The sequence below is a fragment of the Streptomyces sp. NPDC047000 genome (assembly GCF_040644295.1).
In the GTDB taxonomy this organism is placed as follows: Bacteria; Actinomycetota; Actinomycetes; order Streptomycetales; family Streptomycetaceae; genus Streptomyces.
Map to the genome: position 1 here is coordinate 318,892 of NZ_JBEYWE010000002.1, position 230,013 is coordinate 548,904.

At 71.2% G+C, this 230,013-nt stretch carries 203 protein-coding genes and 4 pseudogenes (2 of these 207 cut by a window edge); 120 read left to right on the plus strand and 87 right to left on the minus strand.

Annotation, left to right across the window (positions count from 1 at the left end; all coding sequences use genetic code 11):
• Together ABZ862_RS04760 and ABZ862_RS04765 are read left to right on the plus strand one after the other, a co-directional pair.
• Positions 1–613: the 3' portion of a class E sortase gene (locus ABZ862_RS04760; protein ID WP_360952213.1), read on the plus strand. Its footprint begins 320 nt before the window's first position; the window shows 613 of its 933 coding nt (coding positions 321–933); the start codon falls outside the window, past its left edge; its stop codon occupies positions 611–613.
• Between the two features lie 49 nt (positions 614–662).
• The gene (locus ABZ862_RS04765) at positions 663–1,523 is read left to right on the plus strand and encodes a phosphate ABC transporter ATP-binding protein (RefSeq protein WP_360952216.1); all 861 of its coding nucleotides are present in this window, start codon (positions 663–665) and stop codon (positions 1,521–1,523) included.
• A 36-nt stretch (positions 1,524–1,559) separates the two neighbouring features.
• Here the strand turns inward: ABZ862_RS04765 and ABZ862_RS04770 are convergent, their stop codons facing one another.
• The 3 genes from ABZ862_RS04770 to ABZ862_RS04780 all read right to left on the minus strand — a co-directional run bounded on the left by ABZ862_RS04770 (position 1,560) and on the right by ABZ862_RS04780 (position 4,807).
• Entirely contained in the window at positions 1,560–3,191 is a 1,632-nt protein-coding gene (locus ABZ862_RS04770; RefSeq protein ID WP_360952219.1) for a phospho-sugar mutase, read from the minus strand.
• A gap of 251 nt (positions 3,192–3,442) precedes the next feature.
• Positions 3,443–4,267 (minus strand): purine-nucleoside phosphorylase, encoded by an 825-nt coding sequence (locus ABZ862_RS04775; RefSeq protein WP_360952222.1) that lies wholly within the window; start codon positions 4,265–4,267, stop codon positions 3,443–3,445.
• Positions 4,268–4,369: 102 nt separating this feature from the next.
• Positions 4,370–4,807: a gamma-glutamylcyclotransferase gene (locus ABZ862_RS04780; RefSeq protein ID WP_360952225.1), complete on the minus strand. Its 438-nt coding sequence runs from the start codon at positions 4,805–4,807 to the stop codon at positions 4,370–4,372.
• A gap of 561 nt (positions 4,808–5,368) precedes the next feature.
• Here ABZ862_RS04780 and ABZ862_RS04785 point away from each other — a divergent pair.
• Positions 5,369–6,817, plus strand: coding sequence for an NAD(P)H-quinone dehydrogenase (locus ABZ862_RS04785; protein WP_360952228.1), 1,449 nt, complete (start codon positions 5,369–5,371; stop codon positions 6,815–6,817).
• Positions 6,818–6,951: 134 nt separating this feature from the next.
• On the plus strand, positions 6,952–7,908 hold the full coding sequence (locus ABZ862_RS04790; RefSeq protein WP_360952231.1) for a DeoR/GlpR family DNA-binding transcription regulator: 957 nt from the start codon (positions 6,952–6,954) through the stop codon (positions 7,906–7,908).
• 70 nt (positions 7,909–7,978) lie between these two features.
• Here the strand turns inward: ABZ862_RS04790 and ABZ862_RS04795 are convergent, their stop codons facing one another.
• Together ABZ862_RS04795 and ABZ862_RS04800 are read right to left on the minus strand one after the other, a co-directional pair.
• Positions 7,979–8,533: a helix-turn-helix domain-containing protein gene (locus tag ABZ862_RS04795; protein WP_360953083.1), complete on the minus strand. Its 555-nt coding sequence runs from the start codon at positions 8,531–8,533 to the stop codon at positions 7,979–7,981.
• Positions 8,534–8,828: 295 nt separating this feature from the next.
• Positions 8,829–10,601 (minus strand): biotin carboxylase N-terminal domain-containing protein, encoded by a 1,773-nt coding sequence (locus ABZ862_RS04800; protein WP_360952234.1) that lies wholly within the window; start codon positions 10,599–10,601, stop codon positions 8,829–8,831.
• A gap of 383 nt (positions 10,602–10,984) precedes the next feature.
• Here ABZ862_RS04800 and ABZ862_RS04805 point away from each other — a divergent pair, with 383 nt between their 5' ends.
• Entirely contained in the window at positions 10,985–11,614 is a 630-nt protein-coding gene (locus ABZ862_RS04805; RefSeq protein WP_360952237.1) for a hypothetical protein, read from the plus strand.
• On the opposite strand, the gene ABZ862_RS04810 is transcribed toward ABZ862_RS04805, so the two are convergent.
• The 4 genes from ABZ862_RS04810 to ABZ862_RS04825 all read right to left on the minus strand — a co-directional run bounded on the left by ABZ862_RS04810 (position 11,583) and on the right by ABZ862_RS04825 (position 14,461).
• A complete protein-coding gene (locus tag ABZ862_RS04810) occupies positions 11,583–12,203 on the minus strand; it encodes a nucleoside triphosphate pyrophosphatase (RefSeq protein WP_360952240.1) in 621 nt (206 codons plus the stop codon). The two genes, ABZ862_RS04805 and ABZ862_RS04810, sit on opposite strands and share 32 nt — an antisense overlap.
• A 40-nt stretch (positions 12,204–12,243) precedes the next feature.
• Positions 12,244–12,372, minus strand: coding sequence for a hypothetical protein (locus ABZ862_RS04815; RefSeq protein WP_360952243.1), 129 nt, complete (start codon positions 12,370–12,372; stop codon positions 12,244–12,246).
• Positions 12,373–12,522: 150 nt separating this feature from the next.
• A complete protein-coding gene (locus ABZ862_RS04820; protein ID WP_360952246.1) occupies positions 12,523–12,735 on the minus strand; it encodes an acyl-CoA carboxylase subunit epsilon in 213 nt (70 codons plus the stop codon).
• Between the two features lie 130 nt (positions 12,736–12,865).
• Positions 12,866–14,461, minus strand: coding sequence for an acyl-CoA carboxylase subunit beta (locus ABZ862_RS04825; RefSeq protein ID WP_360952249.1), 1,596 nt, complete (start codon positions 14,459–14,461; stop codon positions 12,866–12,868).
• 111 nt (positions 14,462–14,572) lie between these two features.
• On the opposite strand from ABZ862_RS04825, the gene ABZ862_RS04830 reads away from it, so the two are divergent.
• The 3 genes from ABZ862_RS04830 (at position 14,573) to ABZ862_RS04840 (ending at position 17,594) form a co-directional block, all read left to right on the plus strand.
• Positions 14,573–15,559, plus strand: coding sequence for a biotin--[acetyl-CoA-carboxylase] ligase (locus tag ABZ862_RS04830; protein WP_360952252.1), 987 nt, complete (start codon positions 14,573–14,575; stop codon positions 15,557–15,559).
• 70 nt (positions 15,560–15,629) lie between these two features.
• Positions 15,630–15,851 (plus strand): hypothetical protein, encoded by a 222-nt coding sequence (locus tag ABZ862_RS04835; protein ID WP_360952255.1) that lies wholly within the window; start codon positions 15,630–15,632, stop codon positions 15,849–15,851.
• A 525-nt stretch (positions 15,852–16,376) separates the two neighbouring features.
• Entirely contained in the window at positions 16,377–17,594 is a 1,218-nt protein-coding gene (locus ABZ862_RS04840) for an adenylate/guanylate cyclase domain-containing protein (protein WP_360952258.1), read from the plus strand.
• 61 nt (positions 17,595–17,655) lie between these two features.
• Here the strand turns inward: ABZ862_RS04840 and ABZ862_RS04845 are convergent, their stop codons facing one another.
• The gene (locus ABZ862_RS04845; protein WP_360952261.1) at positions 17,656–18,342 is read right to left on the minus strand and encodes a hypothetical protein; all 687 of its coding nucleotides are present in this window, start codon (positions 18,340–18,342) and stop codon (positions 17,656–17,658) included.
• Between the two features lie 138 nt (positions 18,343–18,480).
• On the opposite strand from ABZ862_RS04845, the gene ABZ862_RS04850 reads away from it, so the two are divergent.
• The 3 genes from ABZ862_RS04850 (at position 18,481) to hutH (ending at position 22,306) form a co-directional block, all read left to right on the plus strand.
• On the plus strand, positions 18,481–19,341 hold the full coding sequence (locus ABZ862_RS04850) for an enoyl-CoA hydratase-related protein (protein ID WP_360953086.1): 861 nt from the start codon (positions 18,481–18,483) through the stop codon (positions 19,339–19,341).
• Positions 19,342–19,457: 116 nt separating this feature from the next.
• A complete protein-coding gene (locus ABZ862_RS04855; protein WP_360952264.1) occupies positions 19,458–20,627 on the plus strand; it encodes a GGDEF domain-containing protein in 1,170 nt (389 codons plus the stop codon).
• 140 nt (positions 20,628–20,767) lie between these two features.
• Positions 20,768–22,306 carry a histidine ammonia-lyase gene (gene hutH, locus ABZ862_RS04860; RefSeq protein ID WP_360953089.1) on the plus strand — a complete coding sequence of 513 codons (1,539 nt, stop codon included), beginning with the start codon at positions 20,768–20,770 and terminating at the stop codon, positions 22,304–22,306.
• A 76-nt stretch (positions 22,307–22,382) separates the two neighbouring features.
• Here hutH and ABZ862_RS04865 read toward each other — a convergent pair whose 3' ends face one another.
• Entirely contained in the window at positions 22,383–22,757 is a 375-nt protein-coding gene (locus ABZ862_RS04865) for an LAETG motif-containing sortase-dependent surface protein (RefSeq protein ID WP_360952267.1), read from the minus strand.
• Positions 22,758–22,866: 109 nt separating this feature from the next.
• Here ABZ862_RS04865 and ABZ862_RS04870 point away from each other — a divergent pair, with 109 nt between their 5' ends.
• From ABZ862_RS04870 to ABZ862_RS04890, 5 genes are all read left to right on the plus strand, one after another.
• On the plus strand, positions 22,867–23,208 hold the full coding sequence (locus ABZ862_RS04870) for a hypothetical protein (protein WP_360952270.1): 342 nt from the start codon (positions 22,867–22,869) through the stop codon (positions 23,206–23,208).
• Positions 23,209–23,372: 164 nt separating this feature from the next.
• A complete protein-coding gene (locus ABZ862_RS04875) occupies positions 23,373–24,623 on the plus strand; it encodes an Ig-like domain-containing protein (RefSeq protein WP_360952273.1) in 1,251 nt (416 codons plus the stop codon).
• Positions 24,624–24,845: 222 nt separating this feature from the next.
• Positions 24,846–26,327, plus strand: a complete 1,482-nt coding sequence (locus tag ABZ862_RS04880; RefSeq protein WP_360952276.1) for an ABC transporter permease — start codon at positions 24,846–24,848, stop codon at positions 26,325–26,327.
• A 164-nt stretch (positions 26,328–26,491) separates the two neighbouring features.
• Positions 26,492–27,175: an ABC transporter ATP-binding protein gene (locus ABZ862_RS04885; protein ID WP_360952279.1), complete on the plus strand. Its 684-nt coding sequence runs from the start codon at positions 26,492–26,494 to the stop codon at positions 27,173–27,175.
• 341 nt (positions 27,176–27,516) lie between these two features.
• Positions 27,517–30,771, plus strand: a complete 3,255-nt coding sequence (locus tag ABZ862_RS04890) for a S8 family serine peptidase (protein WP_360953092.1) — start codon at positions 27,517–27,519, stop codon at positions 30,769–30,771.
• An 88-nt stretch (positions 30,772–30,859) separates the two neighbouring features.
• On the opposite strand, the gene ABZ862_RS04895 is transcribed toward ABZ862_RS04890, so the two are convergent.
• From ABZ862_RS04895 to ABZ862_RS04910, 4 genes are all read right to left on the minus strand, one after another.
• Positions 30,860–31,858: a helix-turn-helix transcriptional regulator gene (locus tag ABZ862_RS04895; protein ID WP_360952282.1), complete on the minus strand. Its 999-nt coding sequence runs from the start codon at positions 31,856–31,858 to the stop codon at positions 30,860–30,862.
• Positions 31,859–31,979: 121 nt separating this feature from the next.
• The gene (locus ABZ862_RS04900) at positions 31,980–33,254 is read right to left on the minus strand and encodes a family 1 glycosylhydrolase (protein ID WP_360952285.1); all 1,275 of its coding nucleotides are present in this window, start codon (positions 33,252–33,254) and stop codon (positions 31,980–31,982) included.
• Positions 33,255–33,345: 91 nt separating this feature from the next.
• Positions 33,346–35,664: a glycoside hydrolase family 78 protein gene (locus ABZ862_RS04905; protein WP_360952288.1), complete on the minus strand. Its 2,319-nt coding sequence runs from the start codon at positions 35,662–35,664 to the stop codon at positions 33,346–33,348.
• Between the two features lie 189 nt (positions 35,665–35,853).
• On the minus strand, positions 35,854–36,477 hold the full coding sequence (locus ABZ862_RS04910) for a TetR/AcrR family transcriptional regulator (protein WP_360952291.1): 624 nt from the start codon (positions 36,475–36,477) through the stop codon (positions 35,854–35,856).
• A gap of 252 nt (positions 36,478–36,729) precedes the next feature.
• Between ABZ862_RS04910 and ABZ862_RS04915 the strand changes: the two genes are divergently transcribed.
• Positions 36,730–38,211, plus strand: coding sequence for an MFS transporter (locus ABZ862_RS04915; protein ID WP_360952294.1), 1,482 nt, complete (start codon positions 36,730–36,732; stop codon positions 38,209–38,211).
• 226 nt (positions 38,212–38,437) lie between these two features.
• Entirely contained in the window at positions 38,438–39,481 is a 1,044-nt protein-coding gene (locus ABZ862_RS04920) for an NAD(P)-dependent alcohol dehydrogenase (protein ID WP_360952297.1), read from the plus strand.
• A gap of 78 nt (positions 39,482–39,559) precedes the next feature.
• Here ABZ862_RS04920 and ABZ862_RS04925 read toward each other — a convergent pair whose 3' ends face one another.
• Positions 39,560–41,149: an MFS transporter gene (locus ABZ862_RS04925; protein WP_360952300.1), complete on the minus strand. Its 1,590-nt coding sequence runs from the start codon at positions 41,147–41,149 to the stop codon at positions 39,560–39,562.
• Positions 41,150–41,418: 269 nt separating this feature from the next.
• Positions 41,419–42,105 (minus strand): hypothetical protein, encoded by a 687-nt coding sequence (locus ABZ862_RS04930; RefSeq protein WP_360952303.1) that lies wholly within the window; start codon positions 42,103–42,105, stop codon positions 41,419–41,421.
• 235 nt (positions 42,106–42,340) lie between these two features.
• Here ABZ862_RS04930 and ABZ862_RS04935 point away from each other — a divergent pair, with 235 nt between their 5' ends.
• Positions 42,341–43,114 (plus strand): oxidoreductase, encoded by a 774-nt coding sequence (locus ABZ862_RS04935; RefSeq protein WP_360952306.1) that lies wholly within the window; start codon positions 42,341–42,343, stop codon positions 43,112–43,114.
• Positions 43,115–43,143: 29 nt separating this feature from the next.
• Here the strand turns inward: ABZ862_RS04935 and ABZ862_RS04940 are convergent, their stop codons facing one another.
• Together ABZ862_RS04940 and ABZ862_RS04945 are read right to left on the minus strand one after the other, a co-directional pair.
• A complete protein-coding gene (locus ABZ862_RS04940) occupies positions 43,144–44,043 on the minus strand; it encodes a LysR family transcriptional regulator (RefSeq protein WP_360952309.1) in 900 nt (299 codons plus the stop codon).
• A 115-nt stretch (positions 44,044–44,158) separates the two neighbouring features.
• The gene (locus tag ABZ862_RS04945; RefSeq protein WP_360952312.1) at positions 44,159–44,542 is read right to left on the minus strand and encodes an ATP-binding protein; all 384 of its coding nucleotides are present in this window, start codon (positions 44,540–44,542) and stop codon (positions 44,159–44,161) included.
• Between the two features lie 131 nt (positions 44,543–44,673).
• On the opposite strand from ABZ862_RS04945, the gene ABZ862_RS04950 reads away from it, so the two are divergent.
• The 3 genes from ABZ862_RS04950 to ABZ862_RS04960 are packed head-to-tail and all read left to right on the plus strand — an operon-like array spanning position 44,674 to position 45,921.
• Positions 44,674–45,537: a helix-turn-helix transcriptional regulator gene (locus tag ABZ862_RS04950; RefSeq protein ID WP_360952315.1), complete on the plus strand. Its 864-nt coding sequence runs from the start codon at positions 44,674–44,676 to the stop codon at positions 45,535–45,537.
• Positions 45,509–45,712 carry a DUF397 domain-containing protein gene (locus ABZ862_RS04955; RefSeq protein ID WP_360952318.1) on the plus strand — a complete coding sequence of 68 codons (204 nt, stop codon included), beginning with the start codon at positions 45,509–45,511 and terminating at the stop codon, positions 45,710–45,712. Before ABZ862_RS04950 ends, ABZ862_RS04955 begins: the two co-directional genes overlap by 29 nt.
• A gap of 5 nt (positions 45,713–45,717) precedes the next feature.
• Positions 45,718–45,921 (plus strand): DUF397 domain-containing protein, encoded by a 204-nt coding sequence (locus ABZ862_RS04960; RefSeq protein ID WP_360952321.1) that lies wholly within the window; start codon positions 45,718–45,720, stop codon positions 45,919–45,921.
• Positions 45,922–45,950: 29 nt separating this feature from the next.
• Here ABZ862_RS04960 and ABZ862_RS04965 read toward each other — a convergent pair whose 3' ends face one another.
• Both ABZ862_RS04965 and ABZ862_RS04970 read right to left on the minus strand, forming a co-directional pair.
• On the minus strand, positions 45,951–47,060 hold the full coding sequence (locus tag ABZ862_RS04965) for a serine hydrolase domain-containing protein (protein ID WP_360952324.1): 1,110 nt from the start codon (positions 47,058–47,060) through the stop codon (positions 45,951–45,953).
• Between the two features lie 55 nt (positions 47,061–47,115).
• Positions 47,116–47,511, minus strand: a complete 396-nt coding sequence (locus ABZ862_RS04970) for a helix-turn-helix domain-containing protein (RefSeq protein WP_360952327.1) — start codon at positions 47,509–47,511, stop codon at positions 47,116–47,118.
• 49 nt (positions 47,512–47,560) lie between these two features.
• Between ABZ862_RS04970 and ABZ862_RS04975 the strand changes: the two genes are divergently transcribed.
• Positions 47,561–48,301 (plus strand): alpha/beta fold hydrolase, encoded by a 741-nt coding sequence (locus ABZ862_RS04975; RefSeq protein ID WP_360952330.1) that lies wholly within the window; start codon positions 47,561–47,563, stop codon positions 48,299–48,301.
• 5 nt (positions 48,302–48,306) lie between these two features.
• Here the strand turns inward: ABZ862_RS04975 and ABZ862_RS04980 are convergent, their stop codons facing one another.
• Positions 48,307–48,777 (minus strand): MarR family winged helix-turn-helix transcriptional regulator, encoded by a 471-nt coding sequence (locus ABZ862_RS04980; protein WP_360952333.1) that lies wholly within the window; start codon positions 48,775–48,777, stop codon positions 48,307–48,309.
• A gap of 123 nt (positions 48,778–48,900) precedes the next feature.
• Between ABZ862_RS04980 and ABZ862_RS04985 the strand changes: the two genes are divergently transcribed.
• Positions 48,901–49,842, plus strand: a complete 942-nt coding sequence (locus tag ABZ862_RS04985) for an alpha/beta hydrolase (protein ID WP_360953095.1) — start codon at positions 48,901–48,903, stop codon at positions 49,840–49,842.
• Positions 49,843–49,973: 131 nt separating this feature from the next.
• A complete protein-coding gene (locus ABZ862_RS04990; RefSeq protein WP_360952336.1) occupies positions 49,974–52,034 on the plus strand; it encodes a restriction endonuclease in 2,061 nt (686 codons plus the stop codon).
• Positions 52,035–52,062: 28 nt separating this feature from the next.
• Here ABZ862_RS04990 and ABZ862_RS04995 read toward each other — a convergent pair whose 3' ends face one another.
• Positions 52,063–52,656, minus strand: coding sequence for a DUF4291 domain-containing protein (locus tag ABZ862_RS04995; RefSeq protein ID WP_360952339.1), 594 nt, complete (start codon positions 52,654–52,656; stop codon positions 52,063–52,065).
• A 202-nt stretch (positions 52,657–52,858) separates the two neighbouring features.
• Here ABZ862_RS04995 and ABZ862_RS05000 point away from each other — a divergent pair, with 202 nt between their 5' ends.
• From ABZ862_RS05000 to msrA, 3 genes are all read left to right on the plus strand, one after another.
• The gene (locus ABZ862_RS05000; protein ID WP_360952342.1) at positions 52,859–53,335 is read left to right on the plus strand and encodes a hypothetical protein; all 477 of its coding nucleotides are present in this window, start codon (positions 52,859–52,861) and stop codon (positions 53,333–53,335) included.
• A gap of 162 nt (positions 53,336–53,497) precedes the next feature.
• On the plus strand, positions 53,498–55,144 hold the full coding sequence (locus tag ABZ862_RS05005) for a phospholipase D-like domain-containing protein (protein WP_360952345.1): 1,647 nt from the start codon (positions 53,498–53,500) through the stop codon (positions 55,142–55,144).
• Positions 55,145–55,344: 200 nt separating this feature from the next.
• Positions 55,345–55,857: a peptide-methionine (S)-S-oxide reductase MsrA gene (gene msrA / locus ABZ862_RS05010; protein ID WP_360952348.1), complete on the plus strand. Its 513-nt coding sequence runs from the start codon at positions 55,345–55,347 to the stop codon at positions 55,855–55,857.
• Positions 55,858–55,905: 48 nt separating this feature from the next.
• On the opposite strand, the gene ABZ862_RS05015 is transcribed toward msrA, so the two are convergent.
• Positions 55,906–57,024 carry a hypothetical protein gene (locus ABZ862_RS05015; RefSeq protein WP_360952351.1) on the minus strand — a complete coding sequence of 373 codons (1,119 nt, stop codon included), beginning with the start codon at positions 57,022–57,024 and terminating at the stop codon, positions 55,906–55,908.
• Positions 57,025–57,130: 106 nt separating this feature from the next.
• Here ABZ862_RS05015 and ABZ862_RS05020 point away from each other — a divergent pair, with 106 nt between their 5' ends.
• Positions 57,131–58,285, plus strand: coding sequence for a cystathionine gamma-synthase (locus ABZ862_RS05020; protein ID WP_360952354.1), 1,155 nt, complete (start codon positions 57,131–57,133; stop codon positions 58,283–58,285).
• Positions 58,286–58,300: 15 nt separating this feature from the next.
• Here the strand turns inward: ABZ862_RS05020 and ABZ862_RS05025 are convergent, their stop codons facing one another.
• The 3 genes from ABZ862_RS05025 to ABZ862_RS05035 form a co-directional block, all read right to left on the minus strand.
• Entirely contained in the window at positions 58,301–58,549 is a 249-nt protein-coding gene (locus tag ABZ862_RS05025; RefSeq protein WP_360952356.1) for a hypothetical protein, read from the minus strand.
• On the minus strand, positions 58,546–59,049 hold the full coding sequence (locus ABZ862_RS05030; RefSeq protein ID WP_360952359.1) for a sigma factor-like helix-turn-helix DNA-binding protein: 504 nt from the start codon (positions 59,047–59,049) through the stop codon (positions 58,546–58,548). Before ABZ862_RS05030 ends, ABZ862_RS05025 begins: the two co-directional genes overlap by 4 nt.
• A 196-nt stretch (positions 59,050–59,245) precedes the next feature.
• The gene (locus ABZ862_RS05035) at positions 59,246–59,803 is read right to left on the minus strand and encodes a MarR family transcriptional regulator (RefSeq protein ID WP_360953098.1); all 558 of its coding nucleotides are present in this window, start codon (positions 59,801–59,803) and stop codon (positions 59,246–59,248) included.
• A gap of 162 nt (positions 59,804–59,965) precedes the next feature.
• Here ABZ862_RS05035 and ilvA point away from each other — a divergent pair, with 162 nt between their 5' ends.
• From ilvA to ABZ862_RS05050, 3 genes are all read left to right on the plus strand, one after another.
• Positions 59,966–61,195: a threonine ammonia-lyase gene (gene ilvA, locus ABZ862_RS05040; protein WP_360952362.1), complete on the plus strand. Its 1,230-nt coding sequence runs from the start codon at positions 59,966–59,968 to the stop codon at positions 61,193–61,195.
• A gap of 259 nt (positions 61,196–61,454) precedes the next feature.
• Positions 61,455–62,486 (plus strand): ATP-binding cassette domain-containing protein, encoded by a 1,032-nt coding sequence (locus ABZ862_RS05045; RefSeq protein ID WP_360952365.1) that lies wholly within the window; start codon positions 61,455–61,457, stop codon positions 62,484–62,486.
• Positions 62,483–63,289: an ABC transporter permease gene (locus ABZ862_RS05050; protein ID WP_360952368.1), complete on the plus strand. Its 807-nt coding sequence runs from the start codon at positions 62,483–62,485 to the stop codon at positions 63,287–63,289. The genes ABZ862_RS05045 and ABZ862_RS05050 overlap by 4 nt, the downstream gene beginning before the upstream one ends.
• Before the next feature lie 74 nt (positions 63,290–63,363).
• On the opposite strand, the gene greA is transcribed toward ABZ862_RS05050, so the two are convergent.
• Positions 63,364–63,864, minus strand: coding sequence for a transcription elongation factor GreA (greA, locus tag ABZ862_RS05055; protein WP_360952371.1), 501 nt, complete (start codon positions 63,862–63,864; stop codon positions 63,364–63,366).
• Positions 63,865–64,091: 227 nt separating this feature from the next.
• Positions 64,092–64,490, minus strand: a complete 399-nt coding sequence (locus ABZ862_RS05060) for a DUF4307 domain-containing protein (RefSeq protein ID WP_360952374.1) — start codon at positions 64,488–64,490, stop codon at positions 64,092–64,094.
• A gap of 242 nt (positions 64,491–64,732) precedes the next feature.
• On the opposite strand from ABZ862_RS05060, the gene mca reads away from it, so the two are divergent.
• From mca to ABZ862_RS05080, 4 genes are all read left to right on the plus strand, one after another.
• Entirely contained in the window at positions 64,733–65,614 is an 882-nt protein-coding gene (gene mca, locus ABZ862_RS05065; protein WP_360952377.1) for a mycothiol conjugate amidase Mca, read from the plus strand.
• The gene (locus ABZ862_RS05070; protein WP_360952380.1) at positions 65,607–65,864 is read left to right on the plus strand and encodes a hypothetical protein; all 258 of its coding nucleotides are present in this window, start codon (positions 65,607–65,609) and stop codon (positions 65,862–65,864) included. Before mca ends, ABZ862_RS05070 begins: the two co-directional genes overlap by 8 nt.
• 766 nt (positions 65,865–66,630) lie before the next feature.
• On the plus strand, positions 66,631–67,623 hold the full coding sequence (locus ABZ862_RS05075; RefSeq protein WP_360952383.1) for an LLM class flavin-dependent oxidoreductase: 993 nt from the start codon (positions 66,631–66,633) through the stop codon (positions 67,621–67,623).
• Positions 67,624–69,114: 1,491 nt separating this feature from the next.
• Positions 69,115–69,588, plus strand: a complete 474-nt coding sequence (locus tag ABZ862_RS05080) for a LuxR C-terminal-related transcriptional regulator (protein ID WP_360952386.1) — start codon at positions 69,115–69,117, stop codon at positions 69,586–69,588.
• A 134-nt stretch (positions 69,589–69,722) separates the two neighbouring features.
• On the opposite strand, the gene ABZ862_RS05085 is transcribed toward ABZ862_RS05080, so the two are convergent.
• From ABZ862_RS05085 to ABZ862_RS05105, 5 genes are all read right to left on the minus strand, one after another.
• Entirely contained in the window at positions 69,723–70,535 is an 813-nt protein-coding gene (locus ABZ862_RS05085; RefSeq protein WP_360952389.1) for an alpha/beta fold hydrolase, read from the minus strand.
• A gap of 215 nt (positions 70,536–70,750) precedes the next feature.
• Complete coding sequence (gene hisC, locus ABZ862_RS05090; RefSeq protein WP_360952392.1) at positions 70,751–71,818, minus strand: histidinol-phosphate transaminase; 1,068 nt, start codon at positions 71,816–71,818, stop codon at positions 70,751–70,753.
• Between the two features lie 223 nt (positions 71,819–72,041).
• Positions 72,042–73,391, minus strand: a complete 1,350-nt coding sequence (gene aroA, locus ABZ862_RS05095; RefSeq protein WP_360952395.1) for a 3-phosphoshikimate 1-carboxyvinyltransferase — start codon at positions 73,389–73,391, stop codon at positions 72,042–72,044.
• Positions 73,392–73,737: 346 nt separating this feature from the next.
• Positions 73,738–74,184 (minus strand): flavin reductase family protein, encoded by a 447-nt coding sequence (locus ABZ862_RS05100; protein ID WP_360952398.1) that lies wholly within the window; start codon positions 74,182–74,184, stop codon positions 73,738–73,740.
• A 53-nt stretch (positions 74,185–74,237) separates the two neighbouring features.
• Positions 74,238–74,414, minus strand: a complete 177-nt coding sequence (locus ABZ862_RS05105) for a hypothetical protein (RefSeq protein WP_360952401.1) — start codon at positions 74,412–74,414, stop codon at positions 74,238–74,240.
• A gap of 528 nt (positions 74,415–74,942) precedes the next feature.
• Between ABZ862_RS05105 and ABZ862_RS05110 the strand changes: the two genes are divergently transcribed.
• From ABZ862_RS05110 to ABZ862_RS05130, 5 genes are all read left to right on the plus strand, one after another.
• Entirely contained in the window at positions 74,943–76,184 is a 1,242-nt protein-coding gene (locus ABZ862_RS05110; RefSeq protein WP_360952404.1) for an ATP-grasp domain-containing protein, read from the plus strand.
• A 58-nt stretch (positions 76,185–76,242) separates the two neighbouring features.
• Complete coding sequence (locus ABZ862_RS05115; RefSeq protein WP_360952407.1) at positions 76,243–77,337, plus strand: DUF1611 domain-containing protein; 1,095 nt, start codon at positions 76,243–76,245, stop codon at positions 77,335–77,337.
• 32 nt (positions 77,338–77,369) lie between these two features.
• Complete coding sequence (locus tag ABZ862_RS05120) at positions 77,370–78,686, plus strand: ATP-grasp domain-containing protein (RefSeq protein WP_360952410.1); 1,317 nt, start codon at positions 77,370–77,372, stop codon at positions 78,684–78,686.
• 68 nt (positions 78,687–78,754) lie between these two features.
• A complete protein-coding gene (locus tag ABZ862_RS05125; protein WP_360952413.1) occupies positions 78,755–79,504 on the plus strand; it encodes an iron-containing redox enzyme family protein in 750 nt (249 codons plus the stop codon).
• Positions 79,505–79,796: 292 nt separating this feature from the next.
• Positions 79,797–80,678 (plus strand): phytanoyl-CoA dioxygenase family protein, encoded by an 882-nt coding sequence (locus ABZ862_RS05130; RefSeq protein WP_360952416.1) that lies wholly within the window; start codon positions 79,797–79,799, stop codon positions 80,676–80,678.
• A 295-nt stretch (positions 80,679–80,973) separates the two neighbouring features.
• Here ABZ862_RS05130 and ABZ862_RS05135 read toward each other — a convergent pair whose 3' ends face one another.
• Positions 80,974–81,333 (minus strand): helix-turn-helix domain-containing protein, encoded by a 360-nt coding sequence (locus ABZ862_RS05135; protein WP_360952419.1) that lies wholly within the window; start codon positions 81,331–81,333, stop codon positions 80,974–80,976.
• A gap of 80 nt (positions 81,334–81,413) precedes the next feature.
• On the opposite strand from ABZ862_RS05135, the gene ABZ862_RS05140 reads away from it, so the two are divergent.
• The 7 genes from ABZ862_RS05140 (at position 81,414) to ABZ862_RS05170 (ending at position 92,609) form a co-directional block, all read left to right on the plus strand.
• Positions 81,414–82,118, plus strand: coding sequence for an SDR family oxidoreductase (locus tag ABZ862_RS05140; protein ID WP_360952422.1), 705 nt, complete (start codon positions 81,414–81,416; stop codon positions 82,116–82,118).
• A gap of 212 nt (positions 82,119–82,330) precedes the next feature.
• The gene (locus ABZ862_RS05145) at positions 82,331–83,581 is read left to right on the plus strand and encodes an MFS transporter (protein ID WP_360952425.1); all 1,251 of its coding nucleotides are present in this window, start codon (positions 82,331–82,333) and stop codon (positions 83,579–83,581) included.
• Between the two features lie 154 nt (positions 83,582–83,735).
• Positions 83,736–85,775: a thioredoxin domain-containing protein gene (locus ABZ862_RS05150; protein WP_360952428.1), complete on the plus strand. Its 2,040-nt coding sequence runs from the start codon at positions 83,736–83,738 to the stop codon at positions 85,773–85,775.
• A gap of 221 nt (positions 85,776–85,996) precedes the next feature.
• The gene (locus tag ABZ862_RS05155; RefSeq protein WP_360952431.1) at positions 85,997–87,265 is read left to right on the plus strand and encodes a glycosyltransferase; all 1,269 of its coding nucleotides are present in this window, start codon (positions 85,997–85,999) and stop codon (positions 87,263–87,265) included.
• The gene (locus ABZ862_RS05160; protein ID WP_360952433.1) at positions 87,262–88,917 is read left to right on the plus strand and encodes a glycosyltransferase family 39 protein; all 1,656 of its coding nucleotides are present in this window, start codon (positions 87,262–87,264) and stop codon (positions 88,915–88,917) included. Before ABZ862_RS05155 ends, ABZ862_RS05160 begins: the two co-directional genes overlap by 4 nt.
• Positions 88,914–90,110, plus strand: a complete 1,197-nt coding sequence (locus tag ABZ862_RS05165; RefSeq protein ID WP_360952436.1) for a glycosyltransferase family 2 protein — start codon at positions 88,914–88,916, stop codon at positions 90,108–90,110. Before ABZ862_RS05160 ends, ABZ862_RS05165 begins: the two co-directional genes overlap by 4 nt.
• A 69-nt stretch (positions 90,111–90,179) precedes the next feature.
• A complete protein-coding gene (locus ABZ862_RS05170) occupies positions 90,180–92,609 on the plus strand; it encodes a galactose oxidase early set domain-containing protein (RefSeq protein ID WP_360952439.1) in 2,430 nt (809 codons plus the stop codon).
• Here ABZ862_RS05170 and ABZ862_RS05175 read toward each other — a convergent pair whose 3' ends face one another.
• Genes ABZ862_RS05175 through ABZ862_RS05185 form a run of 3 tightly spaced genes read right to left on the minus strand, consistent with a single transcriptional unit; the run spans position 92,610 to position 95,632 of the window.
• On the minus strand, positions 92,610–93,341 hold the full coding sequence (locus ABZ862_RS05175) for a Mut7-C RNAse domain-containing protein (protein WP_360952442.1): 732 nt from the start codon (positions 93,339–93,341) through the stop codon (positions 92,610–92,612).
• Positions 93,342–93,374: 33 nt separating this feature from the next.
• On the minus strand, positions 93,375–94,016 hold the full coding sequence (locus ABZ862_RS05180; RefSeq protein ID WP_360952445.1) for a TetR family transcriptional regulator: 642 nt from the start codon (positions 94,014–94,016) through the stop codon (positions 93,375–93,377).
• Positions 94,013–95,632 (minus strand): DHA2 family efflux MFS transporter permease subunit, encoded by a 1,620-nt coding sequence (locus ABZ862_RS05185; RefSeq protein ID WP_360952448.1) that lies wholly within the window; start codon positions 95,630–95,632, stop codon positions 94,013–94,015. The genes ABZ862_RS05180 and ABZ862_RS05185 overlap by 4 nt, the downstream gene beginning before the upstream one ends.
• 23 nt (positions 95,633–95,655) lie before the next feature.
• On the opposite strand from ABZ862_RS05185, the gene ABZ862_RS05190 reads away from it, so the two are divergent.
• A complete protein-coding gene (locus tag ABZ862_RS05190; RefSeq protein ID WP_360952451.1) occupies positions 95,656–95,769 on the plus strand; it encodes a hypothetical protein in 114 nt (37 codons plus the stop codon).
• Positions 95,770–95,808: 39 nt separating this feature from the next.
• On the opposite strand, the gene ABZ862_RS05195 is transcribed toward ABZ862_RS05190, so the two are convergent.
• A complete protein-coding gene (locus tag ABZ862_RS05195) occupies positions 95,809–96,525 on the minus strand; it encodes a hemolysin III family protein (protein WP_360952454.1) in 717 nt (238 codons plus the stop codon).
• Positions 96,526–96,975: 450 nt separating this feature from the next.
• On the opposite strand from ABZ862_RS05195, the gene ABZ862_RS05200 reads away from it, so the two are divergent.
• Complete coding sequence (locus ABZ862_RS05200) at positions 96,976–98,799, plus strand: phosphoenolpyruvate carboxykinase (GTP) (RefSeq protein WP_360952456.1); 1,824 nt, start codon at positions 96,976–96,978, stop codon at positions 98,797–98,799.
• Positions 98,800–99,080: 281 nt separating this feature from the next.
• On the opposite strand, the gene ABZ862_RS05205 is transcribed toward ABZ862_RS05200, so the two are convergent.
• From ABZ862_RS05205 to ABZ862_RS05230, 6 genes are all read right to left on the minus strand, one after another.
• Positions 99,081–99,695 carry a hypothetical protein gene (locus ABZ862_RS05205; protein WP_360952459.1) on the minus strand — a complete coding sequence of 205 codons (615 nt, stop codon included), beginning with the start codon at positions 99,693–99,695 and terminating at the stop codon, positions 99,081–99,083.
• Complete coding sequence (locus ABZ862_RS05210; protein WP_360952462.1) at positions 99,682–101,295, minus strand: substrate-binding domain-containing protein; 1,614 nt, start codon at positions 101,293–101,295, stop codon at positions 99,682–99,684. Before ABZ862_RS05210 ends, ABZ862_RS05205 begins: the two co-directional genes overlap by 14 nt.
• A gap of 8 nt (positions 101,296–101,303) precedes the next feature.
• Positions 101,304–102,497, minus strand: a complete 1,194-nt coding sequence (locus tag ABZ862_RS05215) for a toxic anion resistance protein (protein ID WP_360952465.1) — start codon at positions 102,495–102,497, stop codon at positions 101,304–101,306.
• A gap of 14 nt (positions 102,498–102,511) precedes the next feature.
• Positions 102,512–103,588: a substrate-binding domain-containing protein gene (locus ABZ862_RS05220; protein WP_360952468.1), complete on the minus strand. Its 1,077-nt coding sequence runs from the start codon at positions 103,586–103,588 to the stop codon at positions 102,512–102,514.
• A gap of 245 nt (positions 103,589–103,833) precedes the next feature.
• Positions 103,834–104,331: a hypothetical protein gene (locus ABZ862_RS05225; protein ID WP_360952471.1), complete on the minus strand. Its 498-nt coding sequence runs from the start codon at positions 104,329–104,331 to the stop codon at positions 103,834–103,836.
• 72 nt (positions 104,332–104,403) lie between these two features.
• Positions 104,404–105,615, minus strand: a complete 1,212-nt coding sequence (locus ABZ862_RS05230) for a pyridoxal phosphate-dependent aminotransferase (RefSeq protein ID WP_360952474.1) — start codon at positions 105,613–105,615, stop codon at positions 104,404–104,406.
• Between the two features lie 175 nt (positions 105,616–105,790).
• On the opposite strand from ABZ862_RS05230, the gene ABZ862_RS05235 reads away from it, so the two are divergent.
• Together ABZ862_RS05235 and ABZ862_RS05240 are read left to right on the plus strand one after the other, a co-directional pair.
• Positions 105,791–106,618: a hypothetical protein gene (locus tag ABZ862_RS05235; protein ID WP_360952477.1), complete on the plus strand. Its 828-nt coding sequence runs from the start codon at positions 105,791–105,793 to the stop codon at positions 106,616–106,618.
• Positions 106,619–106,721: 103 nt separating this feature from the next.
• A complete protein-coding gene (locus ABZ862_RS05240; protein WP_360952480.1) occupies positions 106,722–107,732 on the plus strand; it encodes a serine protease in 1,011 nt (336 codons plus the stop codon).
• Positions 107,733–107,765: 33 nt separating this feature from the next.
• Here the strand turns inward: ABZ862_RS05240 and ABZ862_RS05245 are convergent, their stop codons facing one another.
• Together ABZ862_RS05245 and ABZ862_RS05250 are read right to left on the minus strand one after the other, a co-directional pair.
• Positions 107,766–109,391, minus strand: a complete 1,626-nt coding sequence (locus ABZ862_RS05245; protein ID WP_360952483.1) for a D-aminoacylase — start codon at positions 109,389–109,391, stop codon at positions 107,766–107,768.
• A 51-nt stretch (positions 109,392–109,442) separates the two neighbouring features.
• The gene (locus tag ABZ862_RS05250) at positions 109,443–110,756 is read right to left on the minus strand and encodes an amino acid deaminase (protein WP_360952486.1); all 1,314 of its coding nucleotides are present in this window, start codon (positions 110,754–110,756) and stop codon (positions 109,443–109,445) included.
• 157 nt (positions 110,757–110,913) lie between these two features.
• Here ABZ862_RS05250 and ABZ862_RS05255 point away from each other — a divergent pair.
• From ABZ862_RS05255 to ABZ862_RS05265, 3 genes and pseudogenes are all read left to right on the plus strand, one after another.
• A pseudogene (locus tag ABZ862_RS05255) lies at positions 110,914–111,057 on the plus strand (helix-turn-helix domain-containing protein); the annotation flags it as partial.
• Between the two features lie 99 nt (positions 111,058–111,156).
• Positions 111,157–111,567: a RidA family protein gene (locus ABZ862_RS05260; protein ID WP_360953101.1), complete on the plus strand. Its 411-nt coding sequence runs from the start codon at positions 111,157–111,159 to the stop codon at positions 111,565–111,567.
• Positions 111,568–111,625: 58 nt separating this feature from the next.
• Positions 111,626–112,354 carry a hypothetical protein gene (locus ABZ862_RS05265; protein ID WP_360952489.1) on the plus strand — a complete coding sequence of 243 codons (729 nt, stop codon included), beginning with the start codon at positions 111,626–111,628 and terminating at the stop codon, positions 112,352–112,354.
• An 84-nt stretch (positions 112,355–112,438) separates the two neighbouring features.
• Here ABZ862_RS05265 and ABZ862_RS05270 read toward each other — a convergent pair whose 3' ends face one another.
• Positions 112,439–113,245 (minus strand): SAM-dependent methyltransferase, encoded by an 807-nt coding sequence (locus ABZ862_RS05270; protein ID WP_360952492.1) that lies wholly within the window; start codon positions 113,243–113,245, stop codon positions 112,439–112,441.
• A gap of 210 nt (positions 113,246–113,455) precedes the next feature.
• Positions 113,456–115,195 carry a glycosyl hydrolase family 18 protein gene (locus tag ABZ862_RS05275; protein ID WP_360952495.1) on the minus strand — a complete coding sequence of 580 codons (1,740 nt, stop codon included), beginning with the start codon at positions 115,193–115,195 and terminating at the stop codon, positions 113,456–113,458.
• Positions 115,196–115,682: 487 nt separating this feature from the next.
• Here ABZ862_RS05275 and ABZ862_RS05280 point away from each other — a divergent pair.
• The 15 genes and pseudogenes from ABZ862_RS05280 to ABZ862_RS05350 form a co-directional block, all read left to right on the plus strand.
• Positions 115,683–116,525 (plus strand): annotated as a pseudogene (locus ABZ862_RS05280) (hypothetical protein); the annotation flags it as partial.
• Between the two features lie 460 nt (positions 116,526–116,985).
• Positions 116,986–117,693 carry a Flp pilus assembly protein CpaB gene (gene cpaB, locus ABZ862_RS05285; protein WP_360952498.1) on the plus strand — a complete coding sequence of 236 codons (708 nt, stop codon included), beginning with the start codon at positions 116,986–116,988 and terminating at the stop codon, positions 117,691–117,693.
• Positions 117,694–117,702: 9 nt separating this feature from the next.
• The gene (locus tag ABZ862_RS05290) at positions 117,703–118,953 is read left to right on the plus strand and encodes an AAA family ATPase (protein ID WP_360952501.1); all 1,251 of its coding nucleotides are present in this window, start codon (positions 117,703–117,705) and stop codon (positions 118,951–118,953) included.
• A gap of 116 nt (positions 118,954–119,069) precedes the next feature.
• Positions 119,070–119,399, plus strand: coding sequence for a pilus assembly protein (locus ABZ862_RS05295; protein WP_360953104.1), 330 nt, complete (start codon positions 119,070–119,072; stop codon positions 119,397–119,399).
• Between the two features lies 1 nt (position 119,400).
• On the plus strand, positions 119,401–119,775 hold the full coding sequence (locus ABZ862_RS05300; protein ID WP_360952504.1) for a TadE/TadG family type IV pilus assembly protein: 375 nt from the start codon (positions 119,401–119,403) through the stop codon (positions 119,773–119,775).
• A 64-nt stretch (positions 119,776–119,839) separates the two neighbouring features.
• Positions 119,840–121,180: a CpaF family protein gene (locus ABZ862_RS05305; RefSeq protein WP_360952507.1), complete on the plus strand. Its 1,341-nt coding sequence runs from the start codon at positions 119,840–119,842 to the stop codon at positions 121,178–121,180.
• A 12-nt stretch (positions 121,181–121,192) separates the two neighbouring features.
• Positions 121,193–122,137, plus strand: coding sequence for a type II secretion system F family protein (locus ABZ862_RS05310; RefSeq protein WP_360952510.1), 945 nt, complete (start codon positions 121,193–121,195; stop codon positions 122,135–122,137).
• Positions 122,138–122,176: 39 nt separating this feature from the next.
• Positions 122,177–123,064, plus strand: coding sequence for a DUF5936 domain-containing protein (locus ABZ862_RS05315; protein ID WP_360952513.1), 888 nt, complete (start codon positions 122,177–122,179; stop codon positions 123,062–123,064).
• Between the two features lie 439 nt (positions 123,065–123,503).
• Positions 123,504–123,734, plus strand: coding sequence for a hypothetical protein (locus ABZ862_RS05320; RefSeq protein WP_360952516.1), 231 nt, complete (start codon positions 123,504–123,506; stop codon positions 123,732–123,734).
• Positions 123,734–124,321 carry a pilus assembly protein TadG-related protein gene (locus ABZ862_RS05325; RefSeq protein ID WP_360952519.1) on the plus strand — a complete coding sequence of 196 codons (588 nt, stop codon included), beginning with the start codon at positions 123,734–123,736 and terminating at the stop codon, positions 124,319–124,321. The genes ABZ862_RS05320 and ABZ862_RS05325 overlap by 1 nt, the downstream gene beginning before the upstream one ends.
• A gap of 34 nt (positions 124,322–124,355) precedes the next feature.
• The gene (locus tag ABZ862_RS05330; protein ID WP_360952522.1) at positions 124,356–124,940 is read left to right on the plus strand and encodes a hypothetical protein; all 585 of its coding nucleotides are present in this window, start codon (positions 124,356–124,358) and stop codon (positions 124,938–124,940) included.
• 10 nt (positions 124,941–124,950) lie between these two features.
• Positions 124,951–125,592, plus strand: coding sequence for an OmpA family protein (locus tag ABZ862_RS05335; protein WP_360952525.1), 642 nt, complete (start codon positions 124,951–124,953; stop codon positions 125,590–125,592).
• A gap of 55 nt (positions 125,593–125,647) precedes the next feature.
• Positions 125,648–125,932, plus strand: a pseudogene (locus ABZ862_RS05340) (hypothetical protein); the annotation flags it as partial.
• Between the two features lie 193 nt (positions 125,933–126,125).
• Complete coding sequence (locus tag ABZ862_RS05345; RefSeq protein ID WP_360952528.1) at positions 126,126–126,503, plus strand: type II toxin-antitoxin system RelE/ParE family toxin; 378 nt, start codon at positions 126,126–126,128, stop codon at positions 126,501–126,503.
• A complete protein-coding gene (locus tag ABZ862_RS05350; protein WP_360952531.1) occupies positions 126,500–126,838 on the plus strand; it encodes an XRE family transcriptional regulator in 339 nt (112 codons plus the stop codon). The genes ABZ862_RS05345 and ABZ862_RS05350 overlap by 4 nt, the downstream gene beginning before the upstream one ends.
• A 116-nt stretch (positions 126,839–126,954) precedes the next feature.
• Here ABZ862_RS05350 and ABZ862_RS05355 read toward each other — a convergent pair whose 3' ends face one another.
• Both ABZ862_RS05355 and ABZ862_RS05360 read right to left on the minus strand, forming a co-directional pair.
• Positions 126,955–127,173, minus strand: a complete 219-nt coding sequence (locus ABZ862_RS05355) for a hypothetical protein (RefSeq protein ID WP_360952534.1) — start codon at positions 127,171–127,173, stop codon at positions 126,955–126,957.
• 10 nt (positions 127,174–127,183) lie between these two features.
• A complete protein-coding gene (locus ABZ862_RS05360; RefSeq protein WP_360952537.1) occupies positions 127,184–127,603 on the minus strand; it encodes a DUF5753 domain-containing protein in 420 nt (139 codons plus the stop codon).
• Here ABZ862_RS05360 and ABZ862_RS05365 point away from each other — a divergent pair.
• Positions 127,602–127,937 (plus strand): hypothetical protein, encoded by a 336-nt coding sequence (locus ABZ862_RS05365; RefSeq protein WP_360952540.1) that lies wholly within the window; start codon positions 127,602–127,604, stop codon positions 127,935–127,937. The genes ABZ862_RS05360 and ABZ862_RS05365 overlap by 2 nt on opposite strands.
• 72 nt (positions 127,938–128,009) lie before the next feature.
• Here the strand turns inward: ABZ862_RS05365 and ABZ862_RS05370 are convergent, their stop codons facing one another.
• Complete coding sequence (locus ABZ862_RS05370; protein WP_360952543.1) at positions 128,010–129,467, minus strand: FG-GAP and VCBS repeat-containing protein; 1,458 nt, start codon at positions 129,465–129,467, stop codon at positions 128,010–128,012.
• A 250-nt stretch (positions 129,468–129,717) separates the two neighbouring features.
• On the opposite strand from ABZ862_RS05370, the gene ABZ862_RS05375 reads away from it, so the two are divergent.
• Complete coding sequence (locus ABZ862_RS05375) at positions 129,718–130,293, plus strand: hypothetical protein (protein WP_360952546.1); 576 nt, start codon at positions 129,718–129,720, stop codon at positions 130,291–130,293.
• On the opposite strand, the gene ABZ862_RS05380 is transcribed toward ABZ862_RS05375, so the two are convergent.
• Positions 130,290–130,679 carry a DUF192 domain-containing protein gene (locus tag ABZ862_RS05380; protein WP_360952549.1) on the minus strand — a complete coding sequence of 130 codons (390 nt, stop codon included), beginning with the start codon at positions 130,677–130,679 and terminating at the stop codon, positions 130,290–130,292. The genes ABZ862_RS05375 and ABZ862_RS05380 overlap by 4 nt on opposite strands.
• Before the next feature lie 95 nt (positions 130,680–130,774).
• On the opposite strand from ABZ862_RS05380, the gene ABZ862_RS05385 reads away from it, so the two are divergent.
• From ABZ862_RS05385 to ABZ862_RS05420, 8 genes are all read left to right on the plus strand, one after another.
• Positions 130,775–131,551: an A24 family peptidase gene (locus ABZ862_RS05385; protein WP_360952552.1), complete on the plus strand. Its 777-nt coding sequence runs from the start codon at positions 130,775–130,777 to the stop codon at positions 131,549–131,551.
• Positions 131,552–131,620: 69 nt separating this feature from the next.
• Positions 131,621–132,196, plus strand: a complete 576-nt coding sequence (locus tag ABZ862_RS05390) for a dihydrofolate reductase family protein (protein WP_360952555.1) — start codon at positions 131,621–131,623, stop codon at positions 132,194–132,196.
• 76 nt (positions 132,197–132,272) lie between these two features.
• Complete coding sequence (locus ABZ862_RS05395) at positions 132,273–133,151, plus strand: LLM class flavin-dependent oxidoreductase (protein ID WP_360952558.1); 879 nt, start codon at positions 132,273–132,275, stop codon at positions 133,149–133,151.
• 91 nt (positions 133,152–133,242) lie between these two features.
• Positions 133,243–134,100 carry a class I SAM-dependent methyltransferase gene (locus ABZ862_RS05400; protein WP_360952561.1) on the plus strand — a complete coding sequence of 286 codons (858 nt, stop codon included), beginning with the start codon at positions 133,243–133,245 and terminating at the stop codon, positions 134,098–134,100.
• Positions 134,101–135,150: 1,050 nt separating this feature from the next.
• Positions 135,151–135,924, plus strand: coding sequence for an isoprenyl transferase (locus tag ABZ862_RS05405; RefSeq protein ID WP_360952564.1), 774 nt, complete (start codon positions 135,151–135,153; stop codon positions 135,922–135,924).
• Positions 135,925–136,318: 394 nt separating this feature from the next.
• On the plus strand, positions 136,319–137,644 hold the full coding sequence (locus ABZ862_RS05410; protein WP_360952567.1) for a PhoH family protein: 1,326 nt from the start codon (positions 136,319–136,321) through the stop codon (positions 137,642–137,644).
• Between the two features lie 468 nt (positions 137,645–138,112).
• Positions 138,113–138,817: a transglycosylase SLT domain-containing protein gene (locus tag ABZ862_RS05415; RefSeq protein ID WP_360952570.1), complete on the plus strand. Its 705-nt coding sequence runs from the start codon at positions 138,113–138,115 to the stop codon at positions 138,815–138,817.
• A 207-nt stretch (positions 138,818–139,024) separates the two neighbouring features.
• Complete coding sequence (locus ABZ862_RS05420; protein ID WP_360952573.1) at positions 139,025–140,626, plus strand: AI-2E family transporter; 1,602 nt, start codon at positions 139,025–139,027, stop codon at positions 140,624–140,626.
• Here ABZ862_RS05420 and ABZ862_RS05425 read toward each other — a convergent pair.
• A complete protein-coding gene (locus ABZ862_RS05425; protein WP_360952576.1) occupies positions 140,623–141,282 on the minus strand; it encodes a carboxymuconolactone decarboxylase family protein in 660 nt (219 codons plus the stop codon). The genes ABZ862_RS05420 and ABZ862_RS05425 overlap by 4 nt on opposite strands.
• A gap of 243 nt (positions 141,283–141,525) precedes the next feature.
• Between ABZ862_RS05425 and ABZ862_RS05430 the strand changes: the two genes are divergently transcribed.
• The 3 genes from ABZ862_RS05430 to ABZ862_RS05440 all read left to right on the plus strand — a co-directional run bounded on the left by ABZ862_RS05430 (position 141,526) and on the right by ABZ862_RS05440 (position 143,463).
• Positions 141,526–142,476 (plus strand): MarR family transcriptional regulator, encoded by a 951-nt coding sequence (locus ABZ862_RS05430; protein WP_360952579.1) that lies wholly within the window; start codon positions 141,526–141,528, stop codon positions 142,474–142,476.
• Positions 142,477–142,511: 35 nt separating this feature from the next.
• Positions 142,512–142,898 carry a roadblock/LC7 domain-containing protein gene (locus tag ABZ862_RS05435; protein ID WP_360952582.1) on the plus strand — a complete coding sequence of 129 codons (387 nt, stop codon included), beginning with the start codon at positions 142,512–142,514 and terminating at the stop codon, positions 142,896–142,898.
• A 151-nt stretch (positions 142,899–143,049) separates the two neighbouring features.
• Complete coding sequence (locus ABZ862_RS05440; protein WP_360952585.1) at positions 143,050–143,463, plus strand: hypothetical protein; 414 nt, start codon at positions 143,050–143,052, stop codon at positions 143,461–143,463.
• Between the two features lie 71 nt (positions 143,464–143,534).
• Here the strand turns inward: ABZ862_RS05440 and ABZ862_RS05445 are convergent, their stop codons facing one another.
• From ABZ862_RS05445 to ABZ862_RS05455, 3 genes are all read right to left on the minus strand, one after another.
• Positions 143,535–145,838 (minus strand): FtsX-like permease family protein, encoded by a 2,304-nt coding sequence (locus ABZ862_RS05445; RefSeq protein WP_360952588.1) that lies wholly within the window; start codon positions 145,836–145,838, stop codon positions 143,535–143,537.
• Between the two features lie 131 nt (positions 145,839–145,969).
• The gene (locus ABZ862_RS05450) at positions 145,970–146,698 is read right to left on the minus strand and encodes an ABC transporter ATP-binding protein (protein ID WP_360952591.1); all 729 of its coding nucleotides are present in this window, start codon (positions 146,696–146,698) and stop codon (positions 145,970–145,972) included.
• On the minus strand, positions 146,695–147,219 hold the full coding sequence (locus ABZ862_RS05455) for a PadR family transcriptional regulator (RefSeq protein ID WP_360952594.1): 525 nt from the start codon (positions 147,217–147,219) through the stop codon (positions 146,695–146,697). Before ABZ862_RS05455 ends, ABZ862_RS05450 begins: the two co-directional genes overlap by 4 nt.
• A 346-nt stretch (positions 147,220–147,565) precedes the next feature.
• On the opposite strand from ABZ862_RS05455, the gene ABZ862_RS05460 reads away from it, so the two are divergent.
• Positions 147,566–150,019 (plus strand): transglycosylase domain-containing protein, encoded by a 2,454-nt coding sequence (locus tag ABZ862_RS05460; protein ID WP_360952597.1) that lies wholly within the window; start codon positions 147,566–147,568, stop codon positions 150,017–150,019.
• Positions 150,020–150,089: 70 nt separating this feature from the next.
• Here ABZ862_RS05460 and ABZ862_RS05465 read toward each other — a convergent pair whose 3' ends face one another.
• The 3 genes from ABZ862_RS05465 to ABZ862_RS05475 all read right to left on the minus strand — a co-directional run bounded on the left by ABZ862_RS05465 (position 150,090) and on the right by ABZ862_RS05475 (position 154,709).
• A complete protein-coding gene (locus tag ABZ862_RS05465; RefSeq protein ID WP_360952600.1) occupies positions 150,090–152,204 on the minus strand; it encodes a SpoIIE family protein phosphatase in 2,115 nt (704 codons plus the stop codon).
• 342 nt (positions 152,205–152,546) lie between these two features.
• On the minus strand, positions 152,547–153,233 hold the full coding sequence (locus ABZ862_RS05470) for a DUF402 domain-containing protein (protein WP_360952603.1): 687 nt from the start codon (positions 153,231–153,233) through the stop codon (positions 152,547–152,549).
• A gap of 84 nt (positions 153,234–153,317) precedes the next feature.
• Entirely contained in the window at positions 153,318–154,709 is a 1,392-nt protein-coding gene (locus ABZ862_RS05475) for a class II fumarate hydratase (protein ID WP_360952606.1), read from the minus strand.
• A 256-nt stretch (positions 154,710–154,965) separates the two neighbouring features.
• Between ABZ862_RS05475 and ABZ862_RS05480 the strand changes: the two genes are divergently transcribed.
• Positions 154,966–156,534 carry a recombinase family protein gene (locus ABZ862_RS05480; protein ID WP_360952609.1) on the plus strand — a complete coding sequence of 523 codons (1,569 nt, stop codon included), beginning with the start codon at positions 154,966–154,968 and terminating at the stop codon, positions 156,532–156,534.
• A 123-nt stretch (positions 156,535–156,657) separates the two neighbouring features.
• Here the strand turns inward: ABZ862_RS05480 and ABZ862_RS05485 are convergent, their stop codons facing one another.
• The 3 genes from ABZ862_RS05485 to ABZ862_RS05495 all read right to left on the minus strand — a co-directional run bounded on the left by ABZ862_RS05485 (position 156,658) and on the right by ABZ862_RS05495 (position 161,267).
• Positions 156,658–157,497 (minus strand): IS5 family transposase, encoded by an 840-nt coding sequence (locus ABZ862_RS05485; RefSeq protein WP_360952612.1) that lies wholly within the window; start codon positions 157,495–157,497, stop codon positions 156,658–156,660.
• Between the two features lie 1,068 nt (positions 157,498–158,565).
• On the minus strand, positions 158,566–159,012 hold the full coding sequence (locus ABZ862_RS05490; protein WP_360952615.1) for a hypothetical protein: 447 nt from the start codon (positions 159,010–159,012) through the stop codon (positions 158,566–158,568).
• Between the two features lie 587 nt (positions 159,013–159,599).
• Positions 159,600–161,267, minus strand: coding sequence for a fumarate hydratase (locus ABZ862_RS05495; protein WP_360952618.1), 1,668 nt, complete (start codon positions 161,265–161,267; stop codon positions 159,600–159,602).
• Positions 161,268–161,580: 313 nt separating this feature from the next.
• On the opposite strand from ABZ862_RS05495, the gene ABZ862_RS05500 reads away from it, so the two are divergent.
• Together ABZ862_RS05500 and ABZ862_RS05505 are read left to right on the plus strand one after the other, a co-directional pair.
• Entirely contained in the window at positions 161,581–162,243 is a 663-nt protein-coding gene (locus ABZ862_RS05500) for a DUF1707 domain-containing protein (RefSeq protein WP_360953107.1), read from the plus strand.
• 215 nt (positions 162,244–162,458) lie between these two features.
• The gene (locus ABZ862_RS05505) at positions 162,459–162,836 is read left to right on the plus strand and encodes a WhiB family transcriptional regulator (RefSeq protein ID WP_360952621.1); all 378 of its coding nucleotides are present in this window, start codon (positions 162,459–162,461) and stop codon (positions 162,834–162,836) included.
• Between the two features lie 287 nt (positions 162,837–163,123).
• Here ABZ862_RS05505 and glpX read toward each other — a convergent pair whose 3' ends face one another.
• Positions 163,124–164,158, minus strand: coding sequence for a class II fructose-bisphosphatase (gene glpX / locus ABZ862_RS05510; RefSeq protein WP_360952624.1), 1,035 nt, complete (start codon positions 164,156–164,158; stop codon positions 163,124–163,126).
• Positions 164,159–164,284: 126 nt separating this feature from the next.
• On the opposite strand from glpX, the gene ABZ862_RS05515 reads away from it, so the two are divergent.
• Entirely contained in the window at positions 164,285–164,836 is a 552-nt protein-coding gene (locus ABZ862_RS05515) for a DUF4245 domain-containing protein (protein ID WP_360952627.1), read from the plus strand.
• A gap of 96 nt (positions 164,837–164,932) precedes the next feature.
• Here the strand turns inward: ABZ862_RS05515 and ABZ862_RS05520 are convergent, their stop codons facing one another.
• From ABZ862_RS05520 to xseA, 3 genes are all read right to left on the minus strand, one after another.
• Positions 164,933–165,523 (minus strand): malonic semialdehyde reductase, encoded by a 591-nt coding sequence (locus ABZ862_RS05520; protein WP_360952630.1) that lies wholly within the window; start codon positions 165,521–165,523, stop codon positions 164,933–164,935.
• Between the two features lie 189 nt (positions 165,524–165,712).
• Positions 165,713–165,988 (minus strand): exodeoxyribonuclease VII small subunit, encoded by a 276-nt coding sequence (locus ABZ862_RS05525; protein WP_360952633.1) that lies wholly within the window; start codon positions 165,986–165,988, stop codon positions 165,713–165,715.
• Positions 165,989–166,072: 84 nt separating this feature from the next.
• A complete protein-coding gene (xseA, locus tag ABZ862_RS05530; protein WP_360952636.1) occupies positions 166,073–167,344 on the minus strand; it encodes an exodeoxyribonuclease VII large subunit in 1,272 nt (423 codons plus the stop codon).
• Positions 167,345–167,515: 171 nt separating this feature from the next.
• On the opposite strand from xseA, the gene ABZ862_RS05535 reads away from it, so the two are divergent.
• Together ABZ862_RS05535 and ppgK are read left to right on the plus strand one after the other, a co-directional pair.
• The gene (locus ABZ862_RS05535; RefSeq protein WP_360952639.1) at positions 167,516–168,535 is read left to right on the plus strand and encodes a 4-hydroxy-3-methylbut-2-enyl diphosphate reductase; all 1,020 of its coding nucleotides are present in this window, start codon (positions 167,516–167,518) and stop codon (positions 168,533–168,535) included.
• 71 nt (positions 168,536–168,606) lie between these two features.
• A complete protein-coding gene (gene ppgK, locus ABZ862_RS05540) occupies positions 168,607–169,356 on the plus strand; it encodes a polyphosphate--glucose phosphotransferase (RefSeq protein ID WP_360952642.1) in 750 nt (249 codons plus the stop codon).
• A 72-nt stretch (positions 169,357–169,428) separates the two neighbouring features.
• Here ppgK and ABZ862_RS05545 read toward each other — a convergent pair whose 3' ends face one another.
• Entirely contained in the window at positions 169,429–170,097 is a 669-nt protein-coding gene (locus tag ABZ862_RS05545) for a DUF6542 domain-containing protein (RefSeq protein ID WP_360952645.1), read from the minus strand.
• 196 nt (positions 170,098–170,293) lie between these two features.
• Here ABZ862_RS05545 and ychF point away from each other — a divergent pair, with 196 nt between their 5' ends.
• From ychF to ABZ862_RS05585, 8 genes are all read left to right on the plus strand, one after another.
• Entirely contained in the window at positions 170,294–171,382 is a 1,089-nt protein-coding gene (gene ychF / locus ABZ862_RS05550) for a redox-regulated ATPase YchF (protein ID WP_360952648.1), read from the plus strand.
• Between the two features lie 369 nt (positions 171,383–171,751).
• Positions 171,752–172,102 carry a metalloregulator ArsR/SmtB family transcription factor gene (locus ABZ862_RS05555; RefSeq protein WP_360952651.1) on the plus strand — a complete coding sequence of 117 codons (351 nt, stop codon included), beginning with the start codon at positions 171,752–171,754 and terminating at the stop codon, positions 172,100–172,102.
• 103 nt (positions 172,103–172,205) lie between these two features.
• Positions 172,206–172,688, plus strand: coding sequence for an oxidoreductase (locus ABZ862_RS05560; RefSeq protein ID WP_360952654.1), 483 nt, complete (start codon positions 172,206–172,208; stop codon positions 172,686–172,688).
• Positions 172,685–174,736 carry a proton-conducting transporter membrane subunit gene (locus ABZ862_RS05565; protein WP_360952657.1) on the plus strand — a complete coding sequence of 684 codons (2,052 nt, stop codon included), beginning with the start codon at positions 172,685–172,687 and terminating at the stop codon, positions 174,734–174,736. Before ABZ862_RS05560 ends, ABZ862_RS05565 begins: the two co-directional genes overlap by 4 nt.
• Positions 174,737–174,746: 10 nt before the next feature.
• Positions 174,747–175,712 (plus strand): NADH-quinone oxidoreductase subunit H, encoded by a 966-nt coding sequence (locus tag ABZ862_RS05570; RefSeq protein ID WP_360952660.1) that lies wholly within the window; start codon positions 174,747–174,749, stop codon positions 175,710–175,712.
• Entirely contained in the window at positions 175,709–176,401 is a 693-nt protein-coding gene (locus ABZ862_RS05575; protein ID WP_360952663.1) for a hypothetical protein, read from the plus strand. Before ABZ862_RS05570 ends, ABZ862_RS05575 begins: the two co-directional genes overlap by 4 nt.
• Positions 176,401–178,071 carry a proton-conducting transporter membrane subunit gene (locus ABZ862_RS05580; protein ID WP_360952666.1) on the plus strand — a complete coding sequence of 557 codons (1,671 nt, stop codon included), beginning with the start codon at positions 176,401–176,403 and terminating at the stop codon, positions 178,069–178,071. The genes ABZ862_RS05575 and ABZ862_RS05580 overlap by 1 nt, the downstream gene beginning before the upstream one ends.
• Before the next feature lie 4 nt (positions 178,072–178,075).
• Entirely contained in the window at positions 178,076–179,554 is a 1,479-nt protein-coding gene (locus tag ABZ862_RS05585) for an NADH-quinone oxidoreductase subunit C (protein ID WP_360952669.1), read from the plus strand.
• 55 nt (positions 179,555–179,609) lie between these two features.
• On the opposite strand, the gene ABZ862_RS05590 is transcribed toward ABZ862_RS05585, so the two are convergent.
• Positions 179,610–180,467 carry a helix-turn-helix transcriptional regulator gene (locus ABZ862_RS05590; protein WP_360952672.1) on the minus strand — a complete coding sequence of 286 codons (858 nt, stop codon included), beginning with the start codon at positions 180,465–180,467 and terminating at the stop codon, positions 179,610–179,612.
• A gap of 603 nt (positions 180,468–181,070) precedes the next feature.
• On the opposite strand from ABZ862_RS05590, the gene ABZ862_RS05595 reads away from it, so the two are divergent.
• Together ABZ862_RS05595 and ABZ862_RS05600 are read left to right on the plus strand one after the other, a co-directional pair.
• Positions 181,071–181,592 carry a peptidoglycan-binding domain-containing protein gene (locus ABZ862_RS05595; protein WP_360952674.1) on the plus strand — a complete coding sequence of 174 codons (522 nt, stop codon included), beginning with the start codon at positions 181,071–181,073 and terminating at the stop codon, positions 181,590–181,592.
• A 65-nt stretch (positions 181,593–181,657) separates the two neighbouring features.
• Complete coding sequence (locus tag ABZ862_RS05600; protein WP_360952677.1) at positions 181,658–182,641, plus strand: DUF2690 domain-containing protein; 984 nt, start codon at positions 181,658–181,660, stop codon at positions 182,639–182,641.
• Here the strand turns inward: ABZ862_RS05600 and ABZ862_RS05605 are convergent.
• Positions 182,625–183,134 carry a peptidoglycan-binding domain-containing protein gene (locus ABZ862_RS05605; RefSeq protein ID WP_360952680.1) on the minus strand — a complete coding sequence of 170 codons (510 nt, stop codon included), beginning with the start codon at positions 183,132–183,134 and terminating at the stop codon, positions 182,625–182,627. The genes ABZ862_RS05600 and ABZ862_RS05605 overlap by 17 nt on opposite strands.
• A 150-nt stretch (positions 183,135–183,284) precedes the next feature.
• On the opposite strand from ABZ862_RS05605, the gene ABZ862_RS05610 reads away from it, so the two are divergent.
• Positions 183,285–184,238 (plus strand): DUF2690 domain-containing protein, encoded by a 954-nt coding sequence (locus tag ABZ862_RS05610; protein ID WP_360952683.1) that lies wholly within the window; start codon positions 183,285–183,287, stop codon positions 184,236–184,238.
• 70 nt (positions 184,239–184,308) lie between these two features.
• Here the strand turns inward: ABZ862_RS05610 and ABZ862_RS05615 are convergent, their stop codons facing one another.
• Complete coding sequence (locus ABZ862_RS05615; protein WP_360952686.1) at positions 184,309–184,869, minus strand: hypothetical protein; 561 nt, start codon at positions 184,867–184,869, stop codon at positions 184,309–184,311.
• Positions 184,870–185,138: 269 nt separating this feature from the next.
• Between ABZ862_RS05615 and ABZ862_RS05620 the strand changes: the two genes are divergently transcribed.
• Positions 185,139–186,275, plus strand: a complete 1,137-nt coding sequence (locus tag ABZ862_RS05620) for a Fic family protein (protein ID WP_360952689.1) — start codon at positions 185,139–185,141, stop codon at positions 186,273–186,275.
• A gap of 66 nt (positions 186,276–186,341) precedes the next feature.
• Here the strand turns inward: ABZ862_RS05620 and ABZ862_RS05625 are convergent, their stop codons facing one another.
• The 8 genes from ABZ862_RS05625 to ABZ862_RS05660 all read right to left on the minus strand — a co-directional run bounded on the left by ABZ862_RS05625 (position 186,342) and on the right by ABZ862_RS05660 (position 198,386).
• A complete protein-coding gene (locus ABZ862_RS05625; RefSeq protein WP_360952692.1) occupies positions 186,342–187,073 on the minus strand; it encodes a SprT family zinc-dependent metalloprotease in 732 nt (243 codons plus the stop codon).
• A 55-nt stretch (positions 187,074–187,128) separates the two neighbouring features.
• Positions 187,129–190,713: a type I restriction endonuclease gene (locus tag ABZ862_RS05630; protein ID WP_360952695.1), complete on the minus strand. Its 3,585-nt coding sequence runs from the start codon at positions 190,711–190,713 to the stop codon at positions 187,129–187,131.
• 239 nt (positions 190,714–190,952) lie between these two features.
• A complete protein-coding gene (locus ABZ862_RS05635; RefSeq protein ID WP_360952698.1) occupies positions 190,953–192,038 on the minus strand; it encodes a hypothetical protein in 1,086 nt (361 codons plus the stop codon).
• 127 nt (positions 192,039–192,165) lie between these two features.
• Complete coding sequence (locus ABZ862_RS05640; RefSeq protein ID WP_360952701.1) at positions 192,166–194,778, minus strand: class I SAM-dependent DNA methyltransferase; 2,613 nt, start codon at positions 194,776–194,778, stop codon at positions 192,166–192,168.
• 104 nt (positions 194,779–194,882) lie between these two features.
• The gene (locus ABZ862_RS05645) at positions 194,883–195,620 is read right to left on the minus strand and encodes an RloB family protein (RefSeq protein WP_360952704.1); all 738 of its coding nucleotides are present in this window, start codon (positions 195,618–195,620) and stop codon (positions 194,883–194,885) included.
• A 104-nt stretch (positions 195,621–195,724) separates the two neighbouring features.
• Positions 195,725–196,951 (minus strand): AAA family ATPase, encoded by a 1,227-nt coding sequence (locus ABZ862_RS05650; RefSeq protein WP_360952707.1) that lies wholly within the window; start codon positions 196,949–196,951, stop codon positions 195,725–195,727.
• Positions 196,952–197,330: 379 nt separating this feature from the next.
• Complete coding sequence (locus tag ABZ862_RS05655; protein WP_360952710.1) at positions 197,331–197,522, minus strand: hypothetical protein; 192 nt, start codon at positions 197,520–197,522, stop codon at positions 197,331–197,333.
• 12 nt (positions 197,523–197,534) lie between these two features.
• Positions 197,535–198,386: a helix-turn-helix transcriptional regulator gene (locus ABZ862_RS05660; RefSeq protein WP_360953110.1), complete on the minus strand. Its 852-nt coding sequence runs from the start codon at positions 198,384–198,386 to the stop codon at positions 197,535–197,537.
• A 252-nt stretch (positions 198,387–198,638) separates the two neighbouring features.
• Between ABZ862_RS05660 and ABZ862_RS05665 the strand changes: the two genes are divergently transcribed.
• Positions 198,639–199,052 carry an ATP-binding protein gene (locus ABZ862_RS05665; RefSeq protein ID WP_360952713.1) on the plus strand — a complete coding sequence of 138 codons (414 nt, stop codon included), beginning with the start codon at positions 198,639–198,641 and terminating at the stop codon, positions 199,050–199,052.
• Positions 199,053–199,262: 210 nt separating this feature from the next.
• Positions 199,263–199,427 (plus strand): annotated as a pseudogene (locus ABZ862_RS05670) (type II toxin-antitoxin system prevent-host-death family antitoxin); the annotation flags it as partial.
• A 90-nt stretch (positions 199,428–199,517) separates the two neighbouring features.
• Here ABZ862_RS05670 and ABZ862_RS05675 read toward each other — a convergent pair.
• On the minus strand, positions 199,518–200,138 hold the full coding sequence (locus ABZ862_RS05675) for a GNAT family N-acetyltransferase (RefSeq protein WP_360952715.1): 621 nt from the start codon (positions 200,136–200,138) through the stop codon (positions 199,518–199,520).
• 164 nt (positions 200,139–200,302) lie between these two features.
• On the minus strand, positions 200,303–202,162 hold the full coding sequence (locus tag ABZ862_RS05680; protein ID WP_360952718.1) for a helix-turn-helix domain-containing protein: 1,860 nt from the start codon (positions 202,160–202,162) through the stop codon (positions 200,303–200,305).
• 262 nt (positions 202,163–202,424) lie between these two features.
• Here ABZ862_RS05680 and ABZ862_RS05685 point away from each other — a divergent pair, with 262 nt between their 5' ends.
• The 7 genes from ABZ862_RS05685 (at position 202,425) to ABZ862_RS05715 (ending at position 212,018) form a co-directional block, all read left to right on the plus strand.
• Complete coding sequence (locus ABZ862_RS05685; RefSeq protein ID WP_360952721.1) at positions 202,425–204,419, plus strand: hydantoinase/oxoprolinase family protein; 1,995 nt, start codon at positions 202,425–202,427, stop codon at positions 204,417–204,419.
• 76 nt (positions 204,420–204,495) lie between these two features.
• Positions 204,496–204,924, plus strand: a complete 429-nt coding sequence (locus ABZ862_RS05690; RefSeq protein WP_360952724.1) for an acetone carboxylase subunit gamma — start codon at positions 204,496–204,498, stop codon at positions 204,922–204,924.
• Positions 204,925–205,150: 226 nt separating this feature from the next.
• On the plus strand, positions 205,151–207,280 hold the full coding sequence (locus tag ABZ862_RS05695; protein ID WP_360952727.1) for a hydantoinase/oxoprolinase family protein: 2,130 nt from the start codon (positions 205,151–205,153) through the stop codon (positions 207,278–207,280).
• A 74-nt stretch (positions 207,281–207,354) separates the two neighbouring features.
• The gene (locus tag ABZ862_RS05700; protein ID WP_360952730.1) at positions 207,355–209,658 is read left to right on the plus strand and encodes a hydantoinase B/oxoprolinase family protein; all 2,304 of its coding nucleotides are present in this window, start codon (positions 207,355–207,357) and stop codon (positions 209,656–209,658) included.
• Between the two features lie 96 nt (positions 209,659–209,754).
• Positions 209,755–210,582 (plus strand): hypothetical protein, encoded by an 828-nt coding sequence (locus ABZ862_RS05705; RefSeq protein WP_360952733.1) that lies wholly within the window; start codon positions 209,755–209,757, stop codon positions 210,580–210,582.
• A gap of 17 nt (positions 210,583–210,599) precedes the next feature.
• Positions 210,600–211,379, plus strand: coding sequence for a CoA transferase subunit A (locus ABZ862_RS05710; RefSeq protein WP_360952736.1), 780 nt, complete (start codon positions 210,600–210,602; stop codon positions 211,377–211,379).
• Between the two features lie 9 nt (positions 211,380–211,388).
• Positions 211,389–212,018 (plus strand): CoA transferase subunit B, encoded by a 630-nt coding sequence (locus tag ABZ862_RS05715; protein WP_360952739.1) that lies wholly within the window; start codon positions 211,389–211,391, stop codon positions 212,016–212,018.
• 48 nt (positions 212,019–212,066) lie between these two features.
• Here ABZ862_RS05715 and ABZ862_RS05720 read toward each other — a convergent pair whose 3' ends face one another.
• The 6 genes from ABZ862_RS05720 to ABZ862_RS05745 all read right to left on the minus strand — a co-directional run bounded on the left by ABZ862_RS05720 (position 212,067) and on the right by ABZ862_RS05745 (position 220,240).
• Positions 212,067–212,465, minus strand: a complete 399-nt coding sequence (locus ABZ862_RS05720) for a CU044_2847 family protein (protein ID WP_360952742.1) — start codon at positions 212,463–212,465, stop codon at positions 212,067–212,069.
• 64 nt (positions 212,466–212,529) lie between these two features.
• A complete protein-coding gene (locus ABZ862_RS05725) occupies positions 212,530–213,762 on the minus strand; it encodes an ABC transporter substrate-binding protein (RefSeq protein ID WP_360952745.1) in 1,233 nt (410 codons plus the stop codon).
• Entirely contained in the window at positions 213,759–214,712 is a 954-nt protein-coding gene (locus ABZ862_RS05730; protein ID WP_360952748.1) for a hypothetical protein, read from the minus strand. Before ABZ862_RS05730 ends, ABZ862_RS05725 begins: the two co-directional genes overlap by 4 nt.
• Positions 214,709–216,121: a VWA domain-containing protein gene (locus ABZ862_RS05735; RefSeq protein ID WP_360952751.1), complete on the minus strand. Its 1,413-nt coding sequence runs from the start codon at positions 216,119–216,121 to the stop codon at positions 214,709–214,711. Before ABZ862_RS05735 ends, ABZ862_RS05730 begins: the two co-directional genes overlap by 4 nt.
• 205 nt (positions 216,122–216,326) lie before the next feature.
• Positions 216,327–218,534, minus strand: coding sequence for a tetratricopeptide repeat protein (locus ABZ862_RS05740; protein WP_360952754.1), 2,208 nt, complete (start codon positions 218,532–218,534; stop codon positions 216,327–216,329).
• A complete protein-coding gene (locus ABZ862_RS05745; RefSeq protein WP_360952757.1) occupies positions 218,531–220,240 on the minus strand; it encodes a serine protease in 1,710 nt (569 codons plus the stop codon). Before ABZ862_RS05745 ends, ABZ862_RS05740 begins: the two co-directional genes overlap by 4 nt.
• 351 nt (positions 220,241–220,591) lie before the next feature.
• Between ABZ862_RS05745 and ABZ862_RS05750 the strand changes: the two genes are divergently transcribed.
• The 9 genes from ABZ862_RS05750 to ABZ862_RS05790 form a co-directional block, all read left to right on the plus strand.
• Positions 220,592–223,852 carry an AAA family ATPase gene (locus tag ABZ862_RS05750; protein WP_360952760.1) on the plus strand — a complete coding sequence of 1,087 codons (3,261 nt, stop codon included), beginning with the start codon at positions 220,592–220,594 and terminating at the stop codon, positions 223,850–223,852.
• Positions 223,833–225,131: a hypothetical protein gene (locus tag ABZ862_RS05755; protein ID WP_360952763.1), complete on the plus strand. Its 1,299-nt coding sequence runs from the start codon at positions 223,833–223,835 to the stop codon at positions 225,129–225,131. Before ABZ862_RS05750 ends, ABZ862_RS05755 begins: the two co-directional genes overlap by 20 nt.
• 573 nt (positions 225,132–225,704) lie before the next feature.
• Positions 225,705–226,298, plus strand: coding sequence for a DUF4255 domain-containing protein (locus ABZ862_RS05760; protein ID WP_360952766.1), 594 nt, complete (start codon positions 225,705–225,707; stop codon positions 226,296–226,298).
• A gap of 19 nt (positions 226,299–226,317) precedes the next feature.
• Positions 226,318–227,523, plus strand: a complete 1,206-nt coding sequence (locus ABZ862_RS05765) for a phage tail sheath subtilisin-like domain-containing protein (RefSeq protein ID WP_360952769.1) — start codon at positions 226,318–226,320, stop codon at positions 227,521–227,523.
• 19 nt (positions 227,524–227,542) lie between these two features.
• Complete coding sequence (locus ABZ862_RS05770) at positions 227,543–228,691, plus strand: phage tail sheath subtilisin-like domain-containing protein (protein ID WP_360952772.1); 1,149 nt, start codon at positions 227,543–227,545, stop codon at positions 228,689–228,691.
• Positions 228,692–228,725: 34 nt separating this feature from the next.
• On the plus strand, positions 228,726–229,163 hold the full coding sequence (locus ABZ862_RS05775) for a phage tail protein (protein WP_360952775.1): 438 nt from the start codon (positions 228,726–228,728) through the stop codon (positions 229,161–229,163).
• Entirely contained in the window at positions 229,154–229,540 is a 387-nt protein-coding gene (locus ABZ862_RS05780) for a hypothetical protein (protein ID WP_360952778.1), read from the plus strand. Before ABZ862_RS05775 ends, ABZ862_RS05780 begins: the two co-directional genes overlap by 10 nt.
• On the plus strand, positions 229,537–229,716 hold the full coding sequence (locus ABZ862_RS05785) for a DUF6760 family protein (RefSeq protein ID WP_360952781.1): 180 nt from the start codon (positions 229,537–229,539) through the stop codon (positions 229,714–229,716). The genes ABZ862_RS05780 and ABZ862_RS05785 overlap by 4 nt, the downstream gene beginning before the upstream one ends.
• On the plus strand, positions 229,713–230,013 hold the 5' portion of the coding sequence (locus ABZ862_RS05790) for a phage tail protein (protein WP_360952784.1). Its footprint extends 242 nt past the window's final position; the window shows 301 of its 543 coding nt (coding positions 1–301); its start codon is at positions 229,713–229,715; the stop codon falls past the right edge of the window. The genes ABZ862_RS05785 and ABZ862_RS05790 overlap by 4 nt, the downstream gene beginning before the upstream one ends.

Genomic DNA, 230,013 nt, shown 5'->3' on the forward strand with positions numbered 1-230,013 from the left:
GCTGCACCTGCGCAAGGTCGTCGGTGAGGGCACCACCTCCGGGATCCTGATGTCGGGCCCTGGCCACCGCCGCGACACCCCGCTGCCCGGCCAGGCGGGCACCAGCGTCGTCATGGGCCGGCAGTGGGGCTACGGCAGCCCGTTCGCGCGGCTCGGCGATCTCCCCGTCGGCAGCCGCGTCGAACTCACCACCGGCCAGGGCACGTCGGTCTACGAGGTCACCGGCATCCGCCGTGCCGGCGACCGGCTGCCCGCCCCCCTCACCGGCGACCAGGGGCGGCTGACCCTGATCACGGCGACCGGCGGCCCGTACACCCCCTCGGGTGTGCTCCGCGTCGACGCCCGCCTGATCACCCCGGTGCAGCCCAGCCCGCCCAGGCTGCTGCGCAGCGGCTGGATCACCCCGGCCGAGGAGGCCATGGGCACCGAGAACGACGCCTGGCTCGCGGTGTTCCTCTGGTCGCAGGCGCTGCTCCTCGCGGCCCTGGTGACGGTGTGGACGTACCGCGGCTGGGGCCGCTGGCAGACCTGGATCTGCGCGGTCCCGGTCCTCACCGCCCTCGGCCTGTCGGTCGCGACCTCGCTGACCCGCCTGCTCCCCAACCTGCTCTGACCGCCGAGCCGACCCCAACCGATCTGTTTTTTAGGGAAGTTGATGCCCGATGCCGTCGTCACCCGATCTTTCCGACACCGTCGTCCTGCCGAGAACGGCCGCCGGCGGCCCGGCAGCGGGGGGAGGCGCGGACGGTCCCGCGACCCTCCGGGCCGAGGAGATCTCCGCCTGGTTCGGCGACCACAAGGTCCTGGACCGGGTCTCGCTCACCATGCCCGCCCGGCAGGTCACCGCGCTCATCGGGCCGTCCGGCTGCGGCAAGTCGACCTTCCTGCGCATCCTCAACCGGATGCACGAGCTGATCCCGTCCGCCGCGCTCGCCGGACGCGTCCTGCTCGACGAGGACGACATCTACGACCGGGGCCGCCGGATCACCCGCGCCCGCCGGGAGATCGGCATGGTCTTCCAGAAACCCAACCCGTTCCCGGCGATGTCCCTCTACGACAACGTGGTCTCCGGCCTGAAGCTCAACGGCATGAAGGTCACCCGGGACGGCAGGGACGACGTGGTCGAGGAGTGCCTCGTCAAGGCGGGCCTGTGGAACGAGGTCAAGGACCGGCTCCGCCAGCCCGGCGGCGCGCTCTCCGGCGGCCAGCAGCAACGCCTCTGCATCGCAAGGTCGTTGGCGGTACGGCCCCGGGTCCTGCTGATGGACGAACCCTGCTCGGCCCTCGACCCGACGTCCACCCGGCGCATCGAGGAGACCATCGCGGAACTCAGGTCCGAGGTCACCATCGTGATCGTCACCCACAACATGCAGCAGGCCGCCCGGGTCTCCGACACCTGCGCCTTCTTCCTCGCCGCCCAGGGCACCCCCGGCGTGATCGTCGAACACGGTGACACGGACGCGATGTTCGGCTCGCCGCGTGACGAACGCACCGCGGACTACGTGAACGGCCGCTTCGGCTGACGGGGCGCCCCGGTGTCCGGGGCGCCCGGCCGGGGGTCAGATCCCGGCCGCCGCCGACAGATCCCGCTTGATCGCGGCCAGCAGTTCCGTCGCCCTGGCGCGGGCCGCCGGGAGGGCGGCGTGGCCGTCGACCGGGACGACGACCTCCAGGTAGCACTTCAGCTTGGGCTCGGTGCCGCTGGGGCGTACGACGACGCGGGCGCCCTCCAGGGTGTAGCGCAGGCCGTCGGTCGGCGGCAGCGACTCCGTGCCCAGGGTGAGGTCCTCGGCGCGGGTCACGGCCAGCCCGGCGAGCTCGGCCGGAGGCCGCTCGCGCAGGCGGCGCATCGCGTCCGTGATGACCGTCAGGTCCTCGACCCGCACCGCCAGCTGGTCGGTGGCGTGCAGACCGTGCTCGACGGCGAGGTCGTCGAGCAGGTCGAGCAGCGTACGGCCCTGCTCCTTCAGCTCGCTCGCCAGCTCCGTGATCAGCAGCGCGGCCGTGATGCCGTCCTTGTCGCGGACACCGGCGGGGTCGACGCAGTAGCCGAGCGCCTCCTCGTACCCGTACCGCAGCCCCTCCGCCCGGGCGATCCACTTGAACCCGGTCAGGGTCTCCTCGTACGGCAGCTTCGCCTTCTCCGCGATCCGGCCCAGCAGCGACGACGACACGATCGACTCGGCGAACGTGCCGGTGGCGCCGCGCGCGACGAGGTGCGCGGCGAGCAGCGAGCCGACCTCGTCGCCGCGCAGCATGCGCCAGCCGCCGGTGTCCTCGACGGCGGCGGCACAGCGGTCGGCGTCGGGGTCGTTGGCGACGATCAGGTCCGGCCCGGTCTCACGGGCCCTGGCGAACGCCAGGTCCATCGCGCCGGGCTCCTCCGGGTTGGGGAAGGCGACGGTCGGGAAGTCCGGGTCGGGCTCGGCCTGTTCGGCGACCAGTTCGGGGGCCGGGAAGCCCGCGCGGGCGAACGCGGCCAGCAGGACGTCCTTGCCGACGCCGTGCATCGCCGTGTAGACCGTGCGGGCGGTGCGCGGGGAGCCGGGGGAGAGGACGGCGTCCGTACGGGCCAGGTAGGCGTCGAGGACGGAGTCGTCGAGGATCTCCCAGCCGCCGTCCGGGCGGGGCACGTCGCGCAGGCTCTCGATCGCGGCGATCTCGGCGGCGATCTCCGCGTCCGCCGGCGGCACGATCTGCGAGCCGTCGCCCAGGTACACCTTGTAGCCGTTGTCGCGGGGCGGGTTGTGGCTCGCGGTGACCTCCACCCCGGCGACCGCGCCCAGGTGCCTGATGGCGAAGGCCAGGACGGGGGTGGGGAGGGGGCGGGGCAGGACGGCCGCGCGCAGCCCGGCGCCGGTCATCACCGCGGCGGTGTCGCGGGCGAAGTCGGCGGACTTGTGGCGGGCGTCGTAGCCGATGACGACGAGGCCGTCGCCCTGGCCGTGCGTCTTGAGGTACGCGGCGAGGCCGGCGGCGGCGCGGATCACGACGGCGCGGTTCATCCGCTGCGGCCCGGCGCCGAGTTCGCCGCGGAGGCCGGCGGTGCCGAACTGGAGGGTGCCGGAGAAGCGGGCGGTCAGTTCGGCGGTGTCCGCGGTGTCGATGAGGCGGGCGAGTTCCTCCCGGGTGTCCGGGTCGGGGTCCTCGGCGAGCCATGCCTTTGCGCGGGCGAGCAGGTGGTCGTGCACGGGGTTCAGCCTCTCTGGTACGCGGTGTGGCCGGCCGCGGGGTGGTGGTGCGGTGTGGATGTCGCCCCCGCCGCCCCTTCCCGTTCCCGTCCCCGGGGGGCTGCGCCCCCGGACCCCTGTCGGCCCTTGGACGGGTCTCGTCCTCGGACTCCCCCGGAGGGGGTGCCCCGGGACGGGCTGTGAGGGGCGGAGCCGGGTGGGTGGGAAGGGGGCGGGGGCCGGGGCGGAGCCCCGGGAAGCAGGGCGGGCCGCTAGAGCCGGCGCAGTACCTGTTCCAGCAGGGCGCCCATCCGCGTCGCCGAGTCGCGGCCCGCCTGGAGGACCTCCTCGTGGTTCAGGGGCTCGCCCGTCATCCCCGCGGCGAGGTTGGTGACGAGGGAGATCCCCAGCACCTCCGCCCCGGCCTCCCGCGCGGCGATCGCCTCCAGCACCGTGGACATGCCCACCAGGTCCGCCCCGATCACCCGGGCCATCCTGATCTCGGCCGGGGTCTCGTAGTGCGGCCCGGGGAACTGGGCGTACACGCCCTCCTCCAGGCTCGGGTCGATCTCCTTGCACAGGGTCCGCAGCCGCGGCGAGTACAGATCCGTCAGGTCGACGAAGTTCGCCCCGACGATCGGTGACGTCGCCGTGAGGTTGATGTGGTCGCTGATCAGCACCGGCTGGCCCGGCCGCATGCCCTCGCGCAGCCCGCCGCAGCCGTTGGTCAGCACGATGGTCTTGCACCCCGCGGCGACCGCCGTACGCACCCCGTGCGCCACAGCCGCGACGCCCCGGCCCTCGTAGTAGTGCGTACGGCCGAGGAAGACCAGGGCGCGCTTCTCGCCGATGGTGTACGAGCGGATCGTGCCGCCGTGCCCCTCGACGACCGGCGGCGGGAAGCCGGGCAGCTCGGTGACCAGGAACTCGGCGTCGGGCACGCCCAGGGCGTCGACGGCCGGCGCCCAGCCGGAGCCCATCACCAGGGCGACGTCGTGGGTCTCGGCACCGGTGAGTTCGCGCAGGTGTGCGGCGGCGGCGCCGGCGGCGGCGTGGGGGTCGCCCTGGAGGTCGTCCGGAAGAAGAGATGCGTTCACGCGGTCGAGGGTAGCCGGTCCGGGCCTACGCGCGTAGATGCTGACGCTCACGCATTGGCGATCGTTGTCTTGTCGTTTCCGGCCAAAGGGGGCGCGGAGGGTTCAGCAGGGGCGCTTGCGGAGTTCCATCACGTAGTCGTGCGGTGCGCCCGCGGACTCGGCCGCGTCGGCGATCTCCCCGAGATAGCGTGCCGAGGGCAGGCCGCCCTCGTAGCCGTCGAGGACGTACAGCCAGGCGGCTTCCTCACCCTCCAGGGTGTGCACCCGCACCCGTAGCCGGCGGTAGATGTCCATCCCGACGCCGACCCACCGGTCGAGTGACTCCTCGTCCATGGGGGCGATGTCGTAGAGCGCGACGAAGACCTGCGCGCCGGGCTCCTCCACGACCGTGGCGAGCGCGCCCTCCCACCCCATGTGCTCGCCCCCGAAGGTCAGCCGCCAGCCGTTCAGCCAGCCGGTGGCGCGCAGCGGGGAGTGCGGTGCGCGGCGGGACATCAGCCGCGCGTCGAGGTTGCCCGCGTAGGCGGCGTAGAGCGACATGGACCGAGAGTACGACAGCACGCACACCCGTAACTCCGGTCCCGGAAACAACGCGTCCGTCCGGCACCCGAGGACAAGGCCCGAAGGGCCGACAAGGGGTCCCGGGGGCACAGCCCCGGGGGCGGGAACGGGAAGGAGCGGCGAGGCGAAGAACCCCGAGACACGCCCCACCGACCGGGGCGCTCCCGCGGACCGGCCGTTCCCCGCCCACCGGGCGTTCTCGCGGACCGGCCGTTCCTCGCCCACCGGGCAAGCTTCCGCCCACCGGGCCGCTTCCCGCCGACCGGGCAGGTTCGCGCCCACCGGGCGTTCCCGCGGACCGGCCGTTCCTCGCTCGCCGGGCAGCTCCCCGCCCACCGGGCGTTCCCGCCGACCGGCCGTTCCCCGCCCGCTGGGCATGCTCCCGCCCACCGGGCCGCTTCCCGCCGACCGGCCGTTCCCCGCCCACCGGGCAAGCCCCCGCCCACCCGGGCGCTCCCCACCCGCCCCGCTCGACCCCGTGTAACGGAACCGCACCGCCCCCGCCCCCCGGGACAGTGGTCCCTTGTTGGGTGCGGGACAATGGGGTACGTGACTCGGATCGTGATCATCGGTGGCGGACCCGGCGGATATGAAGCGGCGCTGGTCGCCGCGCAGCTCGGCGCGGAGGTGACCGTCGTCGACAGCGACGGCCTGGGCGGCGCGTCGGTGCTGACCGACTGCGTGCCGTCCAAGACGCTCATCGCCACGGCCGAGGTGATGACCACGTTCGACTCCTCCTACGAGGAGCTCGGCATCATCGTCGCCGACGACACCCCGCCCCTGGAGCAGGCGGCCCGGGTGGTCGGTGTGGACCTCGGCAAGGTCAACCGGAGGGTCAAGCGGCTCGCGCTCGCCCAGTCGCACGACATCACCGCCTCCGTCACCCGCGCCGGTGCCCGGGTGATGCGCGGCCGGGGCCGGCTGGAGGGCATGCAGGCCCTCGACGGCTCCCGCAAGGTCGTCGTCACCGTCGCCGACGGCGGCGAGGAGACCCTCACCGCCGACGCCGTCCTCATCGCCACCGGCGGTCACCCGCGCGAACTGCCCGACGCGCAGCCCGACGGCGAGCGCATCCTGAACTGGACCCAGGTCTACGACCTCACCGAGCTCCCCGAGGAGCTCATCGTGGTCGGTTCCGGTGTCACCGGCGCCGAGTTCGCCGGTGCCTACCAGGCCCTCGGCTCCCGTGTCACCCTGGTCTCCTCCCGCGACCGGGTGCTGCCCGGCGAGGACCCGGACGCCGCCGCCGTCCTCGAGGACGTCTTCCGCCGCCGCGGCATGAACGTCATGGCCCGCTCCCGCGCCGCCGCCGCCAAGCGGGTCGGCGACCGGGTGGAGGTCGCCCTCGCCGACGGCCGTGTCATCAGCGGCACCCACTGCCTGATGGCCGTCGGCGCCATCCCGAACAGCGCGGGCCTCGGACTGGAGGAGGCCGGGGTCAAGGTGCGCGACTCGGGTCACATCTGGACCGACAAGGTGTCCCGCACCACCGCGCCCGGTGTCTACGCCGCCGGTGACGTGACCGGTGTCTTCGCCTTGGCGTCCGTCGCCGCCATGCAGGGGCGTATCGCGATGTACCACTTCCTCGGCGACGCGGTGGCCCCGCTGAACCTCAGGACCGTCTCCTCCAACGTCTTCACCGACCCCGAGATCGCCACCGTCGGCTGCACCCAGGCCGACGTCGACTCCGGGAAGATGGAGGCCCGCTGCGTCAAGCTGCCGCTGCTGCGCAACCCGCGCGCCAAGATGCAGGGCATCCGCGACGGCTTCGTCAAGATCTTCTGCCGGCCGGGCACCGGCATCGTCGTCGGCGGTGTGGTCGTCGCACCGCGCGCCTCGGAACTCATCCATCCGATCTCGATCGCCGTCGACAACAATCTGACGGTCGAACAGATCGCGAACGCGTTCACCGTGTACCCGTCCCTGTCGGGTTCGATCGCCGAGGTCGCCCGCCAGCTCCACACCCGCAAGACGGCCGGGGAGTTCTGAGGAGGACCGGCCCGTCCCGTGCCCGGGGGGCGACGAAACGTCCTATACCACTACCCGATGCCCGGTGCGAACAACTTCTGCTATTCGGCGGAAAGCTCTGAAAGCAGACGGTCGTTGGGGTTACTGTCAGTTTCGTGTTCGCTGCAGAACGTCGCCAATTGATCCTCGAAATGGTGCGAGCGAACGGAGCCGTGTCGCTCCGTGAGCTCGCCCGTGTCGTCCAGACCTCAGAAGTGACCGTACGACGGGACGTGCGGGCGCTGGAGGCAGAAGGACTCCTCGACCGCCGGCACGGCGGTGCGGTGCTCCCGGGCGGTTTCACCCGGGAGTCGGGCTTCCCCCAGAAGTCCCATCTCGCGACCGCCGAGAAGACCGCCATCGCGGACCTCGCCGCGGGCCTCGTCGAAGAGGGCGAGGCCATCGTCGTCGGTGCCGGGACGACCACCCAGGAACTGGCCCGCCGGCTGGCCCGGGTGCCCGGTCTGACCGTCGTCACCAACTCCCTGCTGGTGGCCCAGGCGCTGGCCCACGCCAACCGCGTCGAGGTCGTGATGACCGGCGGCACCCTGCGTGGCTCCAACTACGCGCTGGTCGGCTCGGGCGCCGAGCAGTCCCTCCACGGGCTCAGGGTGTCCAAGGCCTTCCTGTCCGGGAGCGGACTGACCGCCGAGCGCGGGCTCTCCACGTCCAACATGCTGTCCGCGTCCGTCGACCGCGCCCTGGTCCACGCGGCCGCCGAGGTCGTCGTCCTCGCCGACCACACCAAGCTCGGCGCCGACACCATGTTCCAGACCGTGCCGACCGATCTCGTCACCCGCCTCGTCACGGACGACCCGCCCGCCCACGACGACCGCGCCGCCACCGAACTCCAGGCCCTCGCCGACCAGGGGGTGCAGATCACCGTGGCCGGGGCGGCCGGGAACCCGGGGGGTGACCACGCCCCGGCGCGCCAGCAGCGCCGGGACCTGCCGCTCCCGGGCCCCCGCCGCGGCGCTGCGCCGGCAGGCGGCCTCCGCTCGGCCGCGGCCCTCGGCGACCCGTCCCAGGGCGCCCCGGACCGCCCCCGCGTGGCGGACCTGCGACGCCGCTGACGGGGCCGGGCAGGGGTGGGTACGGCGGCCACCGTGGGACCGGGGCCCGCTGTCCGGGCGGGCTTCCTGCCTACGGCTTCAGCCCACGCAGTGTCAGCCGCAGCAGGCGGTCCGCCAGTTCGGGGTCGTCCGGGGTCTCCTCCGCGGCGAGCGCGATCGCGTGGGTGAGCTGGAGCAGGTCGCCGATCGCGACGCCGGGACGGACCGCGCCGGACTCCTGGGCGCGGGCCAGCAGCGCGCCGCCCGCCTCCCGGATCGGGCCGCTGCACCGGGCCAGGGCGGATCCCTCGCCGCCCCGGTCGTACGACACCGCCATCAGCGCCCGCGCGAGACCGCGGTACTCGCCCGCGTGGGCCACCACCGCGCGCAGCCAGGTCACCAGCGCCGCACACGGCTCGTCCGCGCGCAGCAACTCGTGCGACCTGGCCAGCAGAGCGCCCACCGCGTCCTCGAACACCGCGCTCATCAGATCCTGGCGGTGGGGGAAATGGCGGTACAGCGTGCCGATGCCGACGCCCGCCCGCCGGGCCACGTCCTCCAGCGAGGCGTCCGTACCGTGCGCGGCGAACGCGGCGCGGGCCTCGGCCAGCAGCCGTTCGTGGTTGCGGCGCGCGTCCGCCCGCATGGCGCGGGCGGGCCCGCAGGAGCCGGCAGCCGGTCCGCGGGCTTCCCGCCGGATCTGCTCCGGTGCCTCCTCGTGCGAGGTCACGCCCGCCGTCATCGCTCCCACCTGCCCCTGCCCGTACGCCCGCCGCGCCGGGTTCCAGGATGCCATTCCCCGGGCGGCGCACCCGGGCTCCGCGCGGAGGACGCACGGACGCACGGCGGACACGGACATACGGTACGCAGACGGCGAGCGCCCGGCGGACCGTGTCTCCGGTCCACCGGGCGCTCTCCCTACGCGTGAGGGTGCGGGGGTGTCAGTCCTTGATCTCGCAGATCGCCGCGCCCGAGGTGATGGAACCGCCGACCTCGGCGGACAGCCCCTTGATGGTGCCCGCCTTGTGGGCGTTGAGGGGCTGCTCCATCTTCATGGCCTCCAGGACGACGACCAGGTCGCCCTCCTTGACCTCCTGCCCCTCCTCCACGGCCACCTTGACGATGGTGCCCTGCATCGGGGAGGCGAGCGTGTCGCCGGAGGCGACCGGGCCGGACTTCTTGGCGGCCCGGCGCTTGGGCTTGGCGCCCGCGGCGAGGCCGGTGCGGGCCAGGGTCATGCCCAGCGAGGCCGGCAGGGAGACCTCCAGGCGCTTGCCGCCGACCTCGACGACGACCGTCTCACGGCCCGACTCCTCGTCCGCCTCCGTGTCGGAGGGGGCGGCGAAGGGCTTGATCTCGTTGACGAACTCGGTCTCGATCCAGCGGGTGTGGACCGTGAACGGCTTGTTGGAGCCGTTCAGTTCGGGTGTGAACGCCGGGTCCTTCACCACCGCGCGGTGGAACGGGATGGCCGTCGCCATGCCCTCGACCTGGAACTCCTCCAGGGCACGGGCGGCCCGCTGCAGCGCCTCGGCGCGGGTGCGGCCGGTGACGATCAGCTTGGCCAGCAGGGAGTCCCAGGCGGGGCCGATCACGGAGCCGGACTCCACGCCCGCGTCCAGCCGGACACCGGGGCCGGTCGGCGGGTCGAACCGCGTGACCGTACCGGGCGCCGGGAGGAAGCCCCGGCCCGGGTCCTCGCCGTTGATACGGAACTCGATCGAGTGACCGCGCAGTTTCGGGTCGTCGTAGCCGAGCGCCTCGCCGTCGGCGATGCGGAACATCTCGCGCACCAGGTCGATGCCGGCGACCTCCTCGGTGACCGGGTGTTCGACCTGGAGCCGGGTGTTGACCTCCAGGAAGGAGATCGTGCCGTCGGCCCCGACGAGGAACTCGACGGTGCCCGCGCCGACGTAGCCGGCCTCCTTGAGGATGGCCTTCGAGGACCGGTACAGCTCGGCGACCTGCTTCTTCGTCAGGAACGGCGCCGGGGCCTCCTCGACGAGCTTCTGGTGGCGCCGCTGGAGGGAGCAGTCACGGGTGGAGACGACGACCACGTTGCCGTGGCTGTCGGCCAGGCACTGGGTCTCCACGTGCCGCGGCTTGTCCAGGTAGCGCTCCACGAAGCACTCGCCGCGCCCGAAGGCGGCCACGGCCTCGCGCACCGCGGACTCGTACAGCTCCGGTACCTCGTCGAGGGTGCGGGCGACCTTCAGGCCGCGGCCGCCGCCGCCGAACGCCGCCTTGATGGCGATGGGCAGGCCGTGTTCCCGGGCGAACGCGACGACCTCGTCGGCCCCGGACACCGGGTCCGGCGTGCCGGCCACCAGGGGCGCGCCCGCGCGCTGCGCGATGTGCCGGGCGGCGACCTTGTCGCCGAGGTCGCGGATGGCCTGCGGGGGCGGGCCGATCCAGATCAGACCGGCGTCCAGCACCGCCTGCGCGAACTCGGCGTTCTCCGAGAGGAAGCCGTAGCCGGGGTGGATCGCGTCGGCATCCGCCTCGCGCGCCGCGTTGAGCACTTTCTCGATGTCCAGATAGCTGGCCGCGGGAGTGTCACCGCCCAGGGCGAACGCCTCATCCGCGGCCCGGACGTGCAGAGCGTCCCGGTCCGGGTCGGCGTAGACGGCCACGCTCGCGATTCCGGCGTCCCGGCAGGCCCGGGCAACGCGGACAGCGATTTCGCCACGGTTGGCGATGAGCACCTTGCGCACGATTGAGGCTCCCTCCTTGAAACAAGCCGAGTTTAGGGACTGCCGACACGGCACATCGACCCGGCCCCAATGGTGAGCTTGCCCACACGGAGCGTGATCCGAGGCGCGATCGACCCGCAAAATCCCTTGTCGCACCGCGGTACACAGCGCTGTGCTTGGAAACCCTAGCCCGCCCATGTGGTCAAGGTCTCTGTGAGAGCGTGCTGCGGCCCACTCCGTTTCTTTGTGGAGTCCCTACGAATGGCCCAACGCCGGTCGGCCGGCCGTTTGCCTTCCGCAGGACCCTTGTCCGGTGGTTTACCCGTTAGTAGCGTTCCGGATGACTTGACGGTCCGACGGTACTTCGTCGGACAAGGCTCTGGCTTGAGGGTGGGTGAAGGCCGGTGGTGCGCAGACCGGTGGCGTGGCTCGTGGCGGTCGTGCTCCTCGTCGAGGGGGTCTTCATCGCCGCCCTGAACTGGTTCCTGGGGGTGGTCGTCGACCGCCAGGACATGTCACTCGCCGGCCTCGATCCCGACGCCATGTCGCTCTCGTCGAAGATCGGCGGGATCGTCTTCGGCGTGTACTTCCTGCTGTGCGCGCTGGTCGCCCTGCTCGTCGCCGTCCGCGACCGCGCGCCCGCCGGCCTCGGGCGTGTCCTGCTGATCAGCGCGGCCGTGGTGCACGGGCTGCTGGGCGCGTTCGCGGTGGGGCTGGTGAGCTGGACGGCATTTATCTACATGATCGTCGTACTGGCGCTGATCGTGCTGCTGCTGATGACGTACGACGCGCAGGAGCGGCCGGGCGCGGGCGCGGCTTCGGCGGGCGGGAAGGCGGGGCCGGACGGGCCCACGGGGCGGGAGCACCCGGAGCACCCGCAGCATCCGGAGCACCCGCAGGGGCCGGAGGGGCCGGAAGGCGGTCCCGGCGGCCGTGGGGCTCCTCAGGACGACGCTCCGGGCCCGGTCGACGCCGCGGCGCCCGTCGACGCCCCGGCTCCGGTCACTCCGCCGCCGGCGCCCACAGTTCCGTGATGCCGACGCCCAGTTCGGCCAGCAGCCGCCGCACCAGAGGCATGCTGATCCCGATGACGTTGCCGTGGTCGCCGTCGATCCCGTCGATGAACGGCGCCGAACGCCCGTCCAGCGTGAACGCCCCCGCGACATGGAGGGGCTCGCCCGAGGCGACGTACGCGGCGAGTTCGTCGTCCGTCGGCTCACCGAAGCGGACCACGGTGGACGCCGTCCCGGACGCGTACCGCCCGCTCACCGTGTCCCACACGCAGTGGCCCGTCTGCAACGTCCCCGCCCGCCCGCGCATCGCCTTCCAGCGGGCCGTGGCCTCCTCCGCGTCCGCGGGCTTGCCGAGCGCCTGACCGTCCAGCTCCAGGACCGAGTCGCAGCCGATCACCAGCGCGCCGCTCACGTCGGGGCGTGCGGCCACCACGGATGCCTTGGCCTCGGCCAGCGCGAGGGCCAGTTCGGCGGGGGTGGGGGCGGTGACGGCGTCCTCGTCGACACCGCTGACGATCACCTCGGGGGCCAGTCCGGCCTGGCGGAGCAGGTTGAGCCGGGCGGGGGAGGCGGAGGCCAGCACGAGGCGGCGGGGCGGGTGGTTCGTCATGGGGGAAGCGTATCCATTGCGCCCCGGGCGCGCGGGGTGCTCACCGCAGGCCGATGACGACCATGGCCAGCAGCATGGCCAGGGCCAGGAGCATGCCGAGTCTGCGGAGCATGGCCTGGAGGTCGCGCAGCTCCTGGGGCGGTTCGTCTTCCGGGTCGGACCACAGCACGCTGCCAGCGTGCGCCGGGGCTCCGGCGGGAGGCATGAGTACGGGTACTCAAGTCGGGGCGCGGGACAGCCGGGGCAGGCGTGGGGCCGGGGAGGGGGCGGGGAGCCGCGGCGTCGTGCGCGGTTCCCCGCGCCCCGGGCGGGCTGTCGCTCAGCCCGGCCAGAAGGTGCGGGCCCACGTCGAGGGCCCCGGCTGGGGCAGCGGGTGGGTGGCGATACGGGCCGGGTCCGACCAGGCCGTGCGCGCGGCCGGCGGCCGGGTGGACGACGCCGCCGCCAGGGCCGCCGCCCTGACCTGGACGACGGTCAGGGCCGCCGCGAGTTCTTCCGGGGTCGGGTTGCCCCGTACGACCTTGATGGTCATGGGTGCTCCAGAAGGGCGGGCCGGAGGCCCGGGACACGGGCCGGGGAGCCCGGAGCCGGGGCCGGCGGCCGGAGAGACAGGGGAGGAGACGGAGAGACGGGGGAGACGGGGACGTGGGCCTGGCCCGGGGCTAGAGGGGGATGTTGCCGTGTTTCTTCGGAGGCAGGGATTCCCGCTTCGTGCGGAGCTGACGCAGACCGCGGACGATGTGGCGGCGTGTCTCGGACGGCATGATCACCGCGTCGATGTAGCCGCGCTCCGCCGCGATGTAGGGGTTGAGGAGGTGGTCCTCGTACTCCTGGATCAGCCGGGCCCGGACCGCTTCCAGATCCTCACCGTTCGCCTCCGCCTCCGCGAGGGTGCGGCGGTGCAGGATGTTGACCGCGCCCTGGGCGCCCATGACGGCGATCTGGGCGGTCGGCCAGGCCAGGTTGAGGTCGGCGCCGAGGTGCTTGGAGCCCATGACGTCGTAGGCGCCGCCGAAGGCCTTGCGGGTGATGACGGTGATGAGCGGGACGGTGGCCTCGGCGTAGGCGAAGATCAGCTTGGCGCCGCGCCGGATGATGCCGTCGTGCTCCTGGTCGACGCCGGGCAGAAAGCCGGGCACGTCGACGAAGGTGAGGACGGGCACGTTGAAGGCGTCGCAGGTGCGGACGAAGCGGGCGGCCTTCTCGCTGGCCTTGATGTCCAGGCACCCGGCGTACTGCATCGGCTGGTTGGCGACGACGCCGACCGGGTGCCCCTCGACACGCCCGAAGCCGGTGACCATGTTGGGCGCGTAGAGCGGCTGGGTCTGGAAGAACTCCCCGTCGTCGAGGACGTGCTCGATCACCGCGACGATGTCGTACGGCTGGTTGGCGCTGTCCGGGACGATCGCGTTGAGTTCGAGGTCCTCGCCGGTGACGGTGAGGTCCGCCTCCTCGGGGAAGGCCGGGGCCTCGCTGAGGTTGTTGGACGGCAGGTAGGACAGCAGCTGCTTGATGTACTCGATGGCGTCCTTCTCGTCGCCCGCCATGTGGTGGGCGACGCCGGAGACCGCGTTGTGGGTACGGGCGCCGCCGAGCTCCTCGAAGCCGACGTCCTCACCGGTGACGGTCTTGATGACGTCGGGGCCGGTGATGAACATGTGCGAGGTCTGGTCGACCATCACCGTGAAGTCGGTGATCGCGGGGGAGTAGACCGCGCCGCCCGCGCAGGGGCCCACGACCAGGCTGATCTGCGGGATCACACCGGACGCGTGGGTGTTGCGGCGGAAGATCTCGCCGTAGGCGCCGAGCGAGGCGACACCCTCCTGGATCCGGGCGCCGCCGGAGTCGTTGATGCCGATGACCGGGCAGCCCGTCCTGAGGGCGAAGTCCATCACCTTGACGATCTTCTGCCCGTACACCTCGCCGAGGGCGCCGCCGAAGACGGTGAAGTCCTGGGAGAACACCGCGACGGGACGGCCGTCCACGGTGCCGTAGCCGGTGACGACACCGTCGCCGTACGGCCGGTTGTTCTCCAGTCCGAAGCTGGTGGAGCGGTGCCGGGCGAACTCGTCCAGCTCGGCGAACGACCCCTCGTCGAGCAGCAGTTCGATACGCTCACGCGCGGTCAGCTTGCCCTTGGCGTGCTGTTTCTCGACCGCGCGTGCCGAGCCGGCGTGCGTCGCCTCCTGGACCCGGCGCTGGTGATCCGCGAGCTTGCCCGCGGTCGTGTGGATGTCGTTCTCTTCCGGCTCGGACATAGGGACTGCGGCTCCCTGCCTGCTCAAAAGTTGCGTCGGTTACTCATCCGCAGAGTAGTGGCGGGTACTCCGATCGGCAGTGCGGCGTTTCACACACCTAGGGTGGCCTGCATGACGCCGCGAGATGGTTCACGAGACGTTCCGCACGGGAAAAAGGGTCCCGCACCGGGGAACAATGGCCCCTGGCCCGGCGACGGTCCCGGATCCGCGGCCCGGGGCCCCGCGGGGTCGCCGGGTTCCGCGGGCTCCCCGTGGTCGGATCTCGACCGTCCGCCGCTGAACGCCACGGCCCTGCGGCGCGGCCTGCTGGTACGGGACCGGGTGACCGGCGAGCCCGGTCTCTACCGCGCGGTCGAGATCGTACGGCGGACCGGTTCCACCAACTCCGACCTGGTGGCCCGGGTCGCCGCGGGGACGGCGGAGGAGGGCACGGTCCTGATCGCGGAGGAACAGACCGCCGGCCGGGGCCGCCTGGACCGCCGCTGGACGGCGCCCCCGCGCTCCGGTCTGTTCTTCTCCGTCCTGCTGCGTCCGTCCGGCGTCCCGGTGGCCCGCTGGGGCTGGCTGCCGCTGCTCACCGGCGTGGCCGTGGCGACCGGCCTGTCGCGGGCCGCGGGCGTGGACACGGCCCTGAAGTGGCCGAACGACCTCCTCGTGACCGTCGGCGGGGAGGAGCGCAAGGCGGGCGGCATCCTCGCCGAGCGGGCCGGGGAGGACGGGGTGGTCGTGGGAGTGGGCATCAACGTGACCCTGCGCGAGGACGAGCTGCCGGTGCCGCAGGCGGGTTCGCTGGCACTGGCCGGGGCGGTCACCACGGACCGCGATCCGCTGCTGAGGGCGGTGCTGCGGTCGCTGGAGGACTGGTACGGGCGCTGGCACGCGGCCGACGGCGACCCGCTGGCCGGCGGCCTCCAGGAGACCTACGCCGCGGGCTGCGCCACGCTGGGCCGCACGGTACGCGCGGAACTCCCGGGCGACCGGTCCCTGGTCGGGGAGGCGGTGGCCGTCGACGGGGACGGGCGCCTGGTCCTCGCCACGGAGGAAGGGGTACGGGAGCCGGTGAGCGCGGGGGACATCGTGCATCTGCGGCCGGCGTGAGGGCGGTCCGGGAACATCCGTGATGTGGTCGGCCTTAGGGAATGGCGCCGCGCGGCGCATACTGTTGCCAATGACGAAGCCACCTGCACCCAAGCGCTATCTGCCCACCAGCCCCTTCAAAGCCCCTCCCACGCCGCCTCCCAAGCAGTTCGCCCTGAGTGATCTGGTCACCCATGACATGTACGGCCTCGGCCGGGTGACCGGCGTCGAGGAAGGGGTCGCGGTCCTCGTGGACTTCGGTTCGACGCAACAGCGGATCCTGAGCCCGTACACCAAGATGACCAAGCTGTAGCACCCCCTGCCAGGAGCGTTCCGCCCGAACCGCTCTGCCTGAACCGCTCTACTTGAACCGTCCTGCCTGAACCGCTCTGCCAGGAGCGTTCCGTCAGGGGACGCCCGCCTGCACCGCTGCGCGCGGTCGCACACCGTGCCGCGCGCGGTCGCACGCCGTGCCGGATCACTGTTCCGGACCCGCACCGAACGGGAGACCTCCCATCGACCTGACCTTGCTGTTCTCCGCCCCGGAAGGGGCGACCCGGCCCACCGCGGCTTCACCGCCTCCGACGACGGACCCCTTCCGGGCGCCGGACTTCGGGGAGGACGAGTTCTTCCCGCTCGACTTCGAGCCCGAGCCCGAGCCACCGCGGGTGTCCGCCCCGGACAACCGTGCGCCCCGGCGCAGGGCGAAGCGCCACTGACTCCCTGAGCGCCGCGTGTTCCCGGCCCAAAACCTCCTCCACGAGTGAGCCAGCCCACAGCTGCCGTAGAGTTGGCCCCGGTCGATACCTGACCGCGGCAGATCGGAAGGGCAGCAGGCGTGACCGTCGACGACACGGGCTCCGGCGCGGACGCGGACGGCCGGGTGGACCCTCCGGCGCCCGGTGCGCCCCTCGGGCCGGACGACCGGGGTGACCTGGGTGATCCGGGCGACCGGGGTGACGCGGGCGAGCCGGATGACGCGGATGAGGCCGAGCTCGGCGGGCATCCGCTGGCGCTGCGTCTCGAAGGCCTGATCCTGGGCGCCGAGCGCCGTTACACACCGTTCCAGGCGGCCCGTAGCGCCGGTGTGTCCATGGAGCTGGCGTCCCGGTTCTGGCGGGCGATGGGCTTCGCGGACATAGGCCAGGCGCGGGCGCTGACCGAGGCGGACGTCCTGGCCCTGCGGCGGCTGGCCGGCCTGGTCGAGGCGGGCCTGCTCAGCGAGGCCATGGCGGTGCAGGTGGCCCGCTCCACGGGCCAGACCACCGCCCGGTTGGCCGAATGGCAGATGGATTCCTTCCTGGAGGGCCTGACCGAGCCCCCCGAACCCGGTATGACCCGTACCGAGGTGACGTACCCCATCGTCGAGCTGCTCCTGCCCGAACTGGAGGAGTTCCTGGTCTACGTCTGGCGCCGTCAGCTGGCCGCTTCGGCGGGCCGGGTGGTGCAGGCGGCCGACGACGAGGAGATGGTCGACCGGCGTCTCGCGGTGGGCTTCGCGGATCTGGTCGGTTTCACCCGGCTGACGCGGCGGATGGAGGAGGAGGAACTCGGCGAGCTGGTCGAGGCCTTCGAGACCACGTGCGCCGACCTGGTCGCGGCGCACGGCGGACGGCTGATCAAGACGCTGGGCGACGAGGTGCTGTACGCGGCGGACGACGCGGGCACCGCGGCCGAGATCGCGATGCGGCTGATCGAGACGATGGCGCACGACGAGACGATGCCGGAACTGCGCGTGGGCATGGCGCTCGGCACGGTGACGACGCGGATGGGCGACGTCTTCGGTACGACGGTGAACCTCGCGTCACGGCTGACGTCGATAGCGCCCCGGGACGCCGTGCTCGTCGACACCGCGTTCGCGGAGGAACTCGTCCGCACCCGCGACGCCCCGGTCTCCGAGGCGGCGGCCGCCGAGGCCGCTGCCGCCGCGGAGAAGGAGGGCGAGGAGCCGCCGGCGTACCGGTTCGCGCTCCAGCCGATGTGGCAGCGCCCGGTGCGCGGGCTGGGCGTGGTGGAGCCGTGGCTGCTGACCCGGCGGGACGACCCGAGCGGCTGACTCCACGGGACGGCCCGAGCGGCTGACCCGGCGGGACGGTCCGGCGGGCGCGGTGGCTTCCTCACCTCCGCTCGTGGCGGCCGTGGCCGCTGTCGTGGTCGTGGCCGCCGAGCCCGTCGCCGGCCAGCAGCGGATCGACGCACAGCCCGATGACCGGTACGCAGATCCCGGACCCCGACCCCGACCCGGACCCGTTCCGGTGAGGCGGGGAACCCGATGGTCCCGCAGGCCCACCCGTCCCGGGCGTGGCGCCCGGCGCCGTGGTCGGCGCCGTGGGCGGCGCGCCGGTCGGCTCCGGGGCCGCGGCGCCGGGACCCGAGGTCGGTCCGGGCCTGGAGCGGGGCACGGCGGTGCCGGGACGTTCCGGCGCGGTCGTGGCGGCGGGAGCGGCCGACGGCGTCACGGTGGCGCCGGGCAGCAGGCTGGTGCCCGCCAGCAGCAAGGACGTCGCCGAGGGCCGTACGCCCGGTGCGGCGCCGCCGTCCGCGGGGACACCGGCGGCGCCCGGACCCACCGCACCGCGGCCTTCTCCGCCCGGCGGCCGGGACGGCGCCTCGGCCGCCCCGAGCCCGCCCGCGCCGCGGTCGCCCCCGCCGCCGACCGTGGCCCCGGCGATCAGATACGCCACCTCGAACGTCCCGGCGGCCAGTGCCAGCCCCCCGACCGCGTACCGGGCCCGCCGCCCGCCGCGCACCCGGATCCGCCGATGCCGCCCCCGCCGCGGCCCGCCGGACGATATGCCGTCCATCAGTCCGTTCCCCCTCCCCGTCCCTGTCTCATGGCGGACGCACGCTATGCCCGCCGATGCGAGCCGAGGGGGGAGTCGGACGGAATGTCACCCGAACGGGTAAACGATCCGGTCTTTCCACGCGCTGCCGCGACTGGGATGATCGAGGCGGGACGGCTGTTAACACGCGTTAACCGGGAGGGCGCTGTGGGGAGCGGGACGGACGAGGAGCGGTTCGGTGACCATGTAGGGGTGCGGCGGTACGAGGGCGGCCACGTCGCCGAGCTCGTCCTGGACCGTCCCGGGGCCATGAACGCCGTGTCCACGGAGATGGCGCGCTCCCTCGCGGGCGCGTCCGCGGCGCTGGCCGCCGACCGGGACGTACGGGTGGTGGTGCTGACGTCGTCGCACGAGCGGGCGTTCTGCGTGGGTGCCGACCTCAAGGAACGCAACGCGCTCACGGACGCCGAGCTGCTGCGGCAGCGTCCGGTCGCCCGGGCCGCGTACACGGGGGTGCTGGAGCTGCCCCAGCCGACGGTGGCCGCGGTCCACGGGTTCGCGCTCGGCGGCGGTTTCGAGCTGGCGCTCGCCTGCGATCTGATCGTGGCCGACGGTACGGCGGTGGTGGGGCTGCCGGAAGTGTCGGTGGGCGTGATCCCGGGGGGTGGAGGTACCCAGCTGCTGCCGAGACGGGTCGGTGCGGCGCGGGCGGCGGAGCTGGTGTTCACGGCGCGCAGGGTGGCCGCGGCGGAGGCGCGCGAGCTGGGCCTGGTGGACCGGCTGGTGGAGGACGGCCGGGCCCGCGAGGAGGCGCTGGCGCTGGCCGGGCGTATCGCCGTGAACTCGCCGGTCGGACTCCGTGCGGCCAAGCGTGCCCTGCGCCTGGGGCACGGCCTCGACCTGAAGGCGGGCCTGGAGGTGGAGGACGCGGCGTGGCGCTCGGTGGCGTTCTCGGGCGACCGCGTCGAGGGAGTGGCGGCATTCGCCGAGAAGCGGAAGCCGGTGTGGCCGGGGGAGTGAGCGGAGCCAATGCGGCCGGACCGGCTCGCGGCGACGGACGGAACGGGTGGAGCCCCCTCCCCCTCGCCTGCCTCGTAAAAGTCCCGATCGGTCCGGAATCTCCCTAGCCTGGGGGGATGGGTGAGGACGAGCGGCTCGCGGCTGTCGTGGGGCTGGCGCAGGGGATGGCGGCGGCGCACAGTCCGAGGGAGTCGTGGCGGGCCGCGGCGCTGGGGGCGTGCCGGGCGCTGGACGGCAGTTTCGCGGCGCTGTCGGTGTGGGAGCGGGAGCTCGGCCGGCTGCGGGTCCTGGTGAACGTGGGGGAGCTGGCGCCGGGCGAGGAGGAGTTCCCGGACGGCGAGACGTATCCCGTGCACCGCTTCCCCGAGATCACCGAGTTCCTGCACGAGCGCTGGGCGGGCGGCGGCGGTCCCAACGCCTGGGTCGAGACGGCGAAGGGCCCGGCCGGGGACGGGGGCGCCGCCCGCGCCGGCTACGTCCATCAGCGCGTCGCCGCCCTGCGTCGCCGGGGCCGGGGCTGCTGCGTGGTCGCGCCGGTGGTGCTGCACGGCCGCGCCTGGGGCGAGCTGTATGTCGCCCGCCCGGTCGGCGCTCCCGGATTCGCCCGGCCCGACGCCGATTTCGCGACCGTGCTGGCCGCCGTGGTCGCCGCCGGGCTCGCCCAGACCGAGCGCCTGGAGGAGGCCAGGCGGCTGGCGTTCACCGATGCGCTGACCGGACTCGCCAACCGCCGTGCCGTGGACGTACGGCTGGAGGAGGCGATCGAGCGGCACCGGCGGGACGGCATGGCGGTGAGCCTGGTCGTCTGTGACCTGAACGGCCTCAAGAAGGTCAACGACACCCTCGGTCACGCCGTCGGCGACCGGCTCCTCGAACGCTTCGGCTCCGTGCTGTCCCTGTGCGGCGCCATGCTGCCCGGCGCCCTCGCCGCCCGGCTGGGAGGCGACGAGTTCTGCCTGCTGGCGGTCGGCTGTCCGGCCGACGAGGTCGTGAAGGCGGCGGACGAGCTGTGCCGCCGGGCGGCCGTGCTGGAACTCGGTGAAGGCGTGGCGTGCGGGATCGCCTCCACCGAGGACCCCATCGGGCCCGTCCGCTCCGCCCGCCGGCTGTTCCGGCTCGCGGACGCCGCGCAGTACCGGGCGAAGGCGCTGCGCTCGGACCGGCCGGTCGTCGCGGGGCGCGGCGGCCCCGACGACCCCGTCGTACGCCTCGCCGACACCCCGTCACCCCCGGCGCCGTCTTCCGGTCGCCCGGAACGCCGCCGGTTCCGCGGCCGCCGCCCCTGACCGGGCACCGGAGGCGAACCCACCGCCAGGCGGGCACATCGCCAGGGGTCACAGGGTCGGGCGCCACATCGGTAAGGGTCACTCGCCCCCTCCACTGGTGACACCATCGACATTCACCCCGTACGCTCCTGAATATGGATATGCACACTGTGGTGGTGGGGACGTCCGGAGTGACCGCGTCCGACGTGCTCGCCGTGGCGCGCGGCGGCGCCCGGGTCGAACTGTCGGCGGAGGCGGTGGCCGCGCTGGCCGCCGCCCGCGAGATCGTGGACGCGCTGGCGGCCAAGCCCGAACCGGTCTACGGCGTCTCCACCGGCTTCGGCGCCCTGGCGACCCGGCACATCAGCCCGGAACTGCGCAGCCGGCTGCAACGCAACATCGTCCGCTCGCACGCGGCCGGACTCGGACCCCGGGTCGAACGCGAGGTCGTCCGCGCCCTGATGTTCCTGCGCCTGAAGACCCTCTGCTCGGGCCGCACCGGAGTGCGCCCCGAGGTCGCGCGGACCATGGCCGACGTGCTGAACGCCGGTATCACGCCCGTCGTGCACGAGTACGGCTCCCTGGGCTGCTCCGGAGACCTCGCCCCGCTGTCGCACTGCGCCCTGACCCTGCTGGGCGAGGGCGAGGCGGAGGGCCCGGACGGCACCGTGCGCCCCGCCGCCGAGCTGCTCGCCGAGCACGGCATCACGCCCGTCGAACTGCGCGAGAAGGAGGGCCTCGCCCTCCTCAACGGCACCGACGGCATGCTCGGCATGCTGATCATGGCCCTCGCCGACCTCGACACCCTCTACAAGGCCGCCGACATCACCGCCGCCCTCTCCCTGGAGGCCCTGCTCGGCACCGACAAGGTCCTCGCCCCCGAGCTGCACGCCATCCGCCCGCACCCCGGGCAGGCGGCCAGCGCCGCCAACATGCTCGCCGTGCTGCAGGGCTCCGGCCTCACCGGCCACCACCAGGACGACGCGCCCCGGGTCCAGGACGCCTACTCGGTGCGCTGCGCCCCGCAGGTCGCCGGCGCCGGACGCGACACGCTCGCCCACGCCCGCCTGGTCGCCGAGCGGGAGCTGGCCGCGGCCGTCGACAACCCGGTGGTGCTCCCCGACGGCCGCGTCGAGTCGAACGGCAACTTCCACGGCGCCCCGGTCGGCTACGTCCTCGACTTCCTCGCGATCGCCGTCGCCGACCTCGCCTCCATCGCCGAGCGCCGCACGGACCGTCTCCTCGACAAGAACCGCAGCCACGGCCTGCCGCCGTTCCTCGCCGACGACGCGGGCGTGGACTCCGGGCTGATGATCGCTCAGTACACCCAGGCGGCCCTGGTCAGCGAGCTGAAGCGGCTCGCCGTACCGGCCTCGGCCGACTCCATCCCGTCCTCCGCGATGCAGGAGGACCATGTCTCGATGGGCTGGTCGGCGGCGCGCAAGCTGCGCACGGCGGTCGGCAACCTGTCGCGCGTCCTCGCGATCGAGCTCTACGCGGCCGGCCGTGCCGTGGAGTTGCGCGACGGCCTCACCGCGGCCCCGGCGTCCCGCGCCGTCATCGACGCGCTGCGCGCGGCGGGTGCGGCGGGCCCGGGCCCCGACCGCTTCCTCGCCCCCGACCTCGAGGCGGCGGACGCCTTCGTGCGTGACGGCTCACTGGTCGCGGCGGCCGAGAAGGTCACCGGCCCGCTGCGGTAGTCCGTCCGGTCGCGGCCCGGGAGACCGGCGGAAGGGCGGCGGAGGACTGCGGAGGCTGGCGGAAGGGCGCCGCCCCTCAGAACCCCAGCCGCTCCCGCCGTACCGAGTACACGACGAACCCCGCCCCGACGGCGAGGCAGAGGCCGCCTCCGACGACGTACGGCGTGGTGTCCACGCTTCCGGTGTCGGCGAGCCGGGTGTCGTCGGCGAACTGCGCCGAGACGTCCGTCCCGTCGGCCCGGGAGGTGACCTGGGACCGGGACGCGGACCGTGAGGCGCGCAGCGTCCCGGTCCCGTCGGCCGTCGTGGTCACCCTGGCCTGCCGCGTCGCCGACACGTCCGATCTCGCCGGGGTGTCCTGGGAGGCGTTGGCGGTCGGGACGAACCACAGGGCGCACAGCAGGGTTCCTGCGGCGGTGGCGGTCAGCAACGGGCGGCGAGCGGATGACACGGAATATCGATCCCCTTGTGACGCTGGCTAATTGGCCGTGTGAAGAGATGTTAGTGAAAATTACGGGTCACAGGAAAGTCACGGGAGGTTTCAGCCGTACTCTCGCCGCATGAGTACTCCAGAGAACGCGCGTTTTGTACGGCTTCGGGTGGACCTCGTCGTGGAGATCGACGACGAGGAAGCGGTGACCGGTGCCGCATTGCAGAAGATTTCGCACGATCCCGATATGCCGGCTGATGAGCGGGTACACGCGGAAAGCGCTGTGACGGAAGACACCGCGGAAGCGCTGGCCTATCTCGTCGACCCGTTCGACCTGGTCAACGCGGTGCCGGGGGTGGAGTTGGCGCAGGCGAGCTGGTCGAGTGAGCAGATCGACTACGACCCGGACTCGCCGGAGTGGGACCTCGCCCAGGATGATGACGGGGAACGCGAGGACGACCGCGACGAGTGACGTGGCGCCGGCGCCGTGGGGGACGCTGCCGATGACGCGGCCGGAGTGGTGTGTCCCACACCGTCCGGCCGCGGGAACCGGGCGGTGCGGTGACGGCGTTGAACTTTCTTATACGGGGGCTTACGGGGTTGTTGGGGATTTCGGCAACGATGGAGAAGCGTGTGATGACGAACAGTAAGCGGCGCAGGGGCCTGATGGCCGCGTCCGCACTGCTCGGCGGTGTACTGGTGCTCTCGGCCTGCTCCGGAGGCAGTGACAGTTCCTCCTCGGGCGGCGGCAACGACTCCTCCCAGGCCAAGGCCGACGAGGCGGCGGCGAAGAAGTCCTCGGCGGCCGAGATCACGATCAGCCCCAAGGACGGCTCGGACAACGCCTCCATCAACAACTCCGCCGGCGTGGCCGTGGCCAAGGGCACGCTCACGTCTGTCACCATGACGACCGCCTCCGGCACCGCCGTGGCCGGTCAGCTGTCCGCGGACAGGAAGAGCTGGAAACCGACCGTCCAGCTGGAGCGCTCGACCACGTACAAGGTGTCGGCGGAGGCGAAGGACTCGGCGGGTCTGGTCGCCCATGAGAACGCCTCGTTCACGACGGTCTCGCCGTCCAACAGCTTCATAGGCAACTTCACGCCGGAGGACGGCTCCACGGTCGGCGTCGGCATGCCCGTGTCGATCAACTTCGACAAGGCGATCACCGACAAGGCGGCTGTGCAGAAGGGCATCACGGTCACCTCCAGCAGCGGCCAGGAGATCGCCGGCCACTGGTTCAACGCCAACCGCCTCGACTTCCGCCCGGAGAAATACTGGACGGAGAACTCCACCGTCACGCTGAAGCTGGCGCTCGACGGCGTGCAGGGCGCCTCCGGCGTCTACGGCGTGCAGCAGAAGACGGTGACCTTCCACATCGGCCGCAACCAGGTCTCCTACGTCGACGCGCAGACCAAGCAGATGAAGGTCACGCAGGACGGCAAGACCATCAAGACCATCCCGATCTCCGCCGGTTCGCCCGAGAACAAGACGTACCAGGGCCAGATGGTGATGATGGAGAAGTTCAAGGAGACGCGCATGAACGGCGCGACCGTGGGCTTCACCGACGACGACGGCAAGGGCGAGTACGACATCAAGGACGTGCCGCACGCCATCCGCCTGACCAGCTCCGGCACGTTCATCCACGGCAACTACTGGGGCGCCAAGTCCGTCTTCGGCAGCGTCAACACCAGCCACGGCTGCGTGGGCCTGTCCGACACCAAGGGCGCCGACGACCCCGGCACCCCGGCCGCGTGGTTCTACAACCACTCGATCGTCGGCGACGTGGTGGTCGTCTCCAACACCGGCGACAAGACGGTCTCCCCGGACAACGGCTTCAGCGACTGGAACATGGACTGGACCCAGTGGAAGGCAGGCTCAGCAGCCTGACCCACCCCGCCCACCGCCGAAGGCGGCCGCCCACCGGGGCGGCCGCCTTCGGCGTTCCGCGGACCCCACCGACCGGAATCCGCGGGGTGCCCGGCCGGCCGGTACGGGTTCACAGGGGTCACAGGCGCGTGCGGTGCTGTTCCTGGCGGGGCGACAGGCTTCTCATGGTTCTCTTATGCGTGGCTTAGTGTGTCATCACGCGCCGTGCCTACCTTGCGGCGCATGTTCTTCACCTACCTGAGGCGCGAACTGCGCCGCCGTAGAAAGGCGGCCCTCGTCGTCGCCTCCGGGCTCGCACTGGGCATCGCGCTGGTCATCGTGGTCACGTCCGTGTCCTCGGGCATGAACAAGGCGCAGGACAAGGTCCTCCAGTCGCTGTACGGGCTGGGGACGGACATGACCGTCACCAAGGCGGCCACCCCGACCGCCAACAGTTCGCAGCGGCCCCGCTTCCAGTTCGACGCGCGGGGCAACGACGACGACTCGAAGCAGAGCAGCGACCGGGTCGTCGTCCAGGGTTTCACCACGCTGGCCTCCACCACCGTGACCAAGGTCGGTGACCAGTCGGGCGTCTCGTCGGCGGTCGGCGGGCTGAGCCTCAACGTGGTGAAGGTGAGCGGGCAGTTCACCCGCGGTCAGTTCCAGCAGGACCAGAGCGGTTCCGGCGGCCAGCAGGGCGGCCGGGGTTTCGGCGGGGGCGGCAGCAGCCAGCCGCAGGGTGAGGTGAAGGGCGGCGGCGCCAACTTCGACATCAACCAGTACACGGTCTTCGGCACCGACGTCACCAAGGCCGGCCTCGGCCCGCTGACCTCCTCGAAGATCACCAGCGGCCGTACCTTCAAGACGACCGAGACCGACGCGAAGGTCGCCGTCGCGGACTCCGCGTACGCCAAGACCAAGAAGTACAAGGTCGGTTCGACCGTCACCATCAAGAGCGTCAAGTACAGGATCATCGGTATCGCCACCGCCACCAGCGGCGACTCGGCGGCCAACCTCTACATTCCGCTCCAGCAGGCGCAGACCCTCGCCGGTGAGAAGAACAAGGTCACCACGATCTACGTCAAGGCGACCGACTCGCAGCAGATCGACACCGTCAAGGGCGCCATCCAGAAGAACGTCTCCGGTACGACGGTCACCACCTCCGCCGACCTCGCCAAGACGGTCTCCGGTTCGCTGTCCACCGCCTCCAGCCTCGCCTCCAACGTCGGCAAGTGGCTGTCCATCGCGGTGCTCGTGGCCGCGTTCCTGGTCGCCGGACTGCTGACCTCCTCCGCCGTCTCCCGGCGGGTCCGTGAGTTCGGCACGCTCAAGGCGCTGGGCTGGAAGTCGGGCCGGGTGACCCGGCAGGTCGTCGGTGAGGCCATGGTCAACGGCCTGGTCGGCGGCGCCCTCGGTATCGCGCTCGGCCTGGCGGGCGCGTACGCCGTCACCTCCGTCAGCCCCACCCTCCAGGCCCAGCTGGGCGGTTCGGGGGGCAGCACCGGCGGTGGCGGCGGGTTCGGTGGCGGTGGTGGCGGCGGCTTCGGCGGGCCCGGGCGGCAGGCCGCCAAGACCCTCGAGGTCGCGCTCACCGCTCCGGTCAGCGTCTCCACCATCGCCGTCGCGGTCGCCCTCGCGGTGGCCGGCGGCCTCATCGCGGGTGCCTTCGGCGGCTGGCGTGCCTCCCGGCTGCGTCCCGCGGACGCCCTGCGCCGCGTCGAGTAGCCGCACGCCGGACGGACGAGCCGCACGCCGGACGGACGGCGAACCGACGCCGACGGCGTGAGTCCCGTACGGCCGCGCGGCCGGTGGCCCCTGGGGCCTGCCTCCCTCGGCAGGCCCCGACACCCGTAGCACCAGACAGACCCGACCAGGAGCTGACAGCCCCCATGTACGAACTCAGAGGCGTGACCAAGCGCTACACGCGCGGCAAGGACATCGTCAACGCGCTCGACGGCATCGACCTCACCATCGGCGACGGCGACCGCCTCGTCATCCAGGGCCCCACCGGCGGCGGCAAGTCGACGCTGCTGCAGATGCTCGGCGGCCTGGACCGGCCCACCGCGGGCGAGGTCGTCCTCGACGGCACCGACCTCGCCAAGCTGTCCGAGGCCAAGCTGACCAAGGTGCGCAGCGAGAACATCGGCTTCGTCTTCCAGTCGTTCAACCTCATCCCGACGCTGACCGCGCAGGAGAACGTCGAGACGGCCCTCGTACCGCTCGGTGTGAAGACGAAGGACCGGCGCGAACGGGCCGCCGAGGCACTGAGGTCGGTCGGTCTCGGGGAGCGGCTCGGGCATCTGCCGGGGGAGATGTCCGGCGGTCAGCAGCAGCGCGTCGCCATCGCCCGCGCGCTCGTCAAGGAGCCCAAGGTGCTGCTCGCCGACGAGCCCACCGGCAACCTCGACGAGGGCATGCGCGACGAGATCATGGAGGTGCTCGAACGCATGTGGAAGGAGCACGGGCTGACGTTCATCATGGTCACCCACGACTCCTCGATCGCCCGGAAGGCGCCGCGCGTCGCCACCATCCGCAAGGGGAAGATCACGGTGAAGGAGAACGCCGGGACCTGAACGCTTCCCGGGAGTGACGGTCCGTCAAGACGCCACGCCGCCGCGGACGCCAACCCGGCGATCACGTAACGGAGTTCACGCGATGACGTTACAGCCGGCGCGCGGTCTTCTTACCGTTCTCTCATCCGCTTGTGGCGTCTGATCACCCCTCGGCATACTTCGGGTTCCGGGGGGTGTACGCACATGCGTACGTGACCGCCCCCGGCCGGGGGACGCGAGATCACCACAACTCGCCCGATCCGCCCGGTACTCCATCACCAGGGGGAGTTTTGCGCAGACAAGTCAACAGCGCGTACGCCGCCACCGTGGCGGCGGCGGCCGCAGTGGCACTCGCCGCCGGAATGACCAGCCCGGCGGCGGCCGGACCCGAACAGCGCGCGGCGCACCCGAAGGCCGCCTCGTTCGCAGGTCAGCACCACATCACCCTGATCACCGGTGACCGGGTCACCGTGGACGCCAAGGGCCGGGTCCTCGGCCTCCAGCCCGCCAAGGGCCGTGAGCACATACCCGTCCAGCTCCGCAAGGCCGACGGGCACACCTACGTCGTCCCCGCCGACGCGGCCCGCATGGTCGCCGGCGGCAAGCTGGACAAGCGGCTGTTCGACATCACCGAGCTGAACCGGTCCGCGACCCGCGCGTCCCAGAAGAAGGGGCTGAAGGTCATCGTCGGCTACCAGGGGGCCGCCTCGGCCGCCAGGGCCGACGTCCGCGACGCGGGCACCCTGCGCCGCAGCCTCCCGACGCTGAACGCCGACGCCGTGCAGACCCCGCAGCGGGACACCCCCGAGCTGTGGGACGCCGTCACCAACGGTGAGAAGACCGCGTCCGGCATCGCGCACATCTGGCTCGACGGCACCCGCAAGGCCAGCCTCGACAAGTCCGTCCCGCAGATCGGCGCCCCCACGGCATGGGCGGCCGGGTACACCGGCAAGGGCGTCAGGATCGCCGTCCTGGACACCGGTGTCGACGCGACCCACCCGGACCTCAAGTCCCAGGTCATCGAGTCGAAGAACTTCTCCACGGCCGCCGACGCCACCGACCACTTCGGCCACGGCACGCACGTCGCGTCCATCGCGGCGGGCACCGGCGCCAAGTCGGGCGGCAAGTACAAGGGCGTCGCACCCGGCGCGAAGATCCTCAACGGCAAGGTCCTCGACGACTCCGGTTCCGGCGACGACTCCGGCATCCTCGCCGGCATGGAGTGGGCGGCCGCGCAGGGCGCCGACATCGTCAACCTCAGCCTCGGCGGCCAGGACGCGCCCGGCATCGACCCGCTCGAGGCGGAGGTGAACAAACTCTCCGCCGAGAAGGGCATCCTGTTCGCCATCGCCGCGGGCAACGAGGGCCCGGACAGCATCGGTTCGCCCGGCAGCGCGGACGCCGCCCTCACGGTCGGCGCGGTCGACGACGGCGACAAGCTCGCCGACTTCTCCTCCACCGGCCCGCGCATCGGCGACGGCGCCATCAAGCCGGACGTCACCGCGCCCGGTGTGGACATCACCGCCGCCGCGGCCAAGGGCAGCGTCATCGACCAGGAGGTCGGCGAGAAACCGGCCGGCTACCTGACCATCTCCGGCACCTCGATGGCCACCCCGCATGTCGCGGGCGCCGCCGCGATCCTCAAGCAGGAGCACCCCGACTGGGGCTACGAGGACCTCAAGGCCGCGCTCACCGGCTCCGCCAAGGGCGGCGCGTACACGCCGTTCCAGCAGGGTTCGGGCCGTATCGCCGTAGACAAGGCGATCAAGCAGACCGTCGTCGCCGAGCCGGTCTCGCTGAGCTTCGGCGTCCAGCAGTGGCCGCACAGCGACGACACCCCGGTCACCAAGCAGCTGACCTACCGCAACCTCGGCACCAAGGACGTCACCCTCAGCCTGTCCGCCACGGCCACCGACCTCAAGGGCAAGACGGCCCCGGCCGGTTTCTTCGCCCTCGGCGCGGCCAAGGTGACCGTCCCCGCGGGCGGCACCGCCTCCGTCGACGCCACCGTGAACACCAAGCTGGGCGGCACCCTCGACGGCGCCTATTCCGCGTACGTGACCGCGACCGGCGGCGGCCAGAGCGTCCGTACGGCCGCCGCGGTGGTCCGCGAGGTGCAGTCGTACGACGTCACACTGAAGTTCATCGGCCGTGACGGGCAGCCCGCGGCGGACTACCTGGCCGGTCTGTACGGCATGACCGGCCTCGGCGCGGACCAGTACTACTCGCCCTACGACCCGTCCGGCACCGTCACCGCCCGCGTTCCCAAGGGAAGTTACGTCCTCGACACCGGGATCCTCGTGGACCCGAAGGACCTGGACAAGGGCCTGGACTGGATCGCCCAGCCCAAGCTCGACGTCACCAAGGACACCACGATCACCGTCGACGCCCGCACGGCGAAGCCGGTCGACATCACGGTGCCCGACTCCTCCGCCAAGACGGAGTTCGGCTCGGTCGACTACTCGGTCGACACGGCCGACGGCGGAGCCTCGTTCGGCTGGTTCGTCGACACGTACGCCGGCTTCCGCACCGCGCACCTCGGTCCGCAGATCACCGACGGCTCCCTGAGCCAGCAGTGGGACGCGCACTTCACCAAGGGCACCGACGAGCAGTGGTCCACCACCGTCGCCGCCCACGTCAAGCAGCTCGCCACCGGTTACACCCGGCACTGGAAGACGAGCGAACTCGCCACGGTGAAGGCCCACATGGGCAGCGGGATCAGCGGCAAGACGGGTGCCGTCACCGCCTTCGCCTACCTGCCCGACAGCTTCGGCGGCTCCGGCATCGGCATCGAGCAGAAGATCCCCGGCACCCGCACCCTGCACCTGTCCACCCTGGGCGGCGTCCAGTGGGAGCTGGACTTCGACCAGTACAACGGCACCGGCCCCGACGGCTTCCCGATCGACGAGGCGTTCTACATCCAGCCGTACCTCGACACCTTCAAGGGCGGCAAGACCTACGAGAAGACCTTCAACACCGCAGTCTTCGGACCGCACATCAACGCCGACTACGGCCTGTTCCGCAGCGGCAACCAGATCTCCGGCCTGCTGCCGCTGTTCTCCGACTCCGCCAAGCACCCGGGCCAGTCGACCTTCACCTCGGTGAACACGACGCTGTACCGCAACGGCACCAAGATCGGCACCAGCGACGACCCGCTGTTCGGCGTCCACCAGTTCAAGGTGCCGTCGGGCAACGCCGAGTACAAGCTGACCACTTCGGTCAAGCGGAGCGTGAAGATCGCCGCCGCGTCCACCAGGATCGACGTCAGCTTCACCTTCCACTCCAAGAAGCCGAGCGGCTCCGACGCGGTCAAGCTCCCCGCCTCCACCGTCCACTTCGGCGCCAAGACCGGCCTGGACAACCGCGTCGCGGCGGGCAGGACGGTCACCTTCCCGGTCGCCGTCGAGGGCGCCGCCGCGGGCAGCAACCTCAAGTCGCTGTCGGTCTACGTCTCGTACGACTACGGCCAGACCTGGAAGCAGATCCAGGTCAAGGGCGGCAAGATCACCGTCAAGAACCCGGCGGCGGGCAAGGCCATCTCCTTCCACGCCAAGATCGCCGACAAGAAGGGCAACAAGTCGACGGTCTCGATCTACAACGCGTACTACGGCAAGTGACCCGGCAGGTCACGTAGTCACGGAAACCGCGAGCGGCCCGCCGGAGATCCACTCCGGCGGGCCGCTCCGCTGCCACCCCGAGGGGCGGCTACGCCTGCTGCTGCACCTTGGTCGCGTCGGTCCCCCAGCTGGCCAGCAGCCGCAGCGCCTCCGCCGACGGTGAACCGGGCTCCGCGTGATAGGTGACGAGGGACTGGTCGCTCTCACCGGACAGCCGGAAGGACTCGAAGTTCAGGGAGAGATCACCGACCAGCGGATGGTGCAGTCGCTTCAGCCCGTGGTTCTTCTCCTTCACGTCATGGGTGGCCCACAGCCGCCGGAAGTCCTCGCTCTTCACCGACAGCTCGCCGACCAGCGCCGCCAGCTTCGAATCGTCCGGATAGCAGCCGGCGTCCATGCGCAGCGCGCACACGATGTCGATCGCCTTCTGCTCCCAGTCGACGAACAGGTCCTGGTAGTCGGGCCGCAGGAAGACCATCCTCGCCCAGTTCCGCTCGGCCGCCGGCAGCTCGCCCCAGTCACCGAAGACGGCCGCGGCCGGCCGGTTCCAGGCGAGGATCTCCGAGCGCCGCCCCACGATGTACGCCGGCACCCCGTCCATCACGTCGAGCAGCTGCCGCAGCACGACCCGCACCTGCTGGGAACGGGCGGCGGGCTTCTTCTTGTGCTGCTTGGGCTTGGCCAGGTGGGTGAGGTGGGCATGCTCGGCATCGCTCAGCCGCAGCGCCCGCGCGATGGAATCGAGCACCTCCGCCGACACGTTCCGCCCGTTGCCCTGCTCCAGGCGCGTGTAGTACGCCACGGACACCCCGGCCAGCTGCGCCAGCTCCTCGCGCCGCAGCCCCGGCACCCGGCGGTGCCGCCCGAACTCCGGCAGCCCCACGTCCTCCGGCTTCAGCCGGGCGCGCCGGGTCCGCAGGAACTCGCTCAGCTCGGCACGCCGGTCCAGCGCCCGGCCGGTGAGGGGCGCCCCGGGCACGGGGCCGGGGGTGCGGGCGGTGGGCGTACCGAGGCCGGGAGTGCCGGGGGTGAGGGGGCCGGCAGTGGGGGTGCCGGGGGTGGGGCTGCCAGGGGCGGGCGTGTCCATCCGTCCAGTATTCATGGGACCGCCCGGCAACCGGGCCGGGGATCCTGACCCCGCCAGTGGTAGGGACGGCGAGGGACCCCCCTGATCCCCCGACTGGTCCCCCCACTGGTCCCCCGACCGGTCAGCGGTCTCCGGCCGGCCGGCTCCGGCTTTCGGCGAGCGGGCCGCGGTGGCTGCGCACCAGGTCGGCGTACACCTTCGCGCTCGGCTTCGGGCGGCGGCGGAAGGTCGTGCGGTCGACCTCGTGCAGCCCGAGCTGGGCGCCGTAGCCGAAGATCCACTCGAAGTTGTCCATCAGCGTCCAGTGGCAGTAGCCGACGACGGGTGTGCCGCCGGCGGCCTCGGCCGTGAGCGCCTCGACGGCGGCCGGGATGAAGGCGGCGCGCTGGGTGTCGTCCGGGGTCTGGATGCCGTGCTCGGTGACCAGGACCGGCACGCCCGACACCTCGTGGGCGTAGCGGACGGCGCCGGCGAGGGAGCCGGGCGCGATGACCGTGCCCATGCCGTTGAGTTCGCCCTCGGCCCGGACCTCGCCGTCGGGACCGTGCACGATCCGCTCGTAGTTCTGCACGCCGATGAAGTCGTCCTGGCGTGCCTCGCGCAGCCAGTGGTCGTAGACGGCGGCGCGCTTCGCGTCGCGGCGGGCCTCGCCGCCGGGGACCGCCACCTCGTCGGCGATCGCGATGGAGACGCCGACCGGCAGGTCGCCGCGGCGGGCCTTGATCGCCTCGCGGGCCGCGCGGTGGGCTCGGGTGAACGCCTCCTGGAACTCGGTCTGCCGGTCGGCGGGGATGACGTTGGCGCTGGCGTAGGTGCCGCTTCCGGCGGCGTGCGCGGCGGCGGCGAGCATCCGCGCCTTGAGCGCCTCCGCCTCGGCCGGCAGTTTCGCGCCGGCTTGCAGGAGCTGTTCGAGGTTGGGCTCGTTGAGGGTGACCGCGTAGGCGATGCGGTCGCCGAAACGCGCCATGACACGGTCGCACTGCTCGGCGAAGCGCGCCGGGGCGTCCGCGGCACTCCAGGAGCCGGCGGCCGCGAACCAGTGCGGGGCGGTGAAGTGGCTGAAGGTCACGAGCGGCGCGAGCCCGCGCCGGAGGCAGCCGTCGACCAGACGCTCGTAGTGGTCCAGGGCCTCGGCGGAGACCGCACCCCGCTCGGGTTCGACACGGGCCCACTCGACGGAGAACCGGAAGGCGTTCAGGCCGAGCCCCGCGACCAGGTCCAGGTCCGTCTCCCACAGCCGGTAGCCGCGGCACGCGGGTCCGCTGGGCTCACGGAACAGCGAGGGCGTGGTGTGCTCCAGGAACCAGGTGTCACTGGCGCTGTTGTCGCCCTCGTTCTGGTGCCCCGCGGTGGCGACGCCCCACAGGAAGTCGGCGGACGGGCTGATCGAGGTCATGGGTGCTCCTTGCGGTGGGGCCGGGCCGCCACCAAAGCCTTGGTGGCCGGGGCCGGTGAGCCGGGTGGGGGTGCTTGGGGGCCCGCGGGTGTCAGCGGGTGGGCGCGGTCAGCGGGGCGCGGAAGGAGTGGCGGCCGGGGCCGGCCTCCGTGGGCTCCGTACCGGGGAGGTCGACGGTGGCGGTGACGCCGGGCGGTACGACGACGTCGACGAGCAGGTCGCCGTCCTCGACGCGCCAGCCGGTGCCGGCCCGACCGTACGGCGTGTCGTGTTCGGCCCGTGCCCAGGTCAGACCGGCTCCGGGGCGGGGCCGCACCGTCAGCCGCCGGTAGCCGGGCCCGGCGGGGGCCAGGCCGGCGACGGTGCGGTGCATCCAGTCGGCCACCGCTCCGAGCGCGTAGTGGTTGAAGGAGGTCATCTCACCCGGATGGACGCTGCCGTCGGGCAGCATGCTGTCCCAGCGCTCCCACACGGTGGTGGCGCCCATGTCGACCTGGTAGAGCCAGGACGGGCAGGACCGCTGGGTCAGCAGCCGGTACGCGGTGTCGACGTGCCCGGTGCCGGTCAGCGCGTCGCACACCAGCGGGGTGCCGAGGAAGCCGGTGCCGATGCGGTGGCCGCCCTCGGCCACCAGGTCCGCCAGCCGGCGTCCCGCCCCGGCGCGCTCGTCGTCGTCCTCCAGCAGACGGAACGAGAGCGCGAGCGCGTAGGCGGTCTGGGTCTGTTCCGTCAGGTGCCCGCCGCCGGTGTGGAAGCGGGCGAGGAAGGCGTCGCGGACCGCGTCGGCCAGAGCGTGGTGGTGGGCGGCGTCGGCCGCCTCGCCCAGGACCTCCGCGGTACGGGCCAGCAGCCGCGCGGAGCGGGCGAAGTACGCGGTGGCGACGAGGACGGACGACGTCATCGCGCGGCCGGGGTCGTCCGCCGGGGCGGACGGGTCGAGCCAGTCACCGAACTGGAACCCCTCGCCCCAGATCCGGCCGGGCCCGGCGATGCGGTCGACGGCGTCGACCCAGGCGCGCATGGAGGGGTACTGGACGCGCAGGACGTCGGTGTCCCCGTAGCGCTCGTACAGCACCCAGGGGACGATGACGGCCGCGTCGCACCAGCCGGCCATCGGCGGGTTGCCGGGCGGCAGGGGTACCGGCGTGATCACCGGGATGTCCGGGCTGAACACCGGCGGGACGCGCCGCGCGTCGGCCTCCTGGTCGGCGGCGAGGTCGCGCAGCCAGGAGCGCAGGAAGTCACGGACGTCGTAGAGGAAGGCGGCGGTGGGGGCGAAGACCTGCACGTCACCGGTCCAGCCGAGCCGTTCGTCGCGCTGCGGGCAGTCGGTGGGCACGTCGACGAAGTTGCCGCGCATGCCCCGGACCACGTTCTCGTGCAGGCGGTTGAGCGAGTCGTCCGAGCAGGAGAACCAGCCCGTGCGCCGCAGGTCGCTGTGGACGACCACCGCGGTGACGTCGGCGGGGTCGAGCGGGCCGGGCCAGCCATCGACGTCGGCGTAGCGGAAGCCGTGGAAGGTGAAGCGGGGCTCCCACTCCTCGCCCGCCGGGTCGCCGCGCAGGACGTAGCGGTCGGTGGCGGTGGCGTGCCGCAGCGGGCGTGTGCACAGGTCACCGTCCTGAAGGACCTCGGCGTGGCGCAGGGTGACGGTGCGGCCGGCCTCGCCGCGCACGCGGATGCGCAGCCGCCCGACGAGGTTCTGGCCGAAGTCGAGGACGGTACGGCCGGTGGGCGAGACGGTCACCGCGACGGGCGTGAGGTGTTCGGTACGGCGCACCGGCGGGCTGTCCGCGGGGAAGAGGACACCGGTGTCGAAGTCCAGGACGGCGGCGGGCCGCCACGCCGAGTCGTCGAAGCCCGGCTCGCTGAAGCCCGGCTGTTCGCGCCGGGCGTCGTACTCCTCGCCCTCGTACAGTCCGGCGGCCAGGACGGGCCCGGGGCTCCAGCGCCAGCCGTCCCCGGTGGCGACGGTCTCGGCGGAGCCGTCGGCGTACTCGACGCGCAGTTCGGCCAGCAGCCCGATGTGCGGGCCGTAGATGTCCCGGGTGCCGCCGTTGAAGCCGAGCAGGCCCCGGTACCAGCCGTCGGCCAGCTGGGCGCCCCAGGCGTTGCGGCCCTCGCGGAGCCGGTCGGTGACGTCGAAGGACTGGTAGCGGTGGCGGTGGCGGTAGCTCGTCCAGCCGGGTGCCAGGACGTGGTCGCCCACCGGGCTGCCGTTGATCTCCAGCTCGTAGACGCCGAGGGCCGTGACCAGCAGCCGGGCCGACCGTACCGCTGCCCGCGCGGTGAACTCGGCCCGCAGCAGGGCGGCCGGGCGGGGCCCGTCGGCGGGTGTGGGGTCCGGATCCGGACCCGGGGCCCAGGGGCGGGGGCTGACGACTCGGGCGGTCCACTGGTGGTGGTGCATGGCGGCCTCTCTCAGCACCGGGGGTGAGCAGGACCGATCATGCGGCCAATACCTAGTGAAAACTAGGTGTTGAGTGGTGTGAGGTGCGTCTCATGCCGTTCGGGGCGTAGTGGCGCAGATGTTGAAATGACGCGTACATGACAATAAACTGGAGTGGTGGCACGGAACCGGCGCCGCCGGGTCCCCGGGTTACAGCCCCTGGCCGTCGCTGGAGATGCTCCGCAGGAGGCGGTCGAGGTGGCCGCGCATGACGGCGACGAGGTCGAAGGACCGCCCGCCGGCCAGCCACTGTTGCAGCAGCCCCGCGTCCAGCGCCGCGCACTCGCGGGCTATGCCCTCGTGGTCCAGGCCGGGCCGCAGCTCACCGGTGGTGCTGCCGACCCGCAGCCGGTCGGCGAGCTCCCTCACGCCCTTCTCCTGCCAGGTGGTGAAGTGGCCGTGCGCCGGATGGTCGGGCGCGGTGGCCTCGGCGGTGAGGACGACGGCCAGCTCCACCATGCCGGGCATGGTCAGCGTCTCCGCCGTGTCCTCCAGATGGCAGCGGAAGGCGTCCCGTACCGAGTCCGAGACCCGTTCCCACTGCACGTCCATGCGCTCGTGCCAGTACTCGACGACCGCGAGCAGCAGCTGCTGCTTGTCCCGGAAGTGGTGCAGCAGTCCGGCGTCGGTGATCTCGGCGTCCCGGGCGATGCGCGCGAGGGAGGTCTTGCGGTAGCCGTCCCGCCCGAAGCGCAGCAGCGCGGCCTCGAGGATCTGCGTACGCCGCGCGCGGCCCGCCGTGTACTGACCCCGCGGTCCCCTGGGTGTCGCCATGGCAGAACCCTACCGGGGGCGGTCGCGGCGCCGGGATCCCGCCCGGCCGGCCCTGTACGCCCTGTGTGATGTGGGTCATAATCCCGAAACCTAGCAACCACTAGGTGTTCGGGCTCATCATCAAGCCACGCCACGACAGGTTGCCGCGCTGTCACGTTCGTGTGAACGACGTGCTGCGCCCCACCTCTCCCGCGCCCCACACCCCCCGCGCGCTCACTCTCCCCTCGGCACCTCCGTGAAAGGAGGGCTGGCATGACGCCGACGTCATCAAGCCCCTCGGTCGACTCCGCAGCACGCCCCGACACGGACGGGCGGTGGACTCCCCGCCTCGTCCTGCTGCTGATCGCACTCGCCTGGCCGACCCAGTTGCTGGCCGCGGGGGGCATCCTCGGCGCCAACGCCACCGCGGGCGTCGCGCAGGCCTTCCACACCACCCAGGTGGTGTGGTTCGGACTGACCCTGACCCTGACGTCCACCCTGCTCACCCCGTTCGTCATCAAGCTGGGAGACCTCTACGGCAAACGGCGCGTCATGCTCGCCATGACCGCTCTCGGCGCCCTCGGTGAAACCCTGGCGGCCCTGGCCGGAAGCTTCTGGCTCGTCCTCGCGGGCCGCGCGATCGCCGGGTTCTACGGGCCGTTCGGCGCCCTGTCGTTCGCCGCGGTGCGGGACGTCTTCCCGGCCCGTCTGGTCAAGTCGGCCAGCGGCATCATGGGCAGCAGCGTCGGCCTGGTCGCCCTCGTCTCGCCGTTCCTGGCGGGCTGGCTGGTCGACGGCTGGGGCTACCGCGGCGCCCTGTGGTTCCTCGCCGCCGCCACCGCCGTCGCCTTCACCCTGGTCGCGCTGCTGGTCCCGGAGACGCCGCGGCACTCCTTCGAAACCGGCTTCGACTGGCTGGGCGGCCTGGTCCTCGGCGGCGGTCTGACGGCCGTGGTCTACGCCGTCGGCCAGGGGCAGAGCTGGGGCTGGGCGGACGCCCGCACCCTGGGCTGGCTGGTGGCCGGCACCGTGGCGCTCGCGGTCTTCCTGCTCATCGAGCGGTCCAGCGCCCACCCCATCCTCGACCTGAAGGTGCTGCGCCGCCGCCCGGTCGCCCTGGCGCTCACCGCGGGCGGCCTGGCACAGACGGTCGCCTTCACGATGCCCGGCCTGGCCATCCTGCTGGCCCTCTACCCGCACATCCCCGGTGTCTCGGCCGGCCTCGGGTGGAGCGCGCACCACAACGCCGTCGTCAGCGTGAGCTGGAACCTGGTGATGTTCGGCACCGGCCTCCTGGCCAGCCGCCTGCTGCGCCGCTTCGACGCGCGCCGGATCTGGTGCGCCGGCCTCGTGGTGATGGCCGTCGGCTACACCCTCGTCGGCTTCCGCCACGGCAACGAACTCCAGCTCGCCCTGACCTCCTGCATCGCCAACATCGGCGCCGGTGTCGTCGTCGCGGGAGCCCCCGCCCTGGTGGTCGGCGTCGTCACCCGCGACGAGCAGGGCCTGGGGAGCGGCATGCTCAACATGCTGATCAGCCTGTTCGGCGCCATCGTCACCGCCGGTGCCTACGCCGTCCTCGCCGCGGACAGCACCGTCGTCAAGGGCACCGCCTTCTACCTCGACACCGGCTACTCGTGGATCTTCTGGCTCGGCGCGCTGGTCACGGTGGTGGCGCTGGCCCTCTCCCTGTTCATCCCGCCCCTGCGCGACCCCGAGGCGGAGGACGCGCGGCCCGCCGGCGCCACGGCCTGAACCGTTCCCGCCCCGCCCCGCCCCGCCGCGCGTACGCGGCGGGGTGCCGCGCGGTGCGTGGCGAGGGTGCCGGGGGCGCGCGGCGAGGGCATCCTGACCCCGCCAGTGGTAGGAACGCTGGGCGTAGGCAGAGGCGTGGTCTGGGTACCCGAAGGAGATCGGGGCAGGCTGGAAGCCGTAAGACCACCCCGTACCACCCTCGTACTGCGTTCAGGAGCTCCTCCACATGACCACCGTCGCCGCATACGCCGCACCCGCCGCCAAGGCTCCGCTGGAGCGCACCACCATCGAGCGCCGGCCGGTCGGTGAGGCCGACGTACTCATCGACATCAAGTTCGCCGGCATATGTCACTCGGACATCCACCAGGCCAGGGAGGGCTGGGGACCGGCGGCCTTCCCGATGGTCCCCGGTCACGAGATCGCGGGCGTCGTCTCGGAGGTCGGCCCCGGTGTCACGGAGTTCCAGGTCGGTGACCGGGTGGGCGTCGGCTGCATGGTCGACTCCTGCCGCGAGTGCGACAACTGCAAGGACGGCCTGGAACAGTTCTGCACGGGCGGCGGCCCGGTGTGGACGTACAACAGCACCGGCAAGGACGGCCGTCCTACGCTCGGCGGGTACGCGGAGAAGATCGTCGTCGACGAGAAGTACGTCGTCCGCGTCCCCGACGGCCTGTCCCTCGACGAGGCCGCCCCGCTGCTCTGCGCCGGCATCACCACGTACTCCCCGCTGAAGCACTGGAACGCGGGCCCCGGCAAGAAGGTCGCGGTCGTCGGCCTCGGCGGGCTGGGCCACATGGGCGTCAAGATCGCGCACGCGCTGGGCGCGGAGGTCACCGTCCTCTCCCAGTCGCTGCGCAAGAAGGACGACGGCCTGAAGCTGGGCGCCGACCACTACTACGCCACCGCCGACCCGGAGACCTTCACCTCCCTCAAGGGCACCTTCGACATCATCCTCAACACGGTGTCGGCGCCGCTCGACTTCCCCGCGTACCTCTCGCTGCTGCGCAGGGACGGCGCCATGGTGAACGTGGGCCTGCCGGAGGAGGCCGTCGACATCCCGCTCCGCTCGTTCTTCGGCGGTCGCCGCAGCATCAGCAGCTCCAACATCGGCGGTATCCAGGAGACCCAGGAGATGCTCGACTTCTGCGCCGCGCACGGCTTCGGCGCGGAGATCGAGCTGATCGCCGCCGACCGGATCAACGAGGCGTACGAGCGCGTGGTCGCCAGCGACGTGCGCTACCGCTTCGTGATCGACACGTCGACGATCTGACCGTCCCCCTCACCGGGGAGATCCGATCACCGGGCCGCGCCGCCCCCGCCCCTGCGGGAGCCGCGCGGCCCGGCCGTGTCAGCGGGCGGCCTTGCGGCGGTGGTGGCGGCGACGGGGCATGAGCACGGCGACCAGTACCGCCACCACGACCGGCAGGACGCTGACGACGAGCATGGTGAGCCGCAGCCCGTCGGCGAAGTCGAGCGCGAGGTCGAGCCCGGAGGCCTTCTGGAGCAGGTTGGGGTCGTACTGGGCGCCGCCCGGGACCTGCGCCATGGCGGCGCGTACGGCGTCGACGGACTGCTCGGCCTGCTGCGCGGGCACATCGCGCGCGGCGGCGTCGGCGAGCCAGCGCTGCTGGAAGAAGAGGTCGAGGAGCAGCAGGTAGACGGTGGGTCCGAAGGCGGAACCGGTCATGGCGAAGGCCATCTGCACGGAGGCCACCGTCCCGGACCGCCCGGTCGGCGCCTCGGAGAGGACGGTCTCGGACACGGCGGTGGACGTGACCAGGGAGCCGAGGTTGCACATCCAGGTGGCGAGGACGAGGAGTGCCACGGCCATGGCGGGGCCGGCGGTGCCGGCGAGCAGCAGTCCGCTGCCCGCCATGACGAGCAGCCCGGTGATCATGACGGGCCGTGGGGTGTACACCCCCACGAGGCGCCCGGCGAGGATCACGGCCCCGGCGATCAGCAGGGTGCCGGGGAGATAGAGCAGCCCGATGGTCTCGGGGGACAGGGCCAGTACGACGGTGCCGAACTGGCCGAGGACGACGCCGAGCCCGGCGGCGAGGAAGTTCAGGGTGAGGGAGGCGAGCAGAGCGACAGCGAACGGGGCGCTGCGGAAGAGGGCGAGGTCCACGGCGGGTTCCGGGGTGTGCCGGGAGTGCCGTACGAACAGCGTGAAGCCGCAGGCGCTGACCAGCAGCGGCACCCAGGTCTCCGGCCGGGTGATCCCGTTCTGCGCGTTGGCGAGGCCGAGGACGAGACCCAGCAGACTCACCCCGACGATCACGATCCCGACGACGTCGATCCGGCGCCCCCGCCGGCGGGGCGACTCGGGGACGCGCCGCCAGGTGAGCCGGAACGAGACCGCGCACAGCGCCGGTCCGATGAGGAAGAGCACCCGCCATCCGACGGCTCCCACGGCCCACCCCGTGAACGCGGGGACGACGCCGGCCAGCATCATCTCGACGGCCATGAGCGCCCCGATGGCCAGGGGCCGTTTGGCGTCGGGCACGGCCACCTTGAGCAGCGCCAGCGGCACTGCGAGCAGCGCGGTCATACCGAGCCCGGCGAGGAACCGCATGGCGAGCAGAAAGCCGTAGCCGGGCGCGAAGACGGACGCCAGGTCGACGACGGCGACGACGCCCAGCCCCCACAGCAGCAGCCGCTTGAGCCCGAGGGCGTCGCCGAGCGTGCCCGCGGCGAGCACGGAGGACGCCATGACGAGGGTCGCGGCCCCGCTCAGCATGCCGACCCTGTCGGGCGGCACGTCCAGATCGCGGCTCACCCGGGGCAGATTGAGATTGAGCACCAGCGGATCGATGACGGTGACCGTGAACGCGAGAGCCAGCGCCACCACCACCCCCAACGGCGCCCCGAACACCGGCTCCCGGCCCCCGCCCGCCCCGCTCCCCGCGCCCTCGCCCTCCGCCGCCCCGTCCGTCACCCGCCACCACCTCCACCACACCCGCAACGGCAACGGGCCCGACGCTAACCCGCCCACCGCCCGTCCCCGGGGCATCACAGCCCCGACGCGCAGAGGAACAAGACGTTCGGATCAGAACCCGTCTGCCCGGGCTGGTCGAGCGTCACGGCCGCGGTGTGGTGCGGGGCGTGGACCAGCCGTGCAACGCGCGGGGTGTCGGGTTCGGTGGATCGACCGCCGCCTTGTCGCTCACGCAGCCGTACCACATGAGCAGCCGCCCTTTCCCGGGATCAGGCCGTCGTGCCGACCCGGGTGCGGAGGTTCTGGAACTGGCGGATCTGCATGATGAAATGCGCCGGTTCCCCGAACAGGACGCCGAGGATCCGGTTGAAGGTGCGCGGGCGGCCCGTGCCACGGGTGCGGACCACCAGTCGGGTGCTCGCGCCGTCGTCGGCCGGCCGCAGGTGGAAGCCCCAGATCCCGTCCATCCGGGCCCGCGGCGGGAACCCGGTCGTCCCCGGGTCGAAGGAGCGGCCGGACGGCAGCTCCAGGTCCGACCGCAGGACCAGGGTCCGGTTCGGTTCCAGGACCGCCACGGTGAACCAGGACCGGCCGTCCGGTGCCGTGTTCAGGTGTTGCCCCTCCGCCAGGGTCTGCCACTCGGGTGCGATGCGGTCCGCGCTCGGCCGTCCGAAATGGTCCAGCCAGTCCCAGCTGTACCAGCCCCCGCGGTCGCCGCCCATCTGCACCAGCCAGGCCCAGACCGCCTCGGGCGGAGCGGGAAGGGTCGTGGCCATCGTGGAGGAACTGTCGGCCACGAGGACGATCTCGTCGCCGGGAAAGACGCGGGTGGCCTCGTCCCGGGTCGCGCCCCAGGTCAGCAGCCGCGGCCGGACGAGCAGGCCGTAGCCCGCCGAGACGGCGGCCGACACGGCCGCGAGGGTGAGCAGCCGCGTTCCCGATCGGTGTCCACTCATACGGACAGTGTGGCACCGCCCCGCTTTCGCCGCCTCGCCGGGAACCCGGCACGCCATAGGAATTCCCTATGTCCCCCGCTCATATTTCGTCTTTGCCCCTCCCTCTTTCCCGGACCTACCGTGAAACAGCTCGACGAGGCGTGCACCGTGAGGAGGCCGAGAATTCCCGGCCCGTGCATATCGCTCCGTATTCCGTCGAGCGGAAGAAACGCACGATCGAGAGGAGAGCGGTGCCATGACCATTATGGAAGTCGGACCGGAAAAGGGAGAATTCTCGGGAAAGCGGGCCCTGGTCACGGGAGGTTCCCGCGGTATCGGGGCGGCCGTCGTACGTCGGCTCCTGGACGCGGGCGCCCAGGTGCTCACCACCGCCCGGTCGACGCCGGACCCGGTGCCGGAAGGAGCCCTCTTCACGGAGGCCGACGTGCGGACCCGGGCCGGAGCCCAGGCACTCGCCTCGGCCGCGCACGACCTGCTCGGCGGAGTCGACATCCTGGTCGACAACGCGGGCGGGGCCCAGCCGTACGAGGACACCTCGGCCATTCCCGACGAGGAGTGGCAGGACGCCCTGGACCTGAACTACCTGGCGTCGGTACGGCTGGACGCGCTGCTCACGCAGGGGATGCGGGAACGGGGCTCGGGGGCGATCGTGCACATCTCCTCGGCCGCGGTCCCCACCTCGGTGGCGGCGTTCCTGCACTACACGGCGGCGAAGGCGGCGCTGGAGAACTACAGCCGGGGACTGGCCCTGGAACTGGCCCCGTTCGGGATCCGGGTCAACACCGTGAGCCCCGGCAGGGTCGCCACCCCCGGCGGTGAGGCGACGCGGGAGCAGTGGGCGCGCCTGCACCCGGCCACCGCGGGCCAGGACCAGGTCACCGTGCCCCTGGGCCGCGAGGGCCGGCCCGACGACATCGCCGAGGCGGTGCTGTTCCTGGTGTCCGACCGGGCGGACTGGCTGACCGGGAACAACCTCTTCGTGGACGGCGGCGAGTTCCCCCGGAGCTGACACCCGCGCCGTCACGGGCGTCCCCGCCGTCAGGACGCCGGTGCGAAGGAGGCGGTGTCGTACCAGGTCTCCTTGCGCAGGAGGTCGAGCAGCGCGGTCTCCGCCGGGCCCGGGACCGGCCGGACCACGGCGACGACAGGCTCGGACACGACCGGGAACACCGGACGCGTCAGGTGCTCGTACCCATGGGGCACCGCGGAGGCCGGTACGAGCGTCACCCCCAGCCCGTGGGCGGCCCAGCGCACCGCCGTCGCCGCCTGGGACACCCGGGCGACCGTGACCGGGCTCAGGCCGTTGTCCCGCAGCACACCCCGCACCAGCCCGTCGAGCGCGCTGCTCTGCTCGAACCGCACCCACGGCTCCCGCTCCAGCGCGCGCAACTCGACCCGATTCGCGGCGAGTTGTGGGTGCCCGGTACCCAGCACCGCGACGAACTCCTCGTCACCGAGGTGATGCCCCAGATACAGGCCCTCCTCGCACGCCGAGCCGATCAGCGCGAGGTCCAGCACGCCCCGGCGTGCCAGCCGCTCCAGCTCGGCGGGGTTCGGCTCCTCGAAGACGGTGACCTCCAACCGTGGGAAGCGGCGGCGCAGCGCCCCCAGCGCGCCCGGCAACTGCCGGGTGCCCAGACCGAGCTGCGCCGCGACCACCAGTTCGCCCGCCACCTCCTCGGCACCGGCCTGCGCCGTCGCCCTCGCCCGTCGCGCCGCGCGCACCGCGACCTCCGCCTCCCGCAGGAACGCGCGGCCGACCGAGGTCGGCACCAGCCCGCTCGGCGTGCGGGCGAACAGTTCCACCCCGAGTTCCCGCTCCAGGCTGCGGATCTGCTGTGACACCGACGGCTGGGCGACGCGCAGCAGCTCCGCCGCCGCCGTCACCGAGCCCTCCTCGGCGACGGCCAGGGCGTACTCGAACTGACGAAGGCTCATCGGCTCCCGTCCCCTCCTCGCGGTCCACCCCGTGGTCGACATTGCCCTCGCAGCAACCCGGCCCCGCCGGTGGGGATTCCCGTCCGTGAGCGCCTCCTGTCCCGGAGGGCGGCCGTCAGTCCGGTGCCGTCCCACCCGCTTCCGCCGGTACGCCCAGCTCGCACCAGACCGTCTTGCGGCCCGGCCCCTGGTGCACGCCCCAGCGCAGTGCGAGGGCGTCCAGGAGGGCCAGCCCGCGCCCGGACTCGTCCGTCGCGGTGGCGTGCAGCAGGGTCGGCAGGGCGCGCGGGTCGGGGTCGGTGACCTCGATCCGCGTACGGCCCTGATCCGCGGCGGACACCCGTACGGTCACCGGGGTGCCGTCCCCGACATGGTCGATCACATTGGTCACCAACTCAGTGGCGCACAGGCGCACTTCGTAGTCGTGGTGCCGCAGGTGGTGCCGCAGCTCCGGCACCGCCTTGGGGGTGGCGAGCAGGCTGAGTTCGAGATGGTTCACGGTCCGGGAGCGCCTTTCCTGGAGAGCGTCGAGTCGCTTTCTGTGATGATTCGCTCACACAGTGGCGTCGGATCCCCTGCCGTGAAAGAGATTTCGCATACACGGCAACAGCAGCGGAAACGGGGCGAACCATGCCGCGACGCAGGGACATCGACGGCTCCACGAGCGTTCCGACGTTCTACGGCGCGGAGTTGAGGTGGAAGCGGGAGGCCGCGGGCCTGTCCTTGGAGGGCCTGCTCGAAGGCAGCTTCTACGGCAAGTCGTACCTCAGCGACATCGAGCGGGGCGAACGGCGGATGCCGCTCGATCTCGCCCGGCACGCGGATCGCGCGCTGGACACGGACGGGTTCTTCGAGCGGCACTGCGAGGACGTGCGCCGGGCGCGGCGAACCGGGCACGGAGAGTACTTCGCGGATGTTCTGGAGGCGGAGAAGTGCGCCAAGACCATCGAGGAGTGGTGTCCCGACGTCTTTCCGGGACTGCTACAGACTCCGGAGTGCGCGGCAGCCGTGGTCAGGGCGACCCATCCGCTCTCGTTGGACGAAGAAGTCGAGACGAAGGTCAACGCCCGGATGGAGCGTGCCGAGATCTTCCAGAGGAGCCATACCACTCCGGCCTATTGGGTCATCCTGGACGAGTCGCTGATCACCGACCCGATCCTGCCCCCCAAGGGGATGGCCGACCAACTGTCCCGAGTGGTGGAACTGACCGATCGGCGTCGCATCGTCCCGCAACTCGTCCTGCGGAAAACGGCCCCGCACCCTTTCATGATCGGTTCCGTTATGGTCATGACCTTCCTGGACGCTCCACCTCTCGTCTACACGGAGTCGCTGCACAGCGGTGTCACGATCGACGACCCGGCCCTCGTGGAGGAGTACCGCAGATCGTACGATCGGCTCAGGGCCGTCGCACTGTCTCCGGAGACGTCCCTGGCCATGATCAGAACAGCGGCAGAGGGATACCGGAATGGCGAGCACCCGAACCGACTTGAGTGAAGCGCTCTGGATCAGGAGCAGCTACAGCAATGGCAGTGGCGGCAACTGCGTAGAGATCGCACCCCATTGCCCCGGCGCCGTCCCCGTACGTGACTCCAAGGCCCCCGGCGGAGCTGTTCTCGTTGTCGGCCGTGAGGCCTGGGTACCTTTCGTCGACGCGCTCAAGGCGCGCTGAACAACATGGCGGTCACCAGGACCGACCTGAGTGAAGCGCTCTGGTTCAAGAGCAGCTACAGCAACGGCGACGGCGGCAACTGCGTAGAGATCGCACCCCATTGCCCCGGCACCGTCCCCGTACGTGACTCCAAGGCCCCCGGCGGAGCCGTCCTCGTCGTCGGCCGTGAGGCCTGGGCGCCGTTCGTCGACGCACTCAAGGCGCGCTGAGCGCAGGTCCGTTGGGCCAGCCGCCAGGGTCAGGCCCGCAGGCCCTTGAGCCCGTCGTAGGCGGCCATCGCGAGTTCCATTCCCCGGGTGTCCTCGGCGGGTTCGCGCATCTGGTCGGTCACGTACGCCACCGCCATCCGCTCCGCCGGATCGATCACGACGAGCGAGCCGCCCCAGCCGCCCCACCCGAAGGTGTTGCCGAACAGCCCGTAGCCCAGCCCCCAGCGGACCGGCATGTTCAGACGGAGGTCGTCGCCGCTGAACTGCTCCTCCCGGGCGCGGTCACAGCCGGCCTGCGACAGCAGCCGTACCCCGCCCACGGATCCCCCGCAGGCCAGGACCGACTGGACGAGGGCCACCGAGCGGGCGTTGCCGAAGCCGCTCGCCGCCGGGATCTGCGCGCGGCGCCAGGCGACGCTGTTGCCGTCCCGGACGTGGAGGGAGGTGGCCGTGGGGCGGGGGGACGTGCCGCTGTTGGCCGCGCTCGCGGTGTAGTCCTCGTCCCGCCCCGCCGGAGGGACGGAGAGCGCCACCCGGTGGTCGTGCTCGGCGGACAGCCCGAGGTGGAAGTCGGCGCCCAGCGGTCCGGCCACCTCCGCCGCGAAGAACTCGCCCACGCTGCGGCCGGTGATCCGCCGTACGACCTCGCCGACGAGGAACCCGTAGGTGAGGGAGTGGTATCCGGCCGCGCTCCCCGGTTCCCACTGCGGGGCCTGCGCGGCCAGATGTGCCGTCGCGGTCGGCCAGTCGTAGAGGTCCTCCACCGGCCGATCCCAGTCGGGGAGGCCCGCGGTGTGCGAGAGCAGGTGGCGTACCAGCACGCCCTCCTTGCCCGCCGCGGCGAACTCGGGCCAGTACCGGCTGACCGGCGCGGCGGGATCGAGATCGCCGCGGTCGATCAGGATCAGGGCGCACAAGGCGGTCATCGTCTTGGTGACGGAGTAGACGCCGGCGATCGTGTCCCGCTCCCACGGCGTCGTGCGGCCCGCGTCGGCGAAGCCGCCCCAGACGTCCACCACCGCCTCGCCGTCCACGAAGACCGCGACGGAGCCGCCCGTGTCCCCGGCGTCCAGCAGCCCGGCCAGCGCGTTCGGCACCGCGATGAACAGATCGTCGTACGAGCCCTGGATATCCGCCATGCGCCGTATTAACGCGCACCGCACCGCCACCGGCAACCGGATTTCCCGGTACGGGTCACTCCCCGGACGAAGACGCCCCTTCTGCCTCTGCCGCCTCTTCCGCCGCTGCCTGGAAGCTGACGACGGCGTCGCCGTACGTCCTCGCCCAGTCCGTCAGGGCGGCGATGGGCTCGACGAGGGTCCGGCCGAGGTCGGTCAGGCTGTACTCGACCCGCGGGGGCGCCTCCGCGTAGGCGCGGCGCTCGACCAGGCCGTAACCCTGGAGCCGGCGCAGGGTCTGGGTGAGCACCTTGCGCGAGATGCCGCCGACGAGATCGACGAGTTCGCCGTGCCGGTACGGCCGGAGGCTGAGCGCGAAGAGGACGACGGCCGCCCATTTGTCGGTGATGATCTCGATGGCCAGCCGAGCGGGGCAGTCGGCGAGGAAGACGCTTCCGGCAGGGTCGGGCATGAGCCGAAGGTTACCAAGAGGTACCTATCGGCTCCCTAGCGTCTTTCCCATGAGTACACCGCACACGAAGACCTACGTCCTCGTCCACGGCGCCTGGCACAGCGGGCGCGCCTGGGACCGGGTGGTCCCTCTGCTGGCCCGGGCCGGGCACCGGGTGTTCGCCCCCTCGCTGACCGGCCACGGCGAGAAGCAGCACCTGCTCGGTCCGGACGTCGGACTCGACACCCACGTCGCCGACGTCGCCGGTCTCCTCACCGAGGAAGACCTCACCGACGTGATCCTGGTCGGGCACAGTTACGCCGGGATGGTCATATCGGCCGTGGCCGCCCAGGTCCCGGACCGGGTCGCGGGTCTTGTCTACGTCGACGCGATGGTCCCGGAGGACGGTGAGTCCGCTCTCGACGTCATGCCGATGACCCAACACCTGATCGACGCCGCCGCCTCCACCGACACCCCCTGGCGCATCCCGCCCCTGCCGCAGCAACCGGCGCCCCTGGGCCTCTTCGGCGTCACCGACCCGGCGGACACGGCGTGGCTGCGCACGATGCTCTCGGACGACTCGGTCCGCTGCTTCCTCCAGCCGGTCCGGCTGGACGACCCGGCCCTGGACATGATCCCCCGGACGCACATCCACTGCGTCGGCAGCACGCCGCCGGGAGTCGCCCGCCGTCCTGTCGCCCCCACACAGCCCAACGGCGCTCCGTCGCAGGTGTGGGAGCTGCGGAGCGGCCACGACTGCATGATCACCACGCCCCTCGAACTCACCGAACTGCTGCTGAAGGCCGCCTGACCGGCTCACTCCCGGCCCTGGCCCGTCCCCTCGCCCCGCCCGCCCGCGGCGCCCGCCTCCAGGGCCGTGCGAAGGGTGGCCAGGGTCGAGGCGATGCGGGCCAGGTCGTCGGGCGGAACCGCCGCGGTCAGTGCGGCGAGCTCGCCTTCGACGACCGGGCGGGACGCCGCCAACCGCTGCTCTCCCGCCGGGGTGAGGCGCAGGACGGACGAGCGGCGGTCATACGGATGCGCGACCCGCAGGCACCAGCCCGCGGCCACCAGCCGGTCGACCGCCTTGCTGACGGCCCCCACCGTGATCGCCAGCTCGCCGGCGATGTCGAGCACGCGGCACCCCGCCACGCGGTCGATGATCTCCAGGATCTCGAACTGCCCCAGGCTGAGACCCTGCTCGGCGCGCAGCCGGGCGCTCGCCGCGTTGTAGAGCCGGATCTCGACGCGGACCAGGTCGATGAAGACCGGGGTGACATGGGTCATCTCCACCTCCAGTAGTTTCCTGGGAATCATCTTCCCCGGAATCTGGTTGATGCCCGACAGATGGATTCCGAGGAATCCATCCTCGCGCCCCACCCCGCCCTGCCACGCCCCCTGGAGGCCCGCATGTCCCGACAGCAGCGCGACGCCCTGGACGCCCTGCTCCGTTCCGCCCCTCGCAGCGAGACCCGGCCCAGTCCCGAGGAGCAGCGCAGCGGCTTCGCCGCGGCCCTCACCCGCCCCGCCCCTCCGGACGTGGTCACCCGCCGGACCGTCCTGGGCGGCCGGCCCGCCCTGGAGCTGGAGCCTGCCGATGCCTCCGGCCGTGGCCGGCTGCTCTTCCTGCACGGCGGTGGCTACGTCGTCGGCTCACCGGACACCCACGCCGGTCTGGCCGGTGAACTGGCCCGCCGCGCCGGGCTGCGCGCGACGTCGGTGGACTACCGGCTGGCGCCCGAGCACCCGTTCCCCGCGGCCGTCGACGACGGGCTCGCGGCCTACCGTGAGCTGCTGGCGTCGGGCACCGACCCGCGGGATCTCGTCCTGGCCGGTGACTCCGCCGGTGGCGGTCTGAGCATCGCCACACTGCTGGCCGCCCGTGAGGCCGGGCTGCCGCAGCCGGCCGCCGTGGTCGTGTTCTCCCCCTGGGCCGACCTCACCCTCGCCGGCGGGAGCATCCGTGCCAAGGAGAGCGCCGACCCCATCTTCACCGGGGCCGACCTGCGCGCCTACGCCGATCTCTACGTCGCCGCAGGCGACCGGGCGCATCCCCTGGCCAGCCCGGTCCTCGCCGACCTCACCGGACTGCCCCCACTCCTCGTACAGGTCGGGGCGAACGAGGTGCTCCTCGACGACGCGGTCCGGCTGGCCGGCCGCGCGGGCGCCGACGACGTCGAGGTCACGCTCGAAGTCGGGCCCGGCCTCCCGCACGTCTTCCAGCACCACTACGGCCGCCTCGACGAGGCGGACGCCGCACTCGACCGCGCCGCCCGCTTCCTCACCGCCCACCTGAGCCCCGGGCCCGGGGCTCGGGCCCACTCGGACCGGTCGACCGACGGTCAGCTGTGACCTGCGGAGACAGCTGATCGAGCGGGTCCGGCGGGCGTCGATAGGCAAGACGGCCGTGGCTGGATAGAGTCGGTCCGTTACAACTGGTTGTGGGGACAACCGGGGCACCTTCGGGGAGGGCCTGCAAGTAGATGAGCCGTCGCTCTCACGGCGTGGTCGGTGTCTGGGCTGAGCTGCAGAGGCAGCAGCAGCGTCAGCGGGAGGCCGAAGCCAGACGACAGAGGCAGGAAGCCCAACAGGCGCGTGCCTACCAGCGGCAGGTCGCCCAGGACTACCGCGCCTACCGGCAGGCGGAAGCGCTGCGCCGCACCGCGGAGCTGGACGCGCAGGTCGCGGGGCTGCGCGAGCTCCTCGCCACGGGATGCCGGGCTCCGGCCTTCAGGGCCGCCACCCTGCTGCGCCCCGAGGAGGCCGAGCCCTTCGCCCCGGGGCCCCTGGCGCAGCCGGTGTCCATGCCGAACCCTGATCACTACCAGCCGGATCGCGGATGGACCGCCGGCCGCCGTGCGCAGGCCGAGGCCGACGCCCGTGCGCGCTTCGAACGTGACTGGTACGCGGCCCAGGCGGCGGAAACGCGACGGCAGCAGCAGTTCGCCGCGTACCAGCAGGAGTACCAGCGGCGGGCCGACGCCCGGTCAGCCGAGGTACGGCGGCACAACGCCGGCGTCGCCGAGCTGACGGAGGCGGTACGGCGCCGCGACCCCGACGCTGTGGTGGAGTACTTCTCCGCCGCCCTCTACGCCTCCGCCGCCTGGCCGGAGGGCTTCCCCCGCCAGTTCACGGCGGCCTACGACCCGGCGGCCGGACAACTGGTGCTGGACTGGGAACTGCCCGCCTACGACGTCGTACCCGAGGCCAAGTCGGTCCGGTACCTGTCCGGCACGGACCAGGACAAGGAGACCGCCCGGCCGGCGACCCAGCGGCGGGCCCTCTACCGGGAGGTCCTGGCCCAGTGCATGCTGCTCGTCCTGCACCAGCTCTTCGCGGCGGACGAGCCGGGAGCGCTGGAGTCCGTGGCCCTGAACGGCTACGTGGACGGACACGACCCCGTGACGGGCCGACCGGGCCACATCCACCTCGCCACCGTCATGGCACCGGGCGCGACGTTCGGCGACCTGCACATAGCGCAGGTGGACGCCGGAAGCTGCCTCGCCGGTGCGCTGCGCGGGCAGCTCTCGGCCCGCCCCGACCAGCTCACCTCCGTACGGCCGAGCCGCCTGCCGCAGGACGTGGCGAACCGCCGCGTCACACCGGCCGGCGACGACGAACCCGACCTGTACGAGATGGACCCGATCGCCTTCGAGGACCTCGTCGCCGAGCTCTTCCGCGCCATGGGGATGCAGGCGGTCACCACGCAGCGCTCGAACGACGGTGGAGTGGACGTCGACGCGCTGGATCCGACGCCGATCCGCGGCGGCAAGATCGTCGTGCAGGTGAAGCGCTACCGCAACACGGTCCCGCCCACCGCCGTACGGGACTTGTACGGCACCGTGCAGGACGCCGGCGCCAACAAGGGCGTCCTCGTGACCACCTCGAAGTTCGGCCCCGGTTCCCGCACCTTCGCCGACGGCAAGCCGCTGGAACTGATCTCCGGGACCGAACTGGTCGACCTGCTGCACCGCCACGGCCTGCGCGGCCGCCTGGGCGACGGCGCCCGTCGCACCGCGACCCGCCCGACGCCGACGGCTCCGGACCCCGCGTCACCGGCCGACCACAACGTCCTGGGCATGACGTGGACCGGGAACGTCGCCCTGGACGTGTGCGCGCTGGTCTGCCGCGGCAACCGGGTGCTCGGCGACGATCACTTCGTCTTCTTCAACAACCCGAGCACACCGGACGGTTCCGTGCGCGTGCTCCCCGCCGCCCCACCCGACAAGGCCGCGCTCCGCGTCTCCTTCGACGGACTGCCGCAGGAGGCCGACCGATTGGTGCTCGTGGCCGCCGTCGACCCCGAGGTCAACCCGGCCGCCGACCTCTCCGGTTTCACCCGGGCCTGCATCCGCCTCCTCGACCCCTCGATGACCGAACTCGGCCGACTCGACGTCTCCGACGGCCGGCCCCACGAGACCGCCCTGGTCCTCGGCTCCTTCCGCCGCAGGCCCAACGGCGACTGGGACTTCGTCCTCGGCGGCAAGGGCTACCCGGGCGGCCTGGAGGAACTCGTCACGGACTACGGCATCGCGGTGGAGTAGGCGTCCACGGACCGCCGGTCGCGCACGGTCAGGGGCGCAGGTGGGCCAGCAGGTCCCCATCGGCAGGATACGGCCGTTCCTCGGGCAGCAGTCGGGCAGCGGAGCCCAACTCGCCCCGGCCGACGAGCGCTTGAACCTTGTGTGCGAGCTCCGTCACGTCGCTGACGGAGACCGTCCACTCGTCCGCGTAGCGCGCAACGGCCGTGCCGGAGAGGCCGAGTTGGAGCGAGCGGTGGGGCAGCGGGCGGAGGTGCAGATCGCGCTCGGGATCCCACTGGACGCGGGTCGGTGAGCGCTTCAACTGGCTTTGCCAGGTGCTGCGGTCGGGGTGCAGACCGCGTTCGTGGTGCGACAGGCACGCGTGGCGCAGCGCCCACTCGAAGCCGTCGCGCGTGATCTCGACGGCGAGTACGGTCTCCTGCCCCGGCTTCGTGGCCCAGCCGCAGCGGTACATCATCCACAGGAACGAGGGCTTGATCCACGTCATCCTGTCCCGCTTCCACGCTGCCGGGAACCTGCCCTCGCGGGCGGCGGGCAGGCCGAGTTCCGGCGGGTAGGCCTGGTAGACGGTGATCGTGGTGGCTTCGTAGGTCGCGCGGATCTCACGCTGTGGTCGTTCCATGACGTACAGCATGGTGGCGCTGCGTGGGGGCGCCAGCGGTTTTCTGCGCCCGAGACGAAGGCACGGATTCGTAGGACAGGGGCGGCGCGCGAGGGGACGTGCCGATGCCGGCTCCGGGTGCGGGGACTGAACACCGGTATGTCAGTGCTCCTCCCTACAGTGGCAGCGATCTTGCGGATGTCACACGGGGAGGAGCGGCGCGATGGGTGCCAGCGGCTGGGAGTACGTCACGCCGTACAGAGGAACCGTCGAGAAGTCCCTGGAAGCACTGCACGCCCGGGTATTCCAGGAACTCTATGGCGACGACACGACCTACCGGGATCTTGAGGAGCTGTGGCAGGACGAGGAGTTCATGGGGGAGGAGGGGACTCACTCGATCCTCGACATCGATCGTGTCGTCCACACCACGACCGCCCCCTCGAACCACAACGTCGCGGACTGCGGCACGGTGCGCCCCCTGGCACATGAGCGCAGGGTGCACCACTTCGGGAATGACCGCCCCACGGTCCCCCAGTTCGAGGAGCTTCTCGCCCAGGCCCGAGCGGCCCTCGGAGGAGGGCCCGACCGTGCGGACACACTCCTTGACGAGTGCCGCATGCGGTGGACCGGCGTCCACGTCGTTCTGTACACCGGTGATGAGCCCACCCACCTGGGAATTTTCGGGTTCTCGGGCGACTGAGCCGCGTCCTCGCGGGCGCGCACCGTGCCCGCACGACTCCGGACGGCACGGGGGAACTCCTCACGGACCACGGGATCGCCGTGGAGTGATGACGGGGCGGGAAACGGGTACCCGGAGACACCACCAGGAGGTCGCGGAGGTGTCGTCTGGAGGTTCTGGGCTGTGGAACTCACCGACTGGCTGCTGACGGCGCGGGAACGCGGCAACGGCGCGACACGGCTGGACAGCCGCCGATCGGGCGGAGTGGACGGGGCCGGAGCGGACGGGGGCGGTACGGCCTGGTCGGCCGGAAACCTGGTGCGGCCCCTCGTCCACGGGGCGGTGTACTTCGCGGAGCTTCTGGGCGCGATCCGTGCGCAGCGGGCCGGAGACCTGCTGCTGTTCACCGACTGGCGGGGTGACCCCGACGAGCGCCTCGACGGTCCCGGCAGCGAGATCGGGACCGTCCTGCGCGAGGCGGCCGAGCGCGGGGTGATCGTCAAAGGGCTCGTCTGGCGCTCCCACCTGGACCGCTTCCAGTTCAGCGAGAGCGAGAACCTGCATCTCGGCGAGGAGATCGAGGAGGCGGGCGGCGAGTGCCTGCTCGACATGCGGGTGCGCCCCGGCGGCTCGCACCACCAGAAGCTCGTCGTGTGCCGGTACCCCGGCCGCCCGGAACTGGACGTCGCGTTCGTGGGCGGCATCGACCTGTGTCACAGCCGCCGTGACGACGCGGCCCACCGCGGCGACCCGCAGTCTCTGCCCATGGCCGCCGCGTACGGCCGGCGCCCGCCGTGGCACGACCTCCAGCTCGCGATCCGCGGACCGGCCGTCGGCGACCTCGAAGCCTGCTTCCGCGAGCGCTGGAACGACCCGGCCCCGCTCAGCCGCAGTCCGCTCGTGCGCCTGCGGGAACTCGCCCACCGGGAGGACACCCGGGCCGACCCGCTGCCGCCCCAGGCGCCCGACCCGGAGCCCCGCGGTACACATACCGTCCAGGTCCTGCGGACCTACCCCAACCGGCTGCTGCGGGGCTACGACTTCGCCCCCGACGGCGAACGCAGCATCGCGCGCGGCTACCGCAGGGCACTGCGGCGGGCCCGCGCACTGATCTACCTGGAGGACCAGTACCTGTGGTCCGCGCACGTGGTGAAGTCCTTCGCCGAGGCGCTGACCGCCCACCCCGGCCTGCGGCTGATCGCGGTCGTCCCGTCCTTCCCCGACCAGGACGGCCGGCTCACCCTGCCGCTGAACCTGATCGGCCGGATCACGGCGCTGGAGAGGCTGCGCCGCGCCGGTGGCGGGCGTGTCGCGGTGTACGGGCTGGAGAACCACGCCGGGACACCGGTGTACGTGCACGCCAAGGCGTGTGTGATCGACGACGTGTGGGCCTCCGTCGGCTCCGACAACGTCAACCTCCGCTCCTGGACCCACGACTCCGAACTCGGCTGCGCCGTCCTGGACGAGCAGCCGGACCCCCGTGAGCCGCGCGACCCGGGCGGTCTCGGGGACGGCGCCTGCCGGTACGCGAGGGACCTGCGCCTGGAGCTCTCGCGCGAGCACCTGGACAGGGACCCGCCCCGAAACCCTGAGGAACCCGACCCGCTCTGCGATCCCGGGACCGCCTTCGACGCCTTCGCGGCGAGCGCCGCAGCCCTGGACGCGTGGCACGACAACGGCCGCCGGGGCCCGAGGCCGCCGGGCCGCCTGCGCACCTACCGCCGACCGCACCTCTCACCTGCGGTGAGAGCCCTCTGCGCCCCGCTGCACCGCCTCCTCGTCGACCCGGACGGCCGCCCGTTCACCATGCGGCGCCGCAACGAGTACTGACGGGCCCCCGCCGTCGTGGACGCCGGACGGACGACCGCGCACATACCGGTTCCGGACGTCCCGCCGCCGCACACGGACGGCGTGCCGTGGAATCCCCCGGCGCCCTCGCGCGTTGGAGAGGGCGAGCATCGGATGCCGGTGGTGTGCCACCACCCGGGCAGCCCGGGCGACCAAGCTGACTAGCGACCGGAGGAGCCGTGATGGCTGCGCAGACGCAGAGGGCCGTGCTGGCGGGCGGGTGTTTCTGGGGGATGGAGGAGCTGATCCGTCGGCTCCCGGGCGTGACGGCGACCCGGGTCGGATACACCGGCGGTGACGTGCCGGACGCGACGTACCGCAACCACGGTACGCACGCGGAGGCCATCGAGATCCTCTTCGACCCCGAGCGGACCGACTACCGCGCGATCCTGGAGTTCTTCTTCCAGATCCACGACCCGAGCACCAGGAACCGCCAGGGCAACGACATCGGCCTCAGCTACCGCTCCGCGATCTACTACACCGACGACGAGCAGAAGCGGATCGCCGAGGACACCATCGCGGACGTCGACGCCTCCGGTCTGTGGCCCGGCAAGGTCGTCACCGAGGTGGAGCCGGTCGGCCCCTTCTGGGAGGCCGAGCCCGAGCACCAGGACTACCTGCAGCGTTACCCGAACGGCTACACCTGCCACTTCCCGCGCCCGGGCTGGCGGCTGCCCGCCCGCACGGAGGGCTGACCGCGCGGCGGTCCGGCGGCCTGGGCCGTGACGCGGCGGTCGGCCGCGTCAGCTGCTCAGCGTGGCCGGGTTGCCGCCGTTCGCCTCGTAGCCCGCCACCGCCAGGGCCCGGTAGACCGCGAACTCCGCCGCCGGGTCCGGCGACAGGGTCCAGGGGAGTGCTCCTATGTGGCCGTCCACATGGACGAGCTGGTCCATCGCCTCCGCCCAGCGTTCCGCGCGGACCAGGAAGAACAGCAGCAGATGGCGTACGTGCGCCAGCATCGGGTCGTCGGGGCGGGCCTCGTGCACCGCGAACAGCGCGCCGTGGATCGCCTTCGTCACCACCTCGCTCCGGTAGAAGCCCTGGACCAGGTTCACCTCCGGCAGGTGCTCGAAGACCGCGAACAGGGGCATCGCCGCCAGCAGTGAGCCGCGCGGGGCGCGCGCCGCCGCGGCCTCCGCGAACGAGTACGCCAGCTCACGCGACCCGTGCCACTTCTCGCACCAGTAGTGCAGCGCCGCCAGATGCGCCCCCATGTGGTGCGGTGCCCGGTCCAGGATCCTCAGCCACAGCTTCTCGAACTCCGGCCGGGAGTACGCCAGGCCGCGGGCGACGGAGAGCTCGGTGATGTGTGGGACCGGGTCGTCGGGGGAGAGGAGCGCCGCCCGGGACGCCGCCTCCCGCGCCTCCTCCATGATGATCCGGAACTCGTCCGTCCCCGGCGCCGACATGCGCCACCCCTGCTGCGCCAGGAACTCCGCGTGCACCGCCGCCCCGCCCGCGTCCTTCGGCGCCTCGGCCCGCCACACCCGCAGCCACTGGCCGCCCGGCGTCTCGCTCACCCCGCCCGGCCGCTGCTGGAGCTCCAGCGCCGCCGCGCCCGCGAACGCCTGCACCCGCTGCCAGCGCCGCTCGCCCCCGGTCTCCGTGCCGGCCAGCAGCTGAGCGGCCGCCCGGTGGTCCTGCGTGCGCTGCACCAGGTCCAGCACGTCGAGGAGGTCCTCGTCGGGACCGGGCATCCGGACGTCCAGCTCCTCCTCGCGCACGAACCCGTAGTCCGCCGGGTCCGCGGCGTCCGGGTGCCCGGGCGGCACCTGCTCGATCATGCCGCGCCTGCGCCGCAGGAACGGCAGCAGCATGATGCTCAGCGCGATCAGCGACGTGAGGACCCAGAGGATTGCCATGCGTCAAGCGAACCAGACGGGACGGGTAAAAGGCGAACCCCGCCGTCCGGCCCCGGTACCCCCTTCGCCCAGCGCGCCGCGTACCCGCCGACTACCCTCGGTGCGCATGAGCGACAGGCACATCAGTCAGCACTTCGAGACCCTCGCGATCCACGCGGGCAACACCGCCGACCCCCTCACCGGCGCCGTGGTCCCGCCCATCTACCAGGTCTCGACCTACAAGCAGGACGGCGTCGGCGGGCTGCGCGGCGGCTACGAGTACAGCCGCAGCGCCAACCCGACCAGGACCGCGCTGGAGGAGAACCTCGCCGCGCTGGAGGGCGGCCGCCGCGGACTCGCGTTCGCGTCCGGTCTCGCGGCCGAGGACTGCCTGCTGCGTACGGTCCTCCGGCCCGGTGACCACGTGGTCATCCCCAACGACGCCTACGGCGGCACCTTCCGGCTGTTCGCCAAGGTCGTCTCCCGGTGGGGCGTCGAGTGGTCGGTCGCGGACACCTCCGACCCGGCGGCCGTACGGGACGCGATCACCCCGCAGACCAGGGCCGTCTGGGTCGAGACGCCCTCCAACCCGCTGCTCGGCATCACCGACATCGCCGCCGTCGCCCAGGTCGCCCACCAGGCCGGCGCCCGGCTCGTCGTCGACAACACCTTCGCCACGCCCTACCTCCAGCAGCCGCTGTCGCTGGGCGCGGACGTCGTCGTGCACTCCCTCACCAAGTACATGGGCGGCCACTCCGACGTCGTCGGCGGCGCCCTGATCGTCGCCGACCAGGGACTCGGCGAGGAACTCGCGTACCACCAGAACGCCATGGGCGCGGTCGCCGGGCCGTTCGACTCCTGGCTGGTGCTGCGCGGCACCAAGACGCTCTCCGTGCGCATGGACCGGCACAGCGAGAACGCCGGCAAGGTCGCCGAGATGCTCACCCGCCACCCGCGCGTGACGCGTGTCCTGTACCCGGGCCTGCCCGACCACCCCGGTCACGAGGTCGCCGCCAAGCAGATGCGGGCCTTCGGCGGCATGGTCTCCTTCCAGGTCGAGGGCGGTGAGGAGGCCGCCGTCGCGGTGTGCGACCGCGCCCAGGTGTTCACGCTCGGCGAGTCGCTGGGCGGCGTCGAGTCGCTCATCGAGCACCCCGGCCGGATGACCCACGCGTCCGCCGCGGGCTCGGCGCTCGAGGTCCCCGCCGACCTCGTACGGCTCTCCGTCGGCATCGAGAACGTCGCCGACCTGCTCGACGACCTCAAGCAGGCCCTCGGCTGACCCAGCCGCCCTCACTCACCAGCCGGTCAGCGGCGGAGCCGTCGGTGACGGCGGCTCCGCCCACGGATGGACCACGACCGCCCACCCGGTGAACGCCACCGCCGCCGCGAACAGCAGCAGCCACAGCAGACGGCGGCCCGCCGTCCGGCGGCGCAGCAGGCGCGTCCCGCGCCGTACGGCCTGCGCGTACAGGTCCGGCGGCACCCGGGACACCGAGCCCTCCATGAGCTGCCGTACGCGCGCCTCGCGCTGGGCCCGGTTCACGACGCCGCCACCTCCGCGCCCGCCGCCCCGGGCGCCGGTGCCGCCGGTCGGGGGCGCCGCGGATGCAGCAGCAGGGCGGTGGCCCGGTCGCAGATCAGACGGATCCGTTCCGTGGGCAGACCGAGCTGCGCCGCGACCTGCTCCTCGCCGACACCCTCGTACAGCCTCAGGACGACGACCAGGCGCTCCTGCGGGGTGAGGGGCGCCAGCAGCCCGGCGGCACGGCCGCGGACCCGCCCACGGCACCACGCCCCGTGGGCATAGCGTGCGGCGAGTTCCTGGCGTGCCGCGTCGTACGGGTCCTCGCCGCGCAGGCCGTCCCAGCGGGCGTAGGTGTGCGCGAGGGCGACGGTCAGCAGCCGGCACGCGCGCGGGTTGTCGTCCGGCGCCTCGGCGGTGAGCAGGGTGGCGGACTGAAGCAGCCGCCCCGCGGCCCCGGCGACGAACGCCTCGAACTCCCGGCTGCGACGGGTCCCGCGGGACACGTGCCGTTCTCCCATCGCGCCTCCCGCCCTCCCCGCCCGGCTGCCGGCCCGATCCCCTCTCATATGAGGCCGACCGCGGCCTTGCGGTCAAGAGCCGGGCGACAAGTGGGAGGGCGGGAGGAGCGGAGGGGAGGGGAGGGGAGGGGAGGAGCCGGATGCCGTGGGGGCCGGCCGTGGCGCCGGGTCAGCCGGTCTGCGAGGGCTGCGAGGTCTACGCCGTCTCGGGGGCCTCAGGGGTTCCGCGCCCCGACACGCCCGACACACCCGGTGTGCCCTGGGTGCTGTCGCCGGGCGTGTCCTGGGGTGACATGCGCGCGGAGAGCGCGGTGTTGAAGCGGGTCAGGAGGGCACAGAACGTCTCGCGTTCCCCCGGGGCCCAGTCGTGGGTGAGTTCGGCCATCAACTGCCGCCTGGACGAGCGCACTTCCTCCAGCCGCAGCTGCCCGCGCGGGGACAGCCGGAGCACCACGGCGCGCCCGTCCTCGGGGTGCGAGGTGCGCTTGACGAGTCCGGTGTCGACGAGCGGGGCCACCTGCCGGGTCACCGTCGACGAGTCGATGCCCATGCTCGACGCGAGCGCCTTGACGCCCATCGGGCCTTCCGCGTCGAGCCGGTTGAGCAGCAGATACGCCGCACGGTCCATGGAGTTGCGCACCTGCCCGACGCCGCCGAGCCGGGTCTGTTCGGCACGGCGGGCGAACACCGCCACCTCGTGCTGCAACGTGTCGAGGAGACCGGTGTCACCGCCGGTCGACATGTCCATCGACATTTCAGGTGTTGTGGGCATGGCCGGAGGCTCGCTTCATGGAGGAGGCGCTGGGATGGGGGACAGAGTACGCGGCCGGGGGGCGGGCCGTACGGGGGCCGGGCAAACCCGTCCCGGACGTTGATCACGGGCGCGTCCCGTCCTGTGAACTGCGATGCTGGAGTCATGCATGACAGCACGGCTGACTACTTGCGTTCCGTCACCCTCGACGACGTGCGGGGTGCCCGCAAGATGCTCGCGGGCGTGGCACGGGTGACCTCGATGGAGGGCAGCAGGCAGCTGTCCGGGCTGGCGGGGACCCCGGTCCACCTCAAGTGCGAGAACCTCCAGCGGACGGGATCCTTCAAGCTGCGCGGCGCGTACGTGCGCATCGCCGGGCTGCTTCCGGAGGAACGGGCCGCGGGCGTCGTGGCCGCGAGCGCGGGCAACCACGCGCAGGGCGTCGCGCTGGCGTCGTCGCTGCTCGGGGTGCGTTCGACGGTGTTCATGCCGAAGGGCGCCCCGCTGCCGAAGATCAGCGCCACGCGGGAGTACGGCGCCGAGGTGCGCCTGGAGGGCCAGGTGGTCGACGAGACGCTGGCCGCCGCACAGGAGTACGCGGCCCGGACGGGCGCGGTGTTCATCCACCCCTTCGACCACCCGGACGTCATCGCGGGGCAGGGCACGGTCGGCCTGGAGATCCTGGAGCAGTGCCCGGAGGTGGGCACGATCGTCGTGGGGATCGGCGGGGGCGGGCTGGCGGCCGGGATCGCGGTCGCCGTGAAGACGCTGCGGCCCGACGTACGGATCGTCGGAGTGCAGGCGGAGGGAGCGGCGGCCTATCCGCCGTCGCTGGCGGCCGGGCATCCCGTGGCGATCGGGAACCCCACGACGATGGCCGACGGCATCAAGGTGGGGCGGCCCGGTGACGTGCCGTTCCAGATCGTGCGCGAGCTGGTCGACGAGGTCCGCACGGTGACCGAGAGCGAGCTGTCCGCGGCGCTGCTGCTGTGTCTGGAGCGGGCCAAGCTGGTGGTCGAACCGGCCGGGGCGAGTCCGGTCGCGGCGCTGCTGAGCCGGCCCGACAGTTTCGAGGGGCCGGTCGTCGCGGTGCTGTCCGGCGGCAACGTCGACCCGGTGCTGCTGCAGCGGGTGCTGATGCACGGCATGGCCGCGCAGGGCCGCTACCTGGCCGTACGGCTGCGGCTGACCGATCGCCCCGGTGCCCTCGCGACGCTGCTGGGGGTGCTGTCAGTGGTGGATGCCAATGTTCTCGACGTGAGCCATGTACGGACCGACCCGCGGCTCGGGCTCACGGAGGTCGAGGTCGAACTGCATCTGGAGACCAAGGGCCCGGTGCACTGCGCCGAGGTCGGCCGGGCGCTGCGGGACTCGGGGTACACCGTCATCGACTGAGGCGGTCGGCAGGGCGGCAGGGCGGCGGGGCGGTAGACCGGTGGGGCGGCAGGGGATCTGACGCCTCTTCAGTCACTCGTTCGGGTAAGCCCGGGACTTCTGTATTGAGAGACGCGATACATCGCGTTATGGTGAGTGTCGCGGCTCCTTCGTGCGGTCATTCGCGTGACCGGCGTGCTCTCGCATCAGGAAAAGGGCAGGCGGAACGGAGCGTGCATATCTAACCTTTTCGGAGCACCCCAAAGACGTGGAGACTCATATGCCGGGCGCCATCTACGCCGAAGGCCTGGTGAAGACCTTCGGTGACGTAAAAGCACTGGACGGCGTCGACCTCGATGTCCCCGAGGGAACCGTCCTGGGCCTGCTCGGGCCGAACGGCGCGGGCAAGACGACAGCCGTGCGCTGTCTGACGACACTGCTGCGCCCGGACCGCGGCACCGCGATCGTCGCGGGTGTCGACGTGCTGCGGCACCCCGACACCGTGCGCCGCTCCATCGGCCTGTCCGGCCAGTTCGCCGCGGTCGACGAATACCTCACCGGCCGGGAGAACCTCCAGATGGTCGGCCGGCTCTACCAGCTGCGGGCACCGGCTGCGAAGAAGCGCGCGGTGGAACTGCTGGAGCAGTTCCATCTCACCGACGCCGCCGACCGCCCCGCCAAGACCTACTCCGGAGGCATGCGCCGCCGGCTCGACCTCGCCGCGGCCCTGGTCGTCCAGCCGCCGGTGATGTTCATGGACGAGCCGACCACCGGCCTCGACCCCCGTAACCGCCAGCAGCTGTGGGAGGTCATCAAACAGCTGGTGTCCGGCGGGACGACGCTGCTGCTGACCACGCAGTATCTGGAGGAGGCCGACCATCTCGCCCATGACATCGCGGTCGTCGACCACGGCCGGGTGATCGCCAAGGGCACCTCGGACCAGCTCAAGGCCCGCACCGGCGGGGAGCGGGTCGAAGTGGTCGTGCACGAACGCGACCGGATACCGGACGCCGCCGAGGTGCTGCGCGGCTTCGGCAAGGGCGAGGTGACCGTCGAGGACCACACGCGCAGGCTCACCGTCCCCGTCACCGGTGGACCCAAACTCCTTGCCGAGGTCATCCGCGAACTCGACACCCGCGGCATCGAGATGGATGACGTCGGTCTGCGCCGCCCCACCCTCGACGACGTCTTCATCTCCCTGACAGGTCACCTGGCGGAAGTCGGGAACGCGGAGGCCGGGAACGTGCAGGCCGGGACCGGTACGGGTACCGGGGCCGGGCGGAACGGAAACAAGAAGGAGGCCGCGAAGTGAGCTCCGTGAGCGATTCCCTGGTCATCGCCCGCAGGAATCTGATCCGCATGACCCGGATTCCCGAAATGGTGCTGTTCGGGCTGGTCCAGCCGGTGATGTTCGTCGTCCTCTTCACCTACGTCTTCGGCGGGTCGATGAAGATCGGCAGCAGCACCGACCCGGACGTCTACAAGAACTTCCTGATGGCCGGCATCTTCGCCCAGACCGTCACGTTCGCCACCGCGGGGGCGGGTGCCGGTATCGCCGACGACATGCACAAGGGACTCATCGACCGGTTCCGCTCGCTTCCCATGGCGCGCGGGGCCGTGCTGACCGGCCGCACGGTCGCGGATCTGGTGCAGACAGCCCTGACGCTGCTCGTCCTGGCGGTCGTCGCACTGCTCGTGGGCTGGCGCCCCGGCTCCGCGGAGCCCACCGACATCGGGAAGATCCTGGCCGGCTTCGCCCTGCTTCTGCTGCTGGGGTACGCCTTCACCTGGATCGGCGCCCTGATCGGCCTGTCCGTGCGTACGCCGGAGGCGGCGACCTCAGGAGGCCTGATCTGGCTGTTTCCGGTCACGTTCATCTCGAACGCGTTCGTGGACTCCAGTCAGATGACCTCCTGGCTGCGCCCCGTCGCCGAGTGGAATCCGTTCAGCGCGACCGTGCAGGCGTGCCGCCGGCTCTTCGGCGACCCGGGTGTCTCCCAGTCCGGCGCCTGGCCCATGGTCCACCCTGTCTGGGCCTCCCTGATCTACTCGGCCCTGATCATCCTCGTGTTCCGGACGCTCGCGGTGCGCAAGTACCGCTCGGCCACCGTCTGACGTGCCGGGTCTGACGTGCCGGGCATGACGACACCCCCGGCGCCGGCGCCGGGGGTGTGCCGGAAGGATCGGGCTCAGCCCGAGTGGGGCTCGGCCTTCAGGATCTTCACCGAGGCCTTCTTGCCGTTCGGCAGCTCGTACTCCGCGTTCTCGCCGACCTTGTGGCCGATCACCCCGGAACCCAGCGGGGACTGCGGGGAGTACGTCTCGACGTCCGAGCTCGCGTACTCGCGGGAGGCGAGCAGGAAGGTCAGCGTGTCGTCCTCGTCGCCGTCGAAGGCGATCGTCACGACCATGCCGGGCGCGACAGCACCGTCCGCGGACGCCAGGGCCTCGCCGACCTTGGCGTTCGCCAGGAGCTGGGTCAGCTGGCGCACACGGAGCTCCTGCTTGCCCTGCTCCTCCTTGGCCGCGTGGTACCCGCCGTTCTCCCGCAGGTCGCCCTCCTCGCGCGCGGCGGCGATCTTGGCGGCGATCTCCGTGCGGGCGGGACCAGACAGGTAGTCCAGCTCGGCCCTGAGCTGGTTGTACGCCTCCTGGGTCAGCCAGGTGACGTTCTCGCTGGTCTGGGTCACAGGTGCTCCTCGTAGGTACTGGGAATACAAAGCATCGCCCTACCAAGAAGAATGTTCCTCCCTGGATGGGCGAAACCACGAGCCTAACAATTCATGCGCCAAAGAGGGAGGACATATGGCACCACATTCGCATCGGCGCAGGCCAGTGCCCACGTAATCCGGGTCACGTGCGGTCCGGGCGGCCCGGCCGGACCGGTGTCCGGCCCCGCTCGGCCGCCCCGGCCCCGTCAGCCGGAGTGGCAGCCCAGCAGCTCGGCCGTGGAGCCCCGGGAGGTCGTGCGCAGGGTGACGACCTTGTCGATCCGGGTGGCGCTCCCCGAGAAGCGGAAGTCCGCGCGGCCCACCTCGGCGGCGTCCGCGTTCTGTGAGCGGAGCGTGCAGTAGCCCTCGGCGCCGGCGTCCTTGTGGACCTCCAGATGCACCTTGACCGCGTCGTCCGAGACGCTGAAGGCGACCACCTGGGCGCTGATCGTGTTCCCGGCGACATAGTGGTAGCCGAGCCAGCCGACGACCACCGTGAGGACGGCGCCCAGCGTGATCGCCGCCGTTCTGAGCCTGCGGTCGGCACGCTCGTCCGAGGAGCGTCCGTACCGGCCCTCGGGCAGCTGCGTGCTCGCCGTGCTCATGATCGTCCTCTCGGCCGGGGCGGGACCGCGGTCCCGTGCGGGGCGTCCCGGGGCGGTGCGGGGCGGGCCCCGGAATTATTCGCCCCCCGATTCGGTCACTATAGAAGCCGCCCTCCGGCGACCGGACCCTGCCCCTCGCCGGTGTCCGCACCGGACGGGCTCCCTGTCGATGCCGTCCGATTCCGTACCGAGTTGAACCGCACCCGTTCCATCCGGGGCGCCGACCTGCTGAGGATTGAGTCTTGACCGACCAGCTGCGACTGATGGCCGTCCACGCCCACCCCGACGACGAGTCGAGCAAGGGCGCGGCGACCATGGCGAAGTACGTGTCAGAGGGGGTGGACGTGCTGGTCGTGACCTGCACGGGCGGCGAGCGCGGCTCCATCCTCAACCCCAAGCTCCAGGGCGACGCGTACGTCGAGGAGAACATCCACGAGGTACGCAGGAAGGAGATGGACGAAGCGCGGGAGATCCTCGGCGTGCGCCAGGAGTGGCTCGGCTTCGTCGACTCCGGTCTGCCCGAGGGCGACCCGCTGCCGCCGCTGCCGGAGGGCTGCTTCGCCCTCGAGGACGTCGACAAGGCCGCCGGTGAGCTGGTCCGGAGGATCCGCGCCTTCCGGCCGCACGTGATCACGACCTACGACGAGAACGGCGGCTATCCGCACCCCGACCACATCATGACCCACAAGATCTCCATGGTGGCGTTCGAGGGCGCGGCGGACACCGAGAAGTACCCGGAGACCGAGTTCGGCGACGCGCACCAGCCGCACAAGCTGTACTACAACCAGGGCTTCAACCGCCCCCGCACCCAGGCGCTGCACGACGCGCTCCTGGAGCGCGGCCTCGAGTCGCCCTACGGGGACTGGCTCGAGCGCTGGAAGGACATCCAGCGCGCCGAGCGGACGCTGACGACGTACGTCCCGTGCGCCGACTTCTTCGAGATCCGCGACAAGGCGCTGATCGCGCACGCCACGCAGATCGACCCCGAGGGCGGCTGGTTCCGGGTCCCGATGGAGCTCCAGAAGGAGGTCTGGCCGACGGAGGAGTACGAGCTCGCGAAGTCGCTCGTCGATACCACCCTCCCCGAGCACGACCTCTTCGCGGGCGTCCGGAACAATGCCTGACATGAGCGCAAGCGTGAGCCTGGCAGTGACGCACCTCGTCCCCCTCGCCAAGGAGGTCGACGAGAACAAGGTCACCCCCGGAGTCCTCGGTTTCATCGTCTTCGCGGTGATGGCTCTGGCGGTGTGGGGTCTGATGAAGTCCATGAGCAAGCACATGGGCAAGGTCGACTTCCCGACCGATCCGGAGACGGAACGTGACGGCGGTGCCGCCGCGGACTCCGGCTCGCGCGCGGGCGGGCACAAGCCCTAGCCGAAGCGATCAGGCGCCGGCCGTAGAGCCTTCCGGCCCGGTCGGCCCGGCTCGGCGGTGGCCACCAACCTGGATCGGTGGTGGCCACCGGCCGGCTGTCCCCGGCCTGAGCGCCGTACCTTTTTCCCGGTGGCCCGCTCGGTCGACGGCGCGGCCTCCGCACGAGGGCTGTCCCGCATACCCGTGTCCCCCTCCGGGCAGCGGCGGCTTCCTCGGCCAGGTGTCCTGACAGGCGGGTGTGGCCGGAACGTGTCGCCGACCCAGGGCTGCCGTACCCGCCGAGGCGTGCTTCTCCACCCGGCGAGGACGCCCACCGGGAACAGATCTGACACACTCTCAGAATATTCTGAAGTTCCGTCACTCATGCAGGACTTGAGACGCCGTCGGTGAGCAACGGCGCCTCGCCCCAATTGGACGCGGCCCGTCGGTCCTCACGAAGCGTAAAGTCGAATGATCTTGTGGCGGCCCTGCGTGTGCCGGGGTGCCGGGACCTAGGTCCTATTCTGGCCGGGCCGGAACCATGCGAGTCTGAGGCAGCGCGAACAACGCATTGGGGAACCGCCCGGGGATCCGCCAGGACTGATTCTTTCCACTGGCTGAATGATTCTCGCGCGCTGCGGCCCGGGCATCAGATTTCGAGCGATCGGAAAGTGGGGTCTTGGTCGTGAGTGGCGTATCAAGCGAAATGCAGTCAGGTGCGAACGAGCTGAGAGTGCACTGGAACTCGCCGCTCAGCGGGCAGCGGAAGGCATCGGGAAAATACCAGGTGGGTCAGCTCGAATTCGGCGAGATCGTCGAATTCGCACAGGAAGCGGACAGCTTGGGTGTGGATTCGCTCCTCATGGGGATCGGCTTTCATATGCCTGATCCGCTCCCGATGCTCGGCGCCCTGGTCCGCGAGACCCGACGTGTCAAGTTCATCCTCGCCTATCGTCCCGGGCTGCTTTCGCCGACGCTCTTCGCACAGGTGATCAACACGGTCTCGTGGATGTCCGACGGGCGGGTGTCCCTCAACCTGGTCGCCGGTACCTCCCCGGCCGAGCAGGCTTACTACGGCGACTTTCTTGCCCACGACGAGCGCTATGCGCGTTCCAACGAGTTCCTGGACATTCTCCACCGATTCTGGCGCAATGAGACCCCGCTGTCCTTCGAGGGCGAACATTATCGCATCAAGGACGCCCAGATCGGCCTGGGATACAAGGGCGGAGGCCGCCCTGAGATCTACATCAGCGGAGCCTCTGAGGTGGCGCAACAGACCGCCGTGGACCACGGGGACTGCTGGCTGCGGTATGGCGACACTCCCGAGGGAATGGCCGCGGCGTCGAAGTCCGTCCTGACGCAGGGCGGCCGGGTGGGAACTCGTATGCATGTGCTGGCGAGGGAAAGCCGTGAGGAAGCGCTGGCGGATCTCGCTGCCATGATGGGTGATCCCGACGAAGAACACCGGAAACGGATCGCAGATGCTGTGGCGTCCTCTGATTCCGAGGCGGTGAAGAATTCCTTCCGGCTGGCCGAGTCCGCGGAATCCGACTGGATCTCTCCCATGCTGTTCTCCGGCGCCGTGGCGTATCGCGGCGGGCCGGCCCTCTGCGTGGTGGGCAGTTATGAGGAAGTCGCGGCGTACCTCTACGAGTACAAGGCGGCAGGGATCAGCGAGTTCATTTTCTCCGGCTGGCCGACGCGGGACGAGATGCGGATCTTCTACACCCGTGTGCTGCCGCTGCTGCGCCGGCACGAACGCGCCGGGCACAAGGTGTGAGGACTGGCGCCTCCAGCCTCCCCGCCGCCCCGTAGCGTGAATTGAGCGTGCTGCTCGCGGGCGGGTTTCAGCGGATCGGCCATGAGGTGGGCGGGCGCGGGCGGCACACAGGCCGACCCGCGTGCCCACATCGGACCGCGTGAATGCGTCGGCGGGTCCCGAAGAACACGGCCGTGAGGGCGCGGGGGCGGAAGACCCGTCATCCCGTACCTCGGCCGGTACGAGTTCACTTCCGAGGCTCCGGATGTCCCCTGGTGCGGTGACGTGACGGAGATCCCGCCACCGAGGGCAAGCCGTGCCGCGGCGGCGACGTGCACGGCGTCATCAAGTACAGCGACAGGGGCGGCGATTACACGTGCAGGACCTTCCGGAGCTCGTGCGTTCCCGAGTGTTGCGATGTCCCCGCGTGCCAGGTGCGCGGGGGCTGTCGGGTGTGGGCACGTGATCGGCTGAGGGAAACAGTCCGTGATGACGGAGGTCTCCGGCCCCACATCACAGCGACCCGCTTCTGGATGTCACCCTCTCTGATCACCGCCGTGTCCCGCCGCTTCCCCCGCAGCGCGGGCTCTGCCCACGACAACCCCGACCGTCCGGCGGACGGTACCGCCGTCCTCGGCATGCCTGCCGGCCCGGCCGCCGACAAGGCCGTCGCCACCGGCGCGGCCGAGGTCCTCGTGCTGTGCGCGACCGCCGTACTCGCCGGCATGTGGGGCATATGTTCCGATACTTCCGGCACACCTGCCGAGACCAGGATGCGACCCGGCCCCTGGACGAAGGCGGTCCCGCGGCCCCGACTCCATGACAGGCGCGCCGGCGGCTTTGAACGAACGTCGAATTTCAGCAGAGAACCACTGGTCAATTGATTGCGCCAGCCTGTAGCCTGGCCGCAAATGCGTCGCTTTGTGGCCGGGCCACCGATTCTTTACGGAATTGACATTTCTGTCTGCGAGCGAGTCGGTGTGTTCGCATGGAGGGGGATTGCGTTGGCGTCACGTTCACATGTACCTTCCATGTGTCTGCTGAGCCCTCACGTTTGTGATGATATTTCACGCCTGGGAGCCATCGCTCCGGCAGTGAAAGCCGATCTGCCCGGCAGGGTCACGGATCGGTCGACACCACGGCGTGGCCGACGAACGGCGGAAGACTGTCGTGGACACCACTGTCCAGGACCTTCACCTTCCTGTCCGGTTCGAGGCCGCCTGCCCTTCCGTTCCGCCCTCGCACTGCGCGGCTGACGCTCCCTGGCGCTTCACGGCTCGGATCCCCGGCGCCGCGTCACGTCTGCCCCCTCCCCCCACTCCTCCCCCCCACCCCTTCCGGCGCCCTGCGCCCCGCTCGGCCCCCCGCGGCCGGGCGGGGCGCCGGGCCGCTTGCTGTGGCCGCTCGCCCGCCAGGTGGCCTGCCGGTGCTCACCGCCCAGTGCCGGGGTGCGGTGTGAATGAAACCCTTGGATGTTTTTCTCATGTCGTTTGAGAAAAGAGGAGGCAAAGCGTGGAAGAAGTGCTGGCCGCGAAACTCACCTGCCGGGAGTTAGATGTGCTCCGCCTACTGGTTCGGGGGTTGAGCAACCGGCTCATCGCTCGAAGACTCGACATATCCGAGAAGACCGTGAAAAACCATCTCAGCAGCATATATCTGAAGATCGGCGCCACCGACCGCACTCAGGCCGCGCTCTATGCCCGGCACGCCGGCCTGGCCGACCCCGGGGAAGCGGCTCCGTCCGCTCCGGCGTCCGCTCCCGTCCCCGTGAAGGGTGCGGCGCCGGCCGGCCCCGCCCTCACCGCACGTGAGCGGGGCGTGCTCCGCCTGCTGGCCGGGGGGCTGAGCAATCGGGTCATCGCTCGAAGACTCGACATATCCGAGAAGACGGTGAAGAACCATCTCAGCAGCGTGTACTTGAAGATCGGCGCCGCCCACCGCACCCAGGCCGCGCTCTATGCCCAGTACGTCGGTCTCACTTCGTGAGAGACCCGCGGCTGACTCCCGCGGTCGCGCCGTCCGCGGGCCGGTCCGACGAGACGGAACTGTCGCGTCGCCGACGCCGGGAACCACGGCCCGAGCCTCGGCGTACGGGCTGATCGACGGCAGCGCACTGCCGCTCACCGTTGTTGCTCCTCGACGAGGAACCTCCGCACCAGCTGCCCGGCCTCGTCCCGGCACTCCTCGAAGTAGGCGTGCCGGGCGCCCGGGAAAAGGTGTGTCCGGGCACCGGGGACACGGGAGGCGAGCAGCCGGAGGTTGTCCGGCGGGGTGAGCCGGTCCTGGTCGCCGTGGAGGATCAGGGTGGGTGCCGTGACGTCCGGCAGTTCGTTCCACGCGTCGTGCTCATTACTGGCGACGAGGTGGCCGCGACGTGCATGGGCGGGCATCCGCGGGTCGCCGAGAGTGCGGTAAGGCCCGGGGTGCGAGGCCCGCCAGGAGGGCGAGTACATCAGGTCGGCCAGCACCCGGCGCACGGCCTCCGCGTCCGGCTGTGCGAGGGACCGCCGTACCGACGCGTCGCGTTCCACGGCGTGCGGACCACCCGGAGAGGTGCAGCCCAGGACCAGCCGGCGGACCCGCTCCGGATGACGGATCGCGAGCCACTGCGCGACCCGGCCGCCCATCGAGGTGCCGTACACATCGGCGCACGCGATACCGAGCGCGTCCAGGACCGCGACGACATCGTCCGCGAACTGCCGGACGGAGTACGGCCCCTCCGGCTTGCCGCTGTCGCCCGTGCCGCGCAGGTCCAGCGTGACGGTGGAGCGCACGGTGTGGAAGTCCTCACGCACGCCGTCCCACCAGTGGTGGTCGTTCGCCTGTCCGGCGAGCAGCACCAGCGGCGGCCCCTCCCCGTGGTGCTGATAGGCCAGGACGGTGCCGTCCTGGGCGCGGGCGAAGGCCGAGGCAGGCCGGCCGTGTTCGGTCATCGACGTCCTTCGAGCGGGCACACGGGGCGCGCGGTGTCATGAGTCCTCCTCACGGTAGCCCGAGGAGGAACACGGCATGAGCGTCATCGGTGTTCTGCCGAACGAGGACCGGCTGCCGGCCCGCACCGTCCACGGGCACCGTCCACGGGATCGCCGGCCGAGAGGTCCGACCCGCCTCGTGCCGCTGTACCGCTGCGACGGGGGGCAGCGGTACCTCACATCCGCCAGTCGCCCGCGATCTTCAGCAGACGGTCGTTCTGCTCGGGAGTACCGATGGTGATCCGTGCCCCCTCGTCACCGAAGGGGCGCACCATGACTCCCGCCGCCTCGCACGCGTCGGTGAACGCCGATGTGTGCGGACCGAGGCGCAGCCAGACGAAGTTGGCCTGGCTGTCGGGAACGTTCCAGCCCGCGGCCCGCAGCGCACGGACGACCCGCGTGCGCTCGGCCACCAGGGTCTGCACCCGTTCCAGCAGTTCGGGTCCCGCGCTCAACGAGGCCCGCGCGGCGGCCTGGGCGAGTCCGCTGACGCCGAACGGCACGGTGCAGGCCCGCAGCGCGGCCGCGACCGGCGGATGCGCGACCGCGTAGCCGACGCGCAGTCGTGCCAGCCCGTACGCCTTGGAGAAGGTGCGCAGAACGGCGACGTTGGGGCGGTCGCGGTAGAGCCCGATGCCGTCGGGTACGTCGGTGTCGTCGACGAACTCGCGGTACGCCTCGTCGAGCACCACCAGCACGTCGCCCGGCACCCGGTCCAGGAAGCGCTCGAGCTCACCGCGGTGCACGGCCGTGCCGGTCGGATTGTTGGGGTTGCACACGATGATCATCCGAGTGCGTTCCGTCACCGCGTCGGCCATGGCCTCCAGATCATGCCGCTCGTCACGCAGCGGAATCTGCACGGAGGTCGCCCCGGTGGCCCAGACGAGCATCGGGTACGCCTCGAACGAGCGCCAGGCGAAGAGCACTTCGTCCCCTTCGCCGGCCGCGGCGGACATCAGGCCCTTGGTGACACCGAGGGACCCGGTGCCGGGCACGAGGTGCTCCGGGGGCACCGCGAGGGCCGCGGACAGCTCCGTGACCAGTTCACCGCTCCCCGAATCGGGATAGCGGTTGACGCGTCCCAGCTCCTCGCGCATCGAGGCGACGACCGACGGCAGCGGGGGGTAGGGGTTCTCGTTCGATGACAACTTGTCCACCGAGTCGCCGGGCGCGACCCGGCCGGGGACGTAGCGAGGCAGCCGGGAGACATCGAGGCGCAGCCGGGGAGCAGGTGCAGAGGGCATCGGGGAAACTTCCTGAACGGGGGGAATCGGACGGTCGTGCGGGGCTGTCGTTCATCCGGATCGCCGGAAGCCGTGCGCCGCGACGGGGCGCGCGGCCGTGAGGTCCGGCCCGCGCGCGCCGGCACCTCTGCCCTGCGCCCCGGCACCTCTGCCACGGTCGGCAGTGCGCCCCGCCCACCTGTTGGGGTCGGCGCGGCGCACCGCCGGGCTTGCCGCGGCCGGGTCAGCCGACGGCCACAGCGGGCGCGTTCTCCTCCTCGACGACCGTGGTCCGTACCCCTGCCGCGGCGAACTCCTCCATGAAGGTGGGAAAGGACAACCGGACGTCCTCGAAGCCCGAGAACCGGTTGGCGGACTGCATCCGCAGACCGGCCACGAACAGCGACATGAAGATGCGGTGGTCGCCCCAGCTGGACAGCGTCACTCCGCCGGGGTACGTCCGCGCGCCGCGGACCACGAAGCCGTCGCAGACCCCGTCGTCGTAGAGGACCTCGATGTCCACGCCCGCGCGGGTCAGTTCGGCGGCCATGGCCTCGATGCGTGACGCCTTGTGGAAGCGGGTGAGGCGTCCGCCGGTCACCCGCAGGCTGCCCTGCACGTACGCCCCGAGGGCCGCGAGCGTCGGCACGATGTTGGGGCAGTCCTGTACATTCACCGCGAAGTCGCCGCACAGACTGCCCGGAGGGTTGTCGACGATGAGCGACGAGGCGACCCGGTCGAAGGTGACACTCACCCCGAGCTGCTCCAGGATCGGGACGATCGCGAACTCGCCCTGCATGCTGTCGCCGTACACGTCGGTCAGGACGGTCCGGCCCGGGAAGAGCGCTGCGGCGGCCAGCAGGTACGAGGCCGAGGTGTAGTCCTCGCGTACGGTGACGTCCTGGGCCCGGTAGGAGGAGGGCTCCACCTGGTAGTGACGCATGTCCTCCGACGCGGACACCTTGATACCCGCGTCGGTCAGGCTCGCCAGCGTCTGCCGGATGTACGACTGGGAGTAGACCTCGCCCGTCACCTCGATCTCCACCGGGCCGTCGGCCAGCGGCGCGGCGAACAGGATGGCGGTGATGAACTGCGAGCTGATGTCGCCCGGCAGCCGGCAGGTGCCGCCCTTCAGGCCGCGTCCCCAGTTGACGACCGGGGCCTTGTCCTGGCTGATGATCGACTCGATGTCCGCGCCGAGTTCGCGCAGCGCCTGAAGCAGGGGCTCCATCACGCGCTTGCACAGGGTCGCGTCGCCCGTCACCACGACCGGCGACGGCAGTGCGGAAGCCAGCGCCGTCACGACGCGGAACACCAGACCCGAGCCGCGGGACTGGATGACGCGCCGGATGTTCGGGAGCGTCCCTCCGATGCCCTGGATCTCCAGAAATCCGTCGTGCTCGGTTATCTCGGCACCGAAGGCACGGCAGGCGTTCTTCATCGTCTCCGTCTCATCGCAACGGAGGTCGTTGTAGACGCGTGACGTGCCCTCGGCCAGTGTGCCGGTCAGAATTGCCCGTTGCGTCTCCGGTTTCGAAGAGGGAACGCGGAAAGTTCCGGAAAAGGAATCGACCGGATCAACCTTCAGCAGCATCTTCGTGTCTCCCGTTTCCCATCGTTCGCTGTCTGATGTGTTTCAGGCGATGTCGCTCCGACGTCCGGGGTCGGGCGATATCCGTGGAGCGAGAGCATGTCATCCCACCGGCCGGCGCTTCGATATCGGGCGGCAGTCCGGAAAACTCTCCTGGCGTGCACGGTGGTTATCCGCCGGCGGTTGAGGGGGTGATCAGAATTCTGCGTCCCGCAGGACGTGCGAGCAATAGGTCCATGTACCCATGGTGTGACCGGCGTAAGGCGGTTCGGGCTCTCTGATCCGGTCCGTGCGAGTGGGAACGACCGGACCCGATGGGCCCGATGCCGTGGGGCGGCACAGCCTTCGATCAGGCCAGGAACCGAAAAGATTTCTCATGATAGATAAGGGGGGCTCCGGCGCCTTCCCCCAGACGCGCGTCCGACACCCGGCCGATCAGGATCGTATGGTCCCCGGCCGGGTGCCTGGCGTGCGTCTCGCAGTCCAGCTCGACGAGCGCGCCCTCGACGGCCGGCAGTCCGCCGGGTGTGCGGGACAGGCCGCCCGACGCGAACTTGTCGGCGCCTTTCGTCGCGAACCGTACTGCCTGTGGCCTGTGTTCGGTGCCCAGAACGCTTACCGCGAAGTGCCCGCACGAGTCGAACGCCGCGAAGGAGTCCGCCGAGTTCGCCAGACAGACCAGGATCAGCGGCGGGTCCAGCGACACCGAACAGAACGAACTCGCCGTGAAGCCGCGCGGCAGCCCACCGTCGTCCAGGGTCGTCACCACCACGACCCCGGCCGCGAACCGGGCCATCGCCGCCCGGAATTCCTTGGAGCTCGCCCGCCGTACGGTCTCCGTCCCCTCCGTCACGGCAGCATCACCACCTGTCCCACGAAATTCGGTCCGGATTCGAAGCCCCCTTGCAGGGCCGTGTTCCCGCTGTGCGCGGTATCGGCGATATCCGCGGAGCTGGAACCTGTCATCCCGCCGCCGGGCGCTTCGGCATCGGGACGGCAGCGGGGAAAAATCTTCCTGGCGCGCACGACGGGCCTCCTCCGGCGGTGGGGGCACGACAGGAATTCTGTGTCCTGCGGGGTGCGCGGGCAATAGGTCGATCTGCCCAGGACGCTTTCGGTGCAAGACGGTGCAGATCCTCGTCCACCGAGGTCCGGGACCGCCGTCGGTGCCCAGCGGCATCACCGGGCCGGCGGCCGGTCCGTCATCCGCGCACCGACCGGCGGCGAATGCGCCCGGAGGCTCTGCGGGGTGTCCGCGTCAGCACTTGTCGAAAACGGCGATCGCGCACACTCCTCCGTCCTGGCCGGGACGGCTGCAATAATCCGGCTGCGTGGGCCTGTGGGCCTGCAATGTCGGGGGCGGGACTTAGGTCCTATTCTGGCCGGGCCGGTCCCGTGCGAGGCTGTGGCAGCGCGATCAACACGTTGAGGGCCGTTCCCGGGATTCGGGTTCGGGTTCATCCTTCGGTTCCGAAAGGCCCGCCGTTCGCCGCCGTCAACCGGCCCTTGAGCCGGGCATGTCCATGCTTCCTGTGAACCGTGAGGACGACATCCATGTCCAGCGCAATCCTGTTCCTCAACCGCTGGCCCCTGTACGAGGACGAGCGGCGCTGGGAGAACCGCCTCGCCGCTCCCGCGGTGGTCTTCGACCGGGAGAGGGACCACGTCACGTACGTCTGCGACGAGGGCGGCCGCAGCGGAGTGCCCGCCGACGCCGAACGGGTCCACGTCGTGGCGGACTTCGGCGACTTGGACGGCGTGCTGGAGGTCGTCGACGCGATCGTCCGCGAGGAAGGCCCGTTCGACCACGTCATCGGCTTCTCCGAGATGCTCCTCGATCTCGCGGCGACCCTGCGGGAGCGGTACGGCATCCCGGGTTCAAGCGTCGAGGAGACCTCCCGGTTCAGGGACAAGACGGTCATGAAGGAGAGGGTGTCGCGGGCCGGTCTCCGAGTGCCGCGCTGGGCGTCCTGCCGCACCGAGGAGCAGATCCTCGCGGCCGCCGAGGAGTTCGGCTACCCCGTGATCGTCAAGCCGGTGCGAGGGGCGTCCAGCCAGGGTGTGCGCGAGATCGCCTCGGCCGAGGAGCTGCGGGCCCTGTGCGCCGAACGGAGCCTGGACGATCTCGAGATCGAGGAGTTCGTGCGGGGGGAGATCCTGCACGTCGACGGCGTCCTGGACGCCTCGGGCGAACCGCTGTTCCTGTGCACCTCGCGCTACCTCTCCACCTGCCTGGACTTCGAGGTCCTGGGCGAACCGCTCGGTTCCGTCTTCCAGACGGACCCCGGGCTGCGCGGTCGCTGCGAGGACTTCGCCGTGCGCTGCCTGACCGCGCTCGGTCTGCGCAGCTCGGCTTTTCACCTCGAACTCTTCGACACCGGCGACGAGCTGGTGTTCCTCGAGGTCGGAGCCCGGGTGCCGGGCGCCGACGTGTCCTATGTCATCAACGACGTCCACGGCGTGAATCTCTGGCGGCTGTGGGTCGACGTGCTGCTGGGCCGCTCGGTGGACCTGCCGGCCCCCGATCCGGAGGCGAGCGGCGGCTGGCTCATCGTCCAGGGTCCCAAGCCGCTGCCCCGGAAGGTCACGGCCGCCACCTCGCTCCTGGGCCGCGTTCCTCATGTGTACCGCGAGCTGGTGCCGAGGGCGGGTGAGGTCCTGATCTCCCGGCCCGGCTCGTACGCCACGCTCCAGGGCGGCCGCTTCCTTTTCCGCGGCGGCACGCAGAAGGAGATCGAGGAAGCCGTGCGCCAGGCGCGTGCGGAGTATCGCCTGACGACCGAGCCTGTGCCGTAGACCGTCCGAACCATCTCGTGCCATCGGCCGTAGAACCGTCGAGTCCGTGGAGGAAGACGTGGATCAGTTGAGCCATGCGGAGCTGGTCGACAAGAAGTTCGTACTGTTCGCAGAGGGGTGCTTCGGACTCTTCACGAGTAAGATCGCAGCCTCGCTGGTCCGCTACAACGGGGACCGCTGCGTCGCCGTGATCGACAGCCGCAGGGCCGGCCAGACCGTTCAGGACGTCCTCGGCTACGGCGGCCCGATCCCGATCGTCAGCCGTGTCGAGCAGGCGTTGCACCTGGGCCCCGAGGTCATGATCATCGGCAAGGGTCTGCATTCCGCCGACCTGCCGTCCGCCTGGAAGCCGCACCTCCTCGCGGCCGTCGGGAACGGCCTGCACCTGATCAACTCGATTCACTACCGCCTCGTCGGCGACCCGGACATCGCCCGTGCCGTCCGTGAGAAGGGCGTCACCGTCTGGGAGACCAAGGACGCCCCGCCGGTGCGGCTCAACAGGGCCCGCGTCCTGGACCTGGACACGTGGGTCATCCACACGTGCGGCAGCGACTCCAACATCGGCAAGAAGACCGCCGCTCTGCAGATCTGGAACGAGGCCAACCGCAACGGCATCAGCACCGGCTTCGCCGCCACCGGTCAGAGCGGCATGCTGATCTCCGGCCATGGCATCGCGGTGGACGGTGTGCCCGGCGACTTCATGGCCGGTGCCGTCGAGCAGGTCGTCATGGAGGCCGCGGCCGGCCACGAATGGGTCGTCGTCGAGGGCCAGGGCTCGCTCAACCACATCGGGTTCAGCAGCGTCGCCCTCGCCATCCTCCACGGCGCCCTGCCGCACGCTCTGGTCTTCTGCCACCGCCTCGGCGCCGAGCGCACCAAGGTCTGGGAGACACCCATCATCCCCATCCCCGAGCTCATCCGCATGAACGAGGAGCTCTCCGTCTTCGAACGGCCCGCCAAGACCGCCGCCGTCAGCGTCAACAGCTTCGGCTTCTCCGAGGAGGACTACCGCCGCGAGGCCGAGAAGCTGGAGGCCGATACCGGACTGCCTGTCGTCGACCCGGTCCGTGAGGGCGGCGCCGCCCGGCTCGTCGAGATCCTGCGCGCCCACCAGCGCGAGACCGCGGACCGGCTGTCGGGCAGCCGGCGCTGAGGCCGGCCCCGGAAATCCGAGGAGATGCACCGATGAAGAGAGCGATCCTGCTCCTCATGCACCAGGGCAAGTCGTACACCGAGGAGATCGCCGCGGCCACCGCCGGGCTCGGCCTGACCCTGGTCGCCCTCAGTTCCCAGCCGGTGAAGCCGGGCGTCCTGGACGCGAGCCGCCGCCACCTGGCGGACTGCGTGGTGACCGAGGAACCCGAACTGTGCTCCGGCGACCTCGGGAAAGCCGTTCGCGAACTCGCCGACCGGGGCTACCGGGTCGAGGCCGCTCTCGCCACCTTCGAGGGCTACCGGCTGCTGATGGCAGAGCTCAACGAGCGGCTCGGCGCGTACGACTCCGCCGAGGACGTGTTGCGCCTCTGCCTCGACAAGTACGAACTGCGCCGCCACCTCTTCGCGGAGGGGCTGAGCGAGGTCCGGCTCCACCGGCTCACCCCCGGTGTGACGCCCGAACTCGACCCTTCCGCGAAGTGGTTCGTCAAGCCGGTGCGCGGTGCCTCGTCCTTCGCGACCTTCGTCCTGGAGGACGCCGACGACCTGGCCGACCTGCCCGCCCTCCAGGAGCAGATGCGCGCCGACCGGCCCATGAGGGCGATCTTCATGGACCGGTACGACTTCCTCGTCGAGGAGTATGTCGAGGGACCGGAGTTCAGCTTCGAGACGTTCGTCCTCGACGGCCGGGTCCACCACCTGTGCGTCCATGAGAAGGCCCGCGTGGAACGCCTGGAGCGGACCACCCTGGAGGGGATGTCGGTCAGCCCGCCCGTCAGCCTCGCCGGTGAGATCGTCCTGGAGGGAGCCGATCACGTCGCCCGCTGCCTCGCCGCGCTGGCAGGGCACGGGACGACCGCCGGCGTCTTCCACATCGAGGCCAAGTACTGGGAGTCGAGGAAGCGCTGGGAGATCATCGAGATCAACCCCCGGATGGGCGGCAGCCTCATCAACGCCAGCGTCCAGACCGTCACCGGGCAGTCCCTCCTCGACCTGTGGACCGAGTCCCTGCTGCTGCCCGACGAGGAGCGGGACGCCTTCCACGACCGGCTCACCCGCGCCTCCCAGCTGGAGGCCCTGCGCACCGGCGCGCCCACCCGGGCGGCCGTGTTCCTCAGCAAGTACGGAGAGAAGGGGCGGACCGTCGACGCGATCCGCTTCGAGCCGCCCACCCGCCCGCCCCGGATTCTGCGGGTCCACGTGGCGGAGGGAACCGAACTCGAGTCGTCCGACCGGGGGATCTGCCTGATGGACGCCCTGTGGGACGTGACGGCCGACGACCTCGGGGCCGAGACCGACTTCCTCGACCGGCACGCGACGGAGCATTTCCACGTCCGCTACCGCTGACCCCGGCACCACATTCCGACCTTTCCGTGAACGTCTCCCCCGCGAACCCCCTTGTGAAGGAGAACGCGATGAATCGCGTGCAGAACACCGGGATTGCCTACCCGAAGCCGTTCTACAACGAGGAGCAGAGCCGCCTGAAGAAGGCCGAGCTCGACCGCTACCTGGACAAGAAGATGGCGGAGTGGAAGGCCACCGTCCCCTTCGCGTCCCACCTGACCGAACCTGAGCTCCACCAGGCGTACTACCGCCGTACCCTCATCGAGCACGTGTGGCGGATCCGCCTCTCCCGGGTCAGCCAGTCCAAGGCCATCTACAAGATCGCCCAGATCTCGCCCAGGGCCGCCCGCGACTACGCGCAGTACCAGGCCGACGAGATGCTCCACGACAAGCTGTACACCAGCGACGCCGCGGCCGCCGGTGTCACCGAGGAAGAGATCCTCGCCACCGAGCCCTACCTCTCGACCCGTCTCCTCGAGGGCTTCTTCTACTACGCCCTGGAGCACGAGTCGCCCATCGCCCCGGTCGTCTCCAACTACCTGGTGGAATACACCCAGGTCAAGCTCCAGCCGGCCATCGTCGAGAACCTCCAGGAGCGGCTCGGCAAGGAGAACGTCAAGGGGCAGGCCGCCCACCTCCACGTCGACACCACCGAGGACCACTCCCAGGAGATGTGGGACATCCTCCACCAGCTGATCTTCAGCGAGGACGACTTCCAGAAGGTGTTCACGTACATCGACGACGTCCAGGAGATCCTGGCGATGTTCTTCCGGGAGATCTACGAGGACACCGTCGCCCAGCACGCGAAGGCCACGGTGTGACCCGTACGTCGACCACGGTGTGACCCGTACGTCGACCACGGTGTGACCCGTACGTTCCGCACGCGCGCCGACGACGGAACCAGTACGCGGGAACCTCATACGCCTGAGGGCAGACCGGTCGAGGGACGCTCCAGGCCGCCCGCCCTCCCCGGCTCGCGCGGGGGCCGGCCGCGCTGCCGGCCGTCGGCGCCTCCGAGCGGTCGCGGGTCCGCCGGGCGGTCGTCGCCCGGGGGACCCGTACGGACCTCGCCCCACCGCAACCCGCCCTCCCCAGCAGAGAGGAACCCCGCGCATGTCCGCACCCGACACCACCGCGTTCGTCAAGGAGTACCGTGAGAACGGCTTCGCGGTCGCCGAGCGCCTCTTCGGCCCGAGCGAAGTCGCCGAGCTCAACACCGCCATCACGGAGATCCTCGACGTCCCCGACATCGGCTCCGTCGCCGAGGTGGAGCCGGGCGACAACGGCATGGCCCGCCGGATCTGGTCGCCCACCAAGCAGCACGCCGCGTTCGAGCGGGCCGCCGCCCACCCCGGACTGCTCGACCATGTCGAGGCACTCATCGGCCCCGACATCCTGTTCCACTACAGCAAGCTCCACCTCAAGGCCCCGCAGGTGGGCAGTGTCGTGGACTGGCACCAGGACTTCGCCTACTACCCCCACACCAACACCGACCTGGTGACGGCCCTCGTCTACCTCGACGACACCACCACCGAGAACTCCGCCCTCCAGGCCGTTCCCGGTTCTCACCACCACGGCCTCGCCGACCACTACGTCGACGGCTACTTCCGCGGCAAGGTGGTGGGTGCCAACGCCCCCGACCCGGCGCTCGCCGTGCCCATCGAGGCGCCCGCGGGCAGCGTGGTCTTCATCCACCCCCTGCTCCTGCACTACTCCTCTCCGAACCGCTCCGACCGGTACCGCCGCGCCTTCCTGCCGGCCTACCGGGCGGCCGACGCCTACCCGATCCACTTCGGCCCGCACGCCGGCCACAACGAGGCCGGAGTGAGACTGCTGCGCGGTAACGTGTCGGACACGGCACGTGTGGAAGCCGGGACATGGCGTCTCCCGCTCGCGGAGCGCCCCTTCGGCTCGCTCTTCCAGCTCCAGGAAGGGGCCGACAAGACCACGACCGCGGCGACCACCGGCTACGCCACGCTGGAAGCGGCGAAGTGACAGCCCCCTGGGCCGTGTCCCGCTGAGGCGGCCCGAACCCTCTTCCGGTGTGGCGGTGCCGCAGGAGCTGTGACGGAGCGACCTGCCGATCGGCTCTCCTGAGAACGACCGAGAACGACCGGGGCCGGTCGGCGCAGACGTGTGCCGACCGGCCTCTTCGCACGGGGTGACGTCGAGGCCGCAACGGCGGGCAGGGCGTGGTCGTGCGACGGGCGCGCGGTTCCCGCCGAGCCGCCCTCGCGGGGCCGGCCGTACAGCCGCCTGCCGGCCGGCTCTCCGGCCGCCGGCTGACGGGTCAGAGAGCCGGCCGGCGGGCCCGGGCCGCCTCGATGTCCGGGACGTGCTCCTCGGCCCAGCGCCGTACGGCGCGGAGCGGGACGAGCAGGGAGCGGCCCAGCGGTGTGAGGGCGTACTCGACGCGGGGCGGGTTCTCGTCGTACTCGTGGCGGCTGACCAGGCCGTCGGCCTCCAGGGAGCGCAATGTCTCGGTCAGGACCTTCGGGGTGATGCCCCTGATGTGCCCCTTCAGTTCGCTGAAGCGGCGGGGTCCGTCGTCGAGGGCGTTGACGACGAACACGGTCCACCGGGCCCCGATCCGGTGCAGCACCGTGCGGCTCGGGCAGGTCGCCGCCATCACGTTGTACGCCTTGCCCATCGCCGCTCCCAGTTCCGTTGAAGATACCGGTATTAAAACCATAGCGTTGCACCCCGATCCTACGAGAGGGAGCGAGACCCATGGAGCGGATCCTGGTCATCGGCGGTGCACGGGCGCTCGGCGCGGCCGTGGCGAGGCGTGCGGCGAAGGACGGGTACGACGTGGTGGTCGGTGCCCGTGATCTCGCCGCGGCGGAAGCGCTGGCGAGCGAGATCGGCGCCACCGCGGTGCGGGTCGATCTGCAGGACGAGTCGACGCTCGCGGCCGCGGCGCGGCGGCTGGAGGGCGGGGTCGACCACATCGTGACGACCGGTTCGGCGCCGCACGACGTTCGGGCGGCCGAGCTGGATCGCGACAGGCTGCTGGCCGCGTTCACGGCGAAGGTGGTCGGCCCGATGCTGGTGGCCAAACACTTCGCGCCGGTACTGCGGCCGACCGGGTCGATGGTGCTGTTCTCCGGTGTGGTCGGCTGGCGCCCCGGGCCGGGATCACTCGTCAAGGGGGTCACGAACGGTGCGCTCGAGTACCTCGCGCGCCACCTCGCGGCGGATCTGGCGCCGGTACGGGTCAACGCCGTCTCGCCCGGCGTCGTGGACTCGGGCGCATGGGACCGCCTCGGTGACAGGAAGACGGCCCTGCTGGACAAGAGCGCGGCCGGGACCCTCGTCGGACGCCACGGTGAGACCGACGACGTCGTCGACACGGTGATGTGGCTCCTGCGCGCGGGCTTCGTCTCCGGCGAGACGATCCACGTCGAGGGCGGCGCCCGCCACAAGACCGCTTGACGCCCTGTGCTGTGACCGGCGGCCCTTCCCGGTCGCGGTAGGTGATCGTCGGAGAGGGGACCGACGGGGACGGCGGACCGTGCTCACCGCCCAGCCCATCAGGCACGGGGGCCTCGACGCATGAGAACACCCGAGCACAGCCGTCACGCAGCCGGAGGGACAGCCAGTTGGACACCACCAGTGAGCGCCAGCCAAGCGAAGGGGTAGAGCCGATGGCCGGGGAGGACACCGGACGCGGTTTATCGGCCTGGCTGGTGGCCCGCGGTCTCATACCCGAGACGAGACCCAAACGCGCCTTCGCCGCCGCGACCTTCGTCAATCAGATCGGCAAGGGCCTCTTCGTCTCCGGGGCCGCGTTGTTCTTCACCCGCTCCGTGGGCCTCCCGGTCGCCCAGGTCGGATTCGCCCTGGGCGCCGCAGCCCTGATCGGACTCGCCGCCGGCATTCCCGTGGGCCGTCTGGCGGACCGGCGCGGCCCGCGCGAGGTCTTCCGGCTCGCGGTCGTCGTGCAGGCCCTCTCCGTGGCGGGGCTGGTGTTCGTGCACTCCTTCCCCTCGCTGATCGCGTTCCTGTGCGTGGCCGAGCTCGCCGTCTCGGCGGGCACCGCCGCCCGCGGCCCGCTGACCCGTGCCCTGGGTGCCCCGAACCCGACCCGCTTCCGCTCCTACCTGCGCGCCCTCAACAACATCGCCGTCGGCTGCGGAGCCCTGGCGGCCGGTGTCGTCGTCCAGTTGGACACCAGGACCGCGTACGTGAGCCTCATCCTCGGCACCGCCGTCCTGTTCCTCCTCTCCGCGGTCGTCGCCTCCCGTATTCCGTCCGTGCCGCTGGTGGCCGCCCCGGCGGAGGGCAGCCGCTGGCCGGCCCTGAAAGACAGGCCGTACGTGGCGCTCACCGCCCTGGACGGCATCATGACCATCGAGAACCAGGTGCTGGTGTTCGCCCTGCCGCTGTGGATCATCGGGCACACCGACGCGCCGCGGTGGTTCGTCGGCGCGAGCATGGCGATCAACACCGCCCTCGTGGTCTTCCTGCAGGTGCGGTTCAGCCGCGGCGTCGACAACAACGCGGCGGCCGGCCGGTCGGCACGCCGTGCGGGGGTCGCGTTCCTCCTTGCCACAGCCCTCATCGCGGTGGCGGGCGGCGCGCCCGGATGGATCGCCGTGCTCGTCGTCGTGCTCGGCGTGGTCGTCCACACCATGGGCGAACTGTGGCACGCCGCAGCCTCGTTCGAGCTGTCCTTCGGCCTCGCCCCGGAGCACGCACAGGGCCAGTACTCGGGTCTGTTCGCCATCGGGCAGGGCCTGTCCAACGCGATCGGCCCGCCGCTGCTCGGCGTGGTCTGCCTCGGCTGGGGCGAGCCGGGCTGGCTCGTCATCGGAGTTCTCTTCCTCGTCGTCGGCCAGGTCGTACCGCTCGTCGTGAAATGGTCCGACCGCACGCGTGCGCACAGCCCGGCCTAGTACCGCGGCAGGCAAAGTCTGCCTGCCGCAGCACTAGGCATCTGTCCCGGTACCCGGATACGGCTGCGTTCGGCGTTGCGGGAGCCGGCCCGCGGTCGGCACGCGGATCCCGGCTCCCGCCGCCGTTTCCGGAGTGCTGGGGCAGGATGGACCCATGCCTAACCGCCTCGCCGATGAGACGTCCCCCTATCTGCTTCAGCATGCCGACAACCCCGTGGACTGGTGGCCCTGGTCGAAGGAGGCGTTCGAGGAGGCCCGGCAGCGTGGGGTGCCGGTGTTGCTCAGCGTCGGTTACTCGAGTTGCCACTGGTGCCATGTGATGGCGCACGAGTCCTTCGAGGACGACGGCACCGCCGCGTTCCTCAACGAGCACTTCGTCAGTGTCAAGGTCGACCGTGAGGAGCGTCCCGACGTGGACGCCGTCTACATGGAGGCCGTGCAGGCAGCCACCGGGCAGGGCGGCTGGCCCATGACGGTGTTCCTCACGCCCGACGCCGAGCCCTTCTACTTCGGCACCTACTTCCCGCCCGCCCCGCGCCACGGCATGCCCTCGTTCCGGCAGGTGCTGGAAGGTGTGCGGCAGGCCTGGGGCGAGCGGCGGGACGAGGTCGCCGAGGTCGCGCGGAAGATCGTGCGGGATCTCGCCCAGCGGGAGATCGACTACGGCGGCGGCGCCGGGGTCCCGGGCGAGCCGGAGACGGCGCAGGCGCTGCTCGGGCTCACCCGGGAGTATGACACGCAGTACGGCGGGTTCGGCGGGGCGCCGAAGTTCCCGCCGTCCATGGTGCTCGAGTTCCTGCTCCGCCACCATGCCCGCACCGGGTCCGAGGGCGCCCTCCAGATGGCCGCCGACACCTGTGGGCGCATGGCCCGCGGCGGGCTCTACGACCAGCTCGGCGGCGGTTTCGCCCGCTACTCCGTGGACCGCCGTTTCGTCGTGCCGCACTTCGAGAAGATGCTCTACGACAACGCGCTGCTGTGCCGGGTGTACACCCACCTGTGGCGGGCCACGGGGTCGGAACTCGCGCGCCGGGTGGCGCTGGAGACGGCCGACTTCATGGTGCGTGAACTGCGCACGCCCGAGGGCGGGTTCGCCTCCGCGCTGGACGCCGACAGCGACGACGGGACGGGACGGCACGTCGAGGGCGCGTACTACGTCTGGACGCCGGGGCAGCTGCGCGAGGTGCTGGGGGAGGCCGACGGGGCCCTCGCCGCACGGTACTTCGGGGTGACCGAGGAGGGGACCTTCGAGGAAGGCGCGTCCGTGCTGCAACTGCCGCAGCAGGAAGCGGAGATGTTCGACGCCGAGACCGTCGAGCGGGTCCGGGGGCTGCTCCTGGACGCGCGCCGGCGGCGTCCTGCCCCCGGCCGGGACGACAAGGTCGTCGCCGCCTGGAACGGGCTCGCGATCGCCGCGCTCGCCGAGACCGGCGCCTGCTTCGACCGCCCCGATCTCGTCGACGCCGCCACCGGCGCCGCCGATCTCCTCGTACGGCTGCATCTCGACGACCGGGCGCGGCTGGCCCGTACCAGCAAGGACGGCCGGGCCGGGGCGAACGCCGGGGTGCTGGAGGACTACGCCGATGTGGCGGAGGGCTTCCTCGCGCTGGCGTCCGTGACCGGCGAGGGGGTCTGGCTGGAGTTCGCCGGGCTGCTGCTCGACCAGGTGCTCACGCGGTTCGCCGACGGCACGTCAGGAGCCTTCCACGACACCGCGGCCGACGCCGAACGGCTGATCCGGCGCCCGCAGGACCCCACCGACAACGCCGTTCCCTCCGGCTGGACCGCGGCCGCCGGTGCCCTGCTCGGCTATGCCGCCCACACCGGCTCCGAGCGCCATCGCACCGCCGCCGAGCGGGCGTCGGGCGTGGTCGCGGCGCTGGGCCCCCGGGTGCCCCGGTTCATCGGGTGGGGGCTCGCCGTCGCGGAGGCGCTGCTCGACGGGCCGCGCGAAGTCGCCGTGGTGGGGCCCTCCCTGGACGACGCGGCCACAAAGGCCCTGCACCGTACGGCACTTCTGGCCCCCGCGCCCGGCGCCGTCGTCGCCGTCGGCACACCGGACGGCGACGGGTTCCCGCTGCTCGCCGACCGTCCCCTCGTCGGCGGTGCGCCGGCCGCTTACGTGTGCCGCCACTTCACCTGTGACGCACCGGTGACCGACCCGGAGACCCTCCGGACCAGGCTCGGAGGCTGATGGCAACTCACGCCCCACACAAGGCAATTCACCTGGCATATGCTCAACCGGGCATAGGTGACGAGTACTCACATACGTCGATCGCATGTTCCATTGTGGCGAAACACGCTCTTCATCTAAAACGGCTGCGCACTTCACAGTTCCCTCATAGTCTCTTTCTCTGACACGACGCCTGCCCTGTCCGTCGTGTCCGGGGGATTCACGGATCTGGGGGGATCTGTTTGCTGACGTCTGTCTTCATCGCTGTGGTTTCGCTTGCCCTTTTCTGGATGGCGGCCTTCACCCTGTGGTGGCAGATGCACGCGTGGCGTACGCCCGAAGTGCTGGCCTCCACCCGGTTCAGCAGACCGGACGGGGACGAACACGTCTCCTTCTCCCTGCTGTTACCCGCCCGGCACGAGCAAGCCGTACTGGACCACACCGTCCAGCGCCTGCTGGAGTCCACGCACACCGACTTCGAGATCATCGTCATCGTCGGCCACGACGACCCGGAGACCGCCGCGGTCGCCGAGCACGCCGCCGAGCGTGACGCACGGGTCCGCGTCGTCGTCGACACCCATGAGAAGAAGAACAAGCCGAAGGCCATGAACACGGCCCTGCCGCACTGCCGCGGCCAGGTCGTCGGGGTCTTCGACGCCGAGGACCAGGTCCACCCGGAGCTGCTCGCCCACGTCGACCACGCGTTCCGCACCACCGGAGCGGACGTCGTGCAGGGCGGGGTGCAGCTCATCAACTTCCACTCCAGCTGGTACAGCCTGCGCAACTGCCTGGAGTACTTCTTCTGGTTCCGCTCCCGTCTGCATCTGCACGCGCAGAAGGGGTTCATCCCGCTCGGCGGCAACACCGTGTTCGTCCGCACGGACGTGCTGCGGGAAGCCGACGGCTGGGACCCCGACTGTCTCGCCGAGGACTGCGATCTGGGCGTACGGCTGTCCAGCACCGGCAAGAAGGTCGTCGTCGCCTACGACTCCGACATGGTGACCCGGGAGGAGACCCCGGGCTCGCTGATGTCCCTGCTGAAGCAGCGCACCCGCTGGAACCAGGGCTTCCTTCAGGTCTACCGGAAGAAGGACTGGAAGCAGCTGCCCGGCTTCGGCCAGCGGCTCCTCGCCCGCTACACCCTGATGACCCCGTTCCTCCAGGCGTTCTCCGGGGTCGTCATCCCGCTCAACGCGGCGGTCGCCCTGTTCCTCGACGTGCCCGTGGGGATCGCCTTCCTCACCTTCCTGCCGCTCGTCACCGCCGCGGTCACCTTCGTCTTCGAGATCGTCGGACTGCACGACTTCGGCAGGCAGTACGGGCTCCGCGTCCGGTTCGTCCACTACGCCAAGCTCATCGTGGGCGGCCCCTTCTACCAGGTCCTCCTCGCCGGTGCCGCGATGCGCGCGGTGTGGCGCGAGCAGCGGGGCCGCAACGACTGGGAGCTGACCTCCCACGTCGGCGCGCATCTCTCCGCCACCGAAGCGATCCGAGAGGACGTTCCCGCGTGACCTCCACCCTCCCCGCGGTGACCACTCCGAAGGTCCCCGCGCAGCGCACACCTGTGCCCGACGGCCCTCCGGCCGGCCGGACGGAGCTGCCGGGCCGGCTCCACACCTCCCGTGCCGACCTGCTGCTGTGCGGGGCGCTGCTGATCGCGATCCTGCTGGTGCAGGGCTGGAACATCGCCGACTACCCGACCCTCAGCGACGACGAGGGCACCTATCTCGCCCAGGCGTGGGCGGTCCAGGAGGGCCGGGGCCTCGCCCACTACACCTACTGGTACGACCACCCGCCGCTCGGCTGGCTCCAGATAGCCCTGCTGACCTGGGTACCGTCCCTGGTCAGCCCCGGCTCGATGACCGTCGGCACCATGCGGGCCGTGATGCTGCTGGTCGCTGCGGTCAGCGCGGTCCTCGTCTACGTCCTCGGCCGCCGGCTGGCGCTGCCCCGCTGGGCCGCCGCGCTCGGCATGGCGCTGTTCGGGCTGTCACCGCTGGCCGTCGTGCTGCAGCGCGAGATCTTCCTCGACAACATCGCCGTGCTGTGGGTGCTCCTCGCGTTCACGCTGGCCGCCTCGCCCAGCCGCCACCTCTGGCACCACTTCGGCGCGGGCCTCGCGGCGGCGGCGGGCGTGCTCACCAAGGAGACGATGCTCGTCGTGCTGCCCGCCCTGGTCGTCACCCTGTGGCGGCACGGGCACCGCGACACCCGCAAGTTCGCCCTCACCGGCGCGATCACCGCCTGTGTGCTGATCGGCTTCTCCTACCCGCTGTTCGCGCTGCTCAAGGGCGAGCTGTTCCCGGGCAGCGGGCACGTGTCGCTGTGGGACGGCATCGTCTACCAGATGTCCCGGCCCGGCTCCGGGTTCGTCCTCGACCCGGGTTCCGGCTCGTGGGGCGTGCTGCACTCGTGGCTGTACTACGACCGGGTGCTGCCGCTCGGCGGTCTCGCGGGCGCCCTGCTGCTCGTCGTCACCTGGCGCTGGTCGGTCACCGCCCGCGCGCTGGCCGGTCCCGCGCTCGTCGTGGCGATCCTGTCGCTGGTCGCGCTCAGGCCGAGCGGCTATCTGCCCGCGATGTACATCATCCAGGCCCTGCCGTTCCTCGCCCTGGTCCTCGCCGGAGCCGCCGCCTCCGTGGCGCACGCGGTGCTGCGCCGCCGGCGCCGGGAGAGCGAGCACCGGTACGTCACCGGCGGCCGGTACGCGCTCGCCGCCGTCCTCGTCCTCGCCGCCGGCTCCTACGTGGTCCCGCGCTGGTACGACGGCGACCGCACCGCGATGACCGCCGACGCCAACGCCCCCTACCGGGCGGCCTCCGCCTGGCTCAGCACCCGGGTCGACGACCCGCGGGACACCCGCGTCCTGGTCGACGACGCCCTGTGGCTGGACCTGGTGCACGCCGGGTACCGGCCCGGCCTCGGTGTCATCTGGTTCTACAAGGCCGACCTCGACCCCGCCGTCACCAAAACCATGCCGCACGGCTGGCGCGACCTCGACTACGTCGTCGCGTCCCCGACGGTACGGCGCGACGCGCGCGACCTGCCCACCGTGAGGGCCGCCGTCCGGCACTCCGTTCCCGTCGCCACGTTCGGCACCGGGGCCGACCGTATCGAGATCCGCCGGATCCAGCAGACCGCAGCAGCCGGAGGCACCCGATGACCTACGAGCACACCGTCCCCGGGGAACTGGGCGATCCGGCCGTCCGGGCGGCGGAGGTCGCCGAGCCCGGCGCCGTCACCCTCGTCGTACCGACGTTCAACGAGTCCGCGAACGTGCGGCAGTTGCTGCACCGGATCACCGAGTCGGTGCCGTCCCGGCTGCCCTGCGAGGTGGTCTTCGTGGACGACTCCACCGACGACACCCCGGACGTCATCCGCGCCGCGGCGCAGGACTGCCCCTTCCCGGTGACCGTGCTGCACCGTGAGCAGCCCGTGGGCGGGCTCGGCGGGGCCGTGGTCGAGGGGCTGCGGGCGGCCGCCTCGGAGTGGATCGTCGTCATGGACGGCGACTGCCAGCACCCGCCCTCCCTGGTGCCGGAGCTGGTCGCGACGGGGGAACGGACGAACGCCGGACTGGTGGTCGCCTCCCGGTACACCGAGGGCGGCAGCCGCGCCGGACTCGCCGGCGGCTACCGCATCGCCGTGTCGCGGGGCGCGACCTGGCTCGCGAAGGCCCTCTTCCCGCGCAGGCTGCGCGGCATCAGCGACCCGATGAGCGGCTTCTTCGCCATCCGCCGCAGCGCCGTCACCGCCGAGGTGCTCAAGCCCCTCGGCTACAAGATCCTCCTCGAACTGGCCGTGCGCAGCCGCCCCCGCACGGTCGCGGAGGTGCCGTTCGTCTTCCAGGACCGCTTCGCCGGGGAGTCCAAGTCGACCGCGAAGGAAGGCTTCCGCTTCCTGCGGCATCTCGTCGGCCTGCGCACCGCCACTCCGGCGGCCCGGATGGCCGTGTTCGGCCTGATCGGCGCCAGCGGCTTCGTGCCCAACCTGGCGGGCCTCGCGGCGCTGACCGGACTCGGGCTGCACTACGTCCCCGCCGAGATCCTCGCCAACCAGCTGGGCGTGGCCTGGAACTTCCTGCTCGTCGAGCAGCTGCTGTTCCGTGAGCGGCGCGCGCACCGCCGCTGGTGGGACCGGGCCGGCCGGTTCGCGCTGCTGGCCAACGCCGACCTGGTCCTGAGGATCCCGCTGATCGCGGTGCTGGTGGACCGGTTCGGCATGGCTGTGCTGCCCGCCACCGCGCTCGCGCTGGTGACGACGTTCGTCGTGCGTTTCGTCGGCACGGAGGCCCTGGTCTACCTCCCGCGCCGCGGCACGGCCGCCGACCGCACCGCTCCGGAGACCGCGCGATGAGCACCGGGCCTGCCGCTCGGGAGACCTCGTGATGAGCACCGACCGCACCGTCCTCGCAAGGAGAGCCGTATGACCGACAAGCACCGGACGACCAGGCGGCGGAGGAGAACCGCCCTGGCCGGAGTGGGCGCCCTGACCGCCGGGCTGCTGCTGACCGCGCCGCAGCCCGCCCAGGCCGCCAACCTGATCACCAACGCGGGTTTCGAGACGGACGGCACCGACGGGATGCCGTACTGCTGGGAGAAGTCCGGCTGGGGCGACAACGACTACACCTTCGGGACGACGAGCGACGCGCACAGCGGCGGCAAGGCCATGAAGGTCACGCTGACCCGCCGCGTCGACGGCGACCGCAAGGCCCTGATCACCGAGTCGACGTCCTGCGCGCCGGTGGTGACGCCGGGCAGGCAGTACGACCTCGGGCTCTGGTACAAGACCACCACCCCCGACGCGGCGATCACCCTCTTCCGGCACGACACCACGGCGGGCTGGCAGTACTGGACCGACCTCAAGACCCTCGACCTGAGCGCCGGCTGGGCCCAGGCCGGCGTCCGCACCCCCGCCGTCCCGGCCGGCACCGACCGGATCACCTGGGGCGTCTCGGTCTACGGCACCGGCTCGGCGACCACCGACGACTACACCATGGACCAGGTCGCCGACACGGTCCCGCCCGCGGGCTGCTCCGGCACCACCGACCAGTGCGCGAACGGCAGCTGGTCGGTGCTGCCCACCCAGAACCCGGTGCGCTCCATGCACTCCGTCGTCCTCAACAACGGCAAGGTGCTGCTGATCGCCGGATCCGGCAACAGCGAGGAGAACTTCAACGCGGGCACGTTCACCTCCGCGGTCTACGACCCGGCGAACGGCACCTACAAGGTGATCCCCACCCCGAAGGACATGTTCTGCGCCGGGCACGTCCAGTTGCAGGACGGCCGAGTGCTGGTGATGAGCGGCAACAAGGCCTACCCGGTGGCCGGCGGGCACGGCTACGAGGGCTTCAAGGACTCGTACGTCTTCGACCCGAAGACCGAGACCTACAGCAGGACCAACGACCTCAACGACGGCCACTGGTACCCCTCCGCCACCGAGCTCGGCAACGGTGACGTGATCTCCTTCGGCGGTCTGCGCGAGGACTCCACCGGCTCGGTGACCACCGAGTACTGGTCGGACGCCCAGCAGCGGTGGCTGTCGCTCGGTGAGGTCAACCAGACCTGGTCCTACTGGGGCCTGTACCCGTCGATGATCCTCATGCAGGACGGCCGCCTCTTCTACTCCGGCAGCCACGTCTTCGGCAACAACATCCCCGGCACCGGCAGCGCCGTCTACGACTACCACGCCAACACCGTCACCTCGGTCTCGGGCCTGCAGAACAAGGACGAGCGGGACCAGTCGGCGAGCGTGCTGCTGCCCCCGGCGCAGGACCAGAGGGTCCTCACCCTCGGCGGCGGCAACATCGACTCCAACCCCGACGCCAACCGCCTCACCGACCTCATCGACCTCAAGGCCCCCAACCCCGTCCACACCGCGGGTCCGCCGCTGCCGCAGGGCACCGTGGACCTGGGCAACGGGCCGCAGCCCGAGACCGGCAACCAGGGCAAGATGTACGTCTCGGCGGTACTGCTGCCCGACGGCAAGGTCCTGGAGACCGGCGGCGCACTCCACAACCGTGCCGACCCGGTCCGGGAGTCGTCGATCTACGACCCGAACACCAGCACCTTCGACCCGGTGACCGCCGACCCCCAGGCCCGCGGCTACCACTCCTCGGCGTTCCTGCTGCCCGACGGCCGCGTCATGGCCACCGGCGACAACCCGGGCAACGGCACCTGGAACCACAACGTGTCGATCTACTCCCCGCCCTACCTCTTCAAGGGCACCCGCCCGTCGATCACGTCGCTCATCGACACCGAGTGGACGTACGGCACCACGCAGCGCATCACGGTGGACCGGCCGATCGCCAAGGCGGAGCTGATCCGTCCGGCGGCGGTCACCCACTCCTCCGACCCGAATCAGCGCTACGTCGACCTGCCGCTGTCGGTGGACGGCAACAACGTCGACCTCAACGTGACGAGCAACCCGGACCTGGCCCCGCCCGGCTGGTACATGCTCTTCGCGGTCGACGCCAACGGTGTGCCCTCGGTGGCGAAGTGGGTCCATCTGCACGGGTCCACGGCGGGCACCGGGACCGGCACCACCACGGCCGACCCGCATCACCATGCCTTCGCCGACCGGCTGAAGGGCAAGATCGCCAAGGCGGGGAAGAAGAAGTCCTCGCAGAAGGTCAGTACGTACATCTCCGGCTGCGACCGCCACTACGGCTCGGTCAACGTCTGCGTGCCGACCGCCTTCCCGCCGCAGGTCGGGAAGACGACCCCGGCCCGCTGCGCCTGGCTGAAGAAGAACGACTACGGCCGCCTCAAGGTCAACGGCAAGGACGACCCGCTCGGCCTGGACCGCAACGGGGACGGCATCGCCTGCGGACGGAGCGACCTGCGGAAGAGCTGATCACCGCTCGGCGAACTCGGTGAGGGCGCGCGCCACGATGGCCTCCAGCTGGTCGTGGTGCGCGCCCTTCCAGTACACCCGCCCGCAGTCGCCGCACTCGGCGAACACGTCGTACGTCCGCCGGGTGCCGTCCTCCAGCCGGTGCGCGACCTGCTCCTTGCCGGCCGCGGTGAGCAGCCCGTTGCAGGCGGTGCACCGTGTCCAGGGGCGCAGCTCGGGGGCGAACCGCTCGAGCACGTCGCGGAGTTGGTCGTCAGGTCGGGTGCTGTAGACGAAGGCTCCGGCCCACAGCTCGCGGCGGCGCAGCAGCCCCCGGTCGCGGCTGAGCATCACGCGCCGCTCGGCCGCCGAGCGGGCGGCGAGGGCGGGGTCGCCGATGTCGGTGGACTTGTAGGCGGCGTCCACGCCCAGCAGCCGCAACCGCCGGGCGAGGGTGCCGAGATGGACGTCGAGGAGGAAACGCAGCGGCGCGCCGGGCACCCGCTGGGGCCGCTCGACCTCCCGCACCCGAACCAGCGTGCCCGGCTCCGGGATGAGGGACACCGGCACCTCACGGCCGTCGGCGACCAGGGTGCCCGCCTCGGTCAGCGGGACGCCCAGGGACTCGACGAGATGGCCGAGGGTCGACACGCCGTCCACGGCGACCGCGCTCGGCCCGCGGCGCCGGGCGGCGGAGACGAAGACGTGCAGGGCCGGGGCGAATTCGACGTGGATCTCGGGACGTGCGTTCACCGGGCCAGCATGTCACGGAGCCGTGGCCGGCCCTCAGCCGTTTTCCGCCGGGAGGCCCTTCTCGATCACGTCCAGGGCGCGCTCGATCAGGTCCGGCAGATCGTCCGCGTGGTCGTGCTCGGCCCAGTAGAGGGTGACCTCCATCAGCCCGCCGACCAGGGACATCGCGAAGACCCGCACCTCCAGGGACTCCGGGTCCAGGCCGGTGCGCTCGGCGACGGCCTGGCACAGCATGCGGCCGGTGACCGACATGGTCTCCATCATCCGGGAGCGCACCGCCGGGACCTCGACCATCAGCCGGGCCCGCATCTTGAGGACCGCCGGGTCCTCCAGCTCGGTGAGCCGCAGCGCCCGGCGCATGATGTGCCGGACGGAGTCCATCCATGGCTCGCCGGAGGGCCGGTGGCGCAGCTCCTCCGCCATGATCGGGTCGAACTCGTCCGTGAGGACGATGTCCTCCTTGGTGGGGAAGTAACGGAAGACGGTCGACGGCGACACCTCCGCCCGCTCGGCGATCTGCTCGACCGTCGTCGCGTCGTAGCCCTGCTCCTCGGCCAGGGCGTACATCGCGGCGCGGATCCCCTCACGCGTCTTGATCTTCTTCCGCTCGCGCAGGCTCAGGCGCGGGCGGTCGGAGGGGGCGAGCGGGGAGCGTGCGGCCGTCATGCCGGTCATTCTCCGGCATCGGCCACCGGGGAGGCCACGGCCGAGGGGCCGCCGGGGGCCTGCGCCGGGTTTCCGGCGCGCTCCGTCGGGGCCGGTGCGTCCGGCGCGTCCGCCGCGTCCGGCGCGCCGGGCATGAACAGCCCCGCCAGCAGCGCGGCGAGCAGGGCCGCGATCCCGCAGACCAGCAGGGTCACGCCCATGCCGTGGACGTAGGCGCCGTTCGCGGAGGCCGCGAGACGCGCGGAGCCGGTCCTCCCGGCGACGAGGTGGGCGGCGACCACGGAGTCGCCCGCGGTGTCCGCGAGCTTCCCGGGCAGCCCGGTGACGTCGAGCCGGTCGCGGTAGGCACCGGACAGCAGGCTGCCGAGCAGGGCGATGCCGATGGCGCCGCCGACCTGGCGCAGCGTGCTCAGCAGCCCGGAACCGCTGCCCGCCCGGTCCACGGGCAGCGCGGCGAGGGCGCCGTCCATGGCCGGGATCATGGCGAAGCCGAAGCCGATCCCGGTGACCGACAGCCACAGCGCGGTGAAGCCGTACCCGGAGTCCACGGTCGTACGGCTGCCGAGGATCGCGGCGAAGGCCAGCACCGCGAGACCCGCGCTGATCACGGCGCGGGAGCCGAAGCGGGCCACGACCGGCTGCGCGCCGCGCGCGGCGACGAGCAGTCCGCCCATCATGGGCAGCAGCCGCACACCGGTGCCGAACGCGTCGTGGCCGAGGACCGCCTGGAGGTAGGGCGGCAGCACGAACAGCAGGCCGGACAGGACGAAGCTGATCAGGGTCGCGGCGACGCTGTTGAGCAGGAAACCCCGGTGGGTGAGCAGGGACATGTCCAGCATGGGGCGGTCGGCCCGGCGCTCGCGCAGGACCAGCGTGCCGATCAGGACGACGGACGCGGCGAGCATGCCCAGCACCAGCGGGTCGCCCCAGCCGCGGTCGGGCGCCTCGATGATCGCGTAGATCAGGATGCCCAGGCCGCTCGCGGTGAGCGCGGTGGACAGCACGTCGACCCTGGGGGAGGCGGGGTCGCGGGTCTCGGGGAGCAGGAGGAGGCAGGCGCCGATGCCGAGGGCGACCATCGGGACGTTGATCAGGAAGACCGAGCCCCACCAGAAGTGGTCGAGCAGCCAGCCGCCGAGGATCGGACCGAGCGGCATGCCGAGCGCGGAGGCGGCGGAGATGATCCCGACGGCCTTGGAGCGTTCGCCGGCCCCGAACAGGGTGGGCAGCACGGACAACGCCAGCGGCATCACCAGCGCCCCGCCGACGCCCATCACCGCGCGGGCGGCGATCACCCAGCGCACGTCGCCGGCCAGCGCGCCGGCCAGGGAACCGGCGAGGAACACGCCGAGCCCGGCGATCAGCATGCGGCGGCGCCCGAACCGGTCGCCGAGCAGTCCGGCCGGGAGCATCAGCGCGGCGAAGACGACGACGTAGGCGTCCGCCATCCACTGCTGCTCACCCGTGGTCGCGCCGAGCTGCTCCGCCATGGTCGGCAGGGCCACGTTGAGGATCGTCATGTCGAAGCCGAGCACCAGCATGCTCGCGACCAGGGCGGCGAGGGCCCACCAGCGGCGCGGGTCGGGGGCGGGGGCCGGGGCCCCGGCGGGAGTGACAGTTTCCATGAAATGAGAGTAGCTCTCAAAAGATGGTCGATGTCAATCTGTGCTCTCCGGGCAGCTGGAATCCGGGCAGCTGGAATCCGGGCAGCGGGAATCCGGGCAGCGGGAATCCGGGCAGCAGAAAAGGCCACGGCTGGTGAGCCGTGGCCTTGGGTGGTGCGGGGTGGTGCGGTGCGGGACTACCCGTGCCGGTACGCCACCAGCGATATACCGACGTAGTGCACGATGAACGCCGCCAGGGTCAGCGAGTGGAAGACCTCGTGGAAGCCGAACCAGCGCGGTGACGGGTTGGGGCGCTTGATGCCGTAGATCACGCCGCCCGCGCTGTAGAGGACGCCGCCGGTGATCACCAGGACCAGGACCGCGATGCCGCCGGCGCGCATGAAGTCGGGCAGGAAGAAGACCGCCGCCCAGCCCATCGCGATGTAGCACGGGGTGTAGAGCCAGCGGGGCGCGCCCACCCAGAACACCCGGAAGGCGATACCGGCCCCGGCCGCCGCCCAGATGCCCCACAGCAGCCACTGGGCCTTGGCGCCGGGCAGCAGCAGCATGGTCAGCGGGGTGTAGGTGCCGGCGATGATCAGGAAGATATTGGCGTGATCCAGCCGTCGCAGGATGCCGTCCATGCGCGGACTCCAGTCGCCCCGGTGGTACAGGGCGCTGACGCCGAACAGCAGGCAGGCCGTCAGGACGTAGATCCCGCAGGCGATACGGCCCCGGGTGGAGTCGGCGAGGGCGGTGAGCACCAGGCCGGCGATGAGAACGGCCGGAAACATGCCCAGATGCAGCCAGCCGCGCAGCTTCGGCTTGATCGGATGCGGCAAGGAGAGCGCCACGGATCCGCGGCCGCCGTCGGCGGCGGTGTCCAGAGGCGCGTCGGGGACGGACGCAGTCATGTCCGGCATCGTACCTACGGAACCGTAAGTTGCGGATGAGCGGGGCCCGGGCGGGGGTGGAGAGTGGCCATCGTCTCATGTCCCGCGGGGCCGGCGCGCTGTGCGCGGGGCCCCTCGCCGGTCGTGACGGACGGTCATCGTAAAGGAACCGTCAGCCGAACATTGTGGGCGCGTAAAGCCACACTTCAACCGTGGTCTTCCTCACTCCGCTCACTTGTGATGCCCACTGGACATCTGGGCACTCGCATCGGAGGATCAAATGAGTGCGGTCGGCACCGGATGAGCGGTCCGGCACTCGGTGTGCGGACATGAGAGTGCCGTTTGGGTCATCGCAGAGGCTCACTCCCGGGGTGTATCCCGGGAAGTGGACCTTTCGGTTGCCCCCTGTGTGCATCCGGGTCGCAGCCCCCACGGGGCCTCCAACAAAAAATCCCTCAGTTAGGAGCAATCGTGGCGCGCGACAACGCGGCTCCCACCGTCGTCCCCACCCAGCACCAGCACCTGATCTCGTGGGTCGACGAGATCGCGGACATCACGCAGCCGGACAACGTGGTCTGGTGCGACGGATCCGAGACCGAGTACGAGCGCCTGTGCGAGGAACTCGTCACCCAGGGCACCTTCAAGAAGCTCGACCCGATCAAGCGGCCCAACTCCTACTACGCCGCCTCCGACCCCAGCGACGTCGCCCGGGTCGAGGACCGTACCTTCATCTGCTCCGAGCAGGAGAAGGACGCCGGTCCCACCAACCACTGGACCGACCCCGCGACGATGCGGGAGACCTTCACCGGTGAACAGGGCATATTCCGGGGCTCCATGCGCGGACGCACCATGTACGTCGTCCCGTTCTGCATGGGCCCGCTCGGCTCGAAGCTCTCCGCGATCGGTGTGGAGATCACCGACTCCGCCTACGTCGCCGTCTCCATGCGCGTGATGACCCGCATGGGCCAGGCAGTCCTCGACGAACTCGGCACCGACGGCTTCTTCGTGAAGGCCGTCCACACCCTCGGCGCCCCGCTGGAGCCCGGCCAGGCCGACGTGCCCTGGCCCTGCAACAGCACCAAGTACATCTCGCACTTCCCCGAGTCCCGCGAGATCTGGTCCTACGGCTCCGGCTACGGCGGCAACGCGCTGCTCGGCAAGAAGTGCTACGCCCTGCGCATCGCCTCCGTGATGGCCCGCGACGAGGGCTGGCTGGCCGAGCACATGCTGATCCTCAAACTCACCCCGCCGCAGGGACCTTCACGCTACGTCGCCGCCGCCTTCCCCAGCGCCTGCGGCAAGACCAACCTCGCCATGCTCGAACCCACCGTCTCCGGCTGGACGGTGGAGACCATCGGCGACGACATCGCGTGGATGCGTTTCGGCGAGGACGGCCGCCTCTACGCCATCAACCCCGAGGCCGGCTTCTTCGGCGTCGCCCCCGGCACCGGCGAGCACACCAACGCCAACGCCATGAAGACCCTCTGGGGCAACGCCGTCTTCACCAACGTCGCCCTCACCGACGACCAGGACGTCTGGTGGGAGGGCATGACCGAGGAGACGCCCGCGCACCTCACGGACTGGAAGGGCAACGACTGGACCCCGCGGTCCGGTACGCCGGCCGCCCACCCCAACGCCCGCTTCACCGTGCCCGCCGCGCAGTGCCCGATCATCGCACCCGAGTGGGAGGACCCGCGGGGCGTGCCGATCTCCGCGATCCTCTTCGGCGGGCGCCGCGCCAGCGCGGTACCGCTGGTCACGGAGTCCTTCGACTGGGAGCACGGCGTCTTCCTCGGCGCCAACGTGGCCTCCGAGAAGACCGCTGCCGCCGAGGGCAGGGTCGGTGAGCTGCGCCGCGACCCGTTCGCCATGCTGCCGTTCTGCGGCTACAACATGGGCGACTACATGGCCCACTGGATCGACGTGGCCAAGGGCAAGGACCCGGAGAAGCTGCCGAAGATCTACTACGTCAACTGGTTCCGCAAGGACGACGCGGGCAGGTTCGTCTGGCCGGGCTTCGGTGAGAACAGCCGCGTCCTCAAGTGGATCGTCGGCCGCCTCGACGGCACCGCCGAGGGCGTCGAGACCCCGATCGGCGTGCTCCCGACCCGGAACGCCCTCGACACCGACGGGCTCGGCCTGTCCGAGAGCGACCTGGACTTCCTGCTCACCGTCGACAAGGAGGTCTGGCGCGAGGAGGCGTCCCTGGTGCCCGAGCACCTCAACACCTTCGGGGAGCACACCCCGAAGGAGCTGTGGGACCAGTACCGGGCGCTCGTGGAACGCCTGGGCTGAGACCCGCCCGCTCCGCACGACTCCGCGGCCGGCCCGCCCTGACCAGCGATCGTCACGGCCGGCCGCGGACCCCCACCCCCCATGAACCGGCGAGACCCCGTACAACGGCGTGCGGGGTTCCGGGCCTGCCGCCGCGTCCCCGATCCCGCCCCGGCGGGGAGGCCCCGGCAGGCCCTCGCCACCTTCCCGGCGGCCCCGGGCGCGCGGCGGTCCGGCCTTTCCGGCGGTGCCGCTCCTCCCGCCGTCGCGCTTCTGCGGCCGTCCAGATCTTCCGGCGGGTCCTACTGCGAGCGGTCCTCCAGATAGCGGGTGTGCGACTCCTGCCGCCGGGCCTCCGCGTCGCGCAGGGTGTCCGCCAGCCGCCGTACCTCCTCGTCGAGCAGCGACAGCTGGCGCTCCAGATGCTCCTCCGGCGGCCGCTGGCCCGGGGTCAGCCGGGTCCACCAGCGGGTACGGGCGTAGGCGTCCACCGCCTCCGGGATGTCCTGCCGCACGGCCCGCGCCAGCACGTGCAGTCCCTCGGGGTCCTGCGCGAGCAGCTCCGCCGCCCGGCCCGGGTCGAGCAGTGCGGTGAGGACCTCTTCCAGCCGCCCCGCCCGCTCCGCCGCCGTGGGCGGCAGCCCGACCTCGGCGAGATAGCCGCGCAGCCGCTCGAAGTCCTGCCGCACCTCGTCGAGCTGCGCGGACGGGTCGGGGAAGTCCGGCAGGGCGGGCCGCTCCGGCGGGGCGATCAGCGCGCCCGCGCCGTAGAGACCGACGACCACGACCGGCCAGTACGGCCCCGCCACCCCGGTGAACGTCAGCACCAGGCCGACCAGCCCGCACGCGCTGCCCGTGATGTTCTTCCGGGACTCGAGACAGCCGAGCGCGCGGCCGGCGCCCCTACTGGTAGCCACGGATCTCCTCGAAGGCGCCGTCCAGGGAGCCGTTCCGGGCGTCGAAGAGACGGCCGCCGGTCAGATCCGCGATGTGCTGGAGTTCCGCACGGTCGGAGTCGCCGAAGACGATGGGGAAGACGGGGGTGTCCCGCTGCGTGCCGACGAGCCGCCGGTAGAACGCGTCGAAGTCCTTCGCCTTCACCCCGGTCGTGTTCTCGCCGTCCGTCATCAGCACGATCGAGGTGAACGTGTCGCCGTCCAGGCCGAGATGGTCGTACGCCTTCTCCAGCGACGTGTAGATCGCCGTGTTGCCGTCGGCCGTCAGGCCCGCGGTGTCCTTGCGGATCGCGGCGAGTCCCCGCTGCGGGTCGGACGGTTCGACGACATGGCTGCGCACGCTCTTCACGTCCGACCCGAACGGCATCAGCGTGACCTCCTCACGCTCCCGGAAGTCCCCGGTGAGCCCGGTGAGGGCCTTCTTCAGCCGGGCCAGCCGGTCGCCCGCCATCGAGCCGGAGGTGTCGAGCACGTACACCGTCCGGGAGGGACGGCGCAGCTCGTTCTCGTACGAGTCGAGGAGCCCGTCGGCGACGGAACGGGTGCCGGGGAACGGCAGTTCGCGCCGCCGGTCGGTGCCCAGGCCCGCCCCGGGGTGCACGGAGGCGACCACCGGGCGGCGGTGCGTGGAGTCGGTGATCAGCTTCTGCACGGCGGCGGTGCGCAGATCGTCGGTCACCTTGCGGACGTTCTCCCGCGTGGTGGCGTCGGACGCGGCGAGCGAGGAGAACGGGTAGTCGGCGGTGACGACACCGTCATGGGGGCGGATCACGGTGAGGCCGCCGATGCCCATGAGGACGGACTCGTAGTTGAGCAGCGCGTCCACGGTGCCGCGCCGCTTGTAGGCGGCGGCCAGCCAGCCCGACGAACCCGAGGTCAGCTTCTGCCCCTTGAAGAACTCCTTCAGTTGCCCAGTGGCCTTCGCGACGTCGGCGTCGGTGAGCGCGGACTGCGCGCCGGACAGCGCCGAGGCGACCGAGACCAGCGTGGAGAAGCCCGAGTTGGAGCGTGCCGGGTCGGTCATGCCGTACGTCAGCCGGCCCTCCCGTACCGCCGTGGCGACCTGCGACCAGGTGACCTGGTCCGGCTGCCAGCCGAGCGCCTCGACGGTGGCCGGCTTCACGCCGAGGGCGACCGGGCTGGACATCACCGGCGTCTCGGAGACCACCTTCTTCGCCGCCTCCGGGCGCAGCCGCAGATAGTCGTCCGACGACAGCCACAGCGCGTCGTACGCGGTGTCCGCCCTGCCCTTGGCGACGAGGTCCACGGCGTCGAGGGTGCCCATGTAGGTGGGCCGGATCGTGATCCCGGTGTCCTTGCGGACCTTCTCGAACACGGCCGTCATGTCGCTGAGTTCGCTGGAGGCGAGGACACGGAGGGTGCCGGGCCTGGGGGCGGTGGCGTCGTCGGCCCTGCCGTCGGGGGAAGGGGAGGAGGAGCAGCCGCTCAGGAGGGCGGCGGTGGCCAGGGCGAGCGCCGTGAGGGCGGCGGTCAGGGGGCGTCCGGTGCGTCTGCGCGCGACGGTGCCCGTGCTCACCCGGGTGGTCGTGCTCGCGCTCATGTCCACGTTCATGTGAGGCCGCCCTCCAGTGCGCCCTGGGAGCGGCTGCGCTCCAGGTAGGCGCTCGCCGACTGGAGTTCGGACGTCAGGGACACCACCGTGGACGCCATCGCCTCGGTCGCCTGCACCTTGTAGGTGTCGATGGCGTCGAGGGTGCGGTAGATCTGCTGGAACGCCGAGCGCAGCGTCTCCACGCCGACGGCCGGGTCGGCGGCGATGCGCTGGATCTCGCCGCTCTGCGTGGCGAGCATCTCGGCGTTGCCCCGGATGAGGTCCTCGGTGGTGCCGCGCAGCGCGTCGACCTGCTCGACGACCTTCTTCTGGTTCTCCAGGGCGGAGGCCAGCATGACGGAGATGCGCAGCGCCGACACGGTGGTCGTGGCGGCCCGTTCGACACCCTTGATCAGCTCGTCGTTGTTGCGCCGGACGACGTCCATCGCGAGGTAGCCCTGCGCGCACACCGCGAGCTGGGTGAGCAGGTCCTGGTGCTTCTGCCGGACGGGGAAGAGCACGTCGGCGCGCAGCGAGTCGGCCTGCTCGGGGTCGGCGGCGGCGATGTGCCCCTCGACGGCCGTGTCGAGTGCCTCGGTGAGCACCACGTACTCCTGGAGCTTGCCCATGGTCTCCCACAGCCGCACCCGCTCGGTCTGCAACGCGGCGTTGTCGCGGCGCAGTTCGTCCTGCCCGCCGCGCAGCGAGCCGACGATCCGGTTCAGGGTGTTCTGGGAGGAGGCGTACTTGGCGACGTGGTCGCGCAGCCTGTTGCCGCCGGGCAGCCGGGAGAGGAACCTGCGGCCCTTGCCCGCGGGCAGGTCACGCGGGTCGAGGTCCTCGACGACACGGCGGAGTTCGACGAGCGAGCCCGCGACCTTCGACTGGGCGTCCCCGCCCTTGTCCGGCAGGCTGCGCACGGCGCGTTCCAGCATCCGGTTGGACTGCGTGGTGGCGGTGCGCATCTCACCGGCGCCGAGCGCGGTGATCTCACCGACCTTCCCGGCGAACTCGGGGGAGCGGGCGTCGAGGGCGGCGAGCGACTCGACGTAGGAACCGGCCTTGCGGGCCATGTCGGTGCGCACGCCGTCGTCGACGGGCACCAGCCCGCCCGCCCTCTCGCGCGGCACGGCCGCGACCGGCTCGGGCGGGGTGAGGGTGAGATCGTCGCCGGGTGGGGTGAGCGTGAACTCACCGCTGTTGCTGCTCATCTGTGGTGTCCCCCTTAGCCGCGGGCCCGGCGCGCCATCTCGCGCAGCACCTTGGAGGTGGGCACGGGCGCCTGCCGGACACCGGCGAACGACTGGTTCAGATAGGTGGCGAGGTCCGCGGTGGCCGAGGAGAACTCGGCGGTGTCGCCCTGCGGGCGGAAGCCGTGCCGGACGGCGAGCTTGCGCAGTACCGGGTCGTCGCTGAGCAGATCGGCGAGCGCGCGGCCGTTCCCGGTGAGCGGGACGACGGTGTGGTCGCTGTTGACGGTGGTGTCCGGGTAGAGCACGACGAGGTCGTCGGCGGTGTGCTGCTCGGTGAGCAGGGCGGCCACCTGTGACTCGTAGACCAGCACCAGCGGATTGCCCGCGCCGCTGATGAAGTCCCGGAACGCCGCGTCCGAGCTGGACTGCTGGGCGCCCTGGACGCTCACCAGCTGGTGCAGCAGCGGTGCCGTCCGGTCCACGTCGGTCTCGCTCGCGGCGACCCGGCCGCCCAGGGCGACGTAGGACGCGGCGGCAAGATACAGCGCGCCGGAGTTGGAACTCTCCGGATCCGTGCTGGAGATGAAGAGGGTGCCGGTCAACTCACCGTGCCCTGCCGTGCCCTTGAGCTGCTGCCAGGTCCTGTCGTGCCGGGCCGCGTCGAGGAAGGCGGCCATCTTCAGGGTGCCGCGGCTCTTGACGTCCAGCGTGGCCAGGCCGTTGGCGGCGAGCACCTCGGCGGCACTGCGGTGGGCGACCACCACGAGCGGCGAGTAGAAGGGCCGGGGCAGCGGCGTCCGTACGTGGTACTTGGCGGCCAGCTCGTTGGCGGGCGACTGGCTGGAGGGGAAGGCGAAGTCGTAGCCCTTGAGGTCGAGGCCCTCCATGGCCCACGACCCGGACGACTCCGTCCTCACGGTGTAGCCCTTGGCGGCGAGGGCCTTCACCACAGCCGGGTCGGCGAAGAACTCCGCCTTCTCCGATCCGATCACACCGCGCACGGTCTTCGTTGCCGTGCCCTTGTCCCCCGAGTCCCGGCCCGCGACGACGGCTGCCACCACCCCGCCGATCAGCAGCACCGCGAGGACTATTCCTGCGATACGTCTCACAACCGGGAGCGTGCTCGGCGAAGGCGACGTCCGGCCGGAGTCCAGGTGAACACGGGGTGACGTGGCGTACCCGTTGTGCAACGGGATCGCCGGAATGGGGCGTTCGGTCCGTCTGTCGCGTGGGGGCGGGTGCCGCCCGGTCCGTCCCTGCGGGGGCGGGCCCCGTACCGGGAGGGTGAGGGCGCCCGGTCCGCGCGTCGCTGCGGTGCACGCGGACCGGGGCCGATCGGGGGACCCCTGCGGGGTCAGGCCGCGCTGAGCTCCTGCGCGGCGGCGTGCGCGTCCATCCGCTCGGCGGCCAGGATGGCCGCCGTGGTGTCCGCGCGGGAGGCGGCCACGACCAGGGCGCGGCCCGCCAGGGTGTGGGCGCGCCGGTGCAGCGCGGCGGGACGCGTGCCGGGGTGCGCGTCGGGGTGCGCGTCGGCACGGGTGTCGGCGCGTCCGCCGGGGCGTTCGCCGGCGGCGTGCGGGTCACCGGCGGACGGGGCGGCGGTGCGGGCCGGGGGCCGGCCGCCGCGCAGCCGGGTCACCTGGCGGGCGAGCCGTTCGGCGGCGGTGTCGAGGTCGGCGGACGGGGCCAGTGCGCGCAGCTCGTCCGTGACGGCCAGCAGTGCCGCGAGATGTCCCGCGAGCTGGATGTCCAGCTCCTCCTCGCGTGACCGGTGGGGGCCGTCGGAGGTGGTGCCGGCCATCGCGCGGGGGACCGACCGGTGGACTGACGTGGTGCGGATCGGTTCGTACATGGATGGCCTCCTGAGCAGTGGCAGAAGCCATCCTAGCTTAGATTTCGTCTAAAGTTGGGGGGTGCCGGAATGTCAGGGCTGGGCGTAGCCGTCCAGGAAGTTACCGATACGGGTCACCGCTTCGCGCAGATCACCGGCCGTCGGCAGGGTGACCACCCGGAAGTGGTCCGGCTCGGGCCAGTTGAAGCCGGTGCCGTGCACGACCATGATCTTCTCGCGCCGCAGCAGGTCCAGCACCATCTGCCGGTCGTCCTTGATCTTGAAGACCTTGGGATCGAGCCGCGGGAACAGGTACAGCGCCCCCTTGGGCTTCACGCAGGTCACGCCCGGGATCTCGGTGAGCAGCCGGTGCGCCACGTCCCGCTGCTCGCGCAGCCGGCCGCCCGGCAGCACCAGGTCGTTGATGGTCTGACGGCCGCTGAGCGCGGCGACCACCCCGTGCTGGCCCGGCATGTTGGCGCACAGCCGCATGTTGGCCAGGATCGTCAGACCCTCGATGTAGGAGTCGGCGTGCGAACGCGGCCCGGAGATCGCCATCCAGCCCACCCGGTACCCGGCCACCCGGTACGCCTTCGACATGCCGTTGAAGGTCAGGGTGAGCAGGTCGGGGGCGACCGACGCGGTCGGGATGTGCACGGCGTCGTCGTAGAGGATCTTGTCGTAGATCTCGTCGGAGCAGACCAGCAGGTTGTGGCGGCGCGCGATGTCCGTCAGCCCCGTGAGCAGCGCCCGGTCGTAGACCGCGCCGGTGGGGTTGTTGGGGTTGATGATGACGATCGCCTTGGTGCGGTCGGTGACCTTCCGCTCGATGTCGGCGAGGTCGGGCATCCAGTCGGACTGCTCGTCGCAGCGGTAGTGCACCGCCGTGCCGCCGGAGAGGGAGACGGCCGCGGTCCACAGCGGGTAGTCCGGCGCCGGGACGAGGACCTCGTCCCCGTCGTCCAGCAGTGCCTGCATCGCCATCACGATCAGCTCGGACACGCCGTTGCCGATGAAGACGTGCTCCACGTCGGTCTCGATGCCGAGGGTCTGGTTGTGCATCACCACCGCTCGGCGGGCGGCCAGCAGTCCCTTCGCGTCGCCGTAGCCGTGCGCCGACGACACATTGCGGAGGATGTCCTCCAGGATCTCGGAGGGGCACTCGAAGCCGAACGCCGCCGGGTTGCCGGTGTTGAGCTTGAGGATGCGGTGACCCGCCGCTTCGAGCCGCATCGCCTCCTCGAGCACGGGGCCCCTGATCTCGTAACAGACGTTGGCGAGCTTGGTCGACTGGATCACCTGCATGCCTGGGAGCTTACGACTCGGTAAAGCGGCTCGGGTCGTGTTTTCCGCCACGTGGGACGTCCGCTTTGGGCTGTTGTCCACCGTGGCTGTCCCAGGTGCCCCTCTCCTCTCTACAATTTCCGGCCATGTCCAGGCATCCGCAGTCCACTTCCCGTCGGCGAACGGGGGATACGGCATGACCGCCCCGAGTGACGCCGCCACCGGCGTGTCGGGCGGCCCCGGGGTGCCGCCGAACGTCTACCTCCCGCGGGCGGCCGAGGAGCCCGCGTACGACGAGTACCGCGACCCGGCCGCCGCGCACGGCTGGCAGAACGCGTACGACGAGACGGCCGAACTGCCGGTCGTGATGTCGGGCGCGGCGGGTGCGGCCGGTGTGTCGGGTGTGCCGGGTGCGGCGGGTCCTGCTGGTGCCGGTGACGGCGGTGGTGGCAGTGGTGTCGCCGGGACGGCCGGTGCGCCCGATGGCCCCGGGGAGCCGTACGCCACCGCGCCCTTGCCGGTCGTCGTGGCACCGGATACCGCTGGTGGCGGTGCCGGGCGGGCCGCCGTTCGGCGGGCGCGGAAGAAGCGGCGGGCGGTCCGGTCGCGCAAGGCCGTGGTGGCCGCGGGTGCCATGGGGGCGGTGTCCCTCGCCGCGGTGATCGCGGGGTTCGCGTTCTCGGGTGCCTCGTCCGGCGGGGCCCGGGAGAAGGACGGCCGGTCCGGGACCAGCGCCGGGGACACCACACCGTCCGCCGAGGACCCGTCGTCGGCGGCCCCGGCCTCGGCCGTGCCGTCCCGGGCCGGCGCGGCGCCGACCCCATCTGCCTCGGCCCCGGCCTCCGCCGCCGCGCCCGCCCCGGCCACGGCCCCCGCCACGGCTCCGGCGGGCGCGGGCTCCGGTACGGCCCCGACCGGCCCCACCGCGGCGGCCACGCCCACCACGACCGTCTCCGGTCCGGTCTCCACCGCGCCCGGCAACTCCGGCCGGGGGCACGGGCGGGGGAACGGCGGGTTCAGATAGGGGCTTCTTGTGGGGAACCCCTCCTCCCTTCACAATGCGCATGACAAGAACGAGAGCGGCCGGAAGATCTCCGGTCGCTTCCGTCCGATGAGGGGACCCCCACATGAAGAAGCCTCTCCTCGCCGTGCTCGCGGCCCTGGTGATCACCGGGGCGGGCATGGCGGCACCCGCGGCCGCCGCGACGGCGACCGGCACCGCGACCGCCACCACGGCGACCACCGCCACCACGGCGACCACCGCCACCACGGCGACCACCGCCACCACGGCGACCACCGCCACCACGGCGACCACCGGCACCACCGCGACCACCGACACCACGGCGACCACCGGCACGACCGCGACCACGACCGCCGCCGTGAAGGCCGCCGCCCCCACGCTCCAGGCCGTCACCTTCGCCGGCACCGTCTCGCTCAGCAACTGCTCCGGCTCGGTCATCCGCTTCCCGTCCTCCGCGGACACCGACCCCGCGCTGGTCATGACCAACGGCCACTGCCTGGAGACCGGCTTCCCGGCCGCGGGCGAGGTCATCGTCGACCAGGCGTCCAGCCGTACCTTCGGGCTGCTGAACTCCTCCGCCACCCGGGTCGGCACGCTGCGCGCCAGCAAGGTCGCCTACGCGACGATGACCGACACGGACGTCACGATCTACCAGCTCACCACCACGTACGCGCAGATCCAGAGCACCTACGGCATCAGCGCGCTGACCCTCCAGGACACCCACCCGACGGTCGGCACCGCCATCACGGTCGTCTCCGGGTACTGGAAGGCGACGTACTCCTGTGCCGTCGACGGGTTCGTCTACCGGCTCAAGGAGGACGTCTGGACCTGGAAGGACTCCCTCCGTTACACCTCGGCCTGCCAGACCATCGGCGGCACCTCCGGCTCGCCGGTGATCGACAACGCCACCGGCAAGGTCGTCGCCGTCAACAACACCGGCAACGAGAGCGGCGAGACCTGCACCCTGGACAACCCCTGCGAGGTCGACGCCAGTGGCAACATCACCGTCCGCCAGGGCATCAACTACGCCGAGGAGACCTACCAGATCCCGGCCTGCTTCACGACCGGCAACAAGCTGAACCTCAGCGCGAGCGGCTGCACCCTGCCCAAGCCGTAGCCGGAGCCGTAGCGGCAGGGCCTGTCCGGCGGTTCACGCCGGAGTGCGGCGCACCGCCCGACCCGCCAGTACGTCGGTGCGCCGCGCGTCCTCGATCACGAACCGCCCGTCGATCAGCACGTAGGGGATGCCGGTCGGCAGCGCGCGCGGCTGCTCGAAGGTCGCGCCGGACGCCACCGTCGCCGGGTCGAAGAGCACCAGGTCGGCCCGGTACCCCTCGCGCACCAGTCCCCGGTCCGGCAGCCGCAGCCGGGCCGCGGGGCGCCCGGTGAGATGCGCGACGCACTCCTCCAGCGACAGCACGCCCAGCTCCCGCACATACCGGCCGAGGTAGTGCGGGAAGGTGCCGTACGCCCGCGGGTGCGGCTTGGCGCCGGTCAGGATGCCGTCGGAGCCGCCGGTGTGCACCCGGTGCCGCATGATCGCCCGTACGTTCTCCTCGTGGCCCACGTGCTGGAGGACCGTCGGCCCGAGCCGGTCGCGCAGCAGCAGCCGCCGGGCGGTCGTCCAGGGGGTCTCGCCGCGCAGCCGGGCCGACTCCAGGACCGTACGGCCCACGTGGTCCCCGAGCGCCGGGCCGGACGCCCCGGACACCCCGGAGATCTCGACGGTGTCCCACGCGACGGGCACGCCCTGGCAGCCGTCCGAGCCGGTGACCTCCAGATCGTGCCGGATCCGTTCGGCGGTCGCGTCGTCGGCGAGCCGGGCCAGGGTCCGCTCCGGGCCTCCCTCACTCGCCCAGCTCGGCAGCAGGGCGGCCAGGGTGGTGCTGCCGGGGGTGTAGGGGTAGGTGTCGAGGGTCAGGTCGGCGCCGTCCGCCAGCGCCCGGTCCAGCAGCGCCAGCAGCTCCGGCGCCCGGCCCTCGTTGACGCCGAAGTTCAGGGTGGCGTGTGTCAGGTGCAGCGGGCAGTCCGCCGCGCGGGCGACGGCGATCATCTCCTCGTAGGCGGCGAGGGCACCGGCGCCGTAGGAGCGGTGGTGCGGGGCGTAGTAGCCGCCGTGCGCGGCCACCACCCGGCACAGCTCGGTGAGTTCGGCGGTGGGGGCGTACATGCCGGGCGCGTAGGTGAGCCCGGACGACATGCCGACGGCGCCCTGTTCGAGCCCCTCGGCGACCGACCGCCGCATACGGTCCAGCTCTTCGGGGGTCGCCGGGCGGTCCTCCCAGCCGACCACCATGGCCCGTACCGTGCCCTGCGGCACGAGATACGCCGCGTTGACCGCGACACCGCGGTCGAGCCGGTCCAGGTACCCGCCCACCGTCCGCCAGTCGAAGCCGGTGCCGATGTCGTCGCCGTAGCCGTTCCAGCCGGTGATCGCCCGGCGCACCTCCTCCAGCGTGCGGTCGTCGGCGGGCGCGTACGACAGGCCGTCCTGGCCCAGCACCTCCAGGGTGACCCCCTGCGCGGTCCTGGCGAGGTGTGCGGGGTCGCGCAGCAGGGCCAGGTCGCTGTGCGCGTGCATGTCGATGAAGCCGGGCGACAGGACCAGGCCCTCCGCGTCCAGCTCCCGCATCGCCCTGGGGCGCTGGCAGCCGGCGGCGGCGGCCTCCTTGACGATCGAGACGATCCGGCCGCGGTCGACGACGACGTCGGCGCGGTACGCGTCACCGCCGCCGCCGTCCACGACGTCGACGTCCCGGATGACCAGCTGATCCACGGCGGACTCCCTTCCCGTGCGGCTTCCGGGGGCTGCCGGACGCCTGCGGCACTAGAAGTACGTGCGGATGTACTCGACCACGGTGCCGTCCGCCTCGGCCACCGGGATCAGCGGCCACTTGTCGAACGACGTGCACGGATGGGACAGGCCGAGGCCGACCCAGTCGCCGACCTCGATGTCCGCCTCCGGCTCCGTGCGCAGCCAGGCGTGCTGGTCGGACAGGGCGGTCACCGTGACGCCGGTCGCCGGGCGCTCGGCGCCGTCCCGGCGGACCACCAGGGCGACGGGCAGACCGAGGTCGTACGCCGCGTCCCGCTTGCCCGCGTTGACGAACGCCTGCTCCGCCGACGGCCTCGACACCACCTGCGTCCACAGTCTGAACGCCGGTTCCAGCGCTCCCTCTCCGGGCACCCGGTTGAACGGGGTCAGGCGCCGGTAGTGGCCGTCGTCGTGGGAGACGTAGGCCCCGGAGCGCAGCAGCTTCAGCACGGGGGCGGAGAGGCCCGGGATCTCCGCGAACACCTCGGCCACCGCGTCGAACCAGGCGCTGCCGCCCGCGCTCACCACGATCTCGTCGAGCCCCGCGAAACGCCCCGCCTTGTCGAACTCGACCGCCAGACGCACCAGTCGGCGCAGCCAGTCGCGGACCCGCTCGGGTCCCGCGTCCGGCACCTCGCCCTCGTAACCGGCCACGCCCACCAGCCGTAGCGTGCCGGTGGCGGCCACCGCGTCGGCCACGGCCGTGCACTCCGCCTCCGTGCGCGCCCCGGTCCGCGCACCCTCCCCGGCGGCCGGCTCCACCACGACGTCCACCGGGCGGCTGCGGCCCGCCACGGCCGACAGCGCCGCGTCCATCAGCGCGACACCGCGCACCGAGTCGACGTAGCAGACGAACCGGAACTCCGGGTCGGCGGTGAGCTCTTCGGCGATCCGGCGCAGGGCGGCCGGGTCGACGAGCTCGTTGGCCAGGAAGACCCGCCGCACCCCGAACGCCCTTGCCACCCGCACCTGGTGGGGTACGGCGAGCGTGATGCCCCAGGCGCCGTAGGCGATCTGACGGTCGAACAGCTGCGGGGCCATGGTGGTCTTGCCGTGCGGCGCGAAGGCCAGACCGTGCCGGGCCGCGTACGTCTCCATCAGCCGCAGGTTGTGCGCCAGCCGCTCGGCGGACAGCGCCAGGACCGGGGTGGTGAAACCGCCGGTGAACAGATTGCGGCGCTGGGCGGCGAGCGTGCCCACGGTCAGTCCGTCGGCGTCCGGTGGGAGGCCCTTGAAGCGGTGGTCCACACGCTCGTCCGCCAGAGCCTCCAGAGCCGCCGGGGCCGCCGGGTGGTCGGGTGTCTCCTTGCCGGAGTGACGGGCCATGGAAGAGCCTCCTCGAACTGGCGTGCCGGGTGTGCCGGATGTGCCGCTCGTCCCATTGTGGCGACGTGATCGCCACCGGCGCGAGGGTGTGGGGGAGACTTCCACCGGGTCCCGGCCGCACGCGGGCCGCAGCGGCCCAGGAGGAGGTATGCACACCATGGGCCAGACCGTCGACCGCGCCCTGAGCGTCCTGCCGTTGCTCGCCGAGGACACCGCCGACCTGGGGCAGGTCGCCGACCACCTCGGCGTGCACAAGTCCACGGCGCTGCGCATCCTCCGTACCCTCCACGCCCACGGCCTGGTCCACCGCCTGCCCGACCAGCGGTACCGCCTCGGCGCCCGGCTCGCCGCCCTCGCCCAGCGGGCGGCGGAGCATCCCCACGATCAAGGAGCCTCCCGTATGACGGAGAAGACCGCCCTCACCCCGCCCACCCACGCCGCCCCGCCCGCCGCGTTCTCGCACGGTGTACGCAAGGGCAACATCCTTCAGGTCGCGGGCCAGGTGGCCTTCCTGCCCGCCGAGGAGGGCCGGCCCCGTGCGGTCGCCGGGCCGGGCCTGCGCGAGCAGACCCTCCAGACGCTCGCCAACGTCAAGGCGGTCCTCACCGAGGGCGGCGCGAGCTGGGACGACGTGATGATGATCCGTGTCTGTCTGACCGACACCGCGCACTTCGCCGAGCTGAACGAGGTCTACGACGCCTACTTCGCCGGGCAGGCCCTCACCCAGCCGCCCGCCGCCCGCACCACGGTCTATGTGGGTCTGCCCCCCGGTCTCCTCGTCGAGATCGACGCCCTGGCCGTGCTGGGCTGACGGACCCGCGCGTCGTCTTCCTGGACGAGGGGCCGAACGTGTGACGGAGGAAAAGGGTGTGAACGGGGAGGAAGGCCGGGTCGGCTGGTTCCCGCACAGCAATGTCGTCCATACTGCCCCGGTGGACCAGCGCATAGGACCGAGCAGCCAGCCCCTGGGGGGCGCGGGATTCGACCCGGCCTTCATCCCCGGGCTCACCGCCCCCACGAAGCCGGGTCCGGACCCCGCGGATGCCCCGGCGGACTCGGAGGCCCCGGAGGACGAGGTCCCGGCGACCGGGAAGCCCTCCCCGACCACCCCCGCCCCCCGCAGGACGGCGGAGGACACCGCCGCGGAGGCCGAGGACGCCGAGGTCGCCGAGACCACGGAGGAAGCCGGGGCGGCGGTCGGCACGGCCTCGCCGGAATCCTCCGATTCGCCGGAATCCTCCGAGTCGTCGGAGCCAGCGGCTTCCGCCGCCGCCGACGACCCTGAGGATGCCCCCGCAGATGCCGACGACGCCTCCGCCGAGGACCCGGTCTTCGAGGCGTCCGACCGCCGTGCCCGCATAGTGGCCGACCGCGACGGCGTGCGCCTCAGCCTCGACGAGGAGTCCTGCGAGTTCCACTGGGACGAGATCGGCGCGGTGGAGACGGAGACGCCCCGTTTCGGCAAGCGTTTCACCATCACGGTGCACACCCCCGACCGCCGCTGGTACCCGATCGAGATCGAGGCGACGGCCAGGAGCCGCTTCAAGGAGTGGGAAACGCAGTTGGACGAGGTCCTGGACGCCTACTTCCAGGAGTGACGGCACGAGGCCGGTCATCCGCCCCAAAGCGGTGATCGGCCTCGCCCGGCCGGCTCGACCGGTGCCGCGGGCCGCCGCCCTCCGTCAGGGCTTGCGGGCGACGCCGACGTACAGCGGGACGCGGCCGTCGTGCGGTCCGCGGCCGGGCTCGGGGTACCAGTCGGTGGCGACCTGGACGCCCGGCTCGAGGAGTTCGAGTCCCTCGAAGAAGCGGGCGAACTCGGCGCGGGAACGGACCTGCGCGGGGACCCCGCTGTCCCGGTAGATGCCCACGATCTTGTCCCAGGTCTCCGGGGCGAAGTCCCCCGTGACGTGCGAGAGCACGAGGTGACTGCCGGGGGGAAGGGCTGCGAGGAAACCCTTCACCAGGTCGTGGGGCCGGTGCTCGTCGGAGAGGAAGTGGAGGAGGGCGACCATGGACAGGGCGATCGGCTGCTCGAAGTCCAGGACCTTCCGCGCCTCCTCGATGATCCTCCCGGGCTCCCTCGCGTCGGCCTCGATGTAACGGGTCACTCCGTCGGGGGTGCTCCTCAGCAGGGCTTCCGCGTGGCGCAGCACGATGGGGTCGTTGTCCACGTACACCACGCGCGCGCCGGGCGCGATCTCCTGGACCACCTGATGGAGGTTCGGCGCGGTCGGGATCCCGGTCCCGATGTCGAGGAACTGGCGTATGCCGCGCTCCGCGAGGAGCCGGCAGGCCCGGTTCATGAAGCCGCGGTTGACACGCGCGCCGCTGCCGATCTCCGGGAAGAGGGAGATCACCCGCTCCGCCGCTTCCGAGTCGACGGGGTAGTTGTCCTTCCCGCCCAGGTAGTAGTCGTACATGCGGGCGGGGTGCGGCTTGCTGGTGTCGATGGGCGGCGGCGTTAAGTTGTGCTCTGCCTCGTTCAACGGAAAGGCTCCTCGGACTCTCGCGGTGGTTCGCGCGGTGATCCTCAATGTACGGCGCCCTCACCTCGGCCGTCGTTCTCACGGCGGACGGACGCGGCGCCCGGCCCCCGTCGTGGACGGGGACCGGGCGCCGGTGCGGACCCGGAGGGTCACCTTGCCGTCAGACGGCAGGAGTTGCAGCAGGGGCTACGGCACGGGTTACGAAAGGGATCATGACAGGCCGTGGACGTGGGGGCCGACGGAGCCCGACCAGGCGCTGCCCGCCGTCGCGTCCCAGTTGGTGGACCAGGTCATCGCGCCCCGCAGGTCCGGGTACGTCTTCGACGGCTTGAAGGTGCCGCAGTTGGTGCCCTTGGCGAGGCAGTCGACGGCGTTGTTCACCACGGACGGGGAGACGTAGCCGCTGCCGGCCGCGCTGGTGGAGGCCGGGACGCCCAGGCCCACCTGGGACGGGGCCAGGCCGCCCTCCAGCTGGATGCAGGCCAGGGCGGTCAGGAAGTCCTCCGTGCCCTGGCTGTAGACCTTGCCGTCACAGCCCAGCATCGAACCGCTGTTGTAGTACTGGGTGTTGACGACGGTGAGGATGTCCTTGATGTTCAGGGCCGTCTGGAAGTAGCCGTTGGACGTCGACTGCATGTCGATCGTCTGCGGCGCCATCGTGATGACGAGGGACGAACCCGCCTTCGTGGAGAGGGTGCGCAGCGCCTGCGACATGTACGTCGCGTTGATGCCGTTCTCCAGGTCGATGTCGACGCCGTCGAAGCCGTACGTCTGCATCAGGGTGTAGACGGAGTTGGCGAAGTTCGTCGCCGACGCCGAGTCGGTCACGGAGATCGTGCCGTTCTGGCCGCCGACCGAGACGATGACCTTCTTGCCGGCCGCCTGCTTGGCCTTGATGTCCGCCTTGAACTGGTCGGCGGTGTAGCCGTTCAGGCCCGCCGAGTCCAGGTTGAACGTCACCGCGCCCGGTGTCGTCGTGGCGTCCGCGAAGGCCACCGCGATGATGTCGTACTGCGACGACACGTCCGAGATCTTCTGGACCGTCGCCCCGTTGTTGAAGTTCTGCCAGTAGCCCGTCACGGCGTGCTTCGCGACGGAGCCGCCTCCGCCGGTGTTGCCGCCCGACGCGGTCGTCGTCGCCGTGACCGCCGACGACTTCGCCGACTCACCGGCCGAGTTGGTCGCCGTCACCTGGTACGCGTACGAGGTGGAGGCGGACAGGCCGGTGATGGTGGCCGAGGTGCCGGTCACGGACGTCGTCTTGGTGCCGCCCTGGTAGACGTTGTAGCCCGTCGCGCCCGAGACCGTCGGCCAGGAGAGGGAGACCGAGGAGGACGTCGTGCCGGTCACCGACACGGTCGTCGGGGCCGAGGGGACCGTCGGGGCCGGGTCGGTGCCTCCGCCGCCGTCGGGGCCGTAGACCGAGAGGTCGTCCGCGTAGTAGGCCTGCTGGCCGTACCAGCCGTGCGTGTAGACCGTCACCGACTTCGTCGACGCGCCCGTGGTGAACGTCGTCGTCAGCTGCTTCCAGGACGTGGAGTCGGGCGTCCACGTCGAGACGTCCGTCGTGCCCGTGCCCGTCACGCCCAGGTAGGCGTAGCCGCCCTGCACCCAGGCGCTCAGTGTGTACGTCGAGTTGGGCTGCACCGCCACCGACTGGGTGCACTGCGCGTAGTCCAGGTTGGCCGGCGTCGCCTTCAGCGCCGACGAACCGCCGTGCACCGGCGACGACACCGTCGCGCCGCTGCTCTCCGAGCAGGTCCAGTTGGTCAGGCCCGACTCGAACCCGGAGTTCTTCACGTTGTTGACGTCGGCCGCGGAGGCGCTGCCGATTCCCGCGTAACAGAGGGCGAGCGCGGTGGCCGTGGCGCCGGCCGCCGAGACGATCCGGGTCCGCTTCCTTGCTCGCCTGCGGCTGCGGTTGCTGCCTCTGCCGGTGCTTTCGGGCATGTCGGCTACGGGGTCCACTGGGGCCTCCGATGGGGAGAGGGGTGGGGGGAAGATGTGGGGGACGGGAGGCATGGGGATGCTGTCGCGACGGTGATCACCGTCTCCTCCCGCCCCACCAAGTTGGTCCAGACCAATCGTCCGTGTCAAGCGGCGCGGACCAACTCCGGCAGTTCGGACGTGCGTTACGTCCTCCCTCCCCGGACATGTCCCGCGATGTCTTCCGGCCCGGCGATCCCATTCGTTACCTCCACCGGGGCCGCCGGGCGAGTAGGGGGCTCCCGGTGAGGGAAACGTGGGTGAGGGACCGGACCACGGTCCACCGTCGACCGAATGCTCTACCTGCCCCGTTTTGACGCGACTTGTGCGACGTGCTTGCCACCCGGCTGCGGCAGTGCTGTTCTCCGGCCACGGAGGCGTGGATACAGTGCTCACGTAGTCACGCAGTGAAGTCATCTCGGTGTGCCGGAGTGACACCGGTGGGCCGAGGGTGAGTAGCGGGGAGCTGCGCGTGCCAACTGCCATCGCCGTGACCAGCGCCGACCTGGCGCTGCCGCCGCAGGACGAGCGGACCATGCCCGCGGTCGTCCTCCAGGACCTGGACAAACGGCCCCTCGACCAGGTGCTCGCCGACTTCCAGACCCTGATCGACCAGTGCGGGCACGTCATCGTCGTGTGCTCCGGGGCCGTACCCGAAGGGGTGGAAGCGCGGCTGCACACCGTCCGGTCGCTGCTGGAGAGCGACCGCATCGCCGTGTTCCGGCCCGGTCTGCCCCCGCTCGGCATCGCCGTCCTCGCCCGTCAGCTGAGGCAGCTGGCCTCCTGCGACCTCAGCCCGGGGGTGCTCGCCTCGGCGGGACGGCTCCTCACGCACTACGTGCACTGCGGCGCCGTGCTCAACTCCGTGACCCGGCTGGACCGCGTCCCCGTCGATCTGCGCCAGCACGCCAAGTCCTGGGTGCCCGGCAGCCAGTTCGGCGTCGTCGCCCACCCCGAACCGCAGCTCGCCCGGATCGGGCCCGGCACCGCCCTCGCCGGACCGGAGTTCGGCACCTGGATGCTCGTCGCCAAGGGACAGCTCCAGACCGACTGGGTCAACGCCACCCTGGCCGCCGCCTGGAACGTGCTCGGGCTGCGCGAGTGCCCGCTGCCCGCCGAGTCCGCCCGCTGGTGGGGGACCGGCAGGCTCGTCGAGTTCTGCACCTATCTGCCGGACCTCTCGGTGCTCTACCAACTCGTCACGTCCGTCCGGCAGAACGTCTGCCACTGGTGCGGCATCGACGTCATCGGCGACCGCTGCGTCTTCTGCTCGGCCCTCCCGCCCGTCTACGACACTCCGGCCCCGCGCGCCGCCCTCGACGGCGGCAAGGGCGCCGCGCGGGACGGCGGTCGGGGCGGTGACCGGGGCGGCGGTCGTGCCCGCGGGTCCCGTGCCCTCACGGGCCGGGATTCCCGCGAGTCCCGCGATTCCCGTAACGCCCTCGACGGCCCCGACTCCCGCGACCGCAGGGCCATCGCCGGCGGCGGCACCCTCGCTCTGGAGAGCCGCGGTGCGCGGACCGCGCGGAACCGCCAGAACGGAACGCCGCCCGGCTGAACCCCGGCCCGTCCCGCCGGCCGCCACCCTGCCCCGCGCCGTTCACCGCCCGCCGCCCGCCGCCCGCGGTGCACTTCCCGCGGCGCACCCCCCCCGCCGTTCACATCCGGTGTCATCCGGTGCTCACCCCGCCCCCGGACACCCGCCCCGCCCACCGTCCCGCTCGACCGATATCCCCGATGAGGTTGTACGGTTCATGAACTCCCGTCAGCGCCGCGGCGTGATACTGCTGATCCTGTCGGTCCTGTGCGCGCTCGGCGCGTTCGCCGGCGTGCTCTCCGTCATCAGCGACGTGAAGTCGAAAGTCGGCCCCGAGGTCACCGCCTACCGGGTCAGGAACGACATCGCGCCCTACACGACGCTCTCCACGGGCCAGTTCGAGAAGATCGAGATGCCCGAGCGGTGGCTGTCCGGCAACGCCGTCACCGATCTCCGGCAGTTGCAGGGCAAGATCGCCGTGACGACGCTCCGCAAGGGCTCCCTGCTGCAGAACGACATGATCGTCGACCAGCCCGCCCTCAAACCGGGCGAGCAGGAGGTCGCCATCATGATCGACGCGGCCACCGGCGTCGCCGGGAAGATCACCCCTGGCTCCACGGTCAACGTCTACGCCACCTTCCAGGGCAAGCGTGACGGCGACCCCGACCAGTCGAAGATCATCGTGACCAACGCCCGCGTCCTCGACGTCGGCAAGCTCACCTCCCTGGAACCGGACAGCGGCAAGAACCAGCAGCAGCCCACCGACGCCGTCCCGATCACCTTCGCGCTCTCCACGATCGACGCCCAGCGCATCACCTACGCCGAGTCCTTCGCGCAGCGCGTCCGGCTGGCGCTCGTCGCCCCCGGCGGCAGCACCAGCGTCCCGGACAAGGACCGCACCTACGAACTCGCGACGGACAAGTGAGAGGCCGCAATGCCCACGAGGATCCTCCCGGCCATCGGTGACGTGGACGCCGTACGGTCCATCACGACACTGCTCAGCCAACTGCCCGACGCCGAACCGGTGCTCCCGGTCACCGACTCGACCATGCTCGTCGACACGCTCGCCCGGCTCGCCGCCGAGTCGGTGGACGAACTGCCCGAGATCGTCGTCGTGCACGAGCGGATCGGCCCGGTCCCGGCGCTGGAGCTGATCCGTGAGGTCGCGCTCCGTTTCCCGGCCGTGGGCGTCATCCTCGTCAGCTCCGACGCCGGTCCCGGACTGTTCGCCGCCGCCATGGACGCCGGGGCCCGCGGCCTGGTCACGCTGCCGCTCGGCTACGAGGAACTCGCCAACCGGGTCCAGGCGGTCGCCCAGTGGTCGGTGGGCGTACGCCGCCATCTGGGCCACGGCGGCGAGGTGTTCGGCGGCGTCGGCGGCAGCGTCGTCACCGTCAGCGGCGCCAAGGGAGGCGTGGGCGCCACCCTCACGGCCATCCAGCTGGCGCTGGCGGCCCAGGCGTCGGGGCGCAGCACGGCCCTGGTCGACATGGACCTCCAGACCGGCGACGTCGCCTCCTACCTGGACATCCAGTTCCGCCGCTCCGTCGTCGACCTCGCCGCCATCAGCGACATCTCGCCGCGCATCCTCGCCGAGGCCGTCTTCCGGCACGACAGCGGCGTCGCCCTGCTGCTCGCGCCGGGTGACGGCGAGCGGGGCGAGGAGGTCACCGACCGGGCCGCCCGGCAGATCGTCAGCGCGCTGCGCTCCCGCTACGAGGTCGTCGTCATCGACTGCGGCGCGCAGCTGAGCGGCGCCGGCGCCGCCGCCGTCGAGATGGCCGAGCGGGCGCTGCTGGTCACCACGCCCGACGTGGTCGCCGTACGCGCCGCGAAGCGCACCGTGCGGATGTGGGACCGGCTGCAGATCCGCAAGGCGGAGGAGACGACCGTCGTCGTCAACCGGCACACCCGGGCCACCGAGATCCAGCCGCCGCTGATCCAGCGCATCACCGGGACGGCGGTCGCGGGGACGGCGATCCCCGCCAACTTCAAGGAGCTCCAGGGTGCCGTCGACTCCGGGCGGGTCCACCAGCTGGACAGCAAGGGCGTGGTGAAGCAGGCGATGTGGACCCTCGCGGCGGAACTGGAGCTCGTCCGCGTCCCCGAGGGGGCCCAGCGCGGCGGACGGCTGCGCGGCGACCGGGGATCGGTGAGCTTCCGGCGGCGGGGGAGGGACGGATGAGGGCCAGGAGAGGGACACGGGGATCCCGGGGGACGAGGGGGACGAGGGGGACGAGGGTGATACGTCATCGGAGGTGGCGCGACGACCGCGGCCAGGTCGCCGTCGAGTTCCTCGGCATGACACCGGTCATCGTCATCACGCTGGTGCTGGTGTGGCAGTGCGTCCTGACGGGGTACGCCTACACCCTCGCGGGGAACGCCGCCGACGAAGGGGTGCGGGCGGGCACCGCGGCGCCCCGCGGCGCACGGTTCGGCGCGTGCGAACAGGCCGCGCTGCACGACCTGTCGGGGGCGTGGCGGGGCGGGGCGAGCGTGACGCAGTGCGGGGGGACCGGGTACGTGACCGCCGACGTGTCCCTCAAGGTGCCGGTCCTCTTCCCCGGCTCCATCGACTTCCCCGTCACCGTGCACGGGCACGCGGGCGCGGTGGAGGAGGTGAAGGACTGAGATGCCGGACCAGCACGCACCACGGCGGTGGCGTCGGCGGCGGTTCCGCGACCGGGGCCAGGTCGCCATCGAGTACCTCGGATTCATCCCGATCCTGCTGCTGGTCGGCCTCGCCGCCATCCAGCTCGGCGTGGTCGCCTACGCCGCCCAGCAGGCCGGGACGGCGGCGCGCGCGGGGGCCAGGGCCGCGTCGCTGGAGCAGGACGTCGGGGCGGCGTGCGCCGGGGCGGTGAGCGGACGGCTCGCCGTGACGTGCGGGTCGTCCGGCGGCGGCGACACGGTCACCGTCACCTCCCGCGTGACGATCCCGGTCGTCTTCCCCGGCCTGGGAAGCTTCCAGGCCACCCGGAGCGCCACCATGCCGGTGGACCACTGAGACGTCCGACGTATGTGAGACACCCCCGATCGAGGACTGCAAACGGTAGCGAGGAGCACGACCCATGAGCCTGCGGGCACGCATCAACACCCCCGAGGAACAGGGCGGGCGGGGTGAGGACGGCCATCTGGTCGCCACGTACCGCGCCAAGCTGCTCGAGGAGATCGACCTCGCGGAGATGAGCGCGCTGGCCGCCGCCGAGCGCCGGGCCCGTCTGGAACGGGTGCTCGGGCACATCATCAGCCGCGAGGGCCCGGTGCTGTCCACCGTCGAACGGGCCCGGCTGATCCGCCGCGTGGTCGACGAGGCGCTCGGCCTCGGCATCCTGGAGCCGCTGCTGGAGGACACCTCGATCACGGAGATCATGGTCAACGGCCCGGACGCGATCTTCGTCGAACGGGCGGGACGCGTGGAGCAGCTGCCGCTCCGCTTCGCCTCCCACGACCAGCTGATGCAGACCATCGAGCGGATCGTGTCGACGGTCAACCGCCGGGTGGACGAGTCGCATCCGATGGTCGACGCCCGCCTGCCGTCCGGCGAGCGCGTCAACGTGATCATCCCGCCGCTGTCGCTGACCGGCGCCACCCTCACCATCCGCCGCTTCCCGCGCTCCTTCACCCTCCAGGAGATGATCGGCTTCGGCTCGCTCGACGAGCACGTCCTGTACCTGCTCGCGGGCCTGGTGCAGGCCAAGTTCAACATCATCGTGTCCGGCGCGACCGGCACCGGCAAGACGACCCTCCTCAACGCGCTGTCCGGACTGATCCCGGACGGCGAGCGGATCATCACCATCGAGGACTCCGCCGAACTCCAGCTCCAGCAGTCCCACGTCATCCGCCTGGAGTCCCGCCCGCCCAACGTGGAGGGCAAGGGCCAGATCACCATCCGCGACCTGGTCCGCAACTCCCTCCGGATGCGCCCCGACCGCATCGTCGTCGGTGAGGTCCGCGGCGGAGAGTCCCTCGACATGCTCCAGGCCATGTCCACCGGCCACGACGGCTCCCTGGCCACCGTGCACGCCAACAGCGCCGAGGACGCGCTGATGCGCCTCCAGACCCTCGCCTCCATGTCCGACGTCGAGGTCCCCTTCGTCGCGCTGCACGACCAGATCAACAGCGCCGTCGACGTCATCATCCAGCTCACCCGGTTCGCCGACGGCGCCCGCCGGGTCACCGAGATCGCCCTGCTGGACAGCCACGGCTCGGAGCCGTACCGGCTCGCCACCGTCGCCCGCTTCGACGCACAGCCGATGGCCCACGACGGCCGGATCTACGGCGCGTTCCAGCACTTCCCGCTCACCCGCCGCACCGCCGACCGCCTCTACATGGCCAACCAGCCCGTCCCGCAGGCCTTCGGCGTCGCACGCAGCACGGATCAGCTCGCCACCCGAGTAGCAGGCAGGTAGGTACCCGTCCCCATGGAACTGCACAACCTCGTCCAGCTCACCACCGGCGTCACCCTGCTGACCTGCGCCCTGGCCGTGCTCGGCGTGCACACCTACGCCAGGGGCAGGGCCCAGCGGGCGGACCTCGTCGAACGCCTCTCGCACACCGGGCAGACCACCGCGACCGGCAGACAGCGCCGGTTCGGCGACCTGGACCGGCGGCTGCGGCGCACGAGGGCCGGCAAGAAGCTCGAACTGAAACTGGCCGCGACGGGCCTGGACGTCACACCGGGCGAGTTCTTCGTCTACATGATGGCCGGCGTCGCCGGACTGTGGCTGGTCGGACAGGCCGCCCTCGCCCCCTTCTTCGGCCCGATCGCCGGCCTGCTCGGCATCTGGGCCGCCCTCCAGTTCCTCAACTGGCAGCGCCAGAAACGCATCGAGAGGTTCATCGGCCAACTCCCCGAAATGGCCCGCATCCTGGCCAACGCCACCCAGGCCGGTCTCGCCCTGCGCACCGCGATAGGGATGGCGGCGGAGGAACTCGAGGCCCCCGCGGGCGAGGAACTGGCCAAGGTCACCAACCAGCTGGCCGTCGGCCACTCCATGGAGGACGCCCTCGGCGAACTCGCCGACCGCCTCCCCTCCCGCGAACTGGTCGTCCTCGTCACCACATTGGTCCTCTCCAACCGGGCGGGCGGCCAGGTCGTCGGCGCGCTGCGCAACCTCACCGAGACCCTGGAGGAACGCAAGGAGACCCGGCGCGAGATCCGCACCCAGCTGTCCCAGGTCAACATGACGTCGTACGCCGTACCCGTCCTGGGTATCGGCTCGTTGTTCCTGATGAACGGGGTCAAGGACGGCGCCCTGGACCGGATGACCGGGTCCCCGATCGGCCAGGCGTGCGTGATCATCGCCTTCGGTCTCTACGCCGTCGGCTTCGTCCTGATCCGCCGCATGTCCCGCATCGACGTCTGAGCAGCACGGCATCCGGCCGGGAAGGAGAGCACGAGCGACATGGCACTGCTGCTAGCCGCACTGATGGGCCTCGGCGTCTGGGGCGCCTTCGCGGGCATCCGCATGTACCGCGCGGACGTCAAGCTCCCGAGCGACCTCGCGCTCGCACTGGAGGTCGGCGCCACCCGCACCGGCGCCGTCGACTCCGTCATCGACCGCCTCGGCATGCGCTACGCGCCGTTCGTACTGCGGCTGATGGGCCCCCGCCTGGTCGCCAGGTACCGCACGAAGATCGACCTCGCGGGCAACCCCGGCGGCCTCACCATCGACCGTTACGCCGCCCGGCGCGCCGTCTACGGCTTCCTCGGCGGCTTCGGCGGCCTCGTGATGCTCATGCAGGGCAACTGGTTCGTCGCGCTGCTGCTGTTCGCGTTCGCCGCGTTCTGGACCGAGGTGGGGATCTGGGCGGCGATCCGCATCCGCCGGGACGTCATCGAGCGCACCCTCCCCGACTTCCTCGACGTCCTCGCCGTCGTCGTCAGCGCCGGGCTCGGCTTCCGCCAGGCCCTGGACCGGGTGGCATCGCGCTACGAGGGCCCGTGGGCGGACGAACTGCGCATCACCCTGCGCCAGATGGACCTCGGCATGAGCCGCCGCCAGGCCTTCGCCGAACTGCGCCGCCGCAACGACTCGGAGCAGGTCGCCATGTTCGTGTCGGCACTCCAGCAGGGCGAGGAACTCGGCGCGCCGATCGTCGAGACGCTGGTGGCGCTGGCCAAGGACATGCGCCGTACGGACGCCCAGAACGCCCGCCGCAAGGCCGCGCGCGCCGTACCCCGGGCCACGCTGGTGATCACCACGTTCATGGTCCCGGGAACGATGCTGCTGCTCGCCGCGGGGCTGCTCCTGGGCTCGGGAACGGACTTCGGCACGATCGCGGGACCGTGACGGAGCGGCGGACGCGTTGCTCGCGCGGTTGCGGTCGCAGCGTACGGGTCCGGTGCCACCGGAGGGCTCACGGGGCGCGCAACATAGCACTTCTGCACATGACTTGGCGGCCGGAACGCCATGGCTGCCGACTAATTCTTCAGAAAACCTTTCGCAGATGCAACCAAGTGTGGGACAGTCGTCCTCCGGGCGGAAGAGTGGTCGCCTGCCGACCGTTCCCGACAGCCGCGGTTCCAACTCGCCACCAGGGAGGCGGAGATCATGGACCTCATCACCGTCTCGATCTCGGCCGCGCAAGGGCTGGGGTGAGTGGGGATGGGGGAGCGGAGGAAAATCCTGGTCGGGAAATGGTCCGGGGTATGGGTCCTGGGGCCCTCCGGTGGGAAGACTGTCCAGTCGTACGTTGCTGGCACCGATAGCGAACCCGGAGGGGACCACCATGAGCGACCTGCTGCTGAAAAAGGCCGTCGCGGCCAAGGTGCGGGTGAACGGCTGGAAGAACACGACGGTCGAGGCCATGCAACGCCGGGCCGGCGACAGGGGTCAGACGGCGGTGGAGTACCTGGGGATCATCGCGGTGGTCGTGGCGATCGTGCTGGCGGTCACGGGTACCAGCATCGGACAAGCGGTGCTGCAGAGCATCTTGAACAAAATCAATCAAATCACCTGATGCATCTGCGCAAGTACAGCGACGCAGGGCAGGCCTTCCCCATCTACATCACCGTTGTGGCGGGCCTGCTCTTTCTTGCGTTCGCTTATTTCGCGGTGGGCCAGGCCGCGGCAAACCGCAACGGCGCCCAGACGGCAGCCGATGCTGCAGCGCTCGCGGCGGCTCAGGACACCCGTGACAAGCTCGCGGACCTGTGGGTCACGAACGTGCTCGATCCCACCAAGTGGCAGGACATCTTCGACGGAAATCAGGCGGTTCCTTCCTGCACGCGCGCCTACGGGCTCGCCGCGCAGAACGATGCCACGGTGCTGTCATGCGCGCCTGGTCTCTTGAGCTACACCGTGCAAGTCCAGACCGACGAGAGCGTTGGCCACTCCGTTGTCCCTGGCACGGAGAACATCAAGTCGACGGCCAAGGCCACCGCGGTGATCGAGGCACTCTGCACGTTCCAGCTACCGGGTGCTGATGCAGGGCCGGACACCCTCCCTCAGCTCACCTGCAAGGACCGGAACTGGGACCTGGATCCCAAAGACCTGAGCAACCTGCCTAAACCGCAAGACCTGTTCGATGTCCATCTGGCCGACTGACAAGCGAACGACGAGTGGAGAAGGAAACAGAGCAATGAGCATTCGGTTCACTGCGAAGGCCCGCAGGGGGATGGTCGCACTGACTGTTGCGGCCGGTCTGGCCCTCGGAGTGGCCGGTTGCGGCGGAAGCGGAGGTGGCGACGACAAGAAGTCCGACGCGTCGGCGTCGGCCTCGAAGGCCGGTGGATCGAACCCGAGCGCCCAGGAGGGGCAGTCAGAAGCGCCGCAGGCGGAACTCCACGGACAGAACGGGCTCCTTCTGCAGATCACCACTGCCGAAAGGGACTCGGGCGGATTCCTGACCGTGAACGGCAATCTGAAGAACGACGGCGCCAAATCGGTTGTCGTGCCGGTCCAGATGAGTGGCGACGAGACCGAGATCATCAAACACGGCTTGTCGCTCGGTGGCGCAACCCTGGTGGACTCCAAGGGCAAGAAGCGCTACTACGTGCTCCGCGACACCGAAGGTCGGCCGCTGACCACCACCGGCCTGGGGACACTGGAGGCGGGGCAGTCGCTGCCCGTCTTCATGCAGTTCCCCGCCCCGCCGGCGGACACCACCGACGTCACCTTCCAGCTGCCGACCTTCTCCAGCGGCACGATCAAGATCTCCGGGTGAGGCGGCTCCCATGACCCATACCCGGACGACGACCCCGCGCCTCGCCCTGGTCGTCACCGCAGCCACCGTGCTGATCGCCACCCACCTCGTCGGCGTCACCACCGCTCACGCCGACGACAGTCCCAGCGTGCCGCCGGGTACGGAGGCGTCGGCCTCGGCGCCCGTGCAGGTCGACCCCAACGACCCGGACCTGAAGCTCCCCGAGGGCGGCACCCTGGCCGCGCCGAAGGTGCTGGACATCAAGATGGTCGTGGAGGACCAGTCGGGCGACGAACGCCGTGAGGACACCAACACCGACGTCACCTTCGCCCTCCAGGCGGAAGTTCTCTTCGGTAAGAACAGTGCCACGCTGAACGCCGAGGCGAAGGCGCGTATCGCGGCGATCGCCGAGGAGATCAAGAAGCAGAACTCGACGCACGTCCGGGTGTTCGGCTTCACGGACAACCTGGGCAGCCACACGCACGGTGTCGACCTGTCCCGCCAGCGGGCCAACGCCGTTCAGGCCGTCCTGGACGACGACCTGAACGACCCGAACATCGTCTTCGACGTACGCGGTTACGCCGAGCAGTTCCCGATCGCGGACAACTCCACGGAGGAGGGCCGCAAGAAGAACCGCCGGGTGGAGGTGACGTTCCCGAGGACAGGAAACTGAGCCCGCCAGGGAAGCGGGCGCCGCGGGTTGGCTATCCACGGAGCGACACCGGCACAGCGAGGTAACGCACTACCTGTTCCCTACGCTGGTCCAGCAGCTGAGGCATCGCCCCGAGGTGCCGTTCCAGTGGAGGTGCCGGCAACTGCTGACTGTCAGGACAGGCGAACAGATCTGGGGTCTGCTCGACGTCCATCCCGACACCTTCGACAAGATCCCGGAGACCTTGGACGCGGAGGCCAAGAAGGACATCGTCAGCCGCACAGAGCATGCGATGACCGTGCGTGAGTGGGCGGAACGCACGGCTGTTGATGACGGTTCTGAGGAAGAGCCGCGGACCTGAAACGCAGGCACCCGGAAACGGGCTGGGCCGGCTGAGGAACCCGCTGTTCAGAGCTTTGCTCTGTGAGGCGAGCGAGAGATCTTGCGCCGATGCCGGGTCCCAGGACTTGCTGGATGCCGCACGGGTTCACCCGAAGGCGTGAGCTGCCCTGATCCCGCTTCCCTGAGTTAACGCTTGCATTAACTTCGTAGTCGTGGCTCAATGGGAAGTAATTCTGGTGGCCGAGGTCGCCACGTGGTACGACGCACTGGTCGACGAGGACTGGGACAGTGCGGAACAGGTGGAAGATGCGATCGACGTGCTGGCTGCGACCGGGCCGACCCTCGGGCGGCCGCTGGTCGATCGGATCAAGGGTGCCGAACAGCATCATATGAAGGAGCTGCGGCCAGGGTCGTCCGGGAGAGGGGAGATCCGCATCCTCTTTGCCTTCGACCCGAGTCGTCGCGCGGTGCTTCTCGTGGCTGGTGACAAGGCCGGTGCCTGGCAGGGCTGGTACGACGCCAATATCCCGCTGGCCGAAAAGCGCTATCAAGGCCATCTCGCCGAACTCGACTCCAGGGAGTACGAATGAGCAGCGTCAGCTGGGAGGAGACCAAGCGCAAGGCGCGGGAGCGTCGTATCGCGGCGGGCCTGCCCGTGCGTACGGCCGAGGAGAAGCAGGCTGCCATGGACCGGCTTGCCGCCGAGGTGCGGGCGTATCAGCTGGCCGAGGTGCGGCGCGACCAGGCACTCACGCAGCGTGATGTCGCCGCGGTGATGGGGGTTTCGGCGCCGCGCGTTTCCGCGATTGAGCACGGTGAGGTCGACCGTGCCGAGGTTGCGACCCTCCGGTCCTACGTGGAAGCGCTCGGCGGCAGGCTCCGGGTCGTCGCCGACTTCGGCGACACCGAGTACACCGTGGCGTGAACGGAGAGACTGATCTTGAACATCCGGCCGTGAGACGGAGAACACCGTCCCAGGCCGGAGATTCACGGCTGTGTCATGGATGGCGAGATCCCGCACCCGCTTCCCAGGGACGGTAGTCAAAGCAGATGGTCGGCCTTGCCTGCCTTGCCTGCCTTGCCTGCCTTGCCTGCCTTGATGTCGCGGATGAGCGTGCGGAGGGCTTCGCGGGTGCCGGTGAGGTAGGTGTCCTCGTGTCCGGCGACGGCGATGTAGGCGCTGCCTTGCTCGTCGGTGCCTATGCGGAAGCAGTTCGCGCCCTCGGTGCAGAAGGGGTCTTCCCAGGTGATGACGCTCATAGGGTGCTCCTCAGAGTCGGCCGGCGATGCCGTGGATGAAGTCGCGCGAGTCACTGGATGAGAGTGATGCGGTCTCCATCCAGTCCAATTGGGCGCGGTATTTATCGAGTTGTGCCTGTCCATGGAGGAACTCGGTTCCGTGCGCGGTGTCGAGTTCCACAGTGTCCAGTTGCGGCACGGGAGCCAAGACGTAGACCATGGCCTGCCCCGCTCCGGGGAAGACTCCGGCCTTGAACGGCACCACGCGTACGTCGATGTTCTTCTGCTCGGAGAGGTCGCACAGGTGATTGAGTTGGGTGCGCATGACTCGAGGGCCACCGAACTCCATGTGCAGCGCGGCCTCGTGCACATAGGCGACGTACGCGATCGGGTTCTCTCTGTGCAGGACTTGCTGGCGCTGCATCCGGAGTGCGACGCGCAGTTCGACCATGACCGACGCGGCCGTCCAGGTCGTCAGTGAACCGGCCGCCTGCGCCGTGCGGTTCTCGCCCGCCGCCGACGTGTACCTCTCCCTGCGCTACCGGGACGCGACCCTCCGCGTGGTCCTCTACGACAGCCACCCCCGCCACGTCCACCCCCACCTCGCGGCGGCCTGCGAGTCACGGCGGAGGGCGGCCCTTCGCCTCCTCCGCTGTGTCGTGCGCGCCTGTCAGGGGGACTGGGGCTTCGGCGAGGCCCGGGAACCGGGTGGCGGCACCCGTCTGTGGGCGGTACTGCCGTGGTCCGGCGCCCGCGCCTACGGACGGCCCGGACTCACCCGCTGACGACCCGGTGTGCGAAGGGGCGGCGCCGGAGTCCGCCGGTGCGCCGCCCCTTCCGACTGTCCGACTGTGTGCTCAGGAGCCGGACATGGAGTCCCCGAACATGGGGTCGTCCCCCGACTTCCCGATGCCGACGGACGACGCGCCGAAGCTCACCGCGCCGGTGGTGGTGACGCCCTTGGTGGAGCCGCGCAGGACCCACACGGCGCCGTCGTCGCTGTTTTCGCCGCCCGCGGCCACCGACAGATCGGCGCGGTCGTCCTTGTTGTGGTCGGCGATGTGGAGGGCGTCGCCGAACAAGTCATCCGACTCGTTGGTGCCCGGGACACCCGGGGTGCCCTGGCTGAAGGACTGCGCGCCGGTCCCGGTCAGGCCGGCGGAACTCCCGCGCAGCACCCAGACGCTGCCGGTGCCGGCCGCGGAGCCGATGGTCTCACCGCTCGCGCCGACGGCGAGGTCCGGGTAGTCGTCACCGTTGACGTCGCCCGCGGCGAGGGTGTCGCCGAACCAGTCGTTGGACTCGTCGGTGCCCGGGACACCCGGGGTGGCCTGGCTGAAGACGGCGCTGCGTTTGGTGTCGACGCCCGTCGCGCCGCCGTAGAACACGGCGACGTAGCCGCCCTTCGCCGGGCCGTCCAGGAGGTCTGCGAAGCCGAGGCCGACGGCCAGGTCGTCGTGCCCGTCGAGGTCGAAGTCGGCCGTGGTGAGCGCACGCGCGTACCCCGCTCCCGCCTCGGTCTGGAACACGGGCCCGGCCGCGGTACCCCGGTAGACGAAGTTGCCCGTGGCGGACCCCACCACCAGGTCGTCCGTCCTGTCGCCGTCGAAGTCGCCGGCGGTCAGCTGCACGGCACCCCTGGGATACGCCCCGGACTCGATCTGAGCGTCGAGGCGGAGCTTGCCGGCCGCGCCGCCGGACTTGGTGAAGCCGCCCTTGAAGATCCACACGTCCTTGCCCGTGGAGCCGACGGCCAGGTCGGCCTTTCCGTCACCGGTGAAGTCGCCGACCGCCAGGGACTGGCCGAACCGGTCGTGGCCCGACGGGTTCGGGTCGCTGATCGTCGTGCCGCCCGACAGGCCGGCCGAGCTGCCCCACAGGATCGTGACCGAACCGCCGTCGGCGTCACCGCTGACGTCCTCCAGCGGTGTGCCCACGACGAGATCGCCGTAGCCGTCCCGGTTGAGGTCGCCGTGCGCGAGTTCGGTGCCGAAGCGGTCGTCGGTCTCCGAGGCGCCCGGCACACCGGAAGAGCTCTGCGAGGTGGTCTTGTGCCGTGCGGCGCTGATACCGCTCGACGAGCCGTAGTTGACGACCACGGCGCCCGCCTTCGCCTTTCCGCCCGCGACGGCTCCCGGGGCGCCGGACGCCAGATCGTGGTAGCCGTCACCGTTGAAGTCGTCGGCGAAGCCCGAGGGTGCGGCGCTCGCGCCGCCGGGCAGGGTGATGAGCAGACCACCGGCCAGGGCGGCCACGACGGCGGTGGCGCCCAGGACGCGGGAATGCCGGAAGTGTTGGCGATGCGGCCAGGACATGAGGTTCCTTTCAGAACATACTTGCGGAGCAACGAAGTTGACCATTGACGTGCCTGCAGGGTTGTACGGAACGGGACACACTCCGACGTGGCAGAGGGCGTCACCATGGAGACGAACGGGAAGGGAGACGTCCGGACCGCGCTGAAACCGGCGCCGGTCCGGGCGCCGTCATCGTCGAGAAGGCGCGGCACCCGCCCGTCACCCCCCACATCCCGCCGCAGCCCCGCTTCCCCCACAGTCAGGAGCAACCGTGCCCCCATCCCGCCCGACCCCCTGGTCCCGGGTCGAGGAAGCCCTGCGCGAGCAGCGCGTCACGGACGTCCTCGTACCAGGTCGGATCGACCGGGACGACGCGATCACCCGCTTCACACCACAACCGCTCGTGGTGTTCGTCGTGCTGGACGAAGGGGCGCTGCGGCTGGAATCGGCCGGCCGGTACGACCATTTGGACGTCCGCTACGTCGACACGGTCACCCTCGACGGCGTCGAACTCTTCGAAGACGTGAAGGAGGAGGGCGATGAGGTCGCGCTCGCCTCGCTCTGCGAGCAGCTCTTCGGCGACGGCTGGGACCGCCTCCGCTGCACCTCGGTCCGCCGCTTCACCGACACCGGCGTCCAACCGGACCCGGGTGAGGGCGCGGGCCACGGCGAGGACGAGTTGAAGTGCCTTGCCCTGCAACTCGAGTACCACTTCTGGGTGTTCTTCAACCCGACCTGGACCTTCGGCATCAGGATCGGCAACGCCGAGGACATGCGCCGCTGGGAACGGGGTTACGGCGACCACCAGGAAGACGACGAGGAGCCCACCGGCCAGGGCGATGCCTAGGAACCCCGCACCTCCGCGTCCGTCCTCACCTGCACCGTCACCCCCACCCTCAGCCCCCACCCCGCCATGACCCCCGCCGCCGCCTCCAGCACATGCCGGGACCGCAGCCGGGGCCGGCCCATCCGCCCCGGTCTCATCGTGCGTACCGCGATGACCGTGAGGTGCCGGTCGAGGTAGGCCACGTCGATGGGGAAGCGCATCCGGAAGGTGTGGATGCTGTTGGCGGGGGACAGCAGGATCGCCCCGTCCACCGCGTCCCGCCCCAACAGCCCCCGCGTACGGGCCCGGTACGACACCGCGATCTCCAGCGGAACGACGACACCGTCACCGGGCCCCGTACCCCCCGCCACGACCAACTGCCCCCGCCCGTCGCTCCAGTGCCCCATGCCCGGCCACCCTCCCCCTCCAGAACGGCGTTCCCGCCGCACACTGGGCGCCCGAACCGGATGCCCCACCGTCCTTTCCCCACTAAGGTCCCCGCGTGCACGCACTCCTCCCACCGCTGACGGCCGCGCTGGCCGCCCTGGCCGCGCTCTGGGGCGCCGGAGCGGGCCTGCTGCTGCCCAGGGCCGCTCACCGCCTGTCCGTGGAGGCGGGGGAGCCGTGGAGCGGGAACTGCCCGGAAGGTCATCCGATAGCGGGTGCCTTCGGCGGCTGGGTGGGCCGGGCACGCTGCACGGAGCGGGTGCCGCCCGCGCCCGCCTGCGGAGGCTACGGCCCGGACACCGCGGGCACCGCGACCGTCACCGCCCTCACCTGCGCGGCCCTGGCAGCGGCAAGCGGCCCGCACCCGGAGACCGTCGTCTGGCTGCTCCTCGCCCCCGTCGCCGTGCTCCTGGCCCTCGTAGACCTCCGCGTCCACCGCCTCCCCGACGTCCTCACCCTCCCCCTCGCCGCCGCGACCGCCGTCCTGCTGGGCGTCGCCGCCGCCCTCTCCGGCGCCACCGGCTCCTGGCCCGCGGCCCTGCTCGGCGGACTCGCGCTCGGGGCCGCGTACTTCGTGCTGTTCCTCGTCAACCCGGCCGGCCTGGGCTTCGGCGACGTCAAGCTCGCCCTCGCGCTCGGCACCGCCCTCGGCTGGTACGGCCGGCCGGTGCTCGTCACGGGTGCCTTCGCGGGCCTCGGCTACGGCGCCCTGTACGGCCTCTCCCTGGTCGTCCTGCGGCGCGCCGGACGCCGGACGGCGATCGCGCTCGGGCCCTTCATGATCGCCGGGGCGTTCACGGGGCTCCTGCTCGGCGCGTTCGGCGCGAGGTGAGCCGGTCGGCGGCGTACGCTGCCGCACCAGTCGGATCGAACGGTGAGAACGGACGGAGTCGGTGGACCCATGGGGAAGATCGTCCTGGTGATGTCGGTGTCGCTCGACGGGTACGTCGAGGGCCCCGGCCGTGACATCAGCTGGCACCGCGTCGACGAGGAACTGCACCAGCACATGAACGACCTGCTCCGTCCGATGGGCGCGTTCCTCAACGGCCGGGTCACCCACGAGCTGATGACCTCCTTCTGGCCCACCGCCGACGCCGACCCGGAGGCGAGCCCCACCATGGCCGAGTACGCCGGGATCTGGCGTGAGAAGCCGAAGTACGTCTACTCCCGGACCCTTCCCGAGGGCCCCGCCGAGTGGAACACCACGGTGGTGCGGGAGGTCGTGCCCGAGGAGGTCCGCGCCCTCGCCGACCGGCCCGGCGAAGGCGACATCGCCCTCGCCGGGGCGGACCTGATTACCTCCTTCCTCCGCCACGACCTGATCGACGAGTTCCGCGTCTACGTCCACCCCGTGCTCATCGGCGCCGGCACCCCCCTCTTCCCGCGCCCGGGCACCCCGGCCCTCGTCCCCCTCCACCTCGTCGAGTCCCGCACCTTCGGCAACGGCGTCACCCTCCTCCACCACCGGCGCGGCTGAGAGCACAGCCGACCTCGCGTTCCGAAAGGGGACTTGTGGTGTTGTGAGAAGCGGTTCCGGCCGATAGGAAGATCCCATGACCGCACTCGGCGCCGTCTTCCGTCCCCAACTGCCCCCCGAGCGACTCCGTGCGCTGGCCCGCCTCGCGGACGAGACCGGACTCGAGGAACTCTGGCTGTGGGAGGACTGCTTCCGTGAGGGCGGGCTGACCGCCGCGGCCGCCGCGCTCGCCTGGACGGAGCGCGTCCGGGTCGGCGTCGGACTGCTCCCGGTGCCGCTGCGCAACGTGGCTCTCACCGCGATGGAGATTGCCGCCCTGCACCGCATGTTCCCCGGCCGGGCCGTCGTGGGCATCGGACACGGGGTGCAGGACTGGATGGACCAGGTCGGCGCCCGCGCCGCCTCCCCGGTCACGCTGCTGAGGGAGTACACCGACGCCCTGCGCGCCCTGCTGCGCGGCGAGCGCCTGACGACGGCCGGACGGTACGTCGAGCTCGACGGCGTAGCGCTGGACTGGCCGCCGCGGGAACCGGTCGAGGTGCTGGTCGGCGCCACCGGACCCCGCTCCCTCCGTCTGACCGGCGAGGTGGCGGACGGCACGATCCTGACGTCGGCCACCCCGCCCGACGGCGTACGCGCGGCCCGCCGCCTCATCGACGAGGGCCGTACGGCGGCCGCCCGCACCACCGGGAGCCCCCACCGCGTCGTCGTCAACCTCTACGCCGCCACCGGCCTCGACGCCACCGCCCGCCTGCGGGCCGAGCTGAAGGCCGAGGGCCTCGACACCGTCCCCGGCCTCGGTGCGGCGGGCGACGCGCAGACGATCGCCGACGCCGTCCACCGCCTGGCCGAGGCGGGCGCGGACACGGTCGTCCTCCAGCCCACCGCCGACGAACCGGACCCGGAGTCCTTCATCCGCTTCACCGCGGAGGAGGTCCGCCCGCTGGTGCCGTAGCCTCCGGCCGCGCGCTCAGGCCGTAACCTCCGGCCCCCGCCCCGTCGTAATTCAAAGGCACCGTCCGGCCCCACGATGCCAGGATGCCCCGATGGACACCACGGACCGCACCACGAACCGCCCCGCGGACCGCGCCTTCGCCTCCCTCGTCGCCGAAGGAGCCGCCGTGCCCACCGCCGGGTGGGACTTCTCCTGGTTCGAGGGGCGGGCCACCGAACAGCGGCCCTCGTGGGGATACGCGCGGTCGGCCGCCGAGCGGCTCGCCCGGGCCACGGCCGCCCTCGACATCCAGACCGGCGGCGGCGAGGTGCTCGACTTCGCCCTGGGCCGGATCCCCGCCGGCCACCTGCCCACCCTCCTCGCCGCCACCGAGGGCTGGCCCCCGAACCTGGCCAGGGCCACCGGACTCCTCGCCCCGCGCGGCGTCGTGGTCGTGGCCGCCGGGGAGGACGACCCGCTGCCCTTCGCGGACGGGTCCTTCGACCTCGTCCTCAGCAGGCACCCCGTGCAGCCGCACTGGGACGAGATCGCCCGTGTCCTGCGGCCGGGCGGCACCTACTTCGCCCAGCACGTGGGGCCGTCCAGCGCGTACGAACTCGTCGAGCACTTCCTCGGGCCGCGCACCGCCGACTCGCGCGGCGTCCGTGATCCGGAGCGCGAACGGGCCGGGGCCGAGGCGGCCGGCCTCGAGGTCGTCGGGCTGACGGCCGAGCGGCTGCGCATGGAGTTCCACGACATCGCCGCCGTCGTCCACTTCCTGCGCAAGGTGATCTGGATGGTGCCCGGCTTCACCGTCGCCGCCTACGAGCCGCAGCTGCGCGCCCTGCACGCGCGCATCGAGGCCGACGGTCCTTTCGTCGCCCACAGCACGCGCCACCTCTTCGACATCCGCAAGCCGGAGCCGGGCCGCGAGGAGCGCGACCCGGGCGGGGGCGCCCAGGGACGGTGACATCGGCCATACGGCCGTCCCGTGCCGCCGGATACCGGGGTGGCCGGGAACCGTCGGCCCGGTGTTTTCCGATTGTTATCAAGTGTCCCTCGCGTCCCCATCGTCTCTCCCGTAGGTTCAGACCAAGGTGATTCGCGCGAGCAAAGTGGCGCGAGCGGTGCCGTGCGGTGGAGGGGACCGCGCGGCACCGGTACCGCACGCGCGGTCCCCACCCGCGGGGCGGGCTTCGTGCTCGTCGGCGTGGTCAAGCGGACGCACGGCAGGGGGTCCCCCGTCGGAGGGACAGCGGGCGTGTCGGGATCCACGGCCCGGTGCAGGGCCCAATGTGCCGCGAATCCTCTCGATCGCTGGCCGGATGGTCCAATTCCCTGGGAATCCATAGTTAATCGGCCATGATCAACCCGTGAATCCACACCGTCGCCCCGCGCGCCCCGCTGTCGCGCAACTTCGGAGAGTAATTATTTCGCGGCAATGTGCGCGCCGGCACTTACAAAGGGTTATGGTGGAAACCCCCCCTCGGGCCGGTCCGTATCCCCCCCCACGGACCGGCCCGTTTTTTGTGCCCGCGTCTCCCGCCGCCTCGCCCGCCCGTCTCCCGCCGCGTGTCCCCTCCGTCTCCCGCCCGGTCCCGATGGCCTCCGCAAGCCTCCCTGACCGTCTCCCCGGCCGTCTCCCCGCCGTTTCCGGCCCCGCCGCCCCGCCCCCGGTCCGTTCCCCGGCCGCAACCGTCTCCCGGCCGCCCGGTCGCGCGCGCCCCGTGTTCACGCCCGCCCGCACCCCCGCCCCCGCCTCCGTCCCGGGCCCGGATCCTCCGCCCCGCCGCGCGCGGGGGTAGGCTTCGCCCCCGAGGACCGCCTTACGGACGTCCTGAAGGACCGCCGCGCGGACAGTCGTACGAGTCGTCGCACGAGTCGTACGAGACGAACCGTCACGCGGGCGTCCGCCCGGACATCCACGGACCGCCACTCGGACAGTGCCCGCCCTCTGCCGCCCCGTCGCGGCCGAGCCGTGCCATGCCTGTCCGATCCTTACGGAGGGGCTGACGATCACGTGAACCTGCGCGACAAGCTGCGCGGCCTGCTGGTCAGGCTGTACGCACGCCGGGTGGAAGGTCACCTGGACCACGCTCAGGTGCCCAAGCACATCGGCGTCATCATGGACGGCAACCGGCGCTGGGCGAAGGCGTCGGGCTCCACCACCGTGCACGGTCACCGGGCCGGCGCCGACAAGATCGGCGAGTTCCTCGGCTGGTGCGCCGAGACGGACGTCGAGGTCGTCACCCTCTGGCTGCTGTCGACGGACAACTTCGACCGGCCCAAGGACGAACTGGTCCCGCTCCTCGGCATCATCGAGGACGTCGTGCGCACCCTCGCCGCCGACGGCCGCTGGCGCGTCCACCACGTGGGCACCCACGACCTGCTCCCCTCCGGCATGCAGCGCACGCTGAAGGAGGCCCAGGAGGCGACCACGGCCAACGGCGGAATACTCGTCAACGTCGCCATCGGCTACGGCGGCCGGCAGGAGATCGCCGACGCCGTACGGTCCATGCTGCACGACGCCGCCGACAAGGGCTCCTCCCTCGAGGAGGTCGCCGACGCCGTCGACATCGAGATGATCGGCCGTCACCTCTACACCGGTGACCAGCCCGACCCCGACCTCGTCATCCGCACCAGCGGGGAGCAGCGGCTGTCCGGGTTCATGCTGTGGCAGACCGCCCACTCCGAGTACTACTTCTGCGACGTCTTCTGGCCCGCCTTCCGCAAGGTCGACTTCCTGCGCGCCCTGCGCGACTACGCGGCGCGCCACCGGCGGTTCGGCGGCTGAAAACCACCGTCCGGTCCGTACAACTGATCGAACGTTCACTCGAACGCGTACCCGGACAGCCCTACGCACACCCACCCGGAAACACCCCCCGTACCGCCTCCACCCTGCCGATGTAACAAGGAGTTCACCGGCGCGCCGTTCCGTGCTCCGGCATGGCGGTGCATGTTCGAGGGCATAAGCCAGACAGGTCGACATCCGAACCACGGATGTCGAATCTCAGCGGGCGGCACGGGGCCGTCCGCCCGGGAGGCCCTTTGCACCAGCCCGACCGTGCGACGACTGCACGGAAACAGCCGCGGAGGGCCGGTCCGCGGCCCTTCGCTCGCGAGGGCCGCCGACCGGTCCAGCTCCATCTCGTCGCTCCCCGACCTCATCCGAGGGGGTACGTCCTTCCGTGGTGACCAGCACAAAGCGTCACAAGCCCGACCGACGCACTTACGTTCTCGACACCAGCGTCCTGCTGGCCGACCCGAACGCCCTGACCCGCTTCGAGGAACACGAGGTCGTGCTCCCGATCGTGGTGGTCACGGAACTGGAGGCCAAGCGGCATCATCCCGAACTCGGTTACTTCGCCCGGCAGGCCCTGCGTCTGCTCGACGACTACCGGGTGCGGTACGGCCGGCTGGACGCCCCCATCCCGATCGGGGAACTCGGCGGAACCCTCCGTGTCGAGCTGAACCACTCGGACCCCAGTGTGCTGCCGAGCGGCTACCGCCTGGGGGACAACGACTCCCGGATCCTCGCGGTGGCCCGCAATCTGCAGGCCGAGGGGTTCGACGTCACCGTGGTGTCGAAGGACCTCCCGCTCAGGATCAAGGCGTCGTCCGTGGGCCTCCTCGCCGAGGAGTACCGGGCCGAACTCGCCATCACGGACTCCTCCGGCTGGACCGGGATGTCCGAACTGACCCTCCCCGGCGAACAGGTGGACATCCTCTTCGAGGAGGGACACGTGTATGTGCCGGAGGCCGCCGACCTCCCCGTGCACACGGGCCTGACCATCCAGTCCGAACGCGGCAAGGCACTCGGCCGGGTGGCGCCGGACGGCAACGTCCGGCTGGTCCGCGGCGACCGCGAGGCGTTCGGCATCAAGGGGCGCAGCGCCGAACAGCGCATCGCGCTCGACCTGCTGCTCGACCCGGACATCGGGATCGTCTCCATGGGCGGCCGGGCCGGCACCGGCAAGTCGGCGCTGGCGCTGTGCGCGGGCCTCGAGGCGGTCCTGGAGCGCCGTCAGCACCAGAAGGTGATGGTCTTCCGTCCGCTGTACGCGGTGGGCGGCCAGGAGCTCGGCTACCTGCCCGGCTCCGAGGCGGAGAAGATGAGCCCCTGGGCGCAGGCGGTCTTCGACACGCTCTCGGCGGTCACCAGCCGCGAGGTCATAGAAGAGGTCACCGCGCGCGGAATGCTGGAGGTCCTCCCGCTCACCCATATCCGGGGCCGTTCCCTGCACGACGCGTTCGTCATCGTCGACGAGGCCCAGTCACTCGAACGGAATGTCCTGCTGACCGTTCTGTCCCGGATCGGTTCGAATTCCCGGGTCGTTCTGACCCACGATGTCGCACAGAGGGACAATCTGCGGGTCGGACGGTACGACGGTGTGGTCGCCGTCGTGGAGAAACTGAAGGGGCATCCGCTCTTCGCCCATATGACCCTCACCAGGTCCGAGAGGTCCCAGATCGCCGCACTTGTGACCGAAATGCTCGAAGAGGGCCACATCTGACGGAAACGGAAACAGGAACGAAAGCGGAAGCGTTGGTGACGGCGGTGGCGTCGAATACGCGATCCGCGGTCGGATGAGCGGCAGTTGGCGCCGCCCCGCAAAGGCCGAGAGCCTAGCGGGGCGGCGCTCGCGTCTGTAGCCGTTTCTTGGAATCCCGTGAGCCAAACGGGGTGTGAGCTTTCACACGCAACTCAGAATTGCCTTGCGATGGAGTGTTACGGCAGAGTCTCAATCCTGTCAGGCCCCGCATACGGCACAGTCGTACCCCCAGCGGTACGGCGCCTCAGTAGCTTCACAGCCAACTTCACAGCGACGCCGTATGCCGCCCGAGTTACACGCGGCGCTCCCCGCAAGGGAGTTGCCCACGGGCCCGTGCCTCCCGTGACCAGGTAGTGGGGAGGCCAGCGTCAAGGGCACGATTGCGTCCGCCAGGGTCACCGAAGCGGGCGATGCTGGAAGGAAACCCGTGTGAGCCGGATTTCGGTCCGGGGATTCGCCGTGGCATCCGCCACCGCGGTCACCGCTGTCGGAAGCGTCGTCGGAGTTGCCTCGGGCAGCGTCGCGCAGAACAACGACGCCGAGTCGACGGCCGCCGACACCACGCTCCTCGCCGACATACCGGCGGGTCAGCAGGCCCAGGTCCAGACCGCGACCGCGTCCCTGACGCAGCAGGCCGACGCCCAGGCGATCGCCGCGGACGCCAGCGCCAAGAAGGATGCCGAGGCCACCGCCCGCAAGGCTGCCGCCGAGGCGGCCGTCGCCAAGAAGGCGGACGCGGAGAAGGCGGCCAAGGAAGCCAAGGAGCGCGCCGAGGCCAAGGCGGCGGCCAGCCGCGACTCGGCCCGTGCCGACGCCTCCAGCTTCGCCGTGCAGAGCTCCTACACGGTCGCGCAGATCCAGGCGATGGCGCGTCAGATGGTGGCGAGCGGCCAGTTCCAGTGCTTCAGCAACATCGTGGACCACGAGTCCAGCTGGAACTACCACGCCGTCAACGCGTCGTCCGGCGCCTACGGTCTCTTCCAGGCACTGCCCGGCTCCAAGATGTCGTCCGCCGGCTCCGACTGGCAGACCAACCCGGCCACCCAGATCAAGTGGGGCCTCAACTACATGAACAGCCGCTACGGCAGCCCGTGCCAGGCGTGGTCGTTCTGGCAGGCGAACCACTGGTACTAGGCCCGCCGGTCCCGCCAGGGCCGCCGGTACCGGACCCGCGCGGCTGACGGCCGCCGACTCAACCTTCGAGAGCCCCTCCCCGTCCTACGGGGAGGGGCTCTTCGCCCTGTACGGTCGGACGCGACGGCTCCCTGGGAGTAATGGTGCGTAACGGGGGGAGTAGTGGTGCGCGACGGGGGACGACAGGACAGGGGTAGAGGACGGATCATGTCACGAGTGCCTGAGTGGCTCGGACGGCTCGGCGCCGGACTGACCGAGATGAGTGAGCGGCTCGACGAACGCCGGGACCGGATGGAGAAGGAATCCGGCGAGGCCGGGCCCGCGGCACCCGGACAGGAGCCGGGTCCGAGACCGAGACCGGAGCGGTCGGCCGCCGATCAGCCGGGCGGCGGGCCATCGGCCACGGATCCGCCGGCCGGCGACACGCTTGCCGACTCGTCCGCCGACACGCTTGCCGGCTCGCCCGCCGGCTTGTCCGCCGACGGCGTGCCGGAACGCGAACCGGCCGCCACCCGCAACGGCACCGCGGCCACGGCCGGAACCGGTGCCGCGACCGGCGTCGCCGTCTCCGGCCTCGTACAGCCGGCCCCCCAGCGCAGGGAACACGCGCTCGCGTCCGCCCAGGCCCCGGCCCTCGCCCCCGTCGTCCATGTCGTCCGCCCCGATCCCGCGCACGCCGTGCCCTGGGGTGTCCGGGTCGCCGCCGAGGCGGGCTGGCGGCTGCTGGTGCTGGCCGGGACGGTGTGGGTGCTGATGCGGGTCATCAGCGCCGTGCAGCTGGTCGTGCTGGCCTTCGCGGCCGCGATGCTGATCACCGCGCTGCTACAGCCGACGGTGGCACGTCTGACGCGGCGCGGGGTGCCGCGCGGGGTTGCCACCGCCCTGACGGCGATCCTGGGCTTCGTCGTCATGGGGCTGATCGGGTGGTTCGTGACCTGGCAGGTCATGGAGAACATCGACAACCTGTCCAACCAGGTCCAGTCCGGTATCGACGACCTGCGCCGCTGGCTGCTGAACAGCCCGTTCCACGTCACCAACAAGCAGATCAACGGAATAGCGAAGAATCTGCGCGAAGCCGTCGGCGCCAACACCGACCAGATCACCTCGGCGGGCCTGGAGGGCGTCCAGGTCGTCGTGGAGGCCCTGACCGGCATCCTGCTGACCGTCTTCTCGACGCTCTTCCTCCTCTACGACGGCCGGCGCATCTGGGAGTGGTCGCTGAAGCTGGTCCCGGCCGAGGCACGGCCCGCGCTCGCCGGAGCGGGCCCGCGCGCCTGGCGGACGCTGACCGCGTACGTCCGGGGCACGGTCCTCGTCGCCCTGATCGACGCCGTCTTCATCGGCCTCGGCATCTACTTCCTCGACGTCCCGATGGCCGTGCCGCTGGCCGTGTTCATCTTCCTGTTCTCCTTCATCCCGCTGGTCGGAGCGGTCGCGTCCGGCACGCTGGCGGTGATCGTCGCGCTGGTGACCCAGGGCGTGTTCACGGCGGTGATGACCCTGGCCGTGGTGCTCGCCGTGCAGCAGATCGAGGGCCACATCCTCCAGCCGTTCATCCTCGGCCGCGCGGTACGGGTCCACCCGCTCGCGGTGGTCCTGTCGGTGGCGGCGGGCGGCATGGTCGCCGGGATCGGCGGCGCCGTGGTCGCGGTCCCGCTGGTGGCGGTCACCAACACGGTGGTCGGCTATCTGCGCTCCTACACCCAGGACGAGGCCGTGCGCGCCGCGGAACTGGACGAGGAGGCCCCGGAACTCGAACCGGCACCGTCCACGACGGGCCCCGGAGCAGCCCCCCGGACACCTGCCTAGCCCCCCGGCACAGCCTCCGCCCCGGGGACCGCCTCCGCCCCCGTCTCTGCCTCGGGCACTGTCCTCGTCCCGGGCAGCGCCTCCAGCACCGTCTCCGCCTCCAGTGTCACCGCGAGCGCCGTCACCAGCGAGGCGATCCGGAAGGTCTCCTGGACCACCTCCCGCTCGACGCCCGCGGCGCGCAGCGCCCGCTCGTGGGCGTCGAGGCACGCCCCGCAGGCGTTGACGGCCGACACCGCGAGCGACCACAGCTCCTGGTCGGTCCTCCCGACCCCCGGGGGCTGCCGGACGCCGAGGACATCCCTGCGCAGGCCCGTGCGCAGCGTGCCGTAGGCGGGGTCGGAGAGGAGGTGGCGGGTGCGGAAGAAGACGTTGTTCACCGCCATCGTCGCCGCCACCGACCTGGCCGCCGTGTACGCCTCGGGGGTGAGGCGCGCCCGTGCCTCCCGCCCGACCTCCCGCAGGACGACGGCCGAGCGTGCGGCGATCGCGGTGACCAGCAGCGTGCCCCACAGCTGCTGCGGCGACAGCCGCGAGCCGTCCGGTACCGACGCCAGGCTCCGTCTCAGGTCGCCGGCATGGGCGGGCAGCCGGGCCGCGAGGGCGCCCAGGGCACCCAGGGCGTCCAAGGGGCCGGGAACGTCATCGTGAGGCATCGGGTCACTGTCCCACACGGTGTCGCTCCCCCGTGTCCCCCTCGTCCCCCACGACTTTCGAAAACGTTCAAATGACTGTCTGACAAAGCAAGCGGGCGGGGCGGAGTTCTTCCCTTCCCGCCCTCGTTCCGTCAGGTCCGGGCAGCTCGGAAGAGTCCGGCCGTCCCGGGCGGCCCGGCTGATACACCTTGCCCCCTCAGCGCTATGCGTCAGGCATATGTGTGAAAAGCGCCAAGGGGAGTGATGTCGGGCCAATGGGAGGGCGTCCGGGATGCGCTGGGCCGGGTCGGGTTCGAGGTGCTGGCGCAGGCGCTGACGGCCTGCGGCCGGGACGGCTACACCGGCGACCTGCGGGTGTCGGGCTCACCCGGCGGTACGTTCCGGCTGCGCGGCGGTCTCGTCGTCGCCGCGGAGACCCCCGGCGCCCCCGGCCCGGAGACGCTGCTGCTGCGGTCCGGCCGGGTCACCGGCGAGCAGTGGGCCGAACTCGTACGGGAGTCCGGCGGTGCGCGCTGGCCGGCCGCGGCACTGATCGCCCACGGCTACGCCGGTGCCGCACAGCTCAGGGTGGTCTGCGTGATGGCGTTGCAGGACGCCGCGTTCGCCGTCACCGCAGGTCAGGTCGACGCATGCCGTCGCGTCGGCACGGGTGACCCGGGTGACGCGGCCTTCGCTCCCGTCGCCGTGGGGGAGGGGCCGCTCCGGCTGCTCCAGGACGCGGCCCGCCGGCTCGCCGCGCTGGCCTCGCTGCCGTACCCCGTGCACCCCGACCGCGAGCGGCCCGTGCCCGGTGTGCCGCCCCGGCACCCCACCGCTCTCCAGGCCGAGCTGCTGCACCACGCCGACGGCCGCCGTACCGCCCGTGACCTGGCCTTCCGGTGCGGGCGCGGGGTCTACACGGTCACCGTGGAAGTCGGCCGGATGCTCGCCGAGGGCCTGCTGGAGTGCACCGCCGCACCGGTGCCGATACCCGTGCGGGTGGCGCCCGAAGGTTCCCCTCTGCAGCGGCGCGCACCGGCACCGCCCCCACCTCCACCTCCACCCCCGTCCCCGTCGCCCGGGCCGGTCCCTGTCCCGCTCTCCCTGCCCCGCCGTACCCCCGGCGCCAGCGGCATCGCCGATGCCCTCGCCCCGGAGAAGAACGGGCCCGGCTGGCGCGGCTTCTTCCGGCTGCGGAACGGCACCCCTCGATGACGTACACCAGCAAAGACAGCTAGGGAGTCGCCCTCATGGACCACCAAGCCCTCGCGCGCGAGATGCGCGGGCTGCGCGAGCAGGTCACCGGAATCACCGACACCGCGATCGCCGCCTGCGACGGACTGCTCATCGCCGCCGACACCGGCGACTCGATCGACCCCGAGGGCCTCGCGGCACTCGCCGCGGCGGGACTCGGGCTCGCCCGCCGCACCGCCCACGCGACCGCGCGCGGCGCGCTGCGGCAGACGGTGACGTACGGCAGCCACGGCTGCGCGGCGTTCTACGCGGTGGGCGACACCGCGCTGATGGTCGTGCTCGGCGACGAGGGGATGGACATGGACCGGCTGCACCGGGCCACCCTGCCCACCCTCGACCGCATCGGCTCGATCCTCCTGGCGAAGGCCCCCGAGGGCGTCTGAGCCCCCTGCCGGACCCCGGCCCCCCGCCGGACCCTGCCCCCCGATCCCGGCACCCCGCCGGACCCCGCAGATCCGCCGGCACCGCGCACAACCGCACCCATCCGCCGACACCGCACACATCCGAGGCACGACAGGAATGGTGACGAAACGCATGACCACGGGATTCTCCGACCAGGTGATGAGCCTGGTGAAATCGCTGCGCACCGACGCGCCCGACTGCGTCGCGGCCGGCGTGGTCGACATGGCCACCGGGATGCTGCTGTCGTACGAGACGGTCGACAACCACCCGCCGGAGGTCCTCGACCTCCTCGCCGGGGCCACCCTGGACCTGTTCCAGGGCCGTACGGTCGTGATGATCGAGGACGTCTTCAAGGAGCGGCGCGGGCTCGCCGGCGACAACCACTTCTTCCAGGAGATCCTCGTCAACAGCGACAACCTCACTCACCTGTTCGTGAGGATGACGGAGCAGCAGGACGTCGTCGCCGTCGTGGTCTGCCGCAAGTCGGTGAACGTCGGGATGCTGTTCGCGCAGGTCCGGCGGGTCGTCAAGGAGCACACCCTGTGACAGACGGCGGGGTGGCCCCTCCCCGGGAGGGAGGGGCCACCCCGCCGTGCCGCCGCCGTGCCGGGATGCCGCTACTCCGTGCGCAGCCCGTCCGGCCGTACCAGCCGCAGCAGCGGCGGCAGACTGAGCAGCGTCACCACGAGGACGACGCCCGCCCCGATCCCGGCCATCGCCGCCACGCTCGCCCAGTCCACGGTCACCGCCGTGGCGGTCATCTTCAGCAGGACCGTGCCCAGCGCGAGCCCCACCGCCGACGCCAGCAGCAGACCCAGCGCGATGGGGACCGCCGTCTGCCACAGCACCGACAGTCCGAGCGTGCGGCGCCGGGTGCCGAACGCGACCAGCGACGACAGCAGCTTCCGGCGTTCCCGCAGCTGCTCCAGCTGCGAGACCAGCAGGCTCGCCCCGATCAGCGCCAGGACGCAGGCCGCGCCGACGAACAGGCCGGTGCGGATCGAGGTGAACTTCACGTCCTCGGTGCTCGACGTCCAGGTCGACACGGAGACCAGCGGAGAGATGCCGGCCGCCGTGTTGCGCACCCGCTCCAGGGTGTCCGGCACCGACCGGTCGACGGACAGGTACAAGGTCTCGACGATCGCTCCCTCGGCGGCCCGCGGCAGCGCGCCCCGCGTCATCAGCACACCCTGCCGCTGCCAGCCGGTGGGGTCCTCGGCCGCGGTCACCCGGCGCAGTGTCCCCGGCACCGTCCAGGTCGCGTCGCTGCCCGGCTGGTCGTCGCCGTAGGACGGGTCGAGGTAGACGGTGCGGCCGGGGGAGGCCAGACGGGCGTCGCCGGGCGGGGTGTCGCGGATGAGGAACATGTCGCCGTCGTGGCAGGACGGCAGCTTCGCCACCTCGCGCAGGTCGACGCAGCTGCCGACGGTGAGCGGAAGGAAGTTCTCCGGGTCGGTGCGGCGGTCGGCCAGGGTGCCGCCGCCCAGCGAGATGACCCGGCTCACGCCCCTGGTGGCGTCGAACTTCGCGGTGGCCGCGACCGACGAGGCGCGCGTGGTGTCTCTGTGCAGGTCCACCTGCAACTGCGCCCGGGTCAGGTCGTTCGCGGACTCCTTGGTGTACTCGTGCTCCACCCCGGCGAACAGCATCTGGAGGGCGATCGCCCCGGCGACGGCCACCGCGATGCCGTTGACCATCCGGGCCGCCGTACCGCTGCTCAACTGAAGCCTGCGTACGGCAAGTTGCCAGGCGACCCCGCCCGATCCGAGCCGGGCGACCACCGATTCGACGACCCACGGCAGCAGTGCCGTCACGCCGACGAGCAGCAGGACGACCCCGCCGGTGACCAGGTACTGGTTGAAGTCGCCGTTCGCGTGGCCCTTGCCGACCATCGGGTAGAGCAGCGCGAGTCCGCCCAGCGGCAGCAGCAGCCGCCACCACAGCCGGCGCCGCGCGGGCCGCGCCGTACGGACCACGCCCAGCGGCTCGATGACCACCCCGCGCAGCGCGAACAGCGTGACCAGCACGGCCGCCGCCGGTACCGCGACCGCGACGAGCAGGGCGAGCAGCGGGGAGGGGTTGAGATAGCTGGGGAACACGCTGATCCCCAGCACCTCCGCCCGGCCCGCGAGTTGGCGGCCGATCAGGAAGAAGCCGGTGCCCAGCACCAGCCCGGCCAGGGCGCCCGCGAGGGCCTCGCCCGCCGCGATCCGCCGGGTCATGGCGCTGTCCGAACCGACCAGCCGCAGCGCGGCCAGCCTGCGGTCGCGCCGCTCCCCGCCGAACCGTACGGCCGTGGCGATGAACACGGCGACCGGCATCAGCAGCACCACGAACACCACCAGGGCCAGCAGCAGCAGGACCGGGTCGGTCCGCTCGGTCGTCGGAGCCGGATCGCCGAAGCGGTCGATACGGGCCACCTCCGGCGGCGAGATCCTGGCCGCGAGGTCCGCCGAGCCCGCGTAGTAGGCCAGTTCGTGCGAGCCGATCAGTCCGCTCTCCCCGATGGTGCCCGTCACCCGGTACGGCAGCCGCTCGCGCAGCAGCTTCCCCCCGTCGGAGGCGAGCAGGTCCTTCAGCGCGGGGGAGACCAGCATGTCGCCCGCCGCCGGGTACGCCGTCAGCCCCGGCGGCAGCGGTGCCCGCGCCCCCTCGGGCTGCACGATCCGGCCGCGGACGTCCTTGCCGTGGTACGTGGTGTCGGTGTCGGCGACCACCAGGGTGTCGTCGGCCCGGGGCATGGTGGTGCGGGTGTAGGTGTAGTCGAGCCGGGCCTCTTCGCGGTCGTGACGGGCCACCAGGATGTTCGGCACCGCCGTGGTCAGCAGCAGCAGCGCCACGCCGAGGCCCACACCGACCGCCGTGAGCGTGACCCGTATCCAGCTCTCCCGCCCGCCGGTGACGGCGAACCGGACCCCCATCCCCAGGTCCCGGCCCCACTGCCGGAGCCGCGACGGCGGCCGCGGGGACGCCGGGGACGTCGGGGACGGCGGGGACGGCGGTGGTGTGGCGGGTGTCGGGGACGGCGGCGGCGTCGGGGGTGTCGGGGTGCTCATACGATCCGCTCCATGTCCCGCGACCGTCCGTCCCGTACGACGATCTCGCGGTCGGAATAGGCCGCCACCCGTGCCTCGTGCGTGACCAGCACGACGGCCGCGTTGGCCGAGCGGGCCGCCTCGGTGAGCAGCTCCATCACCCGCTCGCCGTTGAGCGAGTCGAGCGCGCCGGTCGGCTCGTCGGCGAAGATCACCCGGGGCGAGGTGACCAGCGAGCGCGCCACCGCGACCCGCTGCCCCTGGCCGCCGGACACCTCACCGGGCCGCTTGCCCGCGACGTCGTCGACCTCCAGCCGTGCCATCCACTCCCGCGCGGTCCGCTCGGCGGACTTGCGGGGCGCACCGTTCAGCCGCAGCGGCAGGGCCACGTTCTCGGCGCAGGTCAGCTCGGGCACCAGCTGGCCGAACTGGAACACGAACCCGAACTCCGAGCGGCGCAGGGCGCTGCGCTCGGCGTCGTTCATCACGGCCATCTCCCGGCCGCCGTAGCGGATCGACCCGGAGTCGGGGGTGACGATCCCGGCGAGGCAGTGCAGCAGGGTCGACTTGCCGGAGCCGGAGGGGCCCATCACGGCGACCACCTCGCCGGGGTGGATGGAGAACCCGGCGCCGTCGAGGGCGAGGGTCGGCCCGTAGGCCTTGCGCAGCTCCTCGGCGACCAGCAGGGAACCGGCCGGCGCGGCGGGCACGGACGCGGACTCGGAGGCGGTGGCGGACGTGTTCATGACGTCACCGCCGTGGCGAGCCGGTCCAGGCGTGCGGCGGTCAGTTCCAGCCATCGCAGATCGGCCTCCAGATGGAAGAGGGCGTGGTCGCAGATCAGCTGGTCGGCCAGATCGCCCTTGCGCTTGCGTTCGGTGAGGACGCGCATCATCCGCAGATGCTCGGAACGCTGGGTGTCGAGGATGTCGGCCGCGTCACGGTGCGTGAGCAGCGCCAGCACGACCTTGGTGTAGAGGGTCGACTGGAGGTACGGCTCCGGCTTCTCCGGCGTGGCGAGCCACCGCCGGACGTCCGTGACGCCGGCCTCGGTGATCGCGTACCGCTTGCGCTCGGGACCGTCGCCGGGCTCGATGCCGTCGACCTCGACGAGCCCGTTCCTCAGCAGGCGGGACATCGTCGAGTAGACCTGGCCGTAGTGGAGCGGCCGGTCGTGACCGAACTTCTCGTCGAAGGCCCGCTTCAGGTCGTAGCCGTGCCGGGGGCCGGACTCCAGGAGTCCCAGAAGTGTGTGACCGATGGACATGCCCGCACTGTACACACGGTGTATACGCCTGATGTATACACCGAGTGTCTAGATCGCGGGCGATGGGCCGGACCGCGCAGGTGGCGGCCGATTGTCACAGTTCCGCTACACGGGTGTCGAGGCCCGCTTCCCGGCCGTTCTCTGTTCCGGCGGCCACACTTCGCCCCCGCGTGGCAACCTCCGGACCCTCTGGCACGTCGGTTCTGTCGGGGGCGGGTGCTGAGTGTCACGTGTCCGGAAGACCGGATCACGGGGCCTTTGCCGTGGAGAGCGGTGTTAGCTTTCAGAGCTGACCTGAGCCGATGGCCCGATTGTCGGACGAGAACGAAGCGGAGCGGACGCAGCCATGGGACGAGCGGAAGAGAGACGAGCGCGGCAGCACGGTGGCCGCCGCGCGGCGCCCACGCGCTCGTCCGAGACGCCGACCGCCACCGGACCGGCGGGACCGGCCGGAACTCCGGGACCGTCCGGGCCCGAGGGGACGTCCGCGCCCCCGTCCGGAGGGCGCGCCGCGGCCCGCAGGGCGGCGCAGGGCCGGGGCGGCAGGGGCGGTGGCGGTGGCCGGGGCACCGGCGGTGGCGGTGGCAAGGGGGGCGACGGCCGTTCCTTCATACGCCGGATGTTCACCTGGAAGAAGATCCTCGGCACGTTCCTCGGCGCCTGCCTGCTCGGCATCGCCGGCTTCATCGTGATGTACATGATGATCGACATCCCGGCGGGCAACGCGGCGGCCAAGCTGCAGAGCAATGTCTTCAAGTACAGCGACGGCTCGGTCCTCGCCCGCCAGGGCCAGGTCAACCGTGAGGAGGTCGACCTCTCCAAGGTGCCCAAGAAGGTGCAGCTCACCTTCGTGGCCGCGGAGAACAAGTCCTTCTACAAGGACAACGGCGTCGACCTCAGGGGCACCGCCCGCGGTCTGCTCAACACGCTGTCCGGCAAGGGCGCGCAGGGCGGCTCGACGATCACCCAGCAGTACGTCAAGAACTACTACCTCACCCAGAACCAGACCGTCACGCGCAAGCTGAAGGAACTGGTCATCTCGCTGAAGCTGGACCGGGAGAAGTCGAAGGACTACATCCTCGCCGGCTACATCAACACCAGCTACTACGGCCGCGGCGCCTACGGGATCCAGGCCGCCGCCCAGGCGTACTACGGCGTCGACGCCCAGAAACTCAGCGTCCAGCAGGGCGCCTACCTCGCCGCGCTGCTCCAGGCGCCCAGCCAGTACGACTGGGCCGTCGCCACCGACACCGGCAAGAAGCTCGTGCAGGCCCGCTGGAACTACGTCCTCGACAACATGGTCAAGGAGAACTGGCTGGACGCCGGCAAGCGCGCCGAGATGAAGTTCCCGGTGCCCAAGGCGCCCAAGGCCGCGCCCGGCCTCAGCGGTCAGACCGGCTACATCGTGGACGCCGCCAAGCTCGCCCTCGAGAAGCGGCTCGTCGCGCAGGGCACCGTGTCCACCCTCAGCGACGCGGAGGCGATGGTCCGCGCCGGCGGCTGGACCATCACCGTCAACATCGACAAGAAGAAGGAAGCGGCGCTGGAGAAGGCCGTCAAGGACCAGCTGACCGGCAAGCTGGACGGCAAGAAGCGCACGGTCGACAAGAACGTCCAGGCCGGTGCCGTCTCCGTCGACCCGAAGACCGGCAAGGTCGTCGCCCTGTACGGCGGCGTCGACTACCTGAAGCACTACACGAGCAACGCGACCCGCCGTGACTACCAGGTCGCCTCCACCTTCAAACCGGTCATCCTGGCGGCCGCCCTCGCCGAGGGCTCCAAGACCCAGGACGGCAAGGCGATCGACGCCAACACGATGTACGACGGCACCAGCGGGCGCCAGGTCGTGGACGACGGCACCAAGGTCGGCTTCGGCCCGCCGAACGAGGACGACCAGAACTACGGCGACATCACCGTGCAGACCGCGATGAACAAGTCCGTCAACTCGGTCTTCGCGCAGATGGGTGTCGACGTCGGCATGAAGGACGTCATCGACACGGCCGGCAAGCTCGGCATGGACACCACCGGCCTCCAGGCGGTGCCCGCGCAGACCCTGGGCTCCATGGGCGCGAGCCCGATGGAGATGGCCGGCATCTACGCCACCTTCGACAACCACGGCAAGAAGGTCACCCCGGCGCTCGTCGCGAAGGCCGAGCACAAGGACCACCCGGTCACCTTCCCGGACCCGGTCGGCGACGAGGTGATCAGCCGGGAGGCCGCCGACACGGTGACCTCGGTGCTCACCGGCGTGGTCGACGACGGTACGGCCCGCACGTCGGTGGCGCAGAACCCGGCCCGCAACGGCCAGCAGGTCGCGGGCAAGACCGGTACCTCCGACAACAACAAGTCGGCCTGGTTCACCGGCTACACCCCGGACCTGGTGACCTCGGTCGGCCTGTTCGGCGAGGACAGCAAGAGCTTCGCCCATGTGAGTCTCAAGGGCGCCACGGGGCTCATCCCGGGCACCGGCCGTATCAACGGTGGTGGCTACCCGGCGCAGATCTGGGCGGCGTACACCTTCGGCGTGACGACGAAGTCCAAGTTCGACCTGGAGACCACCCAGGGCGCCGCCGTCCAGCCGTCGGACACCCCGTCGGCCACCGAGTCGGCCAGTGAGAGCCCGTCCGAGACGCCGTCCCAGACGCCGACCTCCGAGGCCCCCACCTCCGAGGCGCCGTCGGAGACACCCTCCCAGACCCCGTCGGAGACACCCTCCCAGACCCCGACGACCAGACCGCCCACCCAGACCCCGACCACGGGTGCCGCGACCGACCAGCCGCTGACCCAGAACCAGCCCTGAGGGGTCTGAGGGAAAGAAAGGGGAGGGGCGCCCGACCGGGCGCCCCTCCCCTTCTTCCTTCCGCCGCTCCCTACGAGCGGTTCAGCTCGAACCAGACGACCTTCCCCGTGCTCAGCCGGGTCGCGCCCCAGCGGCGGGCCAGGCGGTTGACCAGGTACAGGCCCCGGCCGCCCTCGTCGGTGGCGCGGGCCTGCCGCAGCCGGGGGAGCTGCGGTACGTCGTCGCCCACCTCGCAGCGCAGCACGTCGGTACGCAACAGCCGCAGCGTGACCGGCCGGGACGCGTACCGCACGGCGTTGGTGACGACCTCGCTGACCAGCAGCTCGACCGAGTCGCTCAGCTCCTCCAGGCCCCAGCGGGACAGGGCGCGCCGGGCCAGCCGGCGGGCCCGGCCGGGGGCCGCGTCCTCCGGTTCCAGGAACCAGTACGCCACGTCGCTCGGCGCGATCCCGTCGAAGCGGGCGGCGAGCAGCGCGATGTCGTCGTCCCGGTCGCCCGGGCCGAGCATGTCGAGCACCTCGTCGCACAGGGCTTCCAGCGGCGGCGGATGGTCGGGGCCGGTGAGCTGCGCGGTCGCGGCGAGCCGCTCGCGCAGCTGCTCGATGCCGGTCCACACGTCACGCAGCCGGGACTCGACGAGCCCGTCCGTGTAGAGGAGCAGGGTGGCCCCGGCGGGCGCGTCCAGCTCCACCGCCTCGAAGTCCACGCCGCCCACGCCGATGGGCGCCCCGGGCGGCACCCGCAGCACCTCGGCCCGGCCGCCCAGATGCAGCAGGACGGGCGGCGGATGACCGGCGTTGGCGATGGTGATGCGGTGCGAGACCGGGTCGTAGACCGCGTACAGGCAGGTCGCCATGCGGTCGCTGCCGAGCCGCTGGGCCTGCTCGTCGAGGTGGTGCAGCACCTCCTGCGGCGGCAGGTCGAGCCCGGCCAGGGTCTGCGCCGTGGTGCGCAGCTGGCCCATGATCGCGGCCGAGGTCATGGAGTGGCCCATGACGTCGCCGACGACCAGCGCGACCCGGCTGCCGGGCAGCGGGATGGCGTCGTACCAGTCGCCGCCCACCCGGGCCGTCTCGGCGGCCGGCAGATAGCGCGAGGCCAGCCGTACCCCGGTGGGGCGCGGCAGATGCTCGGGGAGCATGGTGCGTTGCAGCTCGTCGGCGATGTACGCCTCCCGGCCGTAGAGCACCGCCTTGTCGATGCCGAGGGCGCTGTGGGTGGCGAGCTGCGCGGCGACCAGCAGGTCGTCCGCCTCGAAGACGTGCCGTTCGGGGCGGCGCAGGAACACCGCGGCGCCGATCACCCGGCGCCGGCCGCGCAGCGGGGCGAGGATCGCGCGCTGGCCGGCCGGCACGATCAGCTCGCCGTCGTCGCCGAGCAGCTCGGGCAGGGCGGCGCGGGCGGCGGGCGTGTCGGCGAACACCGGGCGTACTCCGCGCAGCACCTCGGCGAGGGCGCCACCGGGCCGTACCTCGCACAGCTCGGCGGCGACGGCGGACATCGCCGACATCTCCGACAGCTCGGGCTCCGGCTGGAGCACCGGGCCGAAACCGCCGTCGGTGTCCCTCTCCTCGGGGATCCGGTCGGTGCGCCGCAGCCGCAGCACGACGGGCCCGGTGGGCCGCTCGTCGCCGACCGGCAGCGGGTCGCGCAGATAGACGAGGATCGCGTCGGAGAAGGTCGGCACGGTCGCCCGGCACAGCCCCATCACGATCTCGTCGAGGTCTATGCCGCGGGCGATCCGCCGGGTGGCGGCGCCCACGAAGCGCAGCCGGTCGCCGTCGCGGCGCATCGGCATGGGCCGTCCCGGCGCCACTCCGAGGCCGGAACGGCGCTCGGCGGCGCCGGGCCGCGGCTCGTCGCCCGGCTGGGCCGGAATGCCCTCGGTGACGGGCCGGGGGCGGTGGGTGCCGTCCTCGGTCGCCGACGGCTGGGTGTGCTCGGGGCCGGTGCCGGAGGTCATGGGCGTGCCCGGGGGCGCGGTCTCCTTCTCCTGGGCGCAGGCCGCGGCCGTGGCCGGACCTGCTGCGGGTGTGTCACCGGTGCGGTCCTGCACCGGTAAAGCGGTGGGCGCCGTGGCGGCGGTGGAGGCCGGGGACGCGGGCGCACGCAGCAGTGCCCCGCGGGGGTCCGAGGGGTCGGCTCCCGCCTGGGGGTGCTCGAAGGAGATCGGCTGCTCCGTCACGCCTGTCGAATCCGTCCCTCGGGGGCCGCGCACCGTACGCGCGTATCGTCCCGCCGACATGCCGGTACCCGCAATACATGCCCTACGAACGGAACACCCGCGGTTGCGGAAACCGCTCCGGAGCCCCCGGCGACCCCGGTGGGGTCCGTGCCGGAGTTCCCCTCGTACCCCTCGCTCACGTCCTGCCGCCCCTCGATGACGTATGGGATGACGTTAGATCAGACTCGCCGCGCGCTTCGGAGTTGCCCTCGGACCTGCCCCCGGAGTCGCCCCCGGGGGTGTCTCCGCGCGCCCTTGCGGAGGACGATCCTACGTTTCCCGGCCAGGGGCGCATCAAGGGTCTCATGAGGACACGTGCGCAGGCGTACGGTCCCAGTCCTCCGGCAGTGACGGTACCTCCCAGGACGGATCCGGGCGCCAGTCCTGCCAGCCCTCGGAGAACGGCGGCCCCCAGGCGCGGATCACCTCCACCGCCGCGAGGCCCGCTTCCCGGACCCGGTCCGCGAGGCGCGCGTCCATCAGTCCGTCCCGCTGGGCCTGTGCGAACTCGTCCTCGTCGTGCCACTGCCAACTGCCGTCGGGCCGTACGGAGATGTCCAGGAAGTGGTCCTCGGAGTCCACCCCGCCGGGCCACCGGACCAGCGGTTCCTCGAGGTTGACGTACCAGTTCTTGAACCGCCAGTCCGGTTCCCAGAACAGCCACACCGACCAGGGCTCACCGGGCCGCGCCAGCTTCAGCACGCCGGTCCCGGCCCACCGGTCGCGCCGTACGACCCGCGGTCTGGTGTACCGCGACTCCAGCGGCTCGGCGTGCAGCGGGGTGCCGTCGGCCAGCACGGGCCGTACGCACTCGGTGCCGGGCGCCATCCAGGCGGCCAGCACCTCGGAGTCGTCCCGTACGACGGTGACGGGCCGCGCGATGTGGACGCGGGCGCCGGAGTTCTCCCGGTACCGCCACAGGATCTGCGTCCCGGGCGCCCAGTACGCCGCCGGACCTGCCACGTCTCTCACCGCTCCGCCCTCTGCCATGACCAGATATTAGGTGCCTGAGGCATGCGACGCGGGGGAATCCCGGGACGGTTCACACGACAGGGGTGCCGGGTGCGCGATCCGTCACGGACGCGTCATCCGCAGGACATCCAGCGCCCGGTCGAGCTGCTCGACCGTCAGCGCGCCGCGTTCCACGTAGCCGCGCTCCAGGACCACCTGACGGATCGTCTTCTCCTCGGCGAGCGCCTTCTTGGCGACCTCGGCGGCCTCCTCGTACCCGATGTACCGGTTGAGGGGGGTGACGACGGAGGCGGACGACTCGGCGTACTCGAGGGCCCGTTCCCGCCGGGCGGTGATCCCGTCGACGGTGCGGTCGGCGAGCAGCCGGGCCGAGTTGGCGAGCAGCCGGACGGACTCCAGCACGTTCTTCGCGATGACCGGGAGCATGGCGTTGAGTTCGAAGTTCCCGGCGGCACCGGCGGTGGTGATCGTCACGTCGTTGCCGATGACCTGGGCGGCGACCATGAGCACGGCCTCCGGTACGACCGGGTTGACCTTGCCCGGCATGATGGACGACCCCGGCTGGAGATCGGGGAGGACGATCTCGGCGAGCCCGGTGCGCGGCCCGGAGGCCATCCACCGCAGATCGTTGGCGATCTTCGTCAGCCCCACCGCGACGGTCTTCAGCTGCCCGCTGACCTCGACGACGGCGTCCCGGGCCCCCTGCGCCTCGAAATGATCGCGGGCCTCGGTGAACGGCAGCCCCGTCACCCGGGCGACCTCCTCGATGACGGCGGCGGCGAACCCGGGCGGGGTGTTGATCCCGGTCCCGACGGCCGTCCCCCCGAGCGGCAGCTCGGCGAGCCGGGGCAGGGCGGCACGCAGCCGCTCGACGCCGTGGCGCATCTGGGCGGCGTACCCGCCGAACTCCTGCCCGAGGGTCACGGGCGTGGCGTCCATGAGATGGGTGCGCCCGGACTTCACGACATCCGAGAACTCGGCGCTCTTCCGCTCCAGGGCGACGGCGAGACGCTCCAGTGCGGGAACGAGGTCGTGGACGACGGCCGAGACGGCGGCGATGTGGATCGAGGCCGGGAAGACGTCGTTGGACGACTGCGACGCGTTGACGTGATCGTTGGGATGGACGTCCCGCCCGAGCCGTTCCGACGCGAGGGTGGCGATGACCTCGTTCGCGTTCATGTGGGACGAGGTCCCGGAGCCGGTCTGGAACACGTCGACGGGGAAGTGCTCGTCCCACCCGCCGGAGGCGACGTCCTCGGCGGCCTCCCGGACGGCCCGGGCGACGTCCTCGTCGATCACGCCCAGCCGGGCGTTGACCTCGGCGGCGGCCGCCTTGACACGGGCGAGGGCCTCGATGTGCGCCCGCTCGATGCGCTGCCCGGAGACCGGGAAGTTCTCGACGGCCCGCTGGGTCTGGGCCCGCCACTTGGCCCAGGAGGGCACGTTCACGTCGCCCATCGAATCCCGCTCGACCCGAAACCCGTCAGCGCCCACGGCGGACCACCTCCGAAAGGATCAGCACACCGTCCCTCCGGGCTATTCCGCTCCTCGAGCCCCTCCGGGAAGCCCCGGGAAGTCCTTCCCGGGGCTTCCCCTCTGAGGGAGTTCGCGGAGAAGAGGAGCGGGGGCCCGGGGCCCGGTGGGCAGCGCCCCCGGACCGGGATCGACGTGAACATCGGCCGGGGCGTGGGATTCTGGAAGAAGTCGTTCGATTTATGTAGTTCGCGGGAATAAACCGTACTATGGAGGCATGGTCAAGCGCCCGAGGGTTCTGGGAACCGTTCGCCTCTCCATTCTCAAGGACGACACCACCAGTCCCGAGAAGCAGAAGCACGCGGTCGAGCACTGGACTTCGGGGCCAGCAGTAGACGGCCGCATAGTTGGCTTCGCCGAGGACCTGGACGTGTCCGGTGCGATGCACCCCTTCAAGCGGCCCGGTCTCGGTCCGTGGTTCTCGGAGCGGGCGGACGACTGGGATGTGCTGGCCGTCTGGAAGCTGGACCGGCTGAGCCGCAAAGCTGGTCACTTCGCCGAGGTCTTCGAGTGGTGCCAGAAGCACGGGAAGACCATCGTGTCCGTGACCGAGGGCATTGACATGAGCACCCCTATGGGGAAGATGTTCGCGCAGATCATCGCGGCCTTCGCCGAGGGCGAGCTGGACACCATCCGAGCGCGTGCGCTCTCGGGCTCTCAGGCCCGCAAGGCAAAGGGAGTGTGGATCGGGGGAGTCGAGCCGTTCGGATACCACTTCGAGCGGCAGGAGGGCGGCGGGAAGAAGCTCGCCCAAGACCCCACCTACGCGGCTCTGTTCCAAGAGATCGTCGAGCGTCTCAAGGGCGATTGGTCGAGCTACAAGATCGCGGTGGATCTGAACAAGCGGGGAGTGCCCACCTGGAGGGATCATCTGCGCATCGTGAAGGGCGAAGAACCGCGGGGCATCGACTGGACGAGCAACGCCGTGCGGGTCGTCGTCATGAACCCCACGGTGGCCGGCATCTATACGTACAAGGGCGAGAACGTCGTCGACGAGAACGGCGAGCACGTCCGCATCACGGACCGACCGCTCATGGAGTACGCCGAGTGGGCGGAGCTGGTCGCATCACTCAAGAGCGACCGGCCTGTCCGGCGGACCACGCCTTCACGCTCGATGCTCGGGGGTGTGGCCGTGTGTCTGGGGTGCGGCTCTCGGATGTCGTCCAACAAGAAGACGAAGCCGACCGGCCGAGTGCACCACTACTACGGGTGTAACGCCGTCAACACGGGCACTTGCCCGAACCCCGGGCGCATCCGTAGGGACGACCTTGACCAAGCGGTGGGCGTCTTCGTGAACACCGTGCTCGGGTCGTTGCCCGTCACGGAGCGTGCGGGGAACGCGATCTCTCAGATGAAGGTGGAACTCACCAACGCCGAAGGGACCCTCGATCGCCTGGAAGCCGACTACCTCGCTGGCCGCTTCAAGACTGATGTTCAGGTCGAGCGGTACTGGGGGCAGCACGGGTTCCAGTCCGCGAAGGTCGAGAGGCTGCGGGCAGAGATCAAAGCCGCCGAGGAGGCCCCCGCGTGGATCACCACGGGGCGCACCTACGCCGAGGAGTGGGCCACGAAGGACGACGAACAGAAGCGGGTGTTCCTGCAGCGTCACGGGATCACCGTTCACGTCGGTCCCACGGAGGATGGCAACCGCCGGGCGGTCGTGAAGATGCCGGAACTGGCGGAGATCGCCGAAGAGATCGGCCTGCACGTTCCCGAGGGGTACCTGTGGGTGGAGCCGGAGGCGGAATATATCCTCCCTCGCCGAATGCCTTATGAGCGGAAATAGCGGCAAGCAGAGAACGGTCCTCGTTGTGTGTAAACGCTTCGGGGGCCGTTCTCATGTCTTGAGTTTCGGGCCGTTTAAACGGTTGCACTGGGCAGCGTTTATTGAGCGTTTGGTCCCGGCAGGTCAGGTGCAGCACCAGTTGGGTGTGGCTTCGTCGGTGAGGCGGCGGGTCATGAGGTCGATCATTGCGAGGTGAATCATGGCTTCGGAGCGGTGCGGGTGGGTTTCGTAGTCACGGGCGAGGCGGCGGTGGTGCATGAGCCGGCCGATGCTGCGTTCGATGGTCCAGCGTCGTGGGATCACTACGAACCCTTGGGTGCCCGGTGGGCGTTGGACGGGCTGGACATCGATGCCGGGGCGGGCGCCGTGGTCGATGGCGGTGGTGCGGTAGCCGGCGTCCACCCAGGCTTTGCGCACGCCCGGACGGGCGGCGGCTGTGCGGGACAGCAGGTGGACTCCGGCCGCGGTGCCGGACACGCTGGCGGCGGTGACCAGGACGGTCAGGAGCAGGCCGAGTGTGTCGCAGCCCAGGTGCCGCTTGCGCCTGATGATGCGCTTGCCGGCATCGGTGCCCTGATCTTTCAGGTGCACGTTGGCGGAGGTCTTGATGCTCTGGGAGTCCGGTACGCAGGCCGAGGGTTCGCCGTCGCGTCCCTCGGCCTCGCGGACCAGGCGCCGGAGCAGCCCGGTGAGCTGCACGAAGATGCCGTCCCGGTCCCACTTGGCGAAGTAGCCGCACACCGTGGCCCACGGGGTGAAGTCGTGCGGGAGGTAGCACCATGGGATCCCGGTGCGGTCCACATACAGGATCGCATTCATGATGTGCCGCAGGTCGTGCTCGGGCGGGCGTCCGATCTCCAGGGCATGTCGGCGTCGCTTGGCACGCCAGGCCGTGAGGGTCGGCTCTGTCAGCTCCCGGTGGGCGTCGGACAGGTCGCTGGGGTAGCTGCCGCGTGGGGTCATGTTTCCGATGTACCGTGCGGCGGCTGGTTCGGCCGGTGTCCAAAAAGCAGCAGTCAGGCGCTTGTCGGGATGAGACAGGAGGAGCCGGGGTGAAACAAGCCTCTGCTTGCACACAGCGGACGGACGCCTCATCGACCCCTCCAGCCTCCGGCCGCCGAGGCGAGAAAACCGTAAGACAGTACCCGAAAACAGGACCAAACGCTCAGTAGTAATGGCTTCATGAGCCGGGACGAAGTCCGGGCCCTGGAGGATCTCCCTCCGCTGCCGAACGGCCAGGGGACCGGGTTCGTGCAGCCGTTGAACATGGCGCCCATCGGGCAACAGACGGCCGCCTGAGCGGCCGCGGAACGGTTGTTGTGCGCCCAGAGAGCGAGGGGGTGCGCCCGTGCCGCGTTTCAGACATCATCCCTGGTGGGGGCGCGAGTAGTGCTCGAATGCTACAAGGGGTGGGCAGTTGTTTAAGTGCCAGCGGTGCAGCAACGTGGCGAGGTCGAAGCCGTACCCGGAGGGGTACTTCTGTAAGCCGTGCATGCGGAAGAGACTCAGGACTCCACTCCGAGGCGGTGCGGCACGCAGTGCGTTGGAGGCGAAAGCGCCTCAGTCGTGGTTGCGTCCAGCCGCCGAGAAGCGGGCGACGGCAACGAAGCCTGTGGGGCCGCTGCCAAAGGTGACGCCCGGATGGTGGGAGATCAACGACCGCTGATAGGCGCGTAGAGACCACAGGCCCCCTGCACCATCCGGTGCGGGGAGTCTTGCTCGTTCTCAGACCCGGTCGGCCGGTACTCCAGCGGACGGCGTGTAAACGCTCCGACGGGGTGGTGTGTGACGCCCTGCCGGGACAACATATGACGGTGTACGACGCGTGTGGCCGCTCGCGACGACGGCCGTACCGAGAGCAAGCTTCAACCATGCCGTGTAGAGACTCAGAGCCTGTGTGACAGCAGCAGAGGCAGTCTCGGCCGTGGACAGCCGAAGGATGTCAGACAGAGCCGCTTCCGTAGCAGCGGACTTCCGAACACTCAAGATCTGACTCACTTCAATTCCCCTTGCTGTCGACGTGGTCGAGCGTCATGCGCACGGCAGCGCGGCTGAGTTCGTCAGCACAGGAGCGGCAGACGCTGCCCTGGCAGCCGAGACGGAACGGGCCTCACAGACTTCGCAGTGAGCCTGCTCAACGGGTCGTGAGGACGCCTGAGCGGCAGCCTGGACGATTCGCTCCGGAGTGAAGCTCTTCAGCCGGTGAGTGATCAGTCCAGGGACCGATTCGACGCGCTCGGGAAGGTTCTGGGTGAGACATCGAAGGATGTCCTCGCTGCGGTAGTCCTCGCGCAGCCACGGCACCACCTTGGGGGCCAGGCGGTCGATGTCTCGGTCGGACAGCGGCAACTTCGTGTGCGGGCTCAACCGCTCCAGGATGCGGCGACCCTCACGGGCCATCTCGCGACTGATCTTGCGAACGAAGGCGTCTTCCCTCTCCCCACCCTTCTCGACGCTCTGAGGGACGACCGGGGCCATGTCCTGAGCCTGATCGGGGGTGGGAGTGGTTGTGTCTTTGCCGTCCGTCTCACTCCCTACGGGAGAACCGCCGACCGCCCGACCGGTCGCCCCCCGACCGTCGGCATGCGGTCACTCGGGGGACCAGCAGTCTCCGGAGCATCCGAGACGGTCGCGATGGTGACCCAACGGCCGGTCTCGGGGTCTTGGAGCTTGGCACGCCGGACATAGCCAGCCTCGACCAGCTCGTTCATTGCGTTGACGACGGAGCGTCGGCCGTTTGGGACCAGAGCCGCAACCTTCTCAACGGTGGCGCCGCTGCCGTCAGGCAGAGAGAAGAGTCTTACCAACAGGCCCACGGCTTTGAGAGAGAGGCGGTCGTGCGGCGCGATGATGTTGGGGATCTGGATATAGCGGGAGCGCAGGGCGGTACGGTGTACGCGCACGGAAGATGTGCCTCTTGGGTGTCGGGTCCCCGGACGTTGGCGCGTTGCGGGGATCACTGCTGTAAGCACTCGGTGGCCAGGGCGGGCCGTTGCCGGGCGACAGCACGACAACGCCCCCGCCGGTCGGACCGGCGGGGGCGTGAGAAGTGCCTTAGGCTCAGGTCACGCCTGACGCACCGGAATGCTTGTGAACGTCGGCTTGGAGAGTTCTTGCGGGCTGAAGAAGTCGTTCCCCTTGTCGTCGACGACGACGAACGCCGGGAAGTCCTCGACCTCGATCTTCCACACCGCCTCCATCCCCAGCTCCTCGTACTCCACGACCTCGACCTTCTTGATGCAGTCCTGCGCCAGCCGGGCCGCGGGTCCGCCGATGGACCCCAGATAGAACCCCCCGTGCGCGGCACACGCGTCCGTGACCTGCCGGCTCCGGTTCCCCTTGGCGAGCATCACCCGGGAGCCGCCCGCCGCCTGGAACTGCTCCACGTAGGAGTCCATCCGCCCGGCCGTGGTCGGCCCGAAGGACCCGGAGGCGTACCCCTCGGGCGTCTTCGCGGGCCCGGCGTAGTACACCGGGTGGTCCTTCAGGTACTGCGGCATCGCCTCGCCCGCGTCCAGCCGCTCCTTGATCTTGGCGTGCGCGATGTCCCGCGCCACGACCAGCGGCCCGGACAGCGAGAGCCGGGTCTTCACCGGGTACCTGGTCAGCTCGGCGAGGATCGCGTCCATGGGCTGGTTGAGGTCGATGCGCACGACGTCGCCCTCGCCGCCGGCGTCGAGGTGCTCGTCCGTCGTCTCCGGCAGGAACCGCGCGGGATCGGTCTCCAGCTGCTCCAGGAAGACGCCCTCGGCGGTGATCTTCGCGACGGCCTGCCGGTCCGCGGAGCACGACACGGCGATGGCGACCGGGCAGGACGCGCCGTGCCGGGGCAGCCGCACCACGCGCACGTCGTGGCAGAAGTACTTGCCGCCGAACTGCGCGCCGATCCCGATCCTCTGCGTCAGCTCGAAGACCTTCTCCTCCAGCTCCTTGTCCCGGAACCCGTTCCCCAGCCCCGAACCCTCGGAGGGCAGCTCGTCCAGGTAGTGCGCGGAGGCGTACTTGGCGGTCTTCAGCGCGTACTCCGCCGACGTACCGCCGACGACGATCGCGAGGTGGTACGGCGGGCAGGCGGCCGTACCCAGCGAACGGATCTTCTCCTCCAGGAACCTCATCATGGCGCCCTCGTTGAGGACGGCCTTGGTCTCCTGGTAGAGGAACGACTTGTTGGCGGAGCCGCCGCCCTTCGCCATGAACAGGAACTTGTACGCGCCGCCGTCGGTGGCGTACAGCTCGATCTGCGCGGGGAGGTTGGAGCCGGTGTTCTTCTCCTCCCACATGGTCAGCGGGGCCATCTGCGAGTAGCGCAGGTTGAGCCGGGTGTAGGCGTCGTAGATCCCCCGGCTGAGCGCCTCCTCGTCGCCGCCCTCGGTCAGGACGTGCTGCCCCCGCTTGCCCATGACGATCGCCGTACCGGTGTCCTGGCACATCGGCAGCACGCCCGCCGCCGCGATGTTCGCGTTCTTCAGCAGGTCCAGGGCGACGAACTTGTCGTTGGCCGAGGCCTCCGGGTCGTCGATGATGCGACGCAGCTGGGAGAGGTGGGCGGGGCGGAGGTAGTGCTGGATGTCGTGGATCGCCTCTTCGGCCAGCTTGCGCAGCGCCTCCGGCTCCACCTTGAGGAACGTCCGCCCGTCGGCCTCGAAGGTGCTGACGCCCTCCGCTGTCACCAGCCGGTACGGGGTCGTGTCCTCTCCCAGGGGAAGCAGATCGGTGTACGCGAACTCAGGCATCTGGCCCATTCCTCACTCGGCAGGCAGGTGCGGCCTCCATCGGCAGCGCCCTCCAGCGTAGGACGTGGGTCCGGCGCGGCAGCTGTGAGGTAGGGCTCAGCAGGAATTCGGCCGACCGGCCGTCCACAGGCCTAGTCGCGATCTATCGCGTTTCGGTACGCTGCTGTCCGTGGACCTTCAGAAGCAACCTCAGCAGGAACGCGCGGCCACGGGCACGGGCGGGGGCGGCGGCACGGGTGCCGGCGGTGGTACGGGCGTCGGCGGCGGTACGGGTCCGGGGGCGCGTACGCCCGCGGCGCCGCCCGCCGCCGAGCTGCGCGCTTCCGAGCTGCGCGCCTCCGACGCCGAGCGCGACCGCGTCGCCGACATCCTCCGCGAGGCCCTCGCCGAGGGCCGCCTCACGGCCGACGAGCACGCCGAGCGGGTCGAGGGGGTGCTGCACGCCAAGACGGTCGGCGAACTCGAGGTCTTCATCCGGGACCTGCCCGCCGCCCACCAGGGGGCCGCCGCCCCCGGCTACATCCCCGTACCGCCGCGCCCCGTCCCCGGCGCGATACCCCACGACGCGGACGCCAACGTTGTCGCCGTGTTCAGCAGCGCCACGCGCAAGGGCCGCTGGCGCGCGGGCCGGCGGCTGCACGCGTACGCCATATTCGGCACCGTGGAGATCGATCTGAGCGAGGCGATCTTCGAGTACCAGCATGTCGTCATCAAGGCGATCTCGGTGTTCGGCACGGTCGACGTCCGGGTCCCGGAGAACATCTCGCTGCGCGGCACGGGCGGGGGCGTGCTGGGCACCTTCGACGTCCGCACCCTGGACTCGATCGAGCCGGACGCGCCCGTGGTCTACATCGACGGCTGGGCCGTGCTCGGCACCGTGGACGCGCGGCCCAAGCGCGGCAAGACCGTCGCGGACATCCTCGACCGGGTGCAGTACAAGGTCGACAAGGCGTTGCGCAAACATTTCGACCGTTGACGGTTGTGAATGCGGCGGGTGGTGAAAGGAATCGGCCGGGCCGTGTTCGGCAGTGTTCACGGGCGCCCCGCGTACGACGGTCGGGCTCCGGCGCGCGGTTGCGCGAACGAGCCACCGCGGTCCGGCCGTTCGGGACCCTGTGCATAGGCGCGCCCACAGCGGGTAGGGCTTGCTGCGTCGCCTCTCGCTCGCGAAGCCGTCGTCAGGAGTAGACCGTGCCGCAACCGCCGCATTCGTCCCTGCAGGTAGCTGCCGTTCCGGCGCAGCGGACGCCAGTGCGGGACAGGGACCAAGACGCCCCGTGGCACACCGAGGCGGTGTGCCGCCGCGACGAGGCAGGCCTGTTCTTCGCGCCGTCCAAGGAGCCCACCGCGGCACGCCTGTCCCGTGAGGAGGCGGCCAAGAGGGTCTGCGCCCGCTGTCCGGTGATGGTCGAGTGCCGCGAACACGCACTGCTGCAACCCGAGCCCTACGGCGTCTGGGGCGGCCTCACCGCCGCCGAGCGCCGCGTGGTCCTGGCCCGCCGCAGGCGCCGCGAGATGGAACTGAAAAAAGCGGCAAGAACCACCACCCGCATAGCCCAAGCCGGCTGACCCCCACCCCCACCCGACCCTCGCAGGGGCACGTCTACCTGGCGACTCCCCCCGAACCAACCCTCAAGGGACGTCCACCTGGCAACTCCGCCCGCAGACTCCCTGAGGGGGCGTCCACCTGGCGACTCCGCCCGGACCAACCCCCTCAAGGGGCGCGGGGAACTGCGCGACCGGCCACGACGCACCCGCACCCGAACAACGCACCCGCGTCAACGCGAAAGGGCCGGGGGGCGCCCCCACCGCACCGGGGACGCCCCACCAACCCCACCCCGCAAGCCGGCCGCAGGCTACTTCGCTCGGTCGAAGTCGATCGCCGAATACGCCCGCAGCTTGCTCAGCCGATGCTCGGAGACGATCTTCCGCACGGTCCCCGACTTCGACCGCATCACGATGGAGTCCGTGACAGCCGTCTCCGAGCGGTAGCGCACCCCGTGCAGCAGCTCCCCGTCGGTGATCCCGGTGGCGACGAAGAACACGTTCTCCCCGGAGACGAGGTCGTCGGTCATGAGCACCCGGTCGAGGTCGTGCCCCGCGTCGATCGCCCGCTGCCGCTCCGCGTCGTCCTTGGGCCACAGCTTGCCCTGGATGGTGCCGCCGAGGCACTTCACGGCGCAGGCCGAGATGATGCCCTCGGGCGTGCCGCCGACGCCCAGCAGCAGGTCGACGCCGGTCCCTTCGCGCAGTGCGTAGATCGACCCGGCGACGTCGCCGTCGGAGATGAGCTTGATGCGCGCCCCGGCCTCCCGTACCTCCTTGACGAGGCCGTCGTGCCGGGGCCGGTCGAGGATGACGACGGTGACGTCCTCGGGCGTGGACCGCTTGGCCTTGGCGATCCGGCGGATGTTGACGGCCACGGGCGCGTCGATGTCGACGAAGTCGGCGGCCTCCGGGCCGGTGACCAGCTTGTCCATGTAGAACACGGCGGACGGGTCGAACATGGACCCGCGGTCGGCGGCGGCGAGCACCGCGATGGCGTTGGGCATGCCCTTGGCGGCCAGCGTGGTGCCGTCGATCGGGTCGACGGCGATGTCGCACTCGGGTCCGGTGCCGTCGCCGATGCGTTCTCCGTTGAAGAGCATCGGCGCCTTGTCCTTCTCGCCCTCACCGATGACGACGACGCCGTTCATCGAGACGGTCGAGACGAGGGTCCGCATGGCACGCACGGCGGCACCGTCGGCGCCGTTCTTGTCGCCGCGGCCGACCCACCGGCCCGCGGCCATGGCGGCGGCCTCGGTCACCCGGACGAGTTCGAGGGCGAGGTTACGGTCGGGGGCTTCTGAGGGAACTTCCAGCTCAGAGGGCAGATTATGGTTCTCGGTCATCGGAGCGCACCTTTCTGGAACGACGACGGCCGGATGAGGGCTTTGGCCACGACTCTATCCCCAGGCATACAAAATGAGCAGAACCCCCCACGGATGAGCGGGCAGGGCACCTGCGACGATGGGGGCGTGGCAGGTTCGAACGGCAAGCAGAAGACGGTCCGGGACATGGTCCTTTCCCTGGGCCTCATCGGGATCGCGGCGGCGCTCATCTACGTCTTCGTCCCGCACGACGATCACGCTCCGGACATCAAGCGCGTCGACTACCGCGTCGAACTGCTCACGGCCCGGCGCGCGGCGAGCTACCCGGTGGCCGCTCCCGAGGAGCTGCCGACGACCTGGAAGGCGACCTCCGTCCGTTTCCGCGGCGACGCCTACGACGCCTGGCACCTCGGGTTCCAGGCCCCCGACGGTCAGTACGTGGCGATCGAGCAGTCGACTCAGAAGCGGTCCGCCTTCATCGACGACGCCAGCCAGGGGGCGAGCGCCACGAAGGTGACCGAGGAGATCGGCGGCCGTACCTGGATCCGCTATACCGGCGGACGCTACGACGCCCTCGTCCTGGCCGACGCCAAGGGCGCCGAGGCGGCCGAGGAGGGCAAGGGCTCGACGACGGTGGTCGCGGGCACGGGCTCCTTCGCACAGCTGACGGAGATGGTGCGGGCGCTGAAGCTGGCATGACGGCCCCACGGCGCGTGCCGTGAGAAGACGCACGAGGGCCCCCGGCGGAAACCGCAGCCGGGGGCCCTCGTCGCGCGATGTCGCGCGGTGCCGGTCTCAGACGGTCGTGACGACCTGCTCGTAGGACAGGCGGGGCGAGCGCGGGAACCAGGCGTCGGGGCCCGGACGGCCGATGTTGACCACCATCAGCGGGGTGTGGTCCTCGTCGAGGAACTCCTTGCGGACGCCCTCGAAGTCCAGACCGGTCATCGGGCCGGCGGCGAGACCGGCGGCACGGACGCCGATGATGAAGTACGCCGCCTGGAGCGAGGCGTTCAGCGCGGCGTTCTTCTCCCGCACCGAACGGTCACCGGCGAACATGTCCTTGGCCTGCGGGAAGTGCGGGAAGAGCGCCGGCAGCTCCTCGTGGAACTCGTTGTCCGCGGAGAGGATCGCGACCAGCGGGGCGGCGGCGGTCTTCTTCTGGTTGCCCTCGGACAGGTGCTTCACCAGGCGTTCGCGGGCCTCGGGGGAGCGGACCAGCGTGATCCGCAGCGGCGACTGGTTCATCGAGGTCGGGCCGAACTTGACCAGGTCGTAGATCGCCTGGACCTGCTCCTCGGTCACCGGCTCGTCGGTGAAGGTGTTCGCGGTGCGGGCCTCGCGGAACAGCAGGTCCTGAGCGGCAGGGTCAAGAGCGAGAGACATGAAGAATCTTCCTCGGGATGTTCGCCCGGACCGGTGGGGGCCGGACCGGCTGACATCACCGACCGTACGACAAGGAAGTTCAAGTTTCAATCAAATGTCGGAGGGCGGTGACCCGCCTCACACCTCTCCCCGCGGCCCTCGCCCATCTGCCCGCCCCCGGCCGTGTGTTCCTTCCCCGGCACCCGTCGTCTACTCGGATCCGCTCCCCGTCCCGTCCGCCCCGTCCGTTCCGTCCTCCCGCTCCCCGGCGAGAGCCGCGTCCAGCCGGGCGCGGGCGCCCTCCAGCCACCTCCGGCACACCTGGGCCAGCTCCTCCCCCCGCTCCCAGAGGGCGAGGGACTCCTCCAGCGACGTACCGCCCGCCTCCAGCCGCCGTACGACGTCGATCAGCTCGTCGCGCGCCTGCTCGTAGCCGAGGACCGCGCCCGTGTCCGCGCCCGCGTCCGTGCCTGTCTTGCCGCTCATGCACCCACCTGAAGAAATCCGGTCCGGCCGTCTGCCCGGCCGGCTGCCTGACCGTCTGCTGCTGTTGCTCTGCTCGCTGCTCTGCTACTGCTCTGCGGCTCCGCGGCCCACCCCGCCGTCCGGGCCGTCCGCACCGTCCGCGACCTCCGTCGCGCTGACGCGCACCGTGAACTCGCCCGCGGCCACCCGTGCCCGCAGCGTGTCGTCCACCGCCACGTCGGCCGGATCGCGCACCACGTGGCCGCCGGCCCGCTGGAGCACCGCGTACCCGCGCTGGAGGGTCGCGGCGGGGGAGAGGGCCACCACGCGCGCGTGCGTGTGCGTCAGCTCCGAGTCGGCACGGTCGAGGAGATGCCCGAGGGTGCGCCGGGACCGTTCGACGAGCGCCCCGACCTGCTCCTCCCGCTCGTCGATCATCCGGTGCGGATTCTGTATCGACGGCCGGGCCAGCGCCTGCGCCAGCCCCCGCTCCTCCCGCTCGACGAGCCCCACCAGGCACCGCCGCGCCCGGTCGCGCAGCTGCCGTACCCGCTCCAGCTCCTCGCCCACGTCCGGTACGACCTTCTTCGCCGCGTCGGTCGGGGTGGAGGCGCGCAGATCGGCCACGTAGTCGAGCAGCGGGGTGTCGGGCTCGTGCCCGATGGCGGACACGACCGGCGTACGGCAGGCGGCGACCGCGCGGACCAGCTGCTCGTCGGAGAACGGCAGCAGATCCTCGACGCTGCCGCCGCCGCGCGCGACGATGATCACGTCCACCTCGTCGAGCGCGTCGAGCTCCTTCACCGCCTGCACCACCTGCGGTACGGCGTGCACGCCCTGCACCGGAACGTTGCGCACCTCGAAGCGGACCGCGGGCCAGCGGCGCCGGGCGTTCTCCAGCACGTCCCGCTCGGCCGCGGAGGCCCGCCCGCACACCAGCCCGATCAGCTGCGGCAGAAAGGGCAACGGCTTCTTGCGGTCCGCCGCGAACAGCCCCTCCGCCGCCAGCGTCTTCTTCAGCAGCTCCAGCCGGGCCAGCAGCTCGCCGACGCCCACGGGCCGTATCTCGGTGGCCCGCAGCGACAGCTGCCCGCGCGGCGCGTACCACTCGGGCTTGGCCAGGACGACCACGCGTGCGCCCTCGCTCACCACGTCGGCCACGGTGTCGAACACCTGTCGGAAGCAGGTGACGCCGACCGAGATGTCGTACGACGGATCGCGCAGCGTCAGGAACACGACGCCCGCGCCCGGCCGCCGCGACAGCTGGGTGATCTGCCCCTCGACCCACACCGCGCCGAGCCGGTCGATCCACCCCCCGATGAGCCGGGACACCTCGCCGACGGGCAGCGGGGTCTCGGCGGACGTGTTGAGAGCCATGCCCGCGAGCGTAGCCGCCGCCACCGACAACGGCCCCGGCACACGGAGCCGACCGGCCGCCCCGCGCCGACGGCCCCGCCCGCCCGGCGGTCCGCCCGGCGGTCCGCCCGGCGGCCCTCCGGCTCACCCGGCGATCTCCGGCCCTCCGGGCGCGGCCTTACGATGGTCACCATGACTGCTTCGCCGACCGCTTCGTCCGGCCGCCGTGTCCTGCTCGCCGCTCCCCGGGGCTACTGCGCGGGTGTGGACCGCGCCGTGATCGCCGTCGAGAAAGCCCTGGAGCAGTACGGCGCGCCCGTCTACGTCCGGCACGAGATCGTCCACAACAAGTACGTCGTGCAGACCCTGGAGAAGAAGGGCGCGATCTTCGTCGAGCGGACCGAGGAGGTCCCGCCGGGGAACATCGTGATGTTCTCCGCGCACGGCATCGCCCCGGTCGTCCGCGAGGAGGCCGCGCGGGGCAGCCTGGCCACCATCGACGCGACGTGCCCGCTGGTCACCAAGGTCCACAAGGAGGCCGTCCGGTTCGCCAACGAGGACTACGACATCCTCCTGATCGGCCACGAGGGCCACGAGGAGGTCATCGGCACCTCCGGCGAGGCCCCGGACCACATCCAGCTGGTGGACGGCCCGGCCGATGCCGCCAAGGTGGAGGTGCGCGACCCGTCCAGGGTCGTGTGGCTGTCGCAGACCACGCTCTCCGTCGACGAGACGATGGAGACGGTCGACGCGCTGAAGCAGAAGTTCCCGCAGCTCATCTCCCCGCCGAGCGACGACATCTGCTACGCCACGCAGAACCGTCAGCTCGCCGTGAAGCAGATGGGCGCCGAGGCGGACCTGGTGGTCGTGGTCGGCTCCCGCAACTCGTCCAACTCCAAGCGGCTCGTCGAGGTCGCCAAGCTGGCCGGCGCGCGGGACGCGCACCTCGTGGACTTCGCGAGCGAGATCGACGAGGCATGGCTGGAGGGCGTCACCACGGTCGGCGTGACCTCGGGGGCGTCGGTGCCCGAGGTGCTGGTCGAGGAGGTCCTGGAGTGGCTCGCGGAGCGCGGCTACGGCGATGTCGAGCTGGTCAGGGCTGCGGAGGAGTCCATCACGTTCTCGCTGCCGAAGGAGCTGCGCCGGGATCTGCGCGCGGAGGCGGCGGCGCTGGCCGCGGAGCGCGGCGGCACGGGCACGCCGGAGGCGTGAGCGGCGCGGCGGGGCCCTGCCGGGCACGCGTTGGGGAAGAGACCGTCACCGGAAGGCCGTAACGTATGTCCATGAAGATCTTCGGCTTGGACATCGGCGGTTCGGGTATCAAGGGTGCCCCGGTGGACCTGGACATGGGCGATCTGGCGGCAGAGCGCCACAGGGTGCTCACCCCGCAGCCCGCGACTCCCGACGGTGTGGCCGACGGAGTGCGGCAGGTCGTCGAGCATTTCGGCTGGACCGGCCCGGTGGGCCTCACCTTCCCGGGAGTGGTGACGGGAGGTTCGACGATCCGCACGGCGGCCAACGTCGACAAGAGCTGGATAGACACGGACGCGGGCACGCTGTTCAGCGACCGGCTCGGCGGGCTGCCGGTGACGGTGGTCAACGACGCGGACGCGGCGGGCGTGGCCGAGATGCACTTCGGCGCGGGCCGGGACCGCAAGGGCACGGTCGTGCTGCTGACCTTCGGTACGGGCATCGGCAGCGCCGTCTTCGTGGACGGCGTCCTGGTCCCGAACACCGAACTGGGCCACCTGGAGCTGAACGGCCACGACGCGGAGACGCGGGCGTCCAGCAAGGCCAAGGAGGACGGCGACCTCACGTGGGAGCACTGGGCGCGCCGCGTCCAGAGGTACCTCGCCCATGTGGAGATGCTGTTCTCGCCGGAGCTGTTCGTCATAGGCGGCGGCGTGAGCCGTAAGTCCGAGAAGTTCCTGCCGTACGTCAAGGGCATCAGGGCGGAGATCGTCCCGGCGCAGCTGCTGAACAACGCGGGGATCGTGGGCGCGGCGATGTACGCGGCGGAACAGCACGGCTGACGACGCCGGGCACGGCCGGCGTGAACCCCGGCGTCTCGTCGCGCCCCGCCCCTCAGCGTCGCGCTGGGTGCTTCAGCCGCCGCCGTTGCCCCGCCGCCGCTGCCCCACGATCCGCGCCCGCCTCACCAGTACGATCACGCCGGCGATCAGCGTGCCGCCGTAGAGCCACCCGGCCTGGGTGGCCAGGGCGGTGACCAGGCCCATCAGCCGCCCGGCGGTGCCGTCGCCGGAGGCGGCGACGGCCACCAGGCCCACCGCGAAGCCGATCGGTACGACGACGGGCGCGGTGAGTACGTCGCCGCCGCGCACCCACAGGGCGGTCAGCACGCTCACCGGCAGGAACAGCACGCCGTAGACGGTGAGCGAAGCCCCGAAGAGGACCTGGTCGACGAGGCCGAGCAGGAACATCACCGCGCAGCAGAACAGCCCGCCGCCGAGCCCGGTGAGCCGGGGCCCCGGAGCCGCCGTCCCCCGGGCCGCTCCCGGAGCCGCGGTACGCGCCCCCGATCGCCCCTGCGCGCCCCGCACCCCGGCGCCCGGCACCCGCCGCACCACCCCTCCGGCAGCGGCACGGGCAGCGGCAGCCGCACCGGCACCGCCGACGGCACCGGCGGTGGCCCCGGAACCGGAACCGGGGCCGGAACCGGGGCCGGGACGGCTGCCCGCACCGGTTCCGCGCCGGGCCTGCGGCGGCAGACCGGCCACCGCTCGCTGCTTCGGTCGACCTCTGGGTTGCTCCACAGGACCAACCTAGGTCTGTTTATGTGCCGAATCGCCCTTCAGACACGCCGTAGAGCGGGCGTTGGCCGAGACCTTGCCGGTCCCGGGCCCGTCCGCCCGGGCCCCACGGACCGGACTCGGACAGGCCGTAAACTGGGGGATCGGCCGCCCCGGCCCCCCGCTCACCCTCGCCCTCTCACGTACGGGAAGACGCAACGTGTCGCTCACGATCGGAATCGTCGGCCTGCCGAATGTCGGCAAGTCGACCCTTTTCAACGCCCTGACCAAGAACGACGTGCTCGCGGCCAACTACCCGTTCGCGACGATCGAGCCGAACGTCGGCGTGGTCGGTGTCCCGGACACGCGCCTCACGAAGCTGGCCGAGATCTTCGGTTCGCAGCGCATCCTTCCGGCCACGGTCGACTTCGTGGACATCGCGGGCATCGTGCGGGGCGCGAGCGAGGGCGAGGGCCTGGGCAACAAGTTCCTGGCGAACATCCGTGAGTCGGACGCGATCTGCCAGGTCATCCGGGCCTTCAAGGACGACAACGTCGTGCACGTGGACGGCAAGGTCTCGCCGAAGAGCGACATCGAGACGATCAACACCGAGCTGATCCTGGCCGACCTCCAGACCATCGAGAAGGTCCTGCCGCGCCTCCAGAAGGAGTCCCGGATCAAGAAGGACACGGCGCCGAAGGTCAAGGCGGTCGAGGAGGCGAAGGAGATCCTGGAGAGGGGCGACACGCTGTTCGCCCACGGCCTGGTCCAGGGCACGGAGCGCGCCGAACCCCTCCACGACCTGCACCTCCTCACCACCAAGCCCTTCCTCTACGTCTTCAACGTCGACGAGGACGAACTGGCCGACGACGACTTCAAGGAGGCCCAGCGCGCCCTCGTCGCCCCCGCCGAGGCGATCTTCCTGGACGCCAAACTGGAGGCCGACCTCGCCGAACTGGACGAGGAGGAGGCCCTGGAACTCCTGGAGTCCGTCGGCCAGCACGAGCCGGGCCTCGCCACCCTGGCCCGCGTCGGCTTCGACACCCTGGGCCTCCAGACCTACCTGACCGCAGGCCCGAAGGAATCCCGCGCCTGGACCATCAAGAAGGGCGCCACCGCCCCCGAGGCCGCCGGTGTGATCCACACCGACTTCCAGAAGGGCTTCATCAAGGCGGAGGTCATCTCCTTCCACGACCTGGTCGAGACCGGCTCGGTCCCCGAGGCCCGAGCCAAGGGCAAGGCCCGCATGGAAGGCAAGGAGTACGTGATGCAGGACGGCGACGTGGTGGAGTTCCGCTTCAACGTCTGAGCGCCTGAGCGCCTGAGCGCCTGTGCGTCTGAGCGTCTGTACGTCTGGCGGGTGCTGGGGCACCCCATCGCCGATCGGGCGAACGCGCAGCTCAAAAGGGGTCTGACTCTTCGGGGTCAGGCCCCTGATTTTTTGCCCTGCCGGCTGCACCGGGAGGCCGGTGGGCGGAGCATGTGTCAGCAGTTGCTAATATTAGCAACTGCTGAGGTCGTGGACTCCGGTCCGGTGGCCCGGTCCTCGCTCGCGGGTTCGGCGCGGCAGGGTGCCGCAGGCGAGGATGGTTCGCATGTTCGAGATGACTGGGTGGAAACGATGGGCCGAGTTCCGGCCGGTGGGGCCGTGCCGTCGGGCGGGGGAGGCGACGGCACGGTGAGTACGCCGATCTACCAGCTGAAAGCCGAGTTCTTCAAGACCCTCGGCCACCCGGCCCGCATCCGGGTCCTGGAGCTGCTGAGCGAACGCGAGCACGCGGTCGCAGAGATGCTGCCCGAGGTGGGTATAGAACCCGCCCACCTCTCGCAGCAACTGGCCGTCCTGCGCCGGGCCAACCTCGTGGTGACCCGCAAGGAGGGCTCGACCGTGTACTACTCGCTGACCAGCCCGCACGTGGCCGAACTGCTGCGGGTGGCCCGCGTCATCCTGTCCGGGGTGCTGACCGGGCAGGCCGAGCTCCTCGCGGAGTTGCAGGCCGCGCAGGGCGAGGCGAAGCCTTCGTCGTGAACAACGGCCTCTTGGGCGAACGCTCTTGAGGCACGGCACCCGAGTGGTGCATTCGAGAACCGCATCCGAGAAGTGAAGTAACTCACCGTGTCAGGAAGGGCTCATGGGCCTGTTGCGCAAGATCCGTACCACCGGGCGGGTGGCCGAGCCCCCGCCGCCGCGCCCGGAAGGGGAAACCCTGCCCCAGGCCCGCGAGTTCGGCGGCTCGGTGCAGGTGCGGTGCGTGGACGCGGGCTCCTGCAACGGCTGTGAGATCGAGATCGCGGCGGCCTTCAACCCGGTGCACGACGCCGAGCGGTACGGCGCCCGGCTGGTGGCCTCGCCCCGGCACGCGGACGTGGTCCTGGTGACCGGGCCCGTGACCCGGAACATGGCCGAGCCGCTGCGGCGCACGGTCGCCGCGCTGGGTGAGCCGCGCCTGGTGGTCGCGGTCGGCGACTGCGCGATCGACTGCGGTGAGTTCGCGGGCGGTTACGGCATCGAGGGCGCCGCCTCCGACGTCGTACCCGTGGATCTGGCCGTGCCCGGCTGCCCGCCGGAGCCGGAGCGGATCGTCGCGGCGCTGCGGAGAGTGACCGGACGGTGAGCCTGATCCCGGCCGCCCTCACGGCGGCCACCGCACTGGGCGGCGCGGGCGCGTTCGCGGGCCTCGCCCTGCCGTACCGCCTCCGCGTCCCGGTCGTGGGAGTCCTGACGGTCGGCGTCGGAGCGGGGGGCTGCGCGGCGGGCATCGCCGCACTCGGCGGAAGCCGCTGGACGGCCGCGCTCCCCGGGCTGCTCCCGCTGGCCGGTGCGCATGTGGCGGTGGACGCCCTGGCCGGTCTGTTCATGGCGGTGGCGGGGGCCGTCGTGACGGCGGTCGCCGTGTACGGCATCGGCTACGCGTCCGGGCACGGCTCGCACGGCCTGGGCTCCCGTACGGCGCAGACGGTGCTGCCGCTGTTCGCGCTCACGCTGGTCCTGGTCCCCGTGGCGGCGTCGGTGTCCACCTTCCTCGTGCTGTGGGAGCTGATGGCGCTCGCCTCGCTGCTGCTGGTGCAGGCCGAACACCGGGAACGCGCCTCGGTACGGCAGGCGGGCGTCTGGTACGCGGTGATGACGCACCTCGGCCTGGTGCTGCTGCTCGCCGGACTCGCGCTGTTCGCCGCGCAGGCCGGCGGCGAGACCTTCACCGCGCTGCGGGCGGGCGCGCACGGCATCCCACCGGCCCTGCGCGGTCTGGTGTTCGTCCTGACGGCGGCGGCGTTCACGTCGAAGGCGGGCGCGGTCCCGCTGCACGCCTGGCTGCCGCGCGCGCATCCCGAGGCGCCCAGCCCCGTCTCGGCGCTGATGAGCGCGGCCATGGTCAACCTCGGTGTCTACGGCCTCGTCCGCACCGGCCTCGACCTGCTCGGCGGCGGACCGGCGTGGTGGTGGCTGGGGCTGATGGCGGTCGGCGGGATCAGCGCGGTGTACGGGATCCTGCAGGCCGCGATGGCCTCCGACCTGAAGCGGCTGCTGGCCTACTCGACCAGCGAGAACATGGGCCTGGTCCTGATCGGGGTCGGGGCGTCGGGGCTCTTCGTGTCCCACGGCGACGGGCCGCTCGCCGCGCTGGCCCTGGCCGCCGCGCTGCTCCACGTGATCAACCACGCGGCGTTCAAATCGCTGCTGTTCTGCGCGGCGGGATCGGTCGTGCGGGCCACCGGGGTGCGGGACCTCGACCGGCTGGGCGGCCTGCGGGCACGGATGCCGGCCACCGCGGGACTGTTCGCGCTGGCCGCACTCGGCGCGGTGGCGCTGCCACCGGGCAACGGATTCATCAGCGAGTGGCTGCTGTTGCAGTCCCTGATCCACGGACTCCAGGTACCGGGCGCCGCGGTGGCCGTCGTCCTGCCGCTGTCGGTGGCACTGATCGCCCTGTCGGCCGGCATCGCCGCCGCCGCGTTCGTCAAGGCGCTCGGAGTCGGCTTCTTCGCCCGGCCGCGCAGCCCCCAGGCCGACGACGCCCGGGAGGCGCCGCCCCTGATGATCGCCGGGATGGGGCTGCTGGCCGCCGCGTGCGTGGCGCTCGCGCTGGTCCCGGGACTGCTGGGCGACGGCCTCGACCGTGCCGTGACCGCTGCCGGACTGCCGGGTACCGGCGCGGGGTCCGGCGACGGCGCGGTGTCGGGTGGCGGAGTGCGGCTGCGGCTCGCGGACATCTCCGCCTCGCTGTCACCCGTGTGGGTGGTGGCCGCGCTGACCGCCGCGATCGTCCTGGCCGTGGGACTGCCCCGGCTCTACGGACGCCGCCGGCGCCGGACGGACGCCCGGCTCTGGGACTGCGGGGGCGGACTCCCGACCCCGCGCATGGCCTACACCGCGACCTCGTTCGCCGAACCGCTCCAGCGGGTCTTCGACGACGTCCTCGCACCCGAACAGAACCTCGACGTCACACCGGTACGCGAATCGGCGTACCTGGTGGAGCGGGTGCGCTACCAGCGCCGCGTGCCCGACCGGATCGAACACCGCCTGTACGGGCCGGTCCTGCGGGCGCTGGCCGGTGCGGGACAGGCGGCCCGCGGGCTGGCGAACGGAAGTGTCCACCGCTACCTCGGCTACGGCTTCGCCGGCCTGGTCGTCCTGCTGGTGGCGCTGGCAGTGGGCTGGTGAGAGCGAAGAGATGAGTGCTGTCGGATATACGGCCGTGATCGGCCAGGTCGTCGTGGTCGGCGCCGGGGCGCCCCTGGTGACCGGCTGGACGCGGCAGGTACGGGCCCGCCTGGAGGGCAGGGCCGGTGCCGGGGTGCTCCAGCCCTGGCGGGACCTCCGCAAACTGCTGCGCAAGGAGCCCATCACCCCCACGGGGACCGGGCCCGCCTTCCGCGCGGCCCCCGCCCTGCTGGTCGCCACGGCCGTCGTGGTCGCCGCCCTCGTACCGCTGCTGTCCACCGCCACCCCGGTCAGCTCCCACGCGGACCTCGTCCTGGTGGTGGCACTGATCGCGCTGGGCACCCTGACCCTCGCCCTGGCCGGGCTGGACACGGGCACCGCGTTCGGCGGGATGGGCGCCTCCCGGGAGATGACGGTCGCCGCCCTGGTGGAACCGACCATCCTGCTCTCGGTGTTCGCCCTGTCGATCCCGGCCGGGACGACCAACCTCCCGGCCATCGTCTCCGGCGCCGCCCACGACCCGGCCCGCCTCACCTCACCGGCCGGACTGCTGGCCACCGCCGCGCTCGCGGTCGCGGTCCTCGCGGAGACCGGGCGGATCCCCGTCGACAATCCGTCCACCCACCTCGAACTCACCATGATCCACGAAGCGATGGTGCTGGAGTACGCCGGACCCGACCTGGCACTGGTCGAACTCGGCGCCCAGATGCGGCTCACCCTGCTCCTCGGCCTGCTCTCCTCCCTGTTCGTGCCCTGGGGCATCGCCACCGGCGCGTCCAGCACCTCCTGGGCGGCCCTCGCCCTCGCGCTGCCGCTGTTCGCGGTGAAGGTCGGCCTGCTGGGCGCGGTCCTCGCGGTCGCCGAGGTGTTCTGGGCCAAGGTCCGGCTCTTCCGGGTGCCCGAACTGCTCGCCGGTTCCTTCCTGCTGGCCCTGCTCGCGGTGACCGCCTCGTACTTCCTGAGCGGAGCCTCATGAGCAGCGACCTCTACACCCAACTCCTCGACGTGGTCTGCGGCGCCTTCCTGCTGGCCGCCGTGATCGTGCTGTGGATGCGCGAACTCGCCGCGATCGTCAGGGTGTTCGCCCTCCAGGGGGTCGCGCTCGCCGCGGTCGCACTGCTTCTCGGCGCCCACGAACACCGGTGGGACCTGGTCTGCGTCGGGCTCGGTATCGGCGTGCTGAGGGCGGGCGTCCTGCCGTACCTGATGCGCCGCGCCCTGGCCGCCCTCACCCGGGACCGGCGGCGCTACGGCGACGGGCGCGCCGAGACCCGGGAGGCACAGCCCCTCGTCAACGTCGCCGCCTCCCTGCTGACCGCCGCGCTGCTGACACTGCTGGCCTACGCGGTGGCCCGCCCGCTGACCGAGCTGAACCCGACCCCGGCCACGCGCGCCCTGCCGGTGGGCCTGGCCGTCGTCCTGATCGGCTTCTTCGTCCTGGTGACCCGGCGACGGGCGCTCGCCCAGCTGGTCGGCTTCCTGCTGCTGGACAACGGCATCACCGCGACCGCTTTCCTGGCCGCCTCCGGAGTGCCGCTGATCGTCGAACTCGGCGTGTCCTTCGACGTGTTGCTGGCCGTGCTGGTGCTGCAGATCCTCACCGCCCGGATGCGGGAGGCGTTCGGCACCACCGACATCGACGACCTGCGAGAGCTGCACGACTGATGAGCCCCACCGCTTCCGCCCTCCTCCTCGCCGCGCCGGTCGCCGTGCCGTCGGCGGTCGCCGGCGCGTACGCCCTGGCCGGGCTGCTCACCCGCCCGACGACCGCCCCGGAGCACACCGCGGCCCGCACCGAGCCCCGGCAGCACGTGCCCGCGCACGGCACCACCCTGACGAAGGGCACCGCCCCGGCCCACGGCACCGCCCCGGAGCAGAGCACCGCCCCGGCCCAGGGGACCGTTTCGGCCCACGGCACCGCCCCGGTACAGGGCACCGCCCCGAAGCGGAACCCCTGGCACTGGGCCGGGCTCGTCTCGCCCGTCGTGATCCTCACCTGCGGGAGCCTGCTCGCCCGGGACGTCGTCCACGGCGGACCACGGAAGGCCGCCACCGGTCTGCTGCGCGCGGACGCGCTGACCGTGTGGATGCTGCTGGTGGTCGGCGCCGTCGCGCTGATCGCCTGCGGAGCCGCCCCCGCGTACCTGAACGGCGAGCGGGCCGCCGGCCGGGCGGGCGACCGGGCCGTACGGCGCTACCACGTCCTGGTCCAGACGTTCCTGGCCGCGATGTGCCTGGCCGTCCTCACCGCGAACCTCGGCGTGCTGTGGGTCGCGGTGGAGGCCACCACCATCGTCACCGCCTTCCTCGTCGGCCACCGCCACACCCGCGCCTCCGTGGAGGCCGCCTGGAAATACGTGGTGATCTGCTCGGCCGGCATCGCGCTCGCCTTCCTCGGCACCGTGCTGATCTACTACGCGGCCCGCCAGGCCGGGGTCGCCGAGGCGTGGGCACTGGACTGGCCCACCCTCGTCGCCCACGCCGACCGCCTCGACCCGGCGGTGACCCGGCTCGGCATCACCCTCGTCGTCCTCGGCTTCGGCGCCAAGGCCGGCCTCGTCCCGCTGCACGCCTGGCTGCCCGACGCCCACAGCCAGGCCCCCGCACCGGTGTCCGCGCTGATGTCCGGGGTGCTCCTGTCGGTCGCCTTCGCCGCGGTCCTGCGCTACCGGCTGATCGCGGACGCCGCCCTCGGCACCGGCTTCACCCGCACCCTGCTCACCGGGATCGCCCTGCTCACCCTGACCCTCGCGGCCGGACTGCTGCTCGCCCAGCGCGACTACAAGCGCATGCTCGCCTACTCCAGCATGGAGCACATGAGCCTGATCGCCCTGGCCGCGGCGATCGGCAGCCCGCTCGCCCTCACCGCCGCCCTGCTGCACATCGCCGGGCACGGCCTCGCCAAGTCCGTCGCCTTCTGCGCCTCCGGCCGCATCCTGCAACTGACCGGCACCGCCCGCATCGGACGGGTCCGCGGGCTGCTCGCAAAGGCGCCTCCCGTGGCCGGGGCGTTCGGGCTCGCGGTGGTGGCGCTGATGGGGTTCCCGCCGTTCAGTCTCTTCGCCTCCGAACTGGGCATCGTACGGGCCGGGTTCGCCGCCGGAGGAAGACTCGGCTGGGTCACCTCGGCCGCGTTGCTGCTCGTCCTGGTGGCCTTCGCCGCACTCGCCGTCCGCACCGCCCGCATGCTGCTGGGACCGGGCACACCGACCGGCGAAAGTCCTTCCGCCGCATGGCCGTTGCTGCTGGGGCTGGCCGCCTGTGCCGCCCTGGGCGTGGCCCTCGGCCCGCTCACCGGCCTGCTGGACGCCGCCGCCCACACGATCGGAGGCTGACGAGATGCGCACCACCCACGAGATCGACGTCACCGAACTGCCTGGACGCGCCGAGCAGTTGCTGGCAGACGGCCACCGGCTCGCGCTGGTCGCCGCCCACCACGAGGCCGCCGGGCCACGCGTCGTGTACCTGTTCGTGGCCGGACCGCCGGACACTCGTATCGAACTGCACGTCCGCCTCGACGCCGACCGGCCCGAACTGCCCACGCTCGCCCCTCTCTCCTTCCCGGCGGGCCGGTTCGAGCGCGAGATGCGCGACCTGTTCGGCATCGTCCCGCTCGACCACCCGCTGCCGCGTCGTCTCGTCCGCCACGCCCACTGGCCGCGCGGCTGGTACCCCATGCGTCCCGACGCCGGGCCGCCGCCGGAATTCGGCGAGGAGGAGGGCCCGTTCCCCTTCCTGGAGGTGGAGGGCGACGGGGTGTACGAGATCCCCGTCGGCCCCGTGCACGCCGGCCTGATCGAACCCGGCCACTTCCGTTTCTCCGTCGTCGGCGAGACCGTCCTCAAGCTCAAGGCGCGCCTCTGGTTCGTCCACCGCGGGGTGGAGAAACTGTTCGAGGGACGCCCGGTGGCCGCCGGACTCCCCCTGGCCGAACGCATCAGCGGAGACACGGCGGTCGGCCACGCCCTCGCCTACTGCCTGGCCGTGGAGGAAGCCACCGGCACGGCGGTACCCGAGGAGGCACAGCGCGCCCGCGCCCTCCTCCTCGAACTGGAGCGCCTCCACAACCACGTCGCCGACCTCGGCATGCTCTGCAACGACGTCGGCCACGGCATCCTCAACGCCCACGCCCAGCGCGTACGCGAACAACTCCTGCGTCTCAACAAGGACGTCACCGGCCACCGGCTGCTGCGCGGCGGCGTCGTACCCGGCGGCGCCGCCCTGCGCACGCTGCCCGACCCGGCCCGGCTGGGGGCGATCCACGAGGACATCCACGAGATCGCCGGCCTCGCCCTCGGCCACTCCACCGTCCGCGACCGCTTCACCGGAACGGCCATCCTGAGCACCGCCGCGGCCGGCGAGATGGGCTGCCTCGGCTACGTCGCCCGCGCCAGCGGCATCCCCGGCGACGCCCGCGTCACGCACCCCTTCACGCCGTACGGCCCCGGACTCGACGTACCGGTCCACGACACCGGCGACGTCCTGGCCCGCTTCCTGGTCCGCGCCCGGGAGATCGACACCTCCGTCACCCTGATCGGGCAGTTCGCCGAAGGGCTCACCCCGGGCACGGTACGGGGCCCGTCCCCGGCGCCCGGCACGGGCCCGCGCAGCGGTGTCGGCCTGGTCGAGGGCTGGCGCGGCACCGTCGCCACCCGCGTCGAACTCGCCCCCGACGGCACCCTGACCCGGGTCAAGCCGGTCGACCCGTCGTTCTTCAACTGGCCCGCCCTGCCCGTCGCGATGGCGGACACGATCGTCCCGGACTTCCCCCTGACCAACAAGAGCTTCAACCTCTCCTACGCGGGCAACGACCTGTAGCCCGGCCGGTCGGACGACGCGCCGGTGCCGCGCTCCCGGACGGCCGGCCCCGTACTCACCGCAGCAGATCCTGCAACCGCTGTCTGCGGTACGTGCCGGGCGCGACCCCGTAGGCCGACTTGAACGTCCGGTTGAACACCGCGGGGTCACGGAAGCCCCAGCGTCTGGCGATCTCGCACACACGCCGCTGCGCCTGGGCCGGATCGGACAGCTCAGCTTTGCAGTGCTCCAGGCGGCGTTCGCGCAGGAACGCCCCGACGCTCTGCCCGTCCCGCCGGAAGAGATGGTGCAGGTAGCGCAGCGAGATGTGCCCGGCGGCGGCGATGGCGGCCGGCGCCAGGTCGGGGTCGTGCAGATGGTGCTCGACGTACGCCTTGATGTCGCGCACCAGCAGGTCGGTCCCCGACGGGACGGGGCCGGGGACGGGGCCGGGGACGGCGGGCACCGCCGGGCCCGGTCGCGGGTGGCTTTTGTCGTGCGGGGGCGCGGTCTCGCTGTCGAGGAAGACGGTCGCGAGACTGACCGCGGCGGTGCCCAGCCACGCGGTGTGCCGGGCATCGGCGGACCGTACGTGCGCGGCGAGCCCGCACACGAAGGACGCGAGGAGGGCGGCAGGTCCCGAACCGGTCGGTGCGGGTCGCCCGGACATCTGGTGCAGCACCTCGCCCGGCAGCGCCAGGGCCGTTTCCGGCACATGCAGGATCAGCGCACGGACCGGAGGAGCCGCCGTGACGGCGGACAGCCCGAAGCATCCGGAGGGTTCTTGCAGCACGACGCTGCCGCGCTCCACCCGGACAGGCCGCGGATCGCGGGTGAGGACCAGCGGCCCGCCGGTCGCGAAGACCAGATGCCAGGTCCGCGGGAGGCCGCCGGCGCACCCGCGCTCCGCTTCCACCCCTACCTTCGCTTCCACCCCTACCTCCACGTCCGCCCCCACCGCGTCCGGTGGCGAGGGCGGGCTCAGCAGCGACAGCCGTACCGGTCCCAGGTCGATGTGGTGACGGTCCGTCCGTCCGGCTGCGGCGGTCCGTGGCCGGGCGGACGGACCGTCGCCGGGCAGGGCTCCCTCCGGTGCCGCCGGGCCGCCGGCCGCAGCGCCGTCCGGGCCTGACGCACGTCCCTGAGCTGTCATGTTCCGATTCCCCCAAATCCCGCGACACGCGCCGGGGATGCGGCGCGCACAGGTGCCGGTCCGAGTCTGGGCCGGGCGGACAACAGCGGCCGGCGCTGCCCGCCAGGTACGCCGAACCCGGGACGACCTGCCCTCTGACCTGCCGGGACACCCGGCGGCCGGGCCACGGAGCGGGACGGCCGGCAGAGGCGCGCCGCCCATCCCGGGGGCAGCGATCCCGAACAGCACCTCGTACGCCAAGTCGTGTGCGCTCTCCGCCAATGACGCGGCCGATGCCGTGCCGGAATGCTGTTCGGAGCAAGCCGTGGTGCACCGACACCCGGTGCATCAGCACCCGAACCCGACCCGCGTCAGGCGGGCGGAGAATCACATGGGGGACACGACATGACCGTACGGAAACGGACCGTGATCGGTGCCGTCGCACTCGTGGTCAGCGGTGGACTCGCCGTCACGCCCCTGGCGTCGGCGACGGCCTCGCAGGGCTACATCGGCGGGGCCGGCTCGCCCACCAACGACTGGGCCCGGGAGGGCGTACTCTCCACCGGCAGCCACGCCCACAGCAACGCGACCGCGCTGTGGCAGGCGGTCCTCTGGGCCGACGGCGTCCATGAGTCGAACGGCACCCCCTTCGACTACGCGGACATCGACTGCCGCTTCGGGCCCAACACCAAGGCCGCCACGAAGAACTGGCAGAAGATGAACCAGCTGACGCAGGACGGCGCCGTGGGCCCGCACACCTTCGGCACGGCGGACGGCCAGCTCCGCAAGGACGGCGGCAACGTCGTCAAGTACATCGGCAGGGCGCACTCCGTCTGGCTGATGCGCGTCAGCGGCAAGTACCAGATCCGCGTCAAGAAGAGCGCGGGCTACCGCGTCGCCTACTACAACAAGGCCACCGTCTGCTGAGCTGAACGGCTCTCCCGCCGCACCTCCGTGAGACAGTGGCGGCGCGGGGGAAGGGGGACGCCGTCGTGGGACGCCGGCAGGGGGTGAGGGGGGACGCGCCCGCCGAGGTGGTCCGGCTGGTGCGAGAACTGCGCCGGTACGTGGACCGGTGCGGGATGAACACCGCGACCGTCGCCAGGAAGACCGGCTACAGCCGCAGTTCCTGGCTGCGTTACCTCAACGGCCGGAGGCTGCCGCCCTGGGCGGCGGTCGCGGAGCTGGGCGGGCTGGCGCAGGCGGACGCCGAACACCTGCGCGTGCTGTGGGAATCGGCGGCGCACGCCTGGTCGCAGGGGGAACCGGCCGGCGGCCGGGCCGCGCCTCCCGCCGCACGGGGCCCGGCGGGAGGCGCGGCGGCCGGGGACCCACCGGTCACCGACCCGCAGGCGTCAACGGACCCGCCGCACCCGCCGGGTTTGCCGTACCTGTCGTACTTGTCGCACGGTGCACGGCGCGGGGGCGTACCGGCCGCTGCCGCCGCGGTCTGCGCGCTGCTGGCGGCCGTCCTGCTCGCCCGGCCCTGGAGCACCTGGACGGACACCGGCCACCCGCCGGCCGGCGCCCCCTCCGGGGCACCGGCCTGGCCATGGCCGTTGCGCGGCGCAGCCGATCAGGCGGCCGCCGCGTGCCGGCCGGGCGCCTGCCGGGGCCTGGACCCGTACCGGGAGGGGTGCGACCGCGACGGTGTCGTCGTCCACCGGCTGCGTGCGTACGGCCACGTCCTGACCCTTCAGTACAGTCCGGTCTGCCGGGCGAGCTGGGCGGAGGTCGACAACCCGGCGGCGACGGCCGGGTTACGGGTCGCCACGACCGGCGGGGACCGGCAAGGAGCGGCCACGGGCGGCGGGGACCGGCGGGGAGGGGCGGCGGGCGGGGCGTACACGGCGATGGTGGCGGGCGGGCCGGACACGGCGCGCGCCACCGTCGTCGTCGCCGGCCACCAGCTCGGGGTCGCCCGCTACGACAGCTGGATCGACGCCGTCACCGCGACCGTCACCGGCAGAGGGTGAGGGTGACGGCGTCGGCGCGCAGCGGGTGGAACCGCCCGGCGTCGTAGACCTCGTAGACCTCGGACACGCCGTCCCGGTCCGCACGCAGCGGAAGACCGAAGTGTTCGCCCTGGTAGACCAGCCACGGACCGGCGGGGACGATACGGTGCGCGGCCGCGCCCCAGGTGGCCGGCCCGACGATCCCGTCCGCCGACAGCCGGTGGTTGCTCTGCCAGGTGCGGGTGGCGTCGGCGGTGGCCCGGTCGTAGGTGCAGGTGACCTGGGAGCGCGCGGAGTATCCGTCGGCCCACAGCATGCTCTGCCACAGGCCGATCAGGTCGCTGCGCCGGGTGAGGCCGACTGCGAGCTGTTCCGCGGCGGGCAGCCCGCCGACGGTGAGTACATCGCCGGGACGGCCGCCGGACCGGTGCTCCCGGGAACCCGCGGCCCCCGCGCACACCGCTCCCAGAACGAGTACGCACAGCGCGGCGCGCGCCGCGGCTCCTCGGCTCATGGCACCGTCATAACGCCAACAGCGGTCCTTGTGCGGCCAGTTCCACGAAACCTATGTCAGGGGCTCACTCACTCCGGATACCCTGGGGAGGAAAGTCATGAACTCGGCGCAGGCGTAGGCGAACGCGACGTACGGGCCCGGAGGACATGCTTGACCGACTGGAAGCCGTTACCCGAGGACCTTGCCTCCGACGTCCGTCATCTGGTGGTCGAACTGCGGGGGTTGAAGGACCGCTCCGGGCTGAGCCTCGCGGTCCTCGCCGGACGTACCCCGTACAGCAAGTCGTCCTGGGAACGCTATCTGAACGGCAAGGCCCTGCCGCCGCAGCACGCGGTGGCCGCCCTCGGCAAGCTGGCCGGTTCCGACCCCGCCCGGCTCATGGCACTCTGGGAACTGGCCGGCACCGCCTGGTACGACGCCGACGGGGAAACCCACCGCAGCCCCGAAGCGCAGGCCGACACACCCCCCGCCGCCTTTCCCACTCCCGCTCCTCCCGTCGCGCGGGCGGAAGAACCCCCGGCGGCCCGCCGCCTCGGCAACCGGCCGCTGATCTGGGCCGGGGCCGCCCTCGCCGCTGTCCTCGCGCTGTGCGCCGCCCTGTTCGGCGTGTCCGACGGCTCCTCACGCGCGCACCCCGACCCGGACACCACACCGGGTACGGGCACCTCGGCCAGACAGCTCGACGTCAACTGCTTCTCGGACAGCTGCGCGGGCAAGGACCCCAAGCAGGCCGGCTGCGGCGGCGACGCGTGGACCGCCGCCCTGAGCAGGATCGACGGGGTCTACGTGGAACTGCGGTACAGCGACGCCTGCAAGGCCGCGTGGTCCCGTATCAGCTGGGGCCGCCCGGGCGACGTCGCGCGGGTCGTCGGCGGGGGCGGCCGGACGTACCGGAACAAGGTCCACTACGACACGGACACGTACACCGCGATGGTCGCCGCCCTCAGCCCCTCCACGGCGAAAGCCTGCGTCCTGCTCACCTCCGGGACGCACGCCTGCACCGACCCCGGCGGCACCCAGCACCTCACCGAACCCCCGAACCCACCCACCCCGTCTCCGTCCGCCCCGGACAGCAGATCCGACGGGCACGCTACGCGACGCTGAAGGGGTTCCGTGTGGGCTTCGTCCCGCTGTGCGGGTATCCGCGGCGAGGCGACGCGCCCGGTGCTCGCGGTCACCCGGGCGGCCGGTTCCGGGCGGGGGCGTCTTCGAAGATCAGTTCGTACGGCAGATGGGCGTCGTCCGGTACACGTGGCACGTAGTCCGGGGCGGTGCGTGCGGCCACGGCCAGCAGCCGGGCGGCAGCTTCCGCCTCGGAGACGGAGACGAGCCCGAGGGCGTGCAGGAGACGGTCGCGCTCGATGTCGAAATCCGGTCGCTCGGCGCGTAGTTCCGTCCCCAGTTCGCTGATCGTGAAGCCTTGCGCCAGATCGCGCCAGAGGGGCAGCACGACGACGAGCGTGACGGCCTCGACGAGATCGGCGCCGATCAGGGTGGCCTGGCCCTCCGAGTCGGCGTACAGGACGGGACGCTCACCGGCCCCGTGCTCCCCGCAGAGGAAGTACGTGCCTCCGGCACCGCACCCGGCTATCGGGTGCAGCGGCAGCCCCGTCGGAAGGACGAGATCCTCGAGGGGATCCCGGCGCTCGATGTCGAAGTCACCGGACGAGGCCAGCGCGGCGGCCGACGACGGATCGGACTCGATGCGGTGGAGCAGAGCTTCTGATGCGTCCATGCGCGGAAGGTAACAGCACCCTCGGACAACTGAGCCTCCCACGGGCCCGGCGCGACCTGCGGAGACCTGGCCACGGCCGGAGTCCTGACACCGGGCGATGGCCTTCTGCTCTGGCTCGGTCGGCCCGCACCCAGGCCCGTAGGGCCTCCTTGTCCGAGGGGTGGGGCAGGTTCTGCGGACTGTTCACAGCGGCACCTCCACATGTCCTCGCCGAGCCCCATCGGCGGTGACGCATTGACGTAATGTTTGCGTCACCCTAAGGTGAGGGCATGCTCTTCCCCACGCCTGCGCTCACCGTCGAGGACCAGCGGGTGCTCGGCGAGATCGACGGGCTTCGTCACTCGTTGCGCTTGCAGGTCCGGTCCACTCCGACGAAGTGGACCGAAGGGCTGCGCAAGTTCCTGACCGCCGACGCGGTGGCGGCCTCCAACTCGATCGAAGGTTTCAGGGTGTCCACCGTCGACGTCGAGGATCTTCTGGAGGGCGAGCGGGACGTCGACGTCTCCGAGGAGGACCGCGAGGAGACGCTCGCTCATCAGCGGATGATGACCTATATCCAGACGCTGCACGATGTCGCGGACTTCCGTTATGGCAAGGAACTCCTCAACGCGCTCCACTGGATGTTGCAGGGTCACCGGCACACCCCGCGCAAGCCGGCCGGGCAGTGGCGGCGCGGGGCCGTGTATGTGACGGACGCCCGCGACCCCAGCATCGCGGCCTACACGGCGCCGGACGTGGCCGAGGTGCCCGCGCTGATGGGCGAACTGGTCGAGTGGCTGAACACGGACGACGGCGGCCACCCGCTGGTGCGGGCCGCCATGGCGCATCTGCACCTCGTCTCCATCCACCCGTGGGCCGACGGGAACGGCCGCATGTCCCGGTCCCTCCAGACACTCATGATCGCGAGAGAGGGAGAACTCGCTCCCGAGTTCTCCTCCGTCGAGGCATGGCTCGGGCGTCCCGGGAACACGTGGGAGTACTACCGCGAGCTGCAGCGCCGTGGCGCCACCTACCGCCCCGACCAGGACGTCTCCGACTGGGTCCGGTTCAACCTCACCGCGTACCACCAGCAGGCACAGACCGTACGCAGCCGCCTCGACCGTTCGAGCCGGGTGTGGGTTCTGCTCGGTGAGTTCGCGGAGGACCGGGGGCTGGAGGAGCGGGTCGTCTCCGCCCTGCACGACGTGGCGATGTCCGGACGGGTACGCCGTACCCGCTACGAACGAGCGGAGGACCTCAGCCTCCAACGGGCCCAGCGCGACCTGCGGGACCTGGTCGCGGCCGGAGTCCTGACACCGGTCGGCCGCACCCGCGCCCGCTTCTACACCTCAGGCCCGGCCTTTCCGGAACCGGCCCTGGAAGCGGCCCGGACACCGCTGCCGCTGGTCGATCCGTACGCGAGCTGAGGGCCCCGCTTCTGTGTCCGTCACCTGGGTCGAGGGAGGAGTGGCCGGCTTTGACACCCTCGTCTGTCAGACGGCTCCTCGCCACAGCAGTGGCTCGGCCTCTGCGAAGCGGCGTTCCGTTGCCTCCAGATCCCCGAGCACCATGCGCATTCTGTGCCGGAACGCCGCACCGTGAGCGGAGACCCTCAGATGCGTCAGCTCATGGACGAGAACCAGATCCACCAGGCTCGGTGGCAACTGCATCAGCGCCCAGTGCAGAGTGATGGAACCGTCCGGCTCACACACGCCCCAGCGCTCCCCGAGGTCCCGGACAGTCACTGTCCTCGGGGTGACTCCTGCGCGCTCCGCCAGGGGTGCAGCACGGGTGGCTGCCCATCGGCCACCTCGTGCGGTGTACCACTCTGCGATCAGACTGGCGCCCTGCTGCGGGGATCCGGTGTCAGGCAGCTCCAGCCAGCCTTGGTTCAGCCGTACTCGCCCGCCCGGGGCTGCAGGCACGAGCTTCAACCGATGGCGACGTCCGAGATAGGCGAAGCTCGCTCCGCCCACCAACTCCTTGACCGGTTCTCCTCCGCTTCGTCTGCGCCGCTCGACCTCGTCGGCGAGGCGGGGCAAGCGGGAACGTACGGCCTCCACGACGGCCCGTGGATCGGCGTCCGGCGGCACCGCGAAAACCAGACCGCCGTCCTCCTGGATCTCGATCCCCAGTGTCCGGCGCCGCGGCCGCACGACGACCTGCCACGTCCACTCCCTTGGCATGGGAAGTGACGTGAGCGCGGACAGGACGGAGAGGCTCACCTGGTATTCGTACCATCTGGCACTGACACGAACCGCCACGGCCGTCTCGCCTCCGCTACCGATGTGGTCGTGTCTCGTAGCGCAGAAAGTCGCCGTGCCGCTCCACGGCGAGTTCGAGAAGTCCGGCCGCCATGTCCGCGGTGTCCTCCCATTCCAGGTGAAGGCGGTCGGCCACTTTGAAACGGAGCTCCCTGCGCACGTCGTCACGTGCATCGGCCTGCGCGGGGAAATGCGGCTGCCTCACGAGGCCCGCGATGTCCACGGTCAGTCCGCACGCCGCCTGGTACAGGTCGACCTCCGCCGGAACGGCGACCGCACCAGCTTGCTCGAGCTCCCGCACCAGTGCTCGGTAAACGGGCCCTTCGGTCAGCGGGTCGAGGCTCGGCCCTGAGTCCTCGACATCCTCCGTGACCTCACCGACGAGCCGCGTCAGGTCGGTGGCGGCCTGCTCGAAGTCCTGCTGCATCCGCTGGACGATCTCCTCCAGGCGGCTGCTGAACAGTTCGTAGCGGGCCCGGTCCGTGCCGATCTTCGCCGTGATGTGCGTCCGCAGCCGACTCACCATGTAGCGGGTTCTGGCGCGCACGTCGTGATTGGCGTCGACACGTTCCAAGAAGTCGGGTGCCGTCAGTTCCACAGGGGGGATTCGCAGCTCGACACCCGTCACACGGATGTGGTCAGCGATGAGCCTGCGTACCTTCGCCCCGTACCGACGGGGGCTGAACTCGTCGCGCCCGTCCAGGTAACTCTGCCGCGCGAGGTACTGGACCTCGCCGAGGTGGCCCGCGAGCTGCTCGTAGGTGAGGGCGTACGGTCTGGGCAGCACGGCTCCGAGAGCAGTGAGGAAGTCGCGCGCCAGCTCGTCGAACTCGCCGCGTGCCAGCGGGTCGGCGAGCAGGTCGAGGAGCTCCTCGCGACGCTGGTCGTCAGCCAGAGAGATGGTGCCATGTACGTCGTAGGACGCGAGATTCCGTGCTTCGAGGAAGCGAGCGACGGAGCCGTGCAGGTCCTTCAGGAGCCGGTCGGCGGCGGCGTCCGCCTGCAGGAGAAGCCCGTCGCCGGTGGGCTGCGTTCCCTCGAAGCCAGGGCTGAGGTGGTCGGCGGTCACGTTCTGATAGCCGTAGACCTCACGCAGATGGTGCTGCTCGTACGCGTGCAGGGACCGGGCGAGTTCGGGACCGATGCCGATGAAGTCGACGACCAGGCCCCACCTCTTGCGCGGATAAGGCCGGTTGGTGCGGGCCACGGCTTGTAGGAGGCCCACCCCGGAGAGGGCACAGTCCAGGTAGAGAACCTGTTCGACGGGGGCGTCGAAGCCGGTGAGCAGCATCGACTGGACGATGAGGAAAGCCAGTGGCTCGGCATCCTCCTGGTCGCCGTCGGGAGCACCCTGGCGATGGTCCTCCTCACCAACTGCTTCCCCCGCCAGCCATACGTCGGTCACGGGTGCACCGGGTGAGGACAGTCCCTGGCCCGGCACGCCATGGGGGTCTACGTTCCAGGAAGGGTCGACAGCGGTGTCGAATGGGTCGCCGAGGCCCGCCTTGAAGCGCTTGATATACGCGTCCTGCCGGGACTTCAACGTCCAGTTACGCCACTGAGCAGGGTCTTTCTGCCTGTCGCCGTGGATCACCACCGCGGCGTCGATGGAGTCGAGGATCTCACGGTGCGGCAGCATGGTGAGGAGCTTGCGTGTCTCCTCATCGGCTCCGAGTGCCGCCATGGGGTCGTAGCGCAGGGCCGGGTCGAGCGCGTCTAGCTGCTCGACCAATCGTTCACGAGCTGCCAGCAGAGCATCCCGGTAGAGGACGGCCGCGTGCCGTGACACCGCCACGATCTGTGCGCCGAACCGGTCGGGTAGTGCGTTGATCGCCCAGTGCCGGAGCATGTAGTCAGCCTTCTCCGCGATCACGGACGGGGCTTCCAGGACTTCTCTCTGGCGCGCGAACTTGCGCAGCACGCGTTCGCGCTGCTGGGGATCAGCGGGTACCTGCGCATCGAACCTGGCGTCCAGAACTGCCTTCTCGACGACCTCCAACGGCACTTCGTACGCCTCGTAGCGCACCGGGACCACGGACCGGTCCGCTTCCGCGTCGCGCAGCGTGTACGTGTCGACGAGTGGCCCGAAGATCTCCTCGGTTTTCTTGCGTGCGCCGCCGATGATCGGGGTGCCGGTGAAGCCGACGAGGACGGCGTTCGGCAGCAGGGCGCGCAGCCGTGCGTGCAACCAGCTGTCCTGGCCTCGGTGCGCCTCGTCGACGAGAACCACGATGTACGGGCTGGGGTTCGCGACCCGGACCTGGACGTGGGCACTCTCGCCGCCGGCCTCCGCCCCGAGGCTCTCCTCCCGCCCGTCATAGGCGGAGTCGTCACGTTGCGCCTTCTGGAGCATCACCAGCACGACATCTGGCACACGCACCGCGAGGTGCGCACGGGCATCCGCGACTCCGTCGGCGCGGTGGACGGTCTCCTCGGCCGCGGCCATCGACTCCAGGATCTGCTTCTCCAGATCGATGCGGTCGGTGACGACGACGACCTTGTGCCCCTTCAGTTCATGACTGCTTCTGAGGTGGCGTACGAGAAAGGCCATGGTGAGGCTCTTGCCGGAGCCCTGGGTGTGCCAGACGACTCCGCCCCGCCGGCCGGCGTCGTGCCCCGCCGCGATCGCCGCTGTACGTTCCCGCAGGGCACGGGCGAGCCTGCCCACGGCCCGGAACTGCTGGTAGCGGCCGACGGCCTTGAGGGTACGACCGCCCTGCCCGCGCTCGGTCGTGAAGTCCTTGACCAAGGCCAGGAGATGGGCAGGAGTCAGCACCCCCACGGCGAGGACGGCCATGTCTGTGCCGCAGCCGTCGGCGGATGCGGGTTCGGTCGTACGCCACGGCGTGAAGTACTCGGGGGTCGAGGTGATGGTGCCGAGTTCGGCGTACGTCCGGTCGGTGCCGATGAGGACCTGCGCGTAGCGGATGAAGTCGGGCACGGGGGCCGGGGAGCCCAGGCTCGCGTAGCGGCAGACCTGGCCCACCGCATCGTCCAGGGCGGCCCTGCTGTCGCTTCCGGACGTCAGCGGGGCCTTGCACTCGACGACGACCCAAGGCAGTCCGTTGACGAACAGCACGAGATCCGGTGTGACGTGAGACAGACCCTTGCGGTCCACGCGGAACTGGCTGACGGCCAGCAGATCGTTGCGTCCACCGTTCTCCCCGTGCCAGTCGACGAGTTGAACGTGCTCGGGGTCGCCCTTCTTCCACCCCGGCAGGGTGCGGGCGTTGACGCCGTCACGCAGCAGCTTGGTCACCGCGAGGTTGGCTGCCACTCCACGCTCGGCCGGCCCCTGGCCCGGGGCGGTGCCCAGCACGAGGGCGAGGAGACGGTCCAGTTGGGCGGGGGACAACCAGGTTCCGCCGCCTCCGGGAGCCGGGTTGATCCGTGCGACGGCGTCCCGGAAGCGGTCCTCGTAGACGACCTGTTCGTACGTCGCCCGCTGGGATGGAGCCGCGCTGCTGACAGGGCTTCCGGGCGGGGCACCTTCCAGGTGCTCCCACCCGAGCCTGATCAACTGTTCGATCAGCGGCTTCTCGGTCTTGACGTACTCCGGCCCGGCGTACCCAGACGCCTCGTGCTCCTGCCGCCCGCTCACCGCTGAACTCCCTGCCCTCACCATGCGCTCCAGCGCCGTCCTGGGGTGTAGGGCAACCCTACGTCTGGGTAGGGAGAGGGCCAGGGGTGTTTCGGTCTTTGGCCGGGACACGACGACGTGTGGCGGCGCCTGGGGCAGGCAGGCCCGACTTGAATCCGGATCACCCCTACGAACGGCGAGGGTTAGCCGTCGAAGAAGCGATGGAGAACGTTGGTGCGGACGAGCGCAGTCGATTGTGTTCAGGCAGCGTACGCCGTTGAGTGACCTGTGAGCAGGTCCTCAACAACGCCTCGTTGCACTGTACGCAGCTTGGCGATGCGCTGATTCAACAAGCGCGCTGCGCGACTTTCTGCTGCCCAGACGCTCACCACATGTTCCTGTTCGGCGCGGTCCACCCGAGGGAACGGAGCGGCCTCCAACAATTTCGAGTTGATCGTGTAAAGGCCGGAGCTGGTAGCGCAACGGGATTTCCAGTAGCTGCGCACCGTGCGCGAGTTGAGCCACAGCATGGCGTACTCGGGGAGTACGTCTTCGAAGCGGAGCCGGAAAAGATGATTCTGGTAAAGGAGATCGGTGTGGTCGGATCCGACAACTGCGCAACGCCCGATTTGCTCAGGGTCCGCATGGCCCTCGACCACGAGGAGGTCGCCAGAGGCCAACGAGTAGCGGCGACGGTCTCTCTCCATCGCCTCCAGAACGGCGATGTCACCTTCGATCCAGCCTTTGCGTACATTTGCCACACGCAAGTACCCCGTGGGCCTGAGGTTTGGTACACGGTGGGACCCGAGGGTGATGCCCGCGTCGATGGATACGCCTGCATCTTTGAGAGGGAGGAGCTCTCTGCCGCTCATTCCCAGGAGTCGCTCGATCAAGGCATCGATTGGCAGAGCCCGCTTGGCCGCCACCCGCACCAATGCCTCGATCTGCCGTTCGAACGCGGCATGCGCGGCGACGATTCGGCGCTGTTCGTCCAGTGGCATCCTGGGCACACGCAAAAGGTGTACGTCTGCCTGAGAGATTTTGTACTGACCGCTCGACCCTCGCATAACCTGATCGATCTGTTTACGGGCAGCGGCCGACGCAAGTGCGATGCCCAAGAAGCCCGGATCAATCACCTCAGTGTCGGGGACCAGTCGGAATACCAGGTCAGGAATCATCAGCCTGCGACGCACTTGTTGCACCGAACAGACCACGCCGACGAAGTCCTTGACGCCATTGGCCCGTGAGATCAGTACATTCCCTGGCTGCACCTCCAGCGAAGGACGGGGGGCTACGTCTCTCGGCAACGTCTTGGCCTCTCCTTCCAAGAAGGAGCCGGAGGTCACCGCGCTTAGTTTAAGCACCCCCCACTCATCACCCGCTGGAAGGCGCGGTTCACAGACCGGACTCCAACCCGTCTCCACCCGTCGGAGTACGTCCTTCAGGGGTACCGTCAGGCCATTGGCCACGTCCTCAGCGCCCATAACCCAACTCCTCCAGCCAGCCTCGCAGCTCTCCCTGAGCTTCCTCGCTCGCCCCCTCCAACTCACTCAACGGCACCGCGTATTTCTCCACCCACCGTCGGAACATCGCCACCAACTCGCGCCGCCCCACCGCGGCCGCCGTGTCGAGGCGCCCCGTCAGGTTCTCGTCCAGCACCGCCAGAACGACAGCTTGCGTCTGCTCCTCGTCTGCGAGTACGCGCTTTGATGCGTCCTTCAGTTCCGGCAGAAAGCGATCGTCCAGCGCCTTGCGCTTCCTCGTCGCAGCCGCCCGGGTCTTGCGGCATGCCGTCAACTCGGCCTCCAGGCGGGCCAGCTCTTCGGGCGAGACCAGCTCGGCGGTCTCCTCCGCAGCCGAGCCGTCGTCCTCACCGTCCTCCGACGAGGGCTTCGCCGCAGTCAACGCGTCCGCTGCCTCCTTGTACGCGGCGTCCGCCGTCGTGACCTCCGCTTCCACGATCGTGTACTGCTTGAGGAAATCCGGGATGAGGTGGTGCACGACCGGCTGATCGAGTGCGCGACGGCGGTCGGCTGCCGAGACCGTGGTTTTCGGCTTCCGGGCGGAGCCGGTGCTGCTCACCGATCCCTCCGCCGGCTTCACGATCGCCTCCGTCGAGTCGACCCAGCCTTCGAGGACCCGTCCGAAGCCGCCCGCCGCCAGAGCTTTCATGTCGTAGCGTGCGTGCGTCCACCAGTCGGCGATGATGCCCGCCGTGCGGTACTCGTCGAGGACACCCACGCCGCCGATCGACTCCGTGAAGCCCGCGAGTACCCCGGCCCGCAGATCCATCAGCTTCCCGTCCTCGGCCAGTTTGCCGAAGAGTGCCGAGCCCTTCGTCCACCATTCCGCGTACGCGACCCGCAACGAGGCTTCTTTCGCGGCGGCCTGCTCCGTGATGCGCTCGACCGTGGCAGCAGGTTCCTCGGGCAGGAAGTCGTAGTAGTCGGGATCACCGTCGCGTGCGGCGAACAGCGTCGACGCGTCGACCCCGTACGCTCCGAACAGGTCCGCCTGCGCCGCGACCTCCGACACGGGGACGCCGCCGTACAGATGAGCCCGTACGTCCTGCGGCTCTGCGGGTGGCGAATTGTCCACCCAGCGGCGGATGTTGAGGTTGGCGCCCTCCGCGAGAAGGTCCTTCACCTCCACCCAGCGCGAGTAGCCGGGGAGTTCCCGCCCCCGCTGGAACACCGTGACGATCTTCTCGACGTGTTCGGGGGCCAGCTCGTTCTGGTTGCGACCGACCGTGAACTCTCGGTCGGCGTTGATGAAGAGGACCTTCTTGCTGCGGTCGGGATGCTTGCGGCGCGGGCGGCGCAGGATGAGCACACATGCCGGGATGCCCACGCCGTAGAAGAGGTTCGGGCCGAGTCCGATCACCGCTTCCACACAGTCGTCGCGAAGCAGCTCCTCCCGGATCTCCTTCTCCTTGCCGCCGCGAAAGAGCACGCCGTGCGGCATGACGACGGCGACCACACCCCGTTCCTCCAGCACCGAGATCATGTGCTGGACGAACATCAGGTCGGCCTTCTTGCCCTTCTCGGGCGCCCAGCCCCACTGCATGCGCGTGCCGTGCGCAGCGTCTGCGGCAGCCACCTGTGGCTGGTCGTAGGGCTGGGAGAAGGGAGGATTGGAGAGGACCTTGGTGAAGGTGGTCAGGCGTCGGTTCGCGTCCAGGTGAAGCGGTTCCGTGAGAGTGTCGCCGTGCTGGAGGTCGAACTTGCGGATGCCGTGCAGCACCATGTTCATGCTTGCCATCGACCAGGACGCGGGATTGCGGTCCTGGCCGTTGATGCCGAGTTCGTCAGGGTTGCCGCCATGCTCCTCGACGTACTCACGGGCGGCGATGAGCATGCCGCCGGAGCCCATGCAGGGGTCGTAGACGCTCTCCAGGGGCTGCGGGTCCAGGAGCCGCACCATCATCCGCACCACTGATCGCGGCGTGTAGAACTCGCCACCACTCTGGCCTGCGGAGTCTGCGAACCGGCCGAGGAGGTACTCGTAGGCCGCCCCCAGCATGTCGGGGAATTCGAAGTCTTCGTTGCGGAGGCGGTAGAGGCTGAAGTGCCTGATCAGGGCCAGCAGTTCACTGGGTGTGAAGCGGGACTTATTGCCCGCGACCGCGTTGAACTCGATGTGCGAGGCGACGCCGGACAGTCTGGTGTTGCCTTCTTGGAGCGCTACGAGGGCCTTGTCCAGGTACTCTCCCACCTTCATCGGGTTGCCGTCGGGGCCTCGGGTCTCCGCGGTGAGGCCCTCGATGCCCGGAACGGTCACCTCAGGGTGCTCGGGGTCGAGTACGTGCGGCCCTGTCCACCAGCGTGCGCGCGGCGGGACGTAGAAGACGTGGCGGTAGAAGTCCGGGTTGTCAGCCCGCTGCAGCGCTTTCGTCTCGCTGCCCGTCGCCCTCAGCCGCTCCTGATAGGTGCTCTCCCACTCGGGTTGGAACTCGTCCGATGCCCGCTTGAGGAACAGCATCCCGAAGATGTAGTCCCGGTAGTCCGAGGGCTCCATACGTCCGCGCAGGATGTCGGCGGCGGCGAAGAGATGCCGCTCCAACTGGGGAAGGGTGATTCGGGCCACGCGTCGGTCCTTCTTCGGAAAGTGGGTGAGGAGTGCCGGGGCAGCGTAGGTGCCCGGCGGCTTCGGCGGAAACCGATCGAAGCGCTTGATCTCGGGTATCTGGGTCAGTCGTCGTCGTGCTCGATGCCTAGGCTGACGAGAAGGCGCCACACATCGGTGGACGGGTCCCGGTCCAGGACCTTGCAGTCCGGAGCGTGGCCGGAGCGGGCGGACCACTTCCGGGGCGACTGGGGCAGGTGGTCAGGGTTGTGGGGGCTGGTGCGGTCCACGGGAGCGGCCTTGTGCTGGCCGGCTTTGCACGCTCCGTGCTCGCACTGGGAGACGAGGCTCTTGGCGTGCGCGATGGCGGCCTTGGTCTTGCCGTGTAACGCCGTGCGACGCGCCCCCTGGATGCTCTTGTCGTTCTTCTTGTCGAAACGCCTGAAAGCCGGATCGGCCGTGCGGAGCTTGTTCACCACGTCCGTGCTCTTGCCGCTCTGCCGCCCCCCGTAGGCCTGGAAATGCAGGAGCAGCCAGAGGTCGAAGGAAGGGTGGGAGAAACAGATCTCCGTGCCGTCGGTCGCGGCATCCTCGACGGCCTGAGGGATCCGTGTGTGCTCGTCGCGGTCGAACAGCGCCCAGGTCTCGTCTGTCGCGGCGTACCGGCGCACGGCTTCGACCACCTGCTCGGGCAGCAGGCCGTTCGCCTTGTAGACGGGGACGATCCGGAACGGCTGCCCCGTGCGTTCACCGGACCCGAACCGCTTGACCAGGTAATCCAGGTAATCCGGCTCGGTCGACTCCCCCTCGCAGCCCACGTAGAGGACCCGCTCCTGCTTGTACTCGGTCGCAGGGGCGGGCACCAGTGACCGCACCTCGGCGCTCCCCGTACGCCTTTTCCGCTTCTTCGGTACAGCCTCGGACTCCTGGCCGCCCGACATCTGCCCCTGCCCGCCGCCCCACCCGCTCACGCTGACGCCTTCGCCTCCCGCTCGAGTTCCCGTTCCTTCTCGCGCCAGGTCAGGGCACGGGCGATCTCGCCCACGCTGACCCGGGGCGAACCGCCGTACCGGCCGCGTAGGTATCCGCGTTCCAGGTCCTCGTCGTCGCCCGGCCCGGCTGCCGCGAGCGGATACAGGTCGGTCTCGCCTGATGTCTTCTTCGAGGTGATCCACACCTGCTCGCGGGCGAGCGGACGGTCCAGGACCGCGCTGCCGAGCAGCGTCGCGTCGTGGGTGGTGAAGATCAGTTGCGCACCGCGTGGATTGGACCTGGGGTCCTGGAAGAGCCGCACGACTTCGGCGGCCAGTGTGGGGTGGAGACTGGAATCGAGCTCGTCCACCAGGAGCACCGTGCCGGCGTCGAGTACGGAGAGCATCGGGCCGAGGAAGGCGAACCAGGAGTGCGTGCCGAGCGACTCCTCGCCGATGAAGTCAAGCGCGACGTCGCTGCCGTCCGAGCTGCGATGGCGCAGGGCGATCTCACCGGATTTACGGTCGATGTCGATGCCGCTGATGCCCAGATCGGCGATGGACAGCAGTTCGACGAGCCACTGCCGGTAGTCCTTCCCGCGCTTCGGGTCGGCCAGCAGACGCCGTGTCCAGTCACTTCGGGCCTTTACGTCCTGGCCGGGGGTCATCATCCACAGGTTGTCCAGGAACCACCTGTGGAGGGCGGTGAGCTGCGGGTCGTTGAGAGTGGCACCCGTGGACAGGAAGAGGGCGTCAGGGCGGGTGACGGGCACCAGTATGTCCCGCTGCCCCCGGAAGCCGTGACTCGCACCAGGGCCGGAGTCGGGGAAGAGGAACTCACCGCCGTCGGCATCGGGGCGCTCGGCCTCCCGGTCGAACCAGACGACACGCTTGCCCTCGGGATAGGCGTGCAGCCATTCCGCCTCCACCCGCTCGTCCGAGAGTTCGAAGCCGTAGGTGTAGCGGACCGGACTCGCGCCCAGCATGAGGTCGACCTCATAGAGCGTCGTCTCGTCCGCGGCGGCCGGGTCCAGCTTGAACGGGTGACGCGGAACGCCCGGCTTGGTGGCCCATTCCGCGAACGACGTGCGTACCGCATCGCGCATGTCGAACAGGGCGCGAAGAAGATTTGTCTTGCCGGATGCATTCGCACCGAAGACGCCGATCACGGGGAGGACCGACACGTCCTGACCGTGATCGCGCAGCGCCGTCGTACGCGCCACGCCGTCTCTCGCCGAGGTACCGACCAACGACAGCTCGCACTCATCACGAATCGAGCGGTGATTGGCCACCCGAAAGCGGAGGAGCACCCTCGACCTCCCGTGGGACGGGGAGGTGGCCCCGTCTCGTACCTGATCCTCTGCGGACGATCCGCACACGAAGCCTATGACGGCAGCCAGTGAGGGGCCAGTCCCGGGCCTGCCGCCGGAAGGGGGTGTCCCGCTCCCCAGGAGGTGGGAACAATCGCCGACCCCAACGTGCGGCTCGGGGTGAAGCCGGTGCGTCCCTGTGCCTGCTCCATCCGGTCGTGATCGGTCCGGGACGCACCTCGTCAAGATCGCGTTGACGTTCCGTGACCTCTGCGAGGCGCGCCGCGGGGGCCTACAGCAAGTGGTCGGCCTTGCCGGCCTTGATGTCCGTGATGAGGGTGCGCAGGGCTTCGAGGGAGTCGGTGAGGTACTGGTCCTCCTGGCCGTTGACGGCTATGTAGCCGTTGCCGTCGGCGTCGGTGCCGAGGCGGAAGCAGGAGCTTCCTTCGCCGCAGAGCGGGGCTTCCCAGGTGATGTCAGCCATCTTTGCTTCTCCTCACAGCTGTTGGGCGATCCGGCGGACGAAGTCGCGGGACCGCTCCGGGGACAGTGCCATGTCTTCCAGCAGGTCGAGTTGCGCCTGGTATTTCGCGAGTTGGCCGTCGGCGTACAGGAAGACAGGTCCATGCGAGTTGTCCACCTGCACGGTGTCGAGCTGCGGCACGGGCCCCTCGGAGTAGGCGACCGTGTGTCCTGCTCCGGGAAAGGCGCCGTGAGTGAAGGGTAGGACGAGCACGGTCACGTTGTCCCACTCGGAGACGTCCATCAGGTGCTCCAACTGTGCCTGGGCGACGTCCCGTCCGCCGAACTGCATCCGAAGCGCTGCCTCGTGGATCACGGCAACATACGGAGCCGGATCGTCGCCGGTGATCACTCTCTGCCGTTCCGAACGGTGGGCCAGGCGGAGCGCGACCTCGTGCTCGGGAAGCTGGGGGACGACGGCTCGGAAGATGGCCATGGCATGCGCTGATGTCTGGAGCAGCCCTGGCACGTGCACGGTGTTCGCGCCCCGCAGGCGCACAGCGTCGGCCTCCGTTTCGGAGATGTCCAGCAGTCCTTGGGGCAGGCTGCCCCGGTAACGCTCCCACCAGCCCGTTCTGTTCGGCTCCACCATCTCGGCCAGGGCATCGACGTACTTCTCGTCGGTGCAGTCACAGTTGCAGGCCAGTGTGCGCAGCCGTTCGGCGCTGATCCCGCGAAGGCCGGATTCCATGTTGGAGATCCTGCTCCGGTCGACGCCGAGGAGCCCTGCGGCGTACTCCGCGGACATGCCGGCTGCGGTACGCATCCTGCGCAGTTCACTTCCCAGACGCTTCTGACGTTGGGTGAGGACCGTTCTGGGCGGCATGTAGTTCCTTCCGTGCCGTGCGTGCCCGTCTGGGGGCTTTGAGCGAACGTTCACCACTTCGAGGCCATTGTTACGGAACACGTGGCAATTATGGCCCCCAGTATCCTACTGTCAGTATCGCGCACGCTACACACCGCAACGCCGGAAGCGCACCGCGCGAGCATGCCCGTCCGTCCTGGGGCGGGTGTGTCCGCGGCCAGGGCGGTAGGCCACCGGCGGCCCCAAACCCCTCACGCAGTCGTGGAGTTCGCCATGCCCGAGATCCCCCTTGTGCCCGTCCACTGGCGCTTCCCCGCCGACCCCGCCTCCGTGCGGCGGGCCCGGCACGCCGTCACCGAGTCGCTGCCGCAGGTGCTCCGCCCTCATCTGGGGGACGACCTCGGTCTGTTGACGTCCGAGCTGGTCACCAACGCCATCCGGCACGGCGTCGGCCGGGAGGACGAGGACCTCATCGAGCTCGTCCTGTGGCCCGCCGACGGGCACTACTGGCTCGCCGTCTCCGACCCGGGCTCCGGCAAGCCCATGGTGGTGGAGCCGGACATGGACGCCGAGAACGGCCGGGGTCTGCTCCTCGTCGATCGCCTGGCCGCCGCCTGGACCGTCCGGCCCCGTCCCGCACATGGAACGTCCGTGATCGCGGGCCTCGCTCTGCGTCAGAGCGGCTGAGACGGCGGAGTCGCCTGCCTGGAGAGGCCGAAAGGGCTGGTGGGGCGCATTGTTCGAGGTGCGGGGCCCGGCCGTCGAGGTCGTGGCGGCGTCTCCGGCCCCCGCCGCGCAGCGGGTCGCCGTTCTCGCGGCGCGTGAGTGGCCCGCCGTACGCCGGGATGCATCGCGTGGTGATGCGTTGTCTTGCACCGGTCACCGAAGGAGTCATCCATGTCCATGACCGCGAGTGAGGCCCGTAGGGCGTTTTTTCCGCTGATCAAGAAGGTCAATGACGATCACGAGGCCATCGAGATCGTCTCCAGGCACGGGAATGCCGTGCTCCTCTCCGCCGAGGACTACTCGGCCCTGCGGGAGGGCGCCTACCTGCTGCGATCGCGTCAAGCGTGATCGTCTGGGGACACACCGGTGGCCTGCCCGGCTACGCCAGCGAGATCTGCACCGACAGATCGCGCGGCGGCGTCGGGCTCACCTGCCTGATCGAGGGCCGATGTCCGCGGCCAGCGCCGCGTAGATGTACTCGCTGCCCCAGCGATCCCCGTCGAGGTCGTTCTCGACCAGGTGTGCCTCCCGGCGCATCCCGAGGCGCTCGCAGACCCGCACGGACCCGGTGTTCTCCACATCCAGCCGTGCGTAGAGCCGGTGCACGCCCAGTGTGCCGAAGGCGAACCCGGCCAGCGCCGCGGCCGCCTCGGTCGCGTAGCCGTGCCCCTGGTGACGTGGGTCGAGAGTCCAGCCGATCTCGGCCTGGGCGGCGCGGGCGTCAGCCAGGGTGAGGCTCACCTCGCCCAGGACGCCGGGATCGTCGCGTCGGCAGACGGCGAGCGCCAGCTTGTCCCCGTCGGCGCGCCAGGCCGTCCGCGCCGCGCGCTCGGCGGCAACCTGTTCGCTGCGCTCCCGCGTGTGCGCCGGCCGGTACAGGTAGCGCGCCACGCTCGGCAGGCTCTGGTAGGCGTACAGGTCGCCGGCGTCGCCGGGAGTGAACGGACGCAGCGACAACCGGGCCGTGGCCAACGGCAGCAGCGAGGCGACGTCCACGCGGACCTCCGGGATGCGGATGTGGATCACCGTGCGGGCTGATTTTCGCATCACGACTGCCCGGCAGCCACGCCTTTTCCACAGAGGCGCCCGGCAGTCCCGCTCCACCATGAGGCGCGGCGTTCCAGGAGTTGTCCACGGACACTGACCCACGCTCCCGGCCGAGGCGGGTGTCCGGTCGGGTGGCTGCTCCGAGCCGCCGTCCCGGCCGCCGCTCAGGCCGTGATCCCGTACGACCGCAGCTTGCGATACAGGCTGCTGCGGGACATGCCGAGGTGGGTGGCGGCGGCGACGCGGTTGCCGTCCTTGTCGCGGAGGGCGGCGACGATGGCGTCGCGTTCGGCGGCCTCGATGCGGGTGAGGAGCTTGTGGGACCGGGTCTGGCAGTAGTTCGGGAGGTCCTGGTCCTGGATCTCGCCGACCGGGCGGGCACGGAGGGAGTGGGTCAGGGCCTCGCGGAGTTGGGAGACGTTGCGGGGCCAGGTGTAGCGGGCGACGGTCCGCAGGGCGGTGGGGGAGAGGCGGACCCGCCGGCCCGGGGCGATCTCCTCCAGGACCCGGCCGACGACGAGCGTCAGGTCCTCGGTGCGGCAGCGCAGCGGCGGGACGGTCACGGCGACCTCGAAGTGACCGAGGAGGGCGTGGAAGGGGAGGTCGGAGTCGAGGCTGGAGTCCGACACCGTCGCGGCGAAGGTGACCGGAGCCGTCGTCGAGCCCAGTGTCGTGAACAGCTCGTCGATGCGCTCGACCCCCTCCGTGCTCGCCTGGTCGATGTTCCGGACGATGCACAGGGTCTGCTCACGGGTGCCGGCCAGCAGCGCGTCGAGGTCGCTCTCCGGGCCGGAGTGCAGCTGGCTGGCGTCGACGGCGATACTGCGGCCACCGGGGTGGTCGGCGTGGAAGAGCTCGGTGACCAGGGTGAACTTGCCCGCCCCGGTCTCGCCGAGGACGATCGTCGGGGCGTTCGCGGCCAGGGCGTCGCGCAGTTCCGCACAGGCCCGGATCCAGGCAGGCGACGAACCGGAGGCGATCGGCACATGCGGCCGGCGCAGGTCGCCGACGAGCTCCCGGGTCCCGGCGCCCGCCGTCGCCACCCGGGGCAGGACACGGTCGTCGAACCCCGTGCCGGGGGCGGCCTGAAGGGGATGTGACGGCCGGTCGGTCACGGCCTCGGCGATGACGACGATGCCGGCCGTGTCGGAGCCGGAGACGATCCGGGTCCCGCGGATGCGGATCAACCGGCCGGACCGCAGGGTCATGGTCTCGCTGACCCGGTCACGGCGGGTCATGAGGAAGGCGGCGTGCTCCCGTACGGCCAGCTGCTCGACCGGGTCGAACAGGGCCTGGGCCGAGGCGTTGGCCATGAACACCGAGTCCGCGAAGGCGAACACCGCCTGCCGGGCCGAGCGGGCGTCGGCCCGCAGATAGGTCTCGAAGAGCGCCTGCTGGGCCTGGTTGCGGTCGAGCAGGAGATTACGCCCGATGTCCTTGGCCGCCGACTTGACGAGCGTGTGCACCAGCGGGTTCCACGCGTCGGCCAGCGTGGAGATGTCGAGGATGCCCTCGATGCGCCCGGTCAGCGGGTCGATGACCGGGGCCCCGGTACAGGCGAAGGCCTGCAGCTCCTCCGTGAAGTGCTCGGGGCCGACCACGGACACCGCCTGCCCCGCCTCCAGGACGGTCCCGACCCCGTTGGTGCCCTTCTTCCCCTCGGCGTAGTTGAATCCCGGGGCGAAGTCGACCCGGTCGAGCAGCCGCCCGACCGCCGTGGAGGAGTCCCGGCGCTGCACCAGGCGGGCCCGGCTGTCGGTGAGGGCGATGACCAGCGGCAGATCGGCGGTGTCGTTGCCGAGCTGGTCGAGGACCGGCTCCGCGCAGCGGACGAGCCGGGAGCCGGTGTCGATGTCGTCGCTGAAGTCCGTCGGCGGGCGGGAGACGTCGACCCCGGCCCGCTGACTGCGCATCCAGGACGCCGCGAGGACGTCGGGAACGCCCGCGGTGCCCTGCTGTCCGTACTCCAGGAAGTCGGCACGGGCCGCCGCCATGCGCAGCAGCCTGCTGTTCCTGTCCGGCATCCGGCCTCCTCGTCGCGGCCACCGGCACGTGCGGCCCTCACGCGCCGAGCCCTCATGATGCCCGTGCGGACGGCCCGTACCCAACGGGCGTGCGTGTCCCAAGTTGGGACGCCCAAGTGCCCTGGGACGCCAGCACCTTGGATCTCACCGTCGAGGGCGACGGCCGGGCCGGACACCGGGAGTTCACCTCCCGGCGGCGGCCGCGTCGCTCCCGCGGGTCCGTTGCAGCCCGAGTTGCAGCCAAGGCAGCCCAAGGAGTGGCATGGAAACCCCCACCGGCATCGGCGACGGTGCGACAACCACCGGAACCGGCAGCGGTGCGACACCCGCCGGCATCGGCAGCGGTGCGACCCTCATCAACATCGACAACGGCGGGACCCTCACCGACATCTGTGTCTGGGACGGCACCGGCTTCACCTTCACCAAGACGCTCACCACGCCCCACGACCTCTCCGAGTGCCTCTTCACCGGCGTGGAGAAGGCGTCGGCCGCCCTGTACGGCACGCCCGACACCGAGCGGCTGCTGCACGCGACCCAGCACATCCGGTACTCCACCACCCAGGGGACGAACGCGCTCGTCGAGCGCCGCGGCCCGATGATCGGTATCCTCACGCCCCTGACGGACCTGGGCCCGGCGATGCGGGCCACGGACGCCGAGAAGGAACTCTTCGAGAGCCTCGTCGGCGACCGCCTCCTCACCATCGACATGGACGCCGACGACGAGACGGTCGACTTCGAGGTCGTCCAGCAGATCAACCGGCTGGCCACGCTCGGCGCCGCCCGCGTGGTCGTCGCGGGCGCCGACCCGGAGCAGGAGCGCCGGCTGCGGACGGTCCTGCTGCGCAAGTTCCCCCGGCATCTGCTCGGCTCCATCCCGGTCATCTACAGCTGGGACCTGGCGGGCGACCGCAACGACCGCCGCCGCGTCTGGTCGTGCGTCCTCAACTCCTTCCTCCACCCCACGATGGAGCGTTTCCTCTACGGCGCCGAACGGCGCCTGAAGTCCTACCGGATCCTCAACCCGCTCCTCGTCTACCGCAACGACGGCGCCTCCTCACGGGTCGCCAAGTCGGTCGCGCTCAAGACGTACTCCTCCGGCCCCCGCGGCGGCCTGGAGGGCACGGCGGCGCTGGCCCGCGCGTACGGGCTCGCCCACACCCTGATGATCGACATCGGGGGCACCACGACCGACGTCGGTGTGGTCGTCGGTGACCGGGTGGCGGCGGCCGAGCGCGGCACGATCAAGGGCGTACCGGTGTCCTACCCGATGAGTGACGTCGAGTCCCGGGGCGTCGGCGGATCCTCCGTCATCGCGGTCGAGGACGGCCGGATCACGGTCGGCCCGGAGTCCGTCGGAGCGGCCCCCGGCCCGGCGTGCTTCGGCTTCGGCGGCAAGCAGGCGACGATCACCGACGTCAACCTGCTCCTCGGCGTCCTCGACCCGGACACCTATCTCGACGGCACCTTCCGGCTGGACGCGGAGCGCGCCCGGGCCGTCGTCACCGACACCGTCGCGACGCCGCTCGGGATCGGTCTGGAGGAGGCCCTGGTCCGGATGGAGCAGGCGTACTTCGAGACGCTGTCCTCGACGTTCGCGCACCTCGTCACCGAGGACACCACCCTGGCCGCGTTCGGCGGCGCCGGACCGATGAGCGCGGCCGGCGCCGCCCGGCCCGCCGGGGTGCGCCGGGTCCTCGTCCCCCGTACGGCGGCGGTCTTCTCCGCGTTCGGCATCTCCTTCTCCGACGTCGGCAAGACCTACGAGGTCGGGGCGCCCGAGCCGACGACCGAGGCGACCCGGCAGACGTACGGCGAACTCCTCGTCCGGGCCGAACGGGACATGTTCCAGGAGGGCTTCGCACTCGGCGACTGCGAGACCGCCTGGGAGCTGAGCGTCGAGGCGGAGGACGGGACGCCGGTGTCACGCTCCCCCTACCGTCCCGGAGACCCGGCCGACCACCCGGGCCGGCAGGTCTCCCTCCGGCTCACCGTCACCGCCCCGCTGCCGCACCCCGACGTGACCCCGGAGAAGGAGACCGCGCCCCGGCCCGCCCCGGTCTCCGGAACCCGCTCGGTGCGCTCGGCGGCCGACCGGGTCGACGAGGTGCCGGTCCACGTCCTGACCGAGCTCGGCCCCGGCGACACGGCCGCCGGCCCGGCGATCGTCGAGGGCCCCTTCTTCACCGCCCGCGTCCTGCCCGGCTGGGTCTTCCGGGTCACCTCGTCCGGAGACCTGCTGCTCAACGACACGCTCTGACCTGCGGCGCCCGGCGCCCGGCCCCCGGCCCCCGGCTCCCGAATCCCTGAAACTTCCGTCCCCGAAGGAGGCTCCCATGCGAGTCCCCATGACCGAGTACCTCGTCATCGACCTCGGCACCGAACGCTGGGTGTGCCGGGTCTGTGACCAGGACATGGGCAGCGCGCACGGCAACTACAAGGAGGGCACTCTGGTCTACGACCGGGACCCCCGCGAGATCCACCAGCCGGTCATCGACCCCGAGCGTTACGAGTTCACCTTCTCCCCGGACCCGGAGTACTGCCGGATCCTCGAGTACTACTGCCCCGGCTGCGGCACCCAGATCGAGACCGAGTACATCCCGCCGGGCCACCCCCCGACGGTCGACATGCTCATCGACGTCGCCGCGCTGCGGGCGCAGTGGGAGGCACGCGGTACGGACCCCGAGGAGGTCCACACCTACGGCCCCGGCGAGGACGCCCAGAAGTACACCGCGGCCCTCAGGGCCACCGGCCACGTCCGCTGACCTCGCCGCGCCCCGGCCGACCTGGCCCCCTTGGCGCCCCCGCGCCCCCGCGCCCCGGCAATCCGTGCCCCCTTGGCACCACCCGCCCCCTCGGCGCCCCCGGCACTCTGGCGCCCCGCGCCCCAGGCGCCCCGCGCCTCCGGCGACCCGGCGCCCGAGGCACCCCGCCTCCGCGCCCCAACGCCCGCGCCCGAGGCGCCCCGCCCCCGACTCCTCAGGGACACCCATGAAGCGCATCTCCGTCGACATCGGCGGCACGTTCACCGACTGCTTCTTCGTCTGGGACGACCAGTACGTCGAGGCCAAGGCCCTGACCACCCACCACAACCTCGCCCTCGGCTTCAACGAGGCCCTCGACCTGGCGTGCCGGCGGGCGGGGCTCGACCGCGGCACCGTCCTCCAGGAGGTCGACTCGGTCCGCTACGCGACGACCCTCGGCACCAACGCGCTCATCGAGCGCAAGGGCCCCAAGGTCGCCGCGATCGTCACCCACGGCTTCGAGGACACGATCCCGCTCTCCCGGGGCCGCGGCTACGGCGAGGGCCTGGACTACTCGATGCAGCAGAACCTGCCCGCGGCCGAGCGCCCGGAGCCGATCGTGCCCCGCCACATGATCCGTTCCGTCAAGGAGCGCATCGACTGGGCGGGCAAGGTCGTCGCCCGCCTCGACGACGAGGACGTGCGCACGGTCGTCCGCGAACTCGTCGACGCCGGTGCGGAGGCGATCGTCGTCAGCCTCGTCAACGCGACCGAGAACCCGGTCCACGAACTCGCGATCCAGGAGATCATCCTGGAGGAGTTCCCCGCCCACGAACTGGGCGCCATCCCCGTGCTGCTGGGCCATCAGGTCTCCGGCCGCAAGGGCGAGTACGTCCGGGCGACGTCGACGATCATCGACGGCTTCCTGCACGAGATCATGTTCCACGCGCTGTCGCAGCTGTCGAACAACCTGCGCGACTCCGGCTACGACAAGCCGATGCTGGTGATCCACAACTCCGGCGGCATGGCGCAGATGAACTCGACCGACGCCCTCCAGACGATCCACTCCGGCCCGATCGCCGGTGTCGGGGCGGCCGAGCACCTCTCGACCGAGACGGGCCTCGGGCACGTCATCTCGACCGACATGGGCGGCACGTCGTTCGACATCGGCCTCGTGCCCGAGGGCGGCGTCAAGCACTACGACTTCCTCCCCACGATCGACCGCTGGCTCGTCTCGGTGCCGATGGTCCACCTCGACACGCTCGGCGCGGGGGGCGGTTCGATCGCCACGTACGACCGTATCCACGACTCGATCAAGATCGGCCCGGAGTCGGCCGGCTCCAACCCCGGTCCGGCCTGCTACGACCGCGGCGGTCTGCGCGCGACGGTGACCGACGCCGACCTCCTCCTCGGCTACCTCGACCCGGACAACTACGCCAACGGGTACATCAAGCTGAACCCGAAGCGCTCCCGGTTCGCCATCGAGGAGACCCTCTGCGACCCGCTCGACCGGGACGTCCTCGACATCGCGAAGGCGATCAAGGACGGGGTGGACGAGCAGATGGCGATCGGCATCGGCAAGGAGCTGCGGGTCCGCGGCTATCTGCCGGAGGACTTCACGATGCTCGCCTACGGCGGCAACGGCCCGCTGCACGCCTGCGGCATCGCCCGGCACGCGGGGATCAGGCGGGTGCTGGCGCCGCCGTTCTCCTCGGTGTTCTCCGCCTGCGGTGCCGGGAACATGAAGCAGCTCCACTTCCACGAGCGCGGCGTCCACGTCACGATGTACAACCCGACGACACGTCAGCTCTTCGACCGCTACGGCGAATTCAACGCCGTGGTCGAGGAACTGGAGGCGCAGGGACGCGAGGACCTGGTCCGCCAGGGCTTCGCCGCCGAGGACGTGCGGTACCGGCTCGAACTCGACATGCGCTACGGCAACCAGCTGCTCACCCAGGCGGTGGCGCTGGAGGACATCACCCGGATGAACGGCGTGGCCGACGTCCTCGCCATGATCAGGATCTTCGGTGACGTCTACAGCCACCGCTTCGGGGCGTCGAGCGCCGCTCCGGAGGCCGGTATCCGGTGCAACACCGTCCGGGTCGCCTCGTACGTCGACGGGGACGTCGTGAGCTTCGAGTCCCTGGACGCCGGGGGAGAGCGCACGGTCCCGGCCGAGGTCTCCCGCCGTGACGTCGTCTTCATCGGCCGGGACGACACGGTCAGCACGCCCGTCTACGACCACACCGCCCTCACCGAGGCGCACGTCGTCCCCGGTCCGGCGATCGTCACCACGGAGAACACGACGTACCTCGTGGAGCCCGGCTGGCGGCTCGAACCGACGAGCCAGGGCGCGGTCTGGTTCCTCCAGGACTGACCTCCTGTACACGCCCACACGCCCGTACACGCCGCCGACCCGCCACGCGAGCGACACAGAAGGAGCCCCCCGGCATGACCACCATCGACGACAGGCCGTCCGCACCCCTGACTCCCCAGGAGCAGGAATGGGTCGACCGGTTCATGGACGAGACGACCCTCTTCCTCGGCCCCGACCCGGCCATCATGCGCGACCACAGCATCGCGCCCAGGTCCGCCCACGAGGAGCGGGCGATCGCGGCCGGTGTCGACCGGCTCCAGGTCGAGCGCATCCGCAAGCGCATCGCGGGCGCCCTCGACGAGGGCTACGAGATGTGCGAGGCGCAGGGCGCGGCGCCCGGCGCGAAGTGGGGCGACCTCACGACCGCCATCTACACCGGCGCCGGGGACGTCTCCTACCTGTCCTGCCACGGTGTCATCGCGTTCAGCGCGATCCTGCACCACCCGATCCGCTACATCATGAAGTACTGGAAGGACGAGCCCACCGTCGGCATCCACGAGGGTGACGGCTTCATCCACAACGACGCGCGGTTCGGGAACATCCACAACACCGACCAGTCGATGATCATGCCGGTCATCCGGGACGGCGAGATCATCGCCTGGGTCGCCGCGACCATCCACGAGGGCGAGAACGGCGCCTGCGAGCCGGGCGGGATGCCCTCCGGGTCCGAGACGCCCTTCGACGACGGGCTGCGGATGAGCCCGTTCAAGATCGTCGAGCGTGGCCGGCTCCGCCGCGACCTGCTCACCTTCCTCCAGCACTCCGTGCGCGACCCCAAACTCCAGCTCGCCGACCTCAAGGTGAAGATCACCGCCGTACGCAAGATCATGGAGCGGGTCGACCGGATCATCGACGAGGTCGGGGTCGACACCTTCGTCGGGGCCCTGCGCACCACCGTCGAGGACGTCGACGTCGAGGTGCGCCGGCGGATCGGTGAACTGCCCGACGGCGTCTACCGGTTCGACCAGTTCATGGACTCGACCCTGAAGGAGAACATCCTCATCAAGTTCGCCTGCAAGGTGACCGTCAAGGGCGAGAAGATGACCATCGACCTGCGCGGCACGGGCCCGGAGATCCTCAACCGGGCCATCAACAGCCCGCTCTGCTCGGTCAAATCGATGATCATGCAGGCGATCCTGGCCTTCTGGTGGCCCGACCTGCCGCGCTGCACCTCGGCCATGAGCTGCATCGAGATCATCTCCGACGAGGGCACCTGGGCCGACGCCTCCTACGACGCGCCGATGGGGCAGTCGCTCCAGGCGTCCTTCCGCGGCTTCTCCGCCGCGCAGGCCCTCTACAGCCGGATGTCCTTCTCCACCCCGGAGAAGTACAGCAACGTCGTCGCGAACTGGTTCAACCAGATCAACACCTTCCTGTGGGGCGGCATCACCCAGCACGGCGACATGGTCGGCAACCTCTGCGCGGACCTCAACGGCATGCCCGGCGGCGCCAAGCCCTTCCGGGACGGCGAGGACGCGGTCTCCCCGCTGTTCTGCGCGATGGCCGACACCGCCGAACAGGAGGTCATGGAGGAGGAGGTCCCCTTCATGCAGCTCGTGGCCAAGCGGCTGGTGCGCGACAACATGGGCTTCGGCAAGTTCACCGGCGGCATGGGCTACGAGATGATCGTCGCCGCCGAGGGCACCCCGCAGTGGGGCTTCATGACGGTGACCTCGGGCGCCAAGTTCTCCTCCATCTACGGCATGTACGGCGGCTACGGCTGCGGCACCCACCCGCTCGCCATGGTCAAGGGGACCAACGTCTACGAGCACATCCGCCAGGACAGCAAGAAGTTCGACCTGTCGATCGAGAAGGTCATGAACGAGCGTCCCTTCGAGGACGGCCGCTACTCGACCTACCACATGGGCCTGCAGTTCGACATCGCCAAGGACGGCGAGCTCTACATGATCAGCCAGGGGGCCGGCGGCGGCTACGGCGACCCCCTGGAGCGGCTCCCCGAATCCGTCGTCAAGGACGCCGAACTCGGCCGGATCAGCCGGCAGACCGCCGAGGACGTCTTCGGGGTGCGCTACGACCCGGAGACCTTCCGCCTGGACGCCGCGGGCACCCGCGCGACGCGCGCCGCCGCCCGCGCGGCCAGGCTCCGCCGGGGCAAGCCGTACGCCGAGTTCTGCGCCGAATTCGTCACCCCCGAGCCGCCCGAGAACCTCTGCTACTACGGCTCCTGGGGCTCGGACACCGACGACATCACGGCGACGGTCTTCACCAACGACGGCCCGCAGCGGGTGACGGCCCCGCTGAAGAACCTCCCGATCGTCATGGTCCCCGACCGGCGCGAGGTCAAGATCGCCCAACTGGAGGAGCGGGTCCGCGAGCTGGAGGACCGGCACGGCGAAGAGGTCCGCCGCAAGTCCTGACCCACGGTGCGCCCGGTGGGGAGCCGTGAACCGCAGCACCGCTCCCCACCCTCTCGCCCGATCGTCCGACCCTCTCCTCGACCCCGGGAACCACCCATGGCCATGGACTTCGCCGCCCTCCTCGCCGCCCCGCCCTCCGGCCGCCGGACCGCGCTGATCGTCGACCACCAGCACTACGCCCGCGCGGTCGTCCTGCAGGGCCGCCCCGTCCCGTGGACCGACCCGGTCGCCTTCGCGCAGTACACCGGCCAGGTCCAGGGCCTGCTCCGCTCCGACACCACCCTGCTGGACCTGGGCGCCCTCTACGACGACGCCCTCACCCGCGACGACGCGCTGTGCACCGCCCTGTCCGCCCGGTCGCGGACCGGATACGCCCTGCGCACCCTGCTGGCCCACGAGCCCACCGCCGTCGCCGCCGCGGAACTGGCCGGAGTCGTCGCACGGGCCTCGGCCGCACCGCTCGTGGTGCAGATCCCGTCCCCGATGCTGTGGCTGGCCCGCACCCACGAACTGAGCGGCGCCGGTCCGCTCACCGACCTGACCGCCGACCACGCGGAGAACGCCGCGATGTACGTCGCCGACTGGCTGCGGCGGTTGGCGGCACCGCCGGTCTCGATGCTGCTGCTCGACGAATGCGATCCCCGGGCGGGCCAGTACGACCCGCTCGCCGGGGAGTTGCCGCATCCCGACGACAGCGTCTACGCGCCGGTCGTCAACGTGACCGACCACTACCGCTGGGCGCTCGGCCGCCGCACCGCACAGGGCGTGAAGGTCGTCGGCTCCGGGCTGAACGGACCGCGGATCCCACCGGAGTTCTGGCACGGGGACGGCGTGGCGCTGCCGTCCGGCGACTTCCTCCTCGCCGACATCCCCGCGGACGCCCCGCCGGAGACCGTCCTCGCCCAGCTCGCCCAGCTCAACTGACCAGGAAGGAAACAACGGTGGACAAAGTGGTCGCCACCGCGGCCGAGGCCGTGGCGGGCATCCGGGACGGGGTCTCGATCGCCGCGGGCGGCTTCGGGCTCTGCGGCATCCCCGCCGTGCTCATCGACGCGGTCGCCGCGGCCGGCGCGGAGCGGCTGGAGATCTTCTCCAACAACTGCGGCACCGACGGCACAGGTCTCGGCAAGCTGCTCGACCGCGGCCGGATCCGCCGGATCGTGGCCTCCTACGTGGGGGAGAACAAGGAGTTCGCCCGGCAGTACCTCGGCGGTGAACTGGAGGTCGAACTCACCCCCCAGGGCACCCTCGCCGAACGGCTGCGCGCGGCCGGGACCGGCATCCCCGCGTTCTACACCCGGACCGGCACCGGCACCGCCGTCGCCTCCGGCGGCCTGCCGTGGCGGTACGCCTCCGACGGCCGGGTCGCCCTCGCCTCGCCGCCCAAGCCGACCGCCGAGTTCGACGGCACGCCCTACGTGCTGGAGCGGGCCCTGCCCGCGGACTTCGCCCTGGTACGCGCCTGGAAGGGCGACCGGCACGGCAACCTGGTGTTCCGCAAGGCCGCCCGCAACTTCAACCCGGTCTGCGCCATGGCCGGCCGGATCTCCGTCGCCGAGGTCGAACACCTCGTCGAACCCGGCGAACTCGACCCGGACGCGGTGCACCTCCCCGGCATCTACATCGACCGCGTCCTGCCGCTGACGCCGGAGCAGGCCGCGGCCAAGGGCATCGAACGGCTGACCGTCCGGCCCCGCCGGGACGCGGCACGAGGAGCGTGAGACACGACCATGGCACTGACCAGAGACCAGATGGCCGCCCGCGCCGCACGGGAACTGAGGGACGGCGACTACGTCAACCTGGGCATCGGACTGCCGACCCTGGTCCCCAACCACGTGGACGAATCGGTGGAGTTGGTCCTCCAGTCCGAGAACGGCATCCTCGGCACCGGCCCGTACCCGCTCGACGGCGACGAGGACCCCGACCTGATCAACGCCGGGAAGGAGACCGTGACCGTACGGCCCGGCGCCGGCTTCTTCGACTCCGCCGCGAGTTTCGGGATGATCCGTTCGGGCCGCATCGACGCGGCGATCCTCGGGGCGATGCAGGTGTCGGCACGGGGCGACATCGCCAACTGGATGATCCCCGGGAAAATGGTCAAGGGGATGGGCGGCGCGATGGACCTGGTCCACGGCGCGCGCAAGGTGATCGTCCTGATGGAGCACGTGGCCCGGGACGGCGCCTTCAAGATCGTCCACGACTGCTCGCTGCCGCTCACCGGCGAACGCGTGGTCCAGCGGATCATCACCGACCTCGCCGTCCTGGACGTCACGGACCGGGGCCTGCGCCTGGTCGAGTGCGCACCCGGCGTCACCGAGGCCGAGGTCCGCGCGGCCACCGAACCCGAACTGATCACGTGACCGACTGACCGACTGACCGGCTGACCGCGTGATCGGCTGACCGGTCGGTCACGGACCCGGCACGGTGCCCTGGCGGTGCTCTTCGTCCGGAACCGGGGCTCCCGCGTCCTCACCGCGGGCCGGAACCGGGGCGGGCTCCGTGCCGCTCCAGCGGAGGGTGACGTCCAGGTGGGCGCCGCCGTTGGCGCTCGCCAGGACCGCGCCGAGCTTGGCGTCCAGGGTGACGCCGAAGGTGACCTCGACCTCGTCGGGCCGCCGGGCGGTGCTGCGGAACTGGTCGATCATCTCCGACGCGGCCGCGCTGATCGGGGTCAGCGCCTGGCGGAGGGTTTCCCCCGCGTTCTCCAGACGCGTCCCCAGTCCCACGGGCCCGGTGCCGGAGCGGGCGGGCGGGGCCACGAGGACGACGGTGCCGTCGTCGAGGGTGAACCGGACGGCGTCTGCCATGAGGACTCCTGGGACGGATCGGACGGACGGTGCGGAGCGAGGAGAGCCGGACGGACGGTGCGGATCAGGGAGAGCCCGGGGTGCCGCAGAGCGGGCCCGGTACCGGTGGGGACGGCTCGGCCGTGTACCCGAGTTCTTTCTGCACCTTGTCGAGCGCTGTCAGCAGCGGGGTCAGCGCCGTCCCGTTGGCGTACTCCAGGACCGCCCGGTAGAAGGCGGCGGACACATCGGGGTCCATCGCGTCGGCGGCGCTGAAGCAGAGGGTGTACCGGGAGGAGCGGAGGATCGCGGCTATCCGGCCCTGCACGGTGTTGCCGTACTCCGTCACCTCATGGTCGGCGGACAGGGCGAACCCGGGTTCGTTCACCCAGGCCTGCTGGGCCTGGGTACCCGCCAGGTACCGGAGGAACTCGCCGGCGCTCCTGTTCCGGGTGAACTGTCCGACGAAGTCCGCCGAGACCTGAAGGGCGTCACGGGAGGACGGCACGTACGTGTACCGGTCGTCCGTGACCTGGGCCGACGCGAAAGGCATCGCGGACAGGGCGCCGTGGCTCAGCGAACACCCCTTCCCGGCCGTGCCTTCGGGAGCGTCGCTGAAGTGGCGCGTGGGCGCGTCCTTCAGGGAGCCCGCCACGAGCTTCCCCCACCTGGTCCACGCGTCCCTGACGGGCCCGTCGTTCCACTTCCCGGTCCCCGTGGCCCAGGCGGTGTAGGGGCCGGGGCCCTGGGCGGAGAGCAGGATGTCCGCTATCCAGTCGGCGCCCGGCCAGCCGGAGGTCGGACCGGACTCCAGTCCCAGGCACCAGCGGCCCAAGCCGGTACGCGGCGCGGTCACGTTCCCCGTCGGCGGGTCGGTGGACCGGGCGTCGTACCAGACGAGGCTCTTGACGTCGGCCTTGACGGGGACCGCGTAGACGTCCCCGCCGCTCATGCCGAGCCCGCGGAAGGGCTGCACGTACGCCTCCGTGCCGATGTCCAGCTTCCGCAGCGCCCCCTCCTTCCGGTACTTGGCGATCGCCCCCACACTGGGCAGCACCGCCAGGTCGGGTTCCGCGTCCGCGGCCACCGCGGCGTCCAGCTGCTGGTTCAGGGCCCGGGTGACCTGCGGCTCGACGTCGATGCCGGGATGGTCACGCTCGAAGCGCTTGACGACCGCGTAGAACGCCCTGAACTCCCGGTCGGACCACGGAATCATGATCGTCACCCGCTCCCTCCCCGGCGCCCCGCACGCGACCGGCGACAGGAGCAGCCCGAGGACCAGGGCGCCGCGCAGCAGTGCCGCCGTGAGCCTCCTCATGAGCGGGGGAACCGGTACTCGGCCAGCCGGGGCCGGTAGGCGAGATGGGCGAGCGCACCGGCGGCGGCCAGCACGGGCAGCACGAGCGCCGCGGTCGGCGGTCTGGTCACGCACATGAGGACACCGACCGACGCGTCGGCCAGCAGGGCCGCGGGGAACGCCCAGCTGGGCCACCGCCGGAAACGGCGGACGACGAGCCGGCCGCTCGCGCACACCAGCAGCAGCATGACCGCCGCCGGTGCCATGAACAGGGGCCACAGGAGGCCGGGGCTGCGCCAGCCGGAGTGGAGCTGGTGGTGGTAGGCCGTCTCCTCCAGGTCCTGGAGATCCGTCAGCGACCGGGTGAGACCGCCGGTGAAGGGGACCGGGTGCCCGCCGTCCCGCTCCGGGGCGTCGTCCAGCGCGTCGAGTGCCCTGTCCAGGCCCGCCTGCCCGTCGAGGACCGCCGTGTCGGCCAGCCTCACACAGGTGGCCAACTGGCCCTGGACGAACTGGATGTGGCTCAGTCCCTGCTGACCGGCCGCGTTCCCCGCCGTCGCCGAGGTGAGCTGGGAGCTCACCCGGGCGGTGGCGGTGGCGAAGGCGGTGCTGGTGCCGGTCAGGTCGATCGCCCCGGTCCGGGAGACGGCCCTGAGCACGGCACCGGCCACCAGGGCCTGGTCGTGCGCGCTCCGGATGTGCTCGAGGGCCGTACTCGTGCGGTTGGCCGCCGCGAGCTGCTCCCCGGCCCGGTTCGCCACCACCAGGTACAGCAGCGTCGTCACCGCCACCATGCCCAGCACGCCCGCCCGGGACCACCGCAGCAGCACGACCGGATGCGGCACGACCGGACGCGGCACCCGCAGCCGTCCCCCGGGCGCGGTGCGTCTGTCGGCCACCGTGCGTCTGCCGGCCTCCGTGGGCGCGCCGGTCTCCGCGCCTCCGCCGGTCACCGGCCGTGTGCCGGTCACCGTGCGTCCACCGGGCCGCCGGCCTCGGCCGGGTCCCCGAACCGGTGCCCGCACCTCTCGCAGAACCTCGCCGCGGGCGACGACGGCGACGTACCGCACCGCGGGCAGGGGCGGGGCCGGCCGGAGTCGTCGAGAGGGAGTTCCGGCGGCTCGGCCGGGGCGCCCGCGGTCCTGGTCGAGTCGACGCCGATCTTCAGCATCTGCCCCCGGGGCACGTCCCGCCGCACCTGGGGCAGGCCATCGGGACCGTCGACCGTCACCGCGCGCAGCTGCCGCAGCCGTTCGGTGTCCCGGAGGGATTCCGCGAGGCCGAGCGCGAGGCGCAGTTCGCGGTCCGCGCGGTCCCAGTCCCCGCCCAACTGGGCCTCGGCGCACGCGCGCATGGCCATGCCGAGTTCGATCTCGTTCTCGACACGGGTGAGTTCGGGGGAGCGGGCGATACCGAAGCCGGGCGTCGAGCGGCGGCACACGGTCATCGCCGCGGGCTCGGAACAGGGGTGCCGGGTCCCGTCGGGGAACTCGGCGTGCAGGGTGAACCGGGCGGCGCGCAGGAGCTCGTCGACGGTCAGGCTGCCGGGGTCGAAGCGGAGGGAGACCTCGTAGCGGCGGGTCTCCGGCGACCAGGAACCCAGGGGGACGTGCGTCTCGTCCCCGTGCTGCCGGCGTGACGTCAGCTCGGCGGTGACGGGACTGGTCTGCCGTACGACGGCGAGCTGGAAACGGCTGTTGAGGCGCACGCCCAGGTACACCCGGGGCACCACGATCCGCTGGGCCTCGCGCATCAGACGGGTGAAGTCCGCCGCGAGGTCGGAGGCGCTGACCACGGCCTCGGCGGTGCCGTGCAGCGCCTCGGTGATGCGCAGGAGCTCCGTGAGGTGCCACTCGTCGCCCAGGCCCCGCGCGTGGCAGACGAATCGGTCGGCGCACGCCGTGAGGACGTCGCCGAGCTGCTCGGGCGTCTCGTGTTCGTCCTTGCCGTCCGTGTAGAGGACCGCGTGGTGCACCGTGCCGGGCGTCCGCACCGACGCGAAGAGGCGGCGGGCCCGGTCCAGCCACTGGCCGATCGCCGTACCGCCGCCCGGGAACTGCCCGACGACCCGCAGCTTGGCGTCCTCCCGGGCCCGGGCGTCGACGCGCGCCAGCCCGTCCGTCGCCGGGAAGATCACCTCGGCCCGGTGGTCGCCCGCGACGACCGCCAGGAGGGTGCCGTCCCGGAGCGTGTCGATGGCGGCGCACATCGCGCGTTTCGCCTCGTCCAGTTTGCGTCCCGACATGGACAACGAGCGGTCCATGATGAGGACTTCGGCACCGGGCCGCTGCGGGGCGCCCCCGGCGACCTCCCGGGCCCGGACGGTGACCAGGGCGTCCGCGCGCCGGCCGTCGGCGGGGACGTCCGTGGTCGAATGCACTTCCAGTGTGAAGCCGAGCCCCAAGGGCGAGCTGTCCCCCACCCGGATCCCCCGATCCCTCGCCGCCCACCGCCGAAGGTGCGTACACCCCGGAACGTGCTTCCGCGACGAACGTGCGCGCCCCGGACCGTGCTTCCGCGACGAACGTGCGCGCCCCGGACCGTGCTCCCGCTACGGAACGTGCCCGCCTCCTCGACGGAGCGTGTCACGAGCCTAGTACGCCGGGTGCCGCTCCGGAACGGGAACGCCCCGATCCGCCGTGCCCGCGCGGGCGTCTCCAGCGCAGCGCCGGACGCAGCCGGTTCGCCAGGTCCACCAGCGCCGTGAACTCGCGTTCGGTGGGTGCGTGCGGGCCGAGTGCGCGGATCGCGTCGGACAGCTCCTTCCGGTCGCCGGTGTGCAGGAACTCCGCGTACTGGATCTCGGCACCCAGCGCGGCGGCGGCCGCCCCGGTCACGTCCAGACCGGGCAGGGCCGCCCTGGCCCGGGCCACGTCGTCCGCGGTGGGCATCGGGTGGGCCGGATCGGCGAGGACCATCACGCGCAGCCGTACCGACGCCACCCGCGCCTCGCGTTCGTAGCGGAACTCCCGGGCCAGCTGTTCGGCGACCTCCACCGCCCTCGCCCGCTCACCGGCCAGCAGCAGCATGCGGGCCAGGCCGAAACCGGCCGCGCCGAGTGCGGGTGTGGTGCCGAAGACCGTGTCGTAGTGCGACCGTGCGACGGTGCGGTCACCGAGCAACTCGGCGCACAGACCGAGGGCGAGGTGCGGTATCAGCTCACCGGGCAGGGCTCTGCGCACCTGGGTGAGCACCTCGGCGGCCCGTCCCGGAGACCCTTCCGCGAGAGCGGTCAGGGCGTGGTACCAGTCGGCCAGCCAGTGCCCCTCGGGCAGGCCCGCCGCCGCCAGGCGCCCGGCCGCCTCCGCGGCGTCCCTCCTGCGCAGGGCGAGCCGGCTCGCGGCGAGCGCGCCGCCCGCCGGGTCCGTGACGTCCGGGTCGTCGGGATCGGACAGCGGAGCGGGAAGGGCCGCCGCGACGTCACCGGGTTCCGGGGCGGAGAACGGCGCGGCCATCTCCAGCGCAGCCGCCCCGTCCGGCCGCGCCCCGACCCAGTGGGCCAGCGGCCGGGCCCTGCCCAGACCGCCGTGCAGTGCCTCCGGCGCCGAGCCGAACAGGGCCGACGCCCGGGACACCTGACGATGTGCCGGGGAGGCGGCCACGACCTGCCGGACGACCCCGCTGAGCTGCTCGGCGAACTGCCGCGCCGACCCGAACCGCCGCCGTGGCTCGGGGTGCGTGGCACGGTCCAGCAGCAGATGGAGCGAATCGACGCCCGGCGCGGAGCGGTCCGTCCAGCGGGAGCGGCAGACCTCGCGCAGCGTCATGCCCAGCCCGAAGAGATCGAAGCCGGGGGTGGGGCGCAGATGTTCCGGATCGCTCTCCGGCGGCGCGTACGCCCTGGTGTACGCCACGACCCGGCCGGTGTCCCGGGTCCGGCTGCGCACCGCGCCGAAGTCGATCAGCCGCACCCTGTCCAGGGCGCCCGCCGGGCTCTCCTCCCGGAAGCGGATGATGTTCAGGGGTTTGACGTCGCAGTGCAGGAGACCCCGGGCGTGCAGGTAGTCGAGCGCCTGAAGGATGCGGATCCCGTGCGCGAGGAGGGTTTCGAGACGGTCGCCGTCGCGGGCGGAGAGCGGTTCGCCGGGCATGTACTCGAGGACGAGGTACGGGCCCTCCTGCTCGTAGCCCAGGATGCGGACGATGCTGTCGTGCCGGAGCTGGACCAGGACGTCCCGTTCCCGTTCCGCGGTGCGGGCGACCGACCGGTGCAGGGCTTTGACGGCGACGTCGGTCATGAGGTTGCGGTCGCGGGCGAGGTAGGCCGCGCCGTACGCCCCCGAGCCGAGGACGCGCTGGACGTCGTAGCGGCCGGCGATGGTGAGGCCGCCCGGCTGGGTGAAGTCGAAAGGGGTGCCGCAGTGCGGGCAGAAACCGGCGGTCAGGCCCGGCCCACCGGCGTGGCCACGGCCCACCGGCCGTCCGCAGGCGGGGTCGGGGCAGAACCGGTGCGCCTCGGCGACCGGCTCCGACGGACCCGCCGGTGCCCGCGGCGTCCTCGCGTCCTCCGGCGCCTCCGATGCCTCCGATGCCTCCGACGCCTCGACGGAGTCGACCAGACCGAGGCCGTACCAGGGGTCCGGACGTACCTGCGCCACGCCGACACCCGCACCGCCCCGCGCCGGAGGCCCCGGCGGCAGGGACTGGGGCGGAGACGGGGACCGGGGCTGGGACGGGGAGGGAGCCTGGGACGGCGGCAGCGGCTGCCGGTCGCACGCGTCGCAGAACCCCTGGTCGTCGACCGTGCCGCGCCCGCAGTCGGGCCGGTTGCACCTCTGACCGCTCGTCGTCATCTGTCGCCCTCCTCCTCGAACCGCCGGTCGACCTCGTCGATGTACTGCCTGACCAGCCGGCTCGCCGCGCCGAGGTCGACGGGCGCGGTCCGCAGCGCGCGGGCGGCCGGGGCGTGCCGCTCGGCGAGCCGCCGGTCCTCCTCGCCGAAGTACCGTGCCGCCCGGACGCGGTGCAGTTCCAGGGAGGCGGTGAGGTCCTCGTGGGCCGTGACCAGCCGCAGCAGGTCGCGCCGGAACCGGTCCGCCGCGGCCCGGGCGGCGTCGGCCTGGTCGCGGATCGCGGTGAGTTCGGGGCTGGGCTCCGTGGCGCGGGCCACGGCGAGCCGGACCCGTAACCGGGGTGCGGCCAGGGGCGGCAGCCGGGGCGCGGCGAAGAACTGGAGGCCGTGCTCCTGGTACAGGGCGGACGCGGCGTTCTCCTGTGCGGCGAGGTCCGCGACGGCCCGCTGGGCCTCGGCGGCGCTCACGCCCGGGTCGGCGTCCCCGTGGAGGGGTTCGGGGTCGAGGGCGACGTCGTAGGCCAGGCCGGGCGGCGGGGCGCCCTCGAAGCCGAGGACCAGGCGGATCCCGCGCGACCGGGCGCGGGCGGCCAGCTGCCCCAGCAGTTCCCTCACCAGGTCCTCCGGGTCCCGGGCCCGGTCGACGCCGCCCACCACCAGACAGGCGGGCGGTCTGCGGCGCAGCAACTGCCGCCGTACGTCGGGGATCCCGCCGCCGGGGAGCCCGAACCGGCCGGTCAGATAGCCGCTGAGGTCGGCCGCCGACCTGCCCCGCGCGTCGTAGGCGGCGTCGATGGTGCCGAGTCCGAGGACGGTGTCCCCGGGGACGGTGGCGAGTTCGGCGTCCGAGACGCCCGCCCGGGCCGCCGGATCGGCCGTGCGCACCAGCCGGACGAGCCAGGAGTCGCCCACGGCGCTGGTGCCGCCGGTGCCGACGACGACGGTGCCGCACCAGCCGCCGTCGAGCAGCCGGGTGAGTTCCTGGGTCAGTGCGAGCCGCAGCGGGTCGCCCAGCACGTCGCCGGGCAACTCGCCGTGCGCGGGGCCCAGTTCGTCGTTGCGGTCGCCGCCGGTGAATTCCTCCGTCCGGGGCAGGTACGTCAGGATCGTCTCGGTCGGCAGCATCCAGGCCGCCTTGGCGTCGCCGTCGAGGTAGTCGGCCACCACGATGCCGATGACCCGGTTCCCGAACTCGCCGTCCACCGCCACCACACCGGCGCCCGAGTAGCCCGGCTCGATCCACGGGTCGCCCTGGCGCACCCGCTTCAGCAGGCCCCACTCGCCCTGCCGGTGCCCGGACCCGGCCAGCCGTGCCTCCGCGCCCATGCCGAACGGCGTGTCCCGGGGAAAGCCGTACACCTGGACGGTGCCGCCGGACAGGGGCGCCTTCCACAGCGTGGTCCGGGTACCGCAGCCGGCCGGCTCGTCGAGTTCGAGCAGCGCCACGTCGCCGCGCTGGGTGCCGTGCTCGTGCACCCAGGTGCCCGGGGCCACGCGCGCGGTGCGGGCCCACTCCGGACGGCACGCCACACTGCTGATCCGGACCCGGGGCGTGGTGCCGCCGGGATCCGCACCGGCGTCCCGGACGACATGCGCGCAGGTGAGCACATGCCGGTCGTCGAGCAGTACTCCGGCGCCCCAAGGGGTGCCTTCCTGGTCGTCGACTCGCACACGCCACGGACGGTCACTGTGGTGATGCGGCGCCATAGGCCCAAGGTAGGGCAACGGGAGCCCCACAGCCCCGGGTTGCCGCAAGCAGACCACGGCCTGTCACCTCCGTACGTCCGCTCGGACGCTGGTGGCCGCGGGACAGGGAGTCCGTGACCGAGGGGCGCCGGACACCCGGTCCCGCGCCGCCGTGCCGCCCGTCCGGACGGCGGATCACGCCGTGGCCGCCGTGTCCTGGTGAGTCTTCTCAACCTGCGCGGAAGGTGTGAAGAGCTGCGGTATTTTTCGACGGGCACTCAACTCTATTGATGTGCAGAGGCGTTGTCTGCGACGCACCTGTTCCCGCGTCGTGTGCGGGCGCTGTCCGAACGCCGGCTGGGGGAGACCGGCGTGGTTCGAGGGGGATATGTGGTGCACGGCATACAGGCGAGGCTCTTCGGCGAGGTCTCGTTCCAGCGGGGTGGCCGGCCCCTGGTCACTCCGCCCGGCAAGGCTCTTGAACTCCTCTGCTGCCTGCTCGTCCACCACGACCGGGTGCACACCCGTGAAATGATCTGCGAGCTGCTGTGGCCGGGCACCGAACCCGGCACGGCCCGGAAGTACCTGCGGCAGACCCTGTGGCGGCTCAACACGGCCGTACAGAACCGCTCGGCCGGACAGGCCGCGGCGGACGAACTCGTCGTGGTCGATCCCGGTGGCATCAGCATCAACCCCGCCGCGTCCTGCTGGCTGGACGTGGACGTGTTCGACGAGCGATACGCGGCCGTGCGTGACACGCCGGGAGTCGCGCTCTCCGACGGCCAGGCCGAGGAGGTCGAGGGCGCGCTCGACCTGTACCGGGGGGACCTGCTCGCCACGTCGTACTACGACTGGTGCGACCACGAGCGGGACCGATTGCGGCACGCCCGTCTGACGATGCTGGACCAGCTGATGGGACACTGCGAGGCACGCGGACTCTACGCCAAGGGCGTCGGCTTCGGGCAGGAGGTGCTCCGCCACGACGCCGCCCGGGAGCACACCCACCGGCAGTTGATGCGGCTGCACTACGCGGCGGGCGACCGCACGGCCGCGCTGCGCCAGTACGAGCAGTGCACATCGGTGGTGCACGAGGAGTTCGGGGTGGGGCCGTCGGCGGACACGACGGTCCTCTACGAGCGGATCCGGGCCGACCGGGCCGAGGACGTCCTGCTGGTGTCCGCACGGGCGGGGGCAGCCGCACCACAGGTGTACGCGGTGCGCGGCGCGGCGGGCCCCGGCGATCCCCGCCGGCAGAGCGGCCCTGTTCCCCTGGACACCGTCCCGGTACAGAGGACCTCGTCGCCCGCCGAGACCGTGCCGGCCGGCTCCTCCCGGTTACCTTCGTCCGGCGCGTCCGGCGTGTCCGGCACGGTGCCGGAGGGCGCGCCGGATCCGACGCGGGGACCGGCCGGGGACCACGGGGACGAGGGACACGACACCATGAGCGGTCCGGGCTACGACGGCTCCGCACAGCACCTGACGGCCGAACTCGCCCGTCTCGACGTACTGCTGGGCAGACAGGTCCGGCGCGCCCGGTACCAGGCCCGTCGTGAGAGCGCCGACGGACTCTCCGCGCTGTTCGTCACGGACACCGAGGTGGACGCGCTGCTGGACGGCACGCACGGCGGACCGCCCGCGGACGGCGACGGAGGCGGCCCGGAGCTGGACAGGCTGTCGGAGGAGATCGCCGAACGCGTGACGCGGAGCGTGCAGGACGGGGTGCGGCTGCGGCTGGTCGAGCTGGCCGGGATGTTCGGCCTGCACCCCTTCGACATCGAGATCGTCGTCATGTGCCTGGCTCCCGAGATCGACCGCCGCTACGAGCGGCTGTACGGCTATCTGCACGACGACATGACCCGGCGGCTGCCGACGATCGGCCTCGTCCTCGACACGGTCTGCGCCGACCGCGCGGAGCAGACCGCCGCACGGACCCGGTTCGCGCCGTCGGCGCCGCTGGTCGAGCACGGTCTCGTCGTCCTCACCGAGGAGTCCACCGCGGACACGCCCTCCGTGCTCGGCCGCGCCGTCCGGCTGGACCCGCGGATCGCGGGTTTCCTGCTGGAGGACGACGAGCCGGCCGGGCCGCTGCGGCCCTACGCACGGCTCGTGCACCCGCACGTCACGCTGGACGAGCTGTGTCTGCCCCCGGAGCTGGACGCGTCACTGGCGGGGCTCAGCGAGTACGCCGACGACAGTCTGGTCGTGTACTGCCAGGGCCCCTACGGCGTCGGCAGGCAGAGCGCGGCGTCCGTCTGTTCCGCGCACTGGCAGGCGCCGCTGCTGGCGGTGTCCGCGGATCTGCTCGCCCAGCGCCCGGCAGAGGAGTTCGACGCCCTGGTCCGGTCCGTCGACCGGGAGGCGCGGCTCCAGGGCGCGATCATGTACTGGGAGAACACCGACGCCCTCCTCGACGAGAAGGGGCGTTCCCGGCTGGCGTCGCTGCTGTCCGTGCTGGCGGCCCATCCCGCGCCGGCGTTCCTGGCCGGCAGCGTCAGGTGGGAACCGTCCGGGGTTCCGCGGGGCATGACCTTCGTCCGGCTGGAGTTCCCGGCGCCCGGCCATGCCGAGCGGATCCGTCTCTGGGAGACCGCGCTCGGCACGGCGGACCGGTCGGCGCTCGATCTCGCCGCGCTCGCCGGGAGGTTCCGGCTGACCGGCGGCCAGATCCGGGACGCCGTGGTGACCGGACGCAATCTGGCGCACGCCCGGGCGCCCGGGGCGCCCCGGATCACCCAGGACGACCTGTACGCGGCGTGCCGTCTGCAGTCCAACCGCGGACTGGCCGAGCTGGCCCAGCGGATCACACCCCACTACGGCTGGGACGACATCGTGCTGCCCGCCGACCGGATGGAGCAGCTGAGGGAGACCGCCGATCAGGTGCGTTATCGGGCCCTGGTGTACGAGTCCTGGGGCTTCGAACGGAAACTGGCCAACGGGCGGGGGCTGGCCGTACTGTTCGCCGGGCCGTCCGGCACCGGCAAGACCATGGCGGCCGACGTCCTGGCCCACGAACTCGGCCTGGACCTCTACAAGATCGACCTCTCGACCGTGGTGAGCAAGTACATCGGCGAGACCGAGAAGAACCTGTCCCGCATCTTCGCCGAGGCCGCCACCAGCAACGCCGTGCTGTTCTTCGACGAGGCCGACGCCCTGTTCGGAAAACGCTCCCAGGTGCGTGACGCGCGTGACCGGTACGCCAATCTGGAGACCAGCTATCTGCTGCAGCGGATGGAACAGCACGAGGGGGTGGTCGTGCTGGCCACCAACCTGCGCAAGAACCTCGACGACGCCTTCGTCCGTCGTCTGCACGTCACCATCGACTTCCCCGTTCCCGGTGCCGAGGACCGCCGCCGTATCTGGGAGCAGATCTGGCCCGCCGAGACTCCCCTGGACGGGGGGCTCGACCTGGATCTCCTCGCCCGCCGGATCGACCTGCCCGGAGGAAACATCCGCAACATCGCCCTCGCCGGCGCGTTCCTCGCCGCCGCGGACGGCGGCACGGTCACCATGGAGCACCTGCTCCGGGCCACGCGACGCGAGTACCAGAAGATGGGCAAGATCCTGGCCGCCGGAGAGTTCGAATCCGGCGCCACGACCGGAAAGGACGCTTCGCGTGCGTATCCCCCAGCGTGATGTCACCCCCGCGCGGAAGGCGGCCACCGCCGCCCCGGCCCCGGCGCCGCAGACGCACCGGCCCGCGGATCCGCGGGCCGCGCTGCTCCTCCTGCACCGCACGTACGGCAACCGCCGCGCAGGCGAGGCCGTACGGGGGACGCGCGCCGGTGGCCCGGTCGCCGTACCGCCCGCCCGGTCGCCGGGCCGGGGCCCGGTCGGCACGGCACAGGTGCCGGAGCGGAAGGCCGCCCCGGGGAAGGAACGGCGCGGACGCGGTGGACCGGCACCGTCCGAGAAGGGCGTTGCCGTGTTCGCCGGCCGGGCCGGTCTCGGCGGCGCGAGCCCGGCCGGTACCCGCGGTGGTGCGTCCTCGGACGCCGTGGCCCGCTCCAGCGGGCAGGGCGCCGGAGCGCGGTTCTCGGGCGGGGGCTTCCGCGCGGCCGAGAGAAGGGCGCGGTTCACGACGACGGACGCCCCGGCGGCGCGCGGCGGGAACCGACGGCGTGGCGCGGACGGCCAGGCCGGCGCGGCGGACGACAGGGTCACGTTCACGTCCACCGACGTGAGTTTCACGGTGCCCGCCGGGCCCATCGACGGGAGGCTGAAGCCACGGACGCTGGCGTTGGGCGTGCAGGGCTTCAAGAGCCAGATGGGCGGCGGCTTCACGGCCAGGGGGACGGTCACGGCAGAGGGGCCGGCCGACCGCGTCGCCGGCTACACGGTCGGGTTCGTCCAGACCGTCTTCAAGTCGGCCAGGAAGTTCTATTACAGCCCGTCCGTCCCGGACTCCGGGAACCAGCGCAAGCTGTATACGGACTTCGTCCCGGGCGTGCCCGTCAGAGACGGGGCCGGGGAGGAAGGACCGTGGTCCAACCCTGGTCCCAGGCCGTACCTCGAAGCCAGGTTCGACCGCCAGTCCCCGAGCGAGAAGACGACCCTGACGCAGGACACACCGACCACGTTCGCCAACTGGACGGTGGGGGAGGGCCGGGACCAGCAGGAACTGGTCGGGACCGGCGGTGAGGACCAGTTCCGGACCTGGCTCGCGGTGCACAACGCGGGCACGGGCCGGACGGTCCTGCTCGACTACGTCGACTGGCGGATCGGATACCGGACCGACATCAGGTACAACGACCAGGACCCCTCGAACAGCGTCGTGAGGCCGGACCGGTCCAGCGGCGCCCGGATCACGAAACGCGGGGCAGGAAGCGGCGGAGGGCGACGGCCCCGCCTGGACGGTCGGACCGCCAACGACGTCCACGAGAAGAGGTGGACCACATGGCGCTGGCGGTGGTGACGGCTGCCGGTGCCCCCACGGCGTGTCCCCGAACCGGCGGTGTTCCCACGGCGTGTCCCCGAACCGGCGGTGGTCCCGCTGCCGGGCCGGCCGGGGCCTGCCGGGCCGACGGGAAGGCGGCCGGCCGCCGTTCGTGAGCTTTTCCACCGCCGGACGGCCCGGCCCCGGGACCACCGGGGCTGAGACCGCGCCCCTCCCGTCGTCCCACCGGGGCGGCACACCGACGGCCGCCGTGCAGCCGACCGGTCGGATCACGGCGAGTCCGCCGGCGGCGGCCGGGAGCCCGGGCGGTCTGTGACCCTCGGCGGTCCGCGGCGACGGCGGACACACGCCTCCCACGGGCCCGAGCGTCCGGGCGGTCCGAAGCACCGTCGGACAAACCGCCGCGAGGTGCCCGGGGCCGCCGTCGGGCGGTGTCCTTGTCCGGCGGCGACCCTGGGCGGCCCGGCGGCCACCCTGCGGCGGCCCGGCGGCGGAACCGAGTCGCCGCGGAAGACGCCCCGGCAGACACCCGTGGGACGGGCGTCGCGTACAACTCTCCTCGAAGCGGCCGGCACCGACGGAGGAGGGGCGATGTTCCAGGACCTGGACACCACGCTCGCCGCTCTCGTGGAGGCCGAGTTGCCGCTGCCGGGGGTCGCCGTCAGCTTCGCCACCCCCGACGACCAGTTCCCGCCGTCCGGCGTCACTCTGCCCGCGGTCGCCTTCTTCCTCTACGACGTGCGGGAGAACCACGAACTGCGCACCAACCAGTGGGAGACCACCCGGCAGACGTCCGGGATGATCACCCAGAAGCGCGCGCCGGCCCGGGTGCTGTGCTCCTACCTGATCACCGCCTGGCCCAACGAGAGCGCGCCCAGTCCCGCACAGGACGAGCACCGCATGCTCGGTGAGGTGATGAAGGTGCTGCTGCGCCACCGGGAGATTCCGCGGCAGTATCTGCGCGGCGAACTGGCCGGGCAGGAGCCCCCGTTGCCGGCACGGGTCACCGCCGAGAGCCGGTTGCAGGGCATCGGCGAGTTCTGGCAGGCCATGGGCGGACGCCCGAAGGCCACCCTGCACTACGGCGTCACGCTCAGCGTCGACGTCTTCACATCCACCGACGTCGGCCCCGAGGTGACCGGGACGGCCGTCCGGGTCGGCCTGGGCGTGGACCACGAGTCATGACAAGGGGGAGTACCCGCACATGCCGCAATACCTCGCACCGGGTGTCTATGTCGAAGAGGTCCCCTCGGCGATCAAACCGATCGCCGGTGCGGGAACCAGCACCGCGGGTTTCGTGGGCGTCGTCGACGACACGGTCACGATGCCGCTGCTCCCGGGCCGTTCGGGCCTGAAGACCGACGGGACCCCCGAGCCCGCCGACTTCGCCACCCCGGCCCTCGCGGGCGTGGCACAACTGGTGGACGGCTGGGAGACGTTCAGGAACCTGTTCGGCGACATCCAGCCGGGCAACAGCACGCTCGCCCACGCGGTCTACGGTTTCTTCAACAACGGCGGCGGCCGGTGCTGGGTCACCCGGGTCGCGCCCGGCGAGGACGCGGACCGCACGGACGCGAGCCTGATCGCCGCGCTGGAGACCTTCACCGTGATCGACGAGATCGCCCTGGTCGCGATCCCCGGCGCGGTGAGCGACGCGGTGCAGGGCGCGATCCTCGACCACTGCGAGAACCCGTACCTCCAGGACCGTTTCGCGATCCTCGACGGCCGGCGGACCACCGTGCTGACCAAGGCGGCGATCCAGGGCGGGACCCGCGACAGCAGCTACGGGGCGATCTACTACCCGTGGATCGACGTCGGAGCCGAGGACGCGGACGGCAACCCGGTCTACCAGCCGCCCAGCGGCCACCTCGCCGGGGTCTACGCCAGGGTCGACACCGAGCGCGGTGTGCACAAGGCGCCCGCCAACGAGGTGATCCGAGGCGCTCTGGGCCTGGAGACACTCGTCGGCAGACAGGGGCAGGCCGGTCTCAACCCCGACGGCATCGATGTGATCCGCAGGTTCGACGGCAGCGTCACCGTCTGGGGCGCCCGCACGATGGCGGGCGCGGCACAGCCCGAGTGGCGCTACATCAGCTCCCGCAGACTCTTCAACTTCCTGCGCGAGTCCGTCGACGAGGGCACCCGGTGGGCGGTCTTCGAGCCGAACGCGCCGGAACTCTGGTCGAAGATCCGCCGCAACGTCGGAGCCTTCCTGACCACCGTGTGGTCGTCCGGCGCCCTCCTGGGCAACACCCCGGAACAGGCGTTCTACGTGCGCTGCGACGAGACCGTCAACCCCGAGGCGGTCCGGGAGGCCGGCCAGCTCGTGGTCGAGATCGGTGTGGCGCTGGTGCGCCCGGCCGAGTTCGTGGTGTTCCGGATCAGCCAGTGGGCCGGCGGGGTCCAGTAGCCCCTTGCCGGACGAGACCATGACTCAGCAACCGCCTCCGGGCGTGATCCGCGAGGACGTCTTCCCGCCGTCGCCGCCGAGTTTCCTCACCGGGGTGCCCGCCTTCCTCGGCCGCACGGCCGGCGGACCGATCACGCCGCAACGGCTGACGCTGTGGCCGCAGTTCGAGGCAGCCTACGGCGGGAACCCGGTCGGCTTCCTGGCCGACGCGGTCCGGGGCTTCTTCGACAACGGAGGCATCGTGTGCCACGTCGTGCCGCTCGACGAGTCGAAGCCGCCCGGCACGGCGCTGGAAGCCGCGCTGGACGCGCTGGACGGCCTGGAGGACGACGTCGATCTCGTCTGTGCCCCCGACATCGTCACGGCCGCGCCCTGGCCGGTGAACGGCGCACCGGGACCGGTGCTCACCCAGCAGCGGGCGCTCCTGCGGCACTGCCGGGAACACGGTGGCCGGTTCGCCCTGCTCGACGGTGTGCCCACGGCCGACCCGGCGGTGGTCACGGCCCAGTGCGCGGCGCTGACCGGCACCGACGGCGCTTTCGGAGCCCTCTACCACCCGTGGCTGTGGGTGCCCGGGGGCAACGGGGAGATGCGTCTGCAGCCGCCGTCCGGGCACGTGGCGGGCGGGTACGCGGCCGGCGATCAGCGGTCCGGTGTGCACCGGGCGCCGGCCAACGCCGTGGTGGAGGGCGTCCTCGATCTCCAGACGGACATCGCCGCGGCCGATGTGGGCACGCTCTACGGACAGGGCGTCAACTGCCTGCGGGCGCTGCCCGGCAGGGGTGTCCGTGTCTGGGGCGCGCGGACCCTCGCCGTGGATCCGGCCTGGCGGGACGTGACCGCGCGGCGCCTGGTCGGCACCATCGGCCGGTGGGTCGAGCGGTTCATGACCGGCCTGGTCCACGAGCCGAACGACATACGGCTCTGGATACGGATCATGCGGGAACTCACCGCCTATCTCGACGGACTGTTCCAGCGTGGCGCACTGAAGGGCCGTACCGCGGCCGAGGCGTTCTTCGTCAAGTGCGACCACGAGACCAATCCCCCGGCGGCCGTCGAGGCCGGGATCGTGGTGACGCAGATCGGTGTGGCACCGACCGCGCCCGCCGAGTTCGTGACCGTACGGGTCATCCACGGGGCGAGCGGTGTGACGGTCGACGCGGCGTGAACGTTTTCGGCAGGAACGAGAAGGAGGTGCGGTTGTGGACAGGGTCGACCCCTATGCCGGTTACAACTTCGCGGTGGAGCTAGACGGTATGACCCGGGCCGGTTTCCGGGAGTGTTCCGGGCTGGACAGCAGCCAGCAGGCCAGTGAATACCGTGAGGGCACGGACGCGAACCTGGCCCATCGGAAGATCCCCGGTCTGAACACGTACGGCGACATCACGCTCAGCCGCGGTGTGACGAACGACAGCAAGCTGTGGGAATGGCGGGAGAGGGTGATGAAGGGCACCGTGGAACGGCACAACGTGTCGATCACCCTGCTCGACCAGCACGGCAGCCCCAGGGTGACCTGGAACCTGTTCGAGTGCTGGCCGAAGTCGTGGTCCGGGCCGAGCCTGAACGCCACCAGCGACGAGATCGCCGTCGAGCGGCTCATCCTCGCCTGTGAACGGATCGAGGTCGACCAGTGGAACTAGCGGGCACCGCCCAGGCTCGCCGGACCGAGTTCCCGTTCACCCTGCCGCACGGCCTGGTCGCACCGGACGGCACGGTGCACCGCGAGGGCACCATGCGGATGTCGACCGCGCTGGACGAGATCGAGCCGATCAAGGACCCCAGGGTCCGGTCGAATCCCGGTTACCTGGTCATCATCCTGCTGACCCGGGTGATCACACGGCTCGGCGCCCTGGAACACATCAACACCCACACGGTGGAGAACCTGTACTCGGGCGATCTGGCCTATCTGCAGGACTTCTACCAGCGCATCAACGTCAACGGGCACCCCCGGCTCCAGGTGGACTGTCCGCACTGCAGCGGGACGTTCGAAGTGGAGCCCCCCGCGCCGGGGGGATGACGCGCTACTCCCTCGACCGGCTGCACGAGGAAGTAGCGTACGTGGCCTATCACTTCCACTGGCCCTATCACGACATCATGCAGCTCGACCACCACGAACGTCAGCGCTGGGTAGCCGAGATCGCCCGTATCAACGAGCGGCTCGATGAACAGGGAGGGACAGGGATGCGCCGATGACATCGACCGGGATCCCGCTCGGACTGAGCTGGGCACCCGCCGCCGTGGGCAACTGGACCGGGCTGCGCCTGCCGGACCCGTTCCCCGCCTTCAACTTCGCGGTCGAGATCGAGGGCCTGCTGGTCGGCGGCTTCACCGAGGTCAGCGGACTGGAGAGCCGGATCGAGACGGAGCCCTACCGGGAGGGCGGCGTCAACGACTTCGTGCACCAGCTCCCCGGCGTGGCCAGCCCCTCGCACCTGGTGCTGCGGCACGGGCTGAGCGCGATCAGCGAGCTTTGGAACTGGTACGACAACA

Coding starts and splice junctions, on each gene's coding strand:
- ABZ862_RS04765 (WP_360952216.1), top strand. CDS start 663: ATGCCGTCGTCACCCGATCTTTCCGACACCGTCGTCCTGCCGAGAACG.
- ABZ862_RS04780 (WP_360952225.1), bottom strand. CDS start 4,807: ATGTCGCTCTACGCCGCCTACGCGGGCAACCTCGACGCGCGGCTGATG.
- ABZ862_RS04785 (WP_360952228.1), top strand. CDS start 5,369: ATGGGGTACGTGACTCGGATCGTGATCATCGGTGGCGGACCCGGCGGA.
- ABZ862_RS04795 (WP_360953083.1), bottom strand. CDS start 8,533: ATGCGGGCGGACGCGCGCCGCAACCACGAACGGCTGCTGGCCGAGGCC.
- ABZ862_RS04810 (WP_360952240.1), bottom strand. CDS start 12,203: ATGACGAACCACCCGCCCCGCCGCCTCGTGCTGGCCTCCGCCTCCCCC.
- ABZ862_RS04820 (WP_360952246.1), bottom strand. CDS start 12,735: ATGACCATCAAGGTCGTACGGGGCAACCCGACCCCGGAAGAACTCGCG.
- ABZ862_RS04825 (WP_360952249.1), bottom strand. CDS start 14,461: ATGTCCGAGCCGGAAGAGAACGACATCCACACGACCGCGGGCAAGCTC.
- ABZ862_RS04830 (WP_360952252.1), top strand. CDS start 14,573: ATGACGCCGCGAGATGGTTCACGAGACGTTCCGCACGGGAAAAAGGGT.
- ABZ862_RS04835 (WP_360952255.1), top strand. CDS start 15,630: ATGACGAAGCCACCTGCACCCAAGCGCTATCTGCCCACCAGCCCCTTC.
- ABZ862_RS04845 (WP_360952261.1), bottom strand. CDS start 18,342: ATGGACGGCATATCGTCCGGCGGGCCGCGGCGGGGGCGGCATCGGCGG.
- ABZ862_RS04850 (WP_360953086.1), top strand. CDS start 18,481: ATGATCGAGGCGGGACGGCTGTTAACACGCGTTAACCGGGAGGGCGCT.
- ABZ862_RS04855 (WP_360952264.1), top strand. CDS start 19,458: ATGGGTGAGGACGAGCGGCTCGCGGCTGTCGTGGGGCTGGCGCAGGGG.
- hutH (WP_360953089.1), top strand. CDS start 20,768: ATGCACACTGTGGTGGTGGGGACGTCCGGAGTGACCGCGTCCGACGTG.
- ABZ862_RS04870 (WP_360952270.1), top strand. CDS start 22,867: ATGAGTACTCCAGAGAACGCGCGTTTTGTACGGCTTCGGGTGGACCTC.
- ABZ862_RS04875 (WP_360952273.1), top strand. CDS start 23,373: ATGACGAACAGTAAGCGGCGCAGGGGCCTGATGGCCGCGTCCGCACTG.
- ABZ862_RS04880 (WP_360952276.1), top strand. CDS start 24,846: ATGTTCTTCACCTACCTGAGGCGCGAACTGCGCCGCCGTAGAAAGGCG.
- ABZ862_RS04885 (WP_360952279.1), top strand. CDS start 26,492: ATGTACGAACTCAGAGGCGTGACCAAGCGCTACACGCGCGGCAAGGAC.
- ABZ862_RS04890 (WP_360953092.1), top strand. CDS start 27,517: ATGACCAGCCCGGCGGCGGCCGGACCCGAACAGCGCGCGGCGCACCCG.
- ABZ862_RS04895 (WP_360952282.1), bottom strand. CDS start 31,858: ATGGACACGCCCGCCCCTGGCAGCCCCACCCCCGGCACCCCCACTGCC.
- ABZ862_RS04900 (WP_360952285.1), bottom strand. CDS start 33,254: ATGACCTCGATCAGCCCGTCCGCCGACTTCCTGTGGGGCGTCGCCACC.
- ABZ862_RS04905 (WP_360952288.1), bottom strand. CDS start 35,664: ATGCACCACCACCAGTGGACCGCCCGAGTCGTCAGCCCCCGCCCCTGG.
- ABZ862_RS04910 (WP_360952291.1), bottom strand. CDS start 36,477: ATGGCGACACCCAGGGGACCGCGGGGTCAGTACACGGCGGGCCGCGCG.
- ABZ862_RS04915 (WP_360952294.1), top strand. CDS start 36,730: ATGACGCCGACGTCATCAAGCCCCTCGGTCGACTCCGCAGCACGCCCC.
- ABZ862_RS04920 (WP_360952297.1), top strand. CDS start 38,438: ATGACCACCGTCGCCGCATACGCCGCACCCGCCGCCAAGGCTCCGCTG.
- ABZ862_RS04930 (WP_360952303.1), bottom strand. CDS start 42,105: ATGAGTGGACACCGATCGGGAACGCGGCTGCTCACCCTCGCGGCCGTG.
- ABZ862_RS04935 (WP_360952306.1), top strand. CDS start 42,341: ATGACCATTATGGAAGTCGGACCGGAAAAGGGAGAATTCTCGGGAAAG.
- ABZ862_RS04940 (WP_360952309.1), bottom strand. CDS start 44,043: ATGAGCCTTCGTCAGTTCGAGTACGCCCTGGCCGTCGCCGAGGAGGGC.
- ABZ862_RS04950 (WP_360952315.1), top strand. CDS start 44,674: ATGCCGCGACGCAGGGACATCGACGGCTCCACGAGCGTTCCGACGTTC.
- ABZ862_RS04955 (WP_360952318.1), top strand. CDS start 45,509: ATGGCGAGCACCCGAACCGACTTGAGTGAAGCGCTCTGGATCAGGAGC.
- ABZ862_RS04960 (WP_360952321.1), top strand. CDS start 45,718: ATGGCGGTCACCAGGACCGACCTGAGTGAAGCGCTCTGGTTCAAGAGC.
- ABZ862_RS04965 (WP_360952324.1), bottom strand. CDS start 47,060: ATGGCGGATATCCAGGGCTCGTACGACGATCTGTTCATCGCGGTGCCG.
- ABZ862_RS04970 (WP_360952327.1), bottom strand. CDS start 47,511: ATGCCCGACCCTGCCGGAAGCGTCTTCCTCGCCGACTGCCCCGCTCGG.
- ABZ862_RS04975 (WP_360952330.1), top strand. CDS start 47,561: ATGAGTACACCGCACACGAAGACCTACGTCCTCGTCCACGGCGCCTGG.
- ABZ862_RS04980 (WP_360952333.1), bottom strand. CDS start 48,777: ATGACCCATGTCACCCCGGTCTTCATCGACCTGGTCCGCGTCGAGATC.
- ABZ862_RS04985 (WP_360953095.1), top strand. CDS start 48,901: ATGTCCCGACAGCAGCGCGACGCCCTGGACGCCCTGCTCCGTTCCGCC.
- ABZ862_RS04990 (WP_360952336.1), top strand. CDS start 49,974: ATGAGCCGTCGCTCTCACGGCGTGGTCGGTGTCTGGGCTGAGCTGCAG.
- ABZ862_RS04995 (WP_360952339.1), bottom strand. CDS start 52,656: ATGGAACGACCACAGCGTGAGATCCGCGCGACCTACGAAGCCACCACG.
- ABZ862_RS05000 (WP_360952342.1), top strand. CDS start 52,859: ATGGGTGCCAGCGGCTGGGAGTACGTCACGCCGTACAGAGGAACCGTC.
- msrA (WP_360952348.1), top strand. CDS start 55,345: ATGGCTGCGCAGACGCAGAGGGCCGTGCTGGCGGGCGGGTGTTTCTGG.
- ABZ862_RS05015 (WP_360952351.1), bottom strand. CDS start 57,024: ATGGCAATCCTCTGGGTCCTCACGTCGCTGATCGCGCTGAGCATCATG.
- ABZ862_RS05020 (WP_360952354.1), top strand. CDS start 57,131: ATGAGCGACAGGCACATCAGTCAGCACTTCGAGACCCTCGCGATCCAC.
- ABZ862_RS05030 (WP_360952359.1), bottom strand. CDS start 59,049: ATGGGAGAACGGCACGTGTCCCGCGGGACCCGTCGCAGCCGGGAGTTC.
- ABZ862_RS05035 (WP_360953098.1), bottom strand. CDS start 59,803: ATGTCGATGGACATGTCGACCGGCGGTGACACCGGTCTCCTCGACACG.
- ilvA (WP_360952362.1), top strand. CDS start 59,966: ATGCATGACAGCACGGCTGACTACTTGCGTTCCGTCACCCTCGACGAC.
- ABZ862_RS05045 (WP_360952365.1), top strand. CDS start 61,455: ATGCCGGGCGCCATCTACGCCGAAGGCCTGGTGAAGACCTTCGGTGAC.
- ABZ862_RS05060 (WP_360952374.1), bottom strand. CDS start 64,490: ATGAGCACGGCGAGCACGCAGCTGCCCGAGGGCCGGTACGGACGCTCC.
- ABZ862_RS05070 (WP_360952380.1), top strand. CDS start 65,607: ATGCCTGACATGAGCGCAAGCGTGAGCCTGGCAGTGACGCACCTCGTC.
- ABZ862_RS05085 (WP_360952389.1), bottom strand. CDS start 70,535: ATGACCGAACACGGCCGGCCTGCCTCGGCCTTCGCCCGCGCCCAGGAC.
- hisC (WP_360952392.1), bottom strand. CDS start 71,818: ATGCCCTCTGCACCTGCTCCCCGGCTGCGCCTCGATGTCTCCCGGCTG.
- aroA (WP_360952395.1), bottom strand. CDS start 73,391: ATGCTGCTGAAGGTTGATCCGGTCGATTCCTTTTCCGGAACTTTCCGC.
- ABZ862_RS05100 (WP_360952398.1), bottom strand. CDS start 74,184: ATGGCCCGGTTCGCGGCCGGGGTCGTGGTGGTGACGACCCTGGACGAC.
- ABZ862_RS05110 (WP_360952404.1), top strand. CDS start 74,943: ATGTCCAGCGCAATCCTGTTCCTCAACCGCTGGCCCCTGTACGAGGAC.
- ABZ862_RS05120 (WP_360952410.1), top strand. CDS start 77,370: ATGAAGAGAGCGATCCTGCTCCTCATGCACCAGGGCAAGTCGTACACC.
- ABZ862_RS05125 (WP_360952413.1), top strand. CDS start 78,755: ATGAATCGCGTGCAGAACACCGGGATTGCCTACCCGAAGCCGTTCTAC.
- ABZ862_RS05130 (WP_360952416.1), top strand. CDS start 79,797: ATGTCCGCACCCGACACCACCGCGTTCGTCAAGGAGTACCGTGAGAAC.
- ABZ862_RS05135 (WP_360952419.1), bottom strand. CDS start 81,333: ATGGGCAAGGCGTACAACGTGATGGCGGCGACCTGCCCGAGCCGCACG.
- ABZ862_RS05140 (WP_360952422.1), top strand. CDS start 81,414: ATGGAGCGGATCCTGGTCATCGGCGGTGCACGGGCGCTCGGCGCGGCC.
- ABZ862_RS05145 (WP_360952425.1), top strand. CDS start 82,331: ATGGCCGGGGAGGACACCGGACGCGGTTTATCGGCCTGGCTGGTGGCC.
- ABZ862_RS05150 (WP_360952428.1), top strand. CDS start 83,736: ATGCCTAACCGCCTCGCCGATGAGACGTCCCCCTATCTGCTTCAGCAT.
- ABZ862_RS05165 (WP_360952436.1), top strand. CDS start 88,914: ATGACCTACGAGCACACCGTCCCCGGGGAACTGGGCGATCCGGCCGTC.
- ABZ862_RS05170 (WP_360952439.1), top strand. CDS start 90,180: ATGACCGACAAGCACCGGACGACCAGGCGGCGGAGGAGAACCGCCCTG.
- ABZ862_RS05180 (WP_360952445.1), bottom strand. CDS start 94,016: ATGACCGGCATGACGGCCGCACGCTCCCCGCTCGCCCCCTCCGACCGC.
- ABZ862_RS05185 (WP_360952448.1), bottom strand. CDS start 95,632: ATGGAAACTGTCACTCCCGCCGGGGCCCCGGCCCCCGCCCCCGACCCG.
- ABZ862_RS05190 (WP_360952451.1), top strand. CDS start 95,656: ATGGTCGATGTCAATCTGTGCTCTCCGGGCAGCTGGAATCCGGGCAGC.
- ABZ862_RS05195 (WP_360952454.1), bottom strand. CDS start 96,525: ATGACTGCGTCCGTCCCCGACGCGCCTCTGGACACCGCCGCCGACGGC.
- ABZ862_RS05210 (WP_360952462.1), bottom strand. CDS start 101,295: ATGAGCGCGAGCACGACCACCCGGGTGAGCACGGGCACCGTCGCGCGC.
- ABZ862_RS05215 (WP_360952465.1), bottom strand. CDS start 102,497: ATGAGCAGCAACAGCGGTGAGTTCACGCTCACCCCACCCGGCGACGAT.
- ABZ862_RS05225 (WP_360952471.1), bottom strand. CDS start 104,331: ATGTACGAACCGATCCGCACCACGTCAGTCCACCGGTCGGTCCCCCGC.
- ABZ862_RS05230 (WP_360952474.1), bottom strand. CDS start 105,615: ATGCAGGTGATCCAGTCGACCAAGCTCGCCAACGTCTGTTACGAGATC.
- ABZ862_RS05235 (WP_360952477.1), top strand. CDS start 105,791: ATGACCGCCCCGAGTGACGCCGCCACCGGCGTGTCGGGCGGCCCCGGG.
- ABZ862_RS05240 (WP_360952480.1), top strand. CDS start 106,722: ATGAAGAAGCCTCTCCTCGCCGTGCTCGCGGCCCTGGTGATCACCGGG.
- ABZ862_RS05250 (WP_360952486.1), bottom strand. CDS start 110,756: ATGGCCCGTCACTCCGGCAAGGAGACACCCGACCACCCGGCGGCCCCG.
- ABZ862_RS05260 (WP_360953101.1), top strand. CDS start 111,157: ATGACGGAGAAGACCGCCCTCACCCCGCCCACCCACGCCGCCCCGCCC.
- ABZ862_RS05275 (WP_360952495.1), bottom strand. CDS start 115,195: ATGCCCGAAAGCACCGGCAGAGGCAGCAACCGCAGCCGCAGGCGAGCA.
- cpaB (WP_360952498.1), top strand. CDS start 116,986: ATGAACTCCCGTCAGCGCCGCGGCGTGATACTGCTGATCCTGTCGGTC.
- ABZ862_RS05290 (WP_360952501.1), top strand. CDS start 117,703: ATGCCCACGAGGATCCTCCCGGCCATCGGTGACGTGGACGCCGTACGG.
- ABZ862_RS05295 (WP_360953104.1), top strand. CDS start 119,070: ATGACACCGGTCATCGTCATCACGCTGGTGCTGGTGTGGCAGTGCGTC.
- ABZ862_RS05300 (WP_360952504.1), top strand. CDS start 119,401: ATGCCGGACCAGCACGCACCACGGCGGTGGCGTCGGCGGCGGTTCCGC.
- ABZ862_RS05305 (WP_360952507.1), top strand. CDS start 119,840: ATGAGCCTGCGGGCACGCATCAACACCCCCGAGGAACAGGGCGGGCGG.
- ABZ862_RS05310 (WP_360952510.1), top strand. CDS start 121,193: ATGGAACTGCACAACCTCGTCCAGCTCACCACCGGCGTCACCCTGCTG.
- ABZ862_RS05315 (WP_360952513.1), top strand. CDS start 122,177: ATGGCACTGCTGCTAGCCGCACTGATGGGCCTCGGCGTCTGGGGCGCC.
- ABZ862_RS05320 (WP_360952516.1), top strand. CDS start 123,504: ATGAGCGACCTGCTGCTGAAAAAGGCCGTCGCGGCCAAGGTGCGGGTG.
- ABZ862_RS05325 (WP_360952519.1), top strand. CDS start 123,734: ATGCATCTGCGCAAGTACAGCGACGCAGGGCAGGCCTTCCCCATCTAC.
- ABZ862_RS05330 (WP_360952522.1), top strand. CDS start 124,356: ATGAGCATTCGGTTCACTGCGAAGGCCCGCAGGGGGATGGTCGCACTG.
- ABZ862_RS05335 (WP_360952525.1), top strand. CDS start 124,951: ATGACCCATACCCGGACGACGACCCCGCGCCTCGCCCTGGTCGTCACC.
- ABZ862_RS05350 (WP_360952531.1), top strand. CDS start 126,500: ATGAGCAGCGTCAGCTGGGAGGAGACCAAGCGCAAGGCGCGGGAGCGT.
- ABZ862_RS05355 (WP_360952534.1), bottom strand. CDS start 127,173: ATGAGCGTCATCACCTGGGAAGACCCCTTCTGCACCGAGGGCGCGAAC.
- ABZ862_RS05365 (WP_360952540.1), top strand. CDS start 127,602: ATGACCGACGCGGCCGTCCAGGTCGTCAGTGAACCGGCCGCCTGCGCC.
- ABZ862_RS05360 (WP_360952537.1), bottom strand. CDS start 127,603: ATGGTCGAACTGCGCGTCGCACTCCGGATGCAGCGCCAGCAAGTCCTG.
- ABZ862_RS05370 (WP_360952543.1), bottom strand. CDS start 129,467: ATGTCCTGGCCGCATCGCCAACACTTCCGGCATTCCCGCGTCCTGGGC.
- ABZ862_RS05380 (WP_360952549.1), bottom strand. CDS start 130,679: ATGGGGCACTGGAGCGACGGGCGGGGGCAGTTGGTCGTGGCGGGGGGT.
- ABZ862_RS05390 (WP_360952555.1), top strand. CDS start 131,621: ATGGGGAAGATCGTCCTGGTGATGTCGGTGTCGCTCGACGGGTACGTC.
- ABZ862_RS05395 (WP_360952558.1), top strand. CDS start 132,273: ATGACCGCACTCGGCGCCGTCTTCCGTCCCCAACTGCCCCCCGAGCGA.
- ABZ862_RS05400 (WP_360952561.1), top strand. CDS start 133,243: ATGGACACCACGGACCGCACCACGAACCGCCCCGCGGACCGCGCCTTC.
- ABZ862_RS05420 (WP_360952573.1), top strand. CDS start 139,025: ATGTCACGAGTGCCTGAGTGGCTCGGACGGCTCGGCGCCGGACTGACC.
- ABZ862_RS05425 (WP_360952576.1), bottom strand. CDS start 141,282: ATGCCTCACGATGACGTTCCCGGCCCCTTGGACGCCCTGGGTGCCCTG.
- ABZ862_RS05430 (WP_360952579.1), top strand. CDS start 141,526: ATGTCGGGCCAATGGGAGGGCGTCCGGGATGCGCTGGGCCGGGTCGGG.
- ABZ862_RS05435 (WP_360952582.1), top strand. CDS start 142,512: ATGGACCACCAAGCCCTCGCGCGCGAGATGCGCGGGCTGCGCGAGCAG.
- ABZ862_RS05440 (WP_360952585.1), top strand. CDS start 143,050: ATGACCACGGGATTCTCCGACCAGGTGATGAGCCTGGTGAAATCGCTG.
- ABZ862_RS05445 (WP_360952588.1), bottom strand. CDS start 145,838: ATGGGGGTCCGGTTCGCCGTCACCGGCGGGCGGGAGAGCTGGATACGG.
- ABZ862_RS05450 (WP_360952591.1), bottom strand. CDS start 146,698: ATGAACACGTCCGCCACCGCCTCCGAGTCCGCGTCCGTGCCCGCCGCG.
- ABZ862_RS05455 (WP_360952594.1), bottom strand. CDS start 147,219: ATGTCCATCGGTCACACACTTCTGGGACTCCTGGAGTCCGGCCCCCGG.
- ABZ862_RS05460 (WP_360952597.1), top strand. CDS start 147,566: ATGGGACGAGCGGAAGAGAGACGAGCGCGGCAGCACGGTGGCCGCCGC.
- ABZ862_RS05470 (WP_360952603.1), bottom strand. CDS start 153,233: ATGGCAGAGGGCGGAGCGGTGAGAGACGTGGCAGGTCCGGCGGCGTAC.
- ABZ862_RS05480 (WP_360952609.1), top strand. CDS start 154,966: ATGGTCAAGCGCCCGAGGGTTCTGGGAACCGTTCGCCTCTCCATTCTC.
- ABZ862_RS05485 (WP_360952612.1), bottom strand. CDS start 157,497: ATGACCCCACGCGGCAGCTACCCCAGCGACCTGTCCGACGCCCACCGG.
- ABZ862_RS05490 (WP_360952615.1), bottom strand. CDS start 159,012: ATGGCCCCGGTCGTCCCTCAGAGCGTCGAGAAGGGTGGGGAGAGGGAA.
- ABZ862_RS05495 (WP_360952618.1), bottom strand. CDS start 161,267: ATGCCTGAGTTCGCGTACACCGATCTGCTTCCCCTGGGAGAGGACACG.
- glpX (WP_360952624.1), bottom strand. CDS start 164,158: ATGACCGAGAACCATAATCTGCCCTCTGAGCTGGAAGTTCCCTCAGAA.
- ABZ862_RS05520 (WP_360952630.1), bottom strand. CDS start 165,523: ATGTCTCTCGCTCTTGACCCTGCCGCTCAGGACCTGCTGTTCCGCGAG.
- ABZ862_RS05525 (WP_360952633.1), bottom strand. CDS start 165,988: ATGAGCGGCAAGACAGGCACGGACGCGGGCGCGGACACGGGCGCGGTC.
- xseA (WP_360952636.1), bottom strand. CDS start 167,344: ATGGCTCTCAACACGTCCGCCGAGACCCCGCTGCCCGTCGGCGAGGTG.
- ABZ862_RS05535 (WP_360952639.1), top strand. CDS start 167,516: ATGACTGCTTCGCCGACCGCTTCGTCCGGCCGCCGTGTCCTGCTCGCC.
- ppgK (WP_360952642.1), top strand. CDS start 168,607: ATGAAGATCTTCGGCTTGGACATCGGCGGTTCGGGTATCAAGGGTGCC.
- ABZ862_RS05560 (WP_360952654.1), top strand. CDS start 172,206: ATGGGCCTGTTGCGCAAGATCCGTACCACCGGGCGGGTGGCCGAGCCC.
- ABZ862_RS05570 (WP_360952660.1), top strand. CDS start 174,747: ATGAGTGCTGTCGGATATACGGCCGTGATCGGCCAGGTCGTCGTGGTC.
- ABZ862_RS05575 (WP_360952663.1), top strand. CDS start 175,709: ATGAGCAGCGACCTCTACACCCAACTCCTCGACGTGGTCTGCGGCGCC.
- ABZ862_RS05580 (WP_360952666.1), top strand. CDS start 176,401: ATGAGCCCCACCGCTTCCGCCCTCCTCCTCGCCGCGCCGGTCGCCGTG.
- ABZ862_RS05585 (WP_360952669.1), top strand. CDS start 178,076: ATGCGCACCACCCACGAGATCGACGTCACCGAACTGCCTGGACGCGCC.
- ABZ862_RS05595 (WP_360952674.1), top strand. CDS start 181,071: ATGACCGTACGGAAACGGACCGTGATCGGTGCCGTCGCACTCGTGGTC.
- ABZ862_RS05605 (WP_360952680.1), bottom strand. CDS start 183,134: ATGAGCCGAGGAGCCGCGGCGCGCGCCGCGCTGTGCGTACTCGTTCTG.
- ABZ862_RS05615 (WP_360952686.1), bottom strand. CDS start 184,869: ATGGACGCATCAGAAGCTCTGCTCCACCGCATCGAGTCCGATCCGTCG.
- ABZ862_RS05620 (WP_360952689.1), top strand. CDS start 185,139: ATGCTCTTCCCCACGCCTGCGCTCACCGTCGAGGACCAGCGGGTGCTC.
- ABZ862_RS05655 (WP_360952710.1), bottom strand. CDS start 197,522: ATGGCTGACATCACCTGGGAAGCCCCGCTCTGCGGCGAAGGAAGCTCC.
- ABZ862_RS05660 (WP_360953110.1), bottom strand. CDS start 198,386: ATGCCGCCCAGAACGGTCCTCACCCAACGTCAGAAGCGTCTGGGAAGT.
- ABZ862_RS05665 (WP_360952713.1), top strand. CDS start 198,639: ATGCCCGAGATCCCCCTTGTGCCCGTCCACTGGCGCTTCCCCGCCGAC.
- ABZ862_RS05675 (WP_360952715.1), bottom strand. CDS start 200,138: ATGCGAAAATCAGCCCGCACGGTGATCCACATCCGCATCCCGGAGGTC.
- ABZ862_RS05680 (WP_360952718.1), bottom strand. CDS start 202,162: ATGCCGGACAGGAACAGCAGGCTGCTGCGCATGGCGGCGGCCCGTGCC.
- ABZ862_RS05685 (WP_360952721.1), top strand. CDS start 202,425: ATGGAAACCCCCACCGGCATCGGCGACGGTGCGACAACCACCGGAACC.
- ABZ862_RS05690 (WP_360952724.1), top strand. CDS start 204,496: ATGCGAGTCCCCATGACCGAGTACCTCGTCATCGACCTCGGCACCGAA.
- ABZ862_RS05695 (WP_360952727.1), top strand. CDS start 205,151: ATGAAGCGCATCTCCGTCGACATCGGCGGCACGTTCACCGACTGCTTC.
- ABZ862_RS05700 (WP_360952730.1), top strand. CDS start 207,355: ATGACCACCATCGACGACAGGCCGTCCGCACCCCTGACTCCCCAGGAG.
- ABZ862_RS05705 (WP_360952733.1), top strand. CDS start 209,755: ATGGCCATGGACTTCGCCGCCCTCCTCGCCGCCCCGCCCTCCGGCCGC.
- ABZ862_RS05715 (WP_360952739.1), top strand. CDS start 211,389: ATGGCACTGACCAGAGACCAGATGGCCGCCCGCGCCGCACGGGAACTG.
- ABZ862_RS05720 (WP_360952742.1), bottom strand. CDS start 212,465: ATGGCAGACGCCGTCCGGTTCACCCTCGACGACGGCACCGTCGTCCTC.
- ABZ862_RS05725 (WP_360952745.1), bottom strand. CDS start 213,762: ATGAGGAGGCTCACGGCGGCACTGCTGCGCGGCGCCCTGGTCCTCGGG.
- ABZ862_RS05740 (WP_360952754.1), bottom strand. CDS start 218,534: ATGACGACGAGCGGTCAGAGGTGCAACCGGCCCGACTGCGGGCGCGGC.
- ABZ862_RS05745 (WP_360952757.1), bottom strand. CDS start 220,240: ATGGCGCCGCATCACCACAGTGACCGTCCGTGGCGTGTGCGAGTCGAC.
- ABZ862_RS05760 (WP_360952766.1), top strand. CDS start 225,705: ATGTTCCAGGACCTGGACACCACGCTCGCCGCTCTCGTGGAGGCCGAG.
- ABZ862_RS05765 (WP_360952769.1), top strand. CDS start 226,318: ATGCCGCAATACCTCGCACCGGGTGTCTATGTCGAAGAGGTCCCCTCG.
- ABZ862_RS05770 (WP_360952772.1), top strand. CDS start 227,543: ATGACTCAGCAACCGCCTCCGGGCGTGATCCGCGAGGACGTCTTCCCG.
- ABZ862_RS05785 (WP_360952781.1), top strand. CDS start 229,537: ATGACGCGCTACTCCCTCGACCGGCTGCACGAGGAAGTAGCGTACGTG.